Annotated in this window: 172 protein-coding genes, 3 pseudogenes, 1 CRISPR repeat array and 1 riboswitch (2 of these 177 cut by a window edge); of the genes and pseudogenes, 80 read left to right on the top strand and 95 right to left on the bottom strand. The window is 74.8% G+C overall.

Going from position 1 to position 230686, the window contains the following annotated elements:
- Positions 1-242: part of a transposase coding region (locus LV78_RS22280; RefSeq protein WP_253847534.1), annotated on the top strand (this coding region is incomplete at its 5' end). 68 nt of the annotated region lie to the left of the window's left edge; the window shows 242 of its 310 annotated nt.
- Between the two features lie 105 nt (positions 243-347).
- Here LV78_RS22280 and LV78_RS22275 read toward each other — a convergent pair.
- The 3 genes from LV78_RS22275 to ctaD form a co-directional block, all read right to left on the bottom strand.
- Positions 348-1826, bottom strand: a complete 1479-nt coding sequence (locus tag LV78_RS22275; RefSeq protein WP_253847533.1) for an acyl-CoA reductase — start codon at positions 1824-1826, stop codon at positions 348-350.
- Between the two features lie 3 nt (positions 1827-1829).
- On the bottom strand, positions 1830-2894 hold the full coding sequence (locus tag LV78_RS22270) for a LuxE/PaaK family acyltransferase (RefSeq protein ID WP_253847532.1): 1065 nt from the start codon (positions 2892-2894) through the stop codon (positions 1830-1832).
- A 448-nt stretch (positions 2895-3342) separates the two neighbouring features.
- Entirely contained in the window at positions 3343-5151 is a 1809-nt protein-coding gene (ctaD, locus tag LV78_RS22265) for an aa3-type cytochrome oxidase subunit I (RefSeq protein ID WP_253847531.1), read from the bottom strand.
- A gap of 186 nt (positions 5152-5337) precedes the next feature.
- Between ctaD and LV78_RS22260 the strand changes: the two genes are divergently transcribed.
- Positions 5338-5661, top strand: a complete 324-nt coding sequence (locus LV78_RS22260) for a hypothetical protein (RefSeq protein ID WP_253847530.1) — start codon at positions 5338-5340, stop codon at positions 5659-5661.
- Positions 5662-5726: 65 nt separating this feature from the next.
- Here the strand turns inward: LV78_RS22260 and LV78_RS40930 are convergent, their stop codons facing one another.
- The 4 genes from LV78_RS40930 to LV78_RS22240 form a co-directional block, all read right to left on the bottom strand.
- Positions 5727-6875 (bottom strand): hypothetical protein, encoded by a 1149-nt coding sequence (locus LV78_RS40930; protein ID WP_301307011.1) that lies wholly within the window; start codon positions 6873-6875, stop codon positions 5727-5729.
- On the bottom strand, positions 6872-8668 hold the full coding sequence (locus LV78_RS22250; protein WP_253847529.1) for an amino acid adenylation domain-containing protein: 1797 nt from the start codon (positions 8666-8668) through the stop codon (positions 6872-6874). Before LV78_RS22250 ends, LV78_RS40930 begins: the two co-directional genes overlap by 4 nt.
- Positions 8665-9573, bottom strand: a complete 909-nt coding sequence (locus LV78_RS22245) for a hypothetical protein (RefSeq protein ID WP_253847528.1) — start codon at positions 9571-9573, stop codon at positions 8665-8667. Before LV78_RS22245 ends, LV78_RS22250 begins: the two co-directional genes overlap by 4 nt.
- A gap of 69 nt (positions 9574-9642) precedes the next feature.
- Positions 9643-10269, bottom strand: a complete 627-nt coding sequence (locus LV78_RS22240; RefSeq protein WP_253847527.1) for a Crp/Fnr family transcriptional regulator — start codon at positions 10267-10269, stop codon at positions 9643-9645.
- A gap of 121 nt (positions 10270-10390) precedes the next feature.
- Between LV78_RS22240 and LV78_RS22235 the strand changes: the two genes are divergently transcribed.
- Positions 10391-11386 carry a magnesium transporter CorA family protein gene (locus LV78_RS22235; RefSeq protein ID WP_253847526.1) on the top strand — a complete coding sequence of 332 codons (996 nt, stop codon included), beginning with the start codon at positions 10391-10393 and terminating at the stop codon, positions 11384-11386.
- Between the two features lie 19 nt (positions 11387-11405).
- Complete coding sequence (locus tag LV78_RS22230; RefSeq protein WP_253847525.1) at positions 11406-11786, top strand: hypothetical protein; 381 nt, start codon at positions 11406-11408, stop codon at positions 11784-11786.
- A gap of 169 nt (positions 11787-11955) precedes the next feature.
- On the opposite strand, the gene LV78_RS22225 is transcribed toward LV78_RS22230, so the two are convergent.
- On the bottom strand, positions 11956-13335 hold the full coding sequence (locus LV78_RS22225) for a KamA family radical SAM protein (RefSeq protein WP_253847524.1): 1380 nt from the start codon (positions 13333-13335) through the stop codon (positions 11956-11958).
- Positions 13336-13442: 107 nt separating this feature from the next.
- On the opposite strand from LV78_RS22225, the gene LV78_RS22220 reads away from it, so the two are divergent.
- A complete protein-coding gene (locus tag LV78_RS22220; RefSeq protein ID WP_253847523.1) occupies positions 13443-14009 on the top strand; it encodes an FxsA family protein in 567 nt (188 codons plus the stop codon).
- A gap of 14 nt (positions 14010-14023) precedes the next feature.
- Here the strand turns inward: LV78_RS22220 and LV78_RS22215 are convergent, their stop codons facing one another.
- A complete protein-coding gene (locus LV78_RS22215) occupies positions 14024-14608 on the bottom strand; it encodes a TetR/AcrR family transcriptional regulator (RefSeq protein WP_253847522.1) in 585 nt (194 codons plus the stop codon).
- A 37-nt stretch (positions 14609-14645) separates the two neighbouring features.
- On the opposite strand from LV78_RS22215, the gene LV78_RS22210 reads away from it, so the two are divergent.
- Complete coding sequence (locus tag LV78_RS22210) at positions 14646-15104, top strand: HXXEE domain-containing protein (RefSeq protein ID WP_253847521.1); 459 nt, start codon at positions 14646-14648, stop codon at positions 15102-15104.
- A gap of 21 nt (positions 15105-15125) precedes the next feature.
- Here the strand turns inward: LV78_RS22210 and LV78_RS22205 are convergent, their stop codons facing one another.
- A complete protein-coding gene (locus LV78_RS22205) occupies positions 15126-15986 on the bottom strand; it encodes a ketopantoate reductase family protein (protein ID WP_253847520.1) in 861 nt (286 codons plus the stop codon).
- 65 nt (positions 15987-16051) lie between these two features.
- Between LV78_RS22205 and LV78_RS22200 the strand changes: the two genes are divergently transcribed.
- From LV78_RS22200 to LV78_RS22185, 4 genes are all read left to right on the top strand, one after another.
- Positions 16052-16639 (top strand): TetR/AcrR family transcriptional regulator, encoded by a 588-nt coding sequence (locus LV78_RS22200; protein WP_253847519.1) that lies wholly within the window; start codon positions 16052-16054, stop codon positions 16637-16639.
- A gap of 69 nt (positions 16640-16708) precedes the next feature.
- A CRISPR array of direct repeats spans positions 16709-17099; the repeat unit is 26 nt; unit sequence GGACCACCCCCGCGTACGCGGGGAAA.
- 222 nt (positions 17100-17321) lie between these two features.
- Positions 17322-18281 (top strand): TIGR03885 family FMN-dependent LLM class oxidoreductase, encoded by a 960-nt coding sequence (locus tag LV78_RS22195; RefSeq protein WP_253847518.1) that lies wholly within the window; start codon positions 17322-17324, stop codon positions 18279-18281.
- Positions 18278-19843, top strand: coding sequence for an alpha-amylase family protein (locus LV78_RS22190; RefSeq protein WP_253847517.1), 1566 nt, complete (start codon positions 18278-18280; stop codon positions 19841-19843). The genes LV78_RS22195 and LV78_RS22190 overlap by 4 nt, the downstream gene beginning before the upstream one ends.
- Before the next feature lie 65 nt (positions 19844-19908).
- Positions 19909-20298: a YciI family protein gene (locus LV78_RS22185; RefSeq protein WP_253847516.1), complete on the top strand. Its 390-nt coding sequence runs from the start codon at positions 19909-19911 to the stop codon at positions 20296-20298.
- 45 nt (positions 20299-20343) lie between these two features.
- Here LV78_RS22185 and LV78_RS22180 read toward each other — a convergent pair whose 3' ends face one another.
- Together LV78_RS22180 and LV78_RS22175 are read right to left on the bottom strand one after the other, a co-directional pair.
- Positions 20344-21030: a response regulator gene (locus LV78_RS22180; protein ID WP_372494980.1), complete on the bottom strand. Its 687-nt coding sequence runs from the start codon at positions 21028-21030 to the stop codon at positions 20344-20346.
- Positions 21027-22601, bottom strand: coding sequence for an ATP-binding protein (locus LV78_RS22175; protein ID WP_253847515.1), 1575 nt, complete (start codon positions 22599-22601; stop codon positions 21027-21029). The genes LV78_RS22180 and LV78_RS22175 overlap by 4 nt, the downstream gene beginning before the upstream one ends.
- 153 nt (positions 22602-22754) lie before the next feature.
- On the opposite strand from LV78_RS22175, the gene LV78_RS22170 reads away from it, so the two are divergent.
- From LV78_RS22170 to LV78_RS22160, 3 genes are read left to right on the top strand one after another with little or no spacing between them, the layout of a single operon-like run.
- A complete protein-coding gene (locus LV78_RS22170) occupies positions 22755-23741 on the top strand; it encodes a Bug family tripartite tricarboxylate transporter substrate binding protein (RefSeq protein WP_253847514.1) in 987 nt (328 codons plus the stop codon).
- Positions 23738-24232: a tripartite tricarboxylate transporter TctB family protein gene (locus LV78_RS22165; RefSeq protein ID WP_253847513.1), complete on the top strand. Its 495-nt coding sequence runs from the start codon at positions 23738-23740 to the stop codon at positions 24230-24232. The genes LV78_RS22170 and LV78_RS22165 overlap by 4 nt, the downstream gene beginning before the upstream one ends.
- Positions 24225-25748 carry a tripartite tricarboxylate transporter permease gene (locus tag LV78_RS22160; RefSeq protein ID WP_253847512.1) on the top strand — a complete coding sequence of 508 codons (1524 nt, stop codon included), beginning with the start codon at positions 24225-24227 and terminating at the stop codon, positions 25746-25748. Before LV78_RS22165 ends, LV78_RS22160 begins: the two co-directional genes overlap by 8 nt.
- An 81-nt stretch (positions 25749-25829) precedes the next feature.
- Here LV78_RS22160 and LV78_RS22155 read toward each other — a convergent pair whose 3' ends face one another.
- Complete coding sequence (locus LV78_RS22155) at positions 25830-26252, bottom strand: nuclear transport factor 2 family protein (RefSeq protein ID WP_253847511.1); 423 nt, start codon at positions 26250-26252, stop codon at positions 25830-25832.
- A gap of 160 nt (positions 26253-26412) precedes the next feature.
- Here LV78_RS22155 and LV78_RS22150 point away from each other — a divergent pair, with 160 nt between their 5' ends.
- Positions 26413-26973, top strand: coding sequence for a TetR family transcriptional regulator (locus LV78_RS22150; protein ID WP_253847510.1), 561 nt, complete (start codon positions 26413-26415; stop codon positions 26971-26973).
- 47 nt (positions 26974-27020) lie between these two features.
- On the opposite strand, the gene LV78_RS22145 is transcribed toward LV78_RS22150, so the two are convergent.
- On the bottom strand, positions 27021-28136 hold the full coding sequence (locus LV78_RS22145; RefSeq protein WP_253847509.1) for an FAD-dependent oxidoreductase: 1116 nt from the start codon (positions 28134-28136) through the stop codon (positions 27021-27023).
- A gap of 152 nt (positions 28137-28288) precedes the next feature.
- Between LV78_RS22145 and LV78_RS22140 the strand changes: the two genes are divergently transcribed.
- The 3 genes from LV78_RS22140 to LV78_RS22130 are packed head-to-tail and all read left to right on the top strand — an operon-like array spanning position 28289 to position 31316.
- Positions 28289-29719, top strand: coding sequence for a serine hydrolase domain-containing protein (locus LV78_RS22140; RefSeq protein WP_253847508.1), 1431 nt, complete (start codon positions 28289-28291; stop codon positions 29717-29719).
- Between the two features lie 11 nt (positions 29720-29730).
- A complete protein-coding gene (locus tag LV78_RS22135) occupies positions 29731-30666 on the top strand; it encodes a sensor histidine kinase (RefSeq protein ID WP_253847507.1) in 936 nt (311 codons plus the stop codon).
- Positions 30663-31316, top strand: a complete 654-nt coding sequence (locus LV78_RS22130) for a response regulator (RefSeq protein ID WP_253847506.1) — start codon at positions 30663-30665, stop codon at positions 31314-31316. Before LV78_RS22135 ends, LV78_RS22130 begins: the two co-directional genes overlap by 4 nt.
- A 42-nt stretch (positions 31317-31358) precedes the next feature.
- Here LV78_RS22130 and LV78_RS22125 read toward each other — a convergent pair whose 3' ends face one another.
- Positions 31359-33170: an ABC transporter ATP-binding protein gene (locus tag LV78_RS22125; RefSeq protein ID WP_253847505.1), complete on the bottom strand. Its 1812-nt coding sequence runs from the start codon at positions 33168-33170 to the stop codon at positions 31359-31361.
- Positions 33171-33346: 176 nt separating this feature from the next.
- Between LV78_RS22125 and LV78_RS22120 the strand changes: the two genes are divergently transcribed.
- Positions 33347-33799 carry a DUF6314 family protein gene (locus tag LV78_RS22120; protein WP_253847504.1) on the top strand — a complete coding sequence of 151 codons (453 nt, stop codon included), beginning with the start codon at positions 33347-33349 and terminating at the stop codon, positions 33797-33799.
- Between the two features lie 12 nt (positions 33800-33811).
- Here LV78_RS22120 and LV78_RS22115 read toward each other — a convergent pair whose 3' ends face one another.
- The 7 genes from LV78_RS22115 to LV78_RS22085 form a co-directional block, all read right to left on the bottom strand.
- On the bottom strand, positions 33812-34000 hold the full coding sequence (locus LV78_RS22115) for a ferredoxin (protein WP_253847503.1): 189 nt from the start codon (positions 33998-34000) through the stop codon (positions 33812-33814).
- 5 nt (positions 34001-34005) lie between these two features.
- Complete coding sequence (locus LV78_RS41705; RefSeq protein ID WP_253847502.1) at positions 34006-35199, bottom strand: cytochrome P450; 1194 nt, start codon at positions 35197-35199, stop codon at positions 34006-34008.
- 120 nt (positions 35200-35319) lie between these two features.
- Positions 35320-35781, bottom strand: a complete 462-nt coding sequence (locus LV78_RS22105) for a tetratricopeptide repeat protein (RefSeq protein ID WP_253847501.1) — start codon at positions 35779-35781, stop codon at positions 35320-35322.
- Positions 35778-36230 carry a nitroreductase/quinone reductase family protein gene (locus LV78_RS22100; RefSeq protein WP_253847500.1) on the bottom strand — a complete coding sequence of 151 codons (453 nt, stop codon included), beginning with the start codon at positions 36228-36230 and terminating at the stop codon, positions 35778-35780. The genes LV78_RS22105 and LV78_RS22100 overlap by 4 nt, the downstream gene beginning before the upstream one ends.
- Before the next feature lie 41 nt (positions 36231-36271).
- Positions 36272-38170 (bottom strand): hypothetical protein, encoded by a 1899-nt coding sequence (locus LV78_RS22095; protein ID WP_253847499.1) that lies wholly within the window; start codon positions 38168-38170, stop codon positions 36272-36274.
- The gene (locus LV78_RS22090; RefSeq protein ID WP_253847498.1) at positions 38151-38687 is read right to left on the bottom strand and encodes a hypothetical protein; all 537 of its coding nucleotides are present in this window, start codon (positions 38685-38687) and stop codon (positions 38151-38153) included. The genes LV78_RS22095 and LV78_RS22090 overlap by 20 nt, the downstream gene beginning before the upstream one ends.
- 78 nt (positions 38688-38765) lie before the next feature.
- On the bottom strand, positions 38766-39374 hold the full coding sequence (locus tag LV78_RS22085; RefSeq protein WP_253847497.1) for a DUF998 domain-containing protein: 609 nt from the start codon (positions 39372-39374) through the stop codon (positions 38766-38768).
- Between the two features lie 272 nt (positions 39375-39646).
- On the opposite strand from LV78_RS22085, the gene LV78_RS22080 reads away from it, so the two are divergent.
- Positions 39647-40513 (top strand): SAM-dependent methyltransferase, encoded by an 867-nt coding sequence (locus tag LV78_RS22080; RefSeq protein ID WP_253847496.1) that lies wholly within the window; start codon positions 39647-39649, stop codon positions 40511-40513.
- Between the two features lie 16 nt (positions 40514-40529).
- Here LV78_RS22080 and LV78_RS22075 read toward each other — a convergent pair whose 3' ends face one another.
- From LV78_RS22075 to LV78_RS22050, 6 genes are all read right to left on the bottom strand, one after another.
- Entirely contained in the window at positions 40530-41123 is a 594-nt protein-coding gene (locus LV78_RS22075) for a cadmium resistance transporter (RefSeq protein WP_253847495.1), read from the bottom strand.
- A 110-nt stretch (positions 41124-41233) separates the two neighbouring features.
- Positions 41234-41659 (bottom strand): hypothetical protein, encoded by a 426-nt coding sequence (locus tag LV78_RS22070; protein WP_253847494.1) that lies wholly within the window; start codon positions 41657-41659, stop codon positions 41234-41236.
- A 64-nt stretch (positions 41660-41723) separates the two neighbouring features.
- Complete coding sequence (locus tag LV78_RS22065; protein ID WP_253847493.1) at positions 41724-42572, bottom strand: hypothetical protein; 849 nt, start codon at positions 42570-42572, stop codon at positions 41724-41726.
- A gap of 40 nt (positions 42573-42612) precedes the next feature.
- Positions 42613-43488 carry a class I SAM-dependent methyltransferase gene (locus LV78_RS22060; RefSeq protein ID WP_253847492.1) on the bottom strand — a complete coding sequence of 292 codons (876 nt, stop codon included), beginning with the start codon at positions 43486-43488 and terminating at the stop codon, positions 42613-42615.
- 105 nt (positions 43489-43593) lie between these two features.
- Positions 43594-43806 carry a hypothetical protein gene (locus LV78_RS22055; protein WP_253847491.1) on the bottom strand — a complete coding sequence of 71 codons (213 nt, stop codon included), beginning with the start codon at positions 43804-43806 and terminating at the stop codon, positions 43594-43596.
- A 296-nt stretch (positions 43807-44102) separates the two neighbouring features.
- Positions 44103-45377 carry an MFS transporter gene (locus tag LV78_RS22050; RefSeq protein ID WP_253847490.1) on the bottom strand — a complete coding sequence of 425 codons (1275 nt, stop codon included), beginning with the start codon at positions 45375-45377 and terminating at the stop codon, positions 44103-44105.
- Positions 45378-45610: 233 nt separating this feature from the next.
- On the opposite strand from LV78_RS22050, the gene LV78_RS22045 reads away from it, so the two are divergent.
- Positions 45611-46006 carry an Imm1 family immunity protein gene (locus LV78_RS22045; protein ID WP_253847489.1) on the top strand — a complete coding sequence of 132 codons (396 nt, stop codon included), beginning with the start codon at positions 45611-45613 and terminating at the stop codon, positions 46004-46006.
- 13 nt (positions 46007-46019) lie between these two features.
- On the opposite strand, the gene LV78_RS22040 is transcribed toward LV78_RS22045, so the two are convergent.
- The 9 genes from LV78_RS22040 to LV78_RS22000 all read right to left on the bottom strand — a co-directional run bounded on the left by LV78_RS22040 (position 46020) and on the right by LV78_RS22000 (position 66056).
- The gene (locus LV78_RS22040) at positions 46020-46496 is read right to left on the bottom strand and encodes a nuclear transport factor 2 family protein (RefSeq protein ID WP_253847488.1); all 477 of its coding nucleotides are present in this window, start codon (positions 46494-46496) and stop codon (positions 46020-46022) included.
- A 34-nt stretch (positions 46497-46530) separates the two neighbouring features.
- A complete protein-coding gene (locus tag LV78_RS22035; RefSeq protein WP_253847487.1) occupies positions 46531-47766 on the bottom strand; it encodes a glycosyltransferase in 1236 nt (411 codons plus the stop codon).
- Positions 47763-49214, bottom strand: coding sequence for a serine hydrolase (locus LV78_RS22030; RefSeq protein ID WP_253847543.1), 1452 nt, complete (start codon positions 49212-49214; stop codon positions 47763-47765). The genes LV78_RS22035 and LV78_RS22030 overlap by 4 nt, the downstream gene beginning before the upstream one ends.
- Before the next feature lie 2 nt (positions 49215-49216).
- Positions 49217-49903: a glycosyltransferase family protein gene (locus LV78_RS22025; RefSeq protein ID WP_253847486.1), complete on the bottom strand. Its 687-nt coding sequence runs from the start codon at positions 49901-49903 to the stop codon at positions 49217-49219.
- Positions 49900-51111 (bottom strand): cytochrome P450 family protein, encoded by a 1212-nt coding sequence (locus LV78_RS22020; RefSeq protein WP_253847485.1) that lies wholly within the window; start codon positions 51109-51111, stop codon positions 49900-49902. The genes LV78_RS22025 and LV78_RS22020 overlap by 4 nt, the downstream gene beginning before the upstream one ends.
- A 1-nt stretch (position 51112) precedes the next feature.
- A complete protein-coding gene (locus LV78_RS22015) occupies positions 51113-51985 on the bottom strand; it encodes a TauD/TfdA dioxygenase family protein (RefSeq protein ID WP_253847484.1) in 873 nt (290 codons plus the stop codon).
- Positions 51986-52007: 22 nt separating this feature from the next.
- Entirely contained in the window at positions 52008-60467 is an 8460-nt protein-coding gene (locus LV78_RS22010) for an AMP-binding protein (RefSeq protein ID WP_253847483.1), read from the bottom strand.
- The gene (locus LV78_RS22005; protein ID WP_253847482.1) at positions 60464-64240 is read right to left on the bottom strand and encodes a non-ribosomal peptide synthetase; all 3777 of its coding nucleotides are present in this window, start codon (positions 64238-64240) and stop codon (positions 60464-60466) included. Before LV78_RS22005 ends, LV78_RS22010 begins: the two co-directional genes overlap by 4 nt.
- A 901-nt stretch (positions 64241-65141) precedes the next feature.
- Positions 65142-66056 carry a LysR family transcriptional regulator gene (locus LV78_RS22000; protein ID WP_253847481.1) on the bottom strand — a complete coding sequence of 305 codons (915 nt, stop codon included), beginning with the start codon at positions 66054-66056 and terminating at the stop codon, positions 65142-65144.
- 97 nt (positions 66057-66153) lie between these two features.
- Here LV78_RS22000 and LV78_RS21995 point away from each other — a divergent pair, with 97 nt between their 5' ends.
- Entirely contained in the window at positions 66154-66702 is a 549-nt protein-coding gene (locus tag LV78_RS21995; RefSeq protein ID WP_253847480.1) for a sugar O-acetyltransferase, read from the top strand.
- A 46-nt stretch (positions 66703-66748) separates the two neighbouring features.
- On the opposite strand, the gene LV78_RS21990 is transcribed toward LV78_RS21995, so the two are convergent.
- Positions 66749-68539 carry an AMP-dependent synthetase/ligase gene (locus LV78_RS21990; protein ID WP_253847479.1) on the bottom strand — a complete coding sequence of 597 codons (1791 nt, stop codon included), beginning with the start codon at positions 68537-68539 and terminating at the stop codon, positions 66749-66751.
- Between the two features lie 435 nt (positions 68540-68974).
- On the opposite strand from LV78_RS21990, the gene LV78_RS21985 reads away from it, so the two are divergent.
- From LV78_RS21985 to LV78_RS21930, 12 genes are all read left to right on the top strand, one after another.
- Entirely contained in the window at positions 68975-69880 is a 906-nt protein-coding gene (locus tag LV78_RS21985) for an alpha/beta hydrolase family protein (protein WP_253847478.1), read from the top strand.
- Positions 69877-71583 (top strand): aldehyde dehydrogenase family protein, encoded by a 1707-nt coding sequence (locus tag LV78_RS21980; protein WP_253847477.1) that lies wholly within the window; start codon positions 69877-69879, stop codon positions 71581-71583. The genes LV78_RS21985 and LV78_RS21980 overlap by 4 nt, the downstream gene beginning before the upstream one ends.
- A 78-nt stretch (positions 71584-71661) precedes the next feature.
- A complete protein-coding gene (locus LV78_RS21975) occupies positions 71662-72156 on the top strand; it encodes a hypothetical protein (protein ID WP_253847476.1) in 495 nt (164 codons plus the stop codon).
- Positions 72153-73139, top strand: a complete 987-nt coding sequence (locus LV78_RS21970) for a bifunctional lysylphosphatidylglycerol flippase/synthetase MprF (RefSeq protein WP_253847475.1) — start codon at positions 72153-72155, stop codon at positions 73137-73139. Before LV78_RS21975 ends, LV78_RS21970 begins: the two co-directional genes overlap by 4 nt.
- 36 nt (positions 73140-73175) lie before the next feature.
- Positions 73176-74123: a ferritin family protein gene (locus LV78_RS21965; protein ID WP_253847474.1), complete on the top strand. Its 948-nt coding sequence runs from the start codon at positions 73176-73178 to the stop codon at positions 74121-74123.
- Positions 74124-74156: 33 nt separating this feature from the next.
- Positions 74157-75803 (top strand): aldehyde dehydrogenase family protein, encoded by a 1647-nt coding sequence (locus LV78_RS21960; RefSeq protein ID WP_253847542.1) that lies wholly within the window; start codon positions 74157-74159, stop codon positions 75801-75803.
- On the top strand, positions 75800-76930 hold the full coding sequence (locus LV78_RS21955; protein ID WP_253847473.1) for an acyl-CoA dehydrogenase family protein: 1131 nt from the start codon (positions 75800-75802) through the stop codon (positions 76928-76930). The genes LV78_RS21960 and LV78_RS21955 overlap by 4 nt, the downstream gene beginning before the upstream one ends.
- Before the next feature lie 129 nt (positions 76931-77059).
- Positions 77060-78325: an aspartate aminotransferase family protein gene (locus LV78_RS21950; protein ID WP_253847470.1), complete on the top strand. Its 1266-nt coding sequence runs from the start codon at positions 77060-77062 to the stop codon at positions 78323-78325.
- Between the two features lie 13 nt (positions 78326-78338).
- The gene (locus tag LV78_RS21945) at positions 78339-78809 is read left to right on the top strand and encodes a type II toxin-antitoxin system RatA family toxin (protein ID WP_253847468.1); all 471 of its coding nucleotides are present in this window, start codon (positions 78339-78341) and stop codon (positions 78807-78809) included.
- Entirely contained in the window at positions 78806-80503 is a 1698-nt protein-coding gene (locus LV78_RS21940; protein WP_253847466.1) for an FAD-dependent oxidoreductase, read from the top strand. Before LV78_RS21945 ends, LV78_RS21940 begins: the two co-directional genes overlap by 4 nt.
- Entirely contained in the window at positions 80500-81195 is a 696-nt protein-coding gene (locus LV78_RS21935; protein ID WP_253847464.1) for an ABC transporter ATP-binding protein, read from the top strand. Before LV78_RS21940 ends, LV78_RS21935 begins: the two co-directional genes overlap by 4 nt.
- Positions 81195-83705: an ABC transporter permease gene (locus LV78_RS21930; RefSeq protein WP_253847460.1), complete on the top strand. Its 2511-nt coding sequence runs from the start codon at positions 81195-81197 to the stop codon at positions 83703-83705. The genes LV78_RS21935 and LV78_RS21930 overlap by 1 nt, the downstream gene beginning before the upstream one ends.
- Before the next feature lie 58 nt (positions 83706-83763).
- On the opposite strand, the gene LV78_RS21925 is transcribed toward LV78_RS21930, so the two are convergent.
- On the bottom strand, positions 83764-85320 hold the full coding sequence (locus LV78_RS21925; protein WP_253847458.1) for an extracellular solute-binding protein: 1557 nt from the start codon (positions 85318-85320) through the stop codon (positions 83764-83766).
- A gap of 150 nt (positions 85321-85470) precedes the next feature.
- Complete coding sequence (locus LV78_RS21920; RefSeq protein WP_253847456.1) at positions 85471-86157, bottom strand: TetR/AcrR family transcriptional regulator; 687 nt, start codon at positions 86155-86157, stop codon at positions 85471-85473.
- A gap of 100 nt (positions 86158-86257) precedes the next feature.
- Between LV78_RS21920 and LV78_RS21915 the strand changes: the two genes are divergently transcribed.
- Complete coding sequence (locus tag LV78_RS21915) at positions 86258-87190, top strand: NAD-dependent epimerase/dehydratase family protein (protein WP_253847453.1); 933 nt, start codon at positions 86258-86260, stop codon at positions 87188-87190.
- 6 nt (positions 87191-87196) lie between these two features.
- Here the strand turns inward: LV78_RS21915 and LV78_RS21910 are convergent, their stop codons facing one another.
- Positions 87197-87676, bottom strand: a complete 480-nt coding sequence (locus tag LV78_RS21910) for an ATP-binding protein (protein ID WP_253847449.1) — start codon at positions 87674-87676, stop codon at positions 87197-87199.
- Positions 87677-87837: 161 nt separating this feature from the next.
- Between LV78_RS21910 and LV78_RS21905 the strand changes: the two genes are divergently transcribed.
- Entirely contained in the window at positions 87838-89013 is a 1176-nt protein-coding gene (locus LV78_RS21905; protein WP_253847445.1) for a PP2C family protein-serine/threonine phosphatase, read from the top strand.
- A gap of 82 nt (positions 89014-89095) precedes the next feature.
- Here the strand turns inward: LV78_RS21905 and LV78_RS21900 are convergent, their stop codons facing one another.
- Entirely contained in the window at positions 89096-89572 is a 477-nt protein-coding gene (locus tag LV78_RS21900; protein WP_253847442.1) for an SSI family serine proteinase inhibitor, read from the bottom strand.
- Between the two features lie 607 nt (positions 89573-90179).
- On the opposite strand from LV78_RS21900, the gene LV78_RS21895 reads away from it, so the two are divergent.
- From LV78_RS21895 to LV78_RS21855, 8 genes are all read left to right on the top strand, one after another.
- Positions 90180-90542 (top strand): DUF5132 domain-containing protein, encoded by a 363-nt coding sequence (locus LV78_RS21895; RefSeq protein ID WP_253847437.1) that lies wholly within the window; start codon positions 90180-90182, stop codon positions 90540-90542.
- Between the two features lie 446 nt (positions 90543-90988).
- Positions 90989-91258: a hypothetical protein gene (locus LV78_RS21890; protein WP_253847432.1), complete on the top strand. Its 270-nt coding sequence runs from the start codon at positions 90989-90991 to the stop codon at positions 91256-91258.
- A 185-nt stretch (positions 91259-91443) separates the two neighbouring features.
- The gene (locus LV78_RS21885) at positions 91444-93684 is read left to right on the top strand and encodes an ABC transporter ATP-binding protein (RefSeq protein WP_253847429.1); all 2241 of its coding nucleotides are present in this window, start codon (positions 91444-91446) and stop codon (positions 93682-93684) included.
- A 772-nt stretch (positions 93685-94456) separates the two neighbouring features.
- On the top strand, positions 94457-119467 hold the full coding sequence (locus LV78_RS21875) for a non-ribosomal peptide synthase/polyketide synthase (protein ID WP_301307007.1): 25011 nt from the start codon (positions 94457-94459) through the stop codon (positions 119465-119467).
- 47 nt (positions 119468-119514) lie between these two features.
- On the top strand, positions 119515-119736 hold the full coding sequence (locus tag LV78_RS21870; protein ID WP_253847426.1) for an MbtH family protein: 222 nt from the start codon (positions 119515-119517) through the stop codon (positions 119734-119736).
- Positions 119733-120941: a cytochrome P450 gene (locus LV78_RS21865; protein ID WP_253847423.1), complete on the top strand. Its 1209-nt coding sequence runs from the start codon at positions 119733-119735 to the stop codon at positions 120939-120941. Before LV78_RS21870 ends, LV78_RS21865 begins: the two co-directional genes overlap by 4 nt.
- Before the next feature lie 19 nt (positions 120942-120960).
- Entirely contained in the window at positions 120961-121737 is a 777-nt protein-coding gene (locus LV78_RS21860; RefSeq protein WP_253847419.1) for an SRPBCC family protein, read from the top strand.
- A complete protein-coding gene (locus tag LV78_RS21855) occupies positions 121730-121909 on the top strand; it encodes a hypothetical protein (RefSeq protein ID WP_253847416.1) in 180 nt (59 codons plus the stop codon). Before LV78_RS21860 ends, LV78_RS21855 begins: the two co-directional genes overlap by 8 nt.
- A 56-nt stretch (positions 121910-121965) precedes the next feature.
- Here the strand turns inward: LV78_RS21855 and LV78_RS21850 are convergent, their stop codons facing one another.
- From LV78_RS21850 to LV78_RS21840, 3 genes are all read right to left on the bottom strand, one after another.
- On the bottom strand, positions 121966-122433 hold the full coding sequence (locus tag LV78_RS21850) for a GreA/GreB family elongation factor (RefSeq protein WP_253847413.1): 468 nt from the start codon (positions 122431-122433) through the stop codon (positions 121966-121968).
- A 94-nt stretch (positions 122434-122527) separates the two neighbouring features.
- Entirely contained in the window at positions 122528-123832 is a 1305-nt protein-coding gene (locus LV78_RS21845) for an NAD(P)/FAD-dependent oxidoreductase (RefSeq protein WP_253847410.1), read from the bottom strand.
- 674 nt (positions 123833-124506) lie between these two features.
- Positions 124507-126099: a PucR family transcriptional regulator gene (locus LV78_RS21840; RefSeq protein ID WP_253847408.1), complete on the bottom strand. Its 1593-nt coding sequence runs from the start codon at positions 126097-126099 to the stop codon at positions 124507-124509.
- Between the two features lie 167 nt (positions 126100-126266).
- Between LV78_RS21840 and LV78_RS21835 the strand changes: the two genes are divergently transcribed.
- From LV78_RS21835 to LV78_RS21815, 5 genes are all read left to right on the top strand, one after another.
- Positions 126267-129998 carry a nitrate reductase subunit alpha gene (locus LV78_RS21835; RefSeq protein WP_253847404.1) on the top strand — a complete coding sequence of 1244 codons (3732 nt, stop codon included), beginning with the start codon at positions 126267-126269 and terminating at the stop codon, positions 129996-129998.
- On the top strand, positions 129998-131677 hold the full coding sequence (gene narH / locus LV78_RS21830) for a nitrate reductase subunit beta (RefSeq protein ID WP_253847401.1): 1680 nt from the start codon (positions 129998-130000) through the stop codon (positions 131675-131677). The genes LV78_RS21835 and narH overlap by 1 nt, the downstream gene beginning before the upstream one ends.
- Positions 131674-132303, top strand: coding sequence for a nitrate reductase molybdenum cofactor assembly chaperone (gene narJ, locus LV78_RS21825; RefSeq protein ID WP_253847398.1), 630 nt, complete (start codon positions 131674-131676; stop codon positions 132301-132303). Before narH ends, narJ begins: the two co-directional genes overlap by 4 nt.
- A complete protein-coding gene (gene narI, locus LV78_RS21820) occupies positions 132300-133067 on the top strand; it encodes a respiratory nitrate reductase subunit gamma (RefSeq protein WP_253847395.1) in 768 nt (255 codons plus the stop codon). The genes narJ and narI overlap by 4 nt, the downstream gene beginning before the upstream one ends.
- 119 nt (positions 133068-133186) lie before the next feature.
- Positions 133187-134023: a MerR family transcriptional regulator gene (locus LV78_RS21815; RefSeq protein WP_253847390.1), complete on the top strand. Its 837-nt coding sequence runs from the start codon at positions 133187-133189 to the stop codon at positions 134021-134023.
- Positions 134024-134066: 43 nt separating this feature from the next.
- Here the strand turns inward: LV78_RS21815 and LV78_RS21810 are convergent, their stop codons facing one another.
- Positions 134067-135221: an MFS transporter gene (locus LV78_RS21810; protein WP_253847540.1), complete on the bottom strand. Its 1155-nt coding sequence runs from the start codon at positions 135219-135221 to the stop codon at positions 134067-134069.
- Between the two features lie 251 nt (positions 135222-135472).
- Here LV78_RS21810 and LV78_RS21805 point away from each other — a divergent pair, with 251 nt between their 5' ends.
- Complete coding sequence (locus tag LV78_RS21805) at positions 135473-136018, top strand: P-loop NTPase family protein (protein ID WP_253847387.1); 546 nt, start codon at positions 135473-135475, stop codon at positions 136016-136018.
- Between the two features lies 1 nt (position 136019).
- Here LV78_RS21805 and LV78_RS21800 read toward each other — a convergent pair whose 3' ends face one another.
- The 7 genes from LV78_RS21800 to LV78_RS21770 form a co-directional block, all read right to left on the bottom strand.
- The gene (locus LV78_RS21800) at positions 136020-136835 is read right to left on the bottom strand and encodes an energy-coupling factor ABC transporter ATP-binding protein (protein WP_253847384.1); all 816 of its coding nucleotides are present in this window, start codon (positions 136833-136835) and stop codon (positions 136020-136022) included.
- Complete coding sequence (gene cbiQ / locus LV78_RS21795; protein WP_253847368.1) at positions 136832-137599, bottom strand: cobalt ECF transporter T component CbiQ; 768 nt, start codon at positions 137597-137599, stop codon at positions 136832-136834. Before cbiQ ends, LV78_RS21800 begins: the two co-directional genes overlap by 4 nt.
- A gap of 1 nt (position 137600) precedes the next feature.
- Positions 137601-137957, bottom strand: a complete 357-nt coding sequence (locus tag LV78_RS21790) for an energy-coupling factor ABC transporter substrate-binding protein (protein WP_253847363.1) — start codon at positions 137955-137957, stop codon at positions 137601-137603.
- Entirely contained in the window at positions 137950-138648 is a 699-nt protein-coding gene (locus LV78_RS21785) for an energy-coupling factor ABC transporter permease (protein ID WP_253847359.1), read from the bottom strand. The genes LV78_RS21790 and LV78_RS21785 overlap by 8 nt, the downstream gene beginning before the upstream one ends.
- Positions 138649-138699: 51 nt before the next feature.
- A riboswitch (cobalamin riboswitch) is annotated at positions 138700-138770 on the bottom strand.
- Between the two features lie 133 nt (positions 138771-138903).
- Positions 138904-139425 (bottom strand): AAA family ATPase, encoded by a 522-nt coding sequence (locus LV78_RS21780; protein WP_253847355.1) that lies wholly within the window; start codon positions 139423-139425, stop codon positions 138904-138906.
- Between the two features lie 65 nt (positions 139426-139490).
- Positions 139491-139619, bottom strand: coding sequence for a SapB/AmfS family lanthipeptide (locus tag LV78_RS21775; RefSeq protein ID WP_253847351.1), 129 nt, complete (start codon positions 139617-139619; stop codon positions 139491-139493).
- A gap of 101 nt (positions 139620-139720) precedes the next feature.
- Positions 139721-140230, bottom strand: coding sequence for a hypothetical protein (locus tag LV78_RS21770; RefSeq protein WP_253847347.1), 510 nt, complete (start codon positions 140228-140230; stop codon positions 139721-139723).
- 132 nt (positions 140231-140362) lie between these two features.
- Between LV78_RS21770 and LV78_RS21765 the strand changes: the two genes are divergently transcribed.
- Complete coding sequence (locus LV78_RS21765) at positions 140363-140773, top strand: hypothetical protein (RefSeq protein ID WP_253847343.1); 411 nt, start codon at positions 140363-140365, stop codon at positions 140771-140773.
- Here the strand turns inward: LV78_RS21765 and LV78_RS21760 are convergent.
- From LV78_RS21760 to LV78_RS21730, 7 genes are all read right to left on the bottom strand, one after another.
- Positions 140703-141650: an ornithine cyclodeaminase family protein gene (locus tag LV78_RS21760; RefSeq protein ID WP_253847341.1), complete on the bottom strand. Its 948-nt coding sequence runs from the start codon at positions 141648-141650 to the stop codon at positions 140703-140705. The genes LV78_RS21765 and LV78_RS21760 overlap by 71 nt on opposite strands.
- An 84-nt stretch (positions 141651-141734) precedes the next feature.
- Positions 141735-144017, bottom strand: a complete 2283-nt coding sequence (locus LV78_RS21755) for a lantibiotic dehydratase (protein WP_253847337.1) — start codon at positions 144015-144017, stop codon at positions 141735-141737.
- 1 nt (position 144018) lies between these two features.
- Complete coding sequence (locus tag LV78_RS21750) at positions 144019-144270, bottom strand: acyl carrier protein (protein ID WP_253847329.1); 252 nt, start codon at positions 144268-144270, stop codon at positions 144019-144021.
- Complete coding sequence (locus LV78_RS21745) at positions 144267-146105, bottom strand: pyridoxal-phosphate dependent enzyme (RefSeq protein WP_253847326.1); 1839 nt, start codon at positions 146103-146105, stop codon at positions 144267-144269. Before LV78_RS21745 ends, LV78_RS21750 begins: the two co-directional genes overlap by 4 nt.
- A complete protein-coding gene (locus tag LV78_RS21740) occupies positions 146102-147568 on the bottom strand; it encodes an amino acid adenylation domain-containing protein (protein WP_253847318.1) in 1467 nt (488 codons plus the stop codon). Before LV78_RS21740 ends, LV78_RS21745 begins: the two co-directional genes overlap by 4 nt.
- Positions 147568-149889 (bottom strand): lantibiotic dehydratase family protein, encoded by a 2322-nt coding sequence (locus LV78_RS21735; protein ID WP_253847539.1) that lies wholly within the window; start codon positions 149887-149889, stop codon positions 147568-147570. Before LV78_RS21735 ends, LV78_RS21740 begins: the two co-directional genes overlap by 1 nt.
- A gap of 29 nt (positions 149890-149918) precedes the next feature.
- On the bottom strand, positions 149919-150122 hold the full coding sequence (locus tag LV78_RS21730; protein ID WP_096494612.1) for an MbtH family protein: 204 nt from the start codon (positions 150120-150122) through the stop codon (positions 149919-149921).
- Between the two features lie 183 nt (positions 150123-150305).
- Between LV78_RS21730 and LV78_RS41700 the strand changes: the two genes are divergently transcribed.
- The 7 genes from LV78_RS41700 to LV78_RS21695 all read left to right on the top strand — a co-directional run bounded on the left by LV78_RS41700 (position 150306) and on the right by LV78_RS21695 (position 168757).
- Positions 150306-156677, top strand: coding sequence for a non-ribosomal peptide synthetase (locus LV78_RS41700; protein ID WP_253847312.1), 6372 nt, complete (start codon positions 150306-150308; stop codon positions 156675-156677).
- Positions 156678-156700: 23 nt separating this feature from the next.
- Positions 156701-163933, top strand: a complete 7233-nt coding sequence (locus LV78_RS21720) for a non-ribosomal peptide synthetase (protein WP_253847309.1) — start codon at positions 156701-156703, stop codon at positions 163931-163933.
- A complete protein-coding gene (locus LV78_RS21715) occupies positions 163930-165195 on the top strand; it encodes a cytochrome P450 (RefSeq protein ID WP_253847305.1) in 1266 nt (421 codons plus the stop codon). The genes LV78_RS21720 and LV78_RS21715 overlap by 4 nt, the downstream gene beginning before the upstream one ends.
- A 134-nt stretch (positions 165196-165329) precedes the next feature.
- A complete protein-coding gene (locus LV78_RS21710; RefSeq protein WP_253847303.1) occupies positions 165330-166580 on the top strand; it encodes an MFS transporter in 1251 nt (416 codons plus the stop codon).
- Between the two features lie 330 nt (positions 166581-166910).
- Positions 166911-167534, top strand: coding sequence for a helix-turn-helix transcriptional regulator (locus LV78_RS21705; RefSeq protein WP_253847299.1), 624 nt, complete (start codon positions 166911-166913; stop codon positions 167532-167534).
- A gap of 17 nt (positions 167535-167551) precedes the next feature.
- Positions 167552-168115, top strand: coding sequence for a helix-turn-helix transcriptional regulator (locus LV78_RS21700; RefSeq protein ID WP_253847296.1), 564 nt, complete (start codon positions 167552-167554; stop codon positions 168113-168115).
- A gap of 147 nt (positions 168116-168262) precedes the next feature.
- On the top strand, positions 168263-168757 hold the full coding sequence (locus LV78_RS21695) for a hypothetical protein (RefSeq protein ID WP_253847291.1): 495 nt from the start codon (positions 168263-168265) through the stop codon (positions 168755-168757).
- 58 nt (positions 168758-168815) lie between these two features.
- On the opposite strand, the gene LV78_RS21690 is transcribed toward LV78_RS21695, so the two are convergent.
- Positions 168816-171728: an AfsR/SARP family transcriptional regulator gene (locus LV78_RS21690; protein WP_253847287.1), complete on the bottom strand. Its 2913-nt coding sequence runs from the start codon at positions 171726-171728 to the stop codon at positions 168816-168818.
- 204 nt (positions 171729-171932) lie between these two features.
- Here LV78_RS21690 and LV78_RS21685 point away from each other — a divergent pair, with 204 nt between their 5' ends.
- Positions 171933-172316, top strand: coding sequence for a nuclear transport factor 2-like protein (locus LV78_RS21685; protein ID WP_253847285.1), 384 nt, complete (start codon positions 171933-171935; stop codon positions 172314-172316).
- Between the two features lie 413 nt (positions 172317-172729).
- The gene (locus LV78_RS21680) at positions 172730-173938 is read left to right on the top strand and encodes a GNAT family N-acetyltransferase (RefSeq protein ID WP_253847280.1); all 1209 of its coding nucleotides are present in this window, start codon (positions 172730-172732) and stop codon (positions 173936-173938) included.
- A 77-nt stretch (positions 173939-174015) separates the two neighbouring features.
- On the opposite strand, the gene LV78_RS21675 is transcribed toward LV78_RS21680, so the two are convergent.
- The 3 genes from LV78_RS21675 to LV78_RS21665 form a co-directional block, all read right to left on the bottom strand.
- Positions 174016-174813 carry a hypothetical protein gene (locus LV78_RS21675; protein WP_253847262.1) on the bottom strand — a complete coding sequence of 266 codons (798 nt, stop codon included), beginning with the start codon at positions 174811-174813 and terminating at the stop codon, positions 174016-174018.
- Between the two features lie 132 nt (positions 174814-174945).
- The gene (locus LV78_RS21670; RefSeq protein ID WP_253847260.1) at positions 174946-175854 is read right to left on the bottom strand and encodes an alpha/beta hydrolase; all 909 of its coding nucleotides are present in this window, start codon (positions 175852-175854) and stop codon (positions 174946-174948) included.
- A gap of 78 nt (positions 175855-175932) precedes the next feature.
- Positions 175933-176892, bottom strand: coding sequence for an aldo/keto reductase (locus tag LV78_RS21665; RefSeq protein ID WP_253847258.1), 960 nt, complete (start codon positions 176890-176892; stop codon positions 175933-175935).
- A 3-nt stretch (positions 176893-176895) separates the two neighbouring features.
- On the opposite strand from LV78_RS21665, the gene LV78_RS21660 reads away from it, so the two are divergent.
- Positions 176896-177471 (top strand): TetR/AcrR family transcriptional regulator, encoded by a 576-nt coding sequence (locus tag LV78_RS21660; protein ID WP_253847256.1) that lies wholly within the window; start codon positions 176896-176898, stop codon positions 177469-177471.
- 267 nt (positions 177472-177738) lie between these two features.
- On the opposite strand, the gene LV78_RS21655 is transcribed toward LV78_RS21660, so the two are convergent.
- Complete coding sequence (locus tag LV78_RS21655; RefSeq protein WP_253847254.1) at positions 177739-178770, bottom strand: sigma-70 family RNA polymerase sigma factor; 1032 nt, start codon at positions 178768-178770, stop codon at positions 177739-177741.
- A gap of 2 nt (positions 178771-178772) precedes the next feature.
- On the opposite strand from LV78_RS21655, the gene LV78_RS21650 reads away from it, so the two are divergent.
- A complete protein-coding gene (locus LV78_RS21650; RefSeq protein ID WP_253847253.1) occupies positions 178773-179585 on the top strand; it encodes a YybH family protein in 813 nt (270 codons plus the stop codon).
- Positions 179586-179636: 51 nt separating this feature from the next.
- Here LV78_RS21650 and LV78_RS21645 read toward each other — a convergent pair whose 3' ends face one another.
- Together LV78_RS21645 and LV78_RS21640 are read right to left on the bottom strand one after the other, a co-directional pair.
- Complete coding sequence (locus LV78_RS21645; protein WP_253847251.1) at positions 179637-182819, bottom strand: S8 family serine peptidase; 3183 nt, start codon at positions 182817-182819, stop codon at positions 179637-179639.
- Positions 182820-183035: 216 nt separating this feature from the next.
- Positions 183036-183959 carry a phosphotransferase gene (locus LV78_RS21640; RefSeq protein WP_253847249.1) on the bottom strand — a complete coding sequence of 308 codons (924 nt, stop codon included), beginning with the start codon at positions 183957-183959 and terminating at the stop codon, positions 183036-183038.
- Between the two features lie 70 nt (positions 183960-184029).
- Between LV78_RS21640 and LV78_RS21635 the strand changes: the two genes are divergently transcribed.
- Entirely contained in the window at positions 184030-184182 is a 153-nt protein-coding gene (locus tag LV78_RS21635; RefSeq protein WP_253847248.1) for a MerR family transcriptional regulator, read from the top strand.
- Positions 184183-184230: 48 nt separating this feature from the next.
- Entirely contained in the window at positions 184231-185214 is a 984-nt protein-coding gene (locus LV78_RS21630; RefSeq protein WP_253847246.1) for a bile acid:sodium symporter, read from the top strand.
- Positions 185215-185415: 201 nt separating this feature from the next.
- Here the strand turns inward: LV78_RS21630 and LV78_RS21625 are convergent, their stop codons facing one another.
- Positions 185416-186438, bottom strand: coding sequence for an LLM class flavin-dependent oxidoreductase (locus LV78_RS21625; protein WP_253847244.1), 1023 nt, complete (start codon positions 186436-186438; stop codon positions 185416-185418).
- 176 nt (positions 186439-186614) lie between these two features.
- Between LV78_RS21625 and LV78_RS21620 the strand changes: the two genes are divergently transcribed.
- Positions 186615-187784, top strand: coding sequence for an MFS transporter (locus LV78_RS21620; RefSeq protein WP_253847243.1), 1170 nt, complete (start codon positions 186615-186617; stop codon positions 187782-187784).
- 54 nt (positions 187785-187838) lie between these two features.
- On the opposite strand, the gene LV78_RS21615 is transcribed toward LV78_RS21620, so the two are convergent.
- Both LV78_RS21615 and LV78_RS21610 read right to left on the bottom strand, forming a co-directional pair.
- Complete coding sequence (locus LV78_RS21615) at positions 187839-188900, bottom strand: LCP family protein (RefSeq protein ID WP_253847241.1); 1062 nt, start codon at positions 188898-188900, stop codon at positions 187839-187841.
- Positions 188897-189400 (bottom strand): SigE family RNA polymerase sigma factor, encoded by a 504-nt coding sequence (locus tag LV78_RS21610; RefSeq protein WP_253847240.1) that lies wholly within the window; start codon positions 189398-189400, stop codon positions 188897-188899. Before LV78_RS21610 ends, LV78_RS21615 begins: the two co-directional genes overlap by 4 nt.
- Positions 189401-189572: 172 nt before the next feature.
- Here LV78_RS21610 and LV78_RS21605 point away from each other — a divergent pair, with 172 nt between their 5' ends.
- The 3 genes from LV78_RS21605 to LV78_RS21595 all read left to right on the top strand — a co-directional run bounded on the left by LV78_RS21605 (position 189573) and on the right by LV78_RS21595 (position 191213).
- Positions 189573-189983 carry a hypothetical protein gene (locus LV78_RS21605; RefSeq protein ID WP_253847234.1) on the top strand — a complete coding sequence of 137 codons (411 nt, stop codon included), beginning with the start codon at positions 189573-189575 and terminating at the stop codon, positions 189981-189983.
- 87 nt (positions 189984-190070) lie between these two features.
- Positions 190071-190496: a hypothetical protein gene (locus tag LV78_RS21600; RefSeq protein ID WP_253847233.1), complete on the top strand. Its 426-nt coding sequence runs from the start codon at positions 190071-190073 to the stop codon at positions 190494-190496.
- Between the two features lie 81 nt (positions 190497-190577).
- Positions 190578-191213: a hypothetical protein gene (locus LV78_RS21595; RefSeq protein WP_253847231.1), complete on the top strand. Its 636-nt coding sequence runs from the start codon at positions 190578-190580 to the stop codon at positions 191211-191213.
- 4 nt (positions 191214-191217) lie between these two features.
- Here the strand turns inward: LV78_RS21595 and LV78_RS42215 are convergent, their stop codons facing one another.
- The 3 genes and pseudogenes from LV78_RS42215 to LV78_RS41690 all read right to left on the bottom strand — a co-directional run bounded on the left by LV78_RS42215 (position 191218) and on the right by LV78_RS41690 (position 193901).
- Positions 191218-191487 (bottom strand): AMP-binding enzyme, encoded by a 270-nt coding sequence (locus LV78_RS42215; protein WP_504923062.1) that lies wholly within the window; start codon positions 191485-191487, stop codon positions 191218-191220.
- A gap of 159 nt (positions 191488-191646) precedes the next feature.
- Positions 191647-192612: pseudogene (locus tag LV78_RS42210) on the bottom strand (AMP-binding protein); the annotation flags it as partial.
- 206 nt (positions 192613-192818) lie between these two features.
- Positions 192819-193901, bottom strand: coding sequence for a Gfo/Idh/MocA family oxidoreductase (locus tag LV78_RS41690; RefSeq protein ID WP_253847227.1), 1083 nt, complete (start codon positions 193899-193901; stop codon positions 192819-192821).
- 62 nt (positions 193902-193963) lie between these two features.
- Between LV78_RS41690 and LV78_RS41685 the strand changes: the two genes are divergently transcribed.
- A complete protein-coding gene (locus LV78_RS41685; protein ID WP_253847225.1) occupies positions 193964-194329 on the top strand; it encodes a hypothetical protein in 366 nt (121 codons plus the stop codon).
- A gap of 138 nt (positions 194330-194467) precedes the next feature.
- Entirely contained in the window at positions 194468-194773 is a 306-nt protein-coding gene (locus LV78_RS41680; RefSeq protein WP_253847223.1) for a hypothetical protein, read from the top strand.
- 47 nt (positions 194774-194820) lie between these two features.
- Here the strand turns inward: LV78_RS41680 and LV78_RS42055 are convergent.
- Positions 194821-195117 (bottom strand): annotated as a pseudogene (locus tag LV78_RS42055) (glycosyltransferase family 2 protein); the annotation flags it as partial.
- Between the two features lie 252 nt (positions 195118-195369).
- On the opposite strand from LV78_RS42055, the gene LV78_RS21570 reads away from it, so the two are divergent.
- The 5 genes from LV78_RS21570 to LV78_RS21550 all read left to right on the top strand — a co-directional run bounded on the left by LV78_RS21570 (position 195370) and on the right by LV78_RS21550 (position 200204).
- Positions 195370-196281: an alpha/beta fold hydrolase gene (locus tag LV78_RS21570; protein ID WP_253847221.1), complete on the top strand. Its 912-nt coding sequence runs from the start codon at positions 195370-195372 to the stop codon at positions 196279-196281.
- Between the two features lie 109 nt (positions 196282-196390).
- A complete protein-coding gene (locus LV78_RS21565; protein ID WP_253847219.1) occupies positions 196391-197572 on the top strand; it encodes a S8 family peptidase in 1182 nt (393 codons plus the stop codon).
- Positions 197573-197677: 105 nt separating this feature from the next.
- Positions 197678-198379 (top strand): ATP-binding cassette domain-containing protein, encoded by a 702-nt coding sequence (locus tag LV78_RS21560; RefSeq protein WP_308208739.1) that lies wholly within the window; start codon positions 197678-197680, stop codon positions 198377-198379.
- The gene (locus LV78_RS21555; protein ID WP_253847215.1) at positions 198372-199649 is read left to right on the top strand and encodes a hypothetical protein; all 1278 of its coding nucleotides are present in this window, start codon (positions 198372-198374) and stop codon (positions 199647-199649) included. Before LV78_RS21560 ends, LV78_RS21555 begins: the two co-directional genes overlap by 8 nt.
- A gap of 207 nt (positions 199650-199856) precedes the next feature.
- Complete coding sequence (locus tag LV78_RS21550; protein ID WP_253847214.1) at positions 199857-200204, top strand: hypothetical protein; 348 nt, start codon at positions 199857-199859, stop codon at positions 200202-200204.
- Positions 200205-200255: 51 nt separating this feature from the next.
- Here LV78_RS21550 and LV78_RS21545 read toward each other — a convergent pair whose 3' ends face one another.
- The gene (locus LV78_RS21545; protein ID WP_253847212.1) at positions 200256-201269 is read right to left on the bottom strand and encodes a glycoside hydrolase family 25 protein; all 1014 of its coding nucleotides are present in this window, start codon (positions 201267-201269) and stop codon (positions 200256-200258) included.
- Between the two features lie 267 nt (positions 201270-201536).
- Here LV78_RS21545 and LV78_RS21540 point away from each other — a divergent pair, with 267 nt between their 5' ends.
- A complete protein-coding gene (locus LV78_RS21540) occupies positions 201537-202025 on the top strand; it encodes a GNAT family N-acetyltransferase (RefSeq protein ID WP_253847211.1) in 489 nt (162 codons plus the stop codon).
- Positions 202026-202205: 180 nt separating this feature from the next.
- On the opposite strand, the gene LV78_RS21535 is transcribed toward LV78_RS21540, so the two are convergent.
- The 4 genes and pseudogenes from LV78_RS21535 to LV78_RS42050 form a co-directional block, all read right to left on the bottom strand.
- Positions 202206-203405: an MFS transporter gene (locus tag LV78_RS21535; protein ID WP_253847209.1), complete on the bottom strand. Its 1200-nt coding sequence runs from the start codon at positions 203403-203405 to the stop codon at positions 202206-202208.
- 164 nt (positions 203406-203569) lie between these two features.
- On the bottom strand, positions 203570-204787 hold the full coding sequence (locus LV78_RS21530; protein ID WP_253847207.1) for an MFS transporter: 1218 nt from the start codon (positions 204785-204787) through the stop codon (positions 203570-203572).
- A 42-nt stretch (positions 204788-204829) separates the two neighbouring features.
- Positions 204830-205132 (bottom strand): hypothetical protein, encoded by a 303-nt coding sequence (locus LV78_RS21525; protein WP_253847546.1) that lies wholly within the window; start codon positions 205130-205132, stop codon positions 204830-204832.
- A 53-nt stretch (positions 205133-205185) separates the two neighbouring features.
- Positions 205186-205380, bottom strand: a pseudogene (locus LV78_RS42050) (GntR family transcriptional regulator); the annotation flags it as partial.
- A 149-nt stretch (positions 205381-205529) separates the two neighbouring features.
- Between LV78_RS42050 and LV78_RS21515 the strand changes: the two are divergent.
- On the top strand, positions 205530-206156 hold the full coding sequence (locus tag LV78_RS21515) for a uracil-DNA glycosylase (protein WP_253847205.1): 627 nt from the start codon (positions 205530-205532) through the stop codon (positions 206154-206156).
- A gap of 7 nt (positions 206157-206163) precedes the next feature.
- Here LV78_RS21515 and LV78_RS21510 read toward each other — a convergent pair whose 3' ends face one another.
- From LV78_RS21510 to LV78_RS21455, 12 genes are all read right to left on the bottom strand, one after another.
- Entirely contained in the window at positions 206164-207765 is a 1602-nt protein-coding gene (locus LV78_RS21510) for a hypothetical protein (protein ID WP_253847203.1), read from the bottom strand.
- A 381-nt stretch (positions 207766-208146) separates the two neighbouring features.
- Positions 208147-208770 carry a DedA family protein gene (locus LV78_RS21505; protein ID WP_253847202.1) on the bottom strand — a complete coding sequence of 208 codons (624 nt, stop codon included), beginning with the start codon at positions 208768-208770 and terminating at the stop codon, positions 208147-208149.
- Positions 208771-208874: 104 nt separating this feature from the next.
- Complete coding sequence (locus LV78_RS21500) at positions 208875-210029, bottom strand: saccharopine dehydrogenase family protein (protein WP_253847200.1); 1155 nt, start codon at positions 210027-210029, stop codon at positions 208875-208877.
- The gene (locus LV78_RS21495) at positions 210022-211062 is read right to left on the bottom strand and encodes a saccharopine dehydrogenase (RefSeq protein WP_253847195.1); all 1041 of its coding nucleotides are present in this window, start codon (positions 211060-211062) and stop codon (positions 210022-210024) included. Before LV78_RS21495 ends, LV78_RS21500 begins: the two co-directional genes overlap by 8 nt.
- Before the next feature lie 72 nt (positions 211063-211134).
- Entirely contained in the window at positions 211135-211512 is a 378-nt protein-coding gene (locus LV78_RS21490) for a hypothetical protein (RefSeq protein WP_253847194.1), read from the bottom strand.
- A gap of 34 nt (positions 211513-211546) precedes the next feature.
- Positions 211547-212608, bottom strand: coding sequence for a hypothetical protein (locus LV78_RS21485; protein WP_253847192.1), 1062 nt, complete (start codon positions 212606-212608; stop codon positions 211547-211549).
- 4 nt (positions 212609-212612) lie between these two features.
- Positions 212613-213599, bottom strand: coding sequence for a transporter substrate-binding domain-containing protein (locus tag LV78_RS21480; RefSeq protein WP_253847190.1), 987 nt, complete (start codon positions 213597-213599; stop codon positions 212613-212615).
- A gap of 91 nt (positions 213600-213690) precedes the next feature.
- Positions 213691-215040, bottom strand: a complete 1350-nt coding sequence (locus LV78_RS21475; protein WP_253847188.1) for a GDSL-type esterase/lipase family protein — start codon at positions 215038-215040, stop codon at positions 213691-213693.
- Positions 215041-215125: 85 nt separating this feature from the next.
- Complete coding sequence (locus tag LV78_RS21470; RefSeq protein ID WP_253847182.1) at positions 215126-216277, bottom strand: cellulose-binding domain-containing protein; 1152 nt, start codon at positions 216275-216277, stop codon at positions 215126-215128.
- Between the two features lie 130 nt (positions 216278-216407).
- Positions 216408-217148 (bottom strand): hypothetical protein, encoded by a 741-nt coding sequence (locus tag LV78_RS21465; RefSeq protein WP_253847180.1) that lies wholly within the window; start codon positions 217146-217148, stop codon positions 216408-216410.
- 684 nt (positions 217149-217832) lie between these two features.
- Positions 217833-219050 (bottom strand): sensor histidine kinase, encoded by a 1218-nt coding sequence (locus tag LV78_RS21460; RefSeq protein WP_253847178.1) that lies wholly within the window; start codon positions 219048-219050, stop codon positions 217833-217835.
- The gene (locus LV78_RS21455) at positions 219047-219712 is read right to left on the bottom strand and encodes a response regulator transcription factor (RefSeq protein WP_253847176.1); all 666 of its coding nucleotides are present in this window, start codon (positions 219710-219712) and stop codon (positions 219047-219049) included. The genes LV78_RS21460 and LV78_RS21455 overlap by 4 nt, the downstream gene beginning before the upstream one ends.
- A 220-nt stretch (positions 219713-219932) precedes the next feature.
- Between LV78_RS21455 and LV78_RS21450 the strand changes: the two genes are divergently transcribed.
- Positions 219933-220220, top strand: a complete 288-nt coding sequence (locus LV78_RS21450) for a hypothetical protein (protein WP_253847174.1) — start codon at positions 219933-219935, stop codon at positions 220218-220220.
- 259 nt (positions 220221-220479) lie between these two features.
- Here the strand turns inward: LV78_RS21450 and LV78_RS21445 are convergent, their stop codons facing one another.
- Complete coding sequence (locus LV78_RS21445) at positions 220480-221226, bottom strand: IclR family transcriptional regulator (RefSeq protein WP_253847167.1); 747 nt, start codon at positions 221224-221226, stop codon at positions 220480-220482.
- A gap of 752 nt (positions 221227-221978) precedes the next feature.
- Between LV78_RS21445 and LV78_RS40900 the strand changes: the two genes are divergently transcribed.
- Complete coding sequence (locus LV78_RS40900; protein WP_301307001.1) at positions 221979-225281, top strand: AAA family ATPase; 3303 nt, start codon at positions 221979-221981, stop codon at positions 225279-225281.
- A 218-nt stretch (positions 225282-225499) separates the two neighbouring features.
- On the opposite strand, the gene LV78_RS21425 is transcribed toward LV78_RS40900, so the two are convergent.
- Together LV78_RS21425 and LV78_RS21420 are read right to left on the bottom strand one after the other, a co-directional pair.
- Positions 225500-226273 carry a siderophore-interacting protein gene (locus LV78_RS21425; RefSeq protein ID WP_253847165.1) on the bottom strand — a complete coding sequence of 258 codons (774 nt, stop codon included), beginning with the start codon at positions 226271-226273 and terminating at the stop codon, positions 225500-225502.
- A gap of 174 nt (positions 226274-226447) precedes the next feature.
- A complete protein-coding gene (locus tag LV78_RS21420) occupies positions 226448-228712 on the bottom strand; it encodes an ATP-binding cassette domain-containing protein (protein WP_253847158.1) in 2265 nt (754 codons plus the stop codon).
- Positions 228713-228790: 78 nt separating this feature from the next.
- On the opposite strand from LV78_RS21420, the gene LV78_RS21415 reads away from it, so the two are divergent.
- Positions 228791-229594: a TetR/AcrR family transcriptional regulator gene (locus LV78_RS21415; protein WP_253847156.1), complete on the top strand. Its 804-nt coding sequence runs from the start codon at positions 228791-228793 to the stop codon at positions 229592-229594.
- Positions 229595-229912: 318 nt separating this feature from the next.
- Here LV78_RS21415 and LV78_RS21410 read toward each other — a convergent pair whose 3' ends face one another.
- On the bottom strand, positions 229913-230374 hold the full coding sequence (locus tag LV78_RS21410) for a GNAT family N-acetyltransferase (RefSeq protein ID WP_253847155.1): 462 nt from the start codon (positions 230372-230374) through the stop codon (positions 229913-229915).
- Positions 230375-230635: 261 nt separating this feature from the next.
- Between LV78_RS21410 and LV78_RS21405 the strand changes: the two genes are divergently transcribed.
- Positions 230636-230686, top strand: partial view of a type I restriction endonuclease gene (locus LV78_RS21405; protein ID WP_253847153.1) — the 5' end (the start) only. Its footprint extends 1080 nt past the window's final position; only the first 51 of its 1131 coding nucleotides appear in the window; it begins with the start codon at positions 230636-230638; its stop codon lies beyond the right edge, outside the window.

Below are 230686 nucleotides of genomic sequence, written 5' to 3'. Positions count from 1 at the left end.
GCAGACGCCGCATCCCGGCCACCATCCCGGAACGCCGCGACCAGAGGGCCAACCGGCTGCGCCGAGGCCGGGCCGGCGGACGCCCGCCGACCTTCGACCGCGCCGCCTACAAGCGTCGCAACGTGGTGGAACGCTGCTTCAACCGGCTCAAGCAGTTCCGCGCCATCGCCACCCGCTTCGACAAGACCGCCGTGTCCTATCGAGGCATGCTCGACCTGGCCACGCTGCTCATCTGGCTTTGAGGACAGGCCCTAGGCCCGACCCCCGACACCCGCTTCTCCGTTCCTGATCGATCCGCGCGGGTTCCCGCCCGGCCCTCGACGGGGCGGGAACCCGCGCGGCGGCGCTCAGTCCACCTCGGGGTGGTTCTCCACGTCGCACCAGCGCAACAGCCCGGCGATGCGCGGCTGCCCGTCGTGCTTCCACACCATCGACGCGCCGATCATCGCGCCGGGGGCGGCGATCCGGCTCGCGCCGAGCCTGGCCAGCTCCCGCGACACCTGCCAGAACTCCTCGCCGACCGCGCCCAGCCCCACGTTCTGCAGGTGCTTCGCGTACGGCCGCACCGCGTCCACGGCGGCGGCCAGCGACGGCACCACCACCAGCCGCGCCACCCGGTTGCCCGCGCCGCTGAGCGGCAGCAGCGCGTCGTCCAGCACGACGGTCCAGTCGGTGTCGCCCTCGGAGACCCACACCCCGGCGTCCGCGCTGGACGCGGCGCGCCAGCCCGCCAGGAGCCTGCGGTGCTCCACGATCACCGCGTCCTCGCGCGGCACGTCGCCGGGCGGGAAGTCGGCGGCGGCGGCCCGCATCGCCTCGGCCACCCGGCCCGCGAGCGCGTTGGCCTCCTCGCGGTCGGCCTCCACCAGGTAGACCTGCGGGGACAGGCAGGCGTGCTGGTTGAGCTCGCTGGTGTCGGCGGCGATGCGGCGGGCGACCTCGGCGGCGCCGTTGGCGGCGAGGTAGGCGCGCGAGACCACGCCGAACGAGAGCTTGTGGCCGTGCTGCTCGTAGACCTGGTGCGGGGCGACGCGGGCCCGGATCGCCGCGCACGCCTCGTCGCTGCCGTAGGCGATGACGGCGTCGGCCTGCTCCAGCGCGGCCGACTGGTTGGCCTCGTCGTCGCGGTCCCAGTAGACGGCGACGACGGCGTCGGCGACCACCGGCTCGACCTCGCGCAGGGTGCGCAGGAACGCGGCGGTGAAGCTGGGCTCGCGGGCCGGGATCTTCGCGATCAGCGCGGACTTGACCAGCAGGGCGCGCACCAGCGAGCGCACCGGCAGTCCGGGAACGTTCCCGGAGAAGACCGCGAGGGTGACGCGGGGGCCGATCGCGGTGGTGCTGCCGCGCAGCCGCTCGTCCCGCTCGAAGCCGTCGAGCACCTCCGGGACGCCCAGCTCGCGCTCCAGCGCCGCCAGCAGGTGCTCGGCGCGCAGCCCGGACAGCTCGCCGTCCAGCGCCCGGTCGATGGTCTCCTCGGACATGCCGGTGATCGCGGCGGCCGAGCGGACGGTGTCGCGGCGCTCGGGGAAGTCGCGCTTGGCCCACAGCTCGGCGGCGGTGTCGAAGGCCGCGACGATCCGGCGCACCGGGATCGCGCGCAGGGCCTCGTGGGCGCGGCGCAGGCCGTCGCCGACCTCGGCCCAGTCCTGCGGGGCCGGGCGCAGGCCGTGCCACTCGCGGGCGCCCGAGCGCAGGGTGAACGGCTCCAGCGCGGCGGTGTCCAGCCAGGACGGCTGGAACGACACGTCCGGGGTCGGCTCGGCGCCGGTCACGGCGGCCAGGTCGTCGACGTCGGTGGTGTTGGGGATGACTGGGGTGTTCACGGTTCAGCGTCCTCCGGTCATCTCGTCCAGCGACAGGGAGCAGCCGCGGCTCGCGGCTCCGGCGACGCGGCCCGCGATGGCCACGCCCTCGGGGGAGCCGATGCCGACGTCACCGGTCAGCACCGCGCACGGGCGGTCGAGCAGGCACAGGTCGGTGACCTCCACCAGGCCCCGGCCCTCGGTGATCAGCTCTCGGGTGCCCGAGGCGCGCAGCCGCGCCCCGCCCCACGGCCGCCACACCTTCGGGCTCTCGCCGAGCGGGCCGAGCTGGGTGGGGGAGGCGTTGAACAGCTGGTGGGCCAGCTCGGTCATGCCGAAGATGTTGTCGAACTCGACGACGCCGAAGACCTCGGTGAGGGTGGCGCGCAGCTGCGGGACGGCCATGACGCGGGAGCGGCCCTTGAAGCCGCCGCCGTCGACGACCTTGGAGCCGGGCGGCAGCTCCCACGAGCGGCCCAGCCCGCGCAGGGCGTCGCAGACGTTGACGAACGCGAAGGTGGCGCCGACCATCACCACGGGCACGCCCTCGGCGACGGCGGCGTCGAGCATGGCGGTGAGCTTGTCCAGCTCCATGCCGCTCGGGCCGATGATCGACCCGCTCAGCTCGGGCGCGCCGACCTCCTCCTCGATGCGGGCCATGTCGAACGCGATGGCCATGCCCGGCTGGTCTTCCTCGGTCGGGGCGAAGCGGATCACGGCGGTGCGCTCGGCGCCGGTGGCGACGTTGAGCTTCGCGCCCGCCGTGACGGCTAAGCGCTTGAGCTCCAGGCCGAGCTTGGTGTAGCGGACCTCGCCGCGCGTGCTGCCGGTGGTGCCGCTGGTGCGGAACACGCGCACGGGGGTCTCGTCGGGGAACAGGTGCGGGCCGCCGGACTTGTACGCGACGTCGGGGATGCCGACGCCCCTGCCGGTCTGCCGCCAGTAGCGGGCCACCTCGGGTGAGTTGGCCTCCGCGAGTTCGAGGAGCTGGTCGTGGATGGACGCGGGGTCGCCATCGCCGTCGACCAGCAGGGTCGCGATCTCCTCGAACAGCCGTCCCACGTACGGATCGTCGTGGGCAACGGTCATCGACTGCCTCCAGGAAGCGGGGGTCCGCGCGGGGGCGCGGACAGGTGTGGGTGCGGGGGATAAGTGCAGCTCGCCGTGCGTTTCCGCCCCCCTGGACCGCTGCGGCGCGGGCAAGCTACCAGCGGCCGGGAACCCGCAACAAGGCGGCGAGCGGCGGTGGCGGTGCGGGCTGCCGAAGGGGGTCGGCGACCGGGCGCGGCGGGGGTGCGGCGGCTGGTTCACGGTGGCTGCGCAAACGGGCGGATGCGGTGTTACCCGTGATTCCGGTCAGTGGATTGTGTGACCCCGGTCACAAGTTCGCCCCGTGTTCACCTGGCGAACAGCCTGGGACCACCGGCCCCCCTCGGCGGTACCACTTCTCCTTCCCCCGCACAGCCCCAGGGGCGGTGACCGCCTCCGGTCACCGCCCCTGGGTGTCGTGCCGCGCGTTCGGACCCGCCTGACCGTCCTAGTCGGACAGCGGCTTGCCCTTGTCGTCCGTCTCGGGGGACGGCTTGCCCGCCCCGTCGGCGCCCTCGCCCCGGTCCGCGGAGATCGCGGCGGGCTCCAGCTCGGACTCCACGTGCTTGCTGCGGCCGGTGAAGCTCACGTGGGCCTCGTTGCGCATCCGCTCCACCATGTGCGGGTAGTGCAGCTCGAAGGCCGGTCGCTCGCTGCGGATCCGGGGCAGCTCGGTGAAGTTGTGCCTCGGGGGCGGGCAGGAGGTCGCCCACTCCAGCGAGTTGCCGTAGCCCCACGGGTCGTCCACGGTCACGCGCTCGCCGTAGCGGTAGCTCTTGAAGACGTTCCACAGGAACGGCAGCGTCGAGGCGCCGAGCAGGTACGAGCCGATCGTCGAGACGATGTTGAGCGTGGTGAACCCGTCGGCCGCCAGGTAGTCCGCGTACCGGCGCGGCATGCCCTCGTTGCCCAGCCAGTGCTGCACCAGGAACGTGGCGTGGAAACCGATCATCGTGGTCCAGAAGTGCCAGCGGGCCAGCCCCTCGTCCAGCATCCGACCGGTGATCTTCGGGAACCAGAAGTAGATGCCCGCGAAGGTCGCGAACACGATGGTCCCGTAGAGCACGTAGTGGAAGTGGGCGACCACGAAGTAGGTGTCGGAGACGTGGAAGTCGAGCGGCGGGGAGGCCAGCAGCACGCCGGACAGACCGCCGAACAGGAACGTGACCAGGAACCCGACGCAGAACAGCATCGGGGACTCGAAGGTCATCGTCCCCTTCCACATGGTGCCGATCCAGTTGAAGAACTTGACACCGGTCGGCACCGCGACCAGGAAGGTCATGAACGCGAAGAACGGCAGCAGCACGGCGCCCGTGGCGTACATGTGGTGCGCCCACACCGCGATCGACAGCGCCGCGATCGACATGGTCGCCCACACCAGACCTCGGTAGCCGAAGATCGGCTTGCGGGAGAACACCGGGATGATCTCCGACACGACGCCGAAGAACGGCAGCGCCAGGATGTACACCTCGGGGTGGCCGAAGAACCAGAACATGTGCTGCCACAGCACCACCCCGCCGTTGGCCGGGTCGAACACGTGCGCCCCGATCAGCCGGTCGGCCAGCAGGCCGAAGCCCGCCGCCGTCAGGATCGGGAACACCACCAGGATCAGCACGCTGGTCACGAGGATGTTCCAGGTGAAGATCGGCATCCGCCACATGGTCATGCCGGGGGCCCGCAGGCACACGATCGTGGTGATCATGTTGACCGCGCCGAGGATGGTGCCCAGACCGCCGACCGCGAGGCCGACGATCCACATGTTCGCGCCCGCGCCCGGCGAGTAGTTCGCCAGCGACAGCGGGGTGTACGCGAACCAGCCGAAGTCCGCCGCGCCGCCGGGCGTCAGGAACCCGCCGAGCATCAGCAGGCCGCCGAAGAGGAACAACCAGTACGAGAACGCGTTCAGCCGCGGGAACGCGACGTCCGGCGCGCCGATCTGGAGCGGCAGGATGAAGTTGGCGAACGCGAAGACGCTCGGGGTGGCGTACAGCAGCAGCATCACCGTGCCGTGCATGGTGAACATCTGGTTGTACTGCTCGTTGGACAGGAACTGCAGTCCGGGAACGGCCAGCTCGCTGCGGATGAGCATTGCCATCGCACCGCCGACCATGAAGAAGAAGAACGTCGTGACGAGGTACATCACGCCGATCTGCTTGTGGTCGGTGGTGTGGAACAGCCGCAGCAGCGCCGCCCCCTTCGAACCCCGTGTCGGGGGGCTCTGGTGGACGTCGACGGGTGTCGGGGACAGCGCAGTCACGATCTCTCCTGATTCGGTGTGATCAACCTCGGCTCAGGTTCGTCGCGCGCGCGCAGGGGCGGACAGGGCACAAAGTCACCGGAGGGCAGGGACCATGGTCATCGCGGGCGGCGCGGTGGTGCCGGGGACGCGGCTCTTCGCACCAAACCGGCTGCGGCCGAGCGGCCCAGCGGGCACACTCGTCCGGTGCCGTCCAAGAGTTCGGGTGCGAGGGTTCTCGCGATCATCGGAACAGTCCTGCTGGGGCTGTTCGCACCACTGGCGTTCCTCTACTCGGTGATGGCGTTCACGCCGACCGGGAGCTGCACGGGCTCGTCCGGGGGAGGCGCGTGCGCGCACGGCGGGGCGCCGATGGTGATCGGGATGGCCGGGGTGGCGGTGTTCGCGCTGGTGGGGTTCGTGGGGACGTGGGCGGGACGGGGGGCTCCTCGGGCGGGGATGCCGTACCTGGGGCTCGCGGGCGCGGTGGTGTCGGTGTACATCGCTTCGTCGATCATGTCCATGCGCTAGCGCCGCCGCTCACCGCGTGGTGGGGGAGCGGCGGCGCCGGCGGGGTGAGAGCGGTGGGTGAGCTCTCAGTCGCGCGCGGTGGCGTCGGGGGAGGGGCCCTCGGGTCCGGAGCCGTTCGGCGACGTGCCGCTGGTCGACGGCCCGTGCCCGTTGAGACCGGCCCGGCTCAGCGCGTCCTCGGCGGGCGCCTCGCGAGCCTCGGGCACGTCCAGCAGCCCGTAGCGCTCCCGCATCCGCTCGGCCCGCTCCGGCTGCTCCAGGGCGTCCAGGAGGTCCGAGGAACTGGCCCCGAACAGCGTGCCGCCGGGTTCACCGGGCTCAGGCAGGAGGTCCACGATCCGGGTTTCCCCGGCCGCGTCCACCACGAACCCGGCTGGCTCCACCACGACCGGGGCCTCCTGCTCGCCCCGAGCCACCGAGGACAGCCGCGTCAGCGGGTCGACCATGTCGACCGCGCCGCGCACCGCGTCCCGGTTGTTGGCCAGCCACCACAGCAGTGCGTCACCGGAGCTGGAGAGCACGTCGTGCTCGAAGTAGTCCCGCACCTCCCGCTCCACCTCGACCTGCCGCTTCCACACGTGGTGCTCCTGGTGCGCCGCGCGGGCCCGCAGCAGCCGCGTTCGCTCCTCCAGCGGTGCGCGCAGCACCACCCCGGTCGCCCACAGGTCCACCAGGCCGCGCTTGTCCCGCACGGCCGCGCCCAGCGCCACCGCCAGCGAGTGCCCGGCGACCTCGTCCTCCGGGGCGACCCCCGCTGCGAACGTCCGAGCCCGCAGCAGCACCTCCTCCACCGCGAGCGCGCCGGGATCGGCGTGCGGGACGTCCGGAGCGGCCCGCCAGTGCACGGTGCAGGCGAATTCGAGCGTGAACTCCGGGAGCGCGCTGGGGAGCGCCACCCCGGTCAGCTCCCTGCTGGACCGCACGGGTGCCGCCGCCAGCTGCGCGGCGTTCTCCCGAGCGATCCGCATCGCCTCGGCCTCCTCCATCGCCCGCCTCGCCTGGGCCGCCCGGTGCTCCTCGGCCATCAGGGCGTGCTGCCGCTCCTGCCCGTTCCGCTCTTCGTACCCCTGGTAGATCGCGAACATGCCCAAGCCAAGGGCGACCATCGTGAGCAGCACGAACACCAGCGGATGCCACTGCGCGGCCAAGCCGATCAAGAACAGCAGCAGGAGGACGGCCCCGGCCACCGCGATCGGGGTTTTGCTACCGGTCACGCTTCTTCTCCCTCATCGGTCACTCCCAGTGCGGTTTCGACGTGCCGCAGCAGCACGGCGGCGGCTTCCCCGCCCGCCCGCCTCCGGACGTGCAGGTAAAGCCGGTCCATCAGTCCGATCCGCAGGTCGCAGGCCCGCACCAGCACGCCCGGCTCCCGCAGCGCCCACTCGGCCACGACCTCGTCGGGCAGCCGTTCGACCTCCAGCGCGAACAGCCGCCGCCACACCTCGACCAGGTCGTCGTCCGATCCGGCGGGCACCCGGAGCCCGACCAGCTGGTGCGCGTCCTCGACCCGCAGCTGCTGCACCTCGCGCGCCAGCCGGTTGAGCAGCCAGCGCTCCAACCGGCGCTCGCGCACCAGCTCCCGCAACGCGGTCCCGGCCTGCGCGCGGACCACCTCGCTCGTGCTCCTGGCCAGGTGGTGCAGCCGCACCAGCGCGGGACGCGGCCGCAGCGGCGCGATCTCCACGACGCACACCTCCACCAGCGCCAGGGCGTGGCCGGGCGAGGTGCGGTGCGACTTGGCCTGCTCGTACACGTGCTTGCGGAACTCCCCGCCGAGGTGCAGGTCGGCCAGTCCGCCCGCGAGCACCGGGATCGCCAGCTCCGGCCGCACCTCGCCCCAGTGCGCCGCCAGCGCGGTCAACCGGGGCGCGATCGCGGAGACCAGCGCCTGCTCGGTGAACCGCTCGGCCATCGCCACCCCGTCCGGGCCGCTGCGCACCGCGACGTCGGTCACCCAGTCGAGCGCCGTCTCGTGCAGGTGGGGGAAGTAGGTCCAGAAGTGCTCCCGCAGCGCGCGGCCCACCGTCGGACGGGTGAACCGCACCGCCCGGTCCCGCTCCTCCATGCCCAACCCCGCCAGCCGGTCGGGCAGGTACGGGCTGTGCAGCGGCTCCTCCACCGCAGGCACCTCGGTGCGGTGGCGCAGCGCCGCGTCGGCCGAGGACACCACCGCCAGCGGGGCGCCGTCCAGGAACGCGGCGGCGATCAGCAACGACCGCTCGTTGCTGCCCCCGTGCTCGGCGAACAGCGCGCGAGCCTGCTCACCGCGCTGCCGCCAGGCTGCGACCGCCTCGGCCAGCCACCGCTCCAGCGACAGCCCCGGACCGGCCGCGCGCGCCGCCAGCACCAGCCGGGCCAGCTCGCCCGCGTCGTGCACCGACGCCTGCGTCAGGTAGACGGCCTGTGCCCTAGGCAGCGATCGGGGAAGCTCGATCCCCTCGGGGTGCAGGTGCGCGGCCAGCACCGCTCGCGCGGGCGGCGGTCGGAGCTCGGTCGTCAGCGGTAGCAGCGACCGGGGCAGCAGCCGCACCTGCGTGTCGCGCACGACGAGCACCAACCGGGCGTCCGCCTCCTCGGCGAGTGCCCGGTGGTGCTCCAGAGCCCCGCCCAGCTCCCGCAGGCGCTCCTCGGGTGTCTCGGTCAGGTCCAGCAGCAACCGGTCCTCGGCGTCCAGGTCGGACGCCTTCAGCCCCTGGCCGTCCTCGTCGCCGAGGGACAGCTCCCGCAACCTGCTGGCGCCGAGCCTGCCGCTGTCCGTGAGCAGCATGAGCGCGGCCGTGCGAGCCCCGGCGCCCTCGGCAGCCGCCAGCACCACCACGCCGGGCCGCTCCAGCGCATCCGAGCGGAACCCCTCAGGCGGGGCGAACCGCGCCGCCAACCAGTCGACCTGCCCGCGCGCGACCAGGCGCGGGTCGCGGCGCGGGCGGACCGGGTGGAAGTAGTTGTGCTGGTCACCGGTCCCGCTGTGGAAGAACCCGTCCCGGTGGATCTCGTGGTGCGTGCTCACGGCTCGCGCTGCTCCCCGCGCCGGTCCTCGTACCGCTTCACGTCGCCGCGGTTGAACTGAGGACCCGAGCCGCTGTGGTGGTAGCTGTCGCGGCCGGTGTTGTAGGTGTGCTGCTGGCCGGTGTTCACCCCGCCCTCGTTGAACCCGACCTGCAGCACGGTGCCCGCCGTGCCGCCGGTGAACTCGTTGTGCGAGTACCGGCCGCCCCGCTCGGGCGTGGCGGCGGTGCCGGGGGAGCCGTCCGGGTCGTCGGTGGGCGGCAGCAGGCCCTCCTGCAGCGCCCTGCCCGAGGACAGGGGGACCCGCAGGTAGGCGAGGTCCTCGTAGGTCTTCTGCTTGACCTGCACCGGGACGTACAGGCTGGGGTCCTCGGCGGAGTAACCGGACAGGACCGCGTCCTGGTAGACCCTGCGGGACACCACGGCGGCCACCCTGGTCGCGGGCCCCGACCTGACCAGGATGCTCTTCACCGGCTCGCAGTCCACCAGCCGCTGCGTCTCCACCCGCGTCGGCCCGGTGCCGGAGCGGAACTCGTCGCCGGGGACGTGCGGGATCGGTCCGACGTGCACGGTGACCCGCATCCGCAGGTCGTGCGGCAGGGTCCTGACCTCGGCGCGGTCGTCGAGCTCGGCCTGGAGGCTCCCGAGGAACGGGTTGAGCAGGTAGGGCAGGAACTCCGGCGGGAACGTGGCCGCGTACCCGTCGCCGGTGCCCTCCCCGTAGCGCTTGGAGATCCACACGTACTTCAGGGCGCACCGCTCGAACGTCTTGGCGAGGATGTCCGGGATCGCGGCGGCGACCTCGGGGTGGTCGCGCCCCTTCATCCCGCTGAAGTCCTTCACGTCCACCAGCAGGATCGCGTGGTACGACGGCATTTCCGTCGGCTTGTTCGTCTGCTCGCTCACGATCACAAATGGTGGTGATTCGGGCTGACCCGAACTGTCCGCCGCCGGACTATCCACAGGTGATGTGGGTCACACTCCGGCGGCGCTCCGCAGAACTGCCTTGTTCCCGATGAACAGCTCGTTCTGCCTGCCCCTCAACGCCCCCATCGCCTTCAGCGATTTGATGTTCGCCATCACGGTGCTGCGGGCCATGTTCAGCAGCGGGCCGATCTCCGACTGGGGGAACGGGACCTGCTCGGGCGCCGGGAGGCTCGCGTCGGCCAGCTCCGCCAGCTCCAGGAGGAACCGGGCGATCTGGCACTCGGTGGGCAGGTTCTTCCGGTCCATGCGGTGGGCGGACTGGTAGGACTTGGACCGGACGTAGCCGTTCAGCAACAGGGCGCACCCGGTCTTGTTTAAGTAGTGCTCCATCACGGGCCACAGCACCACGCTGGTCCGGCACCGGTCCACCGCCACCACGTCCGCGATGCGCCCCTCCCTGGTGGGCGCCGCGTACTCGCCTACCAGGTCCCCCGCGCCGCGCAGGGCCAGCATCATCCGCTCGCCGTTCTCCTTGCGCAGCACCACCGCGACCCGGCCCGACACGAGCGCGAGCACCTCGGAGCCCTGCTGTCCCTGGTGCAGCAGCCGGTCTCCCGGCTCGTAGGAGCGCGGACTGCCGAGCTTCAGCAGCCCCTGCCACCCCGGCTCGCCCAACAACCGTCGAAAACCCCGTGATTCCGTTGATTCCGCGATCACCGCACGTACATATCGCATCCCCCGCGTCACCGGAACGCCCCCGCGCGCCCGCCACACGACCGGACTACTGTCCACTCCCGTGCCCCGCACCCGCCTCTACCGGCACGGCGTCCTCGAAGCCGAGGGGTTCGACCCCCGCGAGGCCGCCGACCTCCGGCGCGAGGACGGCGCGCTCGTCTGGATCGACCTCCTCGCCCCCGACCCCGCCCTCCTGGACCGGGTCGGCGAGGAGCTCGGGTGGCACGCGCTCGCCGTCGAGGACGCCGTCGAGCCGCACGAGCGGCCCAAGTTGCACGAGTACGACACGCACCGGCTGCTCACCGCCTACGCCGTCCGGCTCGGGGACGACGGCGCGCTGACCACCGCCGGGATCACCGCCTTCGCCACCCCCGACGCCCTCGTCACCGTCCGGCCCGACGAGGCCTTCGACATCGACGCCGTCGTCGACCGCTGGGACGCCACCACGCACCTGGCCGCCAGCGGCGTCGGGTACCTGCTGCACGGGTTGCTCGACTACGCCGTCGACACCCACTTCGACGCCGTCCAGGCCCTCGACGGGCGGATCGAGGGGCTGGAGGACCTGGTGTTCGCCGACCAGGACCGGTCGGGGCCGGGGAGGCGCGGCGGCTCCGACACCGACCTCCAGCGCCAGGCCCTCGCCCTGCGCAAGTCGCTGGTCGCGCTCCGCCGCGTCGTGCTGCCCATGCGCGAGGTGGTCAACGCCCTCGTCCGCCGCGACCACGACCTCGTGGACACCCGCATGGCCCCCTACTACCAGGACGTCTACGACCACGTCCTGCGCGCCGCCGAGTGGACCGACTCGCTGCGCGACCTGGTCGCCACCGTCCGCGAGACCCAGCTCAGCATCCAGGCCAACCGGCTCAACCTGGTCATGAAGAAGGTCACCGGCTGGGCCGCCGTCATCGCCGTCCCGACCGCGATCACCGGCTACTTCGGCCAGAACATCCCCTTCCCCGGCTTCGACCAGCCCTGGGGCTTCTGGGCCTCCACCGCCGCGATCACCGCGGGCGGTCTCGGGCTCTATTCGCTGTTCAAGCACGAAGACTGGTTGTGACCGCCTACCCTCCTCCACTGTGGACACAGCTATCACCTTCACCGGGGAGACCCGCGAGCCGACCGGGGACGAGAGAACCTTCGCGGCGGTGCTCGACGCGCAGCTACCGGGCATGTCCTACCGGTTGCGTAGCGACCCCGACGGCGCCCCGTGGCTGCTGGTCGTCCTGGAGATGGGCGGCGGCGGCACGACCGTCACCCTGCGCCTGGACTACGACGCCTCCGGCCTGCGCGCGGGCTGGGGCCCCGCCTCGGACGACCAGGGCCGCGCCGAGAGCGCGGGCGTGGACGTGACCAGCCTCGACGGCCTCAAGTGGGACTCGGACGGCTCCTCGCCGGAGATGGTGGCGCTGCTGGCGGTCGACTGGTTCGAGTCGCCCAAGCACAACTCGGCCGCCTGACCCCCGCCCGCACCGCAGGCCCTCACGCGCGTGCGACGCCGCGTGCAGCGGCGGGACCCCCTGTTCGGCGCGCTGGCCGCGCGGGGGACCACCGCGCACGCGCCCACCCCGGCGCCGCGACGCCCACCCGCGTCGCGGAGCCGGAGTCACCGGGGTCACCGGGCCGCGCTCACCCCTGCTCGGCCCACCACCGCCTGCCCGCCTCCGGCAGCGACCGGATCGGGTCGTAGTACGGGTAGCGCCGGTCCAACGCCTCCGCGTCGTCCAGCTCGATCCCGGTGCGGTAGTTCTTCGTCCAGTACGACACCCCGCGCTCCCGGTCGTACTCCTGCACCTGGTGCACCCACCGCTTGCCCACGTACGGCACGTCGCACACGATCCGGGGCGTCGCGTACCCCGGCAGGTAGCCCATGATCGCGTGCTGGAGCTCCTGCGCCTCCCACACCGCGACCCGCCAGTGCTCGGCGTTCGGGATCATGTCGCACATGTAGAAGTAGTACGGCAGCACCCCGGCCTCGCCCTGCAGCGCGAAGCACAGGTCCAGCAGGTCCGCCGCGGTCGCGTTCACCCCGCGCATCAGCACCCCCTGGTTGCGCACGTCCCGCACCCCGACCGCGAGCGCCGTCCGAGCCGCCTCCGCCACCAGCGGCGTCACCGAGTTGGCGTGGTTGACGTGCGTGTGGATCGCCAGGTTCACCCCGCGCCGCGCGGCCGTGCGCGCCACCCGCTCCAGGCCCTCCACCACCTGCGGCTGCAACCAGTGCTGCGGCAGCCCGGCCAGCGCCTTCGTGGCCAGCCGCACGTCCCGCACGGTCTCCACGCCCAGCAGCCGCATCAGGAACGACTCCAGCTGCGGCCACGGCACGTTCGCCACGTCGCCGCCGGAGACCACCACGTCCCGCACGCCCGGCGTGCTCCTCAGGTACTCCACGATCCGGTCCTGCCGGTCCACCGGCTTGAGCGCGAGCTTGTGCTTGGCCACCTGCGGCGTGGAGTTGCCGACCAGGTCCATGCGGGTGCAGTGCCCGCAGTACTGGGGGCAGGTGGACACCAGCTCGGCCAGCACCTTCGTCGGGTAGCGGTGGGTCAGGCCCTCCACCACCCACATCTCGGCCTCGTGCAGCGAGTCCCGCGAGGAGTGCGGGTGGCTCGGCCAGTCCGGGTCGCGGTCCGAGCGCACCGGCAGCATGTAGCGGCGCACCGGGTCGGCGTAGAAGGCCTCGGTGAAGTCGCCGCCCTCCTCCAGGCGTGGCACCACCGTGTTGAGCATCTGCGGCGGCAGCAGCATCGACATGGTCGCGAGCTGCTCCTGGTCGGCCTCCAGGTCGGCGTAGAACCGGTCGTCGACCAGGTCGCCGAGGACCGCGCGCAGCTGCTTCACGTTCTTCACGCAGTGCGCGCGCTGCCACTGGGCGTCGCGCCACTGCCGGGCGGTCACGTCCCGCCAGCCCGGTAACCGCCGCCAGTCGGGTTCGACCAGCTCGTCCCTGCGGTAGGCGTAGGGCTGCGGCCCAGTGCCGACCGCGTTCGCGTCGTGGAGCGCAGTCATCTGTCCTCCTCAGTCGCGAGATGGCGATAAACCATGCTGACAGAGGGCGGGTTTGGCGTAAATATTTCGCCAGGGAGCGTTTCGGGGTGTTCGTGCGTTGTGGGGGTATGCGCGTGTTCGCCTTGCTGTTGGTCGCCGTGGGAGTCGAGATCGCCACCCTGGTGGCGGTGACGGTCAACCTCGGGTTCCTGCCCACGCTCGGCCTGCTGATCCTGGGAGGGGTCGCGGGCTCGTTCCTGCTGCGGCGGGAGGGGGCGCGCAGCATGGCCGCGTTCAACGAGGCGCTGCGCAACCGGCGCGAGCCGCACGAGGAGGTCGCGGACGGGGTGCTGCTGGTCGCGGCCGGGCTGCTGATCGTGCTGCCCGGCTTCATCAGCGACGTCGCGGGCCTGCTGCTGCTCCTGCCGCCGGTGCGGCGCGCGGTCGGGGCCAGGATCGCCCGCCGCTCGCGCGAGCGCGCCGCGAACGCCGTGCTCAACCAGCGCTTCGGCAGGCCGCCGGGCGCGGGGAACGTGGTGGTCGACGGGGTGATCATCGACCTGAGCGGTCAGGCGGGCGCTCCCCGGCCGAGGCAGGAGAGCAGGCCGCTGGGCGGCAACGCGATCGAGGGCGTGGTGATCGACTCGCGGGTGGTCGACGGCCCCTCCGGCGAGTCGGGGCCGACCACCCGCTGACCTGGTTCCACCCGTCAGGCCTCACCCGCTCGGGTGGGGCCTGACGTCGTTCCGGACTCGTCGCGGCCGGGCACGAGGGTGGGCCACACGTGGTCGAACACCCGGTCCACCGATGCCCGCTCGCCGGTCGCGAACCAGTGGTAGAGCGGCGGCCCGAACAGCAGGTCGCGCACCAGCTCCGGCGCCAGGTCGTCCCGCAGCTCGCCGCGCGCCACCCCGCGCCGCACGACCCGCGCCACCAGCGCGTGCCGCCCGGCCAGGAACCGCTCGTGCAGCCCCAGCTCCGGGGCCCGCCTGGCCTCGGCGTGCACCGCCAGCAGCACCCACGACAGGCCGTCCACCAGCGCGGTCACCAGTGCTCGCAGGTCCTCACGCGCGCTGCCGGTGTCCGGGTCGGGCATGGGGATCGCCGACTCGGCCAGCACGTGCGCGACCAGGTGCAGCTTGGTCGGCCACCGCCGGTACAGCGCGGGGCGGCTGACCCCGGCGCGGGTGGCGACGGCGTCGAGCGCGAGCGCCTCGAAGCCCACCTCGTCCAGCAGGCTCATGGTCGCGGACGCGAGGGCGCGGTCGACTTCGGGATCACGGGGTCTGGGCACGCGACCAGGATACGTTCCACTGTGTAACGTAACTGTGGTGATCACGAAGAGCGTCACCTGGGGACTGCTGGCCGCGTGGGTCGCGCACGACCTGGAGGAGCTGGCGACGATGTCGTCGTGGAGCCGGGAGCACCCGGCGGTGCCCACGGTCGGCCGGGTCGAGTCGGCCGTCGCGATCGGCGCGGTCGGTCTGGTGATGGCGGCGGCAGCGGCGGACGGCGCGCGCACGGGCGGCCGGTCGCGGTTGTTCCAGGCCGCGCTGACCGGGTTCGGGCTGCACGCCGTCACGCACGTGGGGGCGAGCGCGGTGTTCCGGGGGTACGCGCCGGGGGTGCTGACCGCGCCGACGGTCGTGGCCCCGTACGCGCTGTGGGCGTGGCGGCGGCTGCGCCGGGAGGGCGTGTGGCGGGGCGGGAGCCGGGCGGCGCTGGCGGCGTTCCCGCTGGTCGTGGGCGGTGCGCACGTGCTGGCCAAGCGGGTGGCCCGAGGAGCGTGACCCCCCTCGGGCCCGCCGCGCTCACCGCGCCCGGCCGCGCAACTGCTCGGCCAGCGCCGCCATCTCGGCCGTGGCGGCGGGGGAGGGCGTGAGCCCGCGCTCGGCGATCCGGCTGAGCAGGAAGCGGCGCACCACGGCCGCGACCACTGCGGTGGGCAGCCGGTGCAGCACCCCGATCACGGAGGGGATCACGGGCACCGCCGTCGCGGCGAGGTTCCGCCGCATGGTGTGGACCAGCTCGCGCACCGCCGCGCGGTCGCCCGCGAGCGCCGCCGGTCCGCCCGCGGCGTCCACCGCCTGCCCGAGCGGCACCTCGACCGCGGCGTGCGTGGTCAGCCAGGCGTCCACCTGCGGTTCGGCCTTGGCGTCCATCCCGATCTCCCGGAACAGCCGCAGCGTTCGCTCCAGCCTGGGGGTGACGCGCCCGTCCGGCTCGCTGATCGGCACCGTGACCAGCCGGGTGATCCACGAGTCCGCCCGGTGGCGCAGCACCCCGTCGACCAGCCGCCCGCCTGCGGTCGGGAAGCCGAGCAGCAGTCGGTCGCGCCCGATCACCGCGCTCAGCGGTTCGGGTCCGGCGGCCCAGTTGGCCAGCACCAGGACGTCGCCGTCGACGTGGGTGAGCGATTCCAGGGCGGCGCGCACCTGGTGCGCGCGCACCAGCACGATGATCAGCTCGTACCCGTCCTCGGGCCGGTCGACCACCCGCACCGGCGCCGACCGGACGTCGTGCCGGTCCTCCTCGACCAGCCGCAGCCCGTGCGCGCGCAGCTCGGCGAGCCGGGCGCCTCGGGCGAGCAGCGAGACGTCGTGCCCGGCGTCGTGCAGCCGGGCGGCGAACAGGCTGCCGAGCGCGCCCGCGCCGTAGACCAGGAGTTTCATGGTGACCTTCTTCCACGGGGGTCAGTCAAACGGTCGTTTTAATGAAACGATCGTATGATACTGCGGTGGACGCACCGGACACCCGTACCCAACTGCTGGACGCGGCCGAGCGGCTGTTCGCCGAACGCGGCTTCGCGGGGGCCTCGATCCGCGCGATCACCGACCTGGCCGGGGCGAACCTGGCCGCCGTGAAGTACCACTTCGGCTCGAAGGCGGACCTGCTGACGGAGGTGGTCCGCAGGGTGGTGGAACCGATCATCGCCGCGCAGTCCGCAGCGCTGGACCGCTTGCTGGCCCGACCTGAGCCGCCGACCGTTGCGGAGCTGGTGGAGGGGTTCGCGGGGCCGCTGTTCGACGGGATGGGGGAGGGGAGCCGGTCGCGGCTGATCGTGGCGATCGTGTGCGACCCGGCGGAGGAGATGCGTCGCTGGGTCGGGCGGGAGGAGGGTGAGGTCGGGGCGCGCTACCTGGAGGCTTTCGCTCGGGCGCTGCCGGGGGTCTCGCGGGAGGAGCTGGTGTTCCGGTTGCGGGGGGTGCTGTCGGTGACGGCGGTGGACCGCGTCGGGGCGGTGGACGGGGGCGGCGGTGAGGCGCGGCGGTGGGTGATCACGTTCCTGGCGGCGGCGATGAGCGCGTCGGCGACTGGGGCTTGATAGGGGCGCTTGGCTGCCCCCGCGTGCGCGGGAAACCCGACCATCCCGCTCGGTGACTCGCTCTCGGACGGACCACCCCCGCGTACGCGGGGAAAACGCCAAGGCGCTGGGCGAGCTCGGCGTCGAGGCGGGACCACCCCCGCGTACGCGGGGAAACTTGGACAGTGATTCGCCGAGGCGGCGCACCATGGGACCACCCCCGCGTACACGGGGAAAACCTCAGCGCGGCGTTCGAGCAGGACAACAAGAAGGGACCACCCCCGCGTACGCGGGGAAAACAGCCGCACCCGCTCCTGCTGCTCCGCGGTCAGGGGACCACCCCCGCGTACGCGGGGAAAACCAGGTCATCAGCCTGCAAGGCGTCGCGAACGACGGACCACCCCCGCGTACGCGGGGAAAACCTGCCGGACCGGCCGATCTACTGGCCGGACCTCGGACCACCCCCGCGTGCGCGGGGAAAACACTTGTTGACCAGTGAGTTTACGTGCTCAAGGGGTCCTTTTGATTCGGTTCATCGCAGTTTCGGTTTCACTGGCCGGTGCTGCGATTGCGGCCTGGCAGGCCCAGTAGCGCTCATCATCGCCCACCCCTCGCTACCCCGTCCGCCGTCTTCCCGCCTCCACCCCTCCCCAAATGATCATCCCCAGGTTCACCCACCCGAGCGACGGGGTACCGCCTGTCCATGACCGTTTTGGGCGTTCACGCCTCCCACGAGCAGATCCACCCAACCGGACTGCTGGACGCCGTGCGCAAGGCCGAGGAAGTCGGCTTCGACGCCGCCATGTGCTCCGACCACTTCGCCCCCTGGAGCGCCCGCCAGGGCCAGTCCGCCCTCGCCTGGGCCTGGCTCGGCGCCGCGCTCCAGGCCACGAACCTCCCCATGGGCGTCGTCAACGCCCCCGGCCAGCGCTACCACCCGGCGATCATCGCCCAGGCCATCGCCACCCTCGGCGCCATGTACCCCGGCCGCTTCTGGACCGCCCTGGGCACCGGTGAGGCCGCCAACGAGCACATCACCGGCGACCCCTGGCCCCGCAAGGACCTCCGGTCCGCCCGGCTGCTGGAGTGCGTCGACGTGATCCGGGCCCTGCTGCGCGGCGAGGAGGTCAGCCACGACGGCCTGGTCACCGTCGACCGCGCGCGCCTGTGGACCCTCCCCGACGAGCCCCCCGCCCTGGTCGGCGCCGCCGTCAGCGTCGAGACCGCACGCTGGTGCGCCTCCTGGGCCGACGGCCTGATCACCGTCAACGCCCCCGCCGAGCACCTGCGCAAGATGGCCGACGCCTACCGCGACGCGGGCGGTCGCGGGCCGCTGCACCTGCAGGTCCACCTCTCCTGGGACCCCGACGAGGACACCGCGCGCGCCATCGCGCACGACCAGTGGCGCAGCAACGTCTTCCCGCCCCCGATCTGCTGGGACCTGGAGACCCCCGAGCACTTCGACGCCGTCTCCGAGCACGTCACCCCCGAGCAGATCGGCCGGGTCGTCAACGTCTCCTCCGACCTCGGCCGCCACACCGAGCTGCTGCGCAGCTACGTCGAGCTCGGCTTCGAGAAGGTCTTCCTGCACCACGTCGGCCAGGAGCAGGACCGCTTCCTGGACGCCTTCGGCGAGCGCGTCCTCCCGGAGGTGCGGGCGTGAGGCTCACCGACACCGCCGACCTGTGGTGGAAGAACGCCGTCGTCTACTGCCTGGACGTGGAGACCTTCCACGACGGCAACGGCGACGGGATCGGCGACTTCCGCGGCCTGATCCAGAAGATCGACCACCTGCACCGCCTCGGCGTCACCTGCCTGTGGCTGATGCCGTTCTACCCCACCGCGAACCGCGACGACGGCTACGACATCACCGACTACTACTCCGTCGACCCGCGCCTGGGCACCCTCGGCGAGTTCGCCGAGCTCGTCCGCACCGCCCGCGACCGGGGCATCCGGGTCATCGCCGACCTCGTGGTCAACCACACCTCCGACCGGCACCCCTGGTTCCAGGCCGCCCGCAGCGACCCGGACTCGCCCTACCGCGACTGGTACGTGTGGGCCGACGAGCGCCCGCCGAACGCCGACGACGGCGTGGTCTTCCCCGACAAGGAGACCTCGCTGTGGGACTACGACCGCAAGGCCAAGCAGTACTACCTGCACCGCTTCTACCGGCACCAGCCGGACCTGAACGTGGCCAACCCGGACGTGCGCGACGAGATCGCCCGCGTCATGGGCTTCTGGATGCAGCTGGGCCTGTCCGGCTTCCGGGTCGACGCGGTGCCGTTCCTGCTGGAGGCGCCGATCGAGGCGCTGCCTGACCCGCACGACTACCTGCAGGACCTGCGCGCGTTCATGTCCCGCCGCGACGGCGAGGCGGTCCTGCTGGGGGAGGTGAACGTGCCCTACAACGACGCGCTGCGCTACTTCGGCAGCTCGGAGGGCGTCGGTGACGAGCTGACGATGTGCTTCGACTTCGTCGGGATGCAGCAGATGTACCTCTCGCTCGCCCGCCGGGACGCCTCGCCGCTCACGCACGCGCTGCGCGAGCGCCCCCAACCGCCGCGCGACGCGCACTGGGCCACGGTGGTGCGCAACCACGACGAGCTGACCCTGGACAAGCTCACCGAGGCCGAGCGCCAGGAGGTGTTCGCCGCGTTCGGCCCCGACCCGGACATGCAGGTGTACGGGCGGGGGCTGCGTCGCAGGCTGCCCCCGATGCTGGACGGGGACGAGCGGCGGGTGCGGATGGTGTACAGCCTGCTGTTCTCGCTGCCCGGCACGCCGGTGCTGTTCTACGGCGAGGAGATCGGCCTCGGCGAGGACCTGTCCCGCGAGGGGCGGATGGCGGTGCGGGTGCCGATGGACTGGGAGGCGGTCAGCGAGCAGCGCCGGGACCCCGGATCGCTGCTGGCGTGGTTCCGGCTGCTGGTGGAGCGGTACCGGGAGTGCCCCGAGCTGGCGTGGGGCGCGCACCGGGTGGTGGACACCGGTGAGGCGGCGGTGCTGGTGCAGCACAGCGAGGTGGACGGGCACGTGGTGCTGACCGCGCACAACCTGGACGACCGGGAGGTGGAGTTCGAGGTGCCCGACCTGGAGCCGGGGCAGCGGCTGACGGACCTGCTGGTGGACGGGACGGTGCAGGCCGACGACGAGGGCGTGGTGCGGCTGACCCTGGAGCCGTACGGGTGCCGGTGGTTCCGCACGGACGTCGACCGGATGACGTGAGACCGTGGGTTCCGGACCGGGGCCGACGTGGTCCCGGCCCGGAACCCGGCGGCGGAGGAGCGCGCGTGAAGTACCTGCTGATCAAGCACTACCGGGGTGGTCCGGAGCCGGTGGAGGGCTGGACCACGATGGACCGGTGGACGGCCGAGGAGGTCGCCGCGCACGTCGCCCACATGAACGACCTCGCCGGGCGGCTGGCCGTCACGGGCGAGTTCGTCGGCTCCACGGCGCTGTCCGACGACGGGGTGTTCGTGCGCAGCGACGGTCCGGGCGCGCTCGCGCAGACCCCGATCCCCGACGCCCACGACCTGGTCGCGGGCTGGATGATGATCGACGTCGCCTCACACGAGCGCGCGCTGGAGATCGCGGGCGAGCTGTCGGCGGCCCCCGGCGCGAACGGCGAACCGATCCGCGAGTGGCTGGAGCTCCGGTCGCTGCACCCCGGCCAGCACTAGGCCCGACGACGGGTGGCCGCGCGCGGACGCGGCCACCCCTCCGCCTCACGTCAACCGGTACCCGTGCGCGGGCCGGTTCGCCACCCCGTACCGGGGCTGCACCTCCGCCTTCCCCACCGCCACCAGGTGCTCCAGATACCGCCGCGCGCTCACCCGCGACAACCCCGCCCGGTCGCCCACCTCCTGCGCCGACATGTTCCCCGCGACCGAGCCCCCCTCCGCCGCCCGCAGCGCCTCGGTCACCAGCCGCAGCGTCACCGCCGACAGCCCCTTGGGCAGCACGTTCGCCGGCCGGTGCTGCATCAGCTGGTCCACCTCGTCCTGGTCGAGCCAGTCGCCCAGCCGCTGGACCTCCACCCGCCGCGCCAGGTACTCGCGCATCCGGTCCAGGAACGCCGTGCGCGTGAACGGCTTCACCAGGTAGTGGTCCACCCCCTTGGACATCGCCTGCCGCACCGTCTCCCGCTCCCGCGCCGCCGTCACCGCGATCACGTCCACCGGCGGCCCGACGCGCGCCCGCAGCCTGGCCAGCACCTCCAAGCCGGACATGTCCGGCAGGTGGATGTCGAGCAGCACCAGGTCCGGCAGCAGCTCGTCCACCGCCCGCAGCGCCGCGTCGCCGTCGTGCGCCTCGCCCACCACCTCGAACTCGGGCAGCGACGCCAGGAACCCCCGGTGCACCGCGGCCACCGCGAAGTCGTCGTCCACGACCAGCGCCCGCACCACCGTCACCTGGACCCCGCTTCCGGCAGCCACACGTCGAACGACGCGCCGCCCAGCTCCGAAGAATCCGACACGTCGACCCGGCCACGCCGCCGGGTGACCACCCTGGACACCAACGCCAGTCCTATCCCTCGTCCGTGCGCCCCTCTCGGCGCCTTCGTGCTCACCCCGAGGGTGAAGATCTCCGCCCGCCGCTCCCGCGCGACGCCAGGCCCGTCGTCCTCGACCAGCACCCGCACCCCCGACCCGCCCGCGTCCACCAGGACCCGCACCTCGCCGCCGTTGCCGGAGGCGTCCACGGCGTTGTCGACCAGGTTCCCGAGCACGGTCAGCGCGTCGTCACCGGCCCGCGCCCGCACCCGCGACCCGGCGTCCAGCCGCAGCCGAACGCCCCGCTCGTGCGCGGTGCTCGACTTGGCCAGCAGCAGCGCCGCCAGCGCCGGGTCGGCCTCGGCCCCGCCGATGATGTCGGCCGTCACCGACCCCGCGCCACCGACCCGCTCGATGTAGCGCACCGCCTCGTCGCCGCGCTCCAGCTCCAGCAGCCCGCCGATCACGTGCAGGTGGTTGGAGAACTCGTGCGCCTGCGCCCGCAGCACCTCGGTGACCGCCCGGTGCCCGTCGATCTCGCGCAGCGCGTCGTGCAGCTCGGTCCGGTCGCGCAGCGTGAGCACCACGCCGACCGGGCGGCCGTGCGTGCGGGCGGTCATCCGGTTCGCCACCAGCACCCGCTCGCCCGCCAGCACCAGCCGGTCGGCCGCGTCGTCGCCGCGCGCCAGGTCCAGCAGGCCGCCGTGCTCCAGCACCTGCGCGGCGGGCCGACCGGTCGGGTCGTCGGTCAGCCCGAGCAGGCGCACCGCCTCGTCGTTGACCAGCGCCAACCGCTCGGTCGCGTCGATGGCGACCACGCCCTCGCGCACCCCGTGCAGCATCGCCTCGCGGGTCTCCAGCAGCTGCGCGATCTCGGCCGGTTCCAGCCGGAACGTGCGCTTGCGGACCATCCGCGTCACCAGCGCCGCCCCCAGCACCCCGACCAGCGCGGACGCGATCAGCCAGCCGATCAGCTCGCCCAGGTCCTCGGCGAGGTCGGCGGCCAGCTCCTCCTCCAGGATGCCCACCGACGCCATGCCGATGACCGTCCCGGCCGTGTTCCTGATCGGCACCTTCGCGCGCAGGGACGTGCCGAGCGTGCCCGTCTCGGTGCCCACGTACACCGTCCCGGACAGCGCCGAGCTGGGGTCGGTGGACACCGGCTCGCCGATGCGCGCCGGGTCGGGGTGGGCGTAGCGCACGCCCTGCCGGTCGGTCACCACCACGTACGTGACCTGCGAGGCCTTGCGCAGCAGCTCCGCGAGCGGCTGGATCGTCGCGGCCGGGTCCGGCGAGCCGAACGCCTCCAGCACCGACGGCAGCCGCGCCACGCTCTCGGCCACCGACAGCATCCGCTCCCGGTACGACTCGCGGATGCGGTCGCTCTGCAGCTTGGCCGCCATCAGCCCGGCCGCGCAGGTCGTGAGCAGCACGATGCCCACCTGCAGCACGAGCAGGGAGACACCCAGGGGGACCGAACGGCGGCGCATGTTCGGCATTCTGAACCAAAGAGTGTGATCGACGCCACGACCTAAACGAACAATACGGCCCTTACGACCAATGTCTTACCGACTCGCTCCCGTCCCCCTACGTTCCCCGGAACCGGAGCACCGTCGCTCCGGGGAGCACAGCGGAGGCGCGACATGTCGAGAAAGCACACCCGCATCGCCGCGGCGGTCATCGCCGCGGGCGTGGCGCTCGTGGGCTGCGGCGCGGGCGGCAGCGGTGGGGGCGGCAAGGCCGCCGGGGCCGTGAACCGCCTGGAGATCATGGCCCCCGCCGACCCCGGCGGCGGCTGGGACCAGACCGCCCGGTCCATGCAGGCCAGCATCACCGGCGCGGACCTGGTCAAGTCCGTGCAGGTCAGCAACGTGGGCGGCGCGGGCGGCACGGTCGGGCTCAAGAAGCTCGCCAACGAGAAGTCCGAGACGTTCCTGATGGTCACCGGCCTGGTCATGGTCGGCGCGGTCGAGACCAACGGCTCCGACGTGCGCATGGAGGACACCACCCCGATCGCCCGCCTCACCGCCGAGGACGAGGTCGTGGTCGTGCCCGCCGACTCGCCGTTCAAGACCGTGGCCGACCTGCTCGCCGCGGTGAAGGACAAGGGCACCGGCGTCCGCTTCACCGGCGGTTCGGCGGGCGGCACCGACCACATCCTCGCCGCCATGCTGATCAAGTCCGCCGGGCTCACCCCGGACAAGCTCAACTACGTCCCCTACTCCGGCGGCGGCGAGTCCCTGGCCGCGCTCCTGGGCAACCAGGTCGACGTCGGCATCTCCGGCGTCGGCGAGTACCGCGAGCAGGTCAAGGCGGGCAAGCTGCGCGCGCTGGCCACCTCCGGCTCCAAGGTCCACGAGGACCTCAACGCGCCCACGCTCGCCGAGCAGGGCGTCGAGCTGATCAACTGGCGCGGCGTCGTGGCGCCCAAGAACCTCGCGCCCGAGGCCAAGGACAAGCTGGTCAAGCTGGTCACCGACATGCGCGCCAGCCAGCAGTGGAAGGACGAGGTCGCCAAGAAGGGCTGGACCGACACGTTCCTGAGCGGCACCGAGTTCGAGGTCTTCCTCAAGGACGAGGTCAGCCGCGTGCAGCCCATCCTCGGCGAGCTCGGCCTGGTGAAGAAGTGATCTCCGCCCGCATCGAGGAGTACGTCTTCGGCGCCCTGGTCGCGGCGCTGGGCGTGTTCACCCTCGTCGACGCGACCACGATCGCCGCGCGCGGCGTCGCCGGCTCGGTCGGGCCCAGGGCGTTCCCCTACGCGGTGGGCGCGCTGCTCATCGCCACCGGGATCGCCGCGGTGGTCGCCACCGCGCGCGGCAAGCTCGGCGAGGCCGAGGACGGCGAGGACGTGGACACCGGGGTGCGCACCGACTGGCTGACCGTGGTCAAGCTGGTCGCCATCCTGGTGGCCCACCTGGTGCTGATCGAGTCGGCCGGGTGGCCGGTCGCGGCGGCGCTGCTGTTCGCCGGGGCGGCGTGGACGCTCGGCGCCACCTGGTGGAAGGCGCTGGCGCTGGCCGTGGTGCTGGCGCTGGTCGTGCAGGTCGTGTTCGCCTCCGGTCTGGGCCTGTCGCTGCCCGCCGGCATCCTGGAGGGGGTGCCACTCATCGATGGGTGACCTCGGACTGCTCCTGGAGGGCTTCGCGACCGCCGCGCAGCCCGCCTACCTGCTCTACGCCCTGCTCGGGGTCACCCTGGGCACGGCGGTGGGCGTGCTGCCGGGCATCGGCCCGGCCATGACGGTGGCGCTGCTGCTGCCGCTGACCTACACCCTGGACGCCACCGCCGCGCTGATCATCTTCGCGGGCATCTACTACGGCGGCATGTACGGCGGGTCGACCACGTCGATCCTGCTCAACACACCAGGCGAGTCCGCGTCGATCGTGACGGCGCTCGAAGGCAACCGGATGGCCAAGGCCGGGCGGGGCGCCGCCGCGCTGGCCACGGCGGCGATCGGCTCGTTCGTGGCGGGCACCATCGCCACCGTGCTGCTGACCCTGCTGGCGCCCACCGTCGCGGACTTCGCGGTGAAGCTGGGACCGGCGGACTACGTGGCGCTGATGGTGGTGGCGTTCACGACCGTGGCGGCGCTGCTCGGGTCCTCGCCGGTGCGCGGCCTGGCCTCGCTGGCGCTCGGGCTGTTCATCGGCCTGGTCGGCACGGACACGCTCACCGGTCAGACCCGGTTCACCCTCGGGGTGAGCACGCTGGCCGACGGGATCGACGTGGTCGTGGTGGCCGTCGGGCTGTTCGCGGTGGGCGAGGCGCTGTACGTGGCCTCGCGGCTGCGGCACGGGCCGATCGAGGTCGTGCCGGTCGGCGGGAAGTGGAACACGCGGGAGTTCTGGTCGCGGTCCTGGAAGCCGTGGCTGCGCGGCACCGCGATCGGCTTCCCGATCGGCACCATCCCGGCCGGTGGGGCGGACGTGTCGACGTTCCTGTCGTACGCGGCGGAGCGGAAGCTGTCGAAGCGGCCCGAGGAGTTCGGCAAGGGCGCGATCGAGGGCGTGGCCGGTCCGGAGGCGGCGAACAACGCGGCTGCGGCCGGTGTGCTGGTGCCGCTGCTGACCCTCGGCCTGCCGACGACCGCCACGGCGGCCGTGATGGTCGCGGCGTTCCAGAGCTACAACATCCAGCCGGGGCCGCTGCTGTTCACGAACAACTCGGCGATGGTGTGGACGCTGATCGCGTCGCTGTACATCGGCAACGTGATGCTGCTGGTGCTGAACCTGCCGCTGGTCAAGGTGTGGGTCAAGGTGCTGCGCATCCCCCGGCCGTACCTGTACGCGGGCATCCTGCTGTTCGCGGCGCTGGGCACGTACGCGGTGAACTTCGTGACCGACGACCTGATCGTGCTGCTGATCGTGGGCGTGATCGGGTTCTTCATGCGGCGGCACGGCTACCCGGTGGCGCCGATGGTGGTCGGGCTGATCCTCGGGCCGATGGCCGAGGAGCAGCTGCGGCGGACCCTGCAGATCAGCCAGGGCGACGCGACGGCGCTGGTGACCAGCCCGTTCGCGGCGGTGGCCTACGCGGTGCTGGCGGTCGTGCTGGTGACGGCGGTGGTGCTGCGGGTGCGCGCGAAGCGCGCGGTGGCCGGGTCGGCCGAGCCGGAGAAGGTGACGGCGGACTGAGCCGGTGCGGCGGCCGGGGGCGGTGGGGGCTTGCGGGTCGCCACCGCCCCCGGCGGCGTTTCCGGGCGCCGGACCCGCAGGTCAGGCGGGGGAGTGCGCGTCCAGCCGCCGCGGGGCGCGCTGCGGCGTGACGACGTGCCTGGCGATCCGCCAGCCGTCCCCGTGCCGCCGGACGTCGTCCGCCATGACGATGCTCTCGACCTTCCCGTCGGCCATCAGCAGGAGCCCCTTCGACAGCGCGGAGACCACGCCGTCCTGCTCCTCGCCGCCGATGACGACGTTGGTGAGGTGGTGCGCGACGGGCCCGTGCGCCGCGATCCGCCCGGCCGCCTCGCGGATCGCGTCGATCCCGGTGAAGGCGCCCATCCCGGCGGCGGTGAGGTCGTAGACGGCGTCCGGCGTGAAGACCTCCTCCAGCCGGTCCGGTCCTCCGCTGTCGGCGAGGTGCCCCAGCAGCGACAGGGTCTCGGTGATCTCCAGGCGGTCCTCGGTCGTCAGCGCCATCTTCCGGTCCTCTTCCCGTTCGCGGGGCGCCGCCCCCAGGTGATGTCATGGCGTGACATCACCGTAGCACTGATGTCGCGGCGTGACATCAAGGTGGGTGATGTCACGCCGCGACGCACCCCGCTGGAACCGGCCCCGGCGCCCGGTTACCTTGGGCGCCATGCCTCGGTGGGAGCACGGCAGCAGGGACCGGTTGAAGCAGGCCGCCGTGGAGCTGTTCGAGGAGCGGGGCTTCGAGGGGGCCAGCGCCGTCCAGATCGCCGAACGGGCCCGCGTCACCACCCGCACCTTCTTCCGGTACTTCCCCGACAAGGCGGAGGTGCTGTTCGCCGACTCGGACGCGCTCCACGCGGCGCTCGTCCAGGCCCTGCGCGAGACGCCCGACGTCACCGAGCCGCTCCACGCCGTGGTCCGGACCCTGGCCGACTACGACTGGGAAGCCCTGGGCCCCCGGAAGACCCAGCACCTGCGCGACGCGCTGATCTCGGCCAACCCCGGCCTGCTGGAGCGGGAGCTGAGCAAGGAGCGGTCGCTGGCCGACGCCCTCGCCGACGTGCTCCGCCTGCGGGGAACCGCCCCCGACACCGCCGAACTCGCCGCCCACGTCGGCGCCCAGGTCTTCCGCACCGCCTACCGCCGCTGGCTGCGCGCCGCCGACCCCGCCGACCTGGCCACGTTCACCGGGGCCGCGCTGTCCCAGCTCGCCGCGATCGCGCGGTAGCGGGGGAGGGTCGCGGAAGCCGGTGGGCAGTCGGTGACCGGAGCCGGTCAGTCCGGTTGGAAGAACGCCAGCATCCGCCGCGCCGCGTCCGGGGCCGCCATCGCCTCCTGCAGCTGCGCGGACTGCCGGGCAGCCGCTGCGGACCGCTCGAACATCCCGCGCTCGTACTCCGCCACCGCCGCCCCGAGGTCGCCGGGGTGCGCCGCCACCGCCCGGCCGAGTGCCGCGCCGTCCAGCAGGGCCAGGTTCGCGCCCTCGCCCGCAGGCGGCATCAGGTGGGCCGCGTCGCCGAGCAGGGTCGCGTCCGGGCGCGACGGCCAGGTCAGGCCCACCGGCAGGGCGGTGATCGCGCGGGGGACGACCACGTCGTCGCAGGCCTCGATCAGCGCCGTCGACCTCGGGTCCCAGCCCGCGAACAGCTCCAGCAGGCGCGCCTTCGCCGCCTCCGGGTCGTGGAACGGGACGCCGCAGGCCGTGATCCAGTCCGCCTCGGTCCGGTAGAAGCTCAGGTAGAGGCGCACCCGGCCGTCGCCGTTGCGCTGCGCCCCGAGCGACTGCCCGTCGCCCAGCACCCAGTAGTTGCCCCGGCCCACCAGCTCCGCCAGCTCCGGGTGGGTCCGGTCGGCGTCGGGGATGCCCAGCTCCACGATGTGCTGACCGGTGTGCGCGGGCCGCGCGGGGGTGAGCAGCGGGCGCACCCGCGAGTTCGCGCCGTCCGCGCCCACCAGCAGGTCGTAGCGCGCGCTGCCGCCGCCCTCCAGGCGCAGCACGCCGTCCGCCGCCGACTCGAACGCCCGGCCCCAGCGCACGACGCCCTCCGGCAGCGAGTCGAGCAGCAGGTCGCGCAGGTCCGCGCGGTCGACCTCGGGGCGGGCCAGCGGGGCGTCCGGTGGGGTGTCCTCCTGAAGCAGCAGGGTTCCGTCCGCGTCCAGCAGCCGCATGTCCTGGCCCTCGCCGCGCGCGATCGCGTGGAAGCCGTCGATCAGGCCCGCCTCGCGCAGCGCGGCCTGCCCGGAGTGGATGTCGAGCATCCCGCCCTGGCCGCGCGCCCCGCGTGACGGCTCGCGCTCGTAGACGACGGCGTCCACTCCGCGCACGTGCAGCACGCGGGCGAGCGCCAGCCCGCCCAGCCCGGCTCCGACGATGGCGACAGCGGTGGTCATTTGTTGCCTCCCGGTCAGTTCTACCGGTCGGCGCCCGTCCCGGCACCCCTGACGAAAGTCGGGGGCGCCGCCTGACCTTCCGGTCCTGCGCCACCGGTCCCGCTGTTCGTAGCGTCGCCGTCGACCCCCGAACGACCACCGAGAGCGGGACAATGACCGCAAGCGCCACGGCCGCGTTCGTCGCGGCACTGCTCCTGACCGCCGCACCACCGGCCACCGCCGCGACCGAACCGGACCTCGCCGCCGTCGAGCGGTTCGTCGCCGAGCAGGCCGACGCCGCCGCCTACCCCGGTGTCGCCGTCGCCATCACGCGTGGGGACCGGGTCGTGCGGACCTTCGGACGCGGGACCACGTCCGCAGGGGCGGAAGTCACCGCCAGGACCCGGATGCCCATCGCGTCGGTGAGCAAGTCGTTCACCGCGCTCGCCGCCGTCCAGCTCGCCGAGCGCGGCGAGCTGGACCTGGACGCGCCGATCACCCGCCACGTCCCCGAGTTCCACCTCGCCGACCCGCGCGGGGCCGCGATCACCACCCGGCACCTGCTCGGGCAGACCTCCGGCATCACCGACCGGACCCTGCCCGAGAAGAGCCTGCCGCAACCGGACTCGCTGGACGCGGTGGTGGCGCGGGTCAACCCGACGTCGCTGGCCTCCGACCCCGGCGCCCGCTACCACTACACCAACACCAACTTCCACCTCGCCGCGCTCGTCGTGCAGCGCGTCACCGGCGAGCAGTTCGCGAACTACTTGCGCGACAACGTCTTCGCCCCTCTCGACATGCGGGACACCACGGCGATCACCACCACCGACGAGCTGCCCGACGACGTCGCGGACGGGCACCTCTTCGCCTACGGCGCCTCGATCCCCACCACCGAGCCGAGCCGGTTCGTCGCGGGCTCGGACGGGATCGTCAGCACGGCCGAGGACATGGGCAAGTGGCTCGCCGCCCAGTCCGGTGCCGCGCGGTCCGGTCCCGCGCAGTCCGGCGCCGCGCGGCTGGCCGTCCCGGAAACCCTTGCCGCCATGCGGGTTCCGGCCTTCCCCGGCAGCACCTACGGCCTCGGCTGGCAGACCGGCGAGGGCGAGGCCCGGCACAGCGGCATCTGGTTCACGCACTGCGCCGGTCAGCTCCTGCTGGACTCCGGCCACGGGGTCGTCGTCCTCGCGAACTCCGGTGTGGCGCTGGGGAACGAGGGCACCGGCGCGCTGGAGGACGGCATCGCCGCGATCCTGGAGGGCCGGGACGCGCAACCGTCGTCACCCCGCTCCCTTGTGGAACTGGCCCTGGGCGCGTTGACGGTGCTCAGCCTCGTCCTCGGGGCCCTCGCCCTGCGCAGGCCGTGGCGTCCCCGCACGACCTGGCAGGTGGTGGCCCGACTGGCCCCACGACTGGTCCCGGCGGCCTTCCTGCTGCTCGCGCCCACCCTCCTCGGGCTGCTGGTCGGCGGCGGGCGGGACATCACCGCGTTCCAGCTCGCGCTCTACTCGCCCGCCCTGGTGCTCTGGCTCGCGCTCTCGGCCGCCCTGAACCTCGCGGTCCTGATCACCCGCCTGGTCCGCCTCACCCGCCCGGTGACGGGGTAGCGTCCGTGGACGTGCCGATCCGCCGACCGCTCGTCCCCCTGGCGCTGTGCTCGGCCACGGCCCAGGCGACCGCGCTGGCGATGGGCGACGGCGTCCCGCCGTGGACCGGCGTGGTGCTGGTCGTGACAGCGGTGTGCGCGTTCGTCGTCGGGCGGCGGGAGAGCGGCGGGCGGCCCGCGTGGGCGGTGCTGCTGGTGTCGCTGCCGCCGACCGTCCCGCTGGGGCTCGCCGCGCCGCACGCCCTGGCCACCGCGCCGCTGCTCGCGCTGCTGGCCGTGCTGCTGCCGTGGCTGGTCGGGCGGTCCGCGCGGCAGCAGGCGGAGCTGGCCGTGGCCGCCGCCGAGCGCGTCCACCTGCGCGAGCGGGCCCGGATAGCGCACGACGCGCACGACCTGCTCGGGCACGAGCTGAGCCTGCTGGCGCTGCGCGCGGGCGCCCTCGAACTCGCCGCCGACCTGCCCGAGCGGCACCGGGAAGCGGTGGGGGAGCTGCGCGCGGGCGCGGGCGCGGCCACCGAGCGCCTCGCCGGGCTGGTCGCCCTGCTGCGCGACGGCGAACCACCACCCCTGCGCCCGCAGGACGATGACCTGGCCGACCTGGCCCACCGCGCCTCGGCCGCGGGCCTCCCGGTCACCCTGACCTGGCACGGCCCGAGCCCGCTCCCGCCCGCCGTCGCCACCACCGCGCACCGGGTGGTCAGGGAGGCGCTGACCAACGCCGCCAAGCACGCCCCCGGCGCGCCCGTGCGGATCACCGTCACCGCCGCCGAGGACGTCGTGGTGACCGTCGCCAACCCGGTCACCACCCGCCGCCGCGCACCCGGCTCGGGCACCGGGCTGGCCGCGCTCGCCGAGCGGGTCCGGTCGGCCGGTGGCGCGCTCGACGTGTCGACCTCGGGCGGCGCGTTCCAGCTCACCGCCACGCTGCCCGGTCGGGAGGCGCGGTGATCAGGGTGCTGCTGGCCGACGACGAGCCGCTGATCCGCGCGGGCGTGCGGGCCGTCCTCGCCACCGACCCCGCGATCACCGTGGTCGCCGAGGCCGACGACGGGCGCGCGGCGGTCCGGCTCGCCCTGGAGCACCGGCCCGACGTCGCCCTGCTCGACATCCGGATGCCCCGGCTCGACGGGCTGGCCGCCGCCGAGGAACTGGCGCGCAGCGCGCCGGGGGTGGCGGTGGCCGTGCTGACCACGTTCGGCGACGACGCCTACGTGGCGCGGGCGCTGGACGGCGGCGCGAAGGGGTTCCTGCTCAAGTCCGGCGACCCGCGCGAGCTGCTGGCCGGGGTGCACGCGGTGGCGGGCGGCGGCGCGTACCTGGCGCCCCGCGTCGCGGCGCGCGTCCTGGCGGCGCTGGACACCCGGCCGCTCGGCCGGGCCGCCGAGGCCCGCGCCCGCGCCGACCTGCTGACCCCGCGCGAGCGGGACGTGCTGGCGCTGGTGGGCGCGGGGCTGAGCAACGCCCGGATCGCGCGCGAGCTGAACCTGGTGGAGGGCACGGTCAAGGGGCACGTGAGCACCATCCTGACCCGCCTCGACCTGGCGAACCGGGTCCAGGCTGCCGTACTCGCGCACGACGCCGGACTGGTCGAGCGCTAGCCCGCAGAGGACAGTCCACTGTGTACTGTCCTCTGCGGACCGCTACCGCGCCCCCGACGCCGCCTCGTCCAGGAACCCGCCAGACTGGTGCCGCCACAGCCGCGCGTACGCGCCGTCCGCGTCCAGCAGCTCGGCGTGCGTGCCCTGCTCCACCACCGCGCCCCGGTCCAGCACCACCAGCCGGTCCATCCGCACCACCGTGCTCAGCCGGTGCGCCACCACCAGCGCCGTCCGCCCCTCCAGCAGCCGCCACAGCGCCCGCTGCACCAGCGCCTCGCTCTCCGAGTCCAGCGCGCTGGTCGCCTCGTCCAGCAGCAGGATCGGCGCGTCGCGCAGGATCGCGCGGGCCAGCGCCACCCGCTGCCGCTGCCCGCCGGACAGCTTCACGCCGCGCTCGCCCACCACCGTGTCGAACCCCTCCGGCAGCTCCCGCGCGAACTCGGTCACGTGCGCGGCGCGGGCCGCCCGCTGGATCTCCGCCTCGCTCGCGCCGGGCCGGGCGAACGCGATGTTCTCCCGCAGCGTCCGGTGCAGCATCGACGGGTCCTGCGGCACGTACGCGATCAGCCCCCGCAGCTCCGCCTGCCGCACCCGCGAGATGTCCTGCCCGCCGATCCGCACGCTGCCGCCGTCCACGTCGCTCAACCGCAGCAGCAACCGGGTCAGCGTGGTCTTGCCGCCCCCGGAGCGCCCGACCAGCCCGATCCGGGTGCCCGCCGGGACGTCCAGGTCCAGCCCGGTGAACAGCGGCGGCCCGCCGGGGTGCGCGAACGCCACCCGGTCGAACCGCACGCCGGAGTCGTCGGCGCGCACCGGTTCCGGCTCGGCGGCGTCCACCACGGTCGGTTCGTCCAGCAGCAGCTCGGTGAACTGCGCGGCCTCGGTGAGCGAGCCCTCCAACCGCCGGTAGACGTGGTTGAACTCGAACATGATCCGGGTGGCGTTGCCGTAGTAGGTGAACGTCACCAGCAGCGCCTCCAGGCCCAGCCCGCCGCTCGCCCACACCGCCACCACGAGGCCGAGGACGTTGGTGAGCACGGACATCGGCGCCACCAGCACGTCCACCCGCAGGTTCCCGTAGTCCCACGAGCGCAGCGCCAGCGCCCGGCTCTCGGCGGCCCGCCGCCGGTGCTCCGCGCCCTCCCGCTCCTCGGCGGCGAACGCGCGCACCGCCTCCACGTTCGACAGCACGTCCGCGACGTGCCCGGACACCCGCGCGTAGGCGGCCTCGCGCGCGTCCACCAGCCGCTGGCGGCGGCGCACCAGCGGGGCCACGGCCACACCGGTCACCGTGATCAGGCCGAGCAGCACCACCACCAGCGCCGGGTGGTAGCCCCACAGCACCACGCACGCGAAGCCCAGCGGCACGACCTTGGCGACCACGCTGAACACCAGCGCGTCGGTGAACTCCTCGAAGCGGCCCGCGAAGCCGAGCACCCGCTTGGTCAGCGACCCGGCGAAGTTGGTGTGGAAGAACGCCGCGTCCTTGGCGAGCAGCGCGTCGAAGCCGAACACCGACAGGTGCTCGATGCCCCGGCCGTCGACCCGGTTCAGGCAGTGCAACCCGATGCGCCACAGCAGTTCGGCGAACAGCAGCACGCCGCCGAACGCCAGCAGGAGCGGCGCCGCCTCGGCGACGCCCGCGCCCTCCACGACCCGGCTCGCGAGCGCGGCGACCGCCAGCGGCGCCACGTACAGCATGCAGGTGTTGCCCAGCGCGGGCAGCAGCATCCCGCCCGCGGTGAGCGGGCCGTGGCGGCGCAGCTCCCGCAGGTACAGGCGCAGCGCGAGCAGCACCGCCCTGCCTCGGGCGGTGGACCGCTCTCCGGCGCTCTGCTCCGGTGGTGACCCCACGGATCGCCTCCTCCAGGGTTGCTCCCGGCGCTCGATGCTGCACCGGCCGGGCGGGGCGTGGCGATCGAATAACACTTCTGCCCCAACCGGTTCCCCCGTCCGCCGAGCGCGGGCGCACCCGCTGTGGCGCCCCGGCCGCCTGGCGCGGCGGCGGTGGACCTGGAAGTCTTCGCGGGGTGAGCGAGGAGCAGCACGGGGTCGCGGACTTCCTGCGCGGGCGGTGGCGGGTGCGGCGGCGCGTCGTGGACCACCGGGCCGGGCAGGAGGGCGCCTTCACCGGGTGGGCGGTGTTCGAGGACGACCCGGAGTCCGGCCAGCTCGCCTACCACGAGGAGGGCGAGGTCGAGCTGGGCGGCGTGCGGCGGCCCGCCACGCGGTCGCTGCGCTACGCCGAGCGGGGCGCGGACGTGCTGGACGTGACGTTCGCGGACGGCCGCGAGTTCTACCGGCTGCGCCTGGGGGAGGGCGGCTGGAACGCCGACCACTGGTGCAGCCCGGACACCTACCTCGTGGCCGGGCGGATCACCGGCCCGGACAGCTACACCGAGCGCTGGCGCGCCACCGGCCCGGCCAAGGACTACGAGCTGCTCACCGACTACGAGCGCGACGGCGGGCCCGAGCGTCCTTGACCGGGCGCGGGGTCAGTCCAGCGCCACCACCCCGGCCGGGCAGCGGTGCACCGCGTCGCGCACCTGCGGCAGCAGCTCGTCCGGCGGGTCGGGGCGCAGCACCACGCCGACACCGTCGTCGTCCTGGTCGAACACCTCCGGCGAGGTGAGCACGCACTGCCCCGACCCGATGCACCCGTCCCGCTCGATCCGCACGGTCACCGCCGTCACCACACCACGGGGATCTCGACGGCCGAGTAGGTGATCGAGTCCGTCCGGAACTCCATCTGCGGCACCGGGATCGCCGGCGCCAGGTCCGGGAACCGGGTGAACAGCGACCGCAGCATGATCTGCAGCTCGGTGCGGGCCAGGTTCGCGCCCAGGCACTGGTGCGGGCCGAACCCGAACCCCAGGTGCGTCACGCTCTTGCGGGTCAGGTCCAGCTCGCCCGCCTGCTCGCACAGCGCCTCGTCCAGGTTGGCGGTGAGCGAGACCGTGACCCACTCGCCCTCGCGGATCGTCACCCCGTCCAGCTCCACGTCCTCAAGCGCGCGCCGCGCCAGCGCGGCCCCGCCGAGCCTGCCCTGCGAGTAGCGCAGCAGCTCCTCGACGATCACGTCCACCCGGTCCGGGTTCGCCTGCAGCACCGCCCGCTGCTCGGGGTTCTCGAACAGGGTCAGCGCGAACAGCCCGATGGCGCCCGAGGTGGTCTCGTGACCGGCGGCGAGCAGCCCGATCGCCAGGAACAGCAGCTCGTCCAGCTCGAAGTCGGTGTCGTTGACCATCAACCCGATCAGGTCGTCGCTGCCGCCCTCGCGCTTGCGGGCCTCCACCACCGGCACCAGCACGCCCGCGAGCTCGGCGGCGTTGCGCAGGTAGTCCTCCTTGGCGTTGTCCACGCCGAACATGCCCCGCGCGGTGGCCTGGAACAGCGGCTGGTGCTCGGTCGGCACACCCAGCAGCTCGGCGATCACCAGGGAGGGGATCGGCAGGCAGAACGCCGAGACCAGGTCGGCGGGCGCGCCGGAGCGCTCCATCTCATCTAAGTGCTCATCGACGATCCGCTGGATGAACGGGCGCATGGCGTTCATCTTCTTGACCATGAACGCGCGGGAGAGCGGACGGCGAAGCCGCATGTGCTCGGCCCCGTCGAGCACGTTGATGTTGCCGGGCCGCTTCTCGCCGATGATCGTGTCCCCGGAGGCCCGCATGTCCGGGCCGCCCTCGCGCATGGAGGTGAAGCGCGGATCGGACAGCACCGTCCTGACCCCGGAGTAACTGCTGATCACCCAAGCCGGAACCCCGTTGGGCCACACCATCCGCACCGGCCCGTGCCCGAGCGCCTCCACCATCCCGGCTGGCGGCCCCAGCGGGTGCGCGCGCTGGTCGCGGGGGACGGGGAGGATGGCGGACTCGGTCACGGTGGGCGTCCTTCCAGCAGGAGGGGACTTGCCGGGGGCGAGCGCCCCGACGGTAACGCGGCCGGGGTGTGTGATCGGACCGCCAACGGGTGGACAAGGGGGTGCGGTCCCGGTGACCGCTCACCCGGCGGCGAGCCGCTCCGCCAACCGGGCGAGGCCGTCGCGGATCACCCTCCCGTAGTCGTCGTCGCCGAGCAGGTCGACGTGCTCTCGGGCGCGTTCGAGGTGTTCGCGGGCGCGTTCGAGGTCGCCGAGCTTGCGGTGGCAGTCGGCCAGGTTCAGGTGCAGCGACGGGCGCAGGGCCGCCACCGGCAGCGCCACGCCCGCGCTCGCGGTCCGCTCGTCGCCCAGCAGGTCGGCCGCCGCGAGCGCCCGCTCGTCCCAGCGCAGCTCCTCGCGCACGTCGTCGTGGACGTCGGCCATGGTGTGCGCGAGCACGCACACGTGCAGCGGGTCGCCCCGCTCGCCGCCGATCTCCGCCCACAGCCGGTCGAGCAGCACGCGGGCGTCCGCGCGCCGCCCCTGCCCGTGGTTGAGCTGGGCGGCCTCGGCGACGCGCAGCAGGACCGGGTCGGTGATCACCCCTCGGCCGTCCTGCGCAGCTCCAGCACCGGGATGACCCGGACGCCCTCGGTCCTGCGCTCGTAGTCGCCGAAACCGGGGTACCGCCGCACCTGCTCGCCGTACACCCGGTCCCGCTCCGCCCCGGTCAGCTCCCGCACGGCCACGGGGAAGACCTCCACCCCGCGCTCGACCACGGCGGCGCCCGCCGCGATGAGGTTGGAGTACCAGGACGGGTGCTCCGGCGCGCCGCCCGCGGAGGCGAACACGTGCACCACGTCCGGGTCGTCCTCGTGCGGCAGGCACACCAGCGGGGCGATCAGCTCGCGCCCGCTCTTGCGGCCCCGGTGGCGCAGCAGCACCATCGGCGCGCCCGCGAAGATCCCGCCGACCCGGCCCTCGTTCGCCCGGAACTCCGCGATGACCCTGGTGTTGCGCTCCTGCCAGGTCTCCTCGGGCTCAACGCTCACGCTGCTCCTCCTGCGTCGTCGTCGGCGGCGGTGCTCGGAGGTTACGTCCGGCTCCGCGCGGCCACGGGCTCCGGCGCGGTCGGCGCCCTGTCGCGGAAGGCGACCAGCGCGGCGGCGACGACGGCCGTGAGCAGCAGCAGGAGTGCCAGGTACGCCGCAGCCTGTTCCAGCGCGAACCACAGGACGTGCTGCGGTTGGCCGAACTCCAGGGTGAGCGCCAGCGCGGTCACCGGCGTCGCCACCCACGCGCCCGCGACCCCCTCGGCGATCCCGGCCCGCCCGCTCGCCACAGCGTGCGCCAGGAACACCACCAACCCGGCACCCACGGCCACAACGCCGTTCACCTCGAAGTGCTCCACAGCGTTTTCCGGGGTGACCGCGCCAGCCGAGACCAAGCGGGACACCGAGGCGAGTGCCGTGACCACCACGGTGGGCAGCAGCACCCTCACCCTCCTGCCCGCCGCCACCCGCCAGGCCAGCGCCGCGACGACCAGGTTGCCCGCCAGCAGCGCCAGGAACGGCGCGGTGGTCATCGACAGCCAGACCCCTGCCAGCCCAGCGACCTGCATTGTGGGCCGGAACGAGAAGATCGCTTCGACCGCGCCGGTGAACAGCAGCGCCGCGATCGCGCCGTCCCACCGGGGCGAGGCGCCTGGCCGGTGCTGGTGCCACAGAGCAGCGATGCCCTCGCACAGCGCGGTGGCGCCGACCAGCGCGACGACAGCGAAGCTCCATGTCCAAGCGGTCACCGACGTGAGCAGAGCACTGCCCGTGCCGACCAGCGACAGCGCCAGGCCCACCACGACCCCCAGCGGCAGGCCCAGTGCGCTCGCGACACGCTCCAAGCCCGGTCTCAGGTCGGCGGCCGTGCGGGAGCGCCACACCGCAGGGCCCCAGGCGTACCCCAGCAGCACGCCGGGCACCACGGAGAGCGCCAGCGTGGTCATCCGGAGCCCGGTCTCCTGGGACAGGGCGGACTGGATGAAGAACGACAGCACTGGCTGGGCGAGCCCGACCAGCGCGCCGAAGGCGAATCCCTCCACCGCGCGGGTGTGACGCTCGACCCCACCACGCGCCAGCACGTCCAGCCGATGCAGGAACGACGGGTGCAACGCAGCCAGCGAGCGCAACCAGGACCGGGGCGGGGCCACACCCCGGCGGAGTAGCGCGTCCAGACCGGTGGTGGAATCGCGGGTGGACAGCAGGTCGGCTGCGTGCTCGCGCGAGCGCAGCACGCTGCGCGATACCACCTGCACCAGCGCCAGCAGTAGCGCCGCGCGGATCGCGTAGTCGAGCGTGAACGGTTTTTCCAACTTCAGCCACGGCAGTGGCAGCGCCAGCACCACCGGGGTCGCCCACCACACGGCCCTGGTCAGCCACACCCGGTCGACATCATCGGCGGCCACGTGCGCGCACTCGTGTCGCAGCAGCGCGGACGCCTCCGGCTTGGGCAGCGCGAGCACACCGTAGGGCAGCACGATCCGCACCCGGCCGCCTGCCCGGACGGTGAACGCCTCCCGGCACGCGGACCCGAACTCCACCACAGGGACGACCTGGCCCCCCATCGACCTCACCGCCTTGGCGGCCTCCTCCTGCCAGCGCTCCCCGGCCGCGCGGGTGATCCTGGCCCGCCGGTGCAACCGCGCGGGCAAGCGCCGCAGCAACGCCCACCCGAGGACGGCCGCGAGCAGGCCGAACAGGCAGGCGAACGCTGTCCGCGCCTGGTCGTAGGGTTTTTCGCAGCGCTGGAAAGCAACTGCCTGGTCGAAGTCAGACAGGCCGAGCCCTGCGTCCATGCAAGGCTTCAGCGCCTCGAAGTACCACCCCCCGAGCGCCGAGTAGAAGATCAGGCTGCCCGAGTACACCGCCGCCGTGAGCAGGACCGTCACCAGCAGCGCGTACCTGGCGCGCGGGGCGCCCTCACGCGGCGGGAGCGTCATCGCGGCCCCCTAACTCCCGCACGACCTGCTCGGCCACCGCGCGGGCGAGCGGCTCGGACGCGCCCAGACCGGTCAGGTGCACGGTGATCACGACCGTCGCCTGCTCGGCCTCCTCGGCCGCAGGCCTCCCGCCCCGCTCCCACACCCGCGCCAGCCACCGCCGACCCGCCGACCAGGCGTCCTCGGCGGCCTTCTCCACGAGCACCCCGCCCGCCGCGCTCACCGCCGCCAGCACCCACGGCGTCACCGCCGCCAGCTCGATCCCCATCCCCACGGGCGCGTCCAGCCGCACCCCGCGCACGGTCGCGTCCGGGTCGGCCCGGTACGCCTCCACCAGGTCCTCGAACGCCTCCAGCTCACCCGCGTGCCACCGCGCCACCACGGCCCGCGCCACACCGACCGCCTCCGCCGACAGCAAATCCGCCATCCGCCCCGCCCCTTTCGCGCTCGTCCACAGGGCACTCGAATTATCGAGAAATAATGTATCCGCCCAGGCGTGGAATTCCTCTCCGGTCATTTCCACTGCGGGACGGTAGCGCTTTTCGCGTGCGGGGAAAAACTTAGGGAGGGAACCGGCATGCGCGCGCAAACGCCGTCAAACAGGAGGTGGGAGGACTGCGACGTCTCGTTTGTCGGTGCTTTCCGGGACGAGCCGAGGTGTCGCGGCGATCGCCAGCAGCAATCCCGCCTGGGCGAACACGGTGATCCGCTCCAGCAACCCCCGCGCCACGCCCAGCGGGGAGACGGTCAAATGGCTCACGCCGAACAGCACGGCCGTCACCAGCACCAGCAGCGACAGCCGCACCACCGTCCGCGCGTGCCCGGTCGCCCCCGCCCACCGCGCCACCTTCCACCCCACCACCGGCAGGCAGGACAGCAGCGCCCCGCCCGCCAGGCGGTGCACGTCGCCGGAGAAGGTCGACTCGCCGTCCGCGTTCGACGGGAACACCACGCACAGCACCGCCCCGCCCTGCCACGCCCGGAACGCCCACGAGCGCGGCAGCCCGGTGAGCGCGGCCGTGCCGCCGACGGCGAGCAGCAGCACGCACAGCGCGAACCACGGCGCGCTCGACGGGTGCAGGGCGTAATCGCTGATCACGTCCGCGACCGGGTCGCCGGGACCCAGCGCGGACAGCAGCAGCAGGATCGAGGCCCCGCCGGTCAGCGGCAGGACGACACCGGGTCTGAGCTGAGCGGGAGCCATGCCCCCATGCTCCCGGCCTCCGGTGATCGCCCGGTGAACAGCCGCAGGTCTTTCGGCGGCTTTCCCGAAGCGTCCACAGTGGACCGGACTGCGGTGTTCGCCCCCCGGTGTCCCGGCGATCACCCGTGCGGCCGAAGGAGGACGCGGCTGAGTGGTCCCCGGCGCTGCCCGGCGGGTGGTTCGCGGCGGGCACGCGGGTGAGCGCGCCTGCCCCGCGCCCCTCGGTGCTCGACGCTGGTGGCGGTCCACCCCCGTCCACCCGAGGAGGCGCCGTGCCGAGTTCCCCGACCGGGAGCGTCGTGCGCACCGACTACGAGCGCAAGACCAACGCCCACTGGGAGGGCAAGCGGGACGACCCGGTCAACCTGCTGCTCGGCGCGGACGACGGCCTCTACCACCACCACTACGGCGTCGACGCCCCCGACCCCGACGCGCTCACCGGTCCGCCGCACGAGCTCCAGGGGCGGATCGCGCGGGAGCTGCACCGGATGGAGAGCGCCCAGGCCGACCTGGTGCTGTCCGCGCTGGGCGAGGTCCCCGCGAGCGCCAGGGTCCTGGACGCGGGATCGGGCCGGGGCGGGACCTCGTTCATGGCGCACGACCGGTTCGGGTGCGCGGTCGACGGCGTCAACTTCTGCTCCCACCACGTCGAGTTCGCCTCGGACCTGGCGCGGCGGCGCGGGTGCGCCGACCGGGTGCGGTTCCACCGCGCCAACATGGTCGCGACGCCGTTCGCGGACGGCGCGTTCGACCGGCTGATCACCAACGAGAGCACCATGTACGTGGACCTGGACGAGGCGTTCGCCGAGTTCGCCCGGCTGCTGCGGCCCGGCGGGCGGTACGCGCTGGTCACCGGCTGCCACAACGACGCGGTCACCGGGCGCGCGCCGGAGGGCGAGGCCATCGACCGGCACTACGACTGCCGCATCCACCGGCGCAGCGCCTACTTCCGGGCGCTGGCCGACCACGGCCTCGCACCGCTGGAGGTCACCGACCTGACCGCGCGCGCCATCCCCTACTGGGAGCTGCGCGCCCGCTCCGACCTGCGCACCGGCGTGGAGACCGCGTTCCTCGACGGCTACCGGGGCGGGCGGGTGAACTACCTGCTGGTCGTGGCCGAGCGGGTGGTCGACGGGTGACCGGACGGGTGAGCGGTCACAGCCCGAACGCGCCGCCCTCCACCAGGATCACCAGGCCGATCGCGATCAGCACCACCGGAAGCGCCACGTGCCCCCAGCGGGCCAGGAAGCGGGCGACCACGGGGCGGCCCGCCAGGAACCGGCCCGCCGCCAGCCACACCGCCACCCCGACCAGGAAGATCACCGCGTAACCGACCGTCCCGCCCGCGCCCGCCACCGCGAACACCGGGACGTAGACGCCGATGTTGTCGCCGCCGTTGGCGAACGTCACGGCGGCGATCTGCGCCGCGCCCGCCGCAGTGTCCACCTCGTCCCCGTCCTCGTGGGCGTCGCGCTCGCGCCACGCCGTCCAGCCCGCGCGCACCCCCAGCGCCAGCGGCAGCAGCCCCAGGTACGGGATCACCGCCTCGGGCAGCAGGCCCGCGCCCAGCGCGCCGACCACCGCCACGGCCAGGATCGCGCCGAACCCGAGGTACTGGCCGACGACCACGCGCAGCTCGGCCCGCCGATCACCCCGCGCCTGGCCGAAGAAGAGCGCGAGCAGCAGCAGGTCGTCGATGTTGGTGACCGCGAACATCGCGGCGGCGCGGCCCAGCAGTGCCGGATCCATGGGGTTTTCCTGCCTCGTGGCGGTCGTCCGACCGGAGTTCGGGGCGCGCTCCCGGCGAGCGCGGGGCGCGGTGGGCGGCGCGGGTGCGAGCCGGGACGACGGGCGTTCGGCTACGCGCGTGCGGCGGTCGGAGGGCCCCGGTGGGTGCGGAACGCGGTCAGGAAGACCTGGCGGAGCGCGGCGGGGACGAACTCGCGGCGAGGCGCCGCGGCGGGCGCGCCGGACTCGCGCGGCGCCACCCGCGCGAGCAGCGCCAGCCACGTGCGGACCCGGTGCGCGAGCGCCTCCCGCGCCACGGCGCCCGCGCGCAGCAGCACGTCGGCCAGCGCGGTGAGCAGCGCGGTCGCCAGCAGCACAGCGACGACGTCGGCGAACGGGAGCGTCCACGCCGACGGCTCGGCGGCCAGCGCGGGCGCGTGGGTGGACGTGGCCGTGTCCAGCGGCCCGACCGCGCCGAGCACGAGCAGGACGGGCGTGGGGAGGACGGCGCAGAGCGCGCGCACGTGCCCCCGCCCTTCCGTCGACCCGGTGTTCACGCCGAACTGTAACCGTGGCGGGGAAAGGGCCCTGCGCACGGGCCCCACCCCCGGCCAGGGGGTGTCAGTCCTCGCCCGGCCCCCGCTCCAGGTGCGCGAACGCGGGTGCCAGGTGCTCCGGCACGTCCTCGTCCAGCTCCAGGTCCAGGTCCAGGGTCTCCAACTGCCGCAGCAGCGGCAGCTCCGCCAGGGTCTCCAGCACCTCCTCCTCGTCCGCGTCCAGCGCCATCCCGGTCAGGTCGAGGTGCCGCAGCGCCGGGTAGCCCTCCGGGGTCAGCAGTTCCAGGTGGCCCACCGGGCAGCCGCACCCGTACACGTCGATGCCGATCTCCGCCGTCAGGCTCACCACGTTCGGCGCGCGGTAGGGGTACACCGCCCCGTCCACGAACGGCGCGCCGCTCACGTGCAGGTCGGTCACCGAGGACGAGTCCAGGCCGTCGAACAGCAGGGTTCCCCTCACTCGCAGGGTGCGCAGCGCGGGCAGCGCGGCCCACAGGTCCACCGCGCTCTCGTCGGCGAACCCCTCGCTCAGCTTGTCCTGCGGGTCGAACCGGCGGCCGGTCGAGGTGACCACGGGCTCGTACAGGTGCTCGAAGTCGTGCTCGACCACCAGTTCGGCCAGGTGCTCGCGCCTGCGGGAGGCCAGCGCCACCGCCACGCGGGCCGCCGAGTGGTGCACGTCGGTCAGGTGCAGCTCCAGTGCGGTCAGGTCCGCCGACTCCGGGGCGGTCAGGAACGCCTCCAGCAGCGCGGACTCCCACTGCTCGGGGTCGGTCGCGTCGGCGCCCAGCGCCTCCACCAGCGCCCGCCGGTCCGGGTTCGGGGACAGCCGGAACACCGCGCCGGTGATCAGGTCGCCGGTCGTGGTCAGCCGCCAGGAGCCGTCGGTGCGCAACGCGTCGAAGTCGGTCACGGCGGCATCGTAGGCAGCGGGTCCGACAATTCCCGGCGGTTCACCGGCCTTCGTGCCGGAAGTGCCGGACCAGCAGCGCCGGGGACCCCGCGTGCGCGGCCTCGGCGGCCTCCGGGACCAGCGCCGCCAACGACCACGGCCACCCCTGCCACGGACCCACCGCGGCCTCCCCGCTCACGCGCGGCGGTGCGGTCGGCTCCTCGCAGCGCAGCACGCGCAGGCCGAGGGGGAGCGCGGCGCGCAGGTAGTCGCCGACCCGGTGCCGGTGCGCGGACAGCCTGCCGGGGCGCCCGGCGGCGTCGCGGACCTTCGGCACCGAGCTGAGCAGCACTCGCTCCGGGTGGACGTCGGAGAGCACCAGGTGACCGCCCGGCCGCAGCACCCTGGTGAACTCGGCCAGCACCGGGCGCAGGTCCGGCACGTGGGTCAGCGCCAGCGCGCACACCACCAGGTCGGTGGAGGAGTCCGGCGCTGGCAGGCGGTGCAGGTCGCCGCGCGCGAACACGCCACCGGGCACCCTGGCGCGGGCGCGCGCGAGCATGTCGGGCGAGCCGTCCACCCCGACGACCCGGTGCCCGAGCCCGGCCAGGCGCACGGCGTGCCGACCGGTGCCGCACGCGGCGTCCAGCGCGTCACCCGGCGGCAGCGCGTCCACGATCCCGGCGACCAGGGGCTCGTCGAGGTCGAACGCGGTGTTCGGGGAGTCGTAGGTCGGCGACCACAACCGGTACCCGGTGACCGCGTCCACCCGCTCGACCTCGACGCCCGCGCCGTCCAGCGACCCGTCCGCGAGGAGGGCGCGAATCTCGGCGATCCGCGCTTCCGTGAACTCCCGGTCGTGCTCACCGGCGTACGCCTTCAGCAGCGTGAGCCCTTCAAGGCCGAGCAGGTAGGCGCGCGGGTCCTCGTGGTCCATGCTGCGGACGCTAGCGACGAGGGCACGGGCGGTCAGGCGGTTTTCCGGGGACCGCCGGTGGCCTGGGCACGTCCCGGCCACTGCCCGCCCCGGAAGGTCACCGCCTCAGTGCAGCACGAAGCGCCGGTCCAGGTTCCGGGCCACGTGCACCCCAGGCCCGCCGAAGCCGACGAGGTCCACCAGCTTCTCCCCGGTGACGTCGGCGACGAACCGGGGGTGCCGGTCGACCCGCCAGGCCCCCGCGTCGCTGCTGTGCCCGAACCCCGCGCACACCAGCACGGCCCGCTCGAACGAGCCGTTACCGCGCCCACGCGCCACCACGACCCCGTGCGTGCGCAGCCCACCAGGTCCAGCGGACCGAGGGCGTGGTGCGCGCCAGGACGCGGGGGGCTCCTCGGCGTCGTGCCTGCGCCGCCCGCGACGGTGGTGATCCGCCTGTCGGCGGTGACCTCGCGGACGCGTCGGCGACGTAGCGGTCGCTTGCCCGGCCCCGCGCTCCGCGTCCCGGCCACGGTGGTGATCACCGGGGCGGCAGGCTGCGGGGGTGCGGTCGGCGCGCTCATCGTCGTCCCTTCGCCGGGTGACGACGATGAGCGCACTTCCTGGTGAACGGGCTACGCGTGCGGGGTCGTCCGGGCGGATGAGAACCGGTTGAGCAGTCCCGCCGAGGCGATCACCGCGACCGCCACCAGCGGCATCACCAGCGCGGTCGTCGTGCCGTGGTCCTCGGCCAGGAAGCCGGTCAGGGTGGACGCCGGGGCCTGTCCGACCACGATCGCCGTGCTGGCCATCGTCATCACGGTGGCGTTGCGGCCCACCGGGGCCAGGTCCGAGACCAGCGTGTACAGGGTGACCAGCAGCGGGCCGATGCCTGTGCCCGCCAGTGCCAGCGCGATCGCCACGGTCGGGACCGACGTGGCCAGGTTCAGCCCGACCGCGCCCGCCAGCGCCAGCGCGGCGAACGCCAGCCAGCGGTCGCGCAGCGCGAACGCGGGCGGGAGCATCCCGGCCAGCAGCGCGCACACCGCCGAGCCCAGGCCCATCGCGCCGTACACCAGCCCGGCCTGCTCGGCGTCGCCGTGGTCGGACATGAACGAGGTCAGCGAGGTCAGCACCGAGCCGAAGAACAGGCCGATGCCCACGATGCCCAGCAGCACCACGAGCAGTGACGGCCGGAACAGGGCGCTCACCGGGTCGGGGGTCACCCGGTCCTCGGCGGTGGGCTGGGCGGCGGTCGCGCTGGGGTGCAGGGCGAACAGGCACACCGCCACCAGGGTCAGCGCGGCGGCGGCGATGATCGGGGCGGCGGGGGAGAAGGCGGCGGCCAGGACACCGACGAGGGTCGGGCCGAAGACGAACGTCATCTCGTCGGCGGCGGACTCGTAGGCCATCGCCGCGTTGACCGCCTTCGGCCGGGTCGCACCGCTGGTGCGGCGGGTGACCAGGCCGACCAGGCGGCTGCGCGACATCGGCGGCACCTGCGGGGTGGTCGCGCCGACCAGGAACGCGGCGACGAGCAGCGCCGCCGAGGGCAGCGGCGAGTACGCCAACAGCACCAGCGCGGTCAGCGCTGCGCTGGTGGCGACCCCGGTGGCCAGCAGCACGCGCCGCTGCCCCCACCGGTCGGCCGCCGCGCCGATCAGCGGCCCGAACAGCGCCATGCCGACACCTGCGGTCGCGGAGGTGACGCCGCCCAGGCTGATCGAGCCGCGCGCGGCGACGACCAGGGTGAGCACGCCGACGACGGTCATGGCGTAGGGGAAGCGGGCCACGAGGGCCAGCGGGAAGAAGGAAGGCCCGGCGGAGTCGAACACGGCGCGCGCGACCGAGGGGGACTCGGCGGGGGCCTGCGGGGACTCGTCGAGCAGGGCGACGGAACGCGTGGTCATGGTGACGTGCTTTCACGAGGCGGGACTGGACCAGTGCCGCCTTACCCCGTGATGCGGGGCAGGTAGATACACACCACGGCCTCCGCCCGGCGACGCGGCGTGCTGCGCGCGTGCGGGGGTGCCGCGTGGGCCTTTCGGCTCCGGGACCACTGTGCCACACGGAGTGGAACCCGCGTACCAGATGTTGCGCGGTTCACTCTCCCGTGGCGGGGAGGTCCCACGTCGGAGTGGACGTGACGGAATTGGTGGCCTGGTACTACCCCGGTCAGACGGTCGACGTGGAGCTGCGCGGACCGGAGGACGTGGACGGGGTGCTGGACGACCTCGTGGCGGTGGGCGCGCCGGTGGTGGCGCAGCTGTGGGACCGGTCCGACCCGCAGTCGCCCCTGCTGAACGTGGGGGTGGACGGGGCGCGCGGGTGCGGGCTGCTGTGCCACGTCGACGGGGACGAGGTGTGGATCAGCGAGGGGGTGGGGGAGTCTGGGCGGTACCTGGTGATCGGACTGGACTGGGACCACCCGGCGGGCGTCGAGGTGCCCCTGGCGGTGGTGCGGGCCGCCGTGCACGAGTGCGCGCGTGAAGGCGGACGGCGGCCCGGCGGGGTCCGGTGGCGGCGCGACGCCGGGTGAGCGCGGGCGCGGGTCAGCGGCTCCCGGCCACCACCGGCCGCACGCCCTCGGGCAGCGCGGGCGGCTGGCCGGTGATCCAGATCGCCTCGTGGGACAGGTCGCTGATCCGCGGGCCGTCGGGGGTGCTCCGCAGCTCGGCCCGCCAGAGGCCACCGACCTGGAACACCGGGTTCGCGCCGGGGCCTCGCGCCAGGAGGGTGCTCTCCGCGTGGACGTGCGTCATGAGCGCGTTCCAGGTCAGCACGACGGGGTCGGCGCTCTCGACCAGCACGTCCGAGGAGGTGTGCTGGGTGCGGGCGAAGCGGCGGACCGACTCCGCCACGTGCGCGGCCACCTCCTCGATCCCCTCGGCCGAGCCGATCGGGGAGGACAGGCGCGCGTCGGTGGTGAAGTGCTCACCCGCCCAGCCCACGGGGAACTCGCGCGCGTCCATGGCGCGGAAGAAGCGGCTGATGAGCGCGCTGAACTCGGTGATCTCGTCGCGGTTCACGGGGATCAGCCTGGTACCTCCACCTTGCTGGAGGTCAAGTCGGGCCCTGGCCGCATCCCGCAGGGGCGGAGAGGTCGTCGAGCAGCAGGCGTGCCGCCCTGCTCGCCCCGTCGGTGCGGATCCCGGCTCCCAGCGCCCTGGCCCGGTCGCGGGTCTCGCGGGTCAGCGCCGTTTCCAGCGCCGCCGCGAGGGTCTCCCTCGTCGCCGTTCGGCCGTCCAGGGCCGCGCCGACCCCGCAGGCCGCCACCCGGCCCGCCCAGTACGGGTTGTCGGCCACCTGGATCGGGACGACCACCTGCGGCACGCCCGCTTTGGCAGCCGCGTGCGTGGTCCCCGCGCCGCCGTGGTGGACCACCGCCGCCAGTTCGCCGAACAGGCGCTGGTGGTTGACGTGGCCGATGGCGAGGCAGTCGTCCCGGCCGTCGACCAGGTCCAGGTCCGCCCAGCCACGGGACACCAGGACGCGGTGCCCCAGGGCGCGGCCTGCCTCGAACGCGGCGCGGGCCACGCCGGGCGCCGGGCCGATGCTGCCGAAACCCACGTAGACCGGTGGCGGGCCCGCGGTCAGGAACTCCGCCAGCTCGGCGGGCAGCGGGCTCTCGTCCGCCGTGGTCCACGCGCCGGTCTGGACCACTTCCAGGTACTGGCCCGGCGGCCAGGGGCCCAGGAGCGGGTCCGCGGCCAGCCACGGCCGGTCGGAGTGGACGTGGTCGCGCACGGCGGCCACCGGGGGCAGGCCGAGCGCGGCGCGGTGGCGGTTGAGCGGCTCGCGGAACTGGGCGTCGACCAGGTCGGCGTCGAGTGCCCACCGTGCCGTGTTGTCACCCTCCGGCTCAGGCCAGCCGGGGCGCGGGGGCGGCCCGTGGTGCGGTGACGGCAGGTTGACCGCCGCGTAGGTCACGTACGCGTACCGGATGCCCAGGTCCTCGGCCACGGATCGGGCGGCCACCTGCGCCAAGCCTGCCACGACCAGCGCGTCGCACCCGGCCGCCGCTGCGGGGAGGACGGAGAACTGCGCGTCCACCAGCTCGACGCGGTAGCGGGACAGCTCCGCCGCCGACGGTGGGACCGCGCCGCTCATCAGCTCCCGGATCGGCGGGCCCACCGGCACGGCGTCGATCCCGAGACCGGCCAGCCGCCGCGCGAACTCCTCGTCCGGCGGGGCGCACACCCGCACTCCGGCGCCGAGCGCGCGCAGCTCCACCGCGAGGGCCAGCAGCGGTTCGACGTCGCCGCGCGTCCCGTACGTCGAGAGCAGCACCCGCGTCACCGGGCCGCTCCCGCGTAGAAGCCGACCGGCATCGCGACGTCCGCGCTCGACGCCCCGCACTCCAGCGCCCACAGGGCCGCCGCCGGGCCGAGCTGGCGGCCGAGCTCGCCGAGCGCGGCCGGGTCCGGCGCCACCGCGCGCGCCTGCGCCACACCGCGCCCGAACGCGGCCGGGTCCCAGCCGGACGGGTCCGCGCCGCCGAGGGAGCGCGCGCCTGCGGTCAGCTCCGCGACCGGCAGCGGCTCGGGCACGCCGAGCAGGCCGTGGGTGCGCTCGCCCACCAGCACGCCCATCCAGCGCGAGCTCTCCGGGGTGGGCCGGGGACCGGTCCACCGGGGAGCGCCGTCCACGTCCGCGAGCTTCGCGGGGGCGCCGGAGCGCGCCCAGCGGCCCGCCCAGTCCACGGCCAGGCCGGGCGCGCTGCGACTGGCCGGGTTGTGGAACCGGGTCATGTCCCACCGGTTGCCCACCGCGACCGCCGCCAGGTCGCGCTGCGGCCAGACCCGCGCCTCCCACCAGAACCCCCACGGGAACGCCGCCGTGTGCCCCCACCACCAGTCCTCGCCCAGGTCGGGGTCGGCGAGCTCGAACGTCAGGCCGGAGAACGAGCGGACGCCGTGCGGGCTCGGGCGCTCGACCCTCGGGGTCACCATCGCCGCGAGCGAGTCCGGCCCGACCAGGCCCCGGTCGCCGCGGGCGGTGCGCAGCAGGGACTGGAGCAGCCGCGCGAAGTCCGCCGCGCTGGTGCGCATCCCGGCCCCCGGATAGGCCGCCGTCCGCAGCGGCGGGCTCGGCACGCACCAGTCGCCGAACGCCATGTACCCGGTGGCGCCGCCCGCGCCGTCGATGCTCGTGCCGGTCATCCCGGCGGGCGCGAACACCTCCCGGTCGACGTGGGCCTCGTACGGCTCGCCCGCCAGGTGCTCGACGACGCCGCCGAGCACCCCGGTCCCGAAGCTGGAGTACGAGTAGGGCCCCGGAGCCGTCACCAGCGGCAGCGCTCCGCCGTACTCGACGGCGCGCCCGGTCCGGTGCCGCCGCCGCACGTAGTCCAGGATCGGCTCCACCGGCGCGGAAGGCGTCACGGCGGTGACGACGTCGCTGCGGTAGCCGCCCTGGTGCGCGGCCAGCATGGCGGTGGTGACCGGCGCCGCGCCCGGCCCGCGCAGCCCGGAGGGGAGCACGTCGTCGACCGGCGCGTCCCACCCGGCCACGCCCGCCTCGACCAGCCGCGCGAAGGCCAGGCCGGTGACCGGTTTGGTGAGCGAGCCCGCCGGTGCGACGGTCTCGGCGGTCATCGGCGTGCGCGCGGCCAGGTCGGCGAACCCGGTCGCGGCCGTGCGGAGCTCGTCGCTCGTCGCCACCGCGACGGCGACCCCCGGCGTGCCGGTCACGGCGGCCAACCGGGGCAGGACCGCGTCGAGCGCCGCCATCACGTCGTCGAGCACGCTCACCCCTCGGTGGTGTTGTAGTTGACGATCCGCTCCACCACGAGGGCGCGCGCCCCCGCCAGCGGGCTGTCCGCGTCTCGCCGCGCCACGTCCGGCAGCCGGTGGGCCTGCTCCTCGGTGACCGCCACGATGCCCCAGAGCGCGTTGAAGCCCGAGGGATCGGCGGGCTTCTCCGCGGCGGCCTCGACGGTCACCACGCCCGCGTCGCCGTCCACGGCGAGCGCGCCCATCTGCCGCAGGACGACGGGGTCGCGCTCCTTCGCGGCCACCACGCCCCAGGCCGACGCGCCCGCCAGCCGCAGGGCCTCCCGCAGGCTGCCCGCGTCGCTGACGACGATGTCGGGCAGGACGAGGGCCACCGGCCCCCGCGTCATCGGCAGCGCGCAGCGGATCGCCCCGTCGAGCCCCGGTTCGGCGTCGTCGTCCTGGTAGACGAAGACCAGCTGGAGGGTCCCGGCGTAGCGCGCCAGGTACTTCACCGTGTCCAGCTTGTGCGGGCCGAACACGACGACCACCCGCACGGCCGCCCCGCCCTCGGCCAGCTCGACCACGGGCTCCAGGCTGCGGTCGAGCACGGTGACCCCCGGCGCCAGGCAGTGCAGCTCCTTCGCGTACGGCGCCCCGAACCGCGTGCCGAGCCCGGCGCAGGGCAGGATGACCGAGACGTCGGGAACGGGCGCGCTCATCGCAGCGCCACCTCCAGCGCGACCCGGTGCCGCCCCCGTGGCAGCGGCACCCACGCCGGTTCGCCGACCGGCGCCACCGAGGGGAACCGGTCGAACAGGCTCCGCAGCGCGATCTCGGCCTCGACCTTCGCCAGGGCGACGCCGAGGCAGAAGTGCGGCCCCCAGCCGAACCCGACGCCGCCGTCGCGACCGCCGCGCTCGGCCTGCCCGCGCACGTCGGCGTGGCGCGGGCAGGCGAACTGGGCCGGATCGCGGTTGGCGGCCCCGAGCACCGCCTGCACCGCGTCCCCGGCGCCGATCCGCACGCCCCCCACCTCGAAGTCGGTCGCGGCGTAGCGCAACCGCGCCAGCTGCACCGGGCCGTCGGTGCGCACCAGCTCGCGGACCGCGGCGGGCCACAGCCCCGGCTCCGCGCGCAGCAGCTCCCGCTGGGCGGGGTCGCGCATCAGCGCGAGCGCCGCGTTGGACAGCAGGTGCGCCATGGTCTCGTGCCCGGCGAGCACGAGGAACACCACGAGCGCCACGACGTCGACGTCGGTCAGGTCCTCCCGGCCGACGACCTCGCTGAGCAGGTCCGCGCGGGGTTCGGCCCGGCGCCGGTCGACCAGCGCGTGGCAGTGGGCGAACATCTCGCCCAGCGTCGGCGTGATCCGCGCCGGGTCGCCCTCGACCAGGACCTTGCCCCAGCGGTACCAGTGCGCCCAGTCCGCCTCGGGCACCCCGACCAGCTCGCACACCACGGCCATGGCCAGCGGGTAGGCGTACTCCTCCAGCAGGTCGACGGGCGCGGGCCCGAGACCGTCGAGCAGCCCGTCGACGATCTCCTGCACCCTCGGCCGCAGCGCCTGGACGCGGGACGCGCTGAACGCGTGGCCGATGCCGCGCCGCAGCCGCGCGTGCTCGGCGCCGTCCAGGCTCAGCAGGCTCGCCCGCAGGTACGGCAGGTGCTCAGGGGGCGTGCCCAGCGCGAGGAACGCCTCCTCCTGGGTCCGCGCGCCCCGCCCCGGCAGGCCGGTGGGGTCGTTGCGCACGGCCGGGTGCGTCAGCACGGCGCGGACCTCGGCGTTGCCGGTCACCAGCCAGCCCTCCTGGCCGTCGGGCAACCGGGCCCAGCAGACCGGCCGCTCGGCGAGGACGCGGTCGTACCCGCCCATCGGGTCGCCGAGGACGGCGGGGTCGCGGACGTCCACCACGGGTTCGGGCGACATGTCAGCCTTTCAGCGGGCCGCCGTTGATGGCGACGCGGTGGCCGAAGCGGGTGTGCGGGTAGTAGTCGTAGACCGCGTGGTGCTGGACGCAGCGGTTGTCCCAGAACACCAGGGTGTTCGGCTCCCAGCGCACCCGGCAGGCCAGCATCGGCCGGTTCGGCACGACCGAGAACAGCAGGTCGAGCACGGCCTGGCTCTCGTCGGCCGACAGCTGGGGGATGCGCGAGGTGTAGGCCGGGTTGACGTACAGCAGCGGACGGTCGGTCTCCGGGTGCCGCACGACGACCGGGTGCTCGCTGACCGGAGGCTCGTAGCCCTCGGGGATCTTGTGGCCCCGGAAGGCGTGCGCGCCGTCGTGGATCGCGGTCAGCCCGGTCAGCAGCTCCTTCACCTTCGGCGAGAGCATGTCGTAGGCGAGGTGCATGTTCGCGAAGAGCGTGTCACCGCCGCTGCCCGGCGCGGGCATCTCCGTGATGTGCAGCATCGAGCCGAGCGAGGGCTCGGCGTCGGCGGTGCCGTCGGCGTGCCAGCCGTTGCCGAACACGGTGGCGGCCTCCGGGGAGGTCGCGACCTCCAGGATGTACGGGTTGCCGTGCTCGGGCGGCGGGTTCACCGGGCGCAGCTCGCCGAAGTGCGCGGCCAGGCGCTGGTGGTCGTCCGGCGTGATGTCCTGGTCGCGGAACACCAGCACGTGGTGGTCCAGGAACGCCGTCCTCAGCTCGGTGAGCTGCTCCCCGGTCAGCTCCCGGCGCAGGTCGAGGCCGGTGACCTCGGCGCCGATGACCGGGGTCAGGCCGCGCACCGCCAGCGTCCGGTGGTCGCGCGGCGGCCTGGTGGTGATCCGCTTGACGGCGTCGAGCTCGTACTGCTCCATGGATTCCTTCTTCCCGTGGGTCTCACAGTCCGATGGCGGCGGCGACCTCGGCGACGTGCGGCGCGCGCACGACGCCGTAGTGGGTGGTGGGCATCTCGCGCCAGCGGCTCGGCTCGGGCAGCAGGGCGCGCCAGCCGTCGCGGTCGGCCACCGGCGAGCCGGGCTCGGGTTCGACCGCGAGCCAGACGTGGCTGGGCGTCGCGGTCAGGCGCGGCAGCCGGTGCCCGCCCATGCTGCGCAGGTTGGCCCGGCACGCGCGGGCGAGCCGCTGGGCGTGCTCGCCCGCGAGGCCGCCCGAGGTGCCCAGTTCCCGCTGGAACACCGCCTCCAGCTGGGCCTCGCCGTAGTCCGCGGCGCTCGCGCCGGGCGGCGGCGGGTCGATCAGGTGCAGTGCGCGCGCTGGCTGTCCGGCCGCCTCGGCCTCGGCGGCCATGCCGGTCGCCACCCAGGCGCCGAACGACCACCCGGCCAGCTGCCAGGTGCGGCCGGGTAGCGCCGCCCGCAGGGCCGCGTGGTAGCGGCGGGCGCGCTCCCCGACGGACCACCCCGGCGGCTCCGGCAGGCCCAGCGCCGGGTCGGCGATCACGCAGACGCCGAGCGCGGGGTCCAGCGCCTCGACGAGCGGCCGGTAGGCGTGCACGTCCCCGCCGACCGGGTGCACCAGGCACACCACCTCGCGGCCCGACCCCTCCCGCCAGACCTGGACGGCCACCTCGCCGGTGCCGCCCGCCCCGGCGAGCTTCGCGAGCAGGCCCGCCATCGTCACCTCGGGGCCGAGCCAGGCGAGGTCGAGGTCGACGCCGAAGAGGCGCTTCGCCGAGTCGACGACCTCCAGCAGGGTCAGGGAGTCGGCCCCCAGGTCGTGGAGCGGGACGTCCGGGCGCAGCTCGGCCACGCCCAGGAGCGCGCGCACCTCCTCGGTCAGCTCCGCCTCGGCGTCCCCGGCCGGTGTCGCGGCGACCGGGGCGGTCTCGCGCTCGTGGAACGCGCGGGCGTGTTCGAGACCGGTCGTCGCGACCAGCAGGTGCGGCAGGCCCGCGCCCAGCGCGCGGGCGAAGGTCCGGCGGCCCTCCTCGGCGCTCATGCCGACCGCCAGGTGCGCCTGGTGGCGGGCGTCGGACTTCAGCGCGGTGACGGCCATGCCGGTGTCCCGCCAGACGTCCCAGGCGATCGAGAGGCGGGCGGTCGGGCCGTCGTGGTGGGCGAGCGCGTCCAGGAACCCGTTGGCGGCGGCGTAGTCCAGCTGACCGACCCCGCCGAACCGGGCCGACAGCGACGAGCAGTAGGCGACGTAGGCGGGCCGGTCGCGTTCGACGAGCCGCTCGACGAGCAGCGCGCCCGCGAGCTTGACGGCCTGCGTCCCCTCGCCCCGGGTGGCGATCAGGGCGCCGTCCGGGTTCCCCGCCGCGTGGACGATCCCGGCCAGGGGGCCCTGGATCGCGTCGGGCGTGACGGTGGTGAGGTCGGCGGCGAGCAGGTCGACGCGGTCCGCCCACGGGGTGAGCGCGTCGGGCAGGAAGGGGGCGCGCGCCAGCAGGACGACCCGGCCGGTGGTGCGGGTCAGCAGCTCCTCGGCGACGGCGGCGCCGATGCCGCCGGTGCCGCCGAGGACGAGGTGGACGCCGTCGGGCGCGAGGGGGTCGCCCGCCTGGACGGGCGCGTCGCCCTCCGCCCACCAGAACCCGGCCCGCAGCGCGACCCTCGGGGGTGGGGTGGGGCCGGTGAGCAGGTCGGCCAGGGGTGCCAGGTCCGGGTCGGGGAGGTCGACCCAGTGGCCGGGGACCCCGCTCTCCTGCGGGCCGACGGCGCTCACCCCGGCGAGCAGCCCGGCCTCGGGGCGGGTGACGCCGGTGTTCGCGGGCGCCGCGCCCGCCGAGGCCCACCACGTCCTGAGCGGACGGCCGCGCGCGGCGCGCAGGAGGGCCGCCGGGGTGTCCACGCAGGCCCACCGCGCGTGGCGCACCGACGCTTCGCCGAGGGGGCCGGTGATGCCCAGGGGTGGGGTGTGGAGCCAGTCGATCTCCTTTGTGGGCAAGGAGTCGAGGATCCGGCGGAGGGAGGCGGTGTCGGCGAGGTCGGCCTCGAACGCGTCGGGACCGAGGCGGGCGAACCGCTCGGCGGCGTGGACCCGGACGACGCGCGGGTAGGCCGCGTCGAGCGCGGGCGCGGTCAGCGGGCCCTCGCCCGCGATGACCAGGACGCGGTCGGTCCGGGTCGCCCGCGCCGCCCGGCGCAGGCGCACCCACGTCGGCTGCCTCAGCCACTCGGCTTCGGGCAGTCGTGCGACGGCGGCCCGCCTGGGGAAGTCGAAGTCCCGCGTGACGAAGGCGGGCGGCGGGAAGTCCCACGGTGCGGGTGCGGCCGAGCGCCCCCAGTCGACCGCGCCGCCGCCCAGCCACACCCGCGCCACCTCGGCGGGCGAGGCGCCGCTGTCCGGCGACGGCCGGGGATCACGTGACAGCGGCGGGACCGGCGCCTCCTGCGGCTCGGCCGCGCGCAGCCAGGCGGCTGCCCCGGCTGCGTCCTCGACGGCGGCGGCCAGGCGCCAGCGGCCGTGCGGGCGGCCGGACTGGAGGTGCCGCAGGGTGTCCACAAAGGACTCCGGGTGCGCGGACAGGTGGTCGGCCACCCTGACCGCCTCCAGCCGCAGGGCCTCGGCGCTGCGGGCCGAGAGCACCAGGCAGCGCACGGGTTCCGCGCGCTCGCGCGGCGGCGCGGGGGCGGACTCCACGACCACGTGCGCGTTGGTGCCGCCGATGCCGAAGCTGCTCACCCCGGCGACGCGCGGTCCGGCGGGCCACGGCTCGGCCCGCGTCGGCACCCGGAACGGGCCCAGGTCCAGCGCCGGGTTCGGCGCCCGGAAGTCCGCGGTCGGCGGGAGCACGCCGTGGTGGACGGCCAGCGTCGCGCGGATCAGGCCCACCACCCCGGCCGCCGCGCCCAGGTGGCCGAGCTGGCTCTTCACCGACGACAACGCGCACGCCGTCGCCTCGGGCATGGCCTCGCGCAGCGCCGAGACCTCGATCGGATCGCCCAGCCGGGTGCCCGTCCCGTGCGCCTCCACGTACCCGACGTCCGAGCCGGAGCGCCCGGCGCGGCGCAGCGCGGCCCGGATCGCCGCGCGCTGCCCGGCCGGGGACGGCGCGCTGTAGCCCTGCTTGACCGCGCCGTCGTTGGTCAGCGCCGAGCCCGTGAGCACCGAGTAGACGGCGTCCCCGTCGCGGCGGGCCGCCGACAGCGGCTTCAGCACCACCACGCCGACGCCGCTCGCGCCGACCGTGCCGTCCGCGTCGTCGCTGAACGGGCGGCAGTGCCCGTCCGAGGAGAAGATGTGCTGCGGCCGGTACCGGTAGCCCCCCTCCAGGGTGCGGTCGACGAGCACCCCGCCCACCAGCATCACGTCCGCCTCGCCGCCGCGCAGCATCCCGGCGGCCAGGTGGACGGCGACCAGCGAGCTGGAGCACGCCGTCTGGGTCGTCAGCGCCGGACCGGTCAGGTCCAGGTGGTAGGCGACCTTGGTGGCCAGGAAGTCCTTCTCGTGGTGCAGCGCGAGCTGGAAGCCGTCCGGCAGCGCGGCCGGGTCGGCCTCGCGCAACATCTCCTGGAAGTAGGTGCTCTCACCGCAGCCCGCGACGATCCCGACCCGGTCCGGCCGGGCGATCCCGGCGTGGGCCAGGGCCTCGACGCAGGTCATCAGCAGTTGCCGCTGCTGCGGGTCCATCAGCGCCGCGTCGCGGTGGCTGACGCCGAAGTGCTCCGGGTCGAAGGCCAGGGGATCGTCCAGCAGGCTGCGCGCGCCGACCAGGCCCTCGGCGGCCGGGAACTCCTCGACGCCCCGGCGTCCCGACACGACCAGGTCCCAGAACGACGCCAGGTCCGGCGCGCCGGGCAGCCGCACCGCCATGCCGATGACCGCCACCGGCTCGTCGGCGGCGGTTGCCTCGGACACCCCGGCCGTGGCCGGGCCCGCTTCCAGGTGCCGGGTCAGGTCGCGGAGGGTGACGTGCTCGAAGAGGTCGGCCGCCGTGAAGCGGTACCCGGCCTCCGCGCAGCGCAGGTGGAACCGCATCAGCGAAAGACTCGTGGCCCCTGCGGCGAAGAACGTCTCGTCGGGCCCGATCGGCGCCCCGGTCACCTCCTCGAACAGGGCGGCCAGCTCGCCCGACGGCGCGACCGACCGCGTGGCCTGCGGCCGGTGCAGATCCGCGCCGGGGGTGTCCGGGGCGGCGTCCCGGTCCAGCTTCCCGCTCGGCGTGCGCGGCAGGGCCTCGACGACGCGGAAGCGGTCGACCCGCGCGTGCGGGGGCAGCAGCGGAACGAGGAAGTCCGCCAGCTCCCGCGCCGACGGGGTCCGGCGGCACTCCAGGAACGCGGCCAGCCGGTCGCCCTGCGGCAGCACCACCGCGTTGACGACGTCGGGGTGCCGCAGCAGCGCGGCCTCGACCTGCCCGAGTTCGAGGCGGTGCCCGCTGACCTTGACCTGCCGGTCGGCCCGGCCGTCGAAGTGCAGCAGCCCGGCGCGGTCGAAGTGCGCGAGGTCGCCGCTGCGGTAGTGCAGCTCGGGCAGCTCGGCGAACTTCTCCGGCGCCGCGTCCCCGAGGTAGCAGCGGTTCGCCGCGAGACCGCCGATGAGCAGCTCGCCCACCTGCCCCGGCGGCAGCGGCGCGCCCGAGGCGTCGGCCACCCGCAGCACCGCGTTCGCCACCGGGCGGCCGATCGCCGGGCGCTCCGGCCAGCGCGCCGGGTCCCCGTCCAGGGTCAGCGCGCTGACGACGTGGGTCTCGGTCGGGCCGTAGTGGTTGTGCAGGCGCGCGCCGGGCATCCCGGCGAACCAGCGGCGGATCGCGGGCGTGCACACGAGCTGCTCACCGGCGGTGATGACGTCCCGCAACCGCGAGGGGTGCCGCCCGAGCCGGGTTCCGTGCTCGGCGAGCAGCTGCAGTGCCACGTACGGCAGGAAGATCCGCTCGATCCCGGCGGTCTCCAGCTGCGCCAGCAGCGCCGGGACGTCGTGCCGCCACTCCGGGCGGACCAGGTGCAGCCGCCCGCCGCCGCAGAGCGTGGTGAAGACCTCCTGGAACGACACGTCGAACGACAGCATCGAGAACTGCTGGGTCGCGGCGGGCGGGAAGTCCTGCCACTGCACCAGGTTCGCCAGCGTGCGGTCCGGGACGCGCACGCCCTTGGGCGCCCCGGTCGAGCCCGAGGTGAACAGCGTGTAGAGCGGCCGTCCGACGTGCCGGGCCGGGACGTCCGGCGCCGGACCGCCGGTCAGCGTCACGGTCCGCTGCTCGACGTCGGTGTCGAACTCCTCGCCGGGAGCGAGCAGGACGCAGGACGGGCGGGCCCGGTCGAGCATCTCCCGCAGCAGCGCGGGCGGGTAGGCGGGATCGAGCGGCACGGCGGTGATGTTCAGCCGCGCGAGCGCGAGCAGCGCGACGACGTGCTCGGCGGACGGCCGGAAGTACAGCGCGATGTCGGTGGCGTCGGCGGGAAGGGCAGCCGCCAGCCGGGCCGCGTGCGCGTCCAGCTCCGCGTAGGTCAGCGTGGTCCCGCCGGTCAGCGCCGGGGCGTCCGGGGTCCGCGCGACCTGCCGCGCGAAGCCCTCGGCCACGGTCTCCCACGCCAGGTCGGCCTCCGCGCCCCGGCCGTGGTCGCGGTGGTCCGGCATCCGGGCGTCGCCGCGCAGGGCGCGGTCGAAGGCCTCGCCGAGTGCCGCCGCCTCGGCTTCGGTGAAGTGCCCCTCGCCGTACTCCCACAGGCAGTCGAAGCCGTCCGGCCGCTCCACGACCGACAGCGTGAGCGCGCACTTGGCCTCGGCCGCCTCGATCCACAGCGGACTGACCAAGCAGCCGGGCAGCCGCAGGGCCTCGAAGTCGGTGTTCTCCAGGACGAACAGGTAGTCGAAGGCCGCGTGCGCCGGGTCGAGGTCGGCGAACGCGACGTCCTGGTGGTCCAGGGCCGCCCCCGCCGCCTCGCCGAGCCTGCGGAGCTGGTCCGCCAGGTCCTCGTCCGGGTCCACCGACAGCGGCAGCCGGACGGTGTTGGCGAACATGCCGACGCCGTCCTCGAACTCCCGCACCGGCCGGTTCGCGACCGGTGCGGCGATCCGGGGCCGGGTGCGCCCGGTGACCGCGCACAGGCTCCTGGCGAACACGCCGAGCAGCAGCTGGAACCGCGTCAGCCCCAGCTCGGCGGCCTGCCCGTCGACGCGCTCGCGGTCGACGCGGGTGACGTGCAGCCTTCCGGCCAGGGACGCCTCGCCGAGCGGCTCGGCGTCGTCGGCGCGGTCGGTGAGCCGGGCGCGGTAGCCGGGCGAGGCGAACCAGCGGGCCTGCCAGTCCGCGAAGTCGAGCGGCGTGCGCGCGCCGGGGCGTGGCCGCGCGCCGGACAGCTCCCGGAACAGGACGTTGAGCGACCAGCCGTCGACCGCGATGTGGTGCAGGCACAGCAGGAACGTGCCGTCCGGCCGCCAGGCGGCCCGCAGCAGCCTGCCCGATGCCAGGTCGAACGGCGCCGTGAAGAAGTCCCCGCCGGGTTCGGTCCACGGGTCGTAGGCCGCCCCCTCCACCTGCCGCAGCCCGTCCGGGGTCGCCTCGAACGCGGTGCGCAGCGCCGGGTGCCGCTCGACCAGGCTGCGCACGTCCCGGCGCAGCGCCGCGAGGTCCGGGTCTCCGGTGACCCGGAACGCGAGCGGCACGTGGTAGGCCGTCGACGCCGGGTTCCGCCGCTGGAGCAACCAGAGCCGCTGCTGCTCGCTGGTGGCGGGCGCGGTCGTCGCGGTGGTCGGCGCGCCCGGTTCCGGGTAGTCCGCGCGCCCCGCCGCCGAGATCGACGCGGCGAGGTCGGCGAGGTCGCCGCGCTGCACGACCGACGGCGCCAGGTCGACGCCCCAGCGCTCCCGGATCGCGAAGCGCAGCCGCAGCGCCTTGAGCGAGTCGCCCCCGGACCGCAGCCAGGTGTCACCGGGACGCAGGTCCGGCACGTCGAGGATCCCCGCGACCACGCCGAGGACCTCGCGCTCCCACGCCGTCGCCTCGCCGCCGGTGTCCGGCCGCCACGCCGGGGAACCGCCCGCCAGCAGCGCGGCCTCGTCGACCTTGCCGTTCGCGTTGCGGGGCAGCTCCCCGAGGCGGAACACGTGGTGCGGGCGCATGTAGTCGGGCACGGCCCCGGCCAGGTGCGCCTCGAAGTCGTCGTAGGACAGCTCGTCCGCGACGACGTAGGCGAGCAGCTCGGCGGTGGCCGCGCGGCGCACGGCCACGTGCGCCTGCCGGATCGCGGGGTGGCCGAGGAGCCGCTGCTCCAGCTCGCCCGGCTCGATCCGGAACCCCCGGACCTTCACCTGCCGGTCGGTGCGCCCGACGTAGGCGAAGCCCCCGCCCGGCAGCACGCGGACCAGGTCGCCCGTGCGGTAGTAGCGGGCGCGGCCTCCGTCCAGCCACGGCAGGCGGACGAACCTCCGCCCGGTCTCCTCGGGCAGGCCCCGGTAGCCGAGGGCGACCCCGGCCCCGGACAGGTGCAGCTCGGCGACCTCGCCCTCGGCCGCCACGCGCTCGTCCGGCGTCACCGCGACGGCACCGGTGCCGGGCAGCGGCCTGCCGATCGGCACGACCTCGGCGTCGAAGTCACGCGGGATCGGGTGGCTGAGCGCGAACGTCGTCGTCTCGGTCGGGCCGTACCCGTTCTGCAGCAGCGTCGGCGAGTCCGGGTTGTCCCGGTACCAGCGGCGGATCAGCGGGGCGTTGAGCTGCTCACCGCCGATGACGACCCGGCGCACGGTGGCGAAGCTGCCGGGCACGGTCTCGGCGACCGCGTTGAACAGCGTCGCGGTCACGAACATCGTGTCGACGCGCTCCCGGACCAGCGCGTCGGCGAACGCGCGCGGGTCGCGGACGGTCTCCTCGTCGAGGACCACGCACGTGCCGCCGGTCAGCAGCGGTACCCACACCTCGAAGCTGATCGCGTCGAAGGCCGGGTTGGCCAGGCAGGCGAACCGCGTGCCGTGGTCGAGCCAGCCGGGTTCGGCGAGCCGCAGGACGCCCGCGTCGCGGACCTCCACGCCCTTGGGGCGCCCGGTCGTGCCGGAGGTGTAGAAGAGGAACGACGCGGGCGCGGGCTCCGCAGGGGGGCCTGCCTCGACCGGCGTCAGCTCCGGCAGCCCGTCCTCGATCACCGCGACCGCGCCCGAGTCGGCGAGGATGACGTCGCGGCGCGCGGGCGGGCTCTGCCGGTCCAGCGGCACGACCTGCCCGCCCAGGCGCAGCACGCCCAGCATGGCCTGCACCAGCTCCAGCGAGCGCGGCAGCCCGACGGCGACCGCGTCACCGGGGCGAACACCTTGCCGCGACAGGGTTTCCGCGACGGCGGCGGCGCCCGCGTCCAGCTCGGCGTAGGTCAGGTGGCGGTGGCCGTCGGACACGGCGACGGCGTCCGGGCGGCTCGAAGCCCGGTCGTGGACGCGGCGGGCGATGGACGTCATCGCGCCCCCAGCTCTGCGGTGATCAGCTCGGCGACCAGCGGCAGCGCGTCGCTCTCCAGCATGTCCCAGTGCCCGCAGTCCGCCGGGACGACCTCGAACCCGCCGAGGGCGCGGCGGCGCCAGAACTCCACCGCGCCGGGGACCGGGTCCTCGCCGACGGCCTGGACGAACACCACCCGCGCGGCCGACTCGCCGGGGTCGTGCTCGCGCGCGGTCAGCCGGTTGTGGTTGTACGTGCGGTGGTAGCGCTCGATCTGCTCGTCCTCGATGCCGGGGTACATCCCGTTGAACCGCACCAGCTTCTCGCGGAACTCGGCCGCCGGAACGGGGTCGGTCGCGGCTCTCGCGGCCGGGTCGTCGGTCGCGGCGGTGTCGAGGAGGACCACGCTGACGCGGTGCTCCCCGGCCAGCCGACGCCCCATCTCGTGGGCGACGAGGCCGCCGTAGGACAGTCCGCAGAGGACCAGGGCTTCCCCTGGCCGCGGGTCGACGAGCCGCAGGTACTCCTCGGCCATCGCCTCCACGCTCGGCAGCGGCGACTCGCCGGGGTTGAGGCCGGGGGACTGGATGCCGAGCACCCCGGCGTCCTCGGGCAGCAGGGCGCTGAGCGGCAGGTAGCAGAACGCCGTGCCGCCCGCCGGGTGCACGCAGACGACGCGGGCCTTCCCCGCGCCCCGGCGGAACTCGACGAGGCTGCCGCCGTCGACCGGCCGGTCCGCGCGCAGCAGCGCGGCCTGCGCCTCGACGGTCGGGTGCAGGATGACGTCGCGGATCGGCAGCTCGCGGCCGAACCCGACGCCGATCGCGTGGGCGAGCTTGATCGCCGAGATCGACGTGCCGCCGACGTCGAAGAAGTCGTCCGAGACGCCGATCGAGGGGTGCAGGAGCAGGTCCCGCCAGATCCGCAGCAGCGCCAGCTCGACGTGGTCGCGCGGTGCGGTGGTGTTGACCGGGCTGGTCGACGCGCTCGTGCGGGCGCGCGCCAGGACCGCGTCGCGGTCGAGCTTGCCGCTGCGGCTGAGCGGCAGCCGGTCGAACTCGGCGAACACCGACGGGATCATGTAGTCGGGCAGCCGGTCGGCCAGCGCCGCGCGCCACTCGTGCGCGCTCCGGCTCCCGCCCGCGACCCCGGCGACGAGCCGGGGATCGCCCTCGCGGTCGACCAGCACCGCGGCCTCGCGGACACCGGGGACGGCCAGCAGCGCGGCCGTCACCTCGCCGGGCTCGATGCGGAAGCCGCGCAGCTTGACCTGGTCGTCCCGGCGACCGGCGTACTCGGTCTCGCCGCCGGGGAGCCAGCGGGCCAGGTCCCCGGTGCGGTACATGCGCTCGCCCGGCGCGAACGGGTCCGGCACGAACCGCTCTGCGGTCAGGTCCGGCCGGTGCAGGTAGCCGCGAGCCAGGCAGTCACCGGCGAGGAACACCTCACCGACCACGCCCGGCGGCACCGGGCGCAGCCGGTCGTCCAGCAGGTACAGCCGGGACCCCGGCAGCGGTCGCCCGATCGGCGCCGGGCGGTCCAGGGGCTCCGGGTCGACGTGCGCGGTCGCGTAGAGGGTGGCCTCGGTCGGCCCGTAGCCGAAGCAGATCCGCAGTCCGGGCAGAGCAGCGGCGAACCGGGCGAGCGCGGCCTCCTGGAGGGGTTCGACGCCGGTGAGGACCTGCCGCAGCGCCAGCCCGGCGACCCTGGTCGGGTCCTCGTCGATCCAGCGGACGTAGGCCGGCGGCAGGAACGCCTGCACCACCCGGTGCTCCCGCAGCCACGCCATCAGCGCCGCCGGGTCCGGCCGGACGTCCTCGGGCACGACGTGCAGCACGGCCCCGGTGGTCAGCGGCAGCAGGAGCTCGTGCACCGAGGCGTCGAAGCCGGTGCTCGACCACGCCGACGTGGCCTCGCCGGGCGTCGCGCCGAAGCGGTCCAGCCACTGGTCGAACAGGGCCAGGACGCTGTGGTGGGTCACCGCGACGCCCTTCGGCCGCCCGGTCGACCCCGAGGTGCAGATGACGTACGCGGTCTCGCGGGGATCGGTGGTGACCGCTTCGCGCGTCTCGTCGCCCTCGGCCTCCAGGGCGCCGATGTCGTCCAGCACCAGGATCGGGCGCGCGTCCTCGACCATCGCCGCCTGCCGCGCCGGGGGTTGGGCCGGGTCGAGCGGGAGGTAGGCGGCGCCGGTCTTCAGCACGCCCAGCGCGGACACCACCAGCTCGGCCGACCGCCCGCTCCGGATGGCGACGACCTCGCCCGGCCCGGCCCCGCGTCGGCGCAGGGCGTTGGCCAGCCGCGTCGAGCGGCGGTCCAGCTCGCCGTAGGTGAGGGTCCGGCCGTCGCAGACGAGCGCCGGGGCGTCCGGCGCGGTGTCGGCCTGGGTGGTGAACCGCTCGACCAGCCCGCCGGGGCGCCTGTGCGGTGCGGTGCCGGTGCTCCAGCCGGTGAGGATCTCGCGGCGCTCGGCGTCGTCGAGCAGGTCGTAGCCCGCGACGTCGGCCTCGGGGTGGGCGGCGAGCTGGTGCAGCAGCCGGACGAGGTACCGCGCGTACCGCTCGGCGGTCGCGCGGTCGAAGAGGGCGACGGCGTAGTCGAGGTGCCCGAGGACGTCGTCGTGCCCGGCGGCGAGGTTGAGCGCGAGGTCGAACTTGGCGGGGGCGTGCTCGACCTGGAGGGGTTCGGCTGCCACCCCCGGCAGTTCCAGGACGTCGTCGAGCTTCGGCACCCAGGCGAACATCGTCTGGAAGAGCGGGGTGTGCGCCGGGCTGCGAGGCGGGTTCACCAGCTCCACGACCCGCTCGAACGGCAGCTCGACGTGGTCGATGGCGCCGCGCAGGGCCGCGCGGACCTGCTTGAGCAGGGCGGAGCCGGTGGGGGAGTCGGTGGGGGAGCCGCCCAGATCGGCGCGCACGGCCAGGGTGTTGACGAAGAACCCGAGCGTGTCGGGGTGGTCGCCGCCCGCGCCCCGGTTGGCGGTCGGCACGCCGACAACGATGTCACCTTGCCCGGAGAGCCGGGAGAGCAGGAGGAACCAGCAGGTCAGGATGGTGGAGTAGAGCGTGACACCGTGCTCGCGCGCGACCGCCTTCAGACGCCCGGTGAGCTCCGGCCCGAGCGAGACCGGCACACGCGCGCCCCGGTAGTCCTGCCGGGCCGGACGCGGCCGGTCGGCGGGCAGCTCCAGCACCGGCGCCACCCCGTCGAGCCGGTCCAGCCAGTACGCCTCGTGCGCCTCCCTGCCGGGACCGGTCAGCCACTCCTGCTGCGCCAGGGCGTACTCGCGGTACGGCCGGGCGGGCGGCAGGTCGGCCACCGCGCCGGTCAGCTCGGCGGCGTAGAGGATGCCCAGCTCGCGCAGCAGGAGGGTGCGGGACCAGCCGTCGAAGACGATGTGGTGCACGGTGATCAGCAGGACGTGCCGCCGGTCCCCCTCGACGAGCAGCCGGGCACGCGCCAGCGGCGCCCGCGACAGGTCGAAGGGCGCACCGGGTTCGTCCCGCCGCAACGCGGCAGCCGCGTCCGCCCGCCCGGCGACGTCGTCGACGGGACACGGAAACCCGTGACCGGTGGGTTCCACGACCTGCACGGGCCAGCCGTCCTCGACGACGACCCTGGTCCGCAGCGCCTCGTGGCGGTCGGCGAGAGCGTCCAGGGCGCGTCGCAGGGCGTCGCGGTCGAGGGGACCCCGCAGGGCGAAGGCCATGGTCTCGTTGTAGGCCGGTCCCGCGCCATCCAGCTGGGAGACGGTCCAAAGGCGTTGCTGACCGGATGACAGCGGTGCGGACATTCGCATGGGGGACGGCCTTTCCAGGCAAGGCGGGCGTACCGGTACCGCTTTGTGCCGTTGCAGCCGAGGGTGGGGAAATGCACTCTGTCTCTCCAGTCAGTTAACACCAGACCAACGGCGATGACGAGAGTTCGGCCGAAGTTTGCCGGGCTGTCTCATTTGGTTTCCCGAACCGCTCCCCGGTCGTACGGGTGCGCGACCGCGTAACCCACCGCGGGGTCGTCGGTCAAGCGTTCTGTGTCGAATTGGACATCAAGATCACGTCCCCAGTGGCGAGCGGCGACGTCCTGGGGGCGGGGAAGTCGAAGACCCGATTTGCCCTGGTTTCGACCGTTTGTCGGTGCTGCGGCCAGCGGCGACCAGGGGGCGGGAACCGGCCTGGAGTCGGTGTCGGGGTGGCACGTCGATCGACAACCGCTTGGTCGATTTGAACAATCTCGCTCTCTGCTCCGGGTCGGCGCGTGTTCATTCCTCCGGCTGGGCCCGGATAGTCTTGGAGCTTTTTGAACTGAGCCAGAAGCTGTCCAATTATCTATTAACTTGAATTCGATGTGACTGTGGTTCGTGTTGGTTCGCGTCGCCTGTCCTGTCGCACTGTGACTAGTTTCGGTGTCCACGGCTGACCTCGCAGGCCAGGGCATTGTCCGTGACCTTGTCCCGTGGGCAGCCGCACCGTACTCAGGTGCCGGTCGATCTGGCTGCGGTATCGAGTTGGCGCCGCAGCCGGATGAGGTGTCACCCCGCTGTCATGAGAGATCCTCAAGAACGTCGGGTGCCGATCGGCCGAATCCCCTCCGCCGTCGGGATTGACGCTGAGCCTTTTCCAACCTCATCCGCGGACCGCCGAAGTGGTGTCCCGGCCCCGTGAACCCTGGTCCGGGTGCCGCCACGTCAACAGCCGCTAAGCCCAGGTCGGTTCCCACCGGGGGTGCGGGATCCGCGCGTGGGCGGCTTTCAGGAACGCGCGCAGGTCCGCGAGACCGGGGTGATCGTTCATCGTCGACCAGAGCAGGCGGTGCGGGTAGAGCGGGGTCGGGTTTCGCAGCGGGACGCGGCGCAGGTCGTAGGCGGCGGGCCACAGGTAGTGGTCGCCGGAGCTGACGATCGTGGCGGAGTCCGCCGACGACGCGAGTTGTTCCAGCAGCGCCTCGTCGCCGAAGTGCGGGCCCGCGCCGTCGACCGCCGCGCCGAACGCGCGGGCGAAGTCCCGGTAGAACCGCGCCCACTCGGTCCCCGGCCTGATCCCCGGCACCCACACGCGGTACCCGGCCAGCTCCGCCGGGGCCAGTTCCGCGCGGTCGGCCAGCGGGTGGTGGGGGCCGACGAGAAGCTCAAGCCCGCTGTCCACCGCCCGTGCCGTGCGCACGTCGTCCGGCAGGTCCGCGTGCGCCAGGGGGACGGCGCGGAACGAGGCGTCGACTGCGCCCGCGCGCACCGCCTCCAGCGCCCCGCCCAGGTGGTTCTCCGGCAGCGTCACCACCTCCAGCGCCACCTCGGGGTGCGCGGCGTGGAAGGCGCGCAGGGCGGTGGACGGGGCGGTGCGCAGGTTCGGCACGTCTACCCGCAGCACCCGGTTTTCCGGCTGCACCGACCGCGCCGCCCGCTCCACGGCCCGCAGCACCGCCCTGGCGTGCGGGAGGAACACCTCGCCGTCCAGCGTCAACCGGACACCGCGCGGCGTGCGCGCGAACAGCGCCACCCCGACCACGCGCTCCAGCGCCCCCACCCGCTTGGACACCGCCTGCTGGCTGATGCCCAGCTCCACGGCCGCGTCCCCCAGCCTCCCCGACTCGGCGGCGGCTACGAAGGCGCGCACGCTCTCAACGTCCACCGGTCCGCCCCAACTGCCGGTTGTGGCCGGTGGGCGCGTCGGTTGTTGGGCCGCCGGGCGGGGGCGTTGGTGGGATCGGCACATGAGCAGCCTGCCAAGAGCGCGCACCTACGTCCACGGGCCCGAGTTCGCCCGCGTCGCCGAGCGGATCTTCGAGGTCACCGACCTCACCTCGCGGTTGAACTCCTTGCCGTACAACAGCGCGGAGGAGCGCGCCGCGTTGCACGCCGCGATCTTCGGCCGTCCGCTGCCGGAGTCGGTTCGGATCCTGCCGCCCTTCCACACCGACTGCGGTTTGAACACCGAGTTCAGCGAGGACGTCTTCGTCAACCACGGCTGCACCTTCTACGACCGGGGTGGGCTGCGCATCGGCAGCGGCGTGATGCTCGGGCCGCGCGTCACCCTGATCACCTCCGACCACCCGGTGCCGCCCGAGGACCGGCGGGCGTTCACCGAGGAGGCGCCGGTGGTGCTGGAGGACGGGGTGTGGCTCGGGGTCGGGGTCATCGTGCTGCCGGGGGTGACGATCGGGCGTGACTCGGTGGTGGGGGCGGGCGCGGTGGTCACCGGAGACGTCCCGGCGGGCGCGCTCGTCACCGGGGGTGCGGCGTCCGTGCGCCGCAGGTGGTGACGCGGTGCGGGAAACCCTTGACGCGCAAGGGCTTCCCGCACCCGCCTCACCCGGCGTAGCAGGCCTCCACCTCGTCGGCCCACCGCCGGACCACCACGTCCCGCTTCACCTTCAGCGACGGCGTCAGGCACCCGTTCTCCTGGGTGAACTCCACCGGCAGCACCCGGAACCTGCGCACCGACTCCGCCCGCGAGACCGCCGCGTTCCCCTGGTCCACCGCGCGCTGGAGCTCCGCCAGCAGGTCAGGGTCGCCCGCCAGGTCCGCCACGGTCGCCGACTCCGGCTTGCCCGCCGAGCGCTTCCACACCGGGAAGTGCTGGTGGTCCACGGTCAGCAGCGCCGCGACGTAGTTGCGCCCGTCGCCCACCACCACGGCGTTGCCCACGAGCGGGTGGCCGCCGATGCGGTCCTCGATGGCGGCGGGGGAGACGTTCTTCCCGCCGCTGGTCACCAGGATCTCCTTGCTGCGCCCGGTGATCACCAGGAAGCCCGCGTCGTCCACGTGCCCGAGGTCGCCGGTGGCCAGCCAGCCGTCCTCGAACGTCGCCGCCGTCGCCGCCTCGTCCCGCCAGTAGCCGCCGAACACGGTGGGGCCCTTGACCTGCACCTCGCCCGCGTCCGAGATCCGCAGGGTCATGCCGGGCAGCGGCCTGCCCGCCGTGCCCGCCCGGAACGCCTCCGGGGTGTTGATCGTCGCGGTCGACGTGGTCTCGGTCAGGCCGTAGCCCTCCAGCACGGTGATCCCGGCCGCCCGGTAGAAGTGCACCAGCCTGGGGGACAGGGCGGCGCCGCCGGAGAGCACGTGCTCGCACCTGCCGCCCAGCGCGGCGCGCAGCCTGCGGTACACCAGCCGGTCGAACGCCGCGTGCCGCAGCCGCAGGCCGAGGCCGGGGGAGTCCGCCGACGAGTGCGCCACGGCGACCTCGGTCGCCGCGTCGAACACCTTGCCCCTGCCCGAGTCGAGCGCCTTCTGGCGCGCGCCGTGGAAGATCTTCTCCAGCACGTACGGCACCGCGAGCACGAACGTGGGGCGGAACGTGGCCAAGTCGGCCACCGCGTCGCCGACCTTCGCGGTGTGCCCCAGGGTGACCCCGGCCCACACCGCGCCGACCTGGAGCATCCGGCCGACGACGTGCGCCAGCGGCAGGAACAGCAGGGTGGAGGCCTGCGCCGCGCCGCCGTCGCCGAACAGCGAGCGCAGCACGCCGACCGCGCCCTGGGCCTCGGCCAGGAAGTTGCCGTGCGTGAGCACGCAGCCCTTGGGCCTGCCGGTGGTCCCCGAGGTGTAGACGATGGTGGCGGGCTCGTCGTGGCCGGTCTCCCGGCAGCGGTCCAGCACCTCGGACTCGGGGACGTCCGCGCCCGCGACCGACAGCTCCGCCGCCGCGTCGTCGATCCGCCACACCGGGGCGGTCCGCTCGACCCCGGTGAACGCCGCCCGCACCAGGGCCTCGTGCTCGTCGGTCTCCACGACCGCCGCGCTCGCCCCGGAGTCGGCGACGATCCACTCGACCTGCTCGGCCGAGGACGTCGGGTAGACCGGGACCGTCACGGCTCGGGCGGCCCAGATCGCGAAGTCGAACAGGGTCCACTCGTAGCGGGTCGCCGCCAGGAGCAGCACCCGGTCGCCGGGGCGGATTCCGGAGCTGACAAGGCCTCTGGCGACGGCGACGACCTCGTCGCGGAACTCGCGCGCGGTGACGGGGACCCATCCCGAGGCGCTCTTGCGGCGGAACGCGGTGGAGTCGGGGGCCCGCTCGGCGTTGACCTGCACGAGCTGGGCCAGACCGCCGGTGACGGGCGCGGCGGGCAGGGGCGCGGTGGTGACCTCGCGCATGGGTGGTGACTCCTCGGGCTGAACGCGGGGACCGGGGTCGACGCCCCGCGCGTGCGGGTGCGGACCGGGAACGGAGGGGAGCGTAACGGTTGTCAGGAAACGGAAAATGTGACCGTCATCACGTATCAAGGGTTGCTCAAGAACCTGTGAGGAAGCGGTCGGAAAATGCCTCCCACCTGCGAATTCGACCTTCGGTCAGCGGCCTGCCGAGAATCCTTTGCCTTTTGATGCAACCCTGCTACCGTTCGTCGCGCAACGATCTTGATAACCCGCTGTGCCCGGTCGGTCGCCACCCGCGAACGGCTGTGGGCCAGGTAAAACGGGTTCCGGTGGACGCGGCGCGCGCTTCCTCGGGACGCGTCCTTCCCGCGTCATTCCCCTTTTTTGGATCCGCTGTTCCCTTATTGGGGACGTCGCCGAGGTGGAGGCTCGCCAATGTCCGGTCGCGCAAGCGTCGGCGACACCGGTGCGAGACTGCTCGTGCTGCCCGTCGACGGGGACCACCAGCTGTGCCTGCGGGTGTTAGCCCCGCTCGCCGACGACCCGGCCGCGCCGGTCCTGGTGATCGTCCCCGCCATGGGCATCACCGCCTCCTACTACGACCCGCTGGCCGAAGGCCTTGCCCGCCAAGGGTTCCCGGTCGTCGCCTGTGACCTGCGCGGCCACGGGGCCAGCGTCCCCGCGATCTCCCGGCGCTCCCGGCACGGCCAGCAGGACGCGGTCGCCACCGACCTGCCCGCGATCGTGACCGCGGCCCGCCGCGAGTTCCCCGGCAGGCGGCTGGTCCTGCTCGGCCACAGCATCGGCGGCCAGCTCGCCGCCGCCTACCTGGCCAGGCCCGAGGCCGACGCGGACGGGCTCGCCCTCATCGCCTCCGGCACGCCGCACCACCGCGTCTACCCGCCGCTGCGCGCCCTGCGCGTGCTCGCGGGCACCGGGGCCGCCGCGCTGCTGGGCCGGGTGTGGGGCTACTTCCCCGGCGACCGCGTCGGCTTCGCGGGCCGCGAGTCGGCGGGCGTCATCCGGGACTGGGCGCGCTTCGCCCGCACCGGCCGCTTCCGGCCGGACGGGGCCGACCTGGACTACGAGCGCGCCATGTCCACTGTGGACGTCCCGGTGCTGGTGGTCTCGGTCGAGGGCGACCTCATGCACACCCCCGCCGCGATGGCCGCCCTCACCGCCAAGCTCGGCACGACCCGCGTCACCGAACGCCGCTACACCGCGGCGGACGCGGGCGGACCGCTCGACCGCTACCGCTGGGTCCGCGTCCGGGGCCCGCTGCCCGCCTGGGTGCGGGACTGGTGGCGCGACCACGAGATGACCGGAGGCGTACGGCCGTGACCGAACGGGACGAGGCGATCGCCGCCCTGGCGAGCACGAGCGGCCACGCGGGGGAGTGGGCCGCGCTGCCCCTGCGCGACAAGCGGGACCTGCTGCTGCGGCTGCACGAGCGGGCGGGCCGCGTCGCCGACGAGTGGGTGCGGTTGTCCTGCCGCGCCAAGGGGATCCCGCTCGGCGAGCCGGTGGAGAGCGAGGAGTGGCTGGCCGGACCGTACGCGCTGCTGCGCTACGCCGCCGCCCTCGCGCGCACCGTCGACACCCTCGCCGACGGCCGCAGCCCGCTGCACGGCGTCACCGTCCGCCACCGCCCCGACGGCAGGCTCGCCCTGCGCGCGCTGCCCCACGACCTGCCGGACCGCTTGGCGCTCAACGGGTTCAGCGCCTGGACGTGGACCACGCCCGGCGCGACCGAGCAGCGGTTGCGCGACAGCGCGGCGAGCGCCCTGCGCCAGGGCCGGGTCGCGGACGGCGCGACGCTCGTGCTCGGCGCGGGCAACGTCTCGGCCACCGCACCCACCGACGTGCTGCACGCCCTCTACCACGGCAACGCCCCGGTGCTCTGCAAGCTCAGCCCGGTCAACGACTACCTGCTCCCGGTGCTCCGGGAGTGCTTCGCGCCGTTCACCGAGCGCGGCTTCGTCGCCCTGGTCACCGGCGGCGCCGAGGTCGGGGCCGCGCTCGTCGCCGACGACCGCGCCGCCGCCGTGCACATCACCGGCAGCCTCGCCGCCCACGACCGCATCGTGTTCGGCGACGGCCCCGAGGCCGAGCGCCGCAAGGCCGACCGCGCCCCGCTGCTGACCAAGCCGATCACCAGCGAGCTCGGCGGCGTCGGCGCGACCGTGGTGCTGCCCGGCCCGTGGACCAAAGCCGACCTGCGCTACCAGGCCTGGCACACCGCGACCCAGAAGCTCACCAACAACGGCTTCAACTGCACCGCATCGCAGGTCGTGGTCCTGCCGCGCGACTGGGACCTCGCCGACGCGTTCACCGCCGAGCTGCGCGCCGCCCTGCGCGCCACGCCCGCGCGCCCGGCCTACTACCCCGGCGCCGAGGACCGGCTCGACGCGGTCCTCGGCGCGCACCCGGACGCCGAGGACCTCGGCACGCCCGGCCACCGCAGGCTGCTCGTCGACGGCCTGGACCCGGAGAACGCCGCAGAACCCTTCTACCGCACCGAGTTCTTCGCCCCGGCCCAGGGGATCGTGCGGCTGCCCGGCGCCCCCGGGGACTACCTGCGCGCCGCCGTCGACCTGTGCAACAACACCCTCTTCGGCACCCTCGGCGTCAACCTCCTGGTCCACCCCGCCACGATCGCCGCGCTCGGCCCGGACTTCGACAAGACCCTGGTGTCGCTGCGCTTCGGCGCGATCGCCGTCAACACCTGGACCTCGCTGGGCTACCTCACCCCGCAGGTGCCCTGGGGCGCGTTCCCCGGCCACGAGCCGCACGACGCGGGCAGCGGCATCGGCCGCGCCCACAACGCCCTGCTGGTCGAGCACACCGAGCGCACCATCCTCACCGGCCCGTTCCGCCCGGCCCCCAGATCGCTGCTGACCGGCCAGCCCTCGGCCATGCCGCTGCCGCCGTGGTTCCTCAACAGCCCCACCGGGCACCGCACCGCGCGCCTGCTCACCCGGTACGCGGCGCGACCGGGGTCGCTGCGCCTGGCCGCCACCGCGCTGTCCGCCGCGCTGCCCTGACGGCCCGCGCCCCCGCCACCGCACAACACCCACACCCGGTCCCGCCGCGCTCCGGGCTGCCCAGAAGAGGAAACCCCCGTGGACCACGTCAACCACTTCGACACCAAGGCGACGTACTGGATAATGCGGGCCGAGTACCTGGTCGGGTTCATCGCCTGCGTGGTGCTGGCGCTCCTGCACTTCGGGGACATCCGGTGGTGGGCGGCGATCCTGCTGTTCTTCTCCATCGACGTCATCGGCTACTACCCCGGCGCGATCGCGTTCAAGCGGGCCAAGGGCGGGCCGATCCACAAGGCCTACTACGTGCTGTACAACACGATGCACAACTGGTTCGCCGCCGCCGCCCTCGCCGGCCTGTGGGTGCTGGCGTTCGGCGTCGAGTGGGCGCTGCTGGCGATCCCGCTGCACCTGTGCGCGGACCGGGGTCTGCTGGGCAACACCCTCAAGCCGTTCAGCGTCGCGTTCGAGCCCGAGCCGCTGCCCGCGTTCCAGTCGTTCATCGCCCAGGTCACCGGCAAGCAGCAGCACCGCCCGGTCCAGGACCCCACGCCCGCCGAGGCCTCCGCCGCGTGATCACCACCGACGACGCGGAGATCCTCGCGTCGCTGCGCGAGCACAGCGACCACCCGAGCGGTTTCCTCGCCTACAACGGGAAGACCTCGCACTTCCGCGGCGAGCAGGTCCCCGGCACGATCGCCTACCGCCGAGGCGGACGCCACGTCGTGCAGCTGTGCGGGCCGCTCACCGGCGCCGAGCACCGGGCCGCGCTGCTGGCCGAGTTCCGCGCCTGGACCAGGTCGCAGCGGCTGCGGATCTGCGCCGTGCAGCTCTCCCGCGCCGACGCCGAGCTGTACGCGGGGCAGGGCTTCGCGGTCAACCAGCTCGGCCGCACCTACGGCGTCGACCTCGCGGCGTTCACCACCAGGGGCGGCCCGCTCGCCAAGGTGCGGCAGAACATCGCCCGCGCCAAGCGGGACGGCGTCACCGTCGCGGAGAGCGCCTCCCAGGACGACCCCCGGCTGTCCGAGATCGACGCGAGGTGGTTGCGCGCCAAGGGAAGGCACGTCAAGGAGCTCGACTTCATGATCGGCGAGCGCGGCGGCCGGGGCGCCGCCCACCGCCGGATCTTCGTCGCCAGCGTCGGCGAGCGCCCCGTCGCCTACATCTCCTACTCCCCGGCGTTCGGCAGCAGGCCCGGCTGGCTCTACGACCTGACCCGCCGCGACCCCGACTCGCCCGTCGGCACCATCGAGCTGGTCAACCTCCAGGCGCTGCAAGCGTTCCAGGCCGAGGGCGCGGGCTGGCTGCACCTGGGCCACACCCCGTTCGCCGGGCTCGACCCGGCCAACGAGGTGCCCGGAGCGGCCAGCGGCGCCGTCACCCGCGTCGCCGGGCTGATCGCCGAGCACGGCAAGGCGGTCTACCCCGCGCGCACCCAGGAAGCGTTCAAGCGCAAGTGGGCCCCGCACGTGGTCGAGCCCGAGTACGTCGCCTTCGAGGGCGGCGTGACGGTCTCCTCCCTGTGGAACCTGCTGCGGCTCACCCGAGCCATCTGAACAACAACCATCACCACCACGAGGAAAAGAACAACCATGAGCGACGAGATCAGGCCCGAGGTCGACTGGGACCGCACCGTCCCCGTGCTCGAAGGCGCCCGCACCCTGGAGCTGACGCCCGAGTCGTGCGACCTCCAGTACTGGCTCGACGAGGTGGCGGGCAGGCTGCTGCGCCGCATCCCCAACGGCCACACCCCCGAGGCGCTCGTCCCCGAGCAGGTCCTCAAGCCCGGCCCGCTGCGCGACGCCCTGATCCAGGAGTTCGCCTTCCGCACCATCGCGGAGGAGAAGGTCACCCGCGCGCTCGGCCACCTGGTCGCCGCCGCGCCCAACCGGGTCATGACCGAGTTCTTCTCCACCCAGCTGCTCGACGAGGCCCGGCACGCCCGCGTGTTCCGCGACCACATCATCGAGGTCGGCGTGCCCGAGGCCGAGGTCGACGGCGTGATCACCGAGGTCGCTGGTCAGGCGATCGAGAGCGTGCTCGACCCGCTGGAGGCGTTCGGCGTCTCGGTCATCCGCGACCAGGGCGACTTCTACGGCGGCGTCATCACCCTCACCATCCTGGTGGAGGGCGTGCTCGCCCCGTTCGGCGAGCTGAGCGAGCGCAAGTGGGCCGAGCTGGACCCGGCGGGCGCCGAGATCGAGCGCGGCGCGGGCATGGACGAGATCCGCCACCTGTCCGTGGGCAGCAGCGTGATCAAGCGCCACCTCGAGGAGCAGCCCGGCGAGCGGATGCGCATCCTGGAGCTGATCCAGCGCGGGCGCGCGCTGTGGGAGGGGCTGCCCATGCAGCCGGTGCTGTTCCAGCGGGAGTCGCTGTTCCAGCAGGGCTTGGAGGAGTGGGGCCACCTGATCCCCGAGTACGAGGTGTGGCCGGGCCGCAAGCTCGTCGACACCAGCGCCGAGGAGCGCATGGTCACCGCGTCCACCTGGTCGCAGGAGACCCAGGACGTCCGGATGCGCTACATGGGCCTGGTCTAGGCCACCACCCCCGATCAGGACAGGTTGACGACCGTGGAGTCCTACCCCTCTTACATCGCGGGCCAGGACGCGCCCGTGGACAAGTGGCTGTACGCGATCGACGCGTCCAGCATCTTCGACGACGCCTTCGGCGCGATCCGCCTCAAGCGCGACCTCGCCAAGGGCTCGGAGCCCGACCCGACCGACGCCCGCATCGTGGGCCGGGTCGCGCTCAGCACCACCGAGCAGACCCTGGAGGCGCTGCGCGCCGCCCGCGCCGCCCAGCCGGAGTGGGGTTCCTGGTCGCTGGAGCGCCGCCTGGAGTTCGGGGCGCGCGTGCACCAGCGCATCAAGGACCGCAGCGACGAGTTCGTCGAGGTCCTCATCGCCGAGGGGCACCCGCGCAGGCTCGCGCAGTGGGAGGTCGCCGGGGTCATCCAGTGCTCGTCCCCGGAGACCTTCGCGGCCAACGCGCGCATGATGGAGCACCGCGAGCGGATCGGCGAACGGGAGATCCGCCTGGTGCGCAAGGGCGACGGCGTGGTGTGCCTGAGCCCGCCGCAGAACGCGGCGGCCTCCAACTCCATGCTCGGCGTGCACGCGCTCGTCGCGGGCAACTCGCTGGTCGTGAAGGCCCCGCGCAGCGCCCCCTACGGCGTGGCGTGGGCCTGGCGCGAGCTGGTGGCCTCCGTGCTGGAGGAGATGGACGCGCCGAAGGGCGTGCTGAGCATCGTCAGCGGTGTGCCCAAGGTGCTGCTGGACCAGTGGTTGGCCAGCGACGACGTCGACGACATCTTCTTCTTCGGCAGCAGCGAGCGCGGCATCGAGATCGGCAAGCGCTGCGTCGAGGCGGGCAAGAAGCCGGTGCTGGAGCTGGCGGGCAACGACGGCGTGCTCGTGTGGCGCGACGCCGACCTGGACAACGCGGCGCTCGCCATCTCCGAGTGCTTCTACGGCTCCAGCCAGATCTGCATGGTGCCCAAGTACGTCATCGCGCACCCGGAGATCGCCGACGAGCTGGTCGAGCGGCTGGTCAAGCTCGTCGCCGACATCCGGCCCGGCCGCCCCGGCGACCCGGACGTGCTGCTGTCCCCGGTGCTGCGCACCGGTGACTTCTCGGCCGTGCTGGACGAGGCCGTCGCCGACGGCGCCGTGCTGGTCAGCGGCGGCCACCGGGTCGCCGAGGACGGCACGCGCGACTCGTCCGGGGTGTTCCTGGAGCCGACCCTGCTCCGGGTCGACGGCTACGAGCGGGCCGGGAGGACGCGGGCCGTGCGCGAGGAGACGTTCTACCCGCTGCTGGCGATCGTCGTCCCCGAGCAGGCGGGCGCGGAGCAGGCGGGTCACGGGCAGTCCGACGAGGCCGCGTTCGACGAGGCGCTGCGGTTCATGAACGCCAACCCGTACGGGCTGCGGAACTCGCTGTGGTCGGAGAACCCCGAGCTGGTCGAGCGGTTCTGCGCCCGGCTGGACAACGGCGGCATCCTCAAGGTCAACGACAGCCACCTCGGCTTCGTGCCCGGCATCCCCTCGCACGGCGGCAACGGCCTGTCCGGCGGCCCGTTCGGCGAGGCGAACTTCCCGATGCTGCGCACCAGCCACCTGCAGGCCGTCAGCATCGCCACGAACGTCACGCCGAGGGCGCGCGTGTTCGAGAGCGCCCTGCCGCCCGCCGACTCGGCGGCCGGGGGCGCGCGGTGAGGTTCCTCCAGCGCGAGCACGACACCCTGGAAGCGCTGCTCCCCGGCCTGGACAAGGCGCTGGGCGAGTTCTCGCTCAGCGAGCTGGAGCAGCGCGGCGGCCCCGGCATCGCCGCGCTGCGCGAGGCGGGCGGCTCCGGTCTGCTGGTGCCCGCCGAGCACGGCGGCCTCGGCGCGAGCGCGCGGGACGCGGTGCGCGTCACCCGCGCCATCGCGACCCGGTCACCGTCGGTGGCGGTGGCGGCCACGATGCACAACTTCTCGGTGGCCAGCCTGGTGACCCTCGCGGCCACCAGCACCGGCTTCGAGTGGCTGCTGCTCGACGCGGTCGCCCGCGACAAGCGCATGATGAGCAGCGCGTTCGCCGAGGGCCGCACCGGTCAGGGCGTGCTCACCCCGACCATGTCCGCGCGCCCCGCCGAGGGCGGCTGGCTGGTGTCGGGCAGCAAGAAGCCGTGCAGCCTGTCGGCGTCGATGGACCTGATCACGGCGAGCGTCGCGCTGCGCCACGAGGACGGCACGACGGGCCTGGGCATCGCGGTCATCCCGGCCGACGCCCCCGGCATCAGCGTGCGGCCGTTCTGGAACTCCCCGGTGCTCGCGGGCGCGGAGAGCGACGAGGTCGTGCTGGCCGACGTGCTCGTCCCGGACGAGCTGGTCGTCAAGCCCGTGCTCGACCCGGAGACGAACCTCGACGACCTCAACACCACCGGCCTGATCTGGTTCAACCTGCTCGTGTCCGCCGTCTACCTGGGTGTGGCCAGCGCGCTGGTCGCCAGGCTCCTGGACTCCGGCCGGGGCGACGCGGCGACGCGGGTGGACCTGGTGGCCGACCTGGAGTCGGCGGCGTTCGCGCTGGACCGGGTCGCCTGGGGCGTGGACACCGGCTCGGTCGGCAACGACGCGCTCGCCGACGCGCTGACCGCCCGCTACAGCCTCCAGCGCACCAGCAGGCGCGTGGCGGGCACGGCCGTGGAGCTGCTGGGCGGCATGGCCTTCGTGTCGTCCCCGGACGTCGCGCTCCTCGCGGCCAGCGTGCACGCCCTCGCGTTCCACCCGCCCGGACGCCTGTCCACCGTGGACGCGATGGAGCGCTACCACGGCGGGGCTCCGCTCCGCGTCGACTAGCCGGACCGCACGACCGGGGGCGCCACGCCACGGCGCCCCGACCGGGCCCCGCGGGGCCCGACGCCCACCGGGGCCGCGCGGCCACACCGCCGCGCGGCCCCGACCCCTGCCCCCCGAACCACGGGAACCATGGACACCACCACGCAGCAGGACCCCACCGGCGGCGAGCTCCTCGCCGCCTACCGCGCCCACCTCAGCGCGGGCCGCGCCTCGCTCGGCGAGATGTTCGGCGGCTTCTGGGAGACCGCCTCCAGCGGCGCCACCGTGCGCACTTCGGACGGCGAGAGCTTCGTCAACTGCGCCGGGTACGGCGTGTTCATCCTCGGCGGCACGCACCCGCACGTCACCGAGGCCGTCGTCGCCCAGGTCCGCGCCAACCCGCTGGCCACCCGGCTCCTGCTGGAGCCGGTCAGCGCCGCCGCCGCGAAGGCCCTGGTCGACGTCTGCCCGCCCGGCCTCACCAAGGTGCACTTCGTCGGCTCCGGCACCGAGGCCACCGAGACCGCCATCAAGATGGCCAGGGCCAACGGCAAGCGGCGGCTGATCACCACCGCCAACGGCTACCACGGCAAGACCCTCGGCTCGCTCAGCGTCACCGCGCGGAGCGTCTACCAGGAGAAGTTCCAGCCGCTGCTGCCCGACGTCACCGTCGTGCCCTACGGCGACGTCGACGCCGTGGAGGCCGCCCTGCGCGACGGCCCGCCCGCCTGCGTCATCGTCGAACCGGTCCAGGGCGAGGGCGGCGTGGTCTTCCCGCCCGACGGCTACCTCGCCGCGCTCGGCCGCCTGCGCACCGAGCACGGCGCGTTCCTGGTGATCGACGAGATCCTCACCGGCCTCGGCAGGCTCGGCCGCTGGTGGGGCCACGACCCCGAGGCCGTCACCCCGGACGTGATGCTGGTCGGCAAGGGCCTGTCCGGCGGGGTCGTCCCGGTCGCCGCCGCCGTGGCCACGCCGCAGGCCTACGCGCCGTTCGACAAGGACCCGTTCCTGCACACCTCCACCTTCTCGGCCGCCCCCGTCGCCGCAGCCGCCGCGAAGGCCGCGATCGAGGCCATCGTCATGGAGGACGCCGTCGCCAAGGCCGCCAAGCTCGGCGCGGAGCTCAAGCACCGCATCGCCGAGTCGGTCGCCCGCACCTGCCCGCACCTGGTGGTCGAGGTGCGCGGCGAGGGCCTGCTGATCGGCGTCGAGATGCGCGACCCCGGCCTCGCGGGCGAGCTGGTCCTGGAGCTGATCGACGGCCGCGTGCTGGTCAACCACTCCATGAACAACTCGCACGTGCTGCGGCTGACCCCGCCCGCCACCATCACGGCCGACGAGCTGGACCACGTCGCCGCCACCTTCGACCGCGCGCTGTCCACGCTCGCCGGGCGCTTCCCGGCGAGCAGCTGAGAGGAGAGAAACCGTGCAGACCGTGCGGATCGAGGCCCACGTCCCCGGCGGCGTGGCCACCGAGGTGTACGAGACCGTCGTCGACTTCACCCGCTACCCCGAGCTCGTCGAGACCGTCCGCGAGGTCGTCGCGGAACCGGCCGCCGAGGACGGCTCCATCACCAGCCACTGGGCGGTGGACTTCCGCAACGGCGTCCTGCGCTGGACCGAGGTGGACACGTTCGACCGCGAGGCGCTGATCAGCCGCTTCACCCAGACCACCGGCGACTTCGACGTGTTCGAGGGCCAGTGGTCGGTGACCCAGGACGGCGGCGACGCGTTCGTGGTCTTCCACGCCGAGTTCGACTTCGGCGTGCCCACCCTGGCCAGCATCATCGACCCGGTCGCCATCCGGGTGCTGACCGAGTCCATGCAGGACATCCTGCTGGGCCTGTTCGACGGCTCGGTCAAGTTCAGCCACCCCGAGCGGGCCGCCGCCCGATGACCGACGCGGCCCCCGCGCACGACCACGACGTGCTGGTCATCGGGTCCGGGTTCGCGGGCGCGGTGACCGCGCTGCGGCTCACCGAGAAGGGCTACCGGGTCTGCGTCCTGGAGGCGGGCTACCGCTTCGCCGACGCCGACTTCCCGAAGACCTCGTGGCGCCTGCGCAAGTACCTGTTCGCGCCCAAGCTGGGCCTGCGCGGGTTCCAGCGCCTGCACCGGCTCGGCCCGCTCGTCGTGCCCGCGGGCGCGGGGGTCGGCGGCGGCTCGCTGGTGTTCGCCAACACCCTGTACGAGCCGGGGCAGGGCTTCTACGACGACCCGGCGTGGTCCGGCGTCACCGACTGGAAGTCCGAGCTGGCCCCGCACTTCGACCAGGCCAGGCGGATGCTCGGCTCGGCGGTCAACCCGACCACCACGCCCACCGACCGCGTCATGCGGTCGGTGGCCGAGGACATGGGCGCGGGCGGCACGTTCCGCCCGCTGCCCGTGGCCGTCCACTTCGGACCGTCGACCGAGGTCGACGACCCGTACTTCGGCGGCGCCGGCCCCCGGCGCTCCGGCTGCCGCGAGTGCGGCGAGTGCCTGACCGGCTGCCGGTACGGCGCGAAGAACACCGTGGTGAAGAACTACCTGCACCTGGCGGAGAACGCGGGCGCGCGGGTGCGCGCCGAGAGCACCGTGACGTCCGTGCGCCCGCTCGACGGCGGCGGCTACGCGGTGCAGGTCGTGCGCACCGGCGCGTGGTTCGCCCGCCCGACCACGCTCACCGCCGAGCACGTGGTGCTCGCGGCAGGCGCGCTGGGCACGCAGCGGCTGCTGCACCGCATGGTCGGCGACGGCTCGCTGCCGCGCACCTCGCCCCGGCTGGGCAGCCTCACCAGGGCGCCGTCCGACCTGCTGGGCGCGACCGTGCCCAAGGTCGGGGCCGACGACTACAGCACCGGCGTCGCCGCGACCTCGGCGTTCCGCCCCGACCCGGACACCCTCGTCCAAGCGGGCCGCTACGGCAAGGGCTCCAACTCCATGGGCCTGGCCACCACCCCGTTCGTCGACGCGGTCGGCAGGGGGCCGCGCTGGCTGCGCTGGCTCGGCGCGGTCGCCCGCAACCCCGTTGCGGCGGCCCGGTTCCTGAACGTGCGGCGCTGGTCCGAGCGCACGATCATCGTGTTCGTCGTGCGCACCGGCGCGGGCACGTTCACCGTCTCCCGCAAGCGCGGCGGCGGCCTCACCGCCCGCCGCGACCCCGGCGCGCTGCCCACGGTCACCTCGCCGCTGGTAGCGGACGTGCTGCGGCGCACCGCGCAGCGCATGGGCGGCGCGCCCGCGGGCACCCTGCCCGGCCTGGGGCACGTGCCCGTCGTGCTGCCGTTCGTCGGCGGCTGCCCCATCGGCGAGACCCCCGAGACCGGCGTCGTCGACCCGTACCACCGGCTGCACGGCCACCCCGGCCTGCACGTGGTGGACGGCTCGGCGGTCACCGCCGACGCGGGCGTCAACCCCTCGCTGACCATCACCGCCCAGGCCGAGCGGGCCATGGCGCTGTGGCCCAACAAGGGCGAGCCCGACCCCCGACCCGAACCGGGGCAGCCCTACCGCAGGGTCGCCCCCGTCCACCCGCACGCCCCGGCCGTCCCCGCGCACGCCCCCGCGGCGCTGCGCACCAGCCCCGCCGCCAGGGAGGCAGCAGAGTGACCACCAGCCCAGTGTTGCGCGCCGAGGGCGTGAGCAAGGAGTTCGGGCGCGGCGAGACCGCCACCAGGGTCCTGCACGACTGCGACCTGGAGGTCCGCGCCGGGCAGACGGTGGCCATCGTCGGCAAGAGCGGCAGCGGCAAGTCCACGTTCGCCAACTGCCTGTCCGGGCTGGACGAGCCGACCACCGGCACGATCACCCTGCTCGGCCACGACCTGGCGGCCCTGGACGAGCCCGCGATGGCCAGGCTGCGCGCCGAGCACATCGGGTTCGTGCTGCAGAAGGACAACCTGGTGCCCACGCTCACCCTGGAGGAGAACGTCGCCGCGCCGCTGATCATGTCCGGGACCCGGCTCTCGGCGGCGCTGGCCAAGGCCCGCTCCGCGCTGGACGAGGTCGGCCTCGCGCACCGCGCGCGCAGCTGGCCCGGCCAGGTCTCCGGCGGCGAGGCCCAGCGCGCCGCCGTGGCCAGGGCGTGCGTCAACGACCCGGCGATCGTGTTCGCCGACGAGCCCACCGGCGCGCTGGACGAGGAGAACGGCCTGCGCGTGCAGGAGCTGTTCCGGGCCGTGGTGCGCGAGCGCGGCGCCGCCAGCGTGATCATCACGCACGACCTGGACCTCGCCGCCTGGGCCGACGTCGTCGCCACCATGACGGCGGGCAGCGTCGTCTCGCGGGCGCGGGTCTCCTGATGGCGCTCGACGCGACCAGGCTGGTCGCCCGCTCGCTCACCCGCAGCTGGTACTTCCGGCCCGCCCGGCTCGCCGCCGCCGTCGCCGCGGGCATCGCCGGGGTGCTGCTCACCACCGCCGTTCTGGTGGTCTACTTCGCCGTGCAGGACGCGCTGCGCGGCGCGCCCATCACCGCCGTGCGCGACGGGATCGTCGGCGTCGAGGCGCGCGCCCCCGGCGGCATGACGCCCGCCGTGGTCCAGCGGGTCCGGGACACCGGGCTGCCCGCCACCTCGATGCTCGTGGTCAGCGCGAGCCGCGTCGAGGACGGCGGCGGGTCCACGCCGGTGCTGGTCTTCGGCGTCGACGCCGACCTGGCCGACTACGTCGACGACGACCTCGCCCGCCGCACCAGGGACCGGCCGCTCGCGGCGGACGAGGTCTACCTGGCCGCCGACTACGCCGACCCGCGCGGCATCGCGGCCGGTGACGAGATCACGATCGGCGGCACGAGCGGCGTGCGCACCTGGACCGTGGCGGCCGTGCTGCCCGGCGAGGTCGCCAACCGGGGCTCGGTCGTCATCGCGCCCCGGCCGGTGGTGGCCGAGGCGTTCGGGCGCGGCGAGCGCTCCGACGCGCTCCTGGTCGACCCCGGCGACCGCGACCGGGCAGGCGTGATCGCCGACGTCACCGACGCCGTCGACGGGTCCGCCGCCGTGAAGGAGCCCGGCGACCTGCTCTCCGGGTACCGCAAGGCGTTCCAGACGTTCCTGACCATCCTGAGCATGTTCGCGGTCATCGCCGTGCTCACCGCCGGGGTGGTGCTGTTCCTGACCTGGCGGCTGGCCCTGGACGACGCCCGGCCCGCGCTGGCCAGGATGCGGCTGACCGGGGTGCGCACCTCGCACCTGATGCTCGGCTCGGCCGCCGTCATGGTGCCGATCCTGCTGGTCAGCTACGCGGTCGGCGCGGTGCTCGGCGTGCTCGTCGGGCGCAACCTCGGCTCGTTCGCCAGGCAGATCACCGACCTGAGCCAGCAGGCCGTCACCCCCGGCACGCCCTGGCAGATGCCCGCGCTCGGCGCGCTGGTCGCCGCGCTGCTGATGTTCGCGGCGGCCTGGGTGTCCGGGGTGCGGCGGTTCACCAGGGTCCGGGCGATCGAGGCCGTGTCCGGCAGGGGAGAGGTCGCGGTGCTGCCCGGCGGCGCCCGCACCCCGGCGCTGGTCGGCGTGGGACTGCTCGTGCTGGGCGCGCTCGCCGTGCTGCTCGGGCCGGAGGGCGTGCAGTCGGCGGGCTTGGTCCCGCTGCTCGGCGGCGCGGCGCTGCTGGCCGTGGTGCTGCCCGTGCTGGTGGGCCTGGGGCTGCGCCGGGGCGAGCCGGGACCGGTGCGGCTGGCCGTGGCCAGGCAGCTCCAGCTCGGCTGGCGGCGCAACGCCGCGCTGTGCGTGACGTTCACCGTGTCCGTGGTCTCGGCGGTCGCCATGGCCGGGGTGTCGATCAGCATCAAGAGCGAGGTCGCCTCGTCGGTGGAGCGCTGGACCGTGGGCGACCTGTTCGTCCAGGCCGCGCCGCTGGGCACCAACCTCGGCAACGAGACGCTGCCCGCCGAGCTGCGCGAGGAGCTGGTGCGGGTCGACGGGGTCGAGGCGATGACCACGTTCTCGTTCGGCTACGTCGAGGTCGGGGACCGCAGGGTGCAGGCGTGGAGCTGGGGCCGCGAGGACTCCGACCGGCTCACCGCGCTCACCGTCACCGACGGGCCCGCCGACGTGCTGAACCACCTGGACGACACGCGCGTCGCGGTGTCGGTCAACTACGCCGACGCGCAGGGCGTCGGGGTGGGCGACGTGCTGGAGGTGCCGCTGCCCGGCGGTCACCGGGAGGTCAGCGTCGTCGCGGTCGTGGACGACTCGGCCTCGGACGGCGGGATGCTCGTGGTCAGCCCCGAGCTGTGGGCGGAGATGACCGCGTCCAGCCAGATCTACGCCTTCTTCACGGAGGTCCGCGAGGGCGCCGACGTCGAGGCCGTGCGCGACGGGCTGGCGGCCGTGGTCGCCGAGGAGCACCCGAGGGCCAGGGTCGTGACGCAGCAGTTCCTGCGCGACACGGTCGCGAACATCACCGCGCGGCTGGTGAGCGCGTTCGAGGTGTTCGCGTGGGTGATGTTCGTGCTGGCGGTCCTGATCGGCGCGGCCACCCTGGCGTCCGGCCTGGTGGAGCGCAGGCGGGCGAACGCGCTGCTGCGCCTGAGCGGCGGCACGGCCTCGGGGGTGCGGAAGCAGCTCGTGGCCGAGGTGGTGCTGATCGCGGTCGGGTCCGTGGTGGTGTCGCTGCCGGTGGGCTGGCTGGCGATCGTGGCGCTGCTCGACGCCCAGGCGGTGCAGAGCGGCATCCGCCCCGCCCCGGAGATCCCGGTGCTGCTGAGCGCGGTGAGCCTGCCGCTGGTGGTGGCGTGCATGGTGCTGGCGCTGCTGATCGCCAACCCCGGCAAGGCGAGCACGCCGCTGCGGGACCTGCTGGCGCAGGACTGAGCCGAGCGCTTTGGAGGGCCCGTCCGCGTCGCGCGGGCGGGCCCTCCCGCGTGGCGCCTCACTCGCGCAGGAGGTCCGCCAGCCGCCGTGCGGTCTCGTCCGGCACCTTGTCCTCCGGGGTCACCACACCCCGGACCGCCTCCCGGAAGAGCTTGCTGAACTCCGTGTACCGCTCGATCTGCGGCCGGGGCCTGGCGTCCTTGAGCGCGTTCCGCACGTTCCCCAGGTGCTCGCTGCCCGACCGGTCGTAGACCGAGGTCCGGCTCGGCGCGAACCCGCCGATCTCGGCCAGGATCTGCTGGCTCTGCGTGCTGGTCAGGAACTCCAGCAGCGCCTGCGCGGCCTTCGGCTTGGCGCTGTGCCGGGAGATCACCAGGTTCTGCCCGCCCAGCACGCTCGGCCCCGGTTGCACGGCGCTGCGGAACCCGACTTGGGTGGTGTTCGACCGGTCCTGCCTGGCGGTCAGCTGCCGGTGCGCGACGGCCCAGTTCCGCAGGAACGCGGTCCGCCCGTCCGCGAACAGCTCGACCGCGTCCTCGGCCCCGGTGTCCTCGGGGAGCACGCCTGCGGGCACGACGCCCTCGGTCCTGGTCATCGCGTTGAGCTTGCGCATCCCCTCGTAGTCGTTCTTGCCGAACTGCACCCTGGTCCCGTCGGGCGTGCGGGTGACCGACCCGTCCTTGGCCACCACGGAGCCGCCCGCCGCCCAGATCGCCTCCAGCGCCTCCACGGTCTGCATCTCCTCGGCCAGCTGCGGGGCGTCCGCCGCCTCCAGCCCGCCGCGCGCCCTGGCCGCCGCCGCGCCGGAGTGGCCGTCCCAGCTGGTCGGCGCGGTCACGCCGGGGACGTCGGTGCGGTAGTAGACCAGCCTGACGTCGGTGTTGAGCGGCAGCGCCCACAGCTTCCCGTCGACCTCGCAGGCGTCGAGCACCTTGGCCAGGAAGTCGTCCGTGCCCCCGGTGATCGTGGACCGGTCCAGCTCGCGCAGGTGGCCGCCCTTCACGAACTCGGCCATCCAGACCACGTCCAGCAGGTAGAGGTCGGCGCGGTGCGGCCCGTCGGGCTCGGCGTCGTTGAGCATCCGCTCCCGCTGCTCGTCCGTGGCGCCCGCGGCGTCGACCAGCTTCACCGGGGTCTTCGGGTGCGCCTGGTTCCACTGCTCCAGCACCACGGCGCGCGGGTCGTTCGGGCTCATGTCGTCGCCCGCCATGAGCCAGAGCTCGCCCTCCTCCAGCGCCGCCCCGTCCGCGCCGGGCGACGGGGCCAGCAGGTAGCCGCCGACGCCCAGCACGAGCACCGTGACCACCACCCCGGCGGCCTTGAGCGGGCGCAGCGCCCTGAGCACCCGCCCGGCGACGTCGGGGAACGGCCCCGACCAGAGCCAGAACTCCTTGACCGCCCTGGGGAGCACGTTGATCAGCACCCCGGCGAGCACCAGCATGACCCCGGTCGCGCACAGGTAGGGGATGCCGTCCACCCGCCACCGCCCGCCCACGTCCGCCGCCAGCCAGGCCGACACCGAGGCGACCACGGCGGTCACCACGGCGAACAGCGCGATGAGCAGCACCCGGCGCCGGGGTCTGCGCTCGTGGACCACCCTGTGCTGAACAGTCATGCCGCTCCTGCCCGACAACACCGGCGAACAGCGCCCGAAGGCCTTGTGCCGGCGCTCTCCGCGATCACCGGTATTCACAGGTGCGCGACCGGATCAGCGCGGATACCGCCGACGGTGACCATCACCTGACCGGGTGAACGGCGATCGTGGTCAGCCCGGCACCCTGCGCCGCACGTCGGCCAGCAGCGACCGCACCGCCCCCTGGAACACCTCGACCCGCAGCGGGCCGATGAAGTCCAGGTGGCCGAACGCCTCCAGCACCACCAGGCCGTGCAGCTGGGCCCACGCGTCGAGGAACAGCGCTGCGGCGGGCGGGGGGAGCGCGCCCCTGGACTCCGGTGGCAGCTCCGCGAAGCGGGCGCGCAGCTCCTCGCTCAGCGCGGGCGCGTCCGCGCGGGCCAGCGCCTCCTCGGAGCAGCCGTCGAACAGGGCGTCGCGGAAGACCGCCGTGACCTTCCTGGCGGCCTCGGTGGTCGGGCCCTCGTGCGGGGCGCGGTAGTGCGGCAGGGGAGTGCCGTAGATCAGCTGGAACTGGGCCGCGTGCTCGACCGCCCACGCCCGGAAGGCCTCCGCGACCGCCGGGAACGGCTCCGGCGGGCCCGCCTCCAGCGCGGTCCGCGCGGCCGTCGCCAGGTCCTCGTACGCCTCCACGATCAGCGCGGTCAGCAGGTCGTCCCGGCTCGGGAAGTAGTGGTACAGCGCCTGCACGGTCATGTCCAGGTCCCGCGCCACCGCCCGCAGGGCGAGTCCGGCCGGTCCGTGCTCGGCGATCCGCGCCTTCGCCGCGTCGAGGATCTCGCGGGTGGCGGTGGCCCTGCGGCGTTCGCGCAACGACATGCGCGCAGGTTAGCAGCAGTAGGAAAATCTAACACTGCCAAAATCGGTTAGAGGTTGTTAGTTTCCGGTGCAGCAGCCAACCACCGGAAGGGCGGACACCATGTCCCAGCACCACCTCGTCATCGGCGCCGGTCCCGTCGGCCGCCACGTCGCCGAGCTGCTCGCAGGCGCGGGCGAGCGGGTCACCCTCGCCAGCCGCTCCGGCCGCGCCGCCGGGCTCGCGGGCGTCGACCACCTCGCGCTCGACGCCTCCGACGTCGACGCGCTCACCCGCGCCGCCGAAGGCGCCCGTGTCCTCTACAACTGCGCCAACCCCGCCGACTACACCCAGTGGGAGCGCGTCTGGCCGCCCCTCGCCGCGTCCCTGCTCACCGCCGTCCAGCGCACCGGCGCCGTCTACGCCATCACGGACGGGCTCTACGCCTACGGCCCGGTCGACGTGCCCATGCACGAAGGGCTCCCCGAGATCGCGACCGACCACAAGGGCGCGCTGCGCGCCCGCATCTGGGCCGACGCCCTCGCCGCCCACCGGGCCGGGCGCGTGCGCGTCGTGCAGGTCAGGGGCTCGGACTACCTGGGGCCCGGCGTGGGGACCAACGGGCACATCACCCGCGTGCTGCCCGCCGCCCTGCGCGGTGAGCCCGTCCGGATGCTGGGGCGCACCGACCTGCCGCACACCTTCACCGACGTGCTCGACGTCGCCCGCACCCTGGTCGCCGCCGCAGCCGACCCCGGAGCCCACGGGCGGGCCTGGCACGTGCCGTCCAACCCGGCGCTGTCCCAGGAGCGGGTGCTCTCCGACGTGCTGAGCGCGGCCGGGAAGCCGCCGGTCCGGGTGCGCGGGCTGCCGATCGCGGCGCTGCGCGCGGTGGGGCTGGTGTCGCCGATGATGCGCGAGCTGGCCGAGGTCGGCTACCAGTGGAACCGGCCCTACGTGCTCGACGACCGCGCCGCGCGCGAGCGCTTCGGCATCGAGCCGACGCCGTGGGCCGAGGTGTGCCGCCGGACCGCGCTGGGGGTGACCGGGGCCTGACGCGGCTCAGGGGATCGGCATCCTGGCCCACACCACCTTCACCTCGGCGCTGCGCCGCACGCCCCAGTCCGCGCACAGGGCCTGGACCATCCGGACGCCGTTGCCCCGGAACTCGCCCAGCGTCGACGTCCCCAGCAGCGGCCACCGCTCCGGGCTCGCGTCGCTCACCTCCACCACCAGCTCCGCCCCGCGCTCGTGGTGCACCTCGCGGCGCAGCACCAGCGTGCGCGGGCGCTCGGCGTGGTCGCAGGCGTTCGCCGCCAGCTCGGTCGCCACCAGCCGCACGTCGTCCACGAAGTCCGGGTCGTGCCCGGCCAGCACCTCGGCGATGCGCGCCCGCACCGCGCCCAGGTTCTCGCAGCGCAGCGACGCGTCGACCTCCACCCGGCCGGTCGTGCGACCCGGCTCCAGGTGGGGCGCTGTCCCGCCGTCCCGAGGGGCCGGGACGGCGGTGGGTTTCCGGGTGGAGAAGTGCGAGTAGGTCACGGGGCCGTGTTCCCGCGATCGCGCTCGGTCACACCCCGCGCTGCCGGGCTCACCCCTGGCGGTGACATCAGCGTGGCGTGTGGCGGAGTCGTTGGCGCGGTGTTCGCACTTCGTGCGGGTACCGTCCGGTGGGTGAATCCCCGTCGGGTGGCACCCACCCCATGACCAGCCCTCCTCCGCCGGACGGGGCGCTCGACCGGGCCGCCCTCGAGCAGCTGCCCTACGGCTTCGGGCTGGCCGAGCGCACCAGCTCCGACCCGGACGCGCCCGCCGAGTTCCGGCTGGTGCGGTTCAACACCGCGTCCGCCGTCCACGCCGGGCTCGGCGAGCGGCAGGGGCGCACGCACCGCGAGCTGATGGCCGAGGCCGAGGCCCGCGAGTGGACCCTCATGTGCGAGCACGTCTGGCGCACCGGCGAGACCACGCGCCTCACCCGGCACCTGCCCGCCAGCGACCTCGACATCGACATCACCGCCTACCCGGTCGCCCTGGACGGGACCCGCCACGTGGGCGTCCTGGCCGCCGACGTCAGCCCGCGCACCGCCGAGCAGGCCATCCGCGAGCGGGAGCAGCGGCGGCTCGCCGAGGTCGCGATCACCCTGCAGCACGCCATCCTCGGACCGACGGACGGGCTGCCCGCCGGGGTCGCTGCCCGCTACCGGCCCGCCGTGGGGCCGGGGGAGCCCGCGCTCAGCGGACCGGGGCACCCCGGCGGGATCGGGCTCGGGCCGGTGCTCCAGGTGGGCGGGGACTTCCACGACGTCGTGGCGCTGCCTGGCGAGCGGTGCGCGCTGCTCGTGGGCGACGTCGTCGGCAAGGACCTGGCCGCCGCCGCCGTCATGGGGCAGCTGCGCAGCGCCGCGCGGGCCCTGCTGCTCCAGGACAACGGGCCCGCCGCCGTGCTGACCGCGCTGGACACCTTCGCCGAGCGGCTGCCCGGCGCGCTGTGCACGACGGTGCTGTGCCTGGTGGTGCACACCGGGACCGGGCACGTGGACTACGCCTCGGCCGGGCACCTGCCCGCGCTGTGCGCCCACGACGGCGGGTACCGCGAGCTGGGCGACGGCCTCGGGCCGCCGCTGGCCGCCGTGCCGGGGGCCGTTCGGACGCCCGCGAGCGCGCTGATCCCGCCGGGGGCGACGCTGCTGCTGTACACCGACGGGCTGGTGGAGCGGCGGGACCGGGACCTGGACGAGGGCATCACCCGCGCGGGGGAGGTGCTGGCCGCTTCGGCGGAGCTGGACGTGGAGGCGCTGGCCGACCTGCTGCTGCGCGAGCTGCCACCCGCCGTGCCGCCCGACGACACCGCGCTGCTGGTGTACCGGCACCGGCCGTGACAGGGGAGCGGCGGTTGCCGGGGTGGGGGCGCCGTGGCGGGGGTCCGGCGGCGGCGAGCGCGTCGACGCCGCCGGGTCGTGCTCAGAAGCGGAAGACCGCGCGGGTCGCCGTGAACATCTCGCACTGGTCGCGGTAGGTCTTGTTCCACTGCACGGACCGGCCGTCGTAGGTGCCGCTCATCGTCGCCGTGATCGAGCCGCCGCCGGGCGCGCACCGCTGCGTGTCGCGGCGCATGTTGGCGATGTTGCCCTGGACCGTGGCCAGGTCGGCGCACGCCTGGTCGCCCTTGGGGTGCAGGTGGCCGGAGGGGTCTGCCGGGCAGGACAGCCTGACCGCGCGGTACCAGGTCGACTGAGCCCCCGACAGGCTCAGGGTGTAGCGGGTGGCCCCGCCGGGCGCGGCGGCCTTCGCGGCCGTGCCTCTCGCGCCGCTCGCCGCGGCGCCCTTCACCACGACCGTTCCGCTCACCGCCGTTCCGCTCGCGCTTGCCGGAGGTGCGAGGACCGTGGCGCAGGCGAGCGCGCCAACCAGCACGGCCACCGAGTTCTTGATGCGCATCGACGTGCCCTTTCCTGCCTGTGAGGGGGGTGCCGGTAGGGGAGGGCGCCCCGAGGGGCGTGCCGAGGAGGGGGAGCGCGCTGATCCTGACAGCGCGCACACGGCACATGCGTTTTTTGCGGCACAAACCGCCCGTTCGGGGCTTTCCATGGGCAAAATAAATACAAAGCGCCAATGGATCGGGTTCGCAGAGTCACCGATCTGTGGGGTGCGCCTGTGGAGCTCTTCCCGTCCTTGAGGCCGCATTTTTCGGATCTCCGGCTTTCGCTGCCCAGGTGATTGCGCTGCCCCGGAAAGGTGGTATTCGTGAGAAAATTATGCGGTATCGGTGACCGTCGACCACTCGATGGGATTACGTCCTGACCTGCTGTGTGACCCCTTAGGGGAGAGTTGGCCGCTTTTAGCTCACCTTCCGGTGCACACCCGCTCTTCAGCTCCGAGGTCCCCTGAATCGCTCCGATAACCTTCGTGTGCAAGTGATCGAACCGACCGTGAGAGCGCGGTCCGGACGGCGTTCGGGACCTTCGCTGAAGAATTTTCTTCAGGTTTTCCGATGATCCCGGCGCCCGGCCGTCACCAACGCGAGACGAGAGGAACCCGGATACCGATGCCCGCTCCCTTCCTGTCCCCCTTCCTGGTCGGCCTGCTGGCGATCCCGGTCGCCAAGCGGGTCGTGAAACCGCTCGTGCGCGGCGTGGTGAAGACCTCCGTCGGAGTGGCCATGGAGGCCCGCCGCGCCGCCCAGGTCATCGGCGAGGAGCTCCAGGACATCGCGGCCGAGGTGTCGGCCGAGATGACCGCCGCGCAGATCTTCGACGTGGACGTGCCCGCCCAGGGCTCGGCCTCGACCGACACCACCAAACCACGCCCACCCGCGACCGCGACTCCCACGACCACGAGCACGACCGCTGCGAGCACGGCCGCCGCAGGCGCGACCGCCGCGGGCGCCGCCCCCACCAAGTCCCGCTGACCCGGTCGCCGCTCCCCGCGCCGCACCCCCGAACACCGACGGACCCCGTTCCACCGGGGAACCGCTGGAGATCAGCCCCGCCATGACCTCTCTGCCCACCGCCGCCCCGCTCACCCCCGCCGCCGTCCCCGGCCCGAGGGTGCGCTCGGCCGTCCCCGGCCGACAGCGCTGGGACGTCCCGCAGGTGCTCAGGCGCCCCGTGACCGCCCACGCCGTCGAAACCGCCCTGCTCACCCTGCCCGGAGTCACCGCGGCCCAGGCCAACCCCACGACCGGCCGGGTCCTGGTCCTGCACGACCGACCGCTCGACCCCGCCGGGATCGCCCACGCCCTGAGCACCGCCGTCACCGTGGCCGCGCGCGTGCTCGCCGACCGCTTCGCCAGGGCGAGCACGACGGATGACGACTCCTCGGGCGCCAGCGCGGCAGCCGGTGCACCACCGGGCGATGATGCGACGGCAGGCGGCTCCCAGAGCGGTGGCCGTGCGGGCGGCAGCCGGACCGGCGGTGGCCGCGTGGTCGGGGCTGGGACTGGCGGTGGCCGCGTGGCTGGCGGTGGTCGTGTGGTTGGGGGTGGGACTGGCGGCGGTCGTGCGGTCGGTGGCCAGGTGGGCCGTGACCAGGCGGACGGTGGTCAGCCGGACGATGGCCAGCCGGACGGCGACCAGGCAGGCGATGGCCAGGCAGGCGGTGACCCGACGAGTGGCCGCCGGGTAGGCCGTGGTTGGTTCGGCCTCGGCCGGACTGGTGGTGGTTGGTCGGGCGGTGACCGGACGGCCGGTGGTCGGTCTGGTGCCGATCAGGCCGACGTCGCCGCTGCGGGCGGCGGTCAACCGGCTGGTGGCCGGGGCGTTGGCGCCTCGGCGCTCGCGGTCGACAGCGACCGGTCGACCGCAGCGGTCGTGCTCGCCGCCGTGGCCGCGCTGGGCAGGAGCATCGGACGTGTCGCCGAGTGGGCCGGAGCCACCCCGCAAGGTGACAACGCCACCCCGAACCGCGTCGGCGCCCTGAACCGCACTGCCGCCCCAGGGCGCACTACTGCCCTGATCCGCGCCATTGCCTCAGGTCGTGCTGCCGCTTCGGACCGTGCTGCCGCACAAGGCCGCGTTTCCACACAAGGCCGCGCTTCCGCCTCGGGTCGTGCTGTCGCACGAGGTCGTGGCGCCGTCCCGCACCGGTCCGCCTCCCGGAGCGGTGGCGCGAGCACCGGCGCCGCGCTCGATCGCCCCACCGCGCTCGGCTTCCGCCTCGGCAGGGCGCTGCGCCGCCCGATCGCACTCGTCGGCACGCTCGCCCGCGCGATCACCGGCCTGTTCTCCGCCGCGCTGGACCGCGCGGCTCGCGCCGTGCTCACCCCGCTCCGCCGCACCGCGCTGGGCGAGCGCCTGGCCGCCCACCCGCTGGCCAGGATCGTCCGGTCACACCGCGCCGCGCTGGTCGAGGCCTCCGCGCTGTCGGTGCTGTGCCAGCTCGCGGAACTGGCGCTCGGCGTGTTCCTCGGCTGGATCGCGCTGATCCTGATCAAGGGCGAGTTCGCGCTGCTGACCACCCTCGGCGTGGTGGGCGCGACCACCCAGCTGTGGGTGCTCGCGGGCGCCGCCGCCGTGGCCTGCGGGGTCGTCGCGGGCCTGTCCTTCCTGTCCGGCCTGCGGTGGCGCGAGCTCGGGCAGGCCGTCCAGCAGGAGTGGCGAACCCGCCTGCACGACCACGCGCAGCGCCTGGAGGCGCACCACCTCCAGCGCGAGCGCCCCACCCGCGTCGCGGGCGTGCTCGCCGACGACGTCGACCAGCTCGGCGCGTTCTTCTCCGGTCCCGCCGCGAGCGCGTTGCAGCTCACCACCAGCATCCTCGTGCTCATCCCGGCGTTCCTGCTGCTCGCGCCCGGAGTCGCCTGGGTCGCGTTCCTGCCCATGCCGATCGTCGCCGCGCTGTCCCTGCGCCACCGCGACCGCTCCGCGGCCGACCACGCCGACTCCGCCGAGCACCGCGCCCGGCTGCGCAGCAGGCTCGCCACCACCCTGGAGGCCTCCGCCACCGTCAAGACCTCCTGCGCCGAGGACCACGAGGCGCGGGAGGTCGAGCGGCTCGGTCGCGAGTGCGCCGAGGCCGACCTGCGCGCCAACCGGCGCGGCATCCGGCACGGCGAGGGCGTCCGCGCCCTCACCACCGCCTCCATGACCGGCACCCTGCTCGTCGGCGGGCGGAAGGTGCTCAGCGGGGCCGTGCCGTTCGAGGTGTTCAGCCCGCTCATCGGCCTGCCCCAGCAGGTGATCCTGCGGCTGTCCGGCCTTGGCGTCACCGTCGACCAGTACCAGCGCACCCTGTCCGCGTTCGGCCGCGTCCAGCACCTGCTGTCCCTGCCCACCGAGCCCACCGGTGGCCGCAGGCTGGCGCGCGAGCGGGTCAAGGGCGAGGTCGCGCTCAACCGGGTCTGCTACGCCTACCCCGGTCGCCCGCGCGTCCTGCGGGAGCTGTCGCTGCGTGCGGAACCCGGCCAGGTCACCGGCATCGTCGGCGCCACCGGCTCGGGCAAGACCACCATCGCCAAGCTGCTGGCCCGCTTCCAGGAGGCCGACTCCGGCGAGGTCCTGCTCGACGGCCACGACGTGCGCGGCCTGCACCTGCCGGACCTGCGCGCCGCCATCGGGTTCGTCGCCCAGGACGCCCACCTGTTCGACGGCACGATCGCCGACAACATCCGCTACGGCACGTTCTCCGCCACCGACGAGCAGGTCCGCGCCGCCGCCCGCACCGCGGAGGCGCACGAGTTCGTCGAGGCCCTCCCGCTCGGCTACGACACGGTCGTCGGCGAGCACGGCGCCTCGCTGTCCGGAGGCCAGCGGCAGCGGATCGTGCTGGCCAGAACGGTGCTCAAGAACCCGCCGGTGGTGGTCCTGGACGAGGCGACCTCGGCCGTGGACAACAAGACCGAGGCCGCGATCCAGCGCGCGCTGGCCAGGTTCGCCGAGGGCCGCACCACGATCGTGATCGCGCACCGGCTGACCACCATCCGCCACGCCCACCGCATCCACGTCCTGGACAAGGGCGGAGTCGTCGCCGAACAGGGCACCCACGACGAACTCCTCGCCAGATCGGGCCTCTACGCCTCCCTGTGGGAGCTCCAAGCAGGCGCCAAGCCCTGACCGCGACCACCACGGCGCCACCCGACCACCACGGCGCAGACCGACCGCCAGCACCGCCCGACCACCACGGCGCCACCGGACCGCCAGCACCGCCCGACCGCTGCCGCTGACTCCCCGCTGCCCCTGACGCACCTCTGCTTCTGACTCCCCGCTGCCCCTGACGCACCTCTGCTTCTGACTGCCCGCTGCCCCCGACTGCCCGCTGCCCCCGACTGCCCGCTGCCCCCGACTCCCCGCTGCCCCCGACTGCCCGCTGCCCCCGACTGCCCGCTGCCCCCGACTGCCCGCTGCCCCCGACTGCCCGCTGCCCCCGACTGCCCGCTGCTGCTGATCGACCGCCGGTCCTGACCGCGCCCAGATCCGCTGCTGCCCCAGATCCCGCCCCGCTGCCCCCGATCCGCCGCTGCTCCCGCTCCACGGTTGGTCCCACCCCGCCGCCGGACCCGATCACCGCTGCCGCCCCTCCCGTCCGACCCGTCCTCACAGGCCGGTGCGCACCAGCTCCCGCGCGCCCTCCCGTGAACCCGGCGTCGGCCCCGAGGGCGACCGCACCCGCTGCAGAACCCGCGTCTCACGGGGCCGGAACCCGCGCCTCAGGCGGACCCGGAACCCGCCCACCACGCAGGTCCGGAACCCGCGCGCCACGCGAGCCCGGCAGGTCATGCGGCGGTCCCACCCGCTTTCCCCCACGTTTCCCGCGTTTCCCCGCTTTCCCCCGCGTTTTCCCACCCACTTCCCACCAGCTCCCCGAGAACACCCGGAAGGTTCCGCCATGTCCCGCCCCGACGGCGCCGTCGTCCCCCTCACCACGGCACAGCGCGAGATCTGGCTCGCCGAGCAGCGCGCGGGCGGCCCGATCCCGTCCTACCGGATCGGGGAGTGCCTGGAGATCCACGGCGCCGTCGACCCGGTCCTGTTCGAGCGGGCGCTGCGACTGGTCGTGGACGCGGCGGACGTGCTGCACGTCCGCGTCATCGAGGGCGCGGACGGTCCGGTGCAGGTCGAGCGCGGTGACCGGGACTGGGAGCTGATCACCCTGGACCTGTCCGCCGAACCCGACCCGCGCGCGGCGGCGCTCGACTGGTCCCGCCGCCACCTGCACCGCCCGATCGACCCCGCCCACGACCGGCTGTTCGCGTTCGCCCTGATCACGCTCTCCGAAGGCCACTTCGCCTGGTACCAGGGCTACCACCACCTCGTCACGGACGGCTTCGGCTACCGGCTGCTCAGCAGGCGCGTCGGAGAGGCCTGCGCCGCGCTCGCCGAGGGCAGGCCGCACGAGCCGGTCGTCACCCCGCTGCGCGAGGTCGTCGCGCACGATCTCGCCTACCGCTCCACGGGCCGCTTCGCCGAGGACCGCGCGCACTGGACCGGCCACCTGGCGACCCCGCCGGACCTGGCCGCGCCCACGGGCGACCCCAGGGCCGTGGTCCGCTCGGCAGACCTCGGCGACGTGGGCGGTCTGGCGGACGCGGCCCGCCGGTCCGGCGTCACCTGGACCCGCGCGCTCGTCGCCGCCGCCGCGCTGTACGCGCACCGCCTCACCGGGGAGCGCGACGTCGTCCTCGGCCTCGTGGTGTCCGGCCGCCCCAGGGGCGACGCCCTGCTCGCGGACTCGGTGGCGGTGGCGGCCAACGTGGTGCCGCTGCGCCTGTCGCTGCGACCGGGCACGAGCTGGGGCGAGCTGGTCACCGCCACCAGGCGGGAGATGACCGCCGCACTGCCCCACCAGCGCTACCGCTACGAGGACCTGCACCGCGACCTGGGCGTGGCCGCCCTGTTCCACTCGGTCGTCAACATCATGCCCTTCCGCCCGGCGGCGGGCTTCGCGGGCCACCCGGTCACCGCGCACGGCCTGTCCACCAGCCTCGGCCCCACCCTGAGCCTGCTGGCCTGGGACGACGGCGGAAAGCCCTGGGTGGAGGTGCACGCGCCCGCAGACGCCCCCGTTGAGCACCGGGCGGAAGCCCACCGCGCCCGCCTGGCCGCACTGGTCGCCGACCTCGCGCAGATCAACCCGAACACCCCGATCGGCCGGGTCAGCCTGACCGCCGACCCGCACGAGCCCCCGTCATCGGCAGTCCCGCGCACACCGACACCCGCGACGACGCCGCCCGCCGCACCCGTGGTGCCACCCCAAGCAGGCCCCGCGACGGTGACCCCCACCGGGCTCGTCGTGCCAGCGCCCGCCGCGCCCGCCGCCACGGCACCCGCTGCCAGGGCATCCGCCGCACCCACCGCACCGGCTGCCCCGACAACCCCCGCCCACCTGTTCGCCGAACAGGTCGCGGCGACCCCGGACGCGGTCGCCGTCGTGCACGGCGACACCACCCTCACCTACGCGGAGCTCGACGCCCGCGCCGAACGGCTCGCACACGTGCTGCGCACTCGCGGCGCAGGGGCAGAGCACTTCGTCGCGTTGGCCATGCCCAGGTCGGCCGACCTCGCCACCGCGGTGCTCGCGGTGCTCAAGCGCGGCGCGGCCTGCGCCCCGCTGGACCCGGCCCAACCACCGGCCCGGATCGCCGACCTGCTCGACGACATCCGCCCCGCACTGGTGCTCACCGACGCCGACACCGCGCGCGAACTCGCCGACGTGCTGCCTGCGGACACCCTGCTCATCGGCGACCTCCTGGCCGAGGACGAGACCGCCGCCCGACCGGGCCCCGGCAAGCAGCTCCAGGACAAGCCCCACCTCCAGGACAAGGCCCAGCTCCAGGACAAGTCCCAGTCCCAGTCCCAGGACAAGGCCCAGGACAAGGCCGCAGCGCCGAAGATCCCCACCAGCGCCGAAAGCGGCGCCGTCGCCCTGAGGCAGCAGGCCTTCACCATCCCCGCCGCCCGCCGCCACAGCGACACCACCGCCCCCGACCCGCTCACCGCCGACCCCCGTAACGCCGCCTACGCGCTGCACACCTCGGGTTCCACCGGCCGCCCCAAGGGCGTCGTGATCACCCACGGCGCCCTCGCGAACCTCCTCGTCCACCACCGGGCAACCCTGTTCGCCCCGGCCACCGGGTCCGCGCGCCCGCTGCGGGTCGCCTGGAGCACGTCGACGTCCTTCGACGCCACCTGGGACCAGCTCGCGTGCCTGTTCGCCGGGCACGAACTGCACGTGGTCGACCACAAGACCTGGACCGACCCCGCAGCCTGCGTCGCCCACGTCGCTGCCCACCGGCTCGACTTCGTCGAGTCCGCGCCGTCCTACCTGCGAGTCCTGGTCGCGAAGGGCCTCCTGGACGACCCCGCACGACGCCCCTCGCTGGTGGTGGCCGGTGGCGAGCCGGTGCCCGAGGAGCTGTGGCGCAAGCTGCGCCAGGTCGACGGCGTCCGCGCGATCAACCACTACGGCCCCACCGAGTGCGCCGTCGACGCCACCACCGCCGATCTGGCGGACTCGGCCCGCCCGGTCATCGGTCGGCCGATCGGGCAGGTGCGGGCGCTGGTCCTGGACAGCGCCCTCCAGCCCTCGCCACCCGGTGTGCCGGGAGAGCTCTACCTCGCGGGCGCGGGGGTGGGACGCGGCTACTTCGGACAGCCGGGTCTCACCGCAGAGCGCTTCATCGCCGACCCGTTCGGCGCGCCCGGCGACCGCATGTACCGAACCGGCGACCTCGTGCGGCGCACGGGAACCGGCGACCTGGAGCACCTCGGCCGCGCCGACGACCAGGTCAAGGTGCGCGGCTTCCGGGTCGAGCCGGGCGAGATCGAGGCGCGGCTGGTCGAACACCCCGACGTCGCGCGGGCCGCCGTGGTCGTGCGGCAACGGGGCGGGACCAACCACCTCGCCGCCTACCTGGTGCGCGCGAACACCGCGCTCGACACCACTGCGCCCGGCACTACCGGGCTCGGCACCACTGCGGCTGGCATCACCGGGCTCGGCACCGCCGCGCTCGACACCACTGCGGCTGGCACCGCCGCGTTCGATGCCGCCGCGCCTGAGGCCACTGCGCTCGGCACCGCCGCGCCCGAGGCCACTGCGGCTGGCACTACCGCGCCCGGCGCCACTGCGCTCGCTGCCACTGCGGCTGATACCCCCGACTTCGATGCCACCGCGCCCGGCCGCACTGCGCCCGACCGCACCGCATCCGGAGCTGCCGCGCTCGGTTCCGCCATGCGCGACACCGCTGTGCCCGTCGCCACCACGCCCGACGTCACCGTCACCGGGGCCGCCGCTACCACGCCCGCCATCACCACGCCCGACGTCATCGGGGCCGTCGCCACTGCCCCCGATACCGCCGGGCTCGACGCCACTGCCCTGTCCGGCATCGCCGCGCCCGCCCTCACCGCCCCTGCGTCCGACCCCACCACCCCCGACCCCACCGCCCTGCGCGCTCACCTGCGCGAGCGTCTCCCCGAGCACATGGTTCCCTCCGTCTTCGTCGTGCTCGACGCCCTCCCGCTCACCGCCGGCGGCAAGCTCGATCGGCGGGCGCTGCCCGACGTCGACGCCAAGGTCAGCGAGGGGCGCGCGCCGCGCACCGAGCGGGAGCGGGTGGTGTGCGGGCTCTTCGGGGAGGTGCTGGGGGTTCCCCCGGTCGCGGCCGACGGGGACTTCTTCGCGCTCGGGGGCCACTCGTTGCTCGCGGTGCGGTTGGTCGCCGCCGTGCGCGCCTCGCTCGGCGTCGAGCTCGGGCTCGCCGACCTGTTCGACGCCCCGACGCCCGAGGCGCTCGCCGCGCGCGTCGACGCCGCCGCGCCCGCCCGCGTCCCGCTGCGGCCCCGGCCACGGCCGGAGCGGGTGCCGCTCTCGCCCGCGCAGCGCAGGTTGTGGTTCCTGCACCAGGTGGAGGGCGCGGGCGCCACCTACAACATCCCCCTGGCGCTGCGGTTGACCGGCGCGCTCGACCGGGCCGCGCTCGAAGCCGCCCTCGGTGACGTCGTCGCCAGGCACGAGAGCCTGCGCACGGTCTTCCCGCTGGTCGACGGCGAGCCGGTGCAGCACGTGCTGCCCCCGTCCCCGTCCCCGTCCCCGCTGCCGCTGCCGGTCACCGACACCACCACCGGCGCGCTGCCCGACCTCCTCGCCGCCTCCGCCCGGCACGAGTTCGACCTCGCCGCCGACATCCCGCTGCACGCCGAGCTGTTCGCGACGGGCCCAGGGGAGCACGTGCTGCTGCTCGTGGCGCACCACATCGCCTCCGACGGCTGGTCCGCCGGAGTGCTCTCCCGCGACGTCGCCACCGCCTACACCGCCCGCCTGCGCAAAGCCGAACCCGACTGGGCGCCGCTGCCGGTGCAGTACGCCGACCACGCGCTCTGGTCGGCCGAGGTGTCCGGCGACGAAGCCGACCCGGACAGCCGGGCCGCGCGCGGGCTCGCGTTCTGGCGGCGCGCGCTCGCCGGGCTGCCCGAGGTGCTCGACCTCCCCGCCGACCGGCCCCGCCCCACCACGAGCAGCCACCTCGGCGGCGTCGTCCCGGTCGCGCTGCCCGCCGACCTGCACCGAGGGCTGCGCGCGCTGGCGCTCGACCGGGGCGCGAGCCTGTTCCTGGTGCTCCAGGCCGCGCTCGCCGCCCTGCTGGACAAGCTCGGCGCGGGCCGGGACATCCCCATCGGCACGCCGGTCGCCGGTCGCTCCGACACCGCCGCCGACGACCTCGTCGGGTTCTTCGTCAACACCCTCGTGCTGCGCGTCGACACCTCCGGCGACCCGACCTTCACCGAGCTGCTCGACCGGGTGCGGGAGACCGCGCTGGCCGCCTACGAGCACCAGGACGTGCCGTTCGAGCGGCTGGTCGAGGTGCTCAACCCGACCCGCTCCCTCGCGCACAACCCGCTCTACCAGACCCTGCTCGCCCTCCAGCACGACCCGCTGGGCGCGGTCGACCTGCCGGGGCTGACCGGGTCCGCCGAGCTGGTGCACACCGGCACCGCGAAGTGCGACTTCAGCCTGGTCCTCACCGAGACCACCACCGCCGACGGCGCCCCCTCGGGCATCACCGGCAGCGCCGAGCACAGCGCCGACCTGTTCGACCGGGACACCGCCGAACTGCTCGTGCGCCGCTGGACCGACCTGCTCCACCAGGTCGTCGCCGAGCCGGGCAGGCGGCTGAGCGCGTTCGACGTGCGCACCGCCGCCGAACGCGCCCGCACCACGGCCCCGCAGGCCGTCCACCGGCCGCGCGGCGCGCTGCACGCGCTGGTCGAGGCGCGCGTCGACCGCGCCCCGGACGCGATCGCGGTCACCTGCGACGGGCGGAGCCTGACCTACGCGGAGCTGGACGCCCGCGCGAACCGGTTGGCGCACCTGCTGATCGAGCGCGGGGCGGGGCCGGAGCGGCTGGTCGCGCTGTCGCTGCCGCGCTCGCTGGACCTGGTCGTCGCGGTGCTCGCCGTGCTCAAGTCCGGTGCGGCGTACCTGCCGGTCGACCCCGGCTACCCGGCCGCCCGCGTGGCGTTCCTGCTCGACGACGCCCGACCCGCCCTGCTGGTCACCTCGGGCCCCGGCGCCGGGGAGCACGCGCTCGACCTCACCGCCGTCGACTGGGACGCGCTCGACGCCACCCGGCCCGACGTCGCGGTCCACCCGGACTGCGCGGCGTACGTGATCTACACGTCCGGCTCCACCGGCAACCCCAAGGGCGTCGTCGTCCCGCACGCCAACGTGGTCCGGCTGTTCGACGCCACCGACCACTGGTTCGGCTTCGCCGACACCGACGTGTGGACCCTGTTCCACTCCTACGCGTTCGACTTCTCCGTCTGGGAGCTGTGGGGCCCGCTGCTGCACGGCGGCAGGCTCGTGGTCGTCCCGCACGAGACCAGCCGCTCACCCCGGCGCTTCCTGGAGCTGCTCGACCGCGAGCGGGTCACCGTGCTCAACCAGACCCCGTCCGCGTTCCACCAGCTCGACCAGGCCGACCGGGAGCACCCGGCCGACCTGACCGCGCTGCGGCACGTGGTGTTCGGCGGCGAGGCGCTCGACCTTCCCCGCCTGGCGGGCTGGTACTCCCGGCACGCCGACGACGCCCCGGTGCTGGTCAACATGTACGGCATCACCGAGACCACGGTCCACGTCACGCACACCGCGCTCGACCGCTCCCGAGCCGTCCCCGGCGCGCCCAGCGACATCGGCGCCGCCATCCCCGACCTGCGCGCCCACGTCCTCGACGCCCGCCTCAAGCCCGTCCCGACCGGCGTCACCGGCGAGCTGCACATCTCCGGCGCCGGGCTCGCGCGCGGCTACCTGAACCGGCCCGGCCTGACCGCGTCCCGGTTCGTCGCCGACCCGTTCGGCGAGCCGGGCGAGCGCACGTACCGCACCGGCGACCTCGCCCGGTGGAACCGCCACGGCGCGCTGGAGTTCCTGGGCCGCGCCGACCACCAGGTCAAGGTGCGCGGCTTCCGCATCGAGCTGGGCGAGATCGAGGCCGCCCTCACCGGTCACCCCGAGGTCGCGCAGGCCGTCGTCGTCGCCAGGCAGGACCGCGCCGACGACACCCGCCTCGTCGCCTACACCGTCCCCACCCCCGGCGCCCACCCGCGCCCCGACGCCCTGCGCGCCCACCTCGCCGGGCTGCTGCCCGCGCACATGGTCCCCGCCGCGTTCGTGCCGCTGACCGGGATCCCGCTGACCGGCAACGGCAAGCTCGACCGCAAGGCCCTGCCCGAGCCCGAGACCGCCCTCGTCGGCGGGCGCGCCGCCCGCACCCCGCAGGAGCAGCTGCTGTGCGAGCTGTTCGGCGAGGTCCTCGGCGTGGCGGGCGTCGGCGTGGACGACGGGTTCTTCGACCTGGGCGGCCACTCGCTGCTCGCCACCCGGCTGGTCTCGCGGGTGCGCGCCACCCTCGGCGTCGAGCTGGAGCTGCGCACCCTGTTCGAGAGCCCCACCCCGGCCGGGCTCGCGGCCGTGCTGGACGACGCGGGCCGGGCCAGGCTCGCGCTGACCCCGCAGGAGCGCGGCGAGCGCGTGCCGCTGTCGTCCTCCCAGCGCAGGCTGTGGTTCCTGCACCAGCTGGAGGGCGCGAGCGCGAACTACAACATCCCGCTGGCCTGGCGGCTCACCGGCGAGCTCGACCTGCCCGCGCTCGAAGCCGCGCTCGCCGACGTGCTCACCAGGCACGAGAGCCTGCGCACCCTGTTCCCCGACACCGGCGGCGCCACCCACCAGCTCGTGCTCGACGCGCCGCAGCGCCCGCGCGTGCCGGTCGTCCAGGTCGCCGAGCGCGACCTGTCCGCCACCGCCACCGCCGCCGCGACCAGGGGCTTCGACCTGGAGACCGAGCTGCCGCTGCGCGCCCAGGTGTTCGCCCTCGCGCCGCGCGAGCACGTGCTGCTGCTGGTGGTGCACCACATCGCCGGTGACGGCTGGTCCCTGGGCCCGCTCGCCCGCGACCTGGCCACCGCCTACACCGCCCGCCTGCGCGGCCACGCCCCGGACTTCGCGCCGCTGCCCGTGCAGTACGCGGACTACGCGCTGTGGCAGCACCGGCTGCTCGGCGACCCGTCCGACGAGCGCAGCTCCTCCGCCCGCCAGACCGCGCACTGGACCGGCGCGCTCGCCGGGCTGCCCGAGGTGCTCCAGCTCCCCACCGACCGGCCGAGGCCGCCGATCGCCTCGCACCGGGGCGGCTTCGTGGAGCTGGACCTGCCCGCCGACCTGCACCGCGCCCTGCGCGAGCTGGCGGGCCGGGACGGCGCGAGCCTGTTCATGGTGCTCCAGGCCGGGCTCGCCGCCCTGCTCACCCGGCTCGGCGCGGGCCACGACATCCCGGTCGGCACGCTCATCGCGGGCCGCACCGACCAGGCGCTCGACCACCTCGTCGGCTACTTCGTCAACACCCTCGTGCTGCGCGCCGACACCTCCGGCGACCCGAGCTTCACCGAGCTGCTCGGCCGGGTCCGGGAGCGCGCGCTGGCCGCGTACGCGCACCAGGACGTGCCGTTCGAGCACCTGGTCGAGGTGCTCAACCCGCCGCGCTCGCTCGCGCACCACCCGCTGTTCCAGGTCATGCTCGTGCTCCAGAACGCGCCGCGCGCCGAGTTCGCCCCGGACGGGCTGACCGCGTCCCCGCTGTCGATCACCACCACCACGTCCAAGCTCGACCTGATCTTCTCGGTGACCGAGCGGCACGACGCGGACGGCGCGCCCGCCGGGCTCGGCGGGTTCGTGGAGTACGCCAGCGACCTGTACGACCGGTCCACCGTCGAGGCGCTCGTCGCCCGCTGGGCCCGGCTGCTCACCGCCGTGACCGCCGACCCGGCCCGGCCGATCGGGCGGGTCGACCTGCTCACCGGGACCGAGCGGCGGGAGCTGCCGCGCCGCCCCGAGCCGGTGGCCGCGCCCAGGGCCGCGCTGCACGAGCTGTTCGCCGCGCGGGCCGCGCTGGCGCCCGACGCCGTCGCCGTCACCTCGGACGGGGCCGCGCTGACCTACCGCGAGCTGGAGGAGCGCGCGAACCGGCTGGCGCACCTGCTGGCCGCGCGCGGGGCGGGGCCGGAGCGGCTGGTCGCGCTGCTGCTGCCGCGCTCGCTGGACCTGGTGGTCGCGGTGCTCGCCGTGCTCAAGACCGGGGCCGCGTACCTCCCGATCGACCCGGACCACCCGGCCGCGCGCGTCGCCGCCACCCTCGCCGACGCCGCCCCCGCGCTGCTGGTGGGGGAGGGCGGGCTCGACCTCGCCGCCGAGCGCACCGCCGAGCTGCTGGCCGCCGCGCCCACCACCGCGCCCCCGGTGCGGGTGGACCCGGCCTGCGCGGCGTACGTGATCTACACGTCCGGCTCGACCGGCGTGCCCAAGGGCGTCGTGGTGCCGCACGCCAACGTGGTGCGGCTGTTCGAGGCCACCGACCACCTGTTCGCGTTCGGCGAGCGGGACGTGTGGACCCTGTTCCACTCCTACGCCTTCGACTTCTCGGTGTGGGAGCTGTGGGGGGCGCTGCTGCACGGCGGCAGGCTCGTGGTCGTCCCGCACGGGACCAGCCGCTCGCCCGAGCACTTCCTGGAGCTGCTGGCGCGCGAGCGGGTCACCGTGCTCAACCAGACCCCGTCCGCGTTCCACCAGCTCGACCGGGCCGACCGGGAGCGCCCGGCGGACCTGACCGCGCTGCGGTACGTGGTGTTCGGCGGCGAGGCGCTGGAGCCCGCGCGCCTGGCCGACTGGTACTCCCGGCACGCCGACGACGCGCCCGCGCTCGTCAACATGTACGGGATCACCGAGACCACGGTCCACGTCACCCACCTGCCGCTCGACCGCGCGCGGGCCGCCGCCCCCGGCAGCCCCGTCGGCGTCCCGATCCCGGACCTGGGCGCGTACGTGCTCGACGACGCGCTCTCGCCCGCGCCGCCGGGGGTGGTGGGGGAGCTGTACGTGCCGGGCGCGGGGCTCGCGCGCGGCTACCTGAACCGGCCCGGCCTGACCGCGTCCCGGTTCGTCGCCGACCCGTTCGGCGAGCCGGGGTCCCGCATGTACCGCACCGGCGACCTCGCCCGGTGGCGCGCGGACGGCGGCCTCGAGCACGCGGGCCGCGCCGACGACCAGGTGAAGGTGCGCGGCTACCGCATCGAGCTGGGCGAGATCGAGGCCGCCCTCACCGGGCACCCGGACGTCGCGCAGGCCGCCGTCACCGCCCGCCGCGAGGGCGTCGACGACACCCGGCTCGTCGCCTACGCCGTGCCCGCCGCCGGGACCGCGCTCGACCCCGAGCGCCTGCGCGCGCACCTGGCCGAGCGGCTGCCCCGGCACATGCTGCCCTCGGCGTTCGTCGCGCTCGACGCGATCCCGCTGACCGGCAACGGCAAGCTCGACCGCAAGGCCCTGCCCGCCCCCGAGACCGCACCGGCCCGGCGCGGACGTCCGGCGGGCACCGCGCGGGAACGGGTGCTGTGCGAGCTGTTCACCGAGGTGCTGGGCGTGGCCGAGGTCGGCGCGGACGACGACTTCTTCGCCCTCGGCGGCCACTCGCTGCTCGCCACCCGCCTGGTGTCGCGGGTGCGCTCCGCCCTCGGCGTCGAGCTCGACCTGCGCGCCCTGTTCGGTGCCCCGACCGTCGCCGGGCTCGCCGCCGCGCTCGACCTCGCCGACCGGGCCCGCCCCGCCGTGACCCGCGCGAGCGGGTCCGGCCCCGCGCCGCTGTCGTCCGCGCAGCGCAGGCTGTGGTTCCTGCACCAGCTCGAAGGCCCCTCCGGCGCCTACACCATCCCGCTGGCCTGGCGGCTCACCGGCGGGCTGGACCGCGCCGCGCTCGAAGCCGCCCTCGGCGACCTGGTCACCCGGCACGAGGTGCTGCGCACGGTCTACCCGGCGCACGGCGACACCCCGCACCAGGTCGTGCTCGACCCGTTCCGCCCCGACCTGCCGGTGCGCGCGGCGGGCGCCGACCTGCCCGAGCTGCTGACCGCCTCGGCGGCGCGCGGCTTCGACCTCGGCGCGCGACCCCCGCTGCGCGCCGAGCTGTTCGCGCTCGCCCCCGACGAGCACGTGCTCCTGCTGGCCGTGCACCACATCGCGGGCGACGGCTGGTCCCTGGGCCCGCTCGCCCGCGACCTGGCCACCGCCTACACCGCCCGCCTGCGCGGCCACGCGCCGGACTTCGCGCCGCTGCCCGTGCGGTACGCGGACTACGCGCGCTGGCAGGAGGACCTGCTCGGCGACCCCGCCGACGAGCGCAGCACCGCCGCCCGCCAGACCGCGCACTGGACCCGCGCGCTGGCCGGGCTGCCCGAGCGGCTGACCCTGCCCACCGACCGGCCGCGCCCGGCCGCCGCCTCCTACCGGGGCGGACGACTGCCCGTCGAGCTGGGACCCGAGCTGCACCGGGGACTGGTCGGGCTGGGCCGCGAGCACGGCGCGAGCCTGTTCATGGTGCTCCAGACCGGCCTCGCCGCCCTGCTCAGCAGGCTGGGCGCGGGCGACGACATCCCCGTCGGCACGCTCATCGCGGGCCGCACCGACGAGGCACTGGACGACCTGGTCGGGTTCTTCGTCAACACCCTCGTGCTGCGCGCGGACACCTCGGGCGACCCGAGCTTCACCGAGCTGCTGGGCCGGGTGCGGGAGACCGCGCTGACCGCGTACGCGCACCAGGACCTGCCGTTCGACCGGGTCGTGGAGGCGGTCAACCCGGCCAGGTCACTGTCGCACCAGCCGCTGTTCCAGGTGATGCTCGCGCTGCAGAACGTGCCCCGCTCCGACCTCGAACTGCCCGGTCTGGCCACCGAGGTCGTGCCGGTGCACCCGGCCACCGCCATGTTCGACCTGTCCGTCACGCTGCTGGAGCGCGAGGCAGGCGGGGGAGTGCACGGCTGGGTCGAGTACGCCGCCGACCTGTTCGACGCGGCCACGGTCGAGGCGCTGGTCACCCGCTGGGTGCGGCTGCTGGAGACCGCGCTCGCCGACCCGGCCCGCAGGCTCGGCCGGTTCGACGTGCTCACCGCCGCCGAGCGCCACCTGCTGCTGGTCGAGCGCAACCGCACCGCCCACCCCGAGCCGGTCGCGAGCCTGCCCGCGCTGTTCGCCGAGCAGGTCCGCCGCACCCCGGACACCACCGCGGTCGTCTTCGGCGACACCGAGCTGACCTACGCCGAGCTGGACGCGCGGTCCGACGCCCTCGCCCACGTCCTGACCAGGCGCGGAGCCGGGCCCGAGCGGGTCGTGGCGCTGCGGCTGCCCAGGGGCGCCGAGCACCTCGTCGCGCTCCTCGCCGTGCTCAAGACCGGCGCGGCCTACCTGCCGGTCGACCCGGACTACCCGGCGGCGCGGGTGGAGTTCATGCTCGCCGACGCCAGGCCCGTGCTCGTGCTGGACGACCCGGCCGACGTCCGCGCCCACTGGCAGGAACCCGACCGGCAGGAAACCCAGCAGCACGCCGCCCACCGGCACGCGAGCGCCACACCGCTGGGCGTCGGGCACGACCCGAGGCACCCGGCGTACGTCATCTACACCTCCGGCTCCACCGGCACGCCCAAGGCCGTCGTGATGCCCTCCGGCGCGCTGGTGAACCTGCTGCGCTGGCACCACCGCGCCCTCGGCGGCGAGGTCGGCGCGCGGGTCGCCCAGTTCACCTCCACCAGCTTCGACGTGTCCGCGCAGGAGATCCTGTCCACGCTGCTGTTCGGCAAGACCCTGGTGGTCCCGGACGAGGAGCAGCGGCGCAGCGCCGAGCTGCTGGTCGACTGGCTCGACCGGCACCGCGTGGCGGAGCTGTACGCGCCGGACCTGGTGCTGGAGGCCGTTGCGGAGGCGGCGAACGAGCGCGGCCGGGACCTGCCCGCGCTGCGCCTGCTCGCCCAGGCAGGCGAGGCGATGCGGCTGGGCGGCGCGCTGCGCGAGTTCCAGCGGCGCGTGCCGGGACGGGCGCTGCACAACCACTACGGGCCCGCCGAGACGCACGTGGTGACCGCGTTCCCGCTGCCCGCCGACCCGGACGACTGCCCGCTGCCGGTGCCGATCGGGCGGCCGGTGGCGAACACGGCGGTGTACGTGCTCGACGCCGCGCTGCGGCCCGTCCCGCCCGGTGTGCCGGGTGAGCTGTACCTGGCGGGCGCGGGGCTCGCGCGCGGCTACCTGAACCGGCCGGGGCTGACCTCGGCGCGGTTCGTGGCCGACCCGTTCGGCGAGCCCGGATCGCGCATGTACCGCACGGGCGACGTGGCCCGGTGGCGCGCCGACGGCGAGCTGGAGTTCGGCGGTCGCGCGGACGACCAGGTGAAGGTGCGCGGCTTCCGGGTCGAACCGGGCGAGGTCGAAGCGGTGCTCGCCGCCCACCCCGAGGTGGCCAGGGCGGTCGTGCTCGCCCGCACCGACGCGCCCGGCGGCGCGCGGCTGGTCGGGTACGCCGTGCCCGCGCCCCACGCCGCGCCGACCGCCCGCGCCCTGCGCGCGCACCTGGCCGACCGGCTGCCCGACCACCTCGTGCCGTCCTCGCTGGTGCTGCTCGACGCGCTCCCCCTGACCCCCAACGGGAAGCTCGACCGGGCCGCCCTGCCCGCGCCCGGCGGCGACGAGCCGGAGGCCGCGCGCCGCCCGCGCACCCCGCGCGAGGAGATCCTCTGCGAGCTGTTCGCCGAGGTCCTCGGCCTGGCCCAGGTGGGCGTGGACGAGGACTTCTTCGCACTCGGCGGGCACTCGCTGCTCGCCACCCGCCTGCTGTCGCGGGTGCGCGCCACCCTCGGCGCGGAACCGGGCCTGCGCGCCCTGTTCGAGGCCCCCACGGCGGCCGGGCTCGCCACCCGGCTGTCCGGCGCGCCCGCCCGCGCCCCGCTGACCGCGCGCCCGCGCCCGACACCCGTGCCGCTCTCGCCCGCGCAGCGCAGGCTGTGGTTCCTGGAGCAGGTCGACGGCGCCTCGGGGGCCTACCACCTGCCGCTGGCGCTGCGGCTGACCGGCGAGCTGGACCGGGAGGCGCTGCGGTCCGCGCTGGACGACGTGGCCGCCAGGCACGAGAGCCTGCGCACGGTCTTCCCCGACCGGGACGGCGTGCCCGCGCAGGCCGTGCTGGACGGGGTCCGGGTGCCGTGGGCCGTGGTGAACGCCGCGGGGGCCGACCTGCCGCCGCTGCTGCGGGCCTGCGCGGTGCGCGAGTTCGCGCTGGCGGTGGAGCAGCCGATCCGGGCCGCGCTGTTCGCCACCGGGCCGCACGAGCACGTGCTGCTGGTCGTGCTGCACCACATCGCGGCGGACGGCTGGTCACTGGGCCCGCTCGCCCGCGACCTGGCCACCGCCTACACCGCCCGAGACCGGGGCGAGGCCCCGGCGTGGGCGCCGCTGCCGGTGCAGTACGCGGACTACGCGCTGTGGCAGCGGGAGCTGCTCGGCGACGAGACCGAGGAGGGCGGCGAGTTCGCCCGCCAGGTCGAGCACTGGCGGACCAGGCTCGCCGGGCTGCCCGAGCTGACCACCCCGCCCGCCGACCGGCCGCGCCCGGCCAGCGCCAGCCACCGGGGCGACCACCTCCCCGTCGAGCTGGACGCCGCGCTGCACGCCCGGCTCGCCGGGCTGGCCCGCGAGTCCGGCGCGACGCTGTTCATGGTGCTCCAGGCCGGGCTCGCCGCGCTGCTCACCAAGCTCGGCGCGGGCGAGGACGTGGTCATCGGCAGCCCGATCGCCGGGCGCACCGACGAGGCGCTGGACGACCTGGTCGGGTTCTTCGTGAACACGCTGGTCCTGCGCACGGACACCTCCGGTGATCCGAGCTTCACCGAGCTGCTCGCGCGGGTGCGGGAGAACGCGCTGGAGGCGTACGCGAACCAGGACGTGCCGTTCGAGCACCTGGTCGAGGTGCTCAACCCGGCCAGGTCCCTGTCGCACCACCCGCTGTTCCAGGTCCTGCTCGCCCTCCAGAACGCCCCGACCGGCGACTTCGCCCTGCCGGGGCTGGAGGTCACCGGCCTGCCGGTGCCCACCGGCACCTCCCGGCTCGACCTCACCATCGGCCTCGCCGAGCGGCGCGCCGAGGACGGCTCCCCGGACGGCCTGGTGGGCGCGGTCGAGTACAGCACCGACCTGTTCGACCGGGCCACCGTCGAACTGCTGGTCACCCGCTGGACCCGGCTGCTCACCGCCGTCGCCGCCGACCCCCGGCTGCCGCTGCGCGCCGTCGACCTGCTCGGCGGCGGGGAGCACCGGGCGCTGGCCGACCGCAACAACACCGCGAGGCCGGTGGCGGGCGAGCACGTCGCCGCCCTGTTCCGGGCCGTCGTCGACCGCGCGCCCGGCGCGACCGCCGTCGTCGGTCCGGACGCCGAGCTGACCTACGCGGAGCTGGACGCGCGGGCCAACCGGTTCGCGCACGCCCTCATCGCGCGCGGCGTCGGCCCCGAGGACGTGGTGGCGCTGCGGCTGCCGCGCTCGGTCGAGCTGGTCGTGGCGGTGCTCGGCGTGCTCAAGGCGGGCGCGGCGTACCTGCCGGTCGACCCCGCCTACCCGGCGGCCCGCGCCGAGCTGATGCTCGCCGACGCGCGGCCCGCGCTGGTCGTGGACTCCCCGGAGCAGGTGACCGGCCTGGACGGGCTGCCCGACACCGATCCCGAGGCGCCCGTCCGACCGGAGAACCCGGCGTACGTCATCTACACCTCCGGCTCCACCGGCCGCCCCAAGGGCGTGGTGGTCACCCACGGCGGGGTGCCCAGCCTCGTCGCCACCCAGGTGGAGCGGCTCGCGCTCGACCCGGCCAGCCGGGTGCTCCAGCTCGCCTCCCCGAGCTTCGACGCCGCGTTCTGGGACCTGTGCGCGACCCTGCTCACCGGGGCCGCCCTCGTGCTCGCCCCGGTCGACGACCCGCTGTCCGCGCTGACCCGCCCGGACGTCACCCACGCGACCCTGCCGCCCTCGGCGCTGGCCTCGGTGACCGGCGAGGTCCGCGCGGGCACCCTGGTCGTCGCGGGCGAGGCCTGCTCGCCGGAACTGGTGGCCCGCTGGGCGCCGGGCAGGCGGATGATCAACGCCTACGGGCCGACCGAGACCACCGTCTGCGCGACCACCAGCGGTCCGCTCACCCCGTCCGCCGAGGTCCCGACGATCGGGCTGCCGATCACCAACACCCGCGTGCACGTGCTCGACGCCGCGCTGCGGCTGGTGCCGGACGGGGTCGTGGGGGAGCTGCACGTGTCCGGCCCAGGCCTGGCGCGCGGGTACCTGGGCAGGCCGGGGCTGACCTCGGAGCGGTTCGTGGCCGATCCGTTCGGTCCGCCCGGCTCGCGGATGTACCGCACGGGTGACCTGGTGCGGTGGCGCGCGGACGGGCTGGAGTTCGTCGGCCGCGCGGACGAGCAGGTGAAGGTGCGCGGGTTCCGGGTCGAACCCGGCGAGGTCGAGTCCGCGCTCGCCGCGCACCCCTCGGTGGCGCGCGCGGCGGTGACCGTCCGGCGGGACCGGCTGATCGCCTGCGCGATCCCCGCCGGGGAGCGGCTGGACGTGGCCGAGCTGGACCGGTTCCTGCGGGTCCTGCTGCCCGAGCACCTGGTCCCGTCCGCGATCGTCACCGTCGACGACTTCCCGCTGTCCCCCAACGGCAAGCTCGACCGGGACGCGCTGCCCGACCCGGTCGCCCGCGTGACCGGGCGGGCCCCGCGCACCCCGCGCGAGCAGGTGCTCACCGGCCTGTTCGCCGAGGTGCTCGGGCTGCCCGAGGTGGGCGTGGCCGACGACTTCTTCGACCTGGGCGGCCACTCGCTGCTCGCCACCCGGCTCGTCGCCCGCGTCCGCACCGCCCTCGGCGCGGAGGTCCCGCTGCGCGCGCTGTTCACCGCGCCCACCCCGGCGGGGCTCGCCGCCGCGCTCGACACCTCCGGGCGGCCGAGGCCCGCGCTGACCGCGCGCGAGCGGCCCGACCCGGTGCCGCTGTCCTTCGCGCAGCGGCGGCTGTGGTTCCTCGACCGGGTGGAGGGGCCGTCGGCCACCTACAACATCCCCGTGGCGCTGCGGCTCACCGGCTCGCTGGACCGGGACGCGCTGCGCGCCGCGCTGGGGGACGTGGTGGCCAGGCACGAGAGCCTGCGCACGGTCTTCCCCGAGGTCGACGGCGTGCCGGTGCAGCGGGTGCTGCCCGAGGCGCGCGTCGCGCTCGACGTGACCCGCGTGGACGGTGAGCCGGCCGACGAGCTGGCGCGGGCGGCGCGGGAGCCGTTCGACCTGGCCGGGGGCCTGCCGCTGCGGGCCGGGCTGTTCGTGCTCGCGCCCGACGAGCACGTGCTGCTGCTCGTGGTGCACCACATCGCCGGTGACGGCTGGTCGACCGGCCCGCTCGCCCGCGACCTGGCCACCGCGTACGCGGCCCGCTGCCTCGGCCGGGCCCCGGAGTGGGCACCGCTCCCGGCGCAGTACGCGGACTACACCCTGTGGCAGCGCGAACTCCTCGGCTCCAGCGACGACCCGGACAGCGCGTTCAGCGCGCAGCTCGCCCACTGGGCCGAGAACCTGGCGGGGCTGCCCGAGCGGATCGCGCTGCCCACCGACCGGCCGCACCCCGCCGTCGCGGGCTACCGGGGCGCGCAGGTCCCGCTGGAGTTCGACGCCGGGCTGCACGCGCGGCTGGTCGACCTCGGCCGCCGCACCGGGGCCAGCCTGTTCATGCTCGCCCACGCCTCGCTGGCCGCCCTGTTCAGCGGGCTCGGCGCGGGCGAGGACGTCGCGATCGGCAGCCCGATCGCCGGGCGCACCGACGAGGCGCTGGACGACCTGGTCGGGTTCTTCGTCAACACCCTCGTGCTGCGCACCGACACCTCCGGCGATCCGAGCTTCACCGAGCTGGTCGCGCGGGTGCGGGAGAACGCGCTGTCCGCGTACGCCAACCAGGACGTGCCGTTCGAGCACCTGGTCGAAGCGCTCAACCCGGCCCGCTCGCTCGCCCACCACCCGCTGTTCCAGGTCATGCTCGCGGTGCAGAACATCCCGATGGGCGAGTTCGACCTGCCCGGCCTGCACGTCGCGCCCGTGCCCGCGCCCACCGGCACCGCCAAGTTCGACCTCGGGTTCAGCCTGGTCGAGCGGTTCGACGCGGACGGCGCGCCCGCAGGGATCGTCGGGTACGTCGAGCACGCCACCGACCTGTACGACCGGGCCACCGTCGAGACCTTGATGGAGCGGTGGACGCGGCTGCTGGACGCGGTGTCGGCCGACCCCGACCAGCCGGCCCGGCGGGTCGACCTGCTGTCGGCCGACGAGCGCCGCGCCCTGCTGGACGGTCCCCGGATCGTGGTGGACGACCGCCGCACCCTCACCGGGGTGTTCGGCGACGTGGTCCGCGCCCACCCGGACGCGGTCGCCGTCGAGCTGGACGGGACCGCGCTCAGCTACGCGGCGCTGGACGCGTGGGCCGACCGGTTCGCCGGTGACCTCGTCGCGCTCGGCGTCGGGGTGGAGGACCTGGTCGCGCTGGAGCTGCCGCGCTCGCTGGAGCTCGTGGTGGCGATCGTGGGCGTGCTCAAGGCCGGTGCGGCGTACCTGCCGGTGGACCCGGCCTACCCGGCGGCCCGCAAGGCGGCCATGATCGCCGACGCGCGGCCCGCGCTCGTCGTGGACCGGACCGACCCGATCACCGGCGCCAGGGGCTCCGCGCCCGAGGTCGGTCCTGGCGCGCGGAACGCCGCGTACGTCATCCACACCTCCGGGTCGACCGGACGGCCCAAGGGCGTGGTGGTCGACCACGCGAGCGTGCTGCGGCTGGTCGACGCGCAGGTCGAGCGGTTCGCGATCGGGGCGGGGGACCGGGTCCTCCAGTTCGCCTCGCCGAGCTTCGACGCCTCCGTGTCGGAGCTGTTCACCGCGCTGCTCACCGGGGCCACCGCCGTGCTCACCACCGACCCGGTCGGCGCGCTCGCCACCTCGGGGGCCACGCACGCGACCGTGCCGCCCTCGGTGCTCGCGGCAGTGCCGGAGATCAGCGCGACCACGCTGGTCGTCGCGGGCGAGGCGTGCTCGGCGGAGCTGGTGGCCCGCTGGGCGCCGGGGCGGCGGATGATCAACGCCTACGGGCCGACCGAGACCACCGTCTGCGCGACGATGAGCGAGCCGCTGAGCCCCGCGCCCGGCGCGCCGACGATCGGGCGCGCCGTGCCGCACGCGCGGGTCCACGTGCTGGACTCCGCGCTGCGGCTGGTGCCACCGGGTGTGGTGGGTGAGCTGCACGTGGCAGGCGCGGGCGTGGCGCGCGGGTACCTGAACCGGCCAGGGCTGACCGCGTCGCGGTTCGTGGCCGACCCGTTCGGGCCGCCCGGTTCGCGGATGTACCGCACGGGTGACCTGGTGCGGTGGCGCGCGGACGGGCTGGAGTTCGTCGGCCGCGCGGACGAGCAGGTGAAGGTGCGCGGCTTCCGGGTCGAACCGGGCGAGGTGCGGGCCGCGCTCGCCGGGCACCCCGCGCTGGCCGCCTGCGCCGTCGTGGCGCGGCAGGACCAGGCCGACGACACCCGGCTCGTCGCCTACCTCGTGCCGCGCGCGGACGGCGAGCGCGACACCGCCGCCGAGCGCGACCACGTCGGGCAGTGGCGGGAGATCTACGACGCGCTCGACTACCGGGGGTCCGACGTGGACTTCACCGGCTGGAACAGCGCCTACGACGGCACGCCCATCCCCGAGGAGCAGATGCGGGAGTGGCGCGACGAGACCGTCGCCCGCATCCGCGACCTGCGGCCCCGGCGGGTGCTGGAGGTCGGCGTCGGCACCGGGCTGCTGCTGTCCGAGCTCGCGCCGCACTGCGAGACCTACTGGGCCACCGACCTCTCGGCGGCGGCCGTGGAGGCGCTGTCGGCCAGGGTCGCGCTCGACCCGGCGCTGGCCGAGCGGGTGGTGCTGCGGGCCCAGCCCGCGCACGACACCGGCGGGTTGCCGCAGGGGCTGTTCGACACCGTCGTGCTCAACTCGGTGGTGCAGTACTTCCCCGGCGCGGACTACCTCGCCGACGTGCTGCGCGGCCTGCTCGGGCTGCTCGCGCCCGGAGGCTCGCTGTTCGTGGGCGACGTGCGCAACCCCCGCACGCAGCGCGCCCTCGCCGCCGCCGCGCACCGGGCCGGGGGCGGTGATCCGGCCGGGACGCGGCGCGCGGTCGAGCGCGCGGTGCTCGCCGAGGAGGAGCTGCTGGTCGACCCGGACTTCTTCACCGCGCTGGACGGCCCAAGCGTCGGGGCGGTCGTGGTGGAGGTGAAGCGCGGTCGGCACCACAACGAGCTGACCCGCCACCGCTACGACGTGTCCCTGCGACGCGGCCCGCTGCGCGCCGACCCGGCCCCGGCGGTCGAGGTCGGCTGGGCGGGCGTGCGGGGGCTCGACGGGCTGCACGCGCTGCTCGGCACGCGGGGACCGGTGCGGGTGACGGGGGTGCCGAACGCGCGTGTGACGGCCGAGGTCGCGCTGGTGGAGGCGGTGTTCGGGCCGGGGGCGGTGGACGCGGCTGGTGCGGCGAACGCGGTGGACGTAGCGAATGCGGTGGGCGCAGCGGACGCGGCAGGACTTGCGGACGGGGCAGGACTGGTGGGTGCTGCGGGACTAGCGGGTACGGCAGGAACGGCGGGTGTGGCGGGTACGTCCGCCGGGGCCGTGTCGGATCGCACCACGCCGGGCTGGTTCGACCGGGACGGGTTCGCGCCGAGCGCCGTCACCCCCACCGGCGACTCCGCCGCAGGCGGCGCGGGCGCCGTCGACCCCGAGGACCTGCACGCCGTCGCCGCCGCGCACGGACTGCGGGCGTGGGTCACCTGGTCGGCCGGTGCCGTCGACGCCGTGGACGTCGTCTTCGCCGAACCGGCCGCGCTCGTGGAGCCGTACCGGGCCGGTTCCGCGCGGCCGTTGGGCGAGTTGACCACCAGTCCGGCCGGGCGCGGGACCGGTGCGCTCGTCGCCGACGTGCGCGCGCACCTCGCCGAGCGGTTGCCGGAGCACCTGGTGCCGTCGGCGTTCGTGGTGCTCGACGCGCTGCCGCTCACCCCGGTCGGCAAGCTCGACCGGGCCGCCCTCCCCGCGCCCGACGCGGGCGCCCGGCCCGGCAGCTCCCCGCGCACCCCGCGCGAGGAGCTGCTGTGCGGGCTGTTCGCCGAGGTGCTGGGGCTGGCTCGGGTGGGGGTGGACGACGACTTCTTCGACCTGGGCGGTCACTCGCTGCTCGCCACCCGGCTGGTGTCGCGGGTGCGGGCGGTGCTGGCCGTGGAGCTGGACGTGCGGGCGCTGTTCGAGACGCCCACGCCCGAGGGGCTCGCGGCCCGGCTCGACGCCGCCGGGCTGGCCCGGCCCGCGCTCGGCCCGGTCGAGCGGCCCGAGCGGGTGCCGCTGTCGTTCGCGCAGCGGCGGTTGTGGTTCCTGCACCAGGTCGACGGGCCCTCCGCGACCTACAACATGCCGCTGGCGCTGCGGTTGACCGGAGAGCTGGACCGGGAGGCGCTGCGGGCCGCGCTGGGGGACGTGGTGGCCAGGCACGAGAGCCTGCGCACGGTCTTCCGCGCCGAGGGCGGGGTGCCGCACCAGCACGTGCTCGAACCCTGGACACCGCCGCTGCCCGTGCACCCGGTCGGCTCGGGGTCGCTGCTCGACTTGGCCCGGCGCGGGTTCGACCTGGCCGAGCAGCCGCCGATCCGGGCCGAGCTGTTCGAGTGCGGACCGGACGAGTGCGGACCGGGCGAGGACGGGCCTGACCGAACTACGTCGCGCGAGTCCGGGACCGGGGAGTCCGGGACCGGCGGGTCTCGGCCGACCGAGCACGTGCTGCTGATCGTCGTGCACCACATCGCGGCGGACGGGTGGTCCATGGGGCCGCTGTCCCGCGACCTCGCCACGGCCTACGCCGCCCGCTGCCGCGGCGAGGCCCCGACCTGGGTCCCGCTGCCGGTGCAGTACGCGGACTACGCGCTGTGGCAGCGCGACCTGCTCGGTGAGCCCACCGCGCCGGACAGCCGGTTCGCCGAGCAGCTCGCCTACTGGACCGGCGCGCTCGCCGGCCTGCCCGAGTGCGTGGACCTGCCCACCGACCGGCCTCGGCCCGCCGTCGCCTCGCACCGGGGCGACGTGCTGCCGGTCGAGCTGCCCGCCCGGTTGCACCGCGCGGTGCGCGAGGTGGCCGCCGGGCAGGGCGCGAGCGTGTTCATGGTGCTCCAGGCCGGGCTCGCCGCGCTGCTCACCAAGCTCGGCGCCGGTGAGGACGTCGCGATCGGCAGCCCGATCGCCGGGCGCACCGACGAGGCGCTGGACGACCTGGTCGGGTTCTTCGTCAACACGCTCGTGCTGCGCACGGACACCTCCGGCAACCCGAGCTTCACCCGGCTCCTCGGGCGGGTCAAGGAGAGCGCGCTCGCCGCGTACGCCAACCAGGACGTGCCGTTCGAGTACCTGGTGGAGGCGGTCAACCCGGCCCGCTCGCTCGCGCACCACCCGCTGTTCCAGGTGGTCCTCGGCCTGCAGAACGCGCCTGCGGGCGACTTCGCCCTGCCGGGGCTGGAGATCGGCTACGAGTCCGCGCCCACCGGCACCGCCCGCGCCGACCTGACCGTCAGCCTCGCCGAGCGGTTCCGCCCGGACGGCGAGCCGGACGGGCTGGTCGGGGCGGTCGAGTACGCCACCGACCTGTTCGACCGGGGCACCGTCGCGGCGCTGTTCGACCGCTTCGCGCGGCTGCTCGACGCCGTCACCGCCGACCCGGACGCGCCGTTCCAGCGCGCCGACCTGCTGGGCGAGGCCGAGCGGGACCGGCTCCTGGAGCTCGGCGGCGCGCCCGCCGAACCGCCCGCCGGGCTGCTCACCGACCTGTTCGCCGAGCAGGCCCGGCGCACCCCGGACGCGGTCGCCGTCGTCCACGGCGACGCCGAGCTGACCTACGCCGAGCTGGACGCCCGCGCCGACCGGCTCGCCGCCGCGCTGGCCGGGCGGGGCGTCGGCCGCGAGACGCGGGTGGCGGTGCTGCTGGAGCGCTCGCCCGAGCTGGTCGTGGCGCTGCTGGCGGTGCTCAAGGCCGGTGGGGCGTACGTGCCGCTCGACCCGCGCTACCCGGCCGCCCGCGTGGAGCTGATCCTGCGCGGCAGCGGCGCGACGACCGTGCTCACCCCGGAGGTGCTGGCCGAGCTGGAGACCACCGCGCCGGGCGTCCCGGTGGGGGCTGAGCACCCGGAGCAGCTCGCGTACGTCATGTACACCTCCGGTTCGACCGGCACGCCCAAGGGCGTCGGCATCACCCACCGGGACGTGGTGGAGCTGGCGCTCGACCCGGTGTGGCGGGGCGGGGCGCACGAGCGGGTGCTGCTGCACGCGCCCGTCGCGTTCGACCTGTCCACCTACGAGCTGTGGGTGCCGCTGCTGTCCGGCGGGTGCGTCGTGGTCACCCCGCCCGGCGAGTTCGACCCGGCCGTCCTGCACGAGGTGATCACCCGGCAGCGGGTCACCGCGCTGGTGCTGCCGTACTCGCTGCTCAGCCTGCTCGTGGACGAGCGGCCCGAGACGTTCGCGGGCGTGCGCGGGCTGATCACCGCCGGTGAGGCGGTGGCGCCCGGCGCGGTGACCGAGGTGCTGCGGGCCTGCCCCGGCGTGACCGTGGTCAACGCCTACGGGCCGACCGAGACCACGGTGTACTCCACCCACCACCGGGTGAGCACCGCGCCGGACCCGGCGCGGCCGGTGCCGATCGGCGGGCCGACGCGCGGCACGTGCCTGCGGGTGCTCGACCGGGGGCTGCGGCTGGTGCCGCCGGGCGTGGTGGGCGAGCTGCACGTCGCGGGCGCCGGACTGGCCAGGGGGTACGTGGGCGCACCCGGTCGCACCGCCGAGCGGTTCGTGGCCGACCCGTTCGGCGCGCCCGGTTCCCGGATGTACCGCACCGGGGACCTGGTGCGGCGGCTGCCGGGCGGTGAGCTGGAGTTCGTCGGGCGCGCGGACGGGCAGGTGAAGCTGCGCGGGTTCCGCATCGAGCTGGGCGAGGTGGAGACCGCGCTGGAGCGGCTGCCCGAGGTGGCCCGCGCGAGCGTCGTGGTGCGCGAGGACCGGCCGGGGCAGCCCTGCCTGGTCGCGTACCTGGTGCCCGCGCCCGGCGTGCCGGTCGATCCCGGCGCGCTGGCGGAGCCGTTGCGCGGGCAGGTGCCCGAGTACGCGGTGCCGTCGGCGTTCGTGGTGCTCGACGCGCTGCCGCTGACCCCGAACGGCAAGCTCGACCGGGCCGCGCTGCCCGCGCCGGAGCTGCCCGCGCGAGGTGAGGGGCGGATGCCGAGGACCCCGCACGAGCAGCTGCTGTGCGAGCTGTTCGCCGGGGTGCTGGGGCGCGACCGGGTGTTCGTGGACGAGGGGTTCTTCGAGCTGGGCGGGCACTCGCTGCTGGCCGCGCGGCTGGTGGCGATGGTGCGCGACGTGCTCGGGGTGCCGCTGGGCCTGCGCACGCTGTTCGAGTCGCCGACGCCCGCCGCGCTGGCCGCGCACCTGGACGTGGGCGACCCGGACAACGCGCTGGACGTGCTGCTGCCGCTGCGCGCGGCCGGGAGCGGGGCCCCGCTGTTCTGCGTGCACCCCGGCGGCGGGATCAGCTGGTGCTACAGCGGGCTGCTCAGCCACCTGCCGTCCGACCAGCCGGTGTACGCGCTCCAGGCGCGCGGGCTGGGGCGGGTGGAGCCGCTGCCCTCGTCGTACGGGGAGATGGCGCGCGACTACGCCGACCAGATCCGCAAGATCCAGCCGACCGGGCCGTACCGGCTGCTCGGGTGGTCGGCGGGCGGGCTGATCGCGCACGCGGTGGCCTGCGAGCTCCAGGAGGCGGGGGAGCGCACGGAGCTGCTGGCGATCCTCGACGCGTACCCGGTGGTCGACGTGGAGTTCTTCGAGCGCTCGCCGGTCCCGTCCGAGCGGGACGTGCTCGTCGGCATCCTGGACTGCGCGCCCGACGAGGTCGACGAGGGGCCGATGAGCCGGGACGACGTGGTGCGGGTGCTGCGGGAGCGGGGGAGCGCGCTCGCGGGGCTGGACGAGCGGCAGGTGGCGGCCGTGGTCGAGATCATGATCAACAACGGGCGGCTCGCGCTGGAGCACCGGCCGGGGCTCTTCGACGGCGACCTGCTGCTGTTCAACTCCACCGTCGACCGGGGCGGCGACACCGCGACCCCGGACCACTGGCGGCCCTACGTCACCGGGGACGTCCACTCGCACGACATCAGCACCCGGCACGACCACATGACCCAGCCGGGGTCGCTGGCGCAGATCGGGCCCGTCGTGGCGGCGGCGCTCGGCGCCGTGGCCGAGGGGCGGGCGATCGGGGACGGCGCCGCCAGGGGCGTCGCCGAGCCGCGTGTCACCGAGCGGGGCGTCACCGAGCGGGGCGCCGCCGACCGGGGCGCGGCTGGTCCCGTTGCCACCGACTCCGCTGCCGCTGGTCCCGGAACCGCTGACTAGTGCCCACCACCCGACCAGAACCCACCACCGATCGAGGAGGAACCACCGTGACCAACCCCTTCGAGGACCCCGAGGGCCGCTACCTCGTGCTCGTCAACGACGAGGGCCAGCACTCGCTGTGGCCAGTGTTCGCCGAGGTGCCCGCCGGGTGGGCGATCGCGCACCCCGAGGACACCCGCGAGGCCTGCCTGGACTACGTCGAGCGCAACTGGACCGACCTGCGACCGCGCAGCCTGGTCGAGGCCATGGAGGGGCGGTCCGGCACGTGAGCAGCGGTGTCGTCGCCCCGGCCCTGCCGTTCGACCCCGCCGAGGAGATGGCGGGGCCGGGGTTCCGCGCCGACCCGTACCCCTTCTACGCGGTGATGCGCGAGCACGCCCCCGTGCACCGGGTGCGCGGGGCGTGGCTGATCAGCAGGAGCGCCGACGTCGAGGCCGCGCTGGCCGACCCGAGGATGTCCAGCGACCGCGACCGGATGACCGCGGCGCTGGGCGCGGGCAGCCCGGTGGTGCGGGAGCTGAGCAGGCTCACCGCCCGGCTGGGACGGGTCATGTCCAACACCGACGCGCCCGAGCACTCGCGGTTGCGGCGGCTGGTCAGCCGGGGGTTCACCGCCCGGCGGGTGGAGCGGCTGCGCGGGGACGTGCAGCGGGTGGTCGACGGGCTGCTCGCCAAGGCCGGGCCCGAGCTGGACGTGGTCGGCGAGCTGGCGATGCCGCTGGCGAACGAGGTGATCTGCGAGCTGTTCGCCGTGCCCGAGGCCGACCGGCCGCGCGTGCGGGGCTGGTTCGCGGTGCTGCGGGACCTGCTGGCCGACGTCGGGCGGTCCGAGCGGGTGGTGGGCGAGTTCCACGAGTACCTGTCGTGGCTGGCCGCGCGGCGGCGGGAGGAGCCGGGGGCGGACGTGGTCAGCGCGCTCGTCGCGGTGCAGGCCGAGGACGACCGGCTCACCGAGGAGGAGCTGCTGTCCACCTGCTACGTGATCATCACGGCCGGGGACGAGACCACCACGCACCTGATCGGCAACGGGGTCCTCGCGCTGCTGCGCCACCCAGGGCAGCTGGCGCTGCTGCGCGCCCGGCCCGACCTGGTGGGGCGGGCGGTGGACGAGTGCGCCCGGTACGACTCGCCGACCCAGGTGATCACCCGCGTGCTCGCGGCGGACGTGGAGCTGGGCGGACGGCTGCTGCGCGAGGGGGACCTCGCCTACCTGGGGCTGGCCTCGGCCAACCGCGACCCCCTGCGGCACGCCGACCCGGACCTGTTCGACCTCACCCGGTCCGGGCGGGGGAGCCTGGCGTTCGGGCACGGGCCGCACTTCTGCCTCGGCGCGTCGCTGGCGCGGCTGGAGGTGGAGCTGGCGATCGGGTCGCTGGTGCGCTCCTCGCCGGGGCTGCGGCTGCGCGGGGACGGGCTGGAGTGGCACCGGAACCCGTTGCAGCGCAAGCTGATCGCCCTCCCGGTGGTTCGTTGAAATTTCATGTTATTTCGTCGTGGAGAGGAACGCCGTGCCCCGTGAGCTGACCATCACCGAGGAGCAGGAGCTGGCGCACCCGCCGGAGCGCGTGTGGCGGGCGATCACCACCGGTGCCGGGAACCTGGGGTGGCTCTACCCCATGGAGGTCGAGCCGGGGGTCGGCGGCGCGGTGTCGCGCGGCGGGGCCGAGGTGGTCGAGTGGGAGCCGCCGCACCGGTTCGCCTGCCGGGCCGGGGACGGGAACGGGTTCTCCACCACGCTGAGCTACCGGCTCGACGGGACCGGCGGGGGCGTGCGGCTGCGCGCGGACATCCACTGGGTGCACGAGGGCGAGCCGGACGAGGGCTGGGACACGAGGGGGGACGCGGCGGCCCGGTACGCGGGCTTCTACCACCACGGCCTCGCCGAGTACCTGCGGCACTTCGACGGGCGGCCCGCGACCTACGTGAAGGCGGCGCGGGAGCACGCCGGGGTGGGGGAGCTGGGGATCGTCGCGGGCGCGCTGGGGCTGGTGGACTCGGACGTCGCGGGCTCCCGCGTCCGGTTGGAGCCGCTGGGGCTGGCGCCCCTGGAGGGCGTGCTGGACTACCGGGACCAGGACTTCGTCGGGGTGCGGACCCAGGACGGGCTGTACCGGTTCTTCGGCGGCGACCGCTGGCGGTGGCCGACCTGGGTGGCTCACCACCTGTTCGCGCCCGGCGTCGACGGCGGGACCGAGGCGCGGCGGTGGCAGGCGTGGCTGGACGGCCTGCTGGACGGCGCCTGCGCCGGGGCGGTGGGGTCCGATGGGTGACCGGGTCGTGTACTCGGCCGAGCTGGTCGAGGTCGGCGGCGGGTACGAGCTGACCGTGACCGACCACGGCAGCGGGGTGGTGCGGACGGCGCGGGTCAAGGAGAGCGCGGTGAAGCGGCTGCCGGTGTTCCTGGAGAAGCTGGCGCAGCAGCACGGGGCGAGCGTGCGGTGAGCGCCGGGCCTTCCGCGCGCACGTCGGGTGCGCGCGGAAGGCCGCTCACCGGCGGCTCAGGCGCTGGCCGACTCCGCGGGCCGGTGCCTGCCGTACGGCACGGCCGCGATCAGGGTCACCCGGATCGTGGCGCCGTTCGGGGCCCGGTAGCCGCGGTGCTCGCCGGGGCGCGCGCCGGTCAGCGCCGCGCCCAGCGGCGACTCCGGCGAGTACACCTCCAGGTCGCCGTGCTCCACCGAGCGCATCCCCAGCAGGAACGTCTCGGTGTCGTCGAAGTCGTCGTAGCGCACCGTCAGCACCATGCCCGGCTCGGCCACGCCGTCGTCCGGCGGGTCCTCGCCGATCACGGCGTTGTTCAGCAGGTCCTGGATCTCCCTGACCCGCTCCTCCCGCTCGGCCCTGCGCAGCAGCGCGCTCTCCGGGTCGTCCACCGGGGCCGAGCCCTCGGCGAACAGGGCCGCGAGCTCGGCGCGCAGGCGCTCGTGGGTGTGCGGGGTCAACCAGACCCTTCGTGCGGTGGTCATGTCGAAGTACCTCCGTGGGGTGACGACGAGAAGGAGCCGCCCGGTCGCGCCCCGTGAGGGAAGCGCGGCCGGACGGCGTCGGGGGAGGAGCGGGTCAGCGCAGCGGGTCGAACGGGCGCAGCGCCTCCGGCTGCTTCCCGGTGGTGATCTGCTCCGCGAGCAGCCGGCCGGTCACCGGGCCCTGGGCGAAGCCCCACATGCCGTGGCCGCCCGCGACGTAGACGTTCGGCTCCCCGGTCGCGCCGATCAGCGCGCGGCCGTCCGGGGTCACCGGGCGCGAGCCCACCCACACGTCGGTCCGCTCCCGCCAGCGGACCCCGTCCAGCAGGGGCGCGGCCGAGGCGGTGATCGCCTCCAGGCGGGCGTGGACGCCGGGGGCGTCCGGCGGGCGGAACTCCATCGTCCCGGCCACTCGCAGCCCGTCCCGGTACGGGGTGCACGCCACGCGCACGCCAGGCAGGTAGACCGGACCGGGCACCGGGCGGTCCACCGGGACGGTGAACGAGTAGCCGCGACCGGCCTGCACGCGGGTGCGCACGCCCCAGCGGCGGGCCAGCGCGGGCAGCCAGGCGCCGGTGGCCAGCACCGCGACCTCGCCGTGCGCGGACCGGCCGCCGCCCTTCGGGTGCACGGTCACGCCCCGGCTGTACGGGCGCACGCCCGCGACCTCGAAGCGGTGGATCGTCGCGCCGCGCGCCACGACCGCCCGGCCGAGGGCCTGGGTGAACGCGCCGGGGTCGGCGTAGCGCTGGCCGTCGACCCGCACGGCGGTGGTCAGGGCGCGCGAGGCCAGGGGGACGTGGGAGCGCAGCTCCTCGCCGGTCAGGACGGTGTGGTCCACGGGCTGCCCGGCGCTCGCCATCCTGGCGAACTCGCGCAGCAGCGCCCTGGCCTGCGCGGTGTCGGTGAAGCCCGCGGTGATCGGCGCGTCGGTGGTGGGCGCGTCCACGCCGTTCGCGGTCAGCACGTCGTACGCCTCGGCCGACTCGGCGTTGAGCGGCGCGTTCGCCCGGACCGCGCGCGTCCACGACGGCCAGCGGCAGTTCGCCGCGAACGCCGCCAGGAACGACCAGAGGCCGGGGTCCGCGGTGGGCGGGATGCTCAGCGGGGCGCTCGGGTTCAGCAGGGCGCGCAGGCCGTAGCGCAGCACCGAGGGCTCGTTGAGCGGGATCGCCAGACCAGGCGCGATCCAGCCCGCGTTGCCCCACGACGCCCCTGCGGCGACGCCCGCGCGGTCCACCACGGTGACCTCGACGCCGCGCTCCTGGAGGAACCACGCCGTCGACAGCCCCACGACCCCCGCGCCCACCACGACCGCCGAACGCGGCCCGCCGTCGATGACCGACACGACCACCTCCACACCCGAACACACCCGGAACGACCTTGTCCCGGCCAGCATCACCCGGAGATCAGGCGGGTGCGTTGTCCGGATCGGCCAATTGGAGGGGGTGTTGTTGTCGGAATCCACAGTCGGGCCGGAATCGGTGGTCGGGGGCGGGCGGCTGGTCGGGCTGGATCGGGCGGTGGGGCTGGGTTGGCCGGCCCGGCTGGGGGAGCTGGCTGGAATGGCGGGTGTGGGCGGGGTTGAGACGGCTGGCGGTGCTGGACCGGCGGGTGTGACTGGCGCGGCTGAGGCGACTGGCGGTGCTGGACCGGTGGCGAGGCCTGCTGGGCGGGGTTGGACTTCGGGGCCTGGTCGGCTGCCCGGTCTGGACCGGCGGCGGGGCTCAACCGGCGGGCGTGGCTGGACCGGTGGGCGTGGCTGGACCGGCTGGCGGCTCCGGGGAGGCTGCTTGGGCTGGCCGATGGCAAGGGCGAGCCGGGTGTCGGCTCGGGGGCGTCCGGTCCTCGCCGGCTGTCGGCTCCGAACCGGCAGTCGGCGCCGGGGTGGTTACCCGGTCCGAACCGCCTACCCGGTCCGAACCGCCTGCCGGGTTCGCGCCTGCCGTCCGGTCCACGTCTGCCGTCCGGTCCACGTCTGCCGTCCGGTCCCGTGAGGCGCCTGCCGTCCGGCCTCAGCCTGCCGTCCGGCCCGAACTGGCCGCCCCGGTCCGCGTCGGCCGTTCGGTCCCGTCAGGCGCCTTGGTCGGTCCCCGGATCGGCGCCCAGGGCGGTGCTCGCGTCGGCGGTCGGGTCGGCGGTCGGGTCGGTCGCGGCCAGGGCGATCGTCATCGCCAGCCGCTTGCGCGGGTCGTCCAGGTCCAGCGCGGTCACCTCGGCCATCTTGCGCAGCCGGTAGCGGACCGTGTTCGGGTGCACGTCCAGGCGTTCGCCCGCCTGCGCCAGGTCGCCCTGGGACTCCAACCAGGCGCGCAGCGTCGGCACGTGCCGCGTCCCGCGCTCCCGGTCGTGGCGGCGCAGCTCGGCCACCGGGCCGCGCGCCGGGACCCGGCCGGTGCGGGCGGCGGCGCGCAGGCGCTGCAGCAGGATGTCGTCCCAGGACTCGTCGTACGCGGGCGGTTCGGCGCCCTGCGGCCTCGACTCGTGCAGCGCCAGGCACTCGTCGGCCTCCTGCCTGCTCGCGGGCAGCTCCGCCGCGGGCGCCACCCCGCCGATCCCGGCCGTCACCACCACCCGCTCGGGCAGCGCCGCGCGGATGCCCGCGATCCAGGCGCGGGCCGCGTCCGCCGCCTCACCGGGCAGCAGGGTGTACAGGGTGCTGCCCGCCAGGGTGCTGCGGCCGGGCCGGGACCAGCCGAAACCGGTGGTGGCGCGCTCGAACGCGAGCAGCAGCGCGGCGTGCCGCTCGCCCGCCTCCCGCGCCCGCAGCGCGACCACGCGCAGCTCGCCCTGCGGCAGGCCCAACCGGCTCAGCGCGGTGGCGGCGTCGGCGGTGCCCTCCAGCAGCCGCAGCGCCAGGTCCGACTCGACCTGCCGCTCCAGGTCGGCGCTGGCGCGCAGCCGCAGCAGGTGCAGGGCGACCGTGCGCGCCCCGTCCGCCAGCGCCGTGCCGCGCGCGCCGGTGAGCGGGTCGCCGCAGGTCACCCAGACCGAGCCGAGCAGCTCGCGGCCCGCGCGCACCGCCACCACCATCCGCCCGGCCAGCCCGTGCCCCTCGTCCGGGGCCACGAACAGCGGCTCGTCGCGGGCGGCCAGGTGCGCGAACACGCCGCGCCGCTCGAACACCTCCCGCAGGCGCTCGGGGACCTGCCTGCCCAGGATCGTCTCCAGCCGGGCCCGGTCGGCGCCCTGCTGGGAGTTGGAGTAGGCGAGCACGCGGGAGGAGTGGTCCTCGATCACCACGGCCCCGCCCACCGCGCCGGACAGCCGGTCGGCGAGCGCGAACAGGTCGGTGGGGCCGCGCCCGGACTCGGTCTCCCTGCCCTCCAGCACCAGCCCGTAGACCACGCCCGCCAACTGGCTCCACGACACCGAGGGGTCCACCAGCAGCACCGCGACGCCCTCGGCCTCGCCGAGCGCGGCGGCCTCGGGGCCCGGCCCGTCGTCGTGCACCAGCACCGCGCTCGCCCCGACCGCCACCGCCCACCGCACGGCCGCCGCGACCGAGTCCGCGCCCACGGCCAGGAACACGTCCCCGTCGACCGCCCGCGCCTCGGGCTCGCGCATGACGACGCTGCGCAGCTCGGTCGAGCGCGGCACCGGGCAGCACACCAGCCGCACCCCGTAGCCGCCCAGCACGTTCACCAGGCGGTCCAACCTGATCATGAGCACCCCCGTCCCGACTCCCGAGCACCCACCGTAACCGCAGCGCACGGCGCGAACGGGGGAACGGGGGCGGCGTGCGCGCGCTGCGCGGTCCGCCGAACGGCACTACGGTCGGGAAAACCCTGTCGATCATGACCGTTCGCGATTGCCAGAGGAGTCACGCCCCTGTGAGCACCGAGACCGGCCCCGGCCGCCGCGCCGCGGGCCTGGACACCGAGCTGAGCGACGCGCTCGTCCGCACCAGGAGGTTCTTCGGCAGAGCCGAGGTGTCCGAGGACCTGCGCACCCTGCACAAGATCGGGGGGAGGCAGGCCGACGAGTTCTACCGCGACCGGTGGAGCCACGACAAGGTGGTCCGCTCCACCCACGGGGTGAACTGCACCGGGTCCTGCTCCTGGAAGGTCTACGTCAAGGACGGGATCATCACCTGGGAGTCCCAGCAGACCGACTACCCGTCCGTCGGCCCGGACCGCCCCGAGTACGAGCCGCGCGGCTGCCCGCGCGGCGCCGCCTTCTCCTGGTACACCTACTCGCCCACCAGGGTGCGCTACCCGTACGTGCGCGGCGTGCTGCTGGAGCTGTACCGGGAGGCCAAGGCCCGCACCGGGGACCCCGTGCTCGCCTGGGCGAGCGTCGTCGAGGACCCGGAGAAGGCGCGCCGGTACAAGTCCGCGCGCGGCAAGGGCGGCCTGGTGCGCGCCACCTGGGAGGAGGCGACCGAGCTGGTCGCCGCCGCGCACGTGCACACGATCAAGGAGCACGGGCCGGACCGGGTCGCCGGGTTCTCGCCCATCCCGGCGATGTCGATGGTCTCGCACGCCTCAGGGGCGCGGTTCGTGTCCATGCTCGGCGGCACGATGCTCTCGTTCTACGACTGGTACGCCGACCTGCCGGTGGCCTCGCCGCAGGTGTTCGGCGACCAGACCGACGTCCCCGAGTCGGGTGACTGGTGGGACGCGGGCTACCTGATCGTGTGGGGCTCGAACCTGCCGGTCACCCGCACGCCGGACGCCCACTGGATGGCCGAGGCCCGCTACCGGGGGCAGAAGGTGATCGCGGTGGCCCCGGACTACGCGGACAGCGTCAAGTTCGCCGACGAGTGGCTCGCCGCCCGGCCCGGCACGGACGGGGCGCTCGCGATGGCGATGGGGCACGTGGTGCTGCGCGAGTTCTTCGTGGACCGGCAGGTGCCGTACTTCACCGACTACACCAAGAAGTTCACCGACCTGCCCTTCCTGGTGCGCTTGGAGCAGCACGGGGACGGGGTGCACCGGCCGGGGAAGTTCCTCACCGCCGCCGACCTGGACGACGCGGCCCGCGCCGCCGCCGGGCTCGGGCCGGACGTGGAGAACCCGGCGTTCAAGACCGTGCTGCTCGACGCCGCCACCGGCGGGCCGGTCGTGCCCAACGGCACGCTCGGCGACCGCTACGGCGAGCAGGGCGTCGGCCGGTGGAACCTGGACCTGGGCGGGGTGGACCCGCTGCTGAGCGCGCACGGCGGCGGCGAGGCGGTGGAGGTGGAGCTGCCGCGCTTCGACTCGCCGTCCGGGGCGGCCGACGTGCTGCGGCGCGGGGTGCCGGTGCGGCAGGTCGGCGGGCACCTGGTCACCACCGTGTTCGACCTGCTGCTCGCCCAGTACGGGGTGGGCCGCGCCGGGCTGCCGGGGCAGTGGCCCACCGGGTACGACGACGCCTCCCAGCCCGGAACGCCCGCCTGGCAGGAGCAGTTCACCGGCGTCCCCGCGCAGGCAGCCGCGCGGATCGGCCGGGAGTTCGCGGCCAACGCGGAGGAGACCAACGGCCGCTCCATGATCATCATGGGTGCGGGCACCAACCACTGGTTCCACTCGGACACGATCTACCGGGCGTTCCTGGCCCTGACCACGCTCACCGGCTGCCAGGGCGTCAACGGCGGCGGCTGGGCGCACTACGTCGGCCAGGAGAAGTGCCGCCCCATCACCGGCTGGTCGCAGCTCGCGTTCGGCCTCGACTGGTCCCGACCGCCCAGGCAGATGATCCAGACCGCCTACTGGTACCTGCACACCGACCAGTTCCGCTACGACCGGTTCGGAGCCGACACCCTCTCCGCCGCCACCTCCGGCGGTCAGCTCGCGGGCAAGACCACCGCCGACGTGATCGCCCAGTCCGCGCGCATGGGCTGGATGCCCTCCTACCCGACCTTCGACCGCAACCCCCTGGACCTGGCCGACGAGGCCGAGCGCGCGGGCGTGAGCGCCGCCGAGCACGTGGTGTCCGAGCTGAAGGCCGGGCGGTTGAAGTTCGCCTGCGAGGACCCGGACTCGCCGGAGAACTTCCCGCGCGTGCTCAGCATCTGGCGCGCCAACCTGCTCGGCTCCTCGGGCAAGGGCAACGAGTACTTCCTCAAGCACCTGCTCGGCGCGGACGACTCGCTGCGCGCCGAGGAGACCCCGCCCGGCCAGCGCCCGAGGGACGTGGTGTGGCACGACGAGGCGCCGGTGGGCAAGCTCGACCTGCTGCTGACGCTGGACTTCCGGATGACCAGCACCACGATCTTCTCCGACGTCGTGCTGCCCGCCGCCACCTGGTACGAGAAGCACGACCTCAACACCACCGACATGCACCCGTTCGTGCACTCGTTCAACCCGGCCATCGCCCCGCCGTGGCAGACCCGCACCGACTGGGCCGCGTTCCAGGCCATCGCGAAGACCTTCAGCGAGCTTGCCGGGAAGCACCTGGGCGTGCGCAAGGACGTCGTGGCCACCCCGCTGCTGCACGACACCCCGGACGAGCTGGCCACCCCGCACGGCGTGGTCCGCGACTGGAAGGCCGGGGAGTGCGAGCCGGTGCCGGGGGTGACCATGCCCCGGATCACCGTGGTGGAGCGCGACTTCGGCGCGATCGCCGCGAAGATGGGCGCGCTCGGGCCGCTGGCCGACGCGCTCGGGGCGACCACCAAGGGCGTCACCTTCGACGTCGGCCGCGAGGTCGACCACCTGCGGCAGAAGAACGGCGCGATCCGGGGCGGACCGGCCGACGGCCGCCCGTCGCTGGTGCGCGACGTGCACGCCTGCGAGACCATCCTCGCCCTGTCCGGCACCACCAACGGCCACCTGGCCACCCAGGGCTTCCGCACCGTCGAGCGCCGCACCGGCACGCGACTGGCGGACCTGGCGGCCGAGCACGAGGGCAAGCGGATCACCTTCGCCGACACCCAGGCGGTGCCCGTCCCGGTGATCACCTCGCCGGAGTGGTCCGGCTCCGAGTCCGGCGGCAGGCGCTACTCGCCGTTCACCATCAACGTCGAGCGGCTCAAGCCCTGGCACACCCTCACCGGCCGCCAGCACTTCTACCTCGACCACGACTGGATGACCGAGCTGGGCGAGCAGCTGCCGGTGTTCCGGCCACCGCTGGACATGCACGCCCTGTTCGACGAGCCCCGGCTGGGGGAGAGGGGCGAGCTGGGCATCACCGTCCGCTACCTCACCCCGCACAGCAAGTGGTCCATCCACTCCGAGTACCAGGACAACCTGCTCATGCTCAGCCTCTCGCGGGGCGGCCAGACCATCTGGATGTCCAAGGAGGACGCCGCGAAGGTCGGGATCGCCGACAACGACTGGATCGAGGCGGTCAACCGCAACGGCGTCGTGGTCGCCCGCGCCGTCGTCTCGCACCGGATGCCCGAGGGCACCGTCTACATGCACCACGCGCAGGACCGGCTCATCGACGTGCCCCGCTCCGAGACCTCGGGCAAGCGCGGCGGCATCCACAACTCGCTCACCCGCCTGCTGGTCAAGCCCTCGCACCTGATCGGCGGCTACGCGCAGCTCTCGTTCGCCTTCAACTACCTCGGGCCCACCGGGAACCAGCGCGACGAGATCACCGTCATCCGCCGCCGCGACCAGGAGGTGCAGTACTGATGAGGGTCATGGCGCAGATGGCCATGGTGATGAACCTGGACAAGTGCATCGGCTGCCACACCTGCTCGGTCACCTGCAAGCAGGCCTGGACCAACCGCAGCGGCGTCGAGTACGTGTGGTTCAACAACGTGGAGACCCGGCCGGGCGAGGGCTACCCGCGCGGCTACGAGGACCAGGAGCGCTGGCGCGGCGGCTGGGAGCTGAACAAGCGCGGAAGGCTCAAGCTCAAGGGCGGCGGGCGCCTCCGCAAGCTGCTCACCCTGTTCAGCAACCCGAAGCTGCCGGGCATCGAGGACTACTACGAGCCCTGGACCTACGACTACGACAACCTCACCAGCGCCCCGCTGCAGGAGCACACCCCGGTCGCCCCGCCGCGCTCGCTGATCAGCGGCGAGCCCACCAAGATCACCTGGTCGGCGAACTGGGACGACAACCTCGGCGGCGCTCCCGACCACGGGCACCGCGACCCGATGCTCAAGGGCATCGCGGACAAGGTGAAGTTCGAGTTCGAGCAGACCTTCATGTTCTACCTGCCGCGCATCTGCGAGCACTGCCTCAACCCGTCCTGCGCCGCGTCCTGCCCGTCCGGGGCGATCTACAAGCGCAGCGAGGACGGCATCGTGCTGGTCGACCAGGACCGGTGCCGGGGCTGGCGGATGTGCGTGTCCGGCTGCCCGTACAAGAAGATCTACTTCAACCACCGCACCGGCAAGGCCGAGAAGTGCACGTTCTGCTTCCCGCGCGTGGAGGTCGGCCTGCCGACCGTGTGCGCGGAGACCTGCGTCGGGCGGCTGCGCTACATCGGGCTGGTGCTCTACGACGCCGACAAGGTCCTCGAAGCCGCCGCCACCCCGGACGACAAGGACCTCTACGAGGCGCAGCGGCAGGTGTTCCTCGACCCGAACGACCCGGCCGTGGTCCGCGAGGCCGAGAAGGCGGGCATCCCGCGCGACTGGGTCGAGGCCGCCCAGCGGTCCCCGATCCACGCGCTGATCACCACCTTCAAGGTCGCGCTGCCGCTGCACCCGGAGTACCGGACCATGCCGATGGTCTGGTACATCCCGCCGCTCTCGCCGGTGGTCGACGTCGTGCGCGACACCGGCCACGACGCCGAGGACCACGGCAACCTGTTCGCCGCCATCGAGGCGCTGCGCATCCCCGTCGAGTACCTGGCGCAGCTGTTCACGGCGGGCGACGTGGAGCCGGTGAACGCGGTGCTGCGGCGGCTCGCGGCGATGCGCGCCTACATGCGCGACATCAACCTCGGCCGCGAGCCGCGCGAGTCCGTGGCCGCCGGGGTCGGCATGACCGGCGAGCAGGTCTACGACATGTACCGGCTGCTCGCGCTCGCCAAGTACGACGAGCGGTACGTCATCCCGCCCGCGCACGCCGAGCAGGCGCACGGGCTGGAGGAGCTGGCCACCGAGTGCAGCCTGGACTACGAGGGCGGCCCCGGCATGGGCGGCTCGGGGCCGTTCGGGGAGAGCTCCGGCGGGAACTCGCCGATCGCGGTGGAGAACTTCCGGATGCTGCGCGACCGGCAGACCAGCGACACCGTGGCCGCGCCCGCCGACAAGGGCAGCCGGGTCAACCTGCTCAACTGGGACGGCAAGGGCACGCCCGAAGGGCTGTTCCCACCCCGGCGGGAGCCCGGTGAGCGGGGGGAGGAGCGGTCGTGACCACACCCGACCTGTCGACCGCCTGGCAGGTGCAGTCGCTGCTGCTGGGCTACCCCGACGAGGCGCTGGCGTCCCGGCTGCCGCTGCTGCGGGCCGCCACCGGCACGCTGCCGCGCGCGCTCGCGACGCCGCTGCGCGCGTTCCTCGACCACGCCGAGGCCACCCCGCTGCTGGAGCTGGCCGCCGGGTACGTGGCGACCTTCGACCACCGCAAGCGGTTCAGCCCGTACCTGACGTACTTCGCCTACGGCGACACCCGCAAGCGCGGCATGGCGCTGCTGCGGTTCAAGCACGCCTACCGGGCCGCCGGGCTGGAGCTGGGCGACGACGAGCTGCCCGACCACCTCGCGGTGGTGCTGGAGTTCGCCGCGAGCGGCAACGCCGAGGCCGGGCTGCGGCTGCTCACCGAGCACCGGGCCGGGCTGGAGCTGATCCGCGTCGGCCTGCGCGAGGCCGGGTCGCCGTGGGCGCACGTGCTGGAGTCGGTGTCGGCGACCCTGCCGCCGCTGGGCGGGCGCGAGCACGACGCCGTCGCCCGGCTGGCCGCGCAGGGACCGCCCGAGGAGGAAGTGGGCCTCGCGCCCTTCGCGCCGCCCGAGTACATGCCGCAGGGAGGTCACCGATGACCGGACGGTCGCTCGCCGAGGTCGCCGTGGAACCGGCCACCACGCTGGACTTCATGCTGTGGGTGGTGGTGCCGTACGTGTCGATGGCCGTGTTCGTCGGCGGGCACGTCTGGCGCTACCGGTACGACAAGTTCGGCTGGACCACCCGCTCCTCCCAGCTCTACGAGCGCAGGCTGCTGCGGCTGGGCAGCCCGCTGTTCCACTTCGGCGTCCTGGTCGTGGTGATCGGGCACGTCGGCGGCCTGCTGGTGCTCAAGTCGTGGACCGAGGCGCTCGGGATCAGCGAGGAGCTGTACCACGCCACCGCCGTCGTGCTCGGCGTGATCGCCGGGGTGTGCACCCTGGCGGGCGCGGCGATCCTGGTCTACCGGCGGCGCACCACCGGGCCGGTGTTCTCCGCGACCACCCGCAACGACAAGGTCATGTACGTGCTGCTGGTGGGCACGATCGTGCTGGGCCTGGGCACCACGCTGCTGGGCAACCTGGACGGGCACCCGCACGACTACCGGGAGACCGTCTCCCCGTGGTTCCGGTCGATCTTCTACTTCCAGCCGAAGCCGGAGCTGATGGCCGCCGCGCCGCTCGGGTTCCGGCTGCACGCGCTGGCGGCGTGGGCGCTGTTCGCGTTCTGGCCGTTCAGCAGGCTGGTGCACGTGTTCTCGATGCCGCTGGGCTACCTGACCCGGCCGTACGTGGTGTACCGCAGCCGGGACGACCGGCTCGGCAACCGGGCCCCGCGCCGGGGCTGGGAGCGCACCCGCTAGGTCCACCACCGCCGGGCGCGTCCCGCGCGCGTCCTCAGGGGCGCGCCCGGCGGTGTTGCACCTGCCGCAGCGGCATGTGCTGTCCTGGGGACACCACGGCACGAAAGGCCCCGCTCGCGATGCAGCTCTCCTCCACCTCCCCCCGCCAGGTCAAGATCGGCGACGCCGCCGCCTTCGCCGGAACGACCCCGAGGGCCATCCGGCACTACCACCAGATCGGTCTGCTCCCCGAGCCAGAGCGCGGCGCGGACGGCCGCCGCCGCTACGGCCACGACGACATGATCCGCCTGCTGTGGATCCGCAGGATGGCCGACGCGGGCATCAGGCTCGACGACATGCGGGCGGCGTTCGACGAGGACCAGGACGTCGAGCAGGGCCTCGAGGGGCTGGAGCGGGCGCTGGCCGCCAGGGAGGCGGAGATCGCGCGCCAGCGCGCGACCGTCCAGCGCCTGCGCGCCGTGGGCAGCCCGCTGGGTCTGCTCTCGGACCTGGTGGTGGACCTGCTCGGCGACCTGCCGCCCGGCGCGCTGCGCCGCTCCGACCTGGAGTCGCTGCTGGTCACCGAGCGGATCTTCGGCCCGCTGGGCGCCGTCGCCCAGGCCACCTCGTTCGTCGTGCTGGCCACCCACCCCGAGCTGCGGGCGGAGGACGAGCGGCTCGACGCGGCCGAGGCCGCCCTCGACGACGGCGTCGACCCCGACGACCCGGTCGTGGAGGAGATCGCCAGGCAGCGGTGCGCCCACCTCCAGGCCATCGGCCGGATCGCCGAGGCCACCGGGCTGGACGAGCGGGTCGACCGGCTGTTCGACACCTACGAGGACCCGGACGAGGGGGAGGAGCGGGTGATGAGCGCCTTCGAGGCGGTCACCAAGATGCCGTACGACTTCTCCCCGGCCCGGAACCGCTGCGTCCAGCGCTCGGGGGAGCTCCTCGGGCAGAGCCCGGCGGACGGCTGACGCCGGTCGGCCCACCCGCGCCGCGCCGGTGGGCCGACCCGCGTCAGCGTCCCTCCACGCTCCGCCGCACGACGGTCAGCGTGAACACCAGCGTCCCCAGCGCCACCACCGACAGCGCGGCCAGACCCAGCGCGTAGGACGACATCGCCCCGTACAGCGCGCCCATCAGCAGCGGCGGCACGAACCCGCCCAGCCCGCCCGCCGCGCCCACCACGCCGGTCACCGACCCGACCCGGTTCGCCGGGGCCAGCAGCGCCACCAGCGCGAACACCGCCCCGCTGCCCGCGCCGAGCGCCGCGCCCATGCCGAGGAACGCCACCGTGCCCAGCGGCCCGAGCGGCGGGGTGAACGACTGCACCGCCGCGCCGACGACCACCACGCCGAGCGCGGCCACCAGCACCCGCACCGGTCCGAGCCGGTCCGACAACCAGCCGCCCAGCGGGCGCATCACCACCGCGAGCAGCACGAACCCGGCCATCCGGTTGGCCGCGTCGGACTGGGCCAGGCCGTAGGCGGTCTTCAGGTAGGCGGGCAGGTACACCGAGAACGCCACGTACCCGCCGAACACCACCGCGTACAGCAGCGAGGCGTGCCAGGTCAGCGGCAGCCGCGCGGTGTCGGCCAGCCGGCTGCCCAGCGACCCGGCGGGCAGCGCCCGTCCCGGCGCGTCGCGCATCACCAGCGCCGCGACCAGCGCGTACACCGCGAGCACGGCGGCGGTGACCGCGAACGGCGTGCCCGTGCCGCCGGCCCGCACCAGCGGGACCGTGGTGAGCGCGCTGATCGCCGTGCCGCCCATGCCCGCCCCGAACACCCCGATCGCGAGCCCGCGCCGGTTCGGCGGGAACCAGGCGTTGACGAACGGCACGCCCACCGCGAACGAGGTGCCGCCGATGCCCAGGAAGAACCCGCCGACCAGCAGCGCGGCCAGCGAGGTGTGGCCGAGGAAGCCGATGAACAGCACCGGCGCGATCGTGGCCACCGACACGAGCGGGAACATCACCCGCCCGCCGTACCGGTCGGTGAGCGCCCCGACCGGCACCCGCCCGACCGAGCCGACCGCGACGGGCACGGCCACCAGCAGCGCCTGCTGGAACGAGGTGAGGCCGAGCGAGTCCTTGAACAGCGGCCCGAGCGGGCTGAGCAGGGCCCACGCCCAGAAGTTCACCACCCCGCCGAGGGTGGCCAGCACGAGCATGAGGTTCCGCCCGGCGAGCGCGGCGTCCGGGGCGGCGGGGGAGTGCGCGGTGGGCGGTTGCGGGGTTCGGGTTCCCATCGGAAGCAGGTCCTCCGTCGAAGGTTCCGGGGGTTTCATGGTCACCGCGAATCACCGGACCCGCATCTCCGCGCCCGCGCGCCGGGTGGCCGGTGGCGCGCCGCCCGCGCCGTTCCGGCATGATCACCGGGCGGTCCGGCCCCGTTCCGGACGCCCGACCCGAGAGGAGCGCCGTGCCGACGCGCCGCCTGCTGATCACCGGCGCCAGCGGCTCCGGGACCACCACCCTCGGCCGGGCGCTCGCGTCCCGCTGGCACGTGCCGCACGCCGACCTGGACGACTACTTCTGGCTGCCCACCGTCCCGCCCTTCACCGCCAAGCGCCCCGAGGCGGACCGGGTGCGGCTGATGGGCGAGGTGTTCCTGCCGCGCGCCTCCTGGGTGGCGTCCGGCTCCCCGATGGGCTGGGGCGACGGCGTGATCCCGCTGCTGGACGCCGCCGTGCTGCTGACCCTGGACCCCGGGGTGCGCGAGCGCAGGATCACCGAGCGCGAGGTGGTCCGGCTGGGCGACGAGCTGGCGCCGGGCAGGCCGGGGGAGGCGGAGTTCCACGCGTTCCTGGAGTGGGCGCGCGGCTACGACGACCCGGAGTTCGACGGCCGCAGCCTGGTGCGGCACGAGCGGTGGCTGGCCGCGCTGTCCTGCCCCGTGCTGCGCCTGGACAGCGCCGCCCCGGTCGAGGAGCTGGCGGACGCCGTGGACGAGCTGCTGGCCCGCTGACTCACCCCCGCAGCCGCGCCAGCACCTCGCCGGGCTCGCGCGGGCGTTCCGGACCACCCACCGGCAGTCCCGCCTCGCGCAGCAGCCGCACCTGCCACGGCGGCTCCAGCCCGGCCGCCGCCAGCAGCGGGGCGTCGCCCAGCAGGTCGGCCGGGTCGCCCTGGCGCAGGCGGCTCCCGGCCAGCAGCGCCACCTCGTCGGCCCACCGCCACGCCAGGTCCACGTCGTGCGTGGACATCACCACGGTCGTGCCCGCCGCCCGCAGCTCCTCCAGCGTGCGCAGCAGCGCCGCCGCCCCGCTCGGGTCCAGCCCGGCGGTCGGCTCGTCCAGCAGCAGCACGGCCGGGCGCATCGCCAGCGCCCCCGCCAGTGCGACCCGCTTGCGCTGCCCGAACGACAGGTGGTGCACCGGCCGGTCGACCAGGTCCGGGATGCGCAGCGCCGCCAGCACCGCCGCGACCCGCTCGGCGACCTCCGCCTCGGACAGCCCCAGGTTCACCGGGCCGAACGCCACGTCCTGGAACACGTCGGCGGAGAACAGCTGGTCGTCCGGGTCCTGGAGCACCAGCTGCACGTGCTGCCGGTGGGCGGTCAGCGCGCGCTTGCCCCGCCCCAGCTCGGTCCCGCGCGCCAGCACGGCGCCGGACGTGGGGCGCAGCGCCCCGGACAGGCAGCGCAGCAGGGTCGACTTGCCCGCGCCGTTCGCGCCCATCAGCGCCAGCCGCATCCCCTCGCCCACCCGCAGGTCCACCTCGCGCAGCACGCCGGGCGCGTCCCGGTAGTCGACGGTGAGGCCCCGCGCCTCCAGCACGCTCACCACGCCGGACCCAGCAGCGAGAGCAGCGCGCAGGCCAGCACCAGCGCGGCGCTCGCCGCCGTGAACGCGCGGCTCACCGGGCGCCTGCGCGGCGCGCCGAACGCGGCCGAGGTCGACCCCCGGCCGGACAGTCCCGCCTCCAGGCGCTGCGCGCCGGTCCACGCCCGGACGAGCGTGGCCGCGCCGAGCGCGCCGACGCTGCGCCGGGCCGCGCGGGCGTCGCGGTAGCCGAGGCGGGCGGCCTGGGTCTCGCGCACGCGGGCCTGCGCGTCCAGCAGCCCGAACAGCATCCGGTAGACCACCCCGGCGATCTCGGCCAGCACGCCCAGGCCCGGCACCCGGCTCACGCTCGCCAGCAGGTACGGCATCGGGGTCGTGGTGGCCAGCAGCAGCACCGCCGCCGAGGTCGACGCGGCCCGCGCCGCGACCCGCGCGCCGCGCAGCGCCGAGGCCTCCGTCACCACCAGCGGCCCCCAGGTGAGCAGGGGCGTGCCCGCCGCGCCGAAGGTGACCACGATCCCGAGCACGCCCAGCGCGATGAACACCGAGGGCGCGGCCAGCGCGGAAGCCCAGGCCCGCGCCCCGACCCCGGCGAGCGCGCACGCGCACACCGACGCGGCCAGCAGCACCAGCGCGGCGCCGACCGGGCCGCGCCCGGTCAGCGCCACGGCGGCGAGACCGCCCGACAGCACGGTTTTCTCGGCCGTCGAGCGGTCCCGCCAGGCACTGCTCCACGCGGCGTCGTCGAGCGACAGCCGCGCCACGTCAGGCGCCGCTGCCCGGTGGCGGGTTCTCGTCCGGCCCGCCGCCGGGGACCGCCTCGCCGGGGGCCCGGTCGCCCAGGTGCTTGCGGCGCTCGCGGAACGTGCCGAGCGCGAACCCGAGCAGTCCGGCGCCGAGCGCGGCCTGGAGCGCGAACAGCCCCGACTCGACCTCGCCGCCCGGCTGCGACCACACCGGCTCGAACCACGGCTCGTAGTCCGGGGCCGACTCCTCGATCTGCTCGGTGGCGGTGGCGTCGGTGCCGCCGAACTCGCCCCTGCCCGTCCCGAGCGCCAGCGCGACCGCGAACACCGCGACCGAGGCCAGCACCAGCAGCACGTTCGTGGTGGTCCTACGCATCGTGCTTCACCCCTGCCAGCGACGGGTCCTCGTCGCGGTCGCGTCCGAATCCGAGCCCGCGCAGCTCGGGTCCCGCCCAGGTGCGCAGGGCGTTGAGCAGCAGCACGCCGATCATGCCCTCGACCAGCGCGAGGGGGATCTGGGTGAGCGCGAACAGGCTCAGGAACCGGCTCCACGCGCCGACGAAGCCCGTGCCGTCGTCGGGGAAGGCGATGGCGAGCTGGGTGGCGGTGGTGACGTAGGTGGCGAGGTCGGCGACGGCCACGCCGCAGAACACCGCCACGCCCCACGGGGCCTTCTTGAGCAGCCGGTAGACGGCGTACCCGGCCCAGGGGCCGACCACGGCCATGGACATCACGTTGGCGCCCAGCGTGGTCAGCCCGCCGTGGGCGAGCAGCAGGGCCTGGAACACCAGCACGACCGTGCCGAGCGCGGCCATGACCGGCGGTCGGAAGACGATCGCGCCCTCACCGGTGCCGGTGGGGTGGGAGGAGCTGCCCGTCACGGACGGCAGCTTGATGGCGGACAGCACGAACGAGTAGGCGCCCACCGCGCCCAGCAGCAGCCGGGACTCGGGGTGCTCGGCGACGGTCCGCTTGATCTCGCGGACCCCGTGGACGACGAACGGCGCTGCCGCCACCGTCCACGCCGCCGCGTGGACTGGGGGCAGGAAGCCCTCGGCAATGTGCATCGGCACACCTTTCCGGGATGACGCGTCCCGATAGGAGGTACCGAGCCCCGTGAGTTCCTGGCTCGCGGATCGTCGATCCGCTCACAGTGGCGCGACCGCTCCGGTGTTGCACCGGATTCCTCGGCTGACGCTCGGCGGCGGAAGGCTAACACCGATTTCACCTCGCGCCGGTGGGCGCGCGGCGTGATCTTGCTCCCGCGCAGGTCGGGATCGGCGGGCGGGGGTGAGCGGGTGTTCGGACTGCCGCAGCGCGGGCTACCGGAGGGCGGCCAGCACGGCCCGGTAGGTCGCGTCCGGGTCCCCGTCGACGACCGGGACGATCCTGGCGCGCGGGCGGGTCCTGAGCAGCGCGATCAGCCGGTCGTGCAGGGCAGCGACCTCGGCGGCGTCGTCGTGCCGCCGGTCCTCGGGGGCGCCGGTCTCGCGCTCGGCGTAGCGGCGCAGGGCGCTGCCCACGCCGTCGAGCAGGACGATCTCGTGGAACACCGCGCCGGTCTCGCGCGCCACGTCCTCCAGCTCGGCGAGGAACCCGGGGCGGGCGATCAGCTGGGGGACGACCACGTCGTGCCCGGCGGCGAGGTGGGTGCGCGCGGCGGCGAGCGCGATCGCGCGGGCCAGCAGCCCGGCCTCCGGGCGGGCGTCCCGCCACCGGCCGATCAGGGCGCGGACCAGGTCGACGTCCAGGTCGAGCGCGAGGGGGTGCTCGTCGGCGTACCGCCGCGCCACCGTCGACTTGCCGCACGCGGGCGGGCCGTTGAGCAGGATCAACCGGGGCACCCGGCCGACCCTAGCGCGGGCTCGGGCGGCCCCGGCCCTCGACGGCGGGGCCGCCCGAGCGGGGGCTACTCGCGCTCGCCGAGGATGCTCCCGTCGTCGCACAGGAGCAGGCTCAGCGCCGAGTTCACGCCGATCACGTCGGCGGCCTGCTCCCGCTCCACGTCCAGCTCCTGCAGCGCCAGGACGAAGTCCACGACGTCCCTCCTCCGGGTCACGCGCGGCCCGGTGCGGACCGCTGTCCGCCTCCCATCAGAGCAGGGCTTTCCGGTCGGCGCGGGGCAGCGACGCGGCGGGTTCACCGCATCGGGGGGCGCCGGGCGGCCCACTCGCGCTCGGCGACCACGAGCCCCCGCTCCAGCGTCCCGACGAACTCCGCCCGGCGCACCGACACCGCCGCGGGCGTCCCCGGCCCGGCGTCGTCGAGCACCCGGCAGGCGAGGTGCAGCAGGTCCCCGTCGGGGAAGGCGAACGCCAGCGCGGGGTCGGTGCACTCGCCCCAGTCCAGGAACCGGAACCCCGCGAACCGCTCCCACCCCTCGGCTTCCCCGGTCAGCGCGCTCTCGGCCGACCGGAACGCCTCCAGCGGCGAGGTGAACCCCTCGGGCCGCGCGGCCGGTTCCCGGAAGCGGCGGATCTCGTCCTTCAGCTTCTTCACCAGCAGCGGCGGGTAGAACGCGTTGTCCCACGCGTCCACGTGCAGCCCGGCGACGAACACGTCCACGCGCAGCAGCCTGGGGTCCCGCTCGACGTGAAACTCCACCCCGAACCCGTCCCGCGACCCGAACACCACGCCGACCCCTCCCACCGCGCCACCCTACGGCCGCGCGCCTCGCCCGGAGGACGAGTCGCGGACCGGGCTCGTGGGGGACAGGATGCGGTCCGGGAGCACGCCGAACCGCTCGACACCGGCTCGCCCGCCCTGGAAGGAGCACCGCCCGTGGCAGGCACCGTGATACTCAGCCGCACGTTCGACGAGGAAGAACCCGGGGAGGAGGTGTGGTTCGGGTCGTCGATGACGGTGGAGTGGATCATCGGGGCGCTCGCCCGCCACGCCCGGCACCCCGCGGGTGCGGCCAGGCTGGCCCAGATGGCCGCGTGGGAGCTGGACTTCCTCGTCCTCGCCGCCTTCGACGACGAGGAGACGCGCGACATCGTGCGCGTGTTCCGGGACGACTTCCCTGGAGCCGTCGCCGCCGGCCTCGACTGGGTGCCGGAGGCGCGGGAGCACCTGAAGGCGCTGAGCGAGTTGGCGGTCCGGTGGGCCGAGACGGTCGGGCTCAGCCCTGAAGACGCGCCACCACCGCCTCCGCCACCACCACGTCCTCCCACGGCATCCCCGAGCTCTTGAACACCACCGGCCGGTCCGCCGACAGCACCGCGCGGCCGGTCACCACGTCCGCCATGGGGATCAGGTCGGACTCGGTCAGGTCCGTCTCGGCGATCGCCATCACCACGTCGCCGCCCTCCCGCAGCGCGGTCGCCACGTCCTCCACCACCACCTGAGCACGCCCCACCAGCGCCCCGTCGACCTCGCGGCGGTCGGTGTCGTGGGAGCCCACGGCGATCACCACCACGTCGGGCCTGGCCAGGCCCGAGTCGAACACCGGGGTGCCCGACCCCGTCGCGCACACCACCACGTGCGCCCGCGCCACCGCCTCGGCCGCCTCCGGCGACCCGGCCGCCACCAGCGACGCGCCCTCCCGCAGGGCGCCGGTCGCGGCGGACGGGTCGCGCACCACGTGGGTGACCGTCCCCAGCGGCCGGTGGCCCTCGACCACACCCGCCACGGTGTCCACGTGGCCGGTGCCCTGCGGCCCGGCGCCGAACACGGTCAGGTGCAGCGGGCCGGACTCGCGCAGCAGCGCGGGCCGGACCGCCGCCACCGACACGGCCGGGGTGCGCAGGGTGGTGAGCGCGGTGCCGTCCAGCAGCGCTCGCGGGGTGAGGGTGGCCGCGTCGAACAGCACGTACACGCCCTGGATGCGCGGCAGGCCCCGCTCCGGGTTGGCCGGGGCGACCGTGGCCACCTTCACCCCGACCGCGCCCGCCGTCTCGGCGGGCATCAGCAGCAGCTGCCCCGACGCCACGTCCAGGATGCTGCGCTTGGGCCCGACCGCCGGGTCGAGGCCCGCCCGCAGCGCCTCCTCGATCGCACCCACCGCGCCCGCCGGGGTGAGCGCCTCCCCGATCTGCTCGGCGGTGACGTAGGCGAGGGTGGCGCTCATCCGGGGTTCCTCCGAAAGTGTGATTCCAGCTGAGACGTAATGGCCCCATGCAAGACACCCGACCGGGGGAAGTCAAGCGCCCCCTCACGGCGCCGTGTCGTGCAGCACGAACCGCAGCTCCGAGGTGTACACCTCCCCCCGGTCGTCGGTCAGCCACGCCTGCTCCGGCGTCGGCAGCATCTCCACCACCGTCAACCGCGCCCCCGCGTCCGCCCTGGCCAGCCTGCGCACCGCCTTCGCCAGCAGCGTCACCGACGCCGGGCTGTCGAAGTCCGCGAACACCGGGCGCGGCTCGGCGGGCGAGGTGAAGAACACGAACCTCGGCAGCCCCCGCTCCGCCCGCCACGCCCGCGCCGCCGCGAAGCGGGCCGGTTCCGTGCGCGCGTCCGCGAAGTCCAGCTCCGCCACCGGGAACCGCCACGTCTCCCGCGACACCACCAGCCGCCCCACGCTCACCCTCGGCGTGTGGTCGGCCTCCGGCAGCACCCGGAACCCGTCCACCACCAGCGTGGTCAGCACGTGCGAGAACACGTCCGCCACCGGGAACACCGCCCCGTCCGGCAGCACCGCCACCAGCTCCTCGTCGCGCAGCTCCACCCGCACGTCCGCGCTGCGCGCCGTCCGGGGCCTGCGCGGGTCGGCGGTGTCGTCCACCAGCGCCACGCAGTAGTCCTCCGGCCGCACCAGGCTCTGCCGCACCCGCGAGGACAACCGCGCCTTGTGCTCCTTCGGCAGCAGCGGCAGCAACCTCGGCCCCGGCACGTCCCGCGTGGTCAGCTCCACCAGCTCGGCGGGGTCGGGGTGCTGGTCCAGGTACAGGGACGCGCCCAGGGTGTTCATGGCCACGTGCAGCTCGCCCAGCACCAGGTCGAACTCCCCGCGCCGCACCGCGTCCGCGCCCGCCGCCGCGACCATCACGTCCGGGCTCAGGTAGCGGGCCGCGTTCCAGCCGCCGCCCGGCGAGGCGAACGCCGCGTTCGCCCGCGCCGACACCTCCGCCAGGTCCAGCCGCACCTCCCGCGCGCCCTCCGGCAGGTCCAGCACCTCGCCCCAGCGCCGCCAGAACTCCGCCCGCAGCTCGGCCAGCTCGGCGACCGCGTCCCGGTGCAGCACGGGCATGCAGGCGAACCAGAACGTCGCCAGGTCCACCGGCCCCGAGGCGTCGAACACCCGGCGCGCCCCGGCCATGACCCGCCGCGCCAGCGACGAGGTCAACCAGGCCGCGCTGACCAGCAGCGGCTCCAGCGCCGCCAGCCCGTCCAGCACCCGCCCGCCCAGCCGCACGGTCGCCGAGCGGCGGCAGTCCGAGTGCGCGAGCGCCCGGCCCGGCGCGGTCGACCCGCCCTTCTCGCGGGCCGCCGCCGTCGCCGTCAGCTCCTCGAACCCGCGCTCCAGCGCGGACATCGCCTCGACCAGACCGTCCGACGTGGACGCCGAGGCGATCCGGTCGCGACCGCGCTCCAGCTCGTCCAGCGCGGCGAGGCCGGGCGCGGCCAGCTCCTCCGGCACGCCCTCCAGCCACGCCCGCAGCGCGCGCTCGGGGTGCGCCCCGGCCGGGACCTCCAGGCGCCGCACCAGGTACCGGCGGCGCTCCAGCTCCACCAGGTCCCCGGTCACGTCGCGGCCCAGTTCCTCGGACAGCGCGACCACCGCGCGGGTCCCGTCGCACCGCGCCAGCACCTCCAGCAGCGGCGCGGCCAGCGGCTTCGGCGCGCAGCCGGGCAGCGCCGCCTCGCCGTCGCCCAGCCGCACGAACGGCGCCCGGCGCGGCGCGATCCACGGCGCGAGCGCAGGGTCCTCGCCGAGCGCGCGGGCCAGCGCGTCGACCGCCCAGCTCGCGAAGTGCACGCTGGTGCTCGCCACCAGGCCCTCGCCCGCGTCCACCTCGACGCCGTCGACCGCGTCGTCCAGCCTGCCCCAGCCGACCGGGCCGAAGAAGCCGATGGTGTCGTTCTTGACGCAGAACCGCTGCCAGTAGTGCGAGATCAGCTCCTCGCGCTGGCGGGTGCGGCTGGCCCGCCCGTCACCGGGCTCCCACTCCAGGAACGGCCGCACCGCCCGCCCCAGCACCGCCCGGTTCTGCCAGGCGACGGCGCTCTGGAACGCCTCGCCGCCCGCGATGTCGCGCAGCTCCAGCGCTGACTTGACCGCCTCGGCCTCGAACGCGGCCTCGAACGCCTTCCACTCCGCGCCCTGCCGCGACCGCGCCGTCGCGAACCGGTCGGCGGCCAGGCCGAGGCCGTGCGGGGCCAGCCGCAGCACCCCGTCGGCCGGGAAGCCCGCGCCGCGCACGCTGAACTGGTCCCACAGCCGCCACCGGCCGCCGGGCAGCGACCTGCCGTCGCTCGTGCCGTCCTCGGCGGCCATGTCAGCCGACCTCCAGTTCCTGCTCGACCACCGACGCCAGGTCGGCGGGGGACGGGTAGGCGAAGACCAGCGCGACGGGCACGTCCACGCCCAGCGCCGACTCCAGCCGGGCGGTGATCTGGAACGCGGACAGCGAGTCGCCGCCCGACTCGAAGAAGTCGCTGTCGGCGTCGAGCGCCGGGTCGCCCAGCGCGTCGCGGTAGGCGGCGGTGGCCAGGTCGGTCAGGTCGGCGGTGGTGATGGCGGTGGTCATGAGCGTGCTCCTCCGGTGGTGACGGGGTGGGTGATCGGGGTGGTGGGGGTCGGGTGGCCGGTCGTGGCCGCTGGGTGGGGCGCGCTCGGGGGAGCGGCGCCGGGGTGGGTGGTCTGGATCGTGGTGAGCTGGGTGGTGATCCGGCGGGTGGGGAAGCGGTGGACGCCCGAGCGGGGCTCGGGGGTGGTCGGCAGGCCGACGGCGGCGAGCGCGTCGGCGGTGTTGCCGCCGGACACCACCACTGCGGCCGTGCCGGTGAACCCGCAGGTCAGCGCCCCGGCAAGGGCGGCGGCCCCGCTCGGCTCGGCCCGCACCCCGGCCCGGCGCAGCAGCGCCGCCGCGTGCTCGACCGCGTCGTCGTCCACCGAGACCAGCTCGTCCACCCGGCGGGTGATCACGGGCAGCGTCACCGCGCCCGGCCGCTGGCCGCGCAGCCCGTCCGCGACGCTGCGCGAGGGCGGCACCACCACCGGGGCGCCCGCCGCCAGCGAGCGGGCGTAGCGGCGGGCGTCGGCCGGTTCGACGCCGACGACCCGCACCGGCAGGTCGCGCGCCGCCAGGCACACCCCGGCCAGCAGCCCGCCGCCGCCGACCGGCACGAACACGGTGCCCACGCCAGGCGCGTCCTCGAACACCTCCAGCCCGACCGTGCCCTGCCCGGCGACCACGAGCGCGTCGTCGGAGGACGGCACCAGCCGCGCCCCGGTCCGCGCGGCCAGCTCCCTGGCCCGCGCGTCCCGCTCGTCCACGCCGCCGGGCACCGACAGGACGGTCGCGCCCAACCGGCGCAGCGCGTCGGCCTTGGCCGCGCTCGCGCCCGCCGCCATGACGACCGTGACCGGGACGCCGAGGGCCCGGCCCAGCGTGGCCACGGCGATGCCGTGGTTGCCGGAGGAGCCGGTGACGACCTCGGCGCACGGGGAGGACAGGAGCGCGTTCGCCGCGCCCCGGATCTTGAACGAGCCGGCGCGCTGGGCGTGCTCGGCCTTGAGCAGCACCCCCGGCAACGACTCCAGCGCCAGCAGCGGCGTGCGCAGCACGTGCCCTTCCAGGCGGCGGGCGGCGGCCAGGACGTCGGACCGGGTGGGGGAGGAGGTGGGCTGGTTCGGCGAGGTGGTGCGGTCGGGCGCCGTGGGGCGGTCCTGTGCGACGGCCGGGGTGGACAGGGCTGCCGGGGTGGGCAGGGTGGTGCGGCCCGGCACGATGAACCGGCCCAGCGGGATCGCCCGGTCCGGCCGGGTGGTCGAGCCCGGCCGGGTGGTGAGGTCCGGCGAAGTGGCCTGGCCCAGTGCGACGACGGGGGCAGGCGCAATCGCCAGGTCCGGGGTGTCGGCCAGGCCCGGAAAATCGACCTGGCCCGGCCGGGTGGTCGAGTCAGGCAGGGTGCTGAGGTCCGGCGAAGTGGCCCGGCCCAGCGCGGTGACAGGGGCCTGCGCGACTGCCCGGCCCGGCGAGTCGGCCAGGTCCGGCGCGACTGCCCGGCCCGGCGAGTCGGCCAGGTCCGGCGAGCTGGTCAAGTCCGGGGAGCCTGCCAGGCCCGGCGAGCAGGCCCGGTCCGGCCGGGTGGCCGAGCACGGAGGCTCGGCGCCGCCCGGCGCGCCCGTCCCGTTCGGCCGGGTGGTCCGGCCCGGCGCGATGGCGTGGCCGGGCAATCCGGCCAGGTCCGGCGTGATGACCTCGACCAGCGCGGTCACCTCGCCCATCCCGCCCGGTCCGCTGGCCCGCGAACCCGCCCGGTCCCGCGCGCCGACCAGCCGCAGCACGTCGACCGCGCCGCCCAACCCCGCCATCCCCGCTCCGCCCGGCCGGACCAGCCAGGCCTCCAGGCGGTTCACCGGGCACCCGCCGCGAGCGCCGCGCGGTCGACCTTGCCGCTGCGCGTGGTCGGGAAGCGGTCCAGGCGGGTGAAGCGCCTGGGCATCAGGTGCGGGGGCAGGGCGTCGGCCAGGTGGGCCCGCAGCGCCGCGTCCCGCACCCCCAGCACCTCGCCCGTCACGTGCGCCACCAGGTAGGTGCGCTGCTGGGCGTCGGTGGCCGGGGTGACCGCCGCGCCGGTGACCGACGGGTGCGTGAGCAGCACCGCCTCCACCTCGGCCGGGTCGACCCGGTGGCCGCGCACCTTGATCTGCCGGTCGTCCCTGCCCAGGTACTCCAGCACGCCGTCCGGTCGCCGCCGCGCCAGGTCGCCGGTGCGGTACAGGCGCTCGCCCGTGCCCCCAGGGGGGACGACGCAGTACGGGTCGGGGACGAACCGCTCCGCCGTCAGCCCCGGCCGTCCCGCGTAGCCGCGCGCCACCCCGATCCCGCCGAGGTGCACCTCGCCGACCTCGCCGTCCGGCACCTCCCGCAGCTCGCCGTCCAGCAGCCGTACCACCACGCCCTCGATCGGCCGCCCGACCAGGTCGGCGTCCTCGGGCGCGGCGGGCACCTCGTGGCGGGTGGAGGTCATCGTGCACTCGGTCGGGCCGTACTGGTTGACCAGCCTGCCCGGCAGCAGCGCCCGACCGCCCGCCGCCAGGAACGGCCGCAGCGACTCGCCGCTCGTGGCCACCAGCCGCACTCCCCGCAGCGCCTCGGCGGCGCCGGGTTGGCGGGACAGGAACGTCAGGAACGACGGGGTGGTGCTCAGCACCGCGCTCACCCCGTGCGCCCGCACGGCGGCGAACAGCTCCTCGGGCCGCAGCAGCGCCGACCGGGGGAGCACCACCACGCTGCCGCCCGCCAGCAGCGGGGCGAGCGTGTCGCGGATCGACGCGTCGTAGCCCATCGGGGCCAGTTGCAGCACGACGGTGTCCGGTCCGAGGTCGTTGTCGCGCACCGCCGAGCGCAGGTACGCGCGCAGCGAGCGGTGCTCGACCAGCACCGCGTTCGGCACGCCCGTCGACCCGGAGGTGTGGCTGACGTACGCCAGCGACCGGGAATCGGGCTCGCCGTCGGGCAGGACCGCGTCCGGCGAGTCCGAGTCCACCAGCACGGTCGGGCCGGGAACGGCGAACCGCTCCGCGAGCCCCGAGGCGGACACCAGCACCCGCGCCTCCGACAGCAGCGCCGCCACCCGCCTTGGCGGCAGGTCGGTGTCCACGGTCAGGAACGCGCCGTGCGCCCGCCGCACCGCCGCCATCGCCACCACCGCGTCCACCCCGCGCTCCAGGGCGATCGCGCACACCACCTCCGGCCCCACCCCCGCCGCCACCAGCGCGCGGGCCAACCGGTCCACCCGCGCGGCCAGCTCGCGGTGGGTGAGCACGCCGTCCGGGGTGACGACGGCGGGCCGCCCGCCCGATCTCGCGGCGCCCATCACTGCCGCCCCGTCTGGTCGAAGGCCACGAACCGCAGCTCCGAGCTGTACTTCGCGCCGGTGTCGTCGGTCAGCCACGCCTGCTCGGGGTTGGGCAGCATCTCCGACACCACCAGCCGCGCCGCCGGGTCCTGCCGCGCCAACCTGCGCACCGCCTTGGCCAGCACGTTCACGTACACCGGGCTGTCGAAGTCCACGTAGAACGGCCGGGGCTCGGTCGGCGAGACCACGAACGCGTAGCGGGGCAGCTCGTGCTCGTCGCGCCACGCCCGCGCCCGCACGAACCGGCGCGCCTCGTGCTTCTCGGCCGCGAACTCCAGCTCCCCGGCGGCGAACCGCCACGTCTCGCGCGCCACCACCACGTTGTCCACGGTCACCCTGGGCGAGTGGTCGCCGGTCGCCCGCAGGCTGAACCGGTCCATGATCCGCGCGGTCAGGGCGTTGCCGAACACGTCGATCACCGGGAACACCGCCCCGTCGGGCAGCACCGCGACCAGGTCGCCGTCGCGCTCCTGCACCAGCACGTCCGCGCCCATCGCGGTGCGCGGCCGGTGCGGGTCGGCGGTGTTGTCCACCATGCCCACCAGGTAGTCCACCGGCCGGTTCAGCGCGGGCCTGCTGCGGGTGTTCCACTTCGGCGGCTGCTCCTTGGGCAGCATCGGCAGCAGCCGGGGGCCGGGGTTGTCGACGTCGGTCTCGGCCAGCAGCTCGGCCACGTCCGGGTGCTGCATCACGAACAGCGAGGCGCTCATCGTGTTCACGCCCACGTGCAGCTCGCCCAGCACCAGCTCGAACTCGCCGCGCTCGACCGCCGAGGCGTCGTCGGCCACGACGAACACGTCCGGGCTCAGATAGCGGGCCACGTTCCAGCCGGAGGCGGGCTCCTCGAACGCCTCCCGCACCGCGTCCGCGATCGCCGCCGACGACAGCCGCACCCGCCGCGCCCCCTCGGGGGCCCGCACGATCGACTCCCACCGGCGCTGCAACTCGGCCTGCACCCGGTCGGCGTCCGCGATCGAGTCCGGGTGCGGCACCGGAAGGCACGCCATCCACAGCGACGCCAGGTCCACCACCGGCCCCTCGGCCCGCAGCGCGTCGAACGCCTCCCGCAGGTGCGCCCTGGCGATCTCGGCGTACCGGTTGGTCATCCACCGGGCCGCCGTCAGGCACTGCGCCAGCGGGGTCAGCTCGTCCAGCACCGCGGACCCCAGGGTGGCGGTGGCCGAGCGCCGCGAGTCGGAGTAGACCAGCGCCCGGTTGGCGCCGGTCCGGCCGCCCTTGGCGCGCTGCGCGGCGGTGCTGGTCAGCTCGGTGAAGTCCGCCTCCAGCGCGGACATCGCCGCGAGCAGCTCGTCCGCGTCGCCCAGCGCCGCCCTGACCCGCTCGCGACCGCGCCGCAGCACCTCGATCCTGGCCAGCGCGGGCTCGCGCACCGCCGCGTCGCCGACCCTGGCGATGATCTCGCGCAGCGCCTCGTCCGGGTGCGCGCTGGCCGGGACGTCCAGGCGCCAGGTGATCCAGCGCCTGCGCAGCAGCTCGTCCAGGTCCGCCAGCACGCCGTCGACCTCGCGACCGAGCGCCTCGGCGATGCCCACCGGGTGGCGCGCGCCGTCGCACAGCCGCAGCACCGCCTCCAGGGCCTCGGCGATCGGCGCGGCCTTGCGGCCGGGCAGGCGCACCGCGCCGCCGTCGACCCTGGCGAACGCCACCCGGCGCGGCGGCGTCCACGGCCGCATCCCCGGCTCCGCGCCCAGCACCTTGGCCAGGGCGTCGACGCCCCAGCTGGAGAAGTACACCTCGGAGCGGGCCAGGAAGCCCTCGCCGTGGTCGGTGGTGACGCCGCGCGGACCGGCCAGGTCCCAGCGGCCCCAGCCGACCGGGCCGAAGAACCCGATGGTGTCGTTCTTGACGCAGAACCGCTGCCAGTAGTGCGCCACCAGCTCCTCGCGCTGGCGGGGCATGCTCGTGCGGCCCTCGGCCGTGGGCGTCCACTTGAGGAACGGCGCGATGCCCGAGCCGAGCACCGCCTTGTTCTGCCACGCCAGCGCCGTGCGGAACCTCGGCTGCGCGGCGATTCCCTGCAGCTCGTGGGCGGTCGCCACCGCGCACTGCGCGAAGAACTCCTCGAACTCGGCCCACTCCGGGCCCTTCCACCGCTCGCGCGGGGCGACGTCGGTGAACTTGTCCGCCGCCTCCCCCAAGCCCTCCGGGGCCAGGCGGAGCACCCCCGCCGCCGGGAAACCCGCGCCGCGCAGGGCGAACTGGTTCCACAACCGCCAGCCGCCACCGGGCAGCAGCACCTCTTCGGCCACGCCGACCATCCCTTCCGACCAGCTCAAGGGGGCTTGGTTCAGCCCAGTTGCCCCATCCGCTCGCGCAGGCCGCGCGGTCGCATGTCGGTCCACACCCGCTCGACGTGCGCAAGGCACGCCGCGCGCGGCCCCTCGGTCCCGTCGGCGACCCAGCCGGGCGGCAGATCGCGGTCGGCGGGCCAGATCGAGTACTGCTCCTCGTCGTTGACCACGACTCGGTACACCCGCTCGTCCTGCGTCATCTGCGCTCCCCGTCGCTCGGTGGCGGTGTCGTTGCCGCACCGACGATGCCGCCGCGCGGGCGGCGTCGGTAGAGAAGGACGCGCAGCGACGACGGCAACCGCGCCGTGCCGCTCCTTCCCTGGTGAGGGCCCCTTCCCGGCGAGCAGTCTTCGTCCAGACACCGCTTCGCAGGGAGGCAGACAGTGAACGAAGGCGCACCGCACACGGCGAACGGACCTGCCGCCGGGGTCTCCTCCGCGCAGCGCAGGCTGTGGTTCCTGGAGCAGCTGGCGGGCGGCGGGTCGGACAACCTGCTGCCGCTGGCGCTGCGGGTGCGCGGCGCGCTGGACGTGCCCGCGCTGGAGCGGGCGCTGACCGGGATCGTCACCCGGCACGAGGTGCTGCGCACCCGGTTCACCGCCGTCGACGGCGAGCCCGTGCCGGTGCTCGACCCGCCGGGCGCGGTCGTGCTGCGGCACGTGGACGCGGCAGGCCCGCAGGAGGTGTTCGAGCGCGAGCTGCGCCGCCCGCTGGACCTGGCGGTCGAACCGCCGGTGCGCGCGGTGCTGGCCCGCCTCGGCGCCGAGGACCACCTGCTGCTGCTGGTGGTGCACCACATCGCCGTCGACGGCTGGTCGTGGGACGTGCTGCTGCGCGAGCTGGCCGCCGGGTACCGGGGCGAGCGGGTGCCCGCCCCCGCCCACCAGTACGCGGACTTCGCCGCCTGGCAGAACGCCCGCCTCACCCCGAAGCGCCTTGCCCGCCTGCTCGCCCACTGGACCGGCCGCCTCACCGGCGTCACCCCGCTGGCACTGCCCACCGACCGCCCGCGCCCCGAGGTGTGGGACGGCTCCGGCGACGTGGTGCGCTTCGTGGTGCCCCCGGCCCTGCTGGCCCGCGTCGACGCCGCCGCCCGCGAGCGCCGCGCCACCCGCTACCAGGTGCTCCTCGCGGTCTACCAGTCGCTGCTGGGCCACCACAGCGGGCGCACCGACATCGCCACCTGCACCACCATGACCGACCGGGGCGGGCCGCTGGACACCGCGAACCTGATCGGGCCGTTCGTCAACACCGTCGTGCTGCGCACCGACCTGGGCGGGCGCCCGACGTTCGACGCGCTGCTGCGCCGGGTCCGCGACGGTGTGCTCAAGGACCTCTCGCACGCCGAGGCGCCCTTCGACCGGGTCGTCGGCGCGCTGGCCCTGGAGCGCGACCTGTCCAGGCACCCGCTGGCGCAGGCCTCGTTCACCCTGCTCAACACCGCCCACCAGGGCGCGAGCCTCGAAGGGCTGGACGCGGAGCTGGTGCGCACGCCGCTGGACGGCACCGACATGGAGGTCTTCCTCGACCTCAACCTGATGCCCGACCACAGCCTGCTGGCCCGCCTCCAGTACGCCACCGCCCTGTTCGACCGGGCCACCGCGCAGCAGCTGGCTGACGGGTTCCTGGCGCTGCTCACCGCCGTGCTCGACGCCCCGGACGCGCCGGTCGCCGACCTGGCCGCCGCCCTGCCGCCGCTGCCCGGCCGGGTGCTGCTCGACACCTGGGGCCGTCCCGCCGCCGTCCCGCCGCCCGCGCCGCCGCGGGTGCGGGGGAGCGGGGGGCGCGCCGCGCTGGTGTGCGGGGCGGACACCGTCACCTACGACCGCCTGGAGGCACTGACCGGCGGGCTGGCCGCGCTGCTGCGCGACGCCGGGGTGAGGCGGGGCGACGCGGTCGGCGTGTGCCTGCCGCGCGGGACCTGGTCCGTGGTGGCGATGCTGGCGATCTGGCGCGCGGGCGCCGTCCACGTGCCCCTCGACCCGGCGCTGCCCGTCGAGCGGCGGGCGTTCATGGTCGCGGAGGCGGGCGTGCGGCACGCCGTGGGCGACACCGGCGTCGCCGGGGTGCGCCACCTGGACGTGGCCGACGTGGACCCGGACGCCGGGTTCGACCCGGTGGACCCCGACCCGGCCGAGCTGGCGTACGTCATCTTCACCTCCGGCTCCACCGGCCTGCCCAAGGCGGTCGGCGTCGAGCACGGCGCGCTGGCCGCGCACGTCGCCGCCGCCCGCGACCGCTACGCCGTCACCGAGGCCGACCGGGTGCTCGCGTTCTCGTCGTTCTCCTTCGACGCCTCCCTCGACCAGCTGCTGCCCGCCCTCACCTGCGGCGCGACCGTCGTGCTGCGCGGCGACGAGCCGTGGCTGCCCGCCTCGGTGCCCGCGCTCGTCGCCGCGCACGGCCTCACCGTCCTGAACCTGCCGCCCACCTACTGGAGCGAGCTGGCCCTGTCCCTGACGTCGGGCGCCGACCTGGCGGGGCTGCGGCTGCTGATCCTCGGCGGCGAGGAGGTGCCGACCGGCGCGCTGGCCGCGTGGCGCGGGCACGCCCCGCACGTGCGGGTGCTCAACGCCTACGGCCCCACCGAGGCAGTCGTCACCGCCACCACCCACGAGGTCACCGGCGACGAATCCGGTCGGGTCCCCATCGGCCGCCCGCTCGGCGGCAGGCGGGTGCTGGTGGTCGACGCGGGCGGCGACCCGGTCGGGGTCGGCGAGCCCGGTGAGCTGCTGGTCGGCGGCCCCGAGCTGGCGCGCGGCTACCTCGGGCGGCCCGCGCTCACCGCCGAGCGGTTCGTGCCCGACCCGGCGGGCGGCAGGCTCTACCGCACCGGGGACCTGGTGCGGTGGCGGGCGGACGGGGAGCTGGAGTTCCTCGGGCGCGCCGACGACCAGGTCAAGATCCGGGGCTACCGGGTGGAGCTGGGCGAGGTCGAGTCGGCGCTGTCCGGGTGCGCCGGGGTGCTGGCCGCCGCAGCCGCCGTCAAGGCCGACCCGCACGGTGGGCAGAGCCTCGTCGGCTACGTCGTCCCCGCAGGCGCCGCGCCCACCGACGCCACTCCGGCCGCCGACGCCACTCCGGCCGCCGACGCCACTCCGCCTACCGACGCCACTCCGGTCACCGACGTCCTCGACAGCGCCGTCCCGACCGCCGCCGCCCCGACCGCCACCGCCCAGGCCGCCACCGCCCCGACCGCAGCCGAGCTGCGCGCCGAGCTGGCCCGAGTGCTCCCGCACTACGCCGTCCCGGCCGAGATCGTCGTGCTGGCCGCCCTGCCGGTGACCACCTCCGGCAAGCTCGACCGCGCCGCCCTGCCCGACCCCGACCGCACCGCCGCCCCCACCGGCGAGCACGCCGAGCCCCGCGACGACGTCGAGCGCGAGATCGCCCGCATCTGGGCCGAGGTGCTCGGCGTCCCCCGGATCGGCCTGGACGACGGGTTCTTCGACCTCGGCGGCCACTCGCTGCTCGCCACCATGGCCGTCTCCCGCGTCGCCGAGCGGCTCGGGCGGGACGTGGAGCTGCGCGCCCTGTTCGAGAACCCGCGCATCCGCGAGTTCGGCCCCCTGGTCGCCGCCGCCCGCCCCGTGGCCACCGCCCGCGTCGTCCCGGTCGACCGCACCGGCCCGCTGCCGATGTCCTTCGCCCAGGAGCGCCTGTGGTTCCTGGACCGGGTCTCCGACTCCGGTGAGGACTACGTGCTCTGGTTCTCCTGGCTGGTGCGCGGCCCGCTCGACGCCGACGCCTGGGAGGCCGCCCTCGGCGACGTCGTCGCCAGGCACGAGGTGCTGCGCACCGCCCTCGTCGAGGCCGACGGGCACCCGGTGCAGCTGGTCCACCACGACGTCCCGGTCCCGCTGGAGCGCCGCACCGGCCACGACGCCCGGCAGGTCCGGCGCGAGGCCAGGGAGTTCGCCGCCGCCCGCTTCGAGCTCGACCGCCCGCCGCTGGTCCGCTCCGGGCTGTGGCGGCTCGGCCCCGACGAGCACGTGCTGGTGCTGGCCTTCCACCACGTGGCCACCGACGGCTGGTCCAAGGACGTGGTGATCGGCGAGCTGGCGCGCTGCTACGCCGCCCGCGCCGCCGGGGCCGTCCCCGAGCTGCCGCCGCTGCCCGTGCAGTACGGCGACTACGCGGTCTGGCAGCGCGACCGGCTCGACTCCGGCGCCCTCGACGGGCAGCTCGCGCACTGGAGCGCCGCCCTGGACGGGGTCGCCGCGCTGGAGCTGCCCACCGACCACCCCCGCCCGGCTGCCCGGTCCGCGCGCGGCGGGGCGGTGGAGACGCCGCTGCCGCCGGAGCTGGCCGAGGGCGTGGACGCGCTCGCCCAGCGCTTCGGCGCCACCCGCTTCACCGTGCTGCTGGCCGTGCTCCAGTCCGTGCTCGCCCGCTGGTCCGGCCAGACCGACATCGCCGTCGGCGCCCCGCTGGCCGGGCGCGGCCGGGTCGAGCTGGAGGGGCTGGTCGGGTTCTTCGTCAACACCGTCGTGCTGCGCGGGGACCTGTCCGGCGAGCCGACGTTCGCCGAGCTGATCACCCGCGCCCGCGACACCGCCCTGACCGCCTTCGCCAACCAGGACGTGCCGTTCGAGCGCCTGGTCGAGCGGCTGCGGCCGGAGCGGGACCTGTCGCGCAACCCGCTGTTCCAGGTGATGTTCGACGTGCAGGAGAGCGCGGTGTCCACCGGGATCTCCCTGCCCGGCCTGGACTTCACCGGGTTCACCCTGCCCTGGGAGTCGGCGAAGTTCGACCTCACCGCCACCTTCCTGGCGCACCCGGACCGGTTCTCGCTCGACGTGGAGTACAGCGCCGACCTGTTCGACGCGGCCACCGCCGCCCGGCTGGCCGACCACGTGGTCCGCGCCCTGCGCGCCGCGATCGCCGACCCGGACTCGGTCGCCGCCGACGCCGACCTGCTGTCCCCCGGCGAGCGCGCCGCCCTCACCGCCGCGCCGCCGCCCGCGCCCGCCCCGCCGCTGCGCCTGGGCGGCGCCCCGGACGACCTCGCGCTGGTGTGCGGGGAGCGGGCGGTGACCTACGGCGAGCTGGACGGCCTGGTCGGCGGGCTCGCCTCGGCGCTGGTCGCCGGGGGAGTGCGCCGGGGCGACCCGGTCGGCGTGTGCCTGGGCCGGGGCCCGTGGTCGGTGGCGGCGATGCTCGCGGTGTGGCGGGCCGGTGGCGCGTACGTGCCGCTCGACCCGGCCCTGCCCGAGGAGCGGCTGCGGTACGCGCTCACCGAGGCGGGCGCCCGGATCGTGGTCGTGGACGAGCGGACGGACGGTCCGCTGACCGGGCTCGGCGCGCGCACCGTGCCGGTCGGGACCACCACCCCCGGCGCGCACCCCGCGACCGACCCCGACCCCGGCGACCCGGCCTACGTCATCTTCACCTCCGGCTCCACCGGCAGGCCCAAGGCCGTCGGCGTCGACCACGGCCCGCTGGCCGCGCACACCGCCGCCGCCCGCGAGCTGTTCGCCCTCACCCCGGCCGACCGGGTGCTCTCGTTCGCCTCGCTGTCCTTCGACGCCTCCCTCGAACAGCTCCTGCCCGCCCTGACCACCGGCGCGACCGTGGTCCTGCGCCCGGACGAGGTGTGGTCGGTGGACGAGCTGGCCGCCGAGGTCCGCGACCGGGGGATCACCGTCGCCGAGCTGACCCCGTCCTACTGGCAGCAGGTCGTGGCCCGCCTCGGCGACCTCGCCCCCGACCTGGCCGGGCTGCGGCTGCTGGTCACCGGCGGCGAGGAGCTGCCCGCCGAGCCGCTGACCCGCTGGTTCGAGCTGCTGCCGCACGTGCCGGTGGTCAACAGCTACGGCCCGACCGAGGCGGTGATCGCCGCGACCGCCCACCTGGTGATCGGGCCGGTCACCGGCCGCGTGCCCATCGGGACCGCGCTGGGCGCCCGCACCCTGCACGTGGTCGACCCGCACGACCGCCCCGTCCCGGACGGCGTGCCCGGCGAGCTGCTGATCGGCGGCCCGCACCTGGCGCGCGGCTACCTCGGCCACCCCGAGCTGACCGCCGAGCGGTTCCCGGCCAACCCGTTCGGGCCCGGCCGCGCCTACCGCACCGGCGACCGGGTGCGCCGCCTGCCCGGCGGCGAGCTGGAGTTCCTCGGCCGGGTGGACGACCAGGTCAAGATCCGGGGCCACCGGATCGAGCCCGGCGAGGCCGCGGCGGTGCTGCGGGAGCACGCCGGGGTGCGCGGCGCGGCCGTCGTGGTCCGCGACGTCGGCGGCGAGCCCGCGCTGGTCGGCTACGCCACCGGCGAGGGCCTCGACCCCGGCGGACCGGGCGCGGCCGACCTGACCGCCTGGTGCCGCGACCGGCTGCCCGGCTACCTCGTGCCCGCCGCGATCGTGGTGCTCGACGCCCTGCCGCTGACCGTGCAGGGCAAGCTCGACACCGCCGCCCTGCCCGACCCCGCGCCCGGCGCCGCGCGCGGCGAGCACGTGCCGCCGTCCACGCCCACCGAGGTCGTGCTCGCCCAGATCTGGGCCGAGGTGCTGGGCGTCGACCGGGTCGGCCTGCACGACGACTTCTTCGCCCTCGGCGGGCACTCGCTGCGCGCCGTCGCCACCGCCTCCCGCGTGCGCACCGCGTTCGACTGCCCCCTCGCGGTGCGCGAGCTCTTCGACAACCCCACCGTCGCGCTGCTCGCCGCCGAGGTGGAGCGCCTGCTGGTCGAGCAGATCTCCGCGATGAGCGAGGACGAGATCGACCTCTCCCTGTCGGTCGACGCCGCTTTCTGAAGACGAACTGGACGGAGCACGCCATGACCACCCCCAAGACCCAGCCCGCCCGCTCCGGTCTGTCGCCCGCCGCCCGCGCCCTGCTCGAACGGCGCCTGCGCGGCCTGACCGGCGGCCCGACCGGCATCCCCCGGCAGGACCCCCGGCCGGAGACCGCGCCGCTGTCGGCGGCCCAGCAGCGGCTGTACTTCCTGGACCAGCTCGCCCCCGGCGGCACCGAGTACCTGCTGCCCGCCGCCTGGCGGCTCACCGGCCCGCTCGACGCCGACGCGCTCGCGGCGGCGGTGGACGACCTGACCGCCCGGCACGAGCAGCTGCGCGCGGTGTTCCCCGCCGAGGACGGCGTCCCGCACCAGCGCGTCCTGCCGCGCGGCGCACCGCTGGCGACCGTCGTGCTGCCCGCAGGCCGCGCCGACGACCTCGCGGGGGCCGTGCACGCCGCCGCCGCGCGCCCCTTCGACCTGGCCGCCGAACCGGCCTTCCGCGCCACCCTGGTGCTGCCCGCCGGAGCGGGCACGGGTCCCGACGCCGACCCCGCCGCCACCACCGCGCGTCCCGGCGGCGATTCGGACCCCGTGCTCGTGCTGGCCGCCCACCACATCGTCACCGACGGCTGGTCCCTCGACGTCCTGGTGCGCGACCTGCGCGAGCTGTACCTGGCCCGCCTCACCGGGCGGCCGTCCCCGCTCAAGCCCACCCCGATCGAGTACACCGACTACGCGGCCTGGCAGCGCGCCTCCGACGAGAGCGCCGACCTCGCCCACTGGCGCGCCGCCCTGTCCGGCCTGACCCCGCTGGAGCTGCCCACCGACCACCCCCGCCCGCGAGAGCGCTCCCACGAAGGCGCCGTGCACGCGGTCGACCTGCCCGCCGACCTCGCCGCCGCCGTCGGCGCCGCCGACACCACCCCGTTCACCACGATCATGGCCGCCTTCCAGGCCGCGCTCGGCTTCCACAGCGGCCAGGACGACGTCGCCATCGGCACGATCACCGCCAACCGCGACCGCGTGGAGACCGAGAACCTGGTCGGGTTCTTCGTCAACACCCTGGTCATGCGCGCCGACCTGTCCGGCGACCCCACCTGCGCGCAGGTGCTGGAGCGGGCCAGGGAGCGCGTCCTCGGGGCGCTGAGCCACCAGGGCCTGCCGTTCGAGCGGGTCGTCGACGAGCTGAGCCCCGAGCGCGACCTGTCCCGCAACCCGCTGTTCCAGGTCCTGTTCTCCTACGCCGAGTCCGGCGGCGGCGACGGGTTCGCCCTCGGCGGCGCGGTGGCCCGGCCGTTCCCGATCGCGCTCACCAGCGCCAAGTTCGACCTGTCCCTGGAGGCGGTGGGTCGCGGCGACGGCTACCGGCTGGCGTTCACCTACCGCCCCGACCTGTTCGAGCCCGAGTCGATCGCCCGGCTGGCCGAGCACACCGTCGCGGTGCTGCGGGCGTTCTTCGAGCGCCCCGACGCCCCGCTGGGCTCCGTGCCGCTGCTCACCGACGCCGAGCGCGCGTTCCTGCTCGGCCCGGACGGTCCGGCGGTCGCGGGCTCGGAGACCGGCCGGGCGAGCCTGGTCCTGGACCGGGTCGCCGACCACGTCGCCGCGACCCCGCACGCGGTGGCCGTCACCGGCGGCGGGCGCTCGCTCACCTACGCCGAGCTGGACGTCCGCGCCACCGCGCTGGCGGGCAGGCTGCGCGCGCTGGGCGCGGGCCGCGAGTCCCTGGTCGGGGTGTGCCTTGAGCGCACCGCCGACCTCGCCGTCGCCCTGCTCGGCGTGTGGCGGGCGGGGGCGGCGTACCTGCCGCTCGACCCGCGCCACCCCCGCAAGCGGATCGAGTTCACCGTCGCCGACGCGGGCGTGTCCCTGGTCGTCGCCGACGACACCGGCCGCGCCGCGCTCGACGGCCTGCCCGTCACCCTGCTCGACCCGGCCGACGCGCCCACCGACGTGCCCGCCACCGCCCCCGCCACCCCGGTGCTCGGCGCGGACCTGGCCTACGTCATCTACACCTCCGGCTCCACCGGGACCCCCAAGGGCGTCGAGATCACCCACGCCAACGTCGCCTGGCTGTTCGCCGCCGCCGACCGGCGCTTCGACTTCGGCCCCGGCGACGTGTGGTCGCTCATGCACTCCACCGCCTTCGACTTCTCGGTGTGGGAGCTGTGGGGCCCGCTCGCCACCGGCGGTCGCGCGGTCGTGCTCACCGGCGAGCAGACCCGCGACCCCGAGGCCGTGCACGCGGTGCTGCGCGACGAGCGCGTCACCGTCCTGAGCCAGACCCCGGCCGCCTTCAAGGGCCTGCGCGCCCACCTCGCCCAGCACGGCCGCACCTTCGACGACCTGGCGCTGCGCACCGTCGTGTTCGGCGGCGACGCCTTCGACACCCGCGACTACCGCGACTGGTTCACCGCGCCCGGCCGCAAGCCCGCGCTGGTCAACATGTACGGCATCACCGAGACCACCGTCCACGTCACGCACCGGCTCATCACCGACGACGACATCTGGGACCACCACGGCGACCGCTCGCCCATCGGCCGCCCCCTGCCCGGCCAGCACGGCGTGGTGCTGGACCGGCACGGCCGCCTGGTCCCGGTCGGCACGGTCGGCGAGCTGCACATCACCGGCGACGGCGTGGCGCGCGGCTACCGCAACCGGCCCGAGCTGACCGCCGAGCGGTTCCCGCGCGGCGTCCTGGGCGGCCTGCGCGCCTACCGCACCGGCGACCTGGTGCGCGTCCTGCCGGACGGGCAGCTGTCCTACGTCGGCCGCGCCGACGACCAGGTCAAGATCCGGGGCTTCCGGGTCGAGCCGGGCGAGATCGAGAGCGCCCTGCGCGGCTGCGACCGGGTCGCCGACGCCGCCGTCGTCGCCAAGCCGGGCCCGCAGGGCGCCCGCCTGGTCGGCCACGTCGTGCTCACCGGCGGCGCGCTCGACCCGGCCGCGCTGCGCGAGCGGCTGCGCGAGGGACTGCCGGAGCACATGGTGCCCGCGCTGTTCGTGCGGCACGAGCGGCTGCCGCTCACCGCCAACGGCAAGGTCGACCGCGCCGCGCTCGCCGCCGTGGAGGCCGGTGGCGCCCGCACCCGCGCCGAGCACGTCCCGCCGGGCACCGCCGCGGAGCGCGCGCTGGCCGCCGTGTGGGCGGAGGTCACCGGGGCCGAGCGGGTGGGCCTCGGCGACAACTTCTTCGACCTGGGTGGCGACTCCATCCTCGCCCTGCGCGTGGTGGGCCTGGCCCGCGCCGCCGGGCTGGGCCTGGGCGTGGCCGACGTGTTCCGCGCCCGCACCCTGGGCGAGCTGGCCGCGCTGGCGGGCGACGCCGCCGCCGAACCCGACCCGGTCCAGCCGTTCTCGCTGCTCGACCCGGCCGACCGCGCCCGCCTGCCCGAGGGCCTGGTCGACGCCTACCCGCTCACCGCGCTCCAGGCCGGGATGCTGCACGAGATGCTGTCGGACCCGCACCGCGCGGCCTACCACAACGTCACCGACCTCAAGATCACCGTGCCGGAGGGCTTCGACCTCGCCGCGTTCCGGGCCGCCGCCACCGAGGTGGCGCGCGCCCACGACATCCTGCGCAGCTCGGTGGCCCTGGTCGGCTTCGGCGAACCGCTCCAGCTCGTGCACCCCGAGGCCGTCCTGCCGGTCGGGTTCACCGACCTGCGCGGCCTGTCCCGCGAGGAGCAGCGGGCCGAGCTGCGCCGCCACGTGGACGCCGAGTTCGCCCGCCGCTTCGACCTCGCCGCCCCGCCGCTGGTGCGCCTGCACCTGCACCGGCTCACCGACCGCGAGCTGCGCCTGACCATCACCGACTGCCACGTGGTGCTCGACGGCTGGAGCCTGACCTCCCTGGTCGCCGACCTGCTCGACCTGCACCGCCAGGCCGTCCAGGGCGGGCGCCCGCACCTGCCGCCCGCGCCGCGCTTCGCCGAGTACGTCGCCCTGGAGCTGGCCGCGATCGACTCCGCCGAGGGCATGGCGCACTGGCGGGAGGAGCTGGCCGAGTTCCGCCCGGTCCGCTTCGGCCACCGCGAGCCGGGCGAGGCCGAGGTCGTGCACGAGGTGCGCCGCTCCTTCGCGGGCCTGACCGAGGCCATCGGGCAGCTCGCGCGCCGGGCGGGCGTGCCGCGCCGCACCGTGCTGCTGGCCGCCTTCCACCACACCATGAGCCTGTTCGCCGAGCCCGGCGATCCGGTCGGCGGGCACTCCATCGGCCTGGTCACCAACGGCCGCCCCGAGCGCGCGGGCGCGGACCGGATGCGCGGGCTGTTCCTCAACACCGTGCCGTTCGGGGTGCGCCGCACCGGCCGCACCTGGCTGGACCTGGTGCGCGACACCTTCGCCGCCGAGCAGGCCGTCCTGCCGCACCGCCGGGTGCCGATGGCGCACATGGCGCGGCTGCGCCCCGGCGAGCCGAACCTGGTCGAGGCGATCTTCAACTACGTCAACTTCCACCGGTTGACCACCGACACCTGGGACGAGTCGCTGGAGATCGCCCGCACCCTGTTCCCGCTGCTGGTCAACACCAGCGTCAACGGCTTCACCCTGGACGTGGACCCGACCCGCGTCGACCCGGCCACCGCCGAGCAGGTCGCCGACGTGTTCCGGGACCTGCTGGAGGCCATGGCCGCCGACCCGGACGGCCCGGTCACCCGGCCCACCACCGCGGGCGCGGTCCGGGAGCACGACCTGCTGGTCCTCTCGCGCGGCCCGGTGTCCGAGCCCGCCACCACCGCCTTCCACCAGCAGGTCGCCGCGCAGGACCGGTCCGCCGTCGCCCTCACCCACCTCGGCCCGGACGGGCCGCAGGACCTCACCTACGGGCAGCTGCACGAGCAGGCCCTCCTGCTCGCCGGACGCCTGCGCGCGCAGGGCGTCGGGCCGGAGTCGATCGTCGGCATCTGCGTCGACCGGGGACCGGACCTGGTGCGCGCCGCGCTGGCCGTGCTGCACGCGGGCGGCGCCTACCTGCCCCTGGACCCGCTGCTGCCCACCGACCGGCTCGCGTTCATGGCCGCCGACAGCGGGATGCGCGCCCTGCTCACCCAGGGCCCGCTCGCCGGGACCGTCCCGTTCGACGGCCCCACCACCCTGCTCGACCGGCCCCTGCCGGAGGGGACCGAACCGCTCGTCCCGGCCGAGGCCGTCGACGGCGACGCCGCCGCGTACGTCATCTACACCTCCGGCTCCACCGGCGTCCCCAAGGGCGTGGTGATCCCGCACTCCGGCCTGGCGAACATGGCCGACGGGCAGCGCGACCTGGTGCGCCCCGGACCGGCCGACCGGGTGCTCCAGTTCGCCTCGGCGAGCTTCGACGCCTCCGTGCTGGAGATGACCTGGGCGCTGACCAACGGCGGACGCCTGTGCACCGCGCCCAAGGACGCCCTGCGCCCCGGCCCCGACCTGGCCCGCACCCTGCGCGAGCTGCGGATCACCGCGACCATGCTGCCGCCCAGCGCGCTCGCCGTCATGACGGGCGAGGACTTCCCGGAGCTGGCCACCCTCCAGGTCGCGGGGGAGGCGTGCCCGGCCGAGATCGCCGACGCCTGGTCGGCGGGCCGCGCGTTCCACAACGTCTACGGCCTCACCGAGACCTCGGTGTGGACCACCGCGCAGGTCTGCGCGCCCGGCGGCGGCCGTCCCGCGATCGGCCTGCCCTTCCGCAACACCACCGCCTACGTGCTCGACCCCGACCTCCAGCCGCTGCCCGTGGGCGTGATCGGCGAGATCCACCTCGGCGGGCTCGGCGTCGCGCGCGGCTACCTGGGCCGACCGGGCCTGACCGCCGACACCTACGTGCCCGACCCGTACGGGCCGCCCGGCTCCCGGCTGTGCCGCACCGGCGACCTCGGCCGCCGCCGCGCCGACGGCAGCGTCGAGTGGGCCGGTCGCCGCGACTCGCAGGTCAAGCTGCGCGGCTTCCGGATCGAGCTGGGCGAGATCGAGCACGCCCTCGGCGAGCTGCCCGAGGTCGCGCAGGCCGTGGTGCTGGTGCGCGAGCTGCCGGGCGGACCCGCGCTGGTGGCGTACGTGGTGGGCGAGGTGGCCGACGCCGAACCGCTGCGCCGGGCGCTGCGCGCCAGGGTGCCGGGGTACATGGTGCCCGCCCGGTTCGTCGTGCTGGACGCGCTGCCGGTCAACCGCAGCGGCAAGGTCGACCGGGGCGCGCTGCCGCTGCCCACGGCCGAGCGCGACGGCGCGGGCGCCGCCTACACCGCCCCGCGCACCCCGGTCGAGGTCGTGCTCGCCGAGGTGTGGCGGGACGTGCTGGGGCTGGTCGAGATCGGCGTGCACGACGACTTCTTCCGCATCGGCGGCAGCTCCCTGTCCACCGTGCGGGTCGCCGCCACCGCCCGCTCCAGGGGCGTGCCGGTCACCGTGCGGGACCTGGTCGAGCGGCCCACCATCGCCCAGCTCGCCGCCCGGCTCGCCGAGACCGCGCCCGAGTCGCCGCGCGAGGTGCGCTCCGAGGTGCGGCTGCGCGACGGCGACGGCGAGCCGCTGCACTGCGTGCACCCCACCGGCGGCAGCGCCGCCTGGTTCGTGCCGCTGGCCAGGGCGCTGCCGTCCGGACCGGTGCTGGCGTTCCAGGCGCGCGGCCTGCTCGGCGGGGTCGACCCGACCACCGTGCGCGGCATCGCCGCCAACTACGTCGCCGAGCTGCCCGGCGACGCCCCGCGCGCCCTGCTGGGCTGGTCGATGGGCGCGAACCTGGCCCTGGAGATGGCGACGCAGCTGCACGAGCGCGGCGCGCGCGCCGAACCGCTGGTGCTCGTCGAGCCCTACCTGCCGAACGAGCCCGCCCGCGACCGGCTGCTCGGGGTCGCCGCCGAGCTCGTCGACGGGCTGGCCCTGCGCGACTGGGCCCGCGAGCTGGCGCCGGGCGCCGAGCGCGACGCGGTGCTGGAGTGGTTGCGCGAGACCCTGCTCGGCGCGGGCATGGCCCCCGCCGAGGCCGACCTGGCGCACGACGCGCCGATCGAGGTGTGGCACTCGCTGCTGGCCGCCCTCGCCGACTACGAGCCCCGCCCGCACCCCGGCCACGTGCACCTGGTCGTCGGCTCCGAGGCCGCCGCCATCCCCGACGGGCAGCCGATGCCGGGTCTGGACGTCGGGTTCGCCGAGTACGTCGAGCGCTGGCGGGCGCTGGCGCTGGGCGGGCTGACCGTGCACGTCTCACCCGGCGACCACATGACCATCCTCGCCGAGCCCAACGCCCGCGCGTTCGCGGACCTGCTCGGCGCGATCAGGGCGGAGGCCCGTCGATGACCGCGACCCTGGAACCCACCGCGCTCGCCGCACCCACCGCGCCCACCGCGCCCGGCTTCACCGAGCGCTACCTGCTGGACCCGGCCGTCAACGCCGACCCGTACCCGTACCTGAACGCCCTGCGCGACCACGACCCCGTGCGCTGGAGCCCGCTGCACCGGGCGTGGCTGGTCACCGGGCACGCCCAGCTCACCTCGGCGCTGCGCGAGCCCGCCGCCTCCGCCGACCGCGTCGGACCGCTCAGGGACGCCGTGCCCGAGGGCGCCCGCGACAGCGCCGAGCGCGCCTTCGGCACCCTGTCCCGCTGGATGGTGTTCACCGACGCCCCGGACCACCGGCGGTTGCGGCAGGTGTTCCAGGAGCAGTTCTCGGCGCGCGCCATCAACCGGTACCGGCCGCTGATCGAGCGCGTCACCAGGGCGCTGCTCACCCGCCGGGCCGTGCCGGGACGGGTCGGGGACCTGATCGCGGACGTGGCCAAGCCGCTGCCCGCGCTGGTGTTCGCCCGCTGGCTGGGCGTGCCGCAGCAGCACCACGCCTCGTTCTGGTACTGGAACGCCAAGGTGGGGGAGCTGGTGCTCGGCGGGGCGCAGGAGGAGCGCGAGTACCGGACCTCGTTGCAGTCGCTGGTGAACCTGGAGGAGTACCTGGCGGACCTGGTCGGCAAGCGCCGCGCCGACCCGCAGGACGACCTGATCAGCGCCGTCCTCGCGGGCGGGCAGGTGGGGGACCGCGTCACCGAGGACGAGTTCGTCGGGATGCTCACCCAGATGGCCTTCGCGGGCGGCGAGACCACCAGCAACCTGATCGCCAACGCCGCCAGGGCCCTGCTGCTGGACCCGGAGCAGCTGGCGGCGGTGCGCGCCGACCCCTCGCTGGTGGGCGCGGCGGTGGAGGAGGCCATGCGCTTCGACGGCCCGTCCAAGATGTCGATCCGCCTGGCCTCGCGGGACTTCGAGCTGGGCGGGGCGCGCGTGCGCGGCGGCGACCGCCTGTTCCTGGTCACGGCCGCCGCGAACCGCGACCCGGCCCGCTACCCGGCCCCGGACCGCTTCCAGGTCACCCGCGCCGACACCGCCCACCTCGGCTTCGGCTTCGGCGCCCACTTCTGCATCGGCGCCGCGCTGGCCAGGCTGGTGGCGCGCTCGGCGCTGGAGTTCCTGGTCACCGAGTACCCCGGCCTGCGCCTGGAGGGGACCCGGCACACCTGGCAGCCGTCCCTGCTCAACCGCAGCCTGACGGCCCTGCCGGTCCGGTACTGACCGCCCGGCCCGCCGGTCCAGTGCCGCCAGTCCGGTGCTGCCCGCCCGGCGCCGATCGTCCGGTGCTGATCCTCCGCCCAGCCCCCCACCCCCGCGCTCACCCCCCTGTCGGGGAGAGGAAGAAGGTCTCCGCCATGACCACCACGTTCACCGGCGCAGGCGCCCGGTTGCTGGCCCCGGCCCGGCTCCCGTCGTTCCGCCTGCTGTGGGCGGGGCAGGCGCTGTCGCTGCTCGGCGACGGGTTCAGCTACATCGCGTTCGCCTGGATCACCCTGGAGCTGACCGGCTCCACCCTCCAGCTCGGCTACGTCCTGGCGCTCCAGGCCATCCCGCGCGCCCTGCTCACCCTGGTCGGCGGGTCGCTGAGCGACCGGTGGTCCACCCGGCGGCTGATGGTGCTCTCCAGCTGGGCCCGCGCCGCCGTGATGGCGTCGGTCGGCCTGGCCGGGCTGTCCGGCAGCCTCGGGTTCTGGGGGTTGTGCGCGGCGGCGGCGGCCTTCGGCGCGGTGGACGCGTTCTTCCAGCCCGCCCGCATGTCGATCCTGCCGTCCGTGGTGGCCAAGGACCTGCTGCCCGCCTCCAACGCGCTGCTCGGCGCGGGCGCCAAGGTGTCCTCGGTGCTGGGCCCGGCGGTGGGCGGCGTGGTGGTCGCCGCGACGGACGCGAACTACGCCTTCCTGGTCGACGCCCTGTGCTTCGCGCTGTGCGCCCTGTGCGTGACCGGCGTGCGCACCCTGCCCCGCGACCCCGGGCAGGTCGCCGAGGCCTCGGCCCCCGAGCAGGTCTCGCTGCTGGGTCGGATCAAGGAGGGCCTGCGCCACGCCCTGTCCGACCCGCGCATCCGCACCGTCCTCGTCGTCGACATGGCCGTGACGTTCTGCTACGCCGGGCCGTTCACCGTCGGCTTCGCCAACCTCGCCCGCACCGAGGTCCAGGGCGGCTCCACCACCCTGGGCGTGCTCAACGGCGCGCTCGCCGCGGGGGCCATGCTCGGCACCCTGGTCGGCGGCGCGAGCGGCGGCAAGCCCAGGGTCGGGCTGCTGATCGCCGCGCTCGCAGGCTGGCTCGCGGTGGGCATGGCCGCGCTGGGGTTCGTGGAGGGCGCGCTCGAAGCGGTGGCGACGGTGTTCCTGATGGGCTTCGGCATCGGCTTCCAGGGCGTGTTCGGGCTCAGCTGGATCCAGCGCAACATCCAGGGCTCGGTGCTCAGCCGGGTGATCTCGGTGGACATGGTGCTCGGCTACGCCGTCGCGCCGCTGTCCCTGGTGCTGTGCGGGGCGCTGGCCGAGCGCGACACGGCGCTGATGTTCGGCGGCACGGCGGTGATCCTGGCGGTGACCGCGCTCGGCGTGCTCGCCTCGAAGCCGGTGCGCGAGATGCGCTGACCCGGCCCCCACCCGACCGCACGTCCCGGTTCCTCCCGTCCCCGCCGCCCGCTCTCCCCGCCACGGGGGAGCGGGCGCCGTCGTCACCACCGCCGCTGTCACCACCCGCCCCGCCGCGCCCCCGACCTGCCGCGTCCCGCCCGCAGCCCCGCGACCTGCCGCGTCATCACCCGCGCGCCCCCACCCCCTCCCGAACGGCCCCGTCACCCGTACGCGTGTCCAAGTCCCGTGGATAAGTCGGGGATTTCGCCGTGATAGCCGGTCTGCCGATCCTCGTGGGCGGAATCAGTCTCACGCGATGTCATCCGTCGGAATCGCTTGGAGGCGAACGTGGAGCAGACCTGTGCGGTAGTGGACAGCGCGCTGGTGCCGGTGGCCGTGGTGGCCAGGGACCCGATGCTGGAGGCCGGAGCGGCGAGCGCGTTGCGCGCCTGCCCGGAGCTGGTGGTGGTGGAGGGCGAGGCCGCGGAGTCCGCGCGGGTCGCCGTGGTGCTGGTCGACGAGGTCGACCGGGAGGTGCTCGACCTGGCCCGCGCCCGGCGCGGGGCGGTGGTGCTGGTGGTGGCCGAGCTGACGCCCGTGCAGGCGCTGCACGCCGTGCTCGCCGGGGTGCGCGGGCTGCTGCGCCGCCGGGACGCGGACGCGCGCCGGTTGACCCGCGCCGTCCTGGCGGCCTCGGTCGGCGACTGCACGGTGCCGCCCGACCTGCTGGACCGGTTGCAGGGGGCGGTGGGGGCGCCCGCCTCGCCCGCGCTGGCGGGCAGCGGCCTGAGCGAGCGCGAACGGGCGGTGCTCGCCCTGGTCGCGGAGGGGCGCGAGACCGGGGAGATCGCGAAGGAGCTGTGCTACTCGCCGCGCACGGTCACCACGGTGGTGCACGACATCACCCGCCGGTTCCGGCTGCGCAACCGCGCCCACGCGGTGGCCTACGCGCTGCGGGCGGGCCTGCTGTGAGCGGGGTGCGGGTGCACGTGACGGCGGTCGGTCCGGTGGCGCGGGACGTCGCAGGGCGTTTGCGCGAGGCGGGCATGGTGCTGGTCGACGCGATCGGACCGGACGTGGTCGTGGTGCTGGCGGCGAAGTCGGTGGACGAGGCGCTGGACGCCTGCCCCGCGCAGTTCCGGCCCGGCGTCGACCGGTTGCTCGTGCTCGCGGACTCGTTCGACCCGTCCGGCGTGCTGCGCGCGGTGCGCATGGGCGCCAGCGCCGTGCTGTGCCCGGTGGCCTCGCCGCTGTCCCGGCTGGTCGCCGGGGTGCACTCGGCGCTGCACGGCGACGGCGTCGTCCCCTACCAAGCGCTGGTGCGGCTGCTCGGGCGCTCCGGCGAGGGCGTCGTCCAGGTCGAGGCGCTCACCGCGAAGCAGACCGCCGTGCTCCAGCTCATGGCCGATGGCCTGGGCAATTCCGCGATAGCCGCAGCACTGGCCTGCTCGGAGCACACGGTCAAGAACGTCATCTACGAGCTGACCGCTCGGCTGCGTGCGCGCAATCGGGCGCACGCGGTGGCCCACGCGGTGCGACTTGGATTGGTATGACCAGGTCAGCGAGCTGTGAATAGCGCTATCACGGCTCGGGGCAACCCGTGATAGGCGGAGGATAAATGGCGTGATAGGGGCGGGATTAAATCCCGTCATACCTTTTCCCCAACACCAGAGAGAATAAACTGGAACGGGAGAGAAGAAATGAACATCACCGCGATCGCCAAGACCGCCGCCCTCGCCGCCACCATCACCGCCGCGACCCTGCTCGGCGCCCAGGACGCCCTCGCCGAGGGCACGAACCCGTGGGACAGCGCGCCGGCCGGGACCACCGCCGTGGACGGCGGCACGAACCCCTGGGACGCCACCCCGACCGGCGGCACGAACCCCTGGGACAGCGCGCCCGCCAGGGCCTCGGTCGTCGACGGCGGCACGAACCCGTGGGACGCCACCCCGGCGGGCGGCACGAACCCGTGGGACAGCGCGCCCGCCGGTGACACCAACCCCTGGGACGCGATCCCGGCGGACGGCACCAACCCCTGGGACGGCGCCCCGACCGGGGCCACCGCCGTCGACGGCGGCACGAACCCGTGGGACGCCACCCCGGCGGGCGGCACCAACCCCTGGGACAGCGCCCCCACCGGTGACACGAACCCCTGGGACGCCACCCCCGCCGACGACACCAACCCGTGGGACTGACCAGCACCCACCCCGCCGGTCCCGAGCGAGCCGAGGGGGTCAGCGCCGACCCCCTGCGCTACGCGGGGACCTTCCCCTCCAGCAGTGCCAGCTCCCGCCGCACCACCGCCACCCCGCCGTGGTCCATCATCCGCTCGCGCACCGCCAGCGACCGCTCGAAGCACTCACGAGCCGCCTCGACCCGCCCGGCCGCCGCGTTCACCTCGCCCAGGTTGTGCAGCAGGTGCCCCTCGCCGATCACGTCCCGGCTGGCCCGCACCATCTCCAGCACCTCGGTCAGCGTCCGCTCCGCCAGCTCGTGCTCACCCCGGTGCAGCTGGACCTGCCCGATGCGGCGCATCGTGGTCGCCACCCCGCCGGTGTAGCCGACCTCCCGGCAGGTGGCCATCGCCTCCGCGAGCTGCGACAGCGCCTCGTCGTCCCGCCCGGTGCGCATCAGCACGTGCGCCCGCTGGGTCAGCACGATCGCCCGGCCGACCACGTCGCCGACCTCCTCGAACCCGGCCAGCGCCAGCCCGTACAGCGCCAGCGCGCCCACGTCGTCCCCGGCCTGCCTGGTCAGCAGCCCCAGGTCGCGCCTGCACAGCGCCTGCCCGCGCACGTCGCCCAGGTCGGTGAACGCGGTCAGCGCCTCCACCAGCACCGCCTCGGACTCCTCGGCCCGCCCCCGGTTGATGTGCAGGGTGCCGAGCGAGGCCAGCAGCGCCGCCGTGCCGCGCGCGTTGCCCGCGGCCCTGGTGGCCCGCAGCGCCTCGTCGTGGGTGTGCCGCCAGTCGTCCAGGTGCCCGCGCGCCTCGAACAGCGTCGTCGTGGTCACCGCCAGGTCCCAGCACAGCTCGTCCAGCCCGAGCCGCGCGGCCTGCGCCACTGCCGCCCGCAGGTTCGGCAGCTCGCCCTCCAGCCACTCCAGCGGGTTCTCCAGCAGCCGCTCGGCGTGCACGGGGTGCGGGTGCCAGCGCGGCGCGGTCCCGTGCAGCGAGGTGTAGTCGCCGCCGAACACGCCCCGGTGCGCCTGCTCGGCCAGCGACAGCCAGCCGCCGAGCACCCGCTCCTGCACCTCCCGCTGCTCCCGCTCGTCCACCGACGCCAGCTGCTCGCGGGCGAACAGCCGGATGATGTCGTGGAAGCGGTAGCGGAACTCGCCGGTGCCGTCGACCGAGACCACGTCGAGCATCTGCACGTCCACCAGCGGCTCGATCAGGTCCGACGCGTACGGCCTGCCGTCGTCCAGCGCCGCGCCCGCCACCCAGCCGGGCAGCGACGGGCCCTCGGCCAGGCTGAGCAGCCCGAACAGCCGCCGCGTCGGCTGGTCCAGCCCGTCGTGGGTCAGCGACAGGCTCGCCCGGATCGTCATCTCGCCGTGCGCCAGCTCGTCCAGGCGGTGCCGCTCGCTGGCCAGCCGGTGCACCATCGACGCCAGCGACCAGTGCGGCCTGGCCGCCAGCCGCGCCGCGACGATCCGCAGCGCCAGCGGCAACCCGCCGACCGTGCGCACCAGCGCCTCGGCCGCCTCCGGCTCGCCCGCGACCCGCCGCTCGCCCACCACCCGGCCGAGCAGCTCCAGCGACTGCTCCCGGTCCAGCACGTCCAGCTCCAGCTGCCGCGCCCCCGGCAGGCCGGTCAGCCGCGCCCGGCTGGTCACCACCACCGCGCACCGCCCGCCGCCGGGGAGCAGCGGCAAGACCTGGCGCTCGCTGACCGCGTTGTCCAGCACCACCAGCACCCGCCGGTCCGCCAGCAGCGTCCGGTACATCTCGGTGCGCGCGGTGTGCTCCACCGGGATCATCGCGCCGGGGATGCCGAGCGCCTGGAGGAACCGGCCGAGCACGTCGGCGGACCCGCCCGCGTCGCCGTAGCCGCCGCGCAGGTCGCAGTACAGCTGCCCGTCCGGGAAGTGCTCCTCTGCCACCCGGTGCCCCAGGTGCGCGGCCAGCGTCGACTTGCCGACGCCCGGCCTGCCGATGACCACGACCACGCCGACCGCGCGCCGCCCGGTCCCGCCGGTGAGCACCTCCTCGGCGGCGGCGATCAGCTCCTCGCCGCCGATGAAGTCGGCGGTGTCGGCGGGAAGCTGCCTGGGCACCGCCGCGCGCGCGGCGTCGGCGGGCTCGGCGGGCCTGCGCTCGCGCGCGGCGGGCTCGGGGCCGCGCAGCAGCGAGGCGTCGCCCGCGTGGATCGCCCGCTCCAGCTCCCGCAGCTCCTCGCCCGGCTCCAGGCCCAGCTCCTCCACCAGCAGGTCGCGGCCCTCGCGGTAGACCTCCAGCGCCTCGGCCTTGCGGCCCGACCGGTACAGCGCCAGCATCAGCAGCGCCCTCGGCCGCTCCCGCAGCGGGTGCTCGCGCACCAGCCTGCCGATCTCGCCGACCAGCTCGTGGTGCAGGCCCAGCTCCAGGTCGATGCCCAGGCAGGTCTCCACCGCGTTGAGCCGGTCCTCCTCCAGCCGCAGCGCCCTGGTGCGCAGCGGCGCGCTCGCCAGACCGCTCAGGCACTCCCCGCGCCACAGCCCCACCGAGGCCCGCAGCAGCTCGGACGCCTCGGACAGCTCGCCGCGCCTGGCCGCCGCGCGCCCCTCGGCGACGCCCCTGGTGAACTCGTGCACGTCCAGCGAGGCGTCCGGCAGGCGCAGCTGGTACCCCGGCGGGCGGGTCACGATGGACACCTCCACGCCCGCGTCGGCCAGCGTCTTGCGCAGCCGCGACACGCAGATCTGCACCTGGGTGCGCGCGGTGTCCGGCGGGTTGACCTCCCACAGCGCGTCCACCAGGTGGTCCGTGCTGACCACCTTGTTCGCCTCGACGAGCAGGCAGGCCAGGATGACCTGCTGCCGTCCCGGCGGGATGCGCACCGGACCCCCGGAGCCGGTGACCTCGATCGGTCCCAGCACCCGGAACGCCAGGCGCGCGCCCCGCTCCACCACCTCGTCCACAAGACCTCCGCTCACCCGCCCGGCGTGGGACCCGGAGTCGGACAACAGGCTGAACGTACCGGTGGGAAAGCATTGTGTATGTCCGCCCGATGCCCTAAACCGAGCCCTCCTCGGGTCATTGGGAAAGACTATGGAGCGCCGGGATGCCGCCGTGATAGTCGCGCGATAGGCGCGGGTTGCCCGTCATGCGGAAAATCAGTTCCACGCGCACCGCACGCGCCGTCGCGTGCGGGGTCGAAAGGAGGGGGCATGGTCCTCGGCGAACGGCGGCCCGAGCCGCACAGCGACGTGGTGACGGCGGCGGGCGTCGACCACGTCCGGCTCTCGTACCTGTACGCGGACGAGGGCGACGTGGAGGGGCTGGAGTCGCTGCTGCACCTGAACCCGCAGGTGGAAGCGCCGCCGATGGCCGTCCAGGGGGACCGGCCGGAGGTGCTCCAGGTGCTCGCGCCGGTCGGCGGGACGCCGGGCAGGCACCTGCTGCTGCGGGTGATCGCGGAGGGGGACTGCGTCGCGGCTGTGGGCAGGCTCACCACCGCGCGGGCGGAGGTCGAATTCGCGGACATCTTCACCATCGGCCCGGACGGGCTGTTGGCCGGGTGCAGGCGTTTCTATTCCGCGACCTCCCCGTGACGGTTCGGCGACGTGGTCGACGACACGTTCGGAGCAGTGAGCGTGGAAGCGGCGCTTCGGCGTGCCGCACGGGGCGCGCAGGTCGCGCGGGTAATTCAGGGGGTTGTTATTAGCGGGATTGTCGCGCGCGCCCCGTCCCGCACCGCCGAACGGCCCGCGCGGGTCGGAGGGGCCCGGCGGGCGGGCTTCGGCCTTCGTCCCACCCACCGGGAGGAACGGCGTCAGGCCGGGGCGGGGTCGACGGGCTCGTGGCCGAACCGGTCGACGTGGACGGCGTCGCCGTGCCCGCCCTCCCGTCCCACGCCCCGGCCCCCGCAGCCACCGCCACCGCCGCAAATCGCTTGCCCCGCCACCGGCTCCGGGGGTGCACTGTGCCGCGATCGCGCACGTCACCCCGGAGGGCAGCTCCAGCCATGCAGACCCGCGCCACGACCGAGGCCGACCTCGACGTCTTCGTCGACACCGTGCACACCGCCTTCGGCCGCTTCCGGGAGACCCCGACGGGGGACGGCGGCCTGTGGTGGTCGGCGCTGGAGCTGGACCGGGGCGTGCTCGCCACCGCGCCGGACGGCAGGCCTGCGGGAACCGCAGCGTCCTACTCGTTCGAGCTGACCCTGCCCGGCGGCGCCACCACCCCGGTCGCCGGGGTGACCTGCGTCGGCGTCCTGCCCACGCACCGCCGCCAGGGCGTGGGCTCGGCCCTGATGCGCCACCAGCTCACCGGGGTCCGGGAGCGCGGCGAGTCGATGGCCGTGCTGCTGGCGTCCGAGGCCACGATCTACGGCCGGTTCGGCTACGGCCCCGCGACCCGCTCCCGGCGGTTCACCGTGCAGCGCGCGCGGGCTGCGCTCGCCGCGCCCCGCGCAGGTGCGGCCGTCCCGACCGGTTCGGTGCGCCTGCTCCCGCGCGCCGACGCCACCGAGGTCCTGGAGCGGGTGTACGACCGCTACCGGCGCACCCAGCCCGGCGCGCTGTCCCGCCCGCCCCGCTGGTGGGCCGGGGGCGCGGGGCGTCCGCCGGTGTCCCGCGCGCCCCGCCACGTCGCCGTCCACCACGACGCGTCGGGCGCGCCCGACGGTTACGCCAGCTACCTGCTGGAGAACGACGCCCTGGTCGTGGACGAGCTGGTCGCCGAGAACGCGGCGGCGTCCGCCGGGCTGACCGCGTTCGCGCTGGGCCACGACCTGGTGGACGAGGTCGTGTTCAAGCACTTCCCGCCGGAGCACCCGCTGCCCTGGCAGCTGGAGGACGTCCGCGCCGGGCAGGAGAGCGAGGTGACCGACTGGCTGTGGGTGCGGCTGCTCGACGTCCCCGCCGCGCTCGCCGCGCGCGGCTGGTCGGCGGACGGCGACCTGGTGCTGGACGTGACCGACCCGTTCCTGGCCGAGCGCGGGCGCCACCTGCTGACCGTCCGCGACGGCCGGGCCGGCTGCACGCCCACCACCCGGACCCCGGACCTGTCCCTGGACGTGCGCGACCTGGGCTCGCTCTACCTGGGCGGCGTGGCCCCGAGCACCTTGGTCCGGGCAGGTCACGTCCGAGCCCACCACCCGGAGGCGGCGGCGCGGGCCGACGCGCTCTTCCGCGTCGCCCGCGCCCCGCACTGCGTCCACTGGTTCTGACCGGCGTTGTCAGCTGCCGGGCGGCGCACCGAGCCCATGGATTTGGGGCAAGACAGCTCGAGATTGACCCTCGTGGTTCACCGCATCGTGAAACGACTTGCCGAATAGGCAACCACGAGGACGAACCCATCGGTCAGCAGGACTGCTCCCAGTAGCACCAAATCGGACACCGTCATCTCCCCGCGCACTACATTTCCGGTGAAGTTTGTCACCAGAATCGAAATCGTAGCAAGGACTATGGAGAGGGTGGACACTCTCCTGGTGAGATCCGGGTGGTGCTGTTTCCACTTGAAGAACTTTCGGGAAAAAATTATCGCTGTGGCGGTAGTCTGCGTCGCAGCCGCTAAAACGGCCCAATCCAACCCTCTAAATCCTGTGTCTGGTCCGTACTTTTGCAGTACGTGGTCGTGTGCTCCGCTCCACATCAATAACACGGTAAGAGGGGGGAATATGACAACGATGACAAAACGTATGGTGTTGCCTAGGGTGTGGCTGATCTCGCGACTCTTGGGTGAGTCGTGCTCCAGGCCGCGTATCAGTATGAGCATGGAGTACAGAAGCATCACGCTCGCGACGCACAGCCCTAGCCCTGCTGATGTCTGGAGTGTCGCTATTCTGGGGCGCCCCGGCGTCTCGGCTGCCACAAAAGCGTAGTTGAGGCTGCACAGAACCAGTGTCACGAACGCTGCCAGTAGCGGAACTCCGCTTTCCAGCACTTTCCCGGTGGGGCGCTTGCTGGTGAGCTGGGTTGAAACCAGTGTTATTAACCCCGTGAAGGCGAATCCCGCTAGGACGCCTGCGAGTTGCGAGAACAAGCTGGCCGCGGCCGGGTAGTTCGGAGGCGGCTCTTCCGTGAGCAGGTTTAAAACTGTCACCCATTCCCCCGTGTGAACTTTTTGCGAAACGGGGAGATTTTATGAGAAAAGCGCGAAAGGGTCAACTGTCAATAGTTTTAAAATAAAAGTTTGTCTGGACATTCCAAAGGCTCTGGTTCTGACCGGCTTCGTCTACCGCTCGCCCAACCAGCTCCGCGCGCGGGCGAGGAAGTCGCGGGTCACCGGTGAGTCCGGGACGATCCCGTCGAACCCGTGCGGCGCGCCCGGCACCACGTCCAGCGTCACGTCCACCCCCGCCGCGCGCAGCCGCCGCGCGTACTCGACGTCCTCGTCGTGGAACAGGTCCACGTCCCCGACCCCGATCCACGCGGGCGGCAACCCGGTCAGGTCGCCGCGCCGGGCCGGAACCGCGTACTCCGGCGCCGCACCCGCCCCAGGCCGGGCACCCAGCACCGCGCCCCACCCGAACCGGTTGGCCCGGTTGTCCCACACGAAGTGCCCCACCGCGTCCAGCTCGGCGCGCGCGGCGGTCCGGTCGTCCAGCATCGGGTAGACCAACCACTGCCCGGCAGGCCGCGCCCCGCCCTCGTCGTGCAGCCGCTGCGCCAGCCCGGCGGCCAACCCGCCACCCGCGCTCTGCCCGCCCACGACGACCCGCTCCACCGAGACGCCCCACCCGCCGGCGTTGGCGAGCACCCGCTCCCACACCGCGCGGCAGTCGTCCAACGCGGCGGGGAACGGGTGCTCGGGCGCGAACCGGTAGCGCGCGGAGGCGATCACCACCCCGAGCTCACGAGCGGTCTCGGCGCACAACCGGTCGGTCTGCTTGGGCCCACCCCCGACCATCCCCCCGCCGTGCACCCACACCAACCCGGCCCCGCTGCGCTCCTCGGGCAGGTAGAGCCGGTACCGGGCCCCACCTTCACGCACCTCCGAGACCCGCACCCCCGGCACCCGAGCCCCTGGCATCAACCCCACGACGACCCTGGAAGCCTTGCGCACCAGCGCTCTGCTGAGGTCAACCCGAGGCGCCCGCCGCACCCCGTCCCGCAACGACGGGTCGATCCGCTCCAGCTCCACAGGCGCTCCCTCGACGTCGGTCCGCCACGATCATCCCAGCGGGGGAGCGCCGCGCCCGGCCCGCGCCGACCCGGCGGATCAGATCCACTCCGGCAGCTGCCGGGCGTACCGCGCGCCGAAACCCCCGCGCGGCAGGATCGCCTCGATCGCCGTCAGGTCATCTGCGGTCAGCCCCAGCTCCGCGGCCACGACGTTCTCCGCCACCCGGCCTGCGCCGCGCGTCCCCGGAATGGGCACGACGTGCTCCCCCCGCCCCAACAGCCAGGCCAGCGCCAACTGCGCCACCGTCGCCCCCCTGGCCTCCGCCAGAGCGCCCAACCGCTGCACCGCGTCGAGGTTGCGCTCGAAGTTCCCCGGCTGCCAGCGCGGGTCGTCGTTGCGCATGTCGCCCGCCTCGTACTGCCCTGCGGGCTTCGCCGTCCCGGTGATGAACCCGCGTCCCAGCGGCGAGTAGGCCACGAACCCGATCTCCAGCTCCTCCAGCACCGGGAACAGCCGCTCGACGTCCCGCTCGAACAGCGAGTACTCGGTCTGGAGCATCGACACCGGCTGCACGGCGTGGGCCGCGCGGAGGGTGCGCTCGCCCGCCTCGCTCAGGCCGAAGTGCTTCACCTTGCCCGCCTCGACCAGCTCCTTCACGGCCCCCGCGACGTCCTCGATCGGCACGTCGGGGTCGACCCGGTGCTGGTAGAGCACGTCGATGGTGTCCACGCCCAGGTGGCCCAGGCTGTTGTCCACGACCTCCCGGATGTGCTCGGGCCTGCTGTCGGTGCCGTAGTCGCGGGTGAAGCCGAACTTCGTCGCGATCACCACCTCGTCCCGGAACCCGGCCACCGCGCGCCCCACGACCTTCTCGTTCTCGCCCCAGCCGTACACCTCGGCGGTGTCGAAGAAGGTGACGCCCAGGTCGTGCGCCCGCCGGATGGCGGCCACGCCCTCCCGGACGTCGCCGGAGCCGTAGGCCATGGAGATGCCCATCGCGCCGTAGCCGAGCGCCGACACCTTCAGCCCCTGACCGCCCAGAGCCCGCTGCCGCATGACGTGCCTCCCCGCATCGGAGCCGACTCCACCCGTGAGCGCGTCCTGGACGCGGCCACCGCCGAGTTCGCCGCGCACGGCATCGCGGGGGCCCGCGTCGACCGCATCGCCAAGGCCGCGAAGACCAGCAAGGAACGCGTCTACGCCTACTTCAGCAGCAAGGAGGAGCTCTACCGGCGCGTCAGCGCCCACGAGCTCGCCGCGATCGCCAAGGCCACCCGCCTCGACCCCGCCGACCTGCCCGGCTACGCGGGCCGCGTGCACGACCACTTCGCCGCGCACCCCGAGCGCCACCGCCTGCTGATGTGGGGCCGCCTGGAGCTGGCGCCCGCGGGCGACCCGGACGAGGACCCGTTCGAGCGCGCCCTCGCCCACAAGGTCGAGCAGCTGCGCGCCGCCCAGGAGGCCGGCCACCTCGACCCGTCCTGGGACCCGCTCGACGTCCTGACCCTCCTCAACCAGATCGCCATGTCCTGGGCCGGACAGCAGGAACCCGAGGACGGGGACCTCGCCGCCGCCCGCCGCGCCGCGATCGTCACCGCCGTGCAGCGCCTCTTCCCGGCCACCGCGAGCGCCTGACCGCCCGTACCCGCCCCCACCGCTCGCCCCCACCTGGACGCCGTCGCAGGAACAGCCTGGTCCCACCGCCCGGCCTGCCAGTCCGACCCGTGGTCGCCGTCACCGTCGCCGAACAGCGGCGCGCACGCGGTCAGCACGTCGCCTGACCGCTTCCGGCGGGCTGGACGGACCGCTGCGGCGTCACCCCCCCGTCGGCGAGCGGGCCGTACGAGGTCCGCGTCGTCGCCGGCGCCACAGGCGCTCCCTCGACGTCGGTCCGCCACCGGATCATCCCAGCGGGGGAGCGCCGCGCCCGCGAACGAGGTCGAGCGCGGGCGGGTGGAGGCGCGCGGGCAGGCGGAACCGGGTGAGGTCGGCGGTCAGGAACGAGGTCACCTCGACGACGCGATCGCCCCGGACGGTGAGAACGTCCAGGCCACCGGGCAGGTACGCCCCCGCCGCCCCGTCCCACAGGTAGGTGCCGAAGGCGAGCTGGCCGTTCGCCCAGGTGGGCAGGAACCGCCAGCGCGACCGCAGCGGTCCGGCGAGCAGGAAGGCGCGGATGGCGTCCCGGCCCCGGTACCACTCGGGCAGCGGCGGCATCGAGTACCTGGCGTCGTCGGCGAGCAGCTCCACGATCGCGTCCACGTCGCCCCGGCGCCAGGCCTCGCTCCACCGGGCCACGAGCGCGCCGACCGCCTCGTCGCCGAGGTCGCGCAGCACGGCGTGCTGGGTCGGCTCGGTCGACCCGACCGCCTTCCGCGCCCGCTGCAGGGCGCTGTTCACCGACGCGGTGGACGTGCCCAGCTGCTCGGCCACCTGGGCGGCGGGGAAGCCGAGCACCTCGCGCAGCAGCAGCACCGCCCGCTGGACCGGGGTCAGGTGCTGGAGCGCGGCGACGAACGCGAGCTCCACGCTCTCGCGGGCCAGGCAGCGCGCCTCGGCCGAGGGCTCGGGGCACGGCTCCAGCCAGGCGACCTCCCCACCGGCGGCCTCACCCAGGGCGGTCCCACCACCCGGCGCGCCGAGGTCGACCGGCAGCTCGCGCCGCCCGCGCCGCTCGATCGCGGTGAGGCAGCGGTTGGTGGCGATCTTGTAGAGCCACGCCCGCGCGAACCCCCGGTCGTCCAGGCCGCCGATGCCGCGCCACGCCCGCAGGAGCGACTCCTGCAGCGCGTCCTCGGCGTCGTGCGGCGAGCCGAGCAACCGGTAGCAGTGCGCCCGCAGCTCGGCCAGGTGCGGCGCGACCAGCCGCTCGAACGCGCGGGCGTCACCGCCGCGCGCCGCCGCGACGAGTTCTCGCGCCACCAGGGGTTCCACCCGTGCAGGGTAACGACGAGCGGGAGCAGACCATGACCGACGAGCAGCAGATCCGCGACCTCATCGAGCGGTGGGCGGCGGCCGTCCACGACGGCGACCTGGCCACCGTGCTCGCCGACCACGCGCCGGACCTCGTGGTCTTCGACGTGCCGCCGCCCGCGCGGGGCGTGCGGGGCATCGCGGACTACCGCGCGATCTGGCCGGGGTTCTTCGAGTGGCAGGCGTCCGGCGCGGTCTTCGAGATCGAATCGCTCGACGTCACGGCGGGCGCGTACGTCGCGTTCGCCGTCGCGCTGCTGCGGTGCGGCGTGCCATCGGACCTCGAGCGCGACCCCGACCACCGGCTGCGGCTGACCGTCGGCCTCACCAAGGTGGAGGGCCGGTGGGTCGTCGCGCACGAGCACCACTCGTCAGCGGACGCCACCGGGGCGCCGGAGGCGTCCGAAGCCGAGGTCAGGGCGGTGCACGAGCGGTGGTCCGACCGCACGGCGGCGAAGGACCTCGACGGGTTGGTGGAGCACATCGCACCCGACGTGGTGTCCTACGAGCACGCCGGGCCGTTGCGGTACCTCGGGATCGACGCCGTCCGCGAGGTGTGCCGTCGAGGGCTCGAGGCGTCACCGGGGCGGATCGACTTCGACGTCCCCGACCTGACCGTCCGCGCGCACGGCGACCTGGCCGTGGCGTGGGGGCTCGACCGGGTCGTGGTGGACGGCGTCGAGACCCGCTCCAGGGGCACCCGCGTCTTCCAGCGGCGCGACGGCGACTGGCGGATGGTCCACCAGCACCTGTCCGTCCCGGCGCAGGACCGCTGAGCGGGGGAGGGGGTGCGGCGCGATCCCCGGACCGCGCCGCACCCCCTCCGCCTACGCCGTGATCCGGTAGGCCCGCAGCACGGTCTGCTCGAACCCGGCCCCGCCCGCCTCGCCGCGCACCCGCAGCGACGCGAACCCGTCCACGTCCGGGTTGACCACCCGAGCCACGCCGTCGACCACCGGCGCCTGCGCCCAGGCGCCGCCGTCGTCGAACGACACCTCCACCACCAGCCCGGTCACCTCGACCGCCGCCCCGCCGCTCCGTCGCGGCGCCACCGGGACGCCCAGCTCGGAACCACCCGCCGCCGCGCCGGACCCGTCCAGCTCGGGCGAGAAGCCGACCACCGTCACCGGCAGCTCGCGCACCCCGTCCACCCGCCCGGAGCGGAACGTCCAGGACAGCTCCACCGCCGTCGTGAACCCGGTGAGCGCCGTCGTCCGCCGCGCGCCGGTCACCAGCTGGTAGTCCGCCTCGCCCTCGGGCACGGTGAACCGCCCGTGCCCGCCCTGATCGCTCGCCCCCACCTGGACGCCGTCGCGGAACAGCCTGGTGCCGCCCTCGGCCTCCCAGTCCACCCCGTGGTTGCCGTCGCCGTCGCCGAACAGCGGGACCCGCGCGGTCAGCACGTCGCCGGAGCGCTGGAGCAGCGGCGACCCGGTGGACGGGGTGGGCGCGAACACCGGGAACCCGAACCGGTGCCGGTACTCCCGCCCGGCCTCGAACCGCCGCACCGCGCTGCTCAGCTCGAAACCCGCGCCGCCCGGTTCGGACGCGATCACGCCCAGCGCCCAGTCGGTGTCGTCGTTCACGTGGTCGACCCCGCCGGACGAGCGGTCCGCGTCCACGTACACGCCCCACCCGACCGACTGGCCACCCGCGGCGGGCTGGACGGACCGCTGCGGCGTCACCCCGTCGGCGAGCGGGCCGTACGAGGTCCGCACCGTCGCCAGCTCCTCCAGCGCGGGCGCCTCCCGCACCCCGTCCGGCGCCCGGCCCTCGTGCTCCCAGGACAGCCGGTACCCGGTCCGGGCGCCGCCGGGCCCGGCCGCGCCCTGGAACTGGGAGGCGACGAGCACGCGCGCGTCGGGCGCCTCGGGACCGGCGTGGCCGATCGACACCAGCCCGGCGAACCCGCCCAGGTACGCGTAGCCGGTGCCGAGCGCGTGCCCCTCGTAGGTGCGCGTCACGGAGAACTGCCCGAGCAGCTCCTCGGCGTCCGGGTCGGGCGCGCTGATCTCCACCGGCTTCGCGGTGCTCGCGTCGAACACCGCCTCGGTCGGCCCGGACACCCGCAGGCTCGGCCGCAGCACGTGCGCGAACCCGCCTTGCGGCCGGTCGAAGCCGCCGATCGCCAGGTACTCGCCCGCCGGGAGCCGCACGGTGGCGCCGCCCTCGGCGGGGAACAGGCCCCGGCTCTCGCCCGTCACCACGTTCTGCAGGGTGACCAGGCCGTCCGCAGTGGGCTTCCCGTCGACGTCGAGCGCCTTCAGGGTGACCTCGTGGCTCTCCACCTCGCGCTCGATCGCGACCGGCGTGCGCAGTGCGACCGCGTCACCGGACCGGGCGACGACCAGCCCGCCGTGGGCCCCGTCCACCGCGTCCACCGAGGTGTCCCCGGTGACGGTCGCGGTCGCCGTGCCGCCCGCCGGGACGGTGATCCGCCCCGGTGACACGGTGATCAGCCCTGCGGGCAGCGCCTCGCCGACCACCGACAGGTCCAGCACCAGCTCCCGGTCACCGGCGTTGCGGTAGGTCAGCTCGCGCGCCACGGGCACGTCGTCGTCGTGCGGCCACCGCTGGAGCCCCAGCGGCAGCGAGGACGGCTCGGTGGTGAGGGTCTGCCCGATCGCGCGCGCCAGGTCGACCCGGCCCGCGCCCCGGGCGAACAGCGGGGCGCCCCCGGTCGGGTCCGCCGACGCCACCAGCGCGGCCTTGACCCGCTGCCCGGTCCACTCCGGGTGCTGCTGCTTGAGCAGCGCCGCCGCGCCCGCGACGTGCGGGGTGGCCATCGAGGTGCCGGACAGGGTCAGGCGGCCGTTCTGGCCGGGGCGCCCGCTGGTGCTCGCGTGCGCGGCGACGACGCCCACGCCGGGCGCGGTGACGTCCGGCTTGACCGCGCCGTCGCCGACCCTCGGGCCCCGGCTGGAGAACGGCGCGACCGCGCCGTCCCGGTCCACCGCGCCGACGGTGAGCGCGGCGTCCGCGCTGCCCGGCGAGCCCACGCTGCGGTCGGCGCCGTCGTTGCCCGCGGCCACCACGAACAGCGCGCCGGACCGCTCGGACAGCGTCGTGAGCGCCTCTTCGAGCGGGTCGGTCTCCGGGGTGTCGCGCCCGCCCAGGCTCATGTTCACCACGTCGGCGCCCTGCTCGACCGCCCACTGCATCCCGGCCAGGATGCCCGACTCGGCGCAGCCGTCCCTGCCGCACACCTTGCCGTCCAGGATCAGCGCGCCGGGTGCGACGCCCCGGTGCGTCGCGTCGCCGCTCGCGATGGTGGAGGCGACGTGCGTGCCGTGGCCGTCCTCGTCGGTGTTGTCCGGGTCCTCGGTGAAGTCGGCCTCGGCGAGCTGCCTGCCGACCAGGTCCGGGTGCGTCTCGTCCACGCCGGTGTCCAGCACCGCGACCACCACGCCCGCGCCGGTCAACCCGGCCTGCCAGGCGGCGGGCGCGCCGATCTGGGCGGTGCTGCGGTCGAGGGCGGGCTCGCGCTTGCCGTCCAGCCAGACCTTGGTGATGCCGGGCTCGTCCAGCAGGGCGCGGAAGGCGGCGGGGGACTTGTCCGAGGTGGCGGCGAACGAGTCGATCACGGGCAGCTCGGCGGTGGTGTCCACGGTGGACAGCGCGGGTCGCGCGCCGTCCGCGCGGGTCAGGATCAGGGGCAGCTCGGCGGTGTCGCCGTAACCGGACTCGACCAAAGTGGTGACGTCGAACAGCCGGGGGTCGAGCCTGCCCTCGGCGAGGCCGCGCTCGGCGTCGGCGGGGATGACGCTGAGCCGCCCGTTCGCGCTGACCGTCCGGAACGCCACCCGCTCGCGCCCCGGCCCGCCGGTGATCGTCCCCGGCCGGTGGCCGTCGTGCACGGTCACCCGGTCGCCGGTGATCAGCGTGACCTCGGCGCCGCCCTCCGGCAAGGGGTCGTCGGTCGTGGGCGACGCGGACGCGACCCCCGTGCCGCTGGCGATCAGCGCGGCGACGACTGCCAGCGCCCCGCGCTTCCGTCGTTGGACTGCCAAGACGTGGACACCTCCACTCCGGTGCGCGCCCGGTTGGCGCGCGGGGTGGGAGGACGCGGCGGGGCGCGGCGGAGTGACGCCCGCGCTGCGGATTCCCCCTGCCCCTCCGACGCTAGCCACTGGCTCGGGGCGGGCGCAGGGGCCGGGCGGTGGTGCGGTGGGTGGGCCGGGGGTTTGCGGGGGCGTGGGCCGACGGACGGTCGGGTGCGGCCCACCTCAGCCGGTCGCGAGCGTGGCGAGGGTGTCCTGGAACGAGGTCCACGCGAGTGCGGTGTCGGGGTCGTCGCCGTGCGGGGCGCGGAACAGGTCGGTGAACTCGGCCAGGTCCACCAGCGGCCACCTCAGCCGGTGCAGGCGCAGTGCCTCGGGGGAGGGGGTGTGGCCGGTCAGCTCCCGGTAGCGGGACAGGTCGCCGGGCAGCAGGGCGAGGTCGCGCTCGGGGACGGCGAGCCCCGCGGTGTCCCAGTCCACCAGGCGCAAGCCGGTCGTGGCGCGGATCAGGTTGCCGGGGTGGGGCTCGCCGTGGGTGGGCACGACGGGCAGGCGGCGCACCACCTCGGCCAGCTCCGCGAACTCCGCGCGCCTGCGGCGGACGACCTCCTCGTGCTCCCGCAGCAGCAGGCGCGCCCGCTCCGCGTACGGCCCGTCGCCCCGAGGCCCGTCGGCGTCCGGCGGGGGAGGGGCGATCGGGATCGCGGGCGCGTCGACCGGCGCGGCGTGCAACCGGACGAGCAGCTCCTGCACCAGCGCGCCGTCCCCCTCGGACAGCTCCTCCCCGAAGCGGCCGGGAACCCCGGCGACGTGCGGGAACACGCTGAGCGCGTACCGGTCGTCCAGCTCCACCACGGGCTCGCCGACCGGGGCGACGACGAACTCCAGCCCCGCCTGCCGCAGCCGCACCGCCACGCCCATGGCGGCCCGCAACCCGGCCAGCGCGGTGTCGCGGTCGGGGCCGCAGTGCGGTTTGCGCGTCAGGTCGGCCACGGTCGCGAACCACCGGCCGCCACCGGTGTCGGTGACGTGCCAGTGGTGGTCGCCGAAACCGACCGGGGCGTGCTCCAGGACGGCCGCGTCGATCCCCGACCGGGCCAGGCAGGCGCGCACGGACTCGTCCGACAGGTGCTCGGGGCGGCTCTGCACCGGGGCACCGTAGCGCCCCACCGGACCGCCGCTCGACCTTCGTCCCGGCTCGGAGGTCTACCGTTCCCCGGTGAGCGCGATGCGGATCTCCCAGCTCGCCGAGCGCACCGGCGTCCCGGCGACCACCCGGCGGTCCCCCGAGACCGCCGGGCCGCTCCCGGCCGACCGCACCCCCGCCCGCGCCGCACCGTCCGCGCGCCCGCCGGAGCCCGCCCCCTCCTGACCGCCCTGTTCACCGAACCCGAGCACAACCCCCGCTAGGAGCACCCCCGTGTCACCGCACCCCGGCCTGGTCGCCGCCCTGGAGCGCCACCAGGTCCCCGTCTACCTCGGCGCCCTCGCGGCGGGCGCCCTCACCGGCCTGGCCGCCCCCGACGCGGGCCCCGCCCTCGAAGGCGCCATCACCCCGGTGCTCGCGCTCCTGCTCTACGTCACCTTCCTCCAGGTCCCGGCCGCCGAGCTCGGCCGCTCCCTGCGCGCGGGCCGCTTCCTGGCCGCCGCCCTGGTGGTCAACTTCGTGGTCGTCCCCCTGGTCGTGGCCGCGATGCTGACGTTCCTGCCCGCCGACCAGGCCCTGCGCCTTGGCGTGCTGCTGGTCCTGCTCGCCCCGTGCGTCGACTACGTGATCGTCTTCACCGGCCTTGCGGGCGGCGACCACCGGGGGCTGCTCGCCGCCACCCCGCTGCTCCTGCTCGCCCAGATGCTCCTGCTGCCGCCGCTGCTCCTGCTGCTCCTCGGCGAGGAGCTGGCGGACGTGGTCGAGGCGGGCCCGTTCGTGGAGGCGTTCACGACCCTGATCGCGATCCCGCTGGCGCTGGCCTGGCTCACCCAGGCCTGGGCCCGCCGCCACGAAGCCGGTCGGCGGGCGGCGGACGCGGCGTCCGCCACGATGGTCCCCCTGATGGCCGCGACCCTGCTCACCGTGGTCGCCTCGCAGGTCCCCAAGCTCGGCGGCGACCTCGCCCAGGTGGCCGGGGTCGTCCCGTTCTACGTGGTGTTCCTGCTGGTCATGGCGTTCGCGGGGCTGGCCGTCGCGCGCCTGTTCCGGCTGGACGTCCCGGCGGGACGGGCGGTCGTGTTCACCGGAGCGACCCGCAACTCCCTGGTCGTCCTGCCGCTCGCGCTGGCCCTGCCGGACGCGCTCGCGATCGCCCCGCTGGCCGTGGTCACCCAGACCCTGGTGGAGGTGGTCGGCATGGTGGTCTACGTGCGGCTGGTGCCGCGCCTGCTGCCCGACCGCACGCCGAGGGCGTGACCCGGCACCGCCGCACCGCCCCGAACGGGCTCTCCCCGAGCCCCTCGAAAACCTCGCCCGCCCGTGCCACTACGCGATCCCGCCGGGAGCCCGCTCGGCGCGGGCGTCGGGCCAGGCGGCGCGCGGGCGCGTGGTGGGGGCGATCAGCTCGGGCGCGCGCCCGGACCCGACCGACCCCGACCCACCCGTGGAACCCCGCCGTCAGCGCCAGCCCAGCGCCGGGGCGACGTGCTTGAGGATGCTCTCCAGCACGTGCGCGTTGTAGTCCACCCCGAGCTGGTTGGGCACGGTCAGCAGCAGCGTGTCGGCCTCGGCGATCGCCTCGTCCCCGGCCAGCTGCTCGACCAGCACGTCCGGCTCCGCCGCGTACGAGCGCCCGAAGATCGCCCGCGTGTCCGCGTCGATGTACCCGACCTGGTCGCGGCTCTTGCCGTCCGCGCCGAAGTACGCCCGGTCCTCGTCCGAGGTCAGCGCGAAGATGCTGCGCGAGACCGACACGCGCGGCTCCCGCTCCCACCCGGCGTCCGCCCACGCCTTGCGGAACGCCCGGATCTGCTCGGCCTGCTGCACGTGGAACGGCGCGCCGCCCTCGTCGTTCTTCAGGGTCGAGCTCATCAGGTGCATCCCCTGCTCGGCCGCCCACACGGCGGTCGCGTTCGACCCGGCGCCCCACCAGATGCGGTCGCGCAGACCGGGGGAGTGCGGCTCGACGCGCAGCAGGCCGGGCGGGTTGGGGAACATCGGGCGCGGGTTGGGCTGGGCGAAGCCCTCGCCCTCCAGGACCTTGAGCAGCACCTCGGTGTGCTTGCGGGCCATGTCCGCCTCGGTCTCGCCCTCGGCGGGCTGGTAGCCGAAGTAACGCCAGCCGTCGATGACCTGCTCGGGCGATCCCCTGGAGATGCCGAGCTGGAGCCTGCCCGCCGCGAGCAGGTCGGCCGAACCAGCGTCCTCGGCCATGTACATGGGGTTCTCGTAGCGCATGTCGATCACGCCGGTGCCGATCTCGATGCGCTCGGTCCTGGCGCCGATCGCGGCGAGCAGCGGGAACGGCGAGCCGAGCTGCCTGGCGAAGTGGTGCACGCGGAAGTAGGCGCCGTCCGCGCCGAGCTCCTCGGCGGCGACGGCCAGGTCGACGGACTGGAGCAGCACGTCCGAGGCGGTCCTGGTCCGCGAGTGCGGGCTGTCGGACCAGTGCCCGAAGGACAGGAAACCGATTTTCTTCACGCTGGGGGAACGTACTCGCACTTTGGTTGATTCCTCAACTACTTGGCGGGAACCGCAGGTCACACCACGAGTGACCGGGAACACGGCGGCCACGCGCCCCCGCCCCGGCTAAGGTCCCCGCCACGATCCGCGCCGCCGGGACGCCCCCGTCGCCGACCGCAGGAGAGGAGCCGAGGGTGGCCCCCGCGCCCGGACCCCAACGCGCCCTGACCGCCCTCGTCCAGGTCCTCGGCCTGGCCACCTGGTTCTCCGCCTCGGCCGTCGTGCCGTCCCTGCGCGCCGAGTGGGGCATCGACCTCACCGCCGCCGTCTGGCTCACCGCCGCCACCCAGCTCGGCTTCGTCGTCGGCGCCCTCGCCTCCGCCGCCCTCGCCCTGGCCGACCGCGTCCCCGCGCACCTGCTGCTCGCGGCGGGCGCGACGGGCGCGGCCACCTGCACCCTCGCGTTCGCCCTGCTCGCCGACGGCCTGGCCACCGCCGTGCCGCTGCGCTTCGCCACCGGCCTGTTCCTGGCGGGCGTCTACCCGGTCGGCATGAAGCTCATGGCCTCCTGGTCCGCCCCCGACCGCCGGGCCCGCGCGATGGGCCTGCTCATCGCCGCCCTCACCCTCGGCTCGGCCCTGCCGCACCTGATCGGCGTCCTGGCCTGGCCGTGGCGCCCCCTGATGTCCGCCGCCGCCTGCGCCACCCTCGTCGCCGCCCTGCTCTCGGCCGCCCTCCTGCGACCCGGCCCCCACCTGGCCAGGTCCGCGCCCGCCCGCGACCCCGCCTACGCGCTCACCCTGTTCCGCGAGCGCGCTCCCGGGCTGGTCAACCTCGGCTACCTGGGGCACATGTGGGAGCTGTACGCGCTGTGGACGTGGCTGCCGCTGTTCGGCGCCGACGCCGTGCGCGACCTCGACCCCCGGACCGCCGGTCTGGCCGCGTTCACCGCCATCGGCGTCGCGGGCGTGGCGGGCTGCCTGCTCGGCGGCTGGGCGGCGGACCGCTTCGGCCGCCCCCGCACGGCCGCCACCGCGCTCGCCGTGAGCGGCGCGTGCTGCCTGCTCTCCCCGCTCGCCCACGCCGCGCCCCCGCCCGTGCTGCTGGCGTTCGCGGCGGTGTGGGGCGCGGCCGTGATCGCGGACTCGGGGGTGTTCTCCACGATGCTCAGCGAGGTGGTCGACGGCCCCCGCGCGGGCACCGCCCTGACCGCCCAGACCGCAGCCGGGTTCCTGCTCACCGTGGTCGCCATCCAGCTCGTCCCGCTCGTCGCCGAGGCCGTGACCTGGCGGTACGCGCTCGTCGTCCTGGCGCTCGGACCGGTCGTGGGCGTCCTCGCCCTGACCCGTCCACGCGCCGCGTGACGCGGTGCGCCCCGGCGGGAGGATTCCCGCCGGGGCGCACCTCGCACTAACGGGCTACCGCACGCACACCGGCCCGTCCCCGCCGCTCCCGGTCCCCGAGCCGGTCGGCGCGCCGAGCGCCTCGGCGACGAACGCGCGGGCCTGCGCCGGATCGGTGTGCAGCACGTACATCCCCCCGTCCACCGTGCCCACCGACCCCGGCAGGGTGGCGAAGCGCCAGCCCCCGGCCCCGCTCAGCGCCGTGGCGGCGGGCCCCGGGTCCCAGCCCTCGTCGGTGCGCACCGCGTCGCGGGCCCGGTCGAACAGCCCGGTCAGCTTCGCCGGGTCGCCGAGCACCCCGGAGTCGCGCGCCGAGGTCCGCAGCCCCTGCAGGAAGGCCTGCATCCGGGCCACCCGGTCCAGGTCGCCCTCCGGGAGGCCGTGCCGCTGCCGCAGGAAGCCCAGCGCGCCCTCGCCCCGCAGGACGTGCTCACCGGCCGCCAGGTCGACCCCCGCGTACTCGTCACGGGCGGGCTGGCTCAGGCACACCTCCACCCCGCCGACCAGGTCGCTGAGCTCGGCGAACCGGTTCATCGACACCGCGGCCCAGTGGTCCGCCCTGACCCCGGTCACCTCCTCGACCGCGTCCAGCGCGGCCCCGGCGCCCTCGGCGACCCCGTCCCGCCCCTCCCGCTCGGCCCGCTGGTGGGCGAACCCGTAGGCCGCCGCCAGCCTGGTGGCCTCGCCGTCCTCGCCGGTGACCCGCAGGTCGCGCGGCAGGGACACCCCGCTGACCTGCCCGTCGGGGAAGATCCGCAGCAGCACCGCCGTGTCCGCGTGGCTCGGCCAGTCCGCCCCGTCCCTGGTGTCCACGCCCAGCAGCAGCACGGTCTGCTCCTGCGCGGCGGCGCTGTCGGCCACCTCCTGCCGCTCGACGGGCGCGTCCCGCAGGGCCATCGGCACCACGGCGGCGGCCACCGCCACCGCCGCCGTCAGCACCCCGGCCGCGATCAGCGCGCCGTGCCGCCGCCGGGGCGCGCTCGCCGTCCGCAGCCGCGCCGCCACCGCCCGGTGGTCCACCCGCTCCTCGGCCTGCGCCACGAGCGCCTCCTTGATCAGCTCTTCCTGGTCGGTCACCGCAGCACCTCCGCTTGTTCGCCCCGCCGGACCCGCAGCTTCGCCAGTGCCCGCGAGATGTTGCTGCGCACCGTGCCCACCGAGCACCCCAGCACCGACGCGATCTCCTCGTCGCTGCTGTCCTCGTAGTAGCGCAGCACCACCGCCGCCCGCTGCTTGCGGGGCAGGGCGGCGATCAGGCCGCGCATGGCGTCCCGCTCCGCGTGCCGCTCGGCGTGGTCGGCCACCACCGGCCCCACCTCGTCGAACCCGCCGTGCCCGGTGAGCACCTCGCGCGCCGCGCGGCGACGGCGCCACGACAGGTAGTCGTTGGTGACCATGCGCTTGAGGTACAGGTAGGGCGCGTCGAGCGAGCCGATCCGGGCCCACTTCTGGCGGGCCCGCAGCAGCACGTCCTGCACGATGTCCTGCGCCAGGTGCTTGTCGCAGGTGAGCGCGGTGGCGTAGCGCAGGAGCTGGTCGAGGCGATCGGTCACGAACTGGTCGTAGTCGACCTGCACCTCGCCTCCTTCTGGTTGTCGGGTCGCTTGCGGCCTGGAAACCCGCCGAGGTCCCGTTCCGTTGAATCACACGCCTGTGATGTGGGTCACCCGCGACGTGGGGGTGTGGCGCGGCGCGGGTACGGAGAGCGCGAGGCGCGTCCGGATCGCGCCCAGGAGGAGGGGAACCGTCGTGTACCGGCCGGAGGACAAGAAGAAGGTCGTGCTCGCGGTGGCGGCTGCGGCGGTGCTGGTGCTGGCCGCGCTGGGCCTGCTGTTAGCCGGAGCCCCGCTGGCGCTGCCCGCGCTGCTGTGCCTCGGTGTGCTCCTCCCTGGGGGCTACCTCGTCCGGCTGGAGAACCAGCGCCTCAAGACCCTCGGCGACCACTCGGCGCTCGGGGCCCGCAGGTTCCTGCCGATGTCCGGGCGTGAGGGCGTCGCGCTCGCCATCGCCGTGCTGGGTTTGGCCTCGCCCCTGATCGTCGACTGGGTGCGCGCCGGGTTGGCCGAGGCGCTGCACCCGGTGCGCGTGGTCGTCTGGCTGATCGGGGGCTACGCCCTGTGGTTCGTCCTCATCCGCAGGATCAGGCTGCGCCGCGCCTGAGGGATTGGCCGCCACCGCCTCGCGGGTACAGGGGGCGCGGGGCGCGCTCCGGCCGCGCCCGCCAACCCGGAGAGGGGAACCGCCTTGGTGGACTCGAACGTCGAGAAGAAGCTCCAGCTCGCGCTGGCCGCGCTCGGCGCGCTGTGCGTCGTCGGGATCGTCCTGCTGTTCGTCCAGGCCCCACCGGTCGTCTTCCTTGCGCTGCTCGTGGTCGGCCTCGTGCTGGGCGGGTACGCCGTCCGCCTGGAGAAGCGGTACTTCACCACCAGGGGCGTCCGGCACGAGACCGGCGCGCGCGGGTTCCTGCCCACCAGCGGCAAGGAGGCCCTGACCCTGGGCATCCTGCTGCTCGGGTTCGCCGCGCCGATCCTGGTGGACGGGTCGCGGCTGGGCTGGGCCGAGGCGCTGAGCCCGGTGCGGCTGCTGCTCTGGCTCGTCGGCGGCTACACCCTGTGGTTCGTCACCACCCGCAGCGCCAGGCTCCGCCGCGCCGCCCGCGCCCAGATCCGCTGACCCGCTGACCCGCTGACCCGTCCGGCGACCCCTGCCGCTGCCAGGGGTCGCTTGTCGGGGGTCGCTGCTAGCTTCCAGGCCATGCCAGACGGAGCACACGGGATCGCGCTCGCCGAGCGGGCCGTCGAGTCGGTGCGGCGCGACCCGCACCGGTCCATGTTCGACTTCCACGACCACCCCTGGGTCGTCGGCGAACCCGAGCCCCTGCCCGCCGACCGCCTGGCCACCGCGACCTTCCCGTCCGGCAGGCCGCTCCCGCCGGGCCTGCGCGCCTGGCTCGCCTTCGACACCGGCCTGCTGCGCCGCGCGGGCTGGTTCACCGACGACGGCGCCCTCGCCCCGCGCCCCCTCGACCGGATCGCCACCGAGTGCTTCGGCCCCGGCTGGGGCGAGGAGTACGCGCCGCTGGCCGACCGCTTCCCCGAGTGCTTCCTGCTCCCCGGCGGCTCGGACTCGCGCCGCGTGTACGCGGTCGGCGAGCCCGACTCCACCGGGGAGCACCCGGTGCTCGCGCTGGACGTCGACGACCTGCCGTTCGCCGGCCTGATGTACCCCGGCTTCGACGTCTACCTCGCGGTCAAGGCCGGGGTCGTCGACGTCGGCGAGCTGACCTCGTACACCCAGCTCGCCGACCACCCCGTCTACGGCCCCAGGACGCGCGAGCACGCCCGGACGCGGTTCGGCGGGCGGCTGTTCGCCGAGTACCCGGAGTTCTGACCGCTCACCGGTCCGCCCAGCCCCGCACCACGTGCCTGCGCAGCTTCCCCGACCCGGTGCGGGGCAGCGCGGGCACGAACACCACCGCGCGCGGCGCCTTGTACGCGGTCAGCCCGGCGCGGGCGGCGGCCAGCAGCTCCTCGGCCAGCGCCCCGTCGTCCGGCCCGCCGCCCGCGCGCACCACGTACGCCCGCAACCAGCTCCGGTCCCCCTCGCGCACCGCGCACACCGCCGCCTCCACCACCAGCGGGTGCTCGGCCAGCAGCGACTCCACGTCCGCCGGGTGCACCTTGATGCCGCCCACGTTCTCGATGTCGTCCGCCCGCCCGGTCACCACCAGGTAGCCGTCCGCGTCGCACGAGGCCAGGTCGCCGGTGGTGTACCAGCCGGGCTCGCGGGCCGGACCGCCGTCCGGCCCCTCGCCCGCGCTCACCGTCGGCCCGCGCACCTGCAACCGCCCCACCACGTCCGCCCCGACCACCGCGCCCAGCTCGTCCACCACCCGCACCGCGTACGGCGGCAGCGCCCGCCCCACCGTGCCGATCCGGTGCGCGCCCGCCGCGTTGGAGGTGAACGCCTGCCCGACCTCGGTCGTGCCGATGCCGTTGAGCAGCCGCTCGCCCAGCAGCGCGCCCAACCGCCGCTCCAGCGACAGCGGCAGCACCTCGCCCGCCGTCACCGCCAGCCGCAGCCCCGCCAGCAGCCCGCACGCCGGTTCGGTGAGCAGCCGCGAGTAGAACGTGGGCACCGAGAACAGCACGCTCACCCGGTGCTCGTCGACGATCGCGAGCGCCCGCGCTGCCTGCGCAGGTCCCGGCTCCAGCACCGCGCGGCAGCCCGCGAGCAGCGGGTAGAGCAGCGAGTTGCCCAGGCCGTAGGCGAAGTACATCTTGGACACCGAGTGCACCACGTCGTCGGGCGCCAGCCGCAGCACGGGGCCGCCGAACGCGAGCTGGTGCACCAGCGGGTCGGCGTGCGCGTGCGGGCACAGCCGCGACGCGCCGGTGGTGCCGGAGGTGAACAGGGCGTAGGCGGGGTGCTCGTCCGGCAGCTCGGCGGCGGGCGCCGGGGGAGCGGGGAAGTCCAGCTCGGCGGGGGTGCGCTCGGCGAGCCCGGCCACGTCCTGCGGGCGGCGCACCACCAGCGCCGGGTCCGCGCCCGCCAGGCAGGCCGCCAGCTCGCCCCGGTGCAGCCGGGGGTTCACCGGCACCGCGACCGCGCCCAGCCGCAGCACCGCCAGGAACAGCACCACGAAGTCGACGTCGTCGTCCAGCACCAGCACCACCCGGTCGCCCACCCGCACCCCCAGCGCCGCGAGCGCGGCGGAGCGCCGGACGGCCCGCTCGTGCACCTCCCCGTGCGCGACCCGCTCCGCGCCGCACTCGAAGGCCACCCGCCCCGACCACCCGCGCTCGACGGCGCGGGCGCGCAGCAGCTCGGCGAGGTTGTTGCCGTGCGCGGCCAGCTCCTCGGCGACGCCCGGTCCCCGAGTCGCGGCGAGGACCCCGGCCGGGCTCCCCAGCGGTTCCCGCGCCGGGAGGCCCCCGTCGGCTGATCGCCCGTCCGCCGCCGAGTCCACTCCGGACCGCGCGCCCGCCCGCCCGCTCACGCGGTCACCCACGCGAGCCGCGCCGCCAGCACCGACCCGATCGCCGCCACGTCCGTCAGCGGCACCGGACCACCCCGCAGCAGCGCCACGAAGTCCGCCAACGCCGCGCCCGACCCGTCGAACGCCGGTTCGGCGACCAGCTCGCCGCCCTCCCCAGTGATCACCACCCGCAGCGAGCGCGCCCCGCGCCCGGCCTCCAGCACACCGGGCACCCCGGCCGCCGTCACCCGAGCCCGCGTCGGTCCCAGCCCGGCGACCAGCTCGACCGGCCCGCCCAGCGCCCGCTCGGCGGCGTCCAGCACGTCCAGCGCCGGGTCGCCGCCGGGCGCGCGCACCCGCGCCACGAACGACGTGGGCGCCCCGATCCGCCCCTCGGCGACGGCCTTGCCCAGCGCGGCCAGCTCCGGGTGGTGCGCCCACGGCAGCAGCACCGAGCAGCGCGTCTCCGCCGTCCGCACCCGCGCCAGCAGCGCGGCCAGCTCGGTGGTCCCACCCACCAGCGGCGACTCCAGCAGCGCGTGGCTGCCCCGGCGCAGCGCCAGCTCCGCCAGGTCCAGCCGGTCGCCGACGACCCCCTCGGCGGGCACCAGCTCCACCGCGTCCCGGTCCTCGCGCAGCGCCCACCGCACCCCGTGCTCGCGCGAGCGCCTGGCCAGCTCGCCCGCGTCCCGGTCGGACACCCCGGTGATCCGCACCCCCGGCGTCGCGGCCAGCGCGCCGAGCGAGGCCCGCGCGCCCAGCACGGACACCCGCACGTCCGCCCGCCCGAACCCGGCCAGCTCCCGGTCGCTGCTGAAGAACCCGGCGTCGGGCTTCCCCCGCGCGCCACCGGGTCCCACCGCCCCGAGCCCGGCGCCACCCTCCGCCGTGCCCGTGCCCGTGCCCGCAGCCCCTGTGCCCGCAGCCGCGCCGCCACCGAGGCCCGCCCTCGTGCCGCCGTCCCGGTCCGCCGAGCCGCCACCGAGGCCCGCCACCGCGCCCGTGTCCACCGCCGCGCCCGTGTCCGCGCCGCCATCCCGGCCCGGCGCCGCCACCGAGGCCCGCCCTCGTGCCGCCGTCCCGGTCCGCCGAGCCGCCACCGAGGCCCGCCACCGCGCCCGTGTCCACCGCCGCGCCCGTGTCCGCGCCGCCATCCCGGCCCGTGTCCGAGCCGCTACCGAGGCCCGCCGTCGTGCCGCCGTCCCGGTCCGCCGAGCCGCCACCGAGGCCCACCACCGCGCCCGTGTCCACCCCCGCGCCCGTGTCCGCGCCGCCATCCCGGCCCGTGTCCGAGCCGCTACCGAGGCCCGCCGCCGCGCCCCTGTCCGCCACCGTGCCCGTGTCCGCGCCGCCACCGCCGCCCGCCGCCGCGCCCGCACCACCCGCACCACCGGTCAGCGGACCGCTCACCACGTCGCTGTCGCTGTCGCCGTCGCCGCCCGCCGCCGCGCCGGAGCCACCCACCCCCCGCGCGTCCGCCACCCCGCCCCCGTCCACCCAGGCCCTCGGCGCGTCCAGGTCCCGGTAGTCCTTGCGCACCGGCACCCACGCCAGCTCCGCGGGCCCGTGCCGGGGCCCCTCGGCGAACTCCCGCGCCCACCGCGCCCGCAGCACCCGCGTGTGCCGCTTCCACACCGCCAGCTTGTCGTGCCCGACGTGGTTGAACGTGGTCCCCTCGAAGTGCCGCGCCACCACCGCCCCGACGAACCGCACGCCCCCACCGGCGGCCCGCAACCGCAGGCACAGGTCCACGTCCTCGCACAGCGGCACCGGGTCGAACGCCTCGTCGAACCCGCCCACCGCCCGGAACGCCGACCGCCGCACCATCAGCGCCGCCGTCGGCGCCCACGTCTGCTCCCGCCGCTCCCGGTGCCGCGCGGACACCGGCTGCCCGCGCCCCACCAGCCCGATCAGCCCGTTCGGCGTCGACCCGCCGCCCGCGCACTGCACCAGCGACAGCTCGCCGGGGTAGCACAGCAGCGGCGACACCGCCGACAGCCCCGGCTCGCCCGCCAGCTCCGCCGCCAGCACCTCGACCAGCCCGGCGTCGTCCACCAGCACGTCGTTGTCCAGGAACAGCAGGAACTCCCCGCGCGCGGCGGCGGCCCCGGCGTTGCGCCGCTCGGCGCCGCCCCGGTCGTCCGGGAAGGACAGCACGACCACCGGCCGCCCCAGCGCCTCGCCGAGCCCGGCGAGCAGCCCGGCGGTGCCGTCGGTCGACCCGTTGTCCACCACGACCAGCTCCCACTCGCCGGTGGCGCGCGCCAGCGAGGCGACCAACCGGCGGGTGTGCTCCACCCGGTCCCGGACCAGCACGACGATCGAGACCACACCAGAAACCGAACTGGGTTCCACAGTTCGCCCTTCCCGATTTCGACCGCTCGGGGTACAAGGGGGGAACCCGACGCGGGTGGTGCTCCGGAACTGTCAGCGGTGCGCCATCCGGTGCGCGAAAGGGGAAAAGCGGGGAGTTCCGCCGGCGGAGCGGACAGCGCTGTTCGCGGTCGAGCTTAGAGCGGGCGCAACAGGCGCACCATCCACCAATCGGCAGACCACGGGAGAATGCGGATGACCGATCTCGGAACAGCGCCCGGACCGCGTGAACCCACCTCCGCGCGGGAGTTCTCCGGGCCCGTTCGGACCGCGTTGTTCTGCCACGCGGCGGGGTTCACCGGTCTGGTGTTGCGGGCGTGCGCGAGGCGCGTGCGAAAGCCCCTGCGGGTGTTCGCGCCGGACCTGCGCGGCCACGGCGGCGCGCCCCCGCTGCCGCCCGGCGCCGACTGGTCGGTCTTCGCGGACGACGTCCTCGCGTCCGCCGCCCCGCTCGGTCCCGGCCCGCTGATCGGGGTCGGCCACTCGCTGGGCGGCACCGCCCTGCTGCTGGCCGAGGCCGCCGCGCCCGGCACGTTCGACCTGCTCGTCTGCCACGAACCGATCCTGGCCGACCCCGCCGGACCCGTCGACGACGCGTTCGCGCGCTCCGCCGACCGGCGCCGCGCGGTGTTCCCGTCGAAGGCCGCCGCGCTCGCCCGCTACTCGTCCCGCCCGCCCCTGTCGGAGTTGCACCCGGAGGTGCTCGCCGACTACGTCGACTCCGGTCTCACCCCCGACCCCGGCGGCGGTGTCCGCTTGTGCTGTGCGCCACAGGACGAGGCGCGGGTGTACCGGACTGCGGCATCCTGCGGTTGGCGGGAGGCCCTCGGGCGCGTCCGCTGCCCGGTCGTGCTCCTGCGCGGGGAGAACTCGCCGGTGGTGTCCGCCGAATCGCTCGCGTCGGCGGCTTCGGAACTGCGCAGCGGTGCCACCCGAACCATTTCCGGAATGGGCCACCACGGTCCGCTCACGCATCCCGCCGCATTCGCTTCCGCACTCGACGAGGTGTTCGACTCCGCGCTCTTCCGGCCTGCTCCCGCCCCGCCGGGAAACACGTTCCGCAACCCACCTACCAATGACGTGGGCCAGGTGGTTGACGAGTATTGACCAAGGTCAACCGGCTCTCCAGGCTCAGGGTTGCACCACGACCGGGTGAAATGTCTGATCCGCGTCCCTGCTCGGATCGCCCGGTCGCGGTTCAGCAGAAGGAGCGAACGTGCGCCCTGCCAGAACCTCCTTGGCCGTCCTCGCCGCCACCGCCGTCGTCGCCGCCACCGCGACCACCGGTGTCGCGACCGCCGCACCCCAGCTGGCCGCCCTGGTCTCCCCGAAGACCGGCGGCGCCGTCCAGCCCGTCAAGGACTCCTACGTCGTCCTGCTCAAGGACGGCGCCCCCGAGGCCCGCGCCCTGTCGGCGACCGAGGGGATCACGCCGAAGCACGTGTGGAACGAGGCGGTCAGGGGCTTCTCCGCCACCCTGAGCCCCGACCAGCTCGCCGAGGTGCGCCGCAACCCGGCCGTCGCCCTGGTCGAGCAGGACGTGATGGTCACCGACCTGCTCGACGCCACCCAGGCCAACCCGCCCTCGTACGGCATCGACCGGATCGACCAGGTCAGCCTGCCGCTGTCCAACAGCTACACCTACAACTCCACCGGCGCGGGCGTGCACGCCTACGTCATCGACACCGGCATCACCCCCACGCACGCCGACTTCGGCACCAGGGCGAGCTTCGACTACAACGCCATCGACACCAACAACACCGACTGCTACGGCCACGGCACGCACGTGGCGGGCACCATCGGCTCGGCGACCTACGGCGTGGCCAAGGGGGTGCGGCTGCACGGGGTGAAGATGATGAACTGCTCCGGCGGCGCCACCACCACGGCGGCGGTCAACGCCATCAACTGGGTCACCGCGAACGCCCAGCGCCCGGCGGTGGCCAACACCTCCTGGAACTTCACCGCCTCCGCCGCGCTGGAGACCGCGATCCGCAGCATGATCTCCTCCGGGGTGTTCCTGGCGACCTCGGCGGGCAACACCTCCGGCAACTCCTGCGACCGCCTGCCCCGCAAGGTCGAGACGGCCACGGTCGTCGCGTCCTCGGACAGCGCGGACGCCCGCTCCACCTTCTCCAGCACGGGCGCCTGCGTCGACCTGTACGCGCCGGGCACCTCGATCCGCTCCACGCTCAACACCGGAGGCAACGGCCTGATGAGCGGCACCTCCATGGCGACCCCGCACGTGGCGGGCGTGGCGGCGCTGTACAAGGCGACCTACGGCGAGGCGCCGTCGGCGACGGTGCACGACTGGCTGAACAGCAAGGCAACCCCGAACAAGATCACGAACGGGGCGACCGGCGGCACGGCCAACCGCCTGCTGAACACCGCAGGGCTGTGAGCCCGCGCTGCCGCACAACAGCGTGATCCGCTCCGGGTGATCCTGGCGGATGCGGAAAAGTGGCGCCGTCGAGCCTCGGCTCGGCGGCGCCACTGCGCGTGGGGCGTGCCCGCTTCGGGGTCAGAAGCGCCTCGTCGGTTAGTGCGGGAATCGGACTGCTGGTTGTTCGTCACGCTGAAAAGCGTGGCTTTCGCTCATGGACGCACTCCGGTGCTCACCGATTCGGGCACCGTCAGCCCGCGCGGACGTGACGAGGGGAAGGCATCTCCGGTCGGGTTCGTGCCACAGCGCTTCTCGCTCGCCGGGGAGATGCGCGTGTTCGACACCGTCGCCTACGCGGCCTGGGTCAACGGCGTCGCCCGCCGGGAGTGCGGCACGGCCGCCGCCCACGCGCTCGACCCGGTCGGCTTGGCCGACCGGTCCAAGACGCGAGTGCGGGCCCTCTCGGGAGGCCAGCGCCAACGGGTCGGGATCGCCGCCGCACTGGCGCACGAGCCGGGGCTGCTCGTCCTGGACGAGCCCACTGCGGGCCTGGACCCCGGTCAGCGGCTGCGGTTGCGCGAGGTCGTCGCCGCGCTGGGCGCCACCCGTGCCGTGCTGCTGTCGACCCACCTCATCGAGGACATCAGCCACTCGTGCGATCGGGCCGGGGTGCTCGCGGCGGGTCGCATGGCCTTCGACGGCACCGAGCGCGAGCTCACCGCGCTGCTGGACGAGACCGCCGAACCGGTCACCGCCTCGGCCGGGACCCGCTTCGAGCGCGCCTACGACGCGCTGATCACCGGCCTGGGAGCAGCGGGTGAGTGAACCGACCCCACGTCGGCTGTGGCCCCTGGGCCCGTTGCCGCTCGTCCTGCCCGCCGCGGAGATCGCCGCCGCGGTCCTGATGGGCGTCTGGGGCATGCTCACCTGGCCGTACCAGGAGTGGGTCAGGACCTCGGCCGAATTCCACCAGCAACTCGCCTTCGCGGGCCCGATCGCCGCTGCGTCGGCCACCTACCTGGCGGGTCGGCTGACCGCCCCCGACCGGGTGTTCGCCCTCCCCGTGGCCCCGCGCGCGGGCCGTGCCACAGCGCTGCGCCTCCTCGGTCTGCTCGGCACCTCTTGCACGATCGGCTACCTGATCGGTCTGATCCCGCTGGTCGCCGTCACGGCCTCGGACGCCGAGCACGGTGCGCCCCACCCGCTCCCCGTCCTCACCGGAGTGCTCGGCCTGTGGGCGGCGATCGCCATCGGCCACCTCGTCGGCGTGCTCGGCCGGACCGCGCTGTGGGCGCCGCTCACCTGCGCCTGTGCGTTCGCCGCGGTGGTCGCGGGAACCGGCGGTGACGAGCTCTCCGCACTGCTCCCGGTGCTGCACGTGTCCCCGATCGCGGGCCGCGTCGAATCCACGCCGTTCGTCGTGTACCGGATCGCGTTCTTCACCGTCATCGCGGCGGCCTCGGTCGTGGCCGCCGTCGCGGTGTCACGCCTGCACCGGGTCGGCCGCCGTCCGCTGCGCGCGCTGACCCCGCTGCTGGTCCCGGTGCTCCTGGCGGGGCCTGCGCTGGTCAGCACCCCGGCGTTGTTCTCGCTGGAGCGTGACGCGCCCCGCGTCTGCCGGGTGGAGCGCGGTGTCGAGCACTGCGTGCACGCCGCGCACGGCAGCAGGTTGCCGATCGTGGAACGGGCCACTGCCGCAGTGCTGGACGCCTACGGGGCGCCTGCCGACGAGGTGCGCCGGGTCTACGACGAGGCGCTGCGCTGGGACGCGCTGGTCGCGGACGCCGAGGCAGGCACACCTGGCGCGCACGCGGATGTGGTGTGGGTGGTGGTGCAGCCCGCCAGTCCCACCGATCACACGGGGCAGGAGGTGGCCGCGCTGCTGTCGGGTCTGAACGCCTGCCCCGCCGGAGCGGGTGAGGGAGATCGGGTCGACCTGGCGTTCGCGCTGTCGACCTGGCTGCAGGGCGGCCCCACGTCCGATGGCCCGCTGGCGCGCCTGACCGATGACGAGCTGCGCGCCTGGATCACCGTCAACGGGGAGCGCCTCGGCGCCTGCGCCCTCGGTGTCGCCGACCTCCCCGGAGAACCGTGAGCGCCCCCCTGCTCGTCGCCCGCTCCCGAGCGCTGCACCGCTACCTGGTGCTGCTGGCGGTGCTGGCCGTGCCCTGCCTGGCGTTGGGCGACAGCACGATCGGCATCGCTCTGTCCCCGGTCAACCGCGCCAACCGCCTGCCGTACCCGGAGTTGTGCGCGGTCGTCGCGGCCTGCTCGGGAACCTGGGTGCTGCGCCGCCCTCGGCGTGCTGCTACCGCAAACGCTGGTCGCGCTGGGGGCTCTGCGCCTCCCCGAGGGAACCCCGTGGACGTGGGTCGCGTGCAACGCGCTGCTCTACTCCGCGCTCGCTTTCACGTTGTCCCCGCTCGTCGGGGCGGGTGCGGCGGCGGGCATCACGCTGGTCCTGTACTTCGCCGTCGGCGCGGCGCACAACCTGTGGCCCGGTGTCGTCAACGCGATCCCGGTCAGCCCCTACCCCGGCCCTGGAACGCACTGGTCGTCCGCGCTCGCGCTCGCGGCCGTGGCGGTCGCGACGCACGTTCGCACCAGGGGGTCCACCGCGTGGGCTCAACGTGAACGCGCGGGCGACTGATCGCGGGCGCCGGGTGGTGGGCCGCCGCCCGACCCACCACCCGGCACACCGCTACCGCGCAGGCGGCTGCGCCACCGGAGGCTGCGTCACCGGCGGCTGGGGCGCGGGCCTGCTCGGCTCCTGCGCCAGCGCCACCAGCTCGGCCAGCACCGCGGGCGTCAGCTGGCTGCGCAGCACCTGCGCCTGCCGCCGCGCGGTCAGCCCCTCCTTGTTGGTGCGCAACGAGGCCAGCAGGTTGGCCTCCTCCTCGGTGAGCTCGGCCGCGTGCGCGTCGAGCTTGACCTCCACCCGGCGCGCGGTCGCCTCGGCGCCCTGCGCGCTCCACATGCCCTGGATGGTGTTGTTGATCAACGACCGGTCGGGCTGGCCGTCGCCGTCGGTGTCGTACCGCCGCTGCTCGATCTCGTTGACCACCGCGGAGGCGATCTCCTGCGCACTGGGCATGTTGTCCCCTTCGAGTAGGTCCTGGAGCTCCTGGCGGGTCCCCCGGTAGGCGTTGCCGTCGATCCGCCCGTTCGGGTAGTTGGCGACGGCGAGCGACGAGGTGAACTGGGCGATCTCGGTGTGCAGGCCCCCGAAGCTGGGCCAGTACTCGTTGCCGAGCGCGAACTGCTCCTTGCGCCGCACCACGTTGTCCGGGTACCGCGAGTGCCACAGCGGGGGCAGCCCCGACAGGTCGGGCGAGCCCATGCGGCCCGACCAGTACCACTGCGGCAGGTAGATCAGCGGCGACCCGTACCCGGCCGAGCGGGCCTGGTCGACGAAGCCCCTGATGGCCCCGAGCGACCCGGCCCCGTCCTCGATGTCGAGCAGCAGCGGCACGTCGGTGCCCACCACCGCCCGCACGTTCCCGAGCTGCCCGCCCACGTCGTCGCCGCGCATGTAGTGGTAGGCGCCGACGAGCATCCCGGCGGACCGGGCGCGGCCGAGCTGGTCGTGGTAGTTCGGTGAACGCCAGGTGGAGCCCTCGGTGGCCTTGATGAAGGCGAAGTCGAAGCCCTCGGAACGCGCGGCGGCGAAGTCGAAACCCGGCTGGTATGCGGATACGTCGACTCCGTAGATCACGGGCGACCTCCTAGTGGGGTCGGTGGCAGGGGACGCGCTTCTTGGTCGAGTACGTACCCGGGGGCCGAACGGATCAACAGACAACGGCTCCAAAGGCCGCGCCCGATCGGGTGCGAATGGTTTTGAGACGGTCGCGTAGGGGGTTCAGCGGATGCGTCCGACAGGGGGCTGGAGGTGGTGTGACGTCGGGGGAGCGCCAGCCGGGCAGTAGGGTCCCCGCGTGGCGCGGGTTTCCGCGCGGACCGGAATAACCCTGGGGTTGGTGCGGTGGAGTCCCTGCGCGAAGCGGTGCCCGACGACGTCCCGGCGCTGCGCGCCTTCGCGGAGGACTGCGTCCGCCCGCACTACGCGCCGCTCATCGGCGTCGAGGCGGCAGCGGGCCAGGTCCGCGCGTGGTGGAACGAGAAGCGCCTGACCGCCGCGATCGCGGACGGCCTGGTGGTCGTCGCGACCGAGGACGACCGCGTGGTCGGCGTGGCCCAGCGGGGCCGCAGCGGCGAGGACCACGCGGTGTACAAGCTCTACGCGCGCCCGGAGCACCGGGGTCGGGGCCTGGGCGTGCGGCTGCTGGCGGCGCTGACCGAGGCCCTGCCGGACGACGCGAGGTGGCTGCACGTGGAGCACTTCGCGGCGAACGGCCGCGCGGGCGCGTTCTACGAGCGCGAGGGCTTCGAGGTGCGCAAGGTCGAGCCGAGCCGGGACGGCGATCCGGCGCTGGCGATCGTGTGGCGGGCGCGCGAGGTGCGGCGGGGCTAGTCGGGCCCGTCCTGGCGCGGGCGGCGCAGGTTCCACAGCGGGAGCGCGTGCAGCGCGGTGAGCACGCGCTCCTCCAGCGCCACCGCCCCGGCCCGGTCGGCGGTGACCGACCAGCACGCCCACAGCCCGGCCTCCCGCAGCGCCAGCGCCGCCGCGCGCCGGTCCCCGATCCGGGGACCGCTACGCCGCAGCGGCCCCCCGCCGCTCCACCAGCGCCGACACCCCGACCACCGACAACCCGGCCACGCTCAACGCCACCCCCACCCACGCGGTGGACACCAACCCCCACCCCGCCGCGATCGCCAACCCGCCCAGCCAGGCCCCCATCCCGTTGGCCACGTTCAACGCCGAGTGGTTCGACGACGCCGCCAGCGAGGGCGCGTCCGGCGACGCGTCCATCAACCGCACCTGAAGCGCCGAGGCCAGCACCTGCGACACGAACCCCACCAGGAACACCAGCGCGATCGCCGCCACCGGCGACGACGCCAGCAGCCCGAACAGCACCAGCACCACCACCATCGCCACCATCGACCCGAGCACGCTGCCCGCCACCGACCGGTCGATGAACCTGCCGCCGAACGTCGCCCCGATCGTCATCCCGAGCCCGAACACCGCCAGCACCCACGGCACCGCCGACTCCGCCAGCCCGGTCACCTCGGTCGTGATGGGCGAGATGTACGAGTACACCGCGAACATCCCGCCGAACCCGACCATCCCGGTCGCCAGCGCCAGCCACACCGGCAGCCGCCGGAACGCGCGCAGCTCCGCCGCCACGCTCGCGTCGCGCGGCGCCTGGACCCTGGGCAGCGACCGCGCGAGCGCGAGCGCCGTCACGACCTCGATCGCCGCCACCGCCAGGTACGCCGACCGCCACCCGATCTGCTGCCCGGCGGCCGTCGCGGCGGGCACGCCCACCAGGTTCGCCACGGTCAGCCCGACCATCACCCGCGCCACGGCGGTGCCGCGCCGGTGCGGCGGCACGAGCGCGGCGGCGACGACGGCGGAGATGCCGAAGTACGCCCCGTGCGGCAGCCCGGCGATGAACCTGGCCGCCAGCAGCGACCCGGTGTCCCACGCCACCGCCGACAGGCCGTTGCCGACCGCCAGCGCCACGGTCAGCGAGATCAGCAGCCCCTTGCGCGGCAGCCGCGCGGCCAGCCCGGCGATCAGCGGGGCGCCCACGACCACGCCCAGCGCGTACAGCGTGATCGCGTACCCGGCGGCCGGGATGGAGATGGCGAACGTCTCGGCGACCTGGGGGAGCAGCCCCATGGTCGCGAACTCGGTGGTGCCGATGCCGAAGCCGCCGAGGGCGAGCGCGGTCATCGCGGCTCCGGACCCTCGGGCGGGCGTGGTCTGCGCGGGCGCGGTGACCGTCATGGGGCTGGGTTCTCCAGGGGACGTGGGCCCGTGTCGGCGCTGACCGGCGGCCGGTGTTCGTTGGGGGTTGAAACGATTTTAGCTGTGAGGATCATCCCACCTGTGCGTGCGAATCGTCACAGGGTTCGGGAAGCCGTTGCCACGCAAGGGGATTTGTCCGGTTCTCACTGCTGCGGCAGGTGCTTCGACCACCCCGACGCGCACCCAGGGCACACTAGCGCCACCACCCCCAGCGTCGCCGGGTACCCGAATCGCCCGCTCAGCGCCGCCAGCAGCGCGGGCAGCAGGAACCCGGCGTACGCCAGCGCGTAGTACACCCCGGTCAACCCGGCCAGCTCACCCGGCCCGGCGATCCGCTGCACCTCCAGCAGCCCCGACACCACCGCGATCCCGTACGCCCCGCCCAGCAGCAGCGCCGCCCCGACCGCCAGCCACGGCGAGCGCGTCTGCGCCGTCACCGCAGCCAGCGCCACCCCGGCCACCATCACCAGCATCGACACCACCACGGCCCGCGCCGTCGACGCGCTGTCCAACCGCCGCGCCAGCGGCTGCACGAGCACCCCCGTGCCGAGCGTGGCCACGGTCAGCCCCACCGCGTGCAGCAGCGCCCACCCGCCCACCTCGCCGCCGACCTGCTGCGGCACGATCGCGTAGGCGATCCCGGCCGACCCGAAGATCCACGGCGCCATCGGCAGCACCACCCGCACGAACCGCCGGTGCCCGGCCGCCGGGACCCGCAGCGCCCGCCACAACGGCGCCCGCGACCGGCCACCGGTCTCGGCCCGCCGCGCCGCGAGCACCCACCGCAGCACCGGCAGGCACAGCACCGCGTGCACCGCGTACGGCAGCACCAGCGCGGGCTCGGCGAACTGCGCCAGCAACCCGGCCGACGCGGGCCCCAGCGCGAACCCGCAGGTCAACCACACCGTCGCCCGCCGCGCCCCGGTCCCCGGCGCGAGCGCCGGATCGGCGGCGGCCAGCTCGCTCACCCAGGCCGTGCCCACCGCCATCGCCACCCCGACCGCGACCCCGCTCAGCGCGCGCCCCGCGAAGATCCCCGCGTACCCGAGCACCGGCCCGGCCGCCAGCAGCAGGCTCCCGAGCAGCGACGTCCACACCCCGCCCGCCAGCACCGGCCGCCGCCCGCGCCGGTCCGACAGCGCCGCCGCCACCAGCAGTCCGGGGACCAGCCCGACCACGTACCCGCCGAGGAACACGTCCACGTCGAGCTGCGAGTACCCCGCCCGGTCCCGGTACACCAGCAGCAGCGGCGTGAACTGGTTGCCGCCCCAGCCGATCACGGCCATGGCGGCGGCCACCCGCCGCCAGTCCCGCGAGCCGGTCCGGGTCGGGGCGTGCCGCACCTGCGCCTGCGCTGTCACGTGCCTGGTCCTCCGGTGGAGCGGGGTGGGCGGGGGCCTGGGTCAGCGTTGCGGGGGAGCGAGCCCGAAGGCCACGTCGTGGGTCCCGGCGAGGTGGGCGAGCAGCGCCGAGTCGAACCCCGCCACGTCCCCGCCCACCACCAGCCCGCGCAACCCCCGGTGCTCCTCGACCAGCACGGTCAACCGCTCCAGGTCGGCCGCCGCGAACCCGCGCAGGTCCCGCTCCAGGGCGCACCGCTCCTGCCGCTCCAGCACCTCCACGACCGCCTCGGCGAACGCCTCCCTGGCCTCGGCGGGCCCGGCCGCGAGCCGCCGCACGGAGGCGAGCTCCAGCGCGTGCCGCACGTCCAGGATGTCCCGCGCCTCGGGGGGGGCGGCACGGCCACCACGAGCGCCCCGCGCCGGGGCAGCAGCTCCAGGAAGTCCTCGGCCGCCAGCCGCAGGAACGCCTCGTGCACGAGCGTGCGGCTGACCCCGAGCCGGGCGGCCAGGTCGACCTCGCTGAGCAGCTGCCCGCCGCGCGGCACCCCGTCCAGGATCTCCCGCCTGACCAGGTCGTGCGCGCGCCGGGACGCCGAACCGGCGACCGTCACGGGCCGAGCCCGCGCCTTGCGCGCAAGCAAGCGCGCAAGGGCGACCGGGCGGAGGCAGGCACGGAAACCACCACCGCGCACCGCAGAAGTCGGGTGTGCCGGACCGCCCGGTGTGGCTGACTGGACGCCCCCACCCCAGGAGGCACCCCGTGGAACGCGCCAACGCCGACCCCGCCGTCGTCGCGGCCAAGCGCACCCGCCTGAGCGAGCCCCACGTCGCCCCGCTGGTGGCGCTCGCCGACCGGATCGCCGCCGCCGAGGGCCTGGACCCCGGCGCGGTCCCGTACCCCGACCCGAGCTTCGGCGGGGTGCGCGCCCGCGCCCTGGTCCTGCTCGACAACCCCGGTCCGAGGGCGAAGGCGGGCACCGGCGGTTCCGGCCTGCTCAGCATCGAGAACGACGACCCCACCGCCGCCAGGGCCCACGCCGCCTACGCCTACCTCGGCATCGACGTCGCCCAGTGCCTGCACTGGAACGTCTGCCCGTTCCCCACGGTCAAGGACAACTCCACGGCGGGGGAGCGCGCCAGGGCGGTCCGCTGGACCGGTGAGCTGCTGCGCCTGCTGCCCGCGCTGGAGGCCGTGGTGCTGCTGGGCCGCGCCGCCGAGGACGGCTGGTCCAGGGTCCGCCCGCGCCGCCCCGACCTGCTGGTGCTCGTCGGCCCGCACCCGTCGAACCGGGGCGTCAACGCGGCCCCCGGCAACGCCCAGCTGTTCGGCGCCACCATGCGCGCCCTGGCCGAGCACCTGGCCGAACCGCCCCGCGCCACCGGCTGACCCCCGCTCACGGGGCACGCCCCGCGCCCCGCGCCGACCCGGTCCGCCTGGCCAGCTCCACCGCCTCGGCCACCCGCGCCGCCCCCTCGGCCCCGTCGCCGAGCACCGCGCCGAGCCCGAGCAGCGCCTCCAGCTCCCACACCACCAGCCCCTGCGGCCTGCTCACCGCCACCGCCCCGCCGAACGCCTCCCGCGCCCCCGCCCGGTCCCCGGTCCCGGCCCGCGCCCGCCCCAGCGCCACGAGCGCCGCCGCCTCCCCGTCCGCGTCCCCGGCCGCCCGCGCGTCGGCCACCCCCGCCGAGCACACCGCGAGCGCCTCCGCGCCGTGCCCGCGCGCCACCAGGAACCCGGCCACCGCGCACCCCAGCCGCCAGCTGTCCGGCGCCCCCGCCACCAGCGCCGCGGCGACCAGGTTCTCCCGCTCTGCCGCGAACCACCGCCCCGCCAGCTCGGCGTCCGCGAACCGGGGGAGCGCGGCGGTCCGCTCGGGGAACCCCGGCCTCGGCGCCCCCGGCGCGAACGCGTCGGCCGCCCGCCCGGCCGCGTCCCGGTAGAACCCGACCAGCCGCCCCAGCTCGGCCTCGCCGGTGCCCTCGACCCGGTCGACCGCGTGCGCGCGCACCAGGTCGTGGAACCGGTACCGGCCGGGGGAGGAGCGCTCCAGCAGCCCGGCGGTGGCGAGCAGTTCGAGCCGCGCCGACGCCGCTTCCCTGGACTCGCCCACCAGCGCCGCCGCCGCGCTGGGCGTGAAGTCCGGCCCAGGGACCAGTGACAGCAGCCGGAAGGCCGCCCACGCGCCCGCCCCCACCACCGCCTCGGCCCGCGCCACCACGTCGCCCACCGGAGACCGCGCCTCGGGCTCGAACCACCCCTGCCCGCCGGGCGCGGGCGCCCCGCCGAGCACGCCCCCGGCCACCCGCAGCGCCAGCGGGACCCCGCCGCACACCTCGAGCAGCTCGGCGGCGCCCCGGACCGCCCCGCCCGCCACCGCCGTGAGCACCGCCTCTGCCCCGGAATCGTCCAGCGGCCCCACCCGGAAGCCGCGCACCGGCAAGTCCGGTAACTCGTCCCGGCTGGTCGCCAGCACCGGAACGCCCCCGGCCAGCACCGCCCGCACCGGCGCGCTCCCGCGAACCCCGTCGAGCACCACCAGCACCCGCCGCCGCGAGTCGCCCAGCGCCCGCAGCCGCGCGCCGGACAGCTCCCCGCGCGGCCCGACCCGCACCACCCCGTCGGGGAAGTGCTCCCGCACCACCTCGACCACCCGGTCGACCAGCGCGCTCTTGCCGATCCCGGCGCCACCCGACACCACCACCGACCCGCCGTCCAGCACCAGCCTGGCCAGCTCCCGCACCTCGCCGTCCCGCCCGGCGAACACCTCGCGCAACGCCAGGTCCCAGAGCGGCCCCACGTCCCCGACGGCCAGCACGCGCCCGCCGTCGACGTCCCGCACGAGCTCCCCGCCCACCGCGTCCCGAAGCCCCGCCACCGCGCCCGGAACGTCCCCGGAGGGCAGCCGCGCGGCCACCTCGACGTCGGGGACGACCCGGTTCGCCTTGAGCAGCAACGCGACCAGCACCGCCCGCTGCTCGGCCGACAACGCCACCACAGCGCTGATGCTAGGGCGGCCGGAACCCCGGCGGGCCGTGTCTTGGGCGCACCTCGGGGGCGGCCGGACGGGGCAGCGGCGAGGACTGTTCGCGCAGGTCGGCTGCGGCGTGGTGGCACACCCGCGCCCTCGCCGGACCCCGCTGCCAGGCCGGGGGAGGGGAGACCCCGACCTCTGGGAATTATTCGGAATAATTCCTTCAGTGTTGACCGAAACCAAGCCTCCGGAGCAAAAACCCCACACCCCGCGAAGGACGAAGCAGGCCCGAGGCGCGGAAGAGCTCGCCAGGGTGATCACCCGCGCAGGTGGCCACGAGAGCCCTCAGGCCGAACGGGCGCGGCCCGAGCCGCACCGCCCGACCACCGGGGACAGGCGTGCCGCTCACCCCGCCGCGGGTGGCTCCACGCCCCGGTTCAGCTTCCGCCGCACCAGCAGCGTCACCCCGATCCCGGCCAGCACCGCCACCACCAGCCCGATCCACGAGAACCGCTTCAACCACGTCTCCGCCACCACCCCCAGGTAGTGCACCGCGTACGTGGTCCCCGCCGCCCACACGATCCCGCCCCCGGCGTTGGCAGCCAGGAACTTCGGGTAGGCCATGCGCATCGATCCCGCCAGCGGCCCGGCCAGGATGCGCAGCAGCGCCACGAACCGCCCGAAGAACACCGCCCACGCCCCGTGCCTGCCGAAGAACTCCCGAGCCTTCCCCACGTGCGCCGGCCCGAAGTGCTTCGGGAACCGCCGCCCCGCCCAGTCGAACAGCCGGGGCCCGCCGCGCCTGCCGATCGCGTACCCGACGCTGTCGCCGACGATCGCCCCGCCCGACGCGGCCACCGCGATCCACAGCGGGCTCAGCTCGTCGTGCTGCGAGGACATCAGCGCCGCCGTCACGAGCACGATCTCGCCCGGCAGCGGGACGCCCACGCTCTCCACGCCGATGACCAGTCCGACCACCAGGTAGACCAGCAGCGGTGGGATCGTCTCGAGCAGTTGCTCCACGCTCACTGGCGCACCTCCTTCACCCGAAAAGCCTACGCGGATGACGATCGGCGACCCCTGAACGCGCAAGAGGGGCCCGCGCGGCGCGAGCCCCTCTCGAACGGGTGAGATCAGCGGGAGGTGAAGCGCACCCCGTGCTCGGCCAGGTACCCGAGCCAGCGGCGCGCGGCCTCCGGGTCGGTGGTCGCGGTGTGCGTCCCGGCGGCCGTGCGGCCCTCCAGGACGTCGAGCACGCCGCGCGCCAGGGTCGTGGACACGGTGCGGGCCATCGCGCTGTCGGTGTCGTCGCCGACCACGTCGAGCACGTGCTCCCCGCGCCACTCCCGCCCGTCGTCGGCCCGCACCTGGAGCGCCACGGCCAGCACCACCCGGTCCCGGTCGGCAGGGGTGGTGGGGTAGCGCTCGGCCAGCTCGTTCGCGAGCGCGGTGAGCCGGGCGTCGTCGGCGGCGCGCAGCTCGGCGAACACCGGCTCCCACGCGGCGCTCCACCCGCTGTTGCGGAGCGTGCCCCGGATGAACACCTCGGGACGCCACGCGTCGGGCACGCCGTACGCGCGCACGTACGGCACGCTGTCCCGGTTGGGGTAGACCTCGAACTCCTCGCCGTCGAGCACGTGCGGGCGCACGGCCTCCCACGGCCGCTCGGCGACCCGCTCGACGCCGTCCTCGACGTACCGGGCGCGGCCGAGCAGGGCGGTCAGGACGCTGCGCGGGGCCCAGCTGAAGCGGTAGCGGAACTCGTTCGGCACGGCGGGCAGGCCGCCGCAGTACGAGGTGAACGTGATCGACGCGGGGGTGTCGGCGCCGAGCTCGGCGGCGGCCCGGTCGAGCAGGTCGTGGGCGAGCAGGTGGTCGGAGCCGGGGTCGAGCCCGGCCTCGGTGAGCACGACCAGGCCGCGCGAGGCGGCGTCGGCGGCCAGTTCGGCGACCTCGGGGGAGAGGTAGCTGGAGCTGGCGAAGTGCGCGCCCTTCTCCAGGCACGCGCGCAGCACGGCGGGGTGCTCGGGCGCGGGCAGCATGGACACCACGACGTCGCCGGGCCCGACCTCGGCGGTGAGCGCGTCGGTGCTGTACGCGCGGGTCAGGACGGCGCCGGTGAGGCCCAGCTCGGCGACGCGCTGGTCGGCGCGGGCGGTGGTGCGGCCCCAGACGAGGACCTCGCGGGCGGCGCGGGCGAGCTGGCGCAGGCCGTCGCCGGTGGACAGCCCGACGCCGATCCAGTGCACCCGGCCCGAGGCGGGGGTGGCGTTGACGTGCTCAGACAAGGTCGGCCTCCAGTGCGGCGACGGTGGTGTGGAAGCGCTCCGCGCAGCGCCGCCACGGACCGGAGTCCAGGTCGAGCAGGTGGGGGAGCAGGTCGCGGGAGAAGTCGGCGCTGGACTCGGCGGCCAGCAGCGAGGGCAGGTTGTCGATGGCGATCAGGTCCAGTGGCCGCTCGCCGCCGCGCAGGCGCAGCACGGGCTCGTCCCAGGTGGTGACCTCGTCGTACACGGGCAGCAGGTTGTACGGTCCGCCCGCGTCGCAGCTGACGTCCCCGATGCCGCGCAGGGTCCGACCGGGCGCGTCCAGGTCCTCGGGGCGCAGCAGCGGCTCGGCGGGGCCGGTGGCCAGGACGGCGTTGACCAGCAGGTCGTGCCCGAGCAGCGCGGCGCGGTCCAGGTTCCGGGTCTCGGCCAGGTCCCACCCGGTGACGCGGGCCCCGGCGACGGCGAGCGCGTCGCGGGCCCCGCGCCCGCAGCGGCCGAGCGCGCCGACGACCAGCGCGGTGGGCGCGTCCCCGGCGTGCTCGCGCAGGGCGGCGTCCAGCTCGGCACGCCCGGTGGGCCGCAGCGGCGCGGGCAGCGCGCCCCGGTCGTTGAGGACGGTGAGGGCGGCCCCGAGGTACCCGGCCCAGTAGCCGAAGGCGGTGAGCCTGCGCCCGTCGTCGTCGGTGAGGTACTCCAGGTCCAGTAGCGCGCCGCCCCCGGCGGTGAACCGGTCGAGCAGGGCCCGCGCGCCGGGCTGCCCCTTGTAGGCGTGCCCGAAGAACACGTGCCGGTGCGGCAGCCGCTCGGGCAGGTCGGGCAGTTCCTTGAGCCCGACCACCACCACGTCCGGGGGCGCGTCGACCCACCCGCCCGGCTCGACGACGCGGCAGCCCGCGGCGGCGTAGTCGGCGGTGGGGAAGACCCGCCGGGGCGAGTCCTCGACGGTGACCTCGGTCCCGGCGTCGACCAGGGTCTTCGCGTCGGCGGGGGTGATCGGGGCGCGCTGCTCGGTCGGGCGGACCTCGCTGCGCAGCCACAGGCGCGTCGTCACCGGTTCTGGGTACAAGACGGGTGCTGAGCGCGTCAAATCGCCCGGACGTGTCCCGTGCTCACCCCGGTGGTGTCACGCTGGCCGGGGCGGTTCCGGCCAGGTCTGCGGGGCGGGGCCGAAGGCGTGCCTGGCGGCCCGGACGGTCAGCGCGGCAGCGGTGGCGCCTGCTCCGCCGCCGATCACCGCGCCGATGCCGAACGGCACCGCGCGGCCGAGGACGACGATCCCCTGCTTGGTGCCGTACTTGGTGATGAAGTTCCTGCCCAGCACCCGCTCCAGGGCGCGGATGACCTCCGCCGGTGTGGCGTCCGGGTTGCGCTGGCGGGCGCGGGCGATGTTCCGCCGCACCAGCGGGGTCTGCGAACCGATGGCCTCGTCCAGCAGGTCGAGCGCCGCTCGGCCCCGGCCGCTCGGCGCCGGGACCGGGTCGCCGGGGTTCTCAGAGGTCACGTCCAGCTCCTTCGGGTCGTCCTGACGGCCGCGCTCACCCCGACGACGGCAACCGCCCGTCGCACAGCGGGTCGGTCGCGCCCTGCGGGACCTTCGCGGGCAGCAGCCAGTCCAGCGCCGGGTGCTCCACCAGCCAGCCGTGCACGGTCACCGAGCTGCTCGGGATCCGCTGCTCCCCAGGGCACAGCACCTTCGACTCGACGTGGTCGTTGCGGATGAACTGCACGTCGCCGCGCGCGTCCAGCACGGTGGTGGCGGTGTCGTCGACGGTGACCACGTTGCCGAGCACGACCGCCGTCCGGCCGCGCGCCTCGGGTTCGAGCAGCAGCGCCACGGACGGCAGCACGGGGGCGCGCAGGAACAGGGCCAGCAGCAGGAACGGGGTGCCCAGGGCGCCGACGAGGGCGAGCGCGTGCGCGGTCGCGGGACCGGACCTGGGCGGCAGGGGGCCGGTGAGCAGGGGGGCGAGCACCGGTGGCAGGAGCAGGCAGGCGACCAGCGGGAAGTCGCCCGCGTCGAGCGCGTCGAGCGCGGCCGGGAAGAGCAGCGCCAGCTCGGTGACGCCGACCGCCACGGGCAGCAGGAAGCACACCGGCCACACCAGGTCGGCCCGCCCGCGCAGCCGCGCCCGCAGGCCCGCGATCGCGCACAGCAGCATCAGCGCCAGCGGCAGGAACCGCACCTGCCACACCAGCAGCGCCCACAGCCCGGCCAGCGCCACGACCGGGCCGGGGACGCGCTCGGCGGCGATCTCCAGCCGGGACCGGGTGGGACGGCCGCCGCTGACCAGGGAGAGCAGGCCGAGCGCGTGGGCGACCAGGACGATCGCGGGCGGCACCTCCAGCAGGCTGAACACCAGCGAGGTGGCCAGCTCCACCGGGTGCACGTTCTGCACCAGCAGCAGCATGGTGTTGAGGTCCTTGCCGCTCAGGTGCCAGAGCTTGAGCACGAGCAGCACGATCGGGAAGGCGGGCACGAGCGCGAGCGTCCACTGGGAGGTGTCGCGCTGGGCGTCGGCGGTGGGCCGGGTGGCGGCCTCGGCGGTGAGGGCGGCGTCCGGGTCGCCCGAGTCCGAGGTGTCGGGTTCGGCGCTCATCCGGTCAGCAGTCCGGGATGGTCGACGGCCAGGTGCGCACGTCGACGTCCTCCGCGTCGGGCTGCCGGTCCAGCGGCAGCGCCTCGCCGGGGTTGTGCTCCAGCATGGGCCGCAGGTGCCGCTCGAACGCCTCCTCCCACCGCTGGTCGGCGGGGTCGCAGGCGGAGCGGAGCAGCGACAGGTTCACCAGGGTGAGCAGGGCCGCGTTGTCGCCGGTGTTGACCGCCCACAGCTCGGGCGTCTCCAGCGCGATGTCGTGGTGCGCGAGCTCGTCGGGGTGCGCGGAGACGAACCCGGCGAGGATCACCGCGTCGGTGGTGACGGCCTCGACCTCGCCCCTGAGGAGCCGGTCGACGCACTCGCTGATGTTGTTGCTGTTGGCCATGTCGGCGCCCGCCGCGCTCACCGCGTCGGTGGAGGTCGAGGTGCTGAGCGTGCACACCTTCTTCCCCTTGAGCTGGGCGGCCTCGCGGATCGGCTCGTGGTCCTCGCGGGTGATGACGGACTGCTCGGTCTCCAGGTACGGGGAGGAGAAGGCGACGCCGCGCATCCCCTCGCGCCGGTCGGTGATGCTGTAGGTGGCGATGACCAGGTCGACCAGCACGCCGTCCGCGCCGCGCATCCGGCTGCGGTCCTCGTTCTGGATCTCCACGAACCGCACGTCGGACGCCTGGAACCCGAGGTCGGCGGCGATCATGCGGGCGATGTCGACGTCGAACCCGGAGTACGCGTTGGTGGCCGGGTCGCGCATCCCGATGCCGGGCATGTCGGTCTTGATGCCGACGACCAGCTCCTGCTTGCCCTTCAGGCCCGCCTGCTGCTTGAGGTCGTCCACCGTGGGCGCTTCCCGGTACCACCAGTACCCGCCCGCCAGCGGCACGGCGACGGCCAGCAGGAGCGCGAGCAGCCGCCAGCGGCGTAACCGGGTCGTGCGTCGCTCGCGCGGCTCACCGCTGCGGTCCGCGTCGCTGGTGCGCTCACCCTCTGCCATTGGGGGATTCTCGCCGACCCCTACCCGTGGCGCACCGGGTTTGCGCACGCCACCGGTGGTTCGATCGGGTGATCGTGGGGGAGGGGCGCGGTCAGAAGCGGTCCCAGCGCTGGTTCGGCTGCCCGTTGCACCGCCAGAGCACCACCGGGGTGCCGTTGGCGCTGCCGGAGCCGTGCGCGTCGAGGCAGTGCCCGGAACCGACCAGCTGCCCGTCGCCCGCGAAGGCCCAGCGCTGGTCGACGCCACCGTCGCAGGCCGCGAGCAGCACGGGCAGCTCGGGCGCGACGGCTTGCAGGCAGCGCGCGCCCAGCCGGATCTCCCCGGTGGTGGCGGCGGTGAACCGCTGCCCGGCCACGTCGCGGCAGTCCCACAACCGCACGGCCGAGGCGACCTCCACCGGGACGGCGCTCCCGGCGCCCTGCCCCGCGGAGCCGGGGGCGCGGCCACCGGGCGCGGCTCTTCCAGCCGTGCCGCTACCGGTCGTGCCGCTACCACCCGCGCCGATACCAGCTGTTCCGCTGCCCGTCGTGCCGCTACCAGCTGTTCCGCTACCGGTCGTGCCGCTGCCGCCGCTGTCGGGCGCGGCGTCCGCAGTGGTGTCCGCAGTGGTGTCCACGGCCGAACCCGAGGTGGTGTCCGCGGCGGTGTCCGCGTCGCCGTCTGCGGTGTCGTCCGGGCTGTCCACGCACAACCCGGACCCGACGCCGACCAGGCTCTGCGCGCGCGGCCCGTCGGCCCCGGCCAGCGCGGCGACCAGCGGCGGGTACCAGCGCCGGGCCAGCTTCCGCTCACCCGCCGGGCTCGGGTGCACCCCGTCGTGGGTGTCGGTGGCCGGGTCGAACCCGGTCCACTGGTCGACGACCACCACCGGCGAGCGCGGCGTGCTGTGCGCCCGCGCCCAACCGGGGATCGCCCCGTTCAGCTCCACCACCCGCCCTGGGCAGTCGGGGCAGGCCGGGGGAGCGAGCGGGATGAGCTGGGCGACGAGCAGCTTCACCACCGGGTTCGCGCGCCGCATCTGGCCGAGCAGCGCGGTGTAGGCGTCGAGCACCGCCCCGGCGCCCGCGCCCGCGAGGACGTCGTTGGTGCCCAGGTGCATGAGCACCACGTCGGGCCTTGCGCGGGTGAGCCAGCCGGGGAGCCGGTTCTCCACCACGATCCCCACGGCCCGGAACCCGCCGTGCCCCTCGTGCGCGGGGGAGGGGGCGCCACCACAGTCGGTGGCGGGCTGGGTGCCGACGAAGTCGACGTCGGCGTGCCCGGTCCCGCCCAGCTCACCGGCGAGCAGCGCGCGCCAGCAGCCGGGACTGCCGGTGATGGAATCGCCGAGGGCCATGACTCTGGGGTGGGTCGCCGCGGGGGAGACGAGCATCAGCAACGCGGACACGAGCGGGGTGACCAGGCCCGCGCACACGGCGCGCAACCTCCAGCACGGACCCACGGTTTCCTCCCGGACGGCGCGGTGTGGGGGCGGCGCGGGAGTCCGCGCCGCGCCCAGTGCACCACGCTCGTGCGCTCACGGCCTTCTAGCAGGCCAGAGGTGCACTCCCGAAGGCGACATCGTCATACCAAAGGGTGTCGCCGCCGTCGCCGTAGCTCTCCCAGCCCAGCCGCACGTCCACGGTGCTGGGCCGCCAGTTGGCGCGGGCGAGCCACTGCTGGTCGATGTCCGGCGTGGGGGTGCCGTCGACCTGGAGCCCCGGCACGGCGACCCCGTCGACGCTGGTGCTGAGCCTGCCCGCAGTGCCGTCGAGGGTGAACTGCACGCAGGTCCAGCGACCGGTGGGCAGCGGGATGCTCTGCGCGACGCCCTGGGGGCTCTGCGCGGGCAGGGTCGCGTCGTCGGACTCCCGGTTCCACTGCAGCGCCCCGTTCTGCCCGCCCATGCGCAGGTCCTTGCCGCCGTCGGCGGAGTCCTTGAGCGCCAGGAACGTCACGTGCGCGGCGGGCAGCGCGGTGGTGTGCCGGACGTGGAACCGCCCGTGCACCACGGGACCGCTCACGCTGGCCCCGAAGAAGATGTGGTTGCAGTACCCGACGCCGCCGTTGACCCGGATCGACTTGGAACCGCTGCGCGCGACGGAGTTGTCGACGCTGACGGTCCCGGTGCCGGTGCAGTTGGCCGCCCCGACGCTCCACTTCCCGCCGGGGCTGGTCCCGGTCTGGGACTCGAAGTCGTCGCACAGGCTCGCGGACCCGCACCCGCTGGGGACCGGGGTGGTGGTCGTGGTCGGCGGGGTCGTGGTGGTGCTGGTGGGCGGCGCGTCACCGTTGCAGGGGGTGCCGTTGAGCGCGAAGTCGACCGGGGCGGCGTTGGTCCCGGAGTAGGTCCCCTGGAACCCGAACCGCGCGGTCGCGCCCGTGCCGAGCTGCCCGTTCCAGCCGACGTCGCGCGCGGTGACCTTGTTGCCGGACTGGGCGACCTGGGCGTTCCAGGCGGAGGTGACCGCCTGGTTGCCCGCGTAGGTCCAGGTCAACGTCCAGGTGGTGACGGGCGCGGCCCGGTTGGTCACCGCCACCTCGGCGGTGAACCCGGTGGCCCACTGGTTGGGCGTGTAGTCGACGGCGCAGGCGGGCGCGGCGACGGCAGCGCCGCCACCACCGCCGCCGAGCACGACCAACCCGGTGACCGCGACCAAGGTCGCGGCGAGCGCCGCGAGCCGGAACGGGGTGCGCATGAGACAACTCCTTTGTCGTCCACGGTTTCTGGGAGCGCTCCCAGAATCTCGACCGTAACCACGCCCACCCCCTACCGGACAGCGCCCGACCGGGTCACGCGCCGACGCCGGGGCACGCGTCAACGCCCGGTCACGCGTCGACGTACGAGTCCACCGGCGTCCCGTCCGCCAGGTGCACCACGGTGTACCAGTAGTTGTCCAGCAGGTACTCCCCTTCCTCGATCTCGTTCAACTGCACCTGGAAGTCCCCGCTGCGGTACACCGTCACCGCCCGAGCCTCGAACGCCGCGACGAACCGCTCCAGCTCACCCGGCTCGTCAGGCATCTCCCGACACACGAACTCCAGCGCGCCCCGCTCCAGCTCACCCCACCGCGCCAACAACCCGACCAGGTGCGACTCCAACTCCCGCTGCCGCGCCGGATCCATGCTGTCGAACTGGACGAACACCGTCCGCCCCCCGACCTCCCGCCTCGAGTAGTCCGACTCCTCCCGCAGGTGAGTGCTCATCAACAGCTCGACGCACTCCTCCTCGTAACGCGGGTTGAACTCCGCCTCCACCATCGCGGGCTGGTCGAACTGCAGCGGAGTCCCGTGCGCCACCCGCCCATCCGCAGCGACCAGCCACAACTCCCGCTCGTCGTGCCGCACCTCGGTGATCCGGAACGAGGCGGGCACCTCCAGGTGCATCCCCCACCCCGGAATCCCGTAGCCCAGCGCGATCGTGAGCGTCTGCCCGCCCACCTTCTGCTCCACCACCACACCCGTGCTCAACTCGGGCGCGAGGTGGACCAGATCGTCAGGCCCGAGTTCCGCGCGCAGCGCCACGTCACCGGACTCGAGAGCACGCAGGAGAGGTTCGAGGAATCGCATCCCCGGATCATGTCGGCGCCCACCGACAATTCCACCGGCCAGCCATCACCCCACTCCGCCCACCACCGCACCACCCCACCTCATCCAGTCACCCGCATCCGCCCCACCAGCCCCGCCCCAGCCTCCCTCTCTCCCTCCCCTCTCCCTCCCTTCTGCACTGCCCTCGCTACCTGTCTCCGCCACGCACCCCGACTCCACGGGACCGACCCAGACCGAGAAGCCGTCGGACATCCGACGCCCCAACCGGGAGCCCCGCCGCCGTGCTGTCCTGCCCCGCCGCGATCCCGCTGTCCGACCACACCCCCGTCCGCTTGGCCGATCTCATCCGCTCGGCATCTCCCTCAGCGCCGCGTGGCGCTATGCCCGTGAGGTGGTGGACCTGCCCGCTGGCCTGGCCGACCACCTCCGCACCAGGCGTCGATCACCTGTTTCCGCCGGTTCAGGCCGGTCTCGCCGTGATAGCGGTCGGGGCGAAACAGCCTCCCGTCCGGAACCACGTGGCTCGCGCAGCCACCGCAGGCCCAACCCGGCCTGGTCGAGCCAGGTCAAGGCGCGTGTCCCGACGTGCGTTCCCTGTCAGCGGCACGCGGCAACCCAGTCGTATCCGGCGACCCAGCCATAGCGGAAAGCTCCCCGTCCTCGCCCAACGGCCTGCTGACCAGCGCAGACCTTGCGCAGATCACCTCATCTGACACCCGCGCCGCCGACACCCGCCGTGCCCAAAGCCCCACTCCCACCTCCGCCCCCACCAGACCCCGGCTGCCCACGAGGCAGCGCGACCGTCACGGTCAGCCCACCTGCCGGATTCGCGCGCGCCTCGGCCGTCCCACCGTGGCCGTGCGCGATGGTCCGCACCAGCGCGAGCCCCAACCCGTGCCCCGGAGCCCTGGTCCGAGCGCGCAGGCGGTGGAACGGCTCGAACAACCGCTCGGTCTCCCGATCATCGATTCGCTCACCGGTGTTCACGACGGTGACAACGGCCTCCCCACCCCCTTCCCCCACGCCGACGAGCAGGCGCGCCTCGCCGCCCGACCGGTTGTGCCGCACCGCGTTCTGCACCAGGTTGACCACCAGGTGGTGCAGCAGCGCCCGGTCCCCGAGCACGGTCACCGGCCGCAGCTCGTCCTCCAACCGGACGCCGTGCGCCTCGGCCTCCGCCCGCACCTGCCCGAGCACCTCCTCGGCGAGCCCGGCCAGGTCCACCGGCTGGGCGTCGACCACCCCGTTGTCCGCCTTGGCCAGCGCCAGCAGCGACTCCACGGTCGTGATGCTGCGGTCATTGGTGGCGAGCAGCTTCCGCGCCAGCGGCTCGACCTCGTAGTCCTCCGGGTGGGCGATGGCGACCTGGAGCATCGTGCGGGTGGTCGCCAGCGGGGTGCGCAGCTCGTGCGAGGCGTTCGCGGTGAACCGGCGCTGGACCTGGAAGCTGGCGTGCAACCGGTCGAGCATCGTGTCCAGCGCGTCGGCGAGGTCGGTGAACTCGTCGCGCCCGCCGCGCAACCGGATGCGCTCGTGCAGGGTGCGCCCGGCGATCGCCCGCGCGGTCTCGGTGATGCGGTGGACCGGGGACAGCACGCTCCCGGCCACCACCCAGCCGACGACGTAGGCCATCAGCGCCAGCGCCAGCAGCGCGATCCCGGACAGCCGCACGAGTGTGGCCAGCACGTCGTCCTTGGTCGTGACGGTGGCCGCTGGCGCCGCGCTCTCCCCCGGCACCGAGAGCGGTCCCTCGGACGGCGCGTCGAGCGGCGGCTCCGCGGGCGGGAGCTCGTAGACCGGCACGTACCGCATCAGGAAGTACACCGCCAGCAGCAGCGCCACCCCGCTGACCAGCACCAGGTTCCCATAGAGCAAGGTGAGCCTGACCCTGGCGGTGAGCGTCCACCCGCGCCGCGCGGTCACCTCGGCTCACCCAGGTAGTAGCCCACCCCGGTCGCGGTGTGCAGCACGGGCGGGTCGCCGAGCTTGCGGCGCAGCGTGGACACGGTGATCCGGACGGCGTTGGTGAACGGGTCGGCGTGCGCGTCCCACGCCTTCTCCAGCAGGTGCTCCGCGCTGAGCACCGCGCCGCCCGCGCGCGCCAGCAGCTCCAGCACCGCGAACTCCTTCCTGGTCAACTTGAGGTAGCGACCCGCGCGGTAGGCCTCGCGCCTGGCCGGGTCCACCCGCAGCCCGGCGAGCTCCAGCACCGGCGGGTGGGCGGGCGAGCTGCGGCGGTGCAGCGCGCGCACCCTGGCGACCAGCTCGGGGAAGTCGAACGGCTTGACGAGGTAGTCGTCCGAGCCCAGGTCGAGGCCCTCCACCTTGTCGACCAGCCGGTCGGCTGCGGTGAGCATGAGGACGCGGCAGGACGGCCGGGTCGTGACGACCTCCCGGCACACGTCGTCGCCGTGCGCGCCGGGGATGTCCCGGTCCAGCACGAGCACGTCGTAGTCGTTGACCGAGACCTGCTCCAGGGCGTCGTCGCCGTCGTGCGCGACGTCCACCGCCATGCCCTCGCGGCGCAGCCCCGACTGCAACGCCTCCGCGAGGAACACCTCGTCCTCCACCACCAGCACCCGCACTGATCGCCCTCCCGTTCCGGATCGGGTGCCGACATTAGGGGCGGGGGCTTATCACGGGCATATGGGAATTACCAGACGTTGGCCGTAAGTCCGTTCTGGCTGACTTGGCCCCGTCCGGAAGCACCGGGCACCCGGCGGGAACGCCTGCCGGGGGAGTGGACGAGCAGCCCCGTGCGCGGGGCGGAACGGATTGGCAATGGCTTCGTCATCGCGGTTGATCGTGACTGTTCTCGCAGGTGCAGCCCTCGCGCTCGGCGCGGCGGGCGCGGCGCACGCGACGGGTGACTCAGCGCCGGGAGCGCCCGCCGGGCAGTGCTCGTCCGAGGGCGGGGGCGCGCCGGTGTTCGTCGGAGGGGAGCCCGCGAGCCTGCCGGGCACGGAGGTCGTGCTCGTGCCCGCGCTGCCCGCCGAGGACGTGGCAGACCACCCGAACGAGTGCTCTGACGCCCAGGAGTCGTCGGACACCGCTGACTCGGTTCCCGCGCTGCCGCTGACGGACGGGGAGTGAGCAGGTGAGTGCGCGGGGACGGCGCGGTGGTCGTTCGGGGACGGTTCGCCTGGCCGTCCCCGCGCACTCCGCGCGCCAGGACCGCAGGGCGCTATCAGCGTTTCCCGCCGGGCGCGTGGCCGGAGGCCGGGCCGCGCACCGGGCGGGTGCCACGCCGCGCGCGGGGGAGGGGATGAGCCCGCTCCGCGTTATCCGGACCTGGCTGCTCCGAGTCGTGCGCCGGGCAGCCAGGTCGTTCGGCCGTGCTGTGGGGAGGTGGTCAGCGCAGGGCGCGGCTGATGCCCCCGGCCGCGATCCGCAGCGCCGTCACCAGGCGGGCGGGTTCGCGGCGGGTCGCGGTCACCACGCCGAGGGCGGCCACCACGTCACCCCGGCGGTCGAGCACCGGGACGGCCACCGAGCAGGTGCCCAGCGTCATCTCCTGCACCGTGCGCGCGAAGCCCCGGCGGCGCACCTCGGCCAGCTCGCGCAGCAGCCTGCCCGGCTCGGTGATCGTGTACGGGGTCACCTTCTCCGCGCACTGCACCGCCTCCGCGACCACCGGCTGCGGCGCGTGCGCCAGCAGCACCTTGCCCACGCCGGTGGCGTGCAGCGGCAGGTGCCCGCCGGGCCTGCTCACCACCGGCACCGACGAGTGCCCGTGCAGCCGCTCCAGGTACAGCGCCTCGTCGCCGTCGCGCACCGCCAGGTGCACGTTCTCGCGCGTGGCCTCGTAGAGGTCCTGGAGGAACGGCAGCGCCACGTCCCGCAGCCCGCCCTGCACGCGCGCCAGCAGCCCGAGCTGCCACAGCTTGCGGCCCACCACGTACCTGCGGTCGGGCAGCCGCTCCAGCACGTCCTGCGCGACCAGGTCGCTGGCCAGCCGGTGCGTCGTGGTCAGCGGCAGCCCGCTGATCCGCGCCAGGTCGGCCAGCACCAGGCCGTCCCGGTGCCCCTCGAAGGCGTTGAGCACGTCCAGCGCGCGGGCCATCACTCCCCGGCCGGGCTGGGATGTTCCACCTGCCACCCTGTTCCTCCACACGTACGGGCGGACTCCCCCGCGTGCAGCGGGGAGGGGTCAACCGCTGGTCGAACGGGACCCCGGACACCCGGCCGTCTGAGGGCGGGGGAGTGGGTCACGCGGCCGATCGTAGCCACGTCGCGAAGCCCGCCCGGACGGTGATCACCCGGTGCGGAGGCCCGGTTTTCCTGGGTGTTTTCGCTGCACGGGAGGCCGCCTTCCGGTGGGTGGCGCGCTCGGGTGGCGGGGGAGCGGGGGGCGTGCGCGGTACCTGGCAAAAGGTGTCGTGGGCCACGTTTCACCGTTTTGTCCCGTTCCCCGGTTCCGCAGGCCTGTTCAGGGAGTGGAGGAGCGCCGTGGTCGCGCTTCCGCCGCTGGTCGGGGCGGCGTTGGTGGGTCGTTCCGGTCAGCGGAAGGGGGGATGCGCCCCGCTGGGGTCGCAGTGGCGGGTGGGGTGTATGCGACGGCACTGAGACGGGTGGACCTGAGCGCTCTTCAGGTTATTCCTACTATTCCTTCAGTGTCGAACGAAACCAACGATCCCGATGGTCCGAACGTCCGAAAGGTCCAAGTAACCCAAAAACAACAACGACGAGGAGGGTGCCTTCGGCGACTTCGGGGGCGGGTGGTTCACGCCGTATGTCCCGGATGGTCGGTACTGGACCGGCTCACCAGCGGTTTTCGGTACGCGTGATTACCAAGACCACCCTTTTGCGGGGCATCGGTGGTGTCGTGCCAGGCCGCTAAGCTCACCGCCGATGATCACGCACGTCGTCGGCAGGGCGGCCGAGCTGGCCTACGTCACCGCGCGAGTCCAGCCCGGTTCGGGTGGCGCGCTGGTGCTGCTCGGTGATGCGGGCATCGGCAAGACCACGATCCTCGACCAGGTCTCCGAGCAGGCTCGGGAGGCGGGCACCACGGTGTTCCGCGCCCACGCGGGCGAGGTCGAGCAGGCGCTGCCCTACGCGGTGCTGCACCGGCTGCTGCGGCCGTTGCTGCACCTGTCCGACCGGTTGCCCCGCAGGCAGCGGGACGCGCTGCACGGTGCGTTCGGGCTGGCGGCGGCGGACCGGGCGAACAGCCTGCAGACCGGGTTGGCGGCGTTGACGCTGCTGTCCACGCGTGCCGACAGCGGGCCGCTGCTGGTGGTGCTGGACGACGCGCAGTGGGCGGACCGGGCCTCGCTGGACGTGGTGTCGTTCCTGGCGCAGCGCCTGGTGGGGGAGCCGATCGGGCTGCTGGTGGCCGCGCGCGCCACCATCCCGCCCGCCGGGTTCCAGGTGCCGGTGCTGCGGCTGCGGCCGTTGGCGGAGCGGGATGCCGAAGCGCTGCTGGACCGGCAGCCCGATCCGCCCGGTGGGGCGGTGCGGCGTGCGTTGCTGGACGCTGCCGCCGGGAACCCGCTGGCGCTCGTGACCTTGGCGGGTCAGGCGCCGGAAGTCGCCGAGGACACCGATCCGGTGCCGTTGGCGGACCGGTTGGAGCGGGCGTTCACCGCGCACCTGGCGGAGTTGCCGCAGGTGACGCGGGCGGCGCTGGTGGTGGCGGCGGCGGATGACAGCGCGGTGCTGCCGGGTGCGGCCGAGGCGTTGGAGCCTGCGGTCGTGGCCGGGTTGGTGCGGGTGCGGGAGGGCAGCGTGCACTTCCGGCACTCCGTGCTGCGGGCGGTGGTGTACCGGGGCGCGGGGTTCGCCGAGCGCAGGCGGGCGCACCTGCTGCTGGCGGAGGCCGCGCGGGACGATCCGGACCGGCGGGCGTGGCACCTGTCGGCGGCGAGCTCGGACCCGGACGAGGCGGTCGCGGCGGAGATCGCGGAGGCGGCGAGGCGGGCTGCTCGGCGCGGGGCGAACCAGGCGGCGCTGGACGCGTGGGAGCGGGCGGCGGACCTGACGCCCGAGGGTGAGCGGAAGGTGGCACGGCTGGGCGAGGCGGCGTTGACCGCGATGTCGTTGGGCAGGCACTCGCGGGCCCGGATGCTCGCGGCCAGGGCGGGTGCGGGGTCGCCGGGTCCGTCGTGGGCGTCGATGCTGGAGGCGACGGCGGTGCTGCGGCGCACCGTGCACCCGGATCAGGCGTTGGAGCTGGCGATGCCGATCGCGCGGGGTGCGGGCGGTGACCGGGCGACGCTGAACGCGGTGGGTCTGGTGGCGTACGCGGCTTACGCGATCGGTGAGCCGGGGTTGTTGGCCGGGTTGCTGGAGCCGGGGGACGACATCACCAGGCGGTTCGCGTCGGTGGTGGCGTTCCCGTTCGCGTCGGCCCCGCAGGTCGACACGGACCGGGGGCAGCAGAACGAGGTGGTGTTCGCGGGGGCGCTGGCGATCCTGCGCGACGAGTACGAGGCGGCGATCCAGCTGCTGGCCACGGCGGTGGACCAGCACGGTTCGGTGCGCTCGGCGGGTTTGGTGGCGTCGACCCTGGCCAAGGCCTACTGGCACACCGGCCGCTGGGCGGACGCCGAGGCGGTCCTGGCGCCGCTGGTGGCGGCGCACCGGGTGTCGCCGGACATAGGCACGATCGCCGCGACCACCCAGGCCGCCGCGCTCGCCGCGGTCCGGGGGGACGTGGCGATGGCGCGCAGGCACGTGGCGGACGCGCTCGACCTGGGGGCGCCTGGGGTGAGCCTGGACGCGGTGATGCACGCCCGCTTCGCGGAGGGGCTGGCCGCGACGGCGGTGGGTGACCACGCGGCGGCGTTCGAGGCTTACGCGGCGGTGTTCACCGAGGACGGCGAGCCGGTGCACTACTACCTGTCGCACTACGCGGTGGCCGACCTGGCGGGGGCGGCGGTCCACCTCGGGAGTTGGGGGTGGGGCGGTGCGCGGGCGGCTGGTGACGCGGGGACGGTTGGAGATGCCGGGACGGTTGGAGATGTTGGGGGCGCGGGAGCGGCTGGGGCGGGGGGTGGGGGAACTGATGGGAACGCCGGGGCGGCTGGAGACGCGAGGGGCCTGGAGGCCGGGGACATCGGGGGCACCACCGGGGATACCAGCACCACCGGGGATACCTGGGACCGCGTCGGTGGGGTTGGGGAGCTTGGCCGTGCGGGGGATGGCGGCGGCGCTGCGCGGATCGCTGGTGGTGCGGAGGGCGTCGATGGTGCGGCGGATGTCGGTCGCGCTCGGATAGCCGGTGGTGCTGCGGCTGGCAGTGGCCCGGCAGTTGGCAGTCGTTCAGCGGTTGGTGGCGGACGCCTGGGTGGTGCGGCCGGTGGTGCGGGAGAAGCCGGTGGTGTTGGGATAGCCGGTGGTGGGCCGGGGGGCGTTGGCGGTTCCGGGGTGGTTGGCGGTGGGGTGACGCCGTTGGAGTGGGCCGCTGTGGTGTTGCGCAGGACCGAGGAGTTGACCAGGGGGGACACCCCGCCGAGGTTGCGGTTGCTGATAGCCAGGGCTCGGCTGTTGGTTGGTCTTGATCCCGGTGAGCTGCCCGCCACCACCCCGTGGCCGTTCGAGCACGCCAAGTTGCTCTTGGACCAGGGGGAGCAGTTGCGCCGGTCCACTCCGGAGGGGCGGGACCCGCTGGAGGTTCGGGAGCGGGCTCGGGGGGCGTTGCGGGCGGCGTTGGAGTTGTTCGAGCGCTTGGGGGCTCGGCCTTGGGCTGAGCGGGCGCGGGTCGAGTTGGCGGCTACCGGGGCTGAGGTCACGCCCGTTGCCCGGACGGCGTTGGCCGGGTTGTCGCCTGAGCAGCAGGAGATCGTTCGGTTGGCGGCTTCGGGGATGACCACCAAGGAGATCGCCGAGCGGGTGCTGCTCTCGCGGCGGGCGGTGAACTTCCACCTGTACCAGGCGTTTCCGATGCTCGGGGTTACCAAGCGCTCGCAGTTGCGCGAGGTTGTCGGTGAGAACCCTGAGGGGCCTGCGGCTCCCGGACCCGTCGAACCGGCCAGCCCCGCCGGACCGGTTGAACCGGCCGGACCGGCCGGACCGGTTGAACCGGCTGAATCCGCCGGACTCGCCGAGGTGGGCTCGACCAAGGACGCGGTTGTGGACCAGCCTGGGGGTGAGGTCGCTGATGTGGCGGAAGACGCCCCCGGTGCCCCCGAGCGAGCGACCGGCGCGTAGCCACCCGTCCCCGTTACCTGTCCCGTCGTGCCTCCTGCAGCGCGTTCCTGTCGGTGCACGGTCCTGTGCCGCCCGCCGGTGTGCGTTCCTGTGTCGTCTGTGCAGGGGGTGGCGTTTCGGTCGGGTGGGTTCGGTGAGGGCTTTGGGCAGGTGCGTCTGTGGTGCACCTGCCCGTGTCGTGCTCGCCCTCCTGCGTCCGGTCTCCCCCTGCGTCCGGTCTACTGGGTCTTCTCGCGGGCGTCGGCCAGGTCCTCGTCGGTGGGGGCGTCGTCCTGGGCGAGGGCCTTGCGCCAGTAGCCGGTGAACTCCACCCGGCCTCGGTCAAGGCCTCGGTCCTGGACCAGGTGCCTGCGCAGGGCGCGCACCACCGAGGCTTCGCCTGCCACCCAGGCGGTGGAGGTTCCGGTGGGGAGTTCGGTGTCGGCGAGCGCGGTGGCCAGGTCGTCGACCCAGCGGATGCCGGGGAGGGGGAACGGCTGTTCCGGGCCGGTGCTCATGGCCAGGATCGTGGCGCCTTCGGGCAGGGACTCGATCAGGCTGGCCATGGCGGGCAGTGCGGTGGCGTCGCCTGCGAACAGGTACCAGTCGGCGCGCTTGAGGGGGCGGGTGTAGGCGGCGGAGGGGCCGTAGCGGCCGATCACGTCGCCGGGCTTCGCGGTGGTGGCCCAAGTGGTGGCGGGGCCGGGGGAGTCCTCGTGCAGGACGAAGTCGATGTCGACCTCGGACTGCTCCCTGCGGTGGTGGCGGATGGTGTAGCTGCGCATCCAGGGGCGTTCGGGTTCCGGGATGGCCATGAACGCCTGGTACCAGCCCATCCCGTAGGTGTCCTCCTCGTAGACGAGTTCGGGCAGGGGGCGGCCGGGGCGGGGGAAGAGGAGCTTCACCTGCTGGTCGGGCCAGGTGTGGATGGCGTCCAGGCCTTCGCCGGTGAAGGTGATCCGGACGACCTGGGGGACGACGAACTCGGTTTTGCTGACGGTCAGGGCAAGCATGGCGCACATCCTGGTGGTTGGCGGGAACGGCGTGATCACCACCCCGATAAATGATCTTGAGAGGGTGCCCCGTCCGGAAGGGGGTCGGGTGCCGGAAGGGGCGGGGTGACGGGGCTGGGGGCCGTGCGGGTCCCCGGAGCGGCGCGTGGCCGGGGGACCCGCACGGCGGTCCGGTCAGGCCGTGCCCACGTACTCCTTCAGGTGCCTGCCGGTCAGGGTGTGCGCCTGCGCGACCAGGTCTGCGGGGGTGCCCTCGAACACGATCCGCCCGCCGTCGTGGCCCGCGCCCGGCCCGAGGTCGATGATCCAGTCCGCGTGCGCCATCACGGCCTGGTGGTGCTCGATCACGATCACGGTGTTGCCCGCGTCGACCAGTCGGTCGAGCAGGCCGAGCAGTTGGTCGACGTCGGCCAGGTGCAGTCCGGTGGTGGGCTCGTCCAGGACGTAGGTGGCCCCGGCGTCGCCCATGCGGATGGCCAGCTTGAGGCGTTGGCGCTCGCCGCCGGACAGGGTGGTGAGGGGTTGGCCGAGCGTCAGGTAGCCGAGGCCGACGTCGGACATGCGCTCCAGGATCGCCCGCGCGGGCTTCTCGGTGAAGAACTCCAGCGCCTCGGCCACCGGCATCGCCAGCACCTCGCTGATGTCGCGACCGCGCAGCCGGTGCTCCAGCACCTGCGGGGTGAAGCGCTTGCCCTCGCACTCCTCGCACGGGGTGGCGACGCCCGCCATCATCGCGAGGTCGGTGTAGACCAGTCCGATGCCCTTGCAGCGCGGGCAGGCGCCCTCGGAGTTGGCGCTGAACAGGCCGGGCTTGACCTTGTTGGCCTTGGCGAAGGCGGTGCGGATCGGGTCGAGCAGGCCGGAGTAGGTGGCGGGGTTGCTGCGGCGCGAGCCCCGGATGGCGGACTGGTCGACGGTGACCACGCCGGGGCGGCCGTCGAGGGAGCCGTGGATCAGCGAGGACTTGCCCGAGCCCGCCACGCCGGTGACCACGGTGAGCACGCCTAGGGGGACGTCGACGCTGATGTCCTTGAGGTTGTGCAGGGTGGCGCCGGTGATGGGCAGCGTGCCGGTGGGGGTGCGGGGGTGCGCGCGCAGGGCGGCGCGGTGGCCGAGGTGGCGGCCGGTGCGGGTGTCGGAGGCGCGCAGGCCCGCTACGTCGCCGGTGTAGCAGATGTGGCCGCCGTGCGTGCCCGCTCCCGGTCCGAGGTCGACCACGTGGTCGGCGATCTCGATGGTCTCGGGCTTGTGCTCGACCACGAGGACGGTGTTGCCCTTGTCGCGCAGGTGCAGGAGCAGGCTGTTCATCCGCTGGATGTCGTGCGGGTGCAGTCCCACGGTGGGCTCGTCGAAGACGTAGGTGATGTCGCTGAGCGCTGATCCGAGGTGGCGGACCATCTTGACCCGTTGGGCCTCGCCGCCGGACAGGGTGCCGGACTGGCGGTCCAGGCTCAGGTAGCCGAGGCCGATGTGGACCAGGGAGTCCAGGGTGTGCCGCAGGGAGGTGGTCATGGGGGCGACGGAGGGGGCGTCGAGCTTGGCGGCCCAGTCGGCGAGGTCGCTGATCTGCATGGCGGAGCAGTCGGCGATGTTCAGGCCGTCGACCCGCGAGGAGAGCGCGGCCTCGTTGAGGCGGGCGCCCGCGCAGGCCGGGCAGGCGGTGAAGGTGGCGGCGCGGTCGACGAAGGCGCGCAGGTGCGGCTGGAGCGACTCGCGCTCCTTGGACAGGTAGAGGCGCTGGACCTTGTCGACCAGGCCCTCGTAGGTGACGTTGGTGGAGCCGAGCTTGACCTTGGTGGCCGCGCCGTGCAGGAGCTTGGCCAGTTCGTCGTCGGTGTAGTCGGCCAGCGGCTTGTCGGGGTCGAAGAAGCCGGAGGCGACGTAGGTCTGCACGTACCAGTTGTCGACGGTGAAGCCGGGCACGGTGATGGCCCCGCCGAGCAGGGACCTGGTCCGGTCGACGAGCTGGTCGACGTCGACGGCGGAGACCTTGCCCAGGCCCTCGCAGCGCGGGCACATGCCGTCGGGGAGGTTGAAGCTGAACGCGGCCGAGGTGCCGATGTGGGGGACGCCCAACCGGCTGAACAGGATGCGCAGCATGGTGTGCGCGTCGGTGGCGGTGCCGACCGTGGAGCGGGCGTTGGCGCCCATGCGCTCCTGGTCCACGACGATGGCGGCGCTGAGGTTGCGCAGCGAGTCGACCTCGGGGCGGCCGACGGTGGGCATGAAGCCCTGGACGAAGGCGCTGTAGGTCTCGTTGATCAGGCGCTGGGACTCGGCGGCGACGGTGCCGAAGACCAGCGAGGACTTGCCCGAGCCGGAGACGCCGGTGAACACGGTCAGCCTGCGCTTGGGGATGTCGACCGAGACGTCGGCCAGGTTGTTCACCCTGGCCCCGCGCACCTCGATCGCGTCGTGGCTGTCCGCTGCGTTGGGCATTCCCTGTTTCCCCCGTGGTTGTTTATGGCGTAAAGTGGTGGCGGGCTCGAAGGTACTTTAGGGTGTAAGGAGTTGCAAGTGGTTTTGTACGCTGGGCAGGGTGATGCTCGGCGGTCCCTGTCGCTGCTGTGGCGGGAGGACGCCGTCGACCAGGTGAGACCGGGGCCGAAGCAGGGGCTGACGGTCGACGCGATCGTGGACGCCGGGATCGCGGTGGCCGACGACGGCGGCATGGAGGCGCTGTCCATGCGCGCGGTGGGCGAGCGGTTGGGGCGGACCGCGATGGCGCTCTACACGTACGTGCCGGGCAAGACCGAGCTGGTGGACCTGATGTACGACCGGGTGCTCGCGGACCTGCCCGACCGGTACGACCTGGAGGGCGGGTGGCGGCCCGCGCTGGGGGAGTGGGCGTGCGACACCAGGGCGTTCTACCTGTGGCACCCGTGGGTGCTGCACGTCTCGCAGGCCCGTCCGGTGCTCGGGCCGAACGAGTTCGCGACCCTGGAGACGCTGGTGACGATCCTGCGGGAGACCGGGATCGACAAGGCCGGGCTGCGCGGGATCGTGGGGGCGCTGACCCAGTTCGTGCGGGGGGCCGCGCAGGTCACCGCCGACACGCGGGGGGCGGCGAAGGCGACCGGGGTCGGCGACGAGGAGTGGTGGTACGGGCGGGCGCCGCTGCTGGACGTGTACGACTTGAGCAACCGGTTCCCGATGGTGGTGTGGGTGAACGAGGACCCGCCGCCGTCGGTGGAGGTCTCCGGCGACGGGCCACCGGAGGGGGACGGGTACCTGGAGCGGGAGGCGGCGTTGAGCTTCACGGCGGGGTTGGAGGTGCTGCTGGACGGGATCGAGGTCGCGGCGGCGCGGGCTCGGGGGTGAGGCGGCGCGGGGTGGGACGGCCTCGCGGTGGCTGTGCCGGGTGGGCGCGGGCACCGGGGGTGGCCGCGGAGGGGGCTCCTGGCGGTCGGGTTCAGGGGTGTGCCAGCCGCCGCGTTCGACCGGGCGCGGTCGGGGCGCAGCCCTGGGGTGTGGGCGGTCCGGGGTGCAGTCCGGAGTGGCCCGGAAGTCCGAACCGGTCGGGCGACAGCCGGATGACGTGCGTCCGGCCGTCGTGGCGCGCGGCGGCCCAGGCCTCGGTGCTGGCCTCGGTGCTGGCGCGTCGGTGCTGACGTCAGCGCCGGTGCCGGTACCCGCCGGTCAGGCGTCGGGGGTGTCCGACAGGGGCAGTTCGGCGAGCACCCGGTCGCCCTCGACGCGCAGCGCGGCCCCGGACGCGCGCAGGACCGCGAGCGCGGCGGCGTTGTCGCTGGTGGTGTCGGCGAGCACCGCGCGCAGCCCGGCCCGCGTCGCCTGCGCCAGCACCAGCCGCAGCACGGCCTTGCCCACCCCCGCGCCGCGCGCGGACTTGGCCAGCCACATGCCGGTCTCGCCGTCGTCGGTCAACCGCGCCATCCCGGCCGTGCGACCGTCGACCAGGACCTCGAACGCGGGCATCCCCCGGTAGAAGGCGCGGAACTGCGCGTCGGTGCTCCAGCCGGGCGGCATGACGTCCTCGGGGTCGGCGTCGGCCAGCGCGACCTGCAGCAGCCGCTCGATCCCCGGCTCGTCCAGGGGGCGCAGGCTGACGCGCGGGGCGGCGGCGGGGTCTGGGGTTGGCATCGGTACATCGTGGCGGATCGCGCCGGGAGCGGTCACGTGGGATCACCGGTCTGTCGCGGATCGTGTTCGGGCGTGGCGGGACGCGACCGTCCGGGCTTCCCCCGATCGAGTGAGAATGTCCGGTTCGCCGGGCTTGCGATCACGTATCCGCTGGTAACGGGCGCGGCTCGCGGATCGATGGGCTGAACGGGCGCGGCGCGAAGGTCGCCGATCGGCGCACGCCGCCCCGCGTTGGTGCTGCCTATCGGACGGGAGCTGGGGATGGACATCGCGGAGCGGGCGCAGGCGCTGGCCATGAAGATCCGCAAGTTC

This window comes from Actinosynnema pretiosum, from assembly GCF_024171695.1.
Taxonomy (GTDB): Bacteria; Actinomycetota; Actinomycetes; order Mycobacteriales; family Pseudonocardiaceae; genus Actinosynnema; species Actinosynnema pretiosum.
Note: the sequence above shows the minus strand (reverse complement) of the source record. Positions and strands in the feature narration are given on the sequence as shown.

Coding starts and splice junctions, on each gene's coding strand:
- LV78_RS22270 (WP_253847532.1), bottom strand. CDS start 2,894: ATGACCGTTGCCCACGACGATCCGTACGTGGGACGGCTGTTCGAGGAG.
- LV78_RS22225 (WP_253847524.1), bottom strand. CDS start 13,335: ATGACTGCGCTCCACGACGCGAACGCGGTCGGCACTGGGCCGCAGCCC.
- LV78_RS22220 (WP_253847523.1), top strand. CDS start 13,443: ATGCGCGTGTTCGCCTTGCTGTTGGTCGCCGTGGGAGTCGAGATCGCC.
- LV78_RS22205 (WP_253847520.1), bottom strand. CDS start 15,986: ATGAAACTCCTGGTCTACGGCGCGGGCGCGCTCGGCAGCCTGTTCGCC.
- LV78_RS22195 (WP_253847518.1), top strand. CDS start 17,322: ATGACCGTTTTGGGCGTTCACGCCTCCCACGAGCAGATCCACCCAACC.
- LV78_RS22175 (WP_253847515.1), bottom strand. CDS start 22,601: ATGCGCCGCCGTTCGGTCCCCCTGGGTGTCTCCCTGCTCGTGCTGCAG.
- LV78_RS22170 (WP_253847514.1), top strand. CDS start 22,755: ATGTCGAGAAAGCACACCCGCATCGCCGCGGCGGTCATCGCCGCGGGC.
- LV78_RS22160 (WP_253847512.1), top strand. CDS start 24,225: ATGGGTGACCTCGGACTGCTCCTGGAGGGCTTCGCGACCGCCGCGCAG.
- LV78_RS22155 (WP_253847511.1), bottom strand. CDS start 26,252: ATGGCGCTGACGACCGAGGACCGCCTGGAGATCACCGAGACCCTGTCG.
- LV78_RS22150 (WP_253847510.1), top strand. CDS start 26,413: ATGCCTCGGTGGGAGCACGGCAGCAGGGACCGGTTGAAGCAGGCCGCC.
- LV78_RS22145 (WP_253847509.1), bottom strand. CDS start 28,136: ATGACCACCGCTGTCGCCATCGTCGGAGCCGGGCTGGGCGGGCTGGCG.
- LV78_RS22140 (WP_253847508.1), top strand. CDS start 28,289: ATGACCGCAAGCGCCACGGCCGCGTTCGTCGCGGCACTGCTCCTGACC.
- LV78_RS22095 (WP_253847499.1), bottom strand. CDS start 38,170: ATGACGCTCCCGCCGCGTGAGGGCGCCCCGCGCGCCAGGTACGCGCTG.
- LV78_RS22090 (WP_253847498.1), bottom strand. CDS start 38,687: ATGACCGGAGAGGAATTCCACGCCTGGGCGGATACATTATTTCTCGAT.
- LV78_RS22085 (WP_253847497.1), bottom strand. CDS start 39,374: ATGGCTCCCGCTCAGCTCAGACCCGGTGTCGTCCTGCCGCTGACCGGC.
- LV78_RS22075 (WP_253847495.1), bottom strand. CDS start 41,123: ATGGATCCGGCACTGCTGGGCCGCGCCGCCGCGATGTTCGCGGTCACC.
- LV78_RS22060 (WP_253847492.1), bottom strand. CDS start 43,488: ATGGACCACGAGGACCCGCGCGCCTACCTGCTCGGCCTTGAAGGGCTC.
- LV78_RS22050 (WP_253847490.1), bottom strand. CDS start 45,377: ATGACCACGCGTTCCGTCGCCCTGCTCGACGAGTCCCCGCAGGCCCCC.
- LV78_RS22025 (WP_253847486.1), bottom strand. CDS start 49,903: ATGAGCGCGCCCGTTCCCGACGTCTCGGTCATCCTGCCCTGCGCCGGG.
- LV78_RS22020 (WP_253847485.1), bottom strand. CDS start 51,111: ATGTCGCCCGAACCCGTGGTGGACGTCCGCGACCCCGCCGTCCTCGGC.
- LV78_RS22015 (WP_253847484.1), bottom strand. CDS start 51,985: ATGGAGCAGTACGAGCTCGACGCCGTCAAGCGGATCACCACCAGGCCG.
- LV78_RS22010 (WP_253847483.1), bottom strand. CDS start 60,467: ATGACGTCCATCGCCCGCCGCGTCCACGACCGGGCTTCGAGCCGCCCG.
- LV78_RS22005 (WP_253847482.1), bottom strand. CDS start 64,240: ATGTCCGCACCGCTGTCATCCGGTCAGCAACGCCTTTGGACCGTCTCC.
- LV78_RS21995 (WP_253847480.1), top strand. CDS start 66,154: ATGAGCAGCCTGCCAAGAGCGCGCACCTACGTCCACGGGCCCGAGTTC.
- LV78_RS21990 (WP_253847479.1), bottom strand. CDS start 68,539: ATGCGCGAGGTCACCACCGCGCCCCTGCCCGCCGCGCCCGTCACCGGC.
- LV78_RS21985 (WP_253847478.1), top strand. CDS start 68,975: ATGTCCGGTCGCGCAAGCGTCGGCGACACCGGTGCGAGACTGCTCGTG.
- LV78_RS21965 (WP_253847474.1), top strand. CDS start 73,176: ATGAGCGACGAGATCAGGCCCGAGGTCGACTGGGACCGCACCGTCCCC.
- LV78_RS21950 (WP_253847470.1), top strand. CDS start 77,060: ATGGACACCACCACGCAGCAGGACCCCACCGGCGGCGAGCTCCTCGCC.
- LV78_RS21940 (WP_253847466.1), top strand. CDS start 78,806: ATGACCGACGCGGCCCCCGCGCACGACCACGACGTGCTGGTCATCGGG.
- LV78_RS21930 (WP_253847460.1), top strand. CDS start 81,195: ATGGCGCTCGACGCGACCAGGCTGGTCGCCCGCTCGCTCACCCGCAGC.
- LV78_RS21925 (WP_253847458.1), bottom strand. CDS start 85,320: ATGACTGTTCAGCACAGGGTGGTCCACGAGCGCAGACCCCGGCGCCGG.
- LV78_RS21920 (WP_253847456.1), bottom strand. CDS start 86,157: ATGTCGTTGCGCGAACGCCGCAGGGCCACCGCCACCCGCGAGATCCTC.
- LV78_RS21915 (WP_253847453.1), top strand. CDS start 86,258: ATGTCCCAGCACCACCTCGTCATCGGCGCCGGTCCCGTCGGCCGCCAC.
- LV78_RS21905 (WP_253847445.1), top strand. CDS start 87,838: ATGACCAGCCCTCCTCCGCCGGACGGGGCGCTCGACCGGGCCGCCCTC.
- LV78_RS21900 (WP_253847442.1), bottom strand. CDS start 89,572: ATGCGCATCAAGAACTCGGTGGCCGTGCTGGTTGGCGCGCTCGCCTGC.
- LV78_RS21895 (WP_253847437.1), top strand. CDS start 90,180: ATGCCCGCTCCCTTCCTGTCCCCCTTCCTGGTCGGCCTGCTGGCGATC.
- LV78_RS21890 (WP_253847432.1), top strand. CDS start 90,989: ATGATGCGACGGCAGGCGGCTCCCAGAGCGGTGGCCGTGCGGGCGGCA.
- LV78_RS21875 (WP_301307007.1), top strand. CDS start 94,457: ATGTCCCGCCCCGACGGCGCCGTCGTCCCCCTCACCACGGCACAGCGC.
- LV78_RS21855 (WP_253847416.1), top strand. CDS start 121,730: ATGGGTGACCGGGTCGTGTACTCGGCCGAGCTGGTCGAGGTCGGCGGC.
- LV78_RS21850 (WP_253847413.1), bottom strand. CDS start 122,433: ATGACCACCGCACGAAGGGTCTGGTTGACCCCGCACACCCACGAGCGC.
- LV78_RS21845 (WP_253847410.1), bottom strand. CDS start 123,832: ATGCTGGCCGGGACAAGGTCGTTCCGGGTGTGTTCGGGTGTGGAGGTG.
- LV78_RS21840 (WP_253847408.1), bottom strand. CDS start 126,099: ATGATCAGGTTGGACCGCCTGGTGAACGTGCTGGGCGGCTACGGGGTG.
- narH (WP_253847401.1), top strand. CDS start 129,998: ATGAGGGTCATGGCGCAGATGGCCATGGTGATGAACCTGGACAAGTGC.
- narI (WP_253847395.1), top strand. CDS start 132,300: ATGACCGGACGGTCGCTCGCCGAGGTCGCCGTGGAACCGGCCACCACG.
- LV78_RS21815 (WP_253847390.1), top strand. CDS start 133,187: ATGCAGCTCTCCTCCACCTCCCCCCGCCAGGTCAAGATCGGCGACGCC.
- LV78_RS21810 (WP_253847540.1), bottom strand. CDS start 135,221: ATGCTCGTGCTGGCCACCCTCGGCGGGGTGGTGAACTTCTGGGCGTGG.
- LV78_RS21790 (WP_253847363.1), bottom strand. CDS start 137,957: ATGCGTAGGACCACCACGAACGTGCTGCTGGTGCTGGCCTCGGTCGCG.
- LV78_RS21785 (WP_253847359.1), bottom strand. CDS start 138,648: ATGCACATTGCCGAGGGCTTCCTGCCCCCAGTCCACGCGGCGGCGTGG.
- LV78_RS21760 (WP_253847341.1), bottom strand. CDS start 141,650: ATGAGCGCCACCCTCGCCTACGTCACCGCCGAGCAGATCGGGGAGGCG.
- LV78_RS21755 (WP_253847337.1), bottom strand. CDS start 144,017: ATGGCCGCCGAGGACGGCACGAGCGACGGCAGGTCGCTGCCCGGCGGC.
- LV78_RS21750 (WP_253847329.1), bottom strand. CDS start 144,270: ATGACCACCGCCATCACCACCGCCGACCTGACCGACCTGGCCACCGCC.
- LV78_RS21740 (WP_253847318.1), bottom strand. CDS start 147,568: ATGGGCGCCGCGAGATCGGGCGGGCGGCCCGCCGTCGTCACCCCGGAC.
- LV78_RS21735 (WP_253847539.1), bottom strand. CDS start 149,889: ATGGTCGGCGTGGCCGAAGAGGTGCTGCTGCCCGGTGGCGGCTGGCGG.
- LV78_RS21730 (WP_096494612.1), bottom strand. CDS start 150,122: ATGACGCAGGACGAGCGGGTGTACCGAGTCGTGGTCAACGACGAGGAG.
- LV78_RS21720 (WP_253847309.1), top strand. CDS start 156,701: ATGACCACCCCCAAGACCCAGCCCGCCCGCTCCGGTCTGTCGCCCGCC.
- LV78_RS21715 (WP_253847305.1), top strand. CDS start 163,930: ATGACCGCGACCCTGGAACCCACCGCGCTCGCCGCACCCACCGCGCCC.
- LV78_RS21710 (WP_253847303.1), top strand. CDS start 165,330: ATGACCACCACGTTCACCGGCGCAGGCGCCCGGTTGCTGGCCCCGGCC.
- LV78_RS21695 (WP_253847291.1), top strand. CDS start 168,263: ATGAACATCACCGCGATCGCCAAGACCGCCGCCCTCGCCGCCACCATC.
- LV78_RS21685 (WP_253847285.1), top strand. CDS start 171,933: ATGGTCCTCGGCGAACGGCGGCCCGAGCCGCACAGCGACGTGGTGACG.
- LV78_RS21680 (WP_253847280.1), top strand. CDS start 172,730: ATGCAGACCCGCGCCACGACCGAGGCCGACCTCGACGTCTTCGTCGAC.
- LV78_RS21665 (WP_253847258.1), bottom strand. CDS start 176,892: ATGCGGCAGCGGGCTCTGGGCGGTCAGGGGCTGAAGGTGTCGGCGCTC.
- LV78_RS21595 (WP_253847231.1), top strand. CDS start 190,578: ATGCCAGACGGAGCACACGGGATCGCGCTCGCCGAGCGGGCCGTCGAG.
- LV78_RS21570 (WP_253847221.1), top strand. CDS start 195,370: ATGACCGATCTCGGAACAGCGCCCGGACCGCGTGAACCCACCTCCGCG.
- LV78_RS21535 (WP_253847209.1), bottom strand. CDS start 203,405: ATGACGGTCACCGCGCCCGCGCAGACCACGCCCGCCCGAGGGTCCGGA.
- LV78_RS21485 (WP_253847192.1), bottom strand. CDS start 212,608: ATGAGCGCCGAACCCGACACCTCGGACTCGGGCGACCCGGACGCCGCC.
- LV78_RS21480 (WP_253847190.1), bottom strand. CDS start 213,599: ATGGCAGAGGGTGAGCGCACCAGCGACGCGGACCGCAGCGGTGAGCCG.
- LV78_RS21470 (WP_253847182.1), bottom strand. CDS start 216,277: ATGCGCACCCCGTTCCGGCTCGCGGCGCTCGCCGCGACCTTGGTCGCG.
- LV78_RS21465 (WP_253847180.1), bottom strand. CDS start 217,148: ATGCGATTCCTCGAACCTCTCCTGCGTGCTCTCGAGTCCGGTGACGTG.
- LV78_RS40900 (WP_301307001.1), top strand. CDS start 221,979: ATGATCACGCACGTCGTCGGCAGGGCGGCCGAGCTGGCCTACGTCACC.
- LV78_RS21425 (WP_253847165.1), bottom strand. CDS start 226,273: ATGCTTGCCCTGACCGTCAGCAAAACCGAGTTCGTCGTCCCCCAGGTC.
- LV78_RS21420 (WP_253847158.1), bottom strand. CDS start 228,712: ATGCCCAACGCAGCGGACAGCCACGACGCGATCGAGGTGCGCGGGGCC.
- LV78_RS21410 (WP_253847155.1), bottom strand. CDS start 230,374: ATGCCAACCCCAGACCCCGCCGCCGCCCCGCGCGTCAGCCTGCGCCCC.